The sequence below is a fragment of the Rhodococcus sp. DMU1 genome (genome assembly GCF_012272955.1).
GTDB lineage: Bacteria > Actinomycetota > Actinomycetes > Mycobacteriales > Mycobacteriaceae > Rhodococcus > Rhodococcus aetherivorans.
Window position 1 is genome coordinate 5,022,736 of the sequence record NZ_CP050952.1, and the last position, 226,316, is coordinate 5,249,051.

At 71.1% G+C, this 226,316-nt stretch carries 211 protein-coding genes and 5 pseudogenes (2 of these 216 only partly in view); 98 read left to right on the forward strand and 118 right to left on the reverse strand.

The window, feature by feature from the left end; genetic code table 11:
- From lpdA to HFP48_RS22865, 6 genes are all read right to left on the reverse strand, one after another.
- A protein-coding gene (gene lpdA / locus HFP48_RS22840) for a dihydrolipoyl dehydrogenase (protein ID WP_168580097.1) crosses the window boundary here: on the reverse strand, positions 1 to 79 show its beginning. The gene continues 1,322 nt to the left of window position 1, outside the view; the window shows 79 of its 1,401 coding nt (coding positions 1-79); it begins with the start codon at positions 77 to 79; the stop codon falls past the left edge of the window.
- A 10-nt stretch (positions 80 to 89) separates the two neighbouring features.
- A complete protein-coding gene (locus HFP48_RS22845) occupies positions 90 to 1,640 on the reverse strand; it encodes a 2-oxo acid dehydrogenase subunit E2 (protein ID WP_102799502.1) in 1,551 nt (516 codons plus the stop codon).
- Position 1,641: 1 nt separating this feature from the next.
- Complete coding sequence (locus HFP48_RS22850; protein WP_006944221.1) at positions 1,642 to 2,673, reverse strand: alpha-ketoacid dehydrogenase subunit beta; 1,032 nt, start codon at positions 2,671 to 2,673, stop codon at positions 1,642 to 1,644.
- A gap of 14 nt (positions 2,674 to 2,687) precedes the next feature.
- Positions 2,688 to 3,653 (reverse strand): thiamine pyrophosphate-dependent dehydrogenase E1 component subunit alpha, encoded by a 966-nt coding sequence (locus HFP48_RS22855; protein WP_006944220.1) that lies wholly within the window; start codon positions 3,651 to 3,653, stop codon positions 2,688 to 2,690.
- Positions 3,654 to 4,089: 436 nt separating this feature from the next.
- Positions 4,090 to 4,248 carry a hypothetical protein gene (locus HFP48_RS22860; RefSeq protein ID WP_168580098.1) on the reverse strand — a complete coding sequence of 53 codons (159 nt, stop codon included), beginning with the start codon at positions 4,246 to 4,248 and terminating at the stop codon, positions 4,090 to 4,092.
- Between the two features lie 425 nt (positions 4,249 to 4,673).
- Positions 4,674 to 5,567, reverse strand: coding sequence for an IclR family transcriptional regulator (locus tag HFP48_RS22865; RefSeq protein ID WP_168580099.1), 894 nt, complete (start codon positions 5,565 to 5,567; stop codon positions 4,674 to 4,676).
- A 247-nt stretch (positions 5,568 to 5,814) separates the two neighbouring features.
- Here HFP48_RS22865 and HFP48_RS22870 point away from each other — a divergent pair, with 247 nt between their 5' ends.
- Positions 5,815 to 6,714 (forward strand): TIGR03619 family F420-dependent LLM class oxidoreductase, encoded by a 900-nt coding sequence (locus HFP48_RS22870; protein WP_168580100.1) that lies wholly within the window; start codon positions 5,815 to 5,817, stop codon positions 6,712 to 6,714.
- Positions 6,711 to 7,205, forward strand: a complete 495-nt coding sequence (locus HFP48_RS22875) for a nuclear transport factor 2 family protein (RefSeq protein WP_050035890.1) — start codon at positions 6,711 to 6,713, stop codon at positions 7,203 to 7,205. Before HFP48_RS22870 ends, HFP48_RS22875 begins: the two co-directional genes overlap by 4 nt.
- Before the next feature lie 66 nt (positions 7,206 to 7,271).
- On the opposite strand, the pseudogene HFP48_RS22880 reads toward HFP48_RS22875, so the two are convergent.
- Positions 7,272 to 8,894, reverse strand: a pseudogene (locus tag HFP48_RS22880) (acyl-CoA synthetase).
- Positions 8,895 to 9,179: 285 nt separating this feature from the next.
- Between HFP48_RS22880 and HFP48_RS22885 the strand changes: the two are divergent.
- The 6 genes from HFP48_RS22885 to HFP48_RS22910 all read left to right on the forward strand — a co-directional run bounded on the left by HFP48_RS22885 (position 9,180) and on the right by HFP48_RS22910 (position 14,129).
- A complete protein-coding gene (locus tag HFP48_RS22885; protein WP_006944199.1) occupies positions 9,180 to 10,118 on the forward strand; it encodes a 3-oxoacyl-ACP reductase in 939 nt (312 codons plus the stop codon).
- A gap of 16 nt (positions 10,119 to 10,134) precedes the next feature.
- Positions 10,135 to 10,887, forward strand: a complete 753-nt coding sequence (locus tag HFP48_RS22890; protein WP_006944197.1) for an SDR family NAD(P)-dependent oxidoreductase — start codon at positions 10,135 to 10,137, stop codon at positions 10,885 to 10,887.
- A 195-nt stretch (positions 10,888 to 11,082) separates the two neighbouring features.
- A complete protein-coding gene (locus HFP48_RS22895) occupies positions 11,083 to 12,222 on the forward strand; it encodes a 12-oxophytodienoate reductase (protein WP_168580101.1) in 1,140 nt (379 codons plus the stop codon).
- Between the two features lie 44 nt (positions 12,223 to 12,266).
- A complete protein-coding gene (locus HFP48_RS22900) occupies positions 12,267 to 13,130 on the forward strand; it encodes an aldehyde dehydrogenase (RefSeq protein WP_006931589.1) in 864 nt (287 codons plus the stop codon).
- Positions 13,127 to 13,591: a nuclear transport factor 2 family protein gene (locus tag HFP48_RS22905; RefSeq protein WP_168580102.1), complete on the forward strand. Its 465-nt coding sequence runs from the start codon at positions 13,127 to 13,129 to the stop codon at positions 13,589 to 13,591. The genes HFP48_RS22900 and HFP48_RS22905 overlap by 4 nt, the downstream gene beginning before the upstream one ends.
- Before the next feature lie 13 nt (positions 13,592 to 13,604).
- Positions 13,605 to 14,129 (forward strand): nuclear transport factor 2 family protein, encoded by a 525-nt coding sequence (locus HFP48_RS22910; RefSeq protein WP_006931593.1) that lies wholly within the window; start codon positions 13,605 to 13,607, stop codon positions 14,127 to 14,129.
- 9 nt (positions 14,130 to 14,138) lie between these two features.
- On the opposite strand, the gene HFP48_RS22915 is transcribed toward HFP48_RS22910, so the two are convergent.
- Positions 14,139 to 14,729, reverse strand: coding sequence for a helix-turn-helix transcriptional regulator (locus HFP48_RS22915; RefSeq protein WP_044475628.1), 591 nt, complete (start codon positions 14,727 to 14,729; stop codon positions 14,139 to 14,141).
- Between the two features lie 49 nt (positions 14,730 to 14,778).
- Between HFP48_RS22915 and HFP48_RS22920 the strand changes: the two genes are divergently transcribed.
- A complete protein-coding gene (locus HFP48_RS22920) occupies positions 14,779 to 15,618 on the forward strand; it encodes a class I SAM-dependent methyltransferase (RefSeq protein WP_037201157.1) in 840 nt (279 codons plus the stop codon).
- Here the strand turns inward: HFP48_RS22920 and HFP48_RS22925 are convergent.
- The 3 genes from HFP48_RS22925 to HFP48_RS22935 all read right to left on the reverse strand — a co-directional run bounded on the left by HFP48_RS22925 (position 15,615) and on the right by HFP48_RS22935 (position 18,393).
- Entirely contained in the window at positions 15,615 to 16,535 is a 921-nt protein-coding gene (locus HFP48_RS22925) for a TIGR03619 family F420-dependent LLM class oxidoreductase (protein WP_102799493.1), read from the reverse strand. The two genes, HFP48_RS22920 and HFP48_RS22925, sit on opposite strands and share 4 nt — an antisense overlap.
- 30 nt (positions 16,536 to 16,565) lie before the next feature.
- On the reverse strand, positions 16,566 to 17,387 hold the full coding sequence (locus tag HFP48_RS22930) for an SDR family NAD(P)-dependent oxidoreductase (RefSeq protein WP_168580103.1): 822 nt from the start codon (positions 17,385 to 17,387) through the stop codon (positions 16,566 to 16,568).
- Between the two features lie 88 nt (positions 17,388 to 17,475).
- The gene (locus HFP48_RS22935; RefSeq protein ID WP_168580104.1) at positions 17,476 to 18,393 is read right to left on the reverse strand and encodes an NAD(P)-dependent oxidoreductase; all 918 of its coding nucleotides are present in this window, start codon (positions 18,391 to 18,393) and stop codon (positions 17,476 to 17,478) included.
- Positions 18,394 to 18,488: 95 nt separating this feature from the next.
- Between HFP48_RS22935 and HFP48_RS22940 the strand changes: the two genes are divergently transcribed.
- The gene (locus tag HFP48_RS22940; protein WP_006931603.1) at positions 18,489 to 19,130 is read left to right on the forward strand and encodes a ScbR family autoregulator-binding transcription factor; all 642 of its coding nucleotides are present in this window, start codon (positions 18,489 to 18,491) and stop codon (positions 19,128 to 19,130) included.
- 14 nt (positions 19,131 to 19,144) lie between these two features.
- On the opposite strand, the gene HFP48_RS22945 is transcribed toward HFP48_RS22940, so the two are convergent.
- Both HFP48_RS22945 and HFP48_RS22950 read right to left on the reverse strand, forming a co-directional pair.
- Positions 19,145 to 20,083: a ScbA/BarX family gamma-butyrolactone biosynthesis protein gene (locus tag HFP48_RS22945; RefSeq protein WP_168580105.1), complete on the reverse strand. Its 939-nt coding sequence runs from the start codon at positions 20,081 to 20,083 to the stop codon at positions 19,145 to 19,147.
- Between the two features lie 368 nt (positions 20,084 to 20,451).
- Positions 20,452 to 20,766: a helix-turn-helix domain-containing protein gene (locus tag HFP48_RS22950; RefSeq protein ID WP_029545995.1), complete on the reverse strand. Its 315-nt coding sequence runs from the start codon at positions 20,764 to 20,766 to the stop codon at positions 20,452 to 20,454.
- A gap of 440 nt (positions 20,767 to 21,206) precedes the next feature.
- On the opposite strand from HFP48_RS22950, the gene HFP48_RS22955 reads away from it, so the two are divergent.
- The 5 genes from HFP48_RS22955 (at position 21,207) to HFP48_RS22975 (ending at position 24,414) form a co-directional block, all read left to right on the forward strand.
- Positions 21,207 to 21,842 carry a TIGR03086 family metal-binding protein gene (locus tag HFP48_RS22955; protein ID WP_168580106.1) on the forward strand — a complete coding sequence of 212 codons (636 nt, stop codon included), beginning with the start codon at positions 21,207 to 21,209 and terminating at the stop codon, positions 21,840 to 21,842.
- Positions 21,843 to 21,966: 124 nt separating this feature from the next.
- Positions 21,967 to 22,713, forward strand: coding sequence for a pentapeptide repeat-containing protein (locus tag HFP48_RS22960; RefSeq protein ID WP_006931611.1), 747 nt, complete (start codon positions 21,967 to 21,969; stop codon positions 22,711 to 22,713).
- Between the two features lie 127 nt (positions 22,714 to 22,840).
- Entirely contained in the window at positions 22,841 to 23,167 is a 327-nt protein-coding gene (locus HFP48_RS22965) for a hypothetical protein (RefSeq protein WP_006931614.1), read from the forward strand.
- Positions 23,168 to 23,177: 10 nt separating this feature from the next.
- On the forward strand, positions 23,178 to 23,849 hold the full coding sequence (locus HFP48_RS22970) for a DeoR family transcriptional regulator (RefSeq protein WP_029546002.1): 672 nt from the start codon (positions 23,178 to 23,180) through the stop codon (positions 23,847 to 23,849).
- Positions 23,850 to 24,099: 250 nt separating this feature from the next.
- On the forward strand, positions 24,100 to 24,414 hold the full coding sequence (locus HFP48_RS22975; RefSeq protein ID WP_006931619.1) for an ANTAR domain-containing protein: 315 nt from the start codon (positions 24,100 to 24,102) through the stop codon (positions 24,412 to 24,414).
- Here the strand turns inward: HFP48_RS22975 and HFP48_RS22980 are convergent, their stop codons facing one another.
- Entirely contained in the window at positions 24,415 to 26,025 is a 1,611-nt protein-coding gene (locus HFP48_RS22980) for a hypothetical protein (RefSeq protein WP_168580107.1), read from the reverse strand.
- Between the two features lie 95 nt (positions 26,026 to 26,120).
- Between HFP48_RS22980 and HFP48_RS22985 the strand changes: the two genes are divergently transcribed.
- Complete coding sequence (locus tag HFP48_RS22985) at positions 26,121 to 26,444, forward strand: hypothetical protein (protein WP_006931622.1); 324 nt, start codon at positions 26,121 to 26,123, stop codon at positions 26,442 to 26,444.
- A gap of 13 nt (positions 26,445 to 26,457) precedes the next feature.
- Here the strand turns inward: HFP48_RS22985 and HFP48_RS22990 are convergent, their stop codons facing one another.
- From HFP48_RS22990 to HFP48_RS23000, 3 genes are all read right to left on the reverse strand, one after another.
- Complete coding sequence (locus HFP48_RS22990) at positions 26,458 to 27,162, reverse strand: hypothetical protein (RefSeq protein ID WP_202917635.1); 705 nt, start codon at positions 27,160 to 27,162, stop codon at positions 26,458 to 26,460.
- Between the two features lie 100 nt (positions 27,163 to 27,262).
- Entirely contained in the window at positions 27,263 to 28,171 is a 909-nt protein-coding gene (locus tag HFP48_RS22995; protein ID WP_180986963.1) for an alpha/beta hydrolase, read from the reverse strand.
- A gap of 88 nt (positions 28,172 to 28,259) precedes the next feature.
- Entirely contained in the window at positions 28,260 to 28,586 is a 327-nt protein-coding gene (locus tag HFP48_RS23000; protein WP_180986964.1) for a winged helix-turn-helix domain-containing protein, read from the reverse strand.
- Positions 28,587 to 28,740: 154 nt separating this feature from the next.
- On the opposite strand from HFP48_RS23000, the gene HFP48_RS23005 reads away from it, so the two are divergent.
- A complete protein-coding gene (locus HFP48_RS23005) occupies positions 28,741 to 29,088 on the forward strand; it encodes a VOC family protein (protein ID WP_006931628.1) in 348 nt (115 codons plus the stop codon).
- Between the two features lie 162 nt (positions 29,089 to 29,250).
- Positions 29,251 to 30,315: a TerC family protein gene (locus tag HFP48_RS23010; RefSeq protein ID WP_006931632.1), complete on the forward strand. Its 1,065-nt coding sequence runs from the start codon at positions 29,251 to 29,253 to the stop codon at positions 30,313 to 30,315.
- Here the strand turns inward: HFP48_RS23010 and HFP48_RS23015 are convergent.
- Positions 30,299 to 30,916, reverse strand: a complete 618-nt coding sequence (locus HFP48_RS23015; protein WP_050035902.1) for a TetR family transcriptional regulator — start codon at positions 30,914 to 30,916, stop codon at positions 30,299 to 30,301. The genes HFP48_RS23010 and HFP48_RS23015 overlap by 17 nt on opposite strands.
- 92 nt (positions 30,917 to 31,008) lie before the next feature.
- Between HFP48_RS23015 and HFP48_RS23020 the strand changes: the two genes are divergently transcribed.
- The gene (locus HFP48_RS23020; RefSeq protein WP_043798673.1) at positions 31,009 to 32,358 is read left to right on the forward strand and encodes a cytochrome P450; all 1,350 of its coding nucleotides are present in this window, start codon (positions 31,009 to 31,011) and stop codon (positions 32,356 to 32,358) included.
- Between the two features lies 1 nt (position 32,359).
- On the opposite strand, the gene HFP48_RS23025 is transcribed toward HFP48_RS23020, so the two are convergent.
- Both HFP48_RS23025 and HFP48_RS23030 read right to left on the reverse strand, forming a co-directional pair.
- On the reverse strand, positions 32,360 to 33,577 hold the full coding sequence (locus HFP48_RS23025; protein ID WP_102800646.1) for an FAD/NAD(P)-binding oxidoreductase: 1,218 nt from the start codon (positions 33,575 to 33,577) through the stop codon (positions 32,360 to 32,362).
- A gap of 246 nt (positions 33,578 to 33,823) precedes the next feature.
- Complete coding sequence (locus tag HFP48_RS23030) at positions 33,824 to 35,941, reverse strand: thiamine pyrophosphate-dependent enzyme (RefSeq protein WP_029546024.1); 2,118 nt, start codon at positions 35,939 to 35,941, stop codon at positions 33,824 to 33,826.
- A 131-nt stretch (positions 35,942 to 36,072) separates the two neighbouring features.
- Between HFP48_RS23030 and HFP48_RS23035 the strand changes: the two genes are divergently transcribed.
- Positions 36,073 to 37,047, forward strand: coding sequence for a hypothetical protein (locus HFP48_RS23035; RefSeq protein WP_050035905.1), 975 nt, complete (start codon positions 36,073 to 36,075; stop codon positions 37,045 to 37,047).
- A gap of 10 nt (positions 37,048 to 37,057) precedes the next feature.
- Here HFP48_RS23035 and HFP48_RS23040 read toward each other — a convergent pair whose 3' ends face one another.
- Together HFP48_RS23040 and HFP48_RS23045 are read right to left on the reverse strand one after the other, a co-directional pair.
- A complete protein-coding gene (locus tag HFP48_RS23040; protein ID WP_006931648.1) occupies positions 37,058 to 37,789 on the reverse strand; it encodes an HNH endonuclease family protein in 732 nt (243 codons plus the stop codon).
- A complete protein-coding gene (locus HFP48_RS23045; RefSeq protein ID WP_006931650.1) occupies positions 37,789 to 38,808 on the reverse strand; it encodes a beta-ketoacyl-ACP synthase III in 1,020 nt (339 codons plus the stop codon). The genes HFP48_RS23040 and HFP48_RS23045 overlap by 1 nt, the downstream gene beginning before the upstream one ends.
- Before the next feature lie 256 nt (positions 38,809 to 39,064).
- Here HFP48_RS23045 and HFP48_RS23050 point away from each other — a divergent pair, with 256 nt between their 5' ends.
- From HFP48_RS23050 to HFP48_RS23060, 3 genes are all read left to right on the forward strand, one after another.
- Positions 39,065 to 40,129 (forward strand): DUF4185 domain-containing protein, encoded by a 1,065-nt coding sequence (locus HFP48_RS23050; RefSeq protein WP_203329890.1) that lies wholly within the window; start codon positions 39,065 to 39,067, stop codon positions 40,127 to 40,129.
- Between the two features lie 30 nt (positions 40,130 to 40,159).
- A complete protein-coding gene (locus HFP48_RS23055) occupies positions 40,160 to 40,768 on the forward strand; it encodes a class I SAM-dependent methyltransferase (RefSeq protein ID WP_168580109.1) in 609 nt (202 codons plus the stop codon).
- 101 nt (positions 40,769 to 40,869) lie between these two features.
- Positions 40,870 to 42,705 (forward strand): acyl-CoA dehydrogenase, encoded by a 1,836-nt coding sequence (locus HFP48_RS23060; protein WP_050035906.1) that lies wholly within the window; start codon positions 40,870 to 40,872, stop codon positions 42,703 to 42,705.
- A gap of 225 nt (positions 42,706 to 42,930) precedes the next feature.
- Here HFP48_RS23060 and HFP48_RS23065 read toward each other — a convergent pair whose 3' ends face one another.
- Both HFP48_RS23065 and HFP48_RS23070 read right to left on the reverse strand, forming a co-directional pair.
- Complete coding sequence (locus HFP48_RS23065; RefSeq protein ID WP_210432780.1) at positions 42,931 to 45,306, reverse strand: VanW family protein; 2,376 nt, start codon at positions 45,304 to 45,306, stop codon at positions 42,931 to 42,933.
- Between the two features lie 242 nt (positions 45,307 to 45,548).
- Positions 45,549 to 46,862 (reverse strand): acetyl-CoA C-acetyltransferase, encoded by a 1,314-nt coding sequence (locus HFP48_RS23070; RefSeq protein ID WP_006931659.1) that lies wholly within the window; start codon positions 46,860 to 46,862, stop codon positions 45,549 to 45,551.
- A gap of 130 nt (positions 46,863 to 46,992) precedes the next feature.
- Between HFP48_RS23070 and HFP48_RS23075 the strand changes: the two genes are divergently transcribed.
- Both HFP48_RS23075 and HFP48_RS23080 read left to right on the forward strand, forming a co-directional pair.
- Positions 46,993 to 48,339: a 3-oxoacyl-ACP reductase gene (locus tag HFP48_RS23075; protein ID WP_072636263.1), complete on the forward strand. Its 1,347-nt coding sequence runs from the start codon at positions 46,993 to 46,995 to the stop codon at positions 48,337 to 48,339.
- On the forward strand, positions 48,339 to 49,196 hold the full coding sequence (locus HFP48_RS23080) for a MaoC/PaaZ C-terminal domain-containing protein (protein ID WP_029546038.1): 858 nt from the start codon (positions 48,339 to 48,341) through the stop codon (positions 49,194 to 49,196). The genes HFP48_RS23075 and HFP48_RS23080 overlap by 1 nt, the downstream gene beginning before the upstream one ends.
- A gap of 108 nt (positions 49,197 to 49,304) precedes the next feature.
- On the opposite strand, the gene HFP48_RS23085 is transcribed toward HFP48_RS23080, so the two are convergent.
- Both HFP48_RS23085 and HFP48_RS23090 read right to left on the reverse strand, forming a co-directional pair.
- Complete coding sequence (locus HFP48_RS23085) at positions 49,305 to 49,790, reverse strand: SRPBCC domain-containing protein (RefSeq protein ID WP_168580110.1); 486 nt, start codon at positions 49,788 to 49,790, stop codon at positions 49,305 to 49,307.
- Entirely contained in the window at positions 49,787 to 50,161 is a 375-nt protein-coding gene (locus tag HFP48_RS23090) for a metalloregulator ArsR/SmtB family transcription factor (RefSeq protein WP_029546042.1), read from the reverse strand. Before HFP48_RS23090 ends, HFP48_RS23085 begins: the two co-directional genes overlap by 4 nt.
- A 210-nt stretch (positions 50,162 to 50,371) precedes the next feature.
- On the opposite strand from HFP48_RS23090, the gene HFP48_RS23095 reads away from it, so the two are divergent.
- The 4 genes from HFP48_RS23095 to HFP48_RS23110 are packed head-to-tail and all read left to right on the forward strand — an operon-like array spanning position 50,372 to position 53,181.
- The gene (locus HFP48_RS23095) at positions 50,372 to 51,595 is read left to right on the forward strand and encodes an alkane 1-monooxygenase (RefSeq protein WP_168580111.1); all 1,224 of its coding nucleotides are present in this window, start codon (positions 50,372 to 50,374) and stop codon (positions 51,593 to 51,595) included.
- Complete coding sequence (locus HFP48_RS23100; RefSeq protein WP_003939211.1) at positions 51,595 to 51,756, forward strand: rubredoxin; 162 nt, start codon at positions 51,595 to 51,597, stop codon at positions 51,754 to 51,756. The genes HFP48_RS23095 and HFP48_RS23100 overlap by 1 nt, the downstream gene beginning before the upstream one ends.
- Position 51,757: 1 nt before the next feature.
- Complete coding sequence (locus tag HFP48_RS23105; RefSeq protein WP_006940282.1) at positions 51,758 to 51,943, forward strand: rubredoxin; 186 nt, start codon at positions 51,758 to 51,760, stop codon at positions 51,941 to 51,943.
- On the forward strand, positions 51,940 to 53,181 hold the full coding sequence (locus tag HFP48_RS23110; RefSeq protein WP_168580112.1) for an FAD-dependent oxidoreductase: 1,242 nt from the start codon (positions 51,940 to 51,942) through the stop codon (positions 53,179 to 53,181). The genes HFP48_RS23105 and HFP48_RS23110 overlap by 4 nt, the downstream gene beginning before the upstream one ends.
- Before the next feature lie 8 nt (positions 53,182 to 53,189).
- Here the strand turns inward: HFP48_RS23110 and HFP48_RS23115 are convergent, their stop codons facing one another.
- Positions 53,190 to 53,798 (reverse strand): TetR/AcrR family transcriptional regulator, encoded by a 609-nt coding sequence (locus HFP48_RS23115; protein ID WP_006940279.1) that lies wholly within the window; start codon positions 53,796 to 53,798, stop codon positions 53,190 to 53,192.
- A gap of 67 nt (positions 53,799 to 53,865) precedes the next feature.
- The gene (locus tag HFP48_RS23120) at positions 53,866 to 55,047 is read right to left on the reverse strand and encodes a glycoside hydrolase family 3 N-terminal domain-containing protein (RefSeq protein ID WP_072636267.1); all 1,182 of its coding nucleotides are present in this window, start codon (positions 55,045 to 55,047) and stop codon (positions 53,866 to 53,868) included.
- 100 nt (positions 55,048 to 55,147) lie between these two features.
- On the opposite strand from HFP48_RS23120, the gene HFP48_RS23125 reads away from it, so the two are divergent.
- From HFP48_RS23125 to HFP48_RS23140, 4 genes are all read left to right on the forward strand, one after another.
- Positions 55,148 to 55,615, forward strand: coding sequence for a universal stress protein (locus tag HFP48_RS23125; protein ID WP_006940275.1), 468 nt, complete (start codon positions 55,148 to 55,150; stop codon positions 55,613 to 55,615).
- A gap of 45 nt (positions 55,616 to 55,660) precedes the next feature.
- Positions 55,661 to 56,743, forward strand: coding sequence for an isochorismate synthase (locus HFP48_RS23130; RefSeq protein ID WP_006940273.1), 1,083 nt, complete (start codon positions 55,661 to 55,663; stop codon positions 56,741 to 56,743).
- Positions 56,744 to 56,892: 149 nt separating this feature from the next.
- Positions 56,893 to 57,066 (forward strand): DUF2613 domain-containing protein, encoded by a 174-nt coding sequence (locus HFP48_RS23135; protein ID WP_006940271.1) that lies wholly within the window; start codon positions 56,893 to 56,895, stop codon positions 57,064 to 57,066.
- Between the two features lie 109 nt (positions 57,067 to 57,175).
- Positions 57,176 to 61,372 (forward strand): alpha-(1->3)-arabinofuranosyltransferase, encoded by a 4,197-nt coding sequence (locus HFP48_RS23140; protein ID WP_239010550.1) that lies wholly within the window; start codon positions 57,176 to 57,178, stop codon positions 61,370 to 61,372.
- On the opposite strand, the gene HFP48_RS23145 is transcribed toward HFP48_RS23140, so the two are convergent.
- The gene (locus HFP48_RS23145; protein ID WP_050035910.1) at positions 61,308 to 62,477 is read right to left on the reverse strand and encodes an acyltransferase; all 1,170 of its coding nucleotides are present in this window, start codon (positions 62,475 to 62,477) and stop codon (positions 61,308 to 61,310) included. The two genes, HFP48_RS23140 and HFP48_RS23145, sit on opposite strands and share 65 nt — an antisense overlap.
- A 191-nt stretch (positions 62,478 to 62,668) precedes the next feature.
- On the opposite strand from HFP48_RS23145, the gene HFP48_RS23150 reads away from it, so the two are divergent.
- Complete coding sequence (locus HFP48_RS23150; protein ID WP_029546053.1) at positions 62,669 to 63,889, forward strand: DUF3068 domain-containing protein; 1,221 nt, start codon at positions 62,669 to 62,671, stop codon at positions 63,887 to 63,889.
- Positions 63,890 to 63,989: 100 nt separating this feature from the next.
- On the opposite strand, the gene HFP48_RS23155 is transcribed toward HFP48_RS23150, so the two are convergent.
- Positions 63,990 to 65,225 (reverse strand): polysaccharide biosynthesis protein, encoded by a 1,236-nt coding sequence (locus HFP48_RS23155; protein WP_029546055.1) that lies wholly within the window; start codon positions 65,223 to 65,225, stop codon positions 63,990 to 63,992.
- Positions 65,226 to 65,312: 87 nt separating this feature from the next.
- Between HFP48_RS23155 and HFP48_RS23160 the strand changes: the two genes are divergently transcribed.
- Complete coding sequence (locus tag HFP48_RS23160; protein WP_168580113.1) at positions 65,313 to 67,070, forward strand: hypothetical protein; 1,758 nt, start codon at positions 65,313 to 65,315, stop codon at positions 67,068 to 67,070.
- On the opposite strand, the gene HFP48_RS23165 is transcribed toward HFP48_RS23160, so the two are convergent.
- Positions 66,975 to 68,210, reverse strand: a complete 1,236-nt coding sequence (locus tag HFP48_RS23165; protein WP_168580114.1) for a glycosyltransferase family 4 protein — start codon at positions 68,208 to 68,210, stop codon at positions 66,975 to 66,977. The genes HFP48_RS23160 and HFP48_RS23165 overlap by 96 nt on opposite strands.
- A gap of 155 nt (positions 68,211 to 68,365) precedes the next feature.
- Between HFP48_RS23165 and HFP48_RS23170 the strand changes: the two genes are divergently transcribed.
- The 6 genes from HFP48_RS23170 to HFP48_RS23195 all read left to right on the forward strand — a co-directional run bounded on the left by HFP48_RS23170 (position 68,366) and on the right by HFP48_RS23195 (position 74,865).
- The gene (locus tag HFP48_RS23170; protein WP_029546061.1) at positions 68,366 to 69,121 is read left to right on the forward strand and encodes a class I SAM-dependent methyltransferase; all 756 of its coding nucleotides are present in this window, start codon (positions 68,366 to 68,368) and stop codon (positions 69,119 to 69,121) included.
- Positions 69,121 to 70,005 carry an ROK family protein gene (locus tag HFP48_RS23175; protein WP_050035914.1) on the forward strand — a complete coding sequence of 295 codons (885 nt, stop codon included), beginning with the start codon at positions 69,121 to 69,123 and terminating at the stop codon, positions 70,003 to 70,005. Before HFP48_RS23170 ends, HFP48_RS23175 begins: the two co-directional genes overlap by 1 nt.
- Before the next feature lie 78 nt (positions 70,006 to 70,083).
- Positions 70,084 to 71,010 carry a dienelactone hydrolase family protein gene (locus tag HFP48_RS23180; RefSeq protein ID WP_168580115.1) on the forward strand — a complete coding sequence of 309 codons (927 nt, stop codon included), beginning with the start codon at positions 70,084 to 70,086 and terminating at the stop codon, positions 71,008 to 71,010.
- Positions 71,011 to 71,079: 69 nt separating this feature from the next.
- Positions 71,080 to 72,234: a phosphotransferase family protein gene (locus HFP48_RS23185; protein ID WP_168580116.1), complete on the forward strand. Its 1,155-nt coding sequence runs from the start codon at positions 71,080 to 71,082 to the stop codon at positions 72,232 to 72,234.
- On the forward strand, positions 72,231 to 73,388 hold the full coding sequence (locus tag HFP48_RS23190) for a hypothetical protein (RefSeq protein WP_168580117.1): 1,158 nt from the start codon (positions 72,231 to 72,233) through the stop codon (positions 73,386 to 73,388). The genes HFP48_RS23185 and HFP48_RS23190 overlap by 4 nt, the downstream gene beginning before the upstream one ends.
- A 28-nt stretch (positions 73,389 to 73,416) precedes the next feature.
- Positions 73,417 to 74,865 carry an aldehyde dehydrogenase gene (locus tag HFP48_RS23195; protein WP_168580118.1) on the forward strand — a complete coding sequence of 483 codons (1,449 nt, stop codon included), beginning with the start codon at positions 73,417 to 73,419 and terminating at the stop codon, positions 74,863 to 74,865.
- Between the two features lie 88 nt (positions 74,866 to 74,953).
- On the opposite strand, the gene epsC is transcribed toward HFP48_RS23195, so the two are convergent.
- Both epsC and cysK read right to left on the reverse strand, forming a co-directional pair.
- Positions 74,954 to 75,532 (reverse strand): serine O-acetyltransferase EpsC, encoded by a 579-nt coding sequence (epsC, locus tag HFP48_RS23200; protein WP_006940242.1) that lies wholly within the window; start codon positions 75,530 to 75,532, stop codon positions 74,954 to 74,956.
- A gap of 7 nt (positions 75,533 to 75,539) precedes the next feature.
- A complete protein-coding gene (gene cysK / locus HFP48_RS23205; protein ID WP_006940240.1) occupies positions 75,540 to 76,475 on the reverse strand; it encodes a cysteine synthase A in 936 nt (311 codons plus the stop codon).
- A 299-nt stretch (positions 76,476 to 76,774) separates the two neighbouring features.
- Here cysK and HFP48_RS23210 point away from each other — a divergent pair, with 299 nt between their 5' ends.
- From HFP48_RS23210 to HFP48_RS23220, 3 genes are all read left to right on the forward strand, one after another.
- Positions 76,775 to 77,410 carry a hypothetical protein gene (locus tag HFP48_RS23210; protein ID WP_210432781.1) on the forward strand — a complete coding sequence of 212 codons (636 nt, stop codon included), beginning with the start codon at positions 76,775 to 76,777 and terminating at the stop codon, positions 77,408 to 77,410.
- Entirely contained in the window at positions 77,410 to 78,576 is a 1,167-nt protein-coding gene (locus HFP48_RS23215) for a zinc-dependent alcohol dehydrogenase (RefSeq protein WP_006940237.1), read from the forward strand. The genes HFP48_RS23210 and HFP48_RS23215 overlap by 1 nt, the downstream gene beginning before the upstream one ends.
- A gap of 168 nt (positions 78,577 to 78,744) precedes the next feature.
- Positions 78,745 to 79,221 carry a VOC family protein gene (locus tag HFP48_RS23220; protein WP_168580119.1) on the forward strand — a complete coding sequence of 159 codons (477 nt, stop codon included), beginning with the start codon at positions 78,745 to 78,747 and terminating at the stop codon, positions 79,219 to 79,221.
- Between the two features lie 73 nt (positions 79,222 to 79,294).
- On the opposite strand, the gene HFP48_RS23225 is transcribed toward HFP48_RS23220, so the two are convergent.
- From HFP48_RS23225 to HFP48_RS23240, 4 genes are all read right to left on the reverse strand, one after another.
- On the reverse strand, positions 79,295 to 81,124 hold the full coding sequence (locus HFP48_RS23225) for a phosphoenolpyruvate carboxykinase (GTP) (RefSeq protein ID WP_029546116.1): 1,830 nt from the start codon (positions 81,122 to 81,124) through the stop codon (positions 79,295 to 79,297).
- Between the two features lie 278 nt (positions 81,125 to 81,402).
- Positions 81,403 to 81,753, reverse strand: a complete 351-nt coding sequence (locus HFP48_RS23230; protein ID WP_050035917.1) for a DUF6802 family protein — start codon at positions 81,751 to 81,753, stop codon at positions 81,403 to 81,405.
- A 10-nt stretch (positions 81,754 to 81,763) separates the two neighbouring features.
- A complete protein-coding gene (locus tag HFP48_RS23235) occupies positions 81,764 to 83,203 on the reverse strand; it encodes a hypothetical protein (protein ID WP_168580120.1) in 1,440 nt (479 codons plus the stop codon).
- A complete protein-coding gene (locus HFP48_RS23240) occupies positions 83,200 to 83,817 on the reverse strand; it encodes a hypothetical protein (protein ID WP_168580121.1) in 618 nt (205 codons plus the stop codon). Before HFP48_RS23240 ends, HFP48_RS23235 begins: the two co-directional genes overlap by 4 nt.
- A 118-nt stretch (positions 83,818 to 83,935) precedes the next feature.
- Between HFP48_RS23240 and trmB the strand changes: the two genes are divergently transcribed.
- From trmB to HFP48_RS23255, 3 genes are read left to right on the forward strand one after another with little or no spacing between them, the layout of a single operon-like run.
- Positions 83,936 to 84,718 carry a tRNA (guanosine(46)-N7)-methyltransferase TrmB gene (gene trmB, locus HFP48_RS23245; RefSeq protein WP_170914039.1) on the forward strand — a complete coding sequence of 261 codons (783 nt, stop codon included), beginning with the start codon at positions 83,936 to 83,938 and terminating at the stop codon, positions 84,716 to 84,718.
- Positions 84,715 to 85,407 carry an NYN domain-containing protein gene (locus tag HFP48_RS23250; protein WP_006940232.1) on the forward strand — a complete coding sequence of 231 codons (693 nt, stop codon included), beginning with the start codon at positions 84,715 to 84,717 and terminating at the stop codon, positions 85,405 to 85,407. Before trmB ends, HFP48_RS23250 begins: the two co-directional genes overlap by 4 nt.
- Before the next feature lie 9 nt (positions 85,408 to 85,416).
- Positions 85,417 to 88,548, forward strand: a complete 3,132-nt coding sequence (locus HFP48_RS23255) for an MMPL family transporter (protein WP_168580122.1) — start codon at positions 85,417 to 85,419, stop codon at positions 88,546 to 88,548.
- 9 nt (positions 88,549 to 88,557) lie between these two features.
- Here HFP48_RS23255 and HFP48_RS23260 read toward each other — a convergent pair whose 3' ends face one another.
- The 7 genes from HFP48_RS23260 to HFP48_RS23290 form a co-directional block, all read right to left on the reverse strand.
- Positions 88,558 to 90,399: a DUF2339 domain-containing protein gene (locus HFP48_RS23260; RefSeq protein WP_065922074.1), complete on the reverse strand. Its 1,842-nt coding sequence runs from the start codon at positions 90,397 to 90,399 to the stop codon at positions 88,558 to 88,560.
- Between the two features lie 107 nt (positions 90,400 to 90,506).
- A complete protein-coding gene (locus HFP48_RS23265; protein WP_168580123.1) occupies positions 90,507 to 91,793 on the reverse strand; it encodes a VWA domain-containing protein in 1,287 nt (428 codons plus the stop codon).
- 117 nt (positions 91,794 to 91,910) lie between these two features.
- Entirely contained in the window at positions 91,911 to 92,555 is a 645-nt protein-coding gene (locus HFP48_RS23270; RefSeq protein ID WP_168580124.1) for a DUF1707 domain-containing protein, read from the reverse strand.
- 100 nt (positions 92,556 to 92,655) lie between these two features.
- Positions 92,656 to 94,065: an FAD-binding oxidoreductase gene (locus HFP48_RS23275; RefSeq protein WP_168580125.1), complete on the reverse strand. Its 1,410-nt coding sequence runs from the start codon at positions 94,063 to 94,065 to the stop codon at positions 92,656 to 92,658.
- 53 nt (positions 94,066 to 94,118) lie between these two features.
- On the reverse strand, positions 94,119 to 97,004 hold the full coding sequence (locus HFP48_RS23280; RefSeq protein WP_246872463.1) for a BTAD domain-containing putative transcriptional regulator: 2,886 nt from the start codon (positions 97,002 to 97,004) through the stop codon (positions 94,119 to 94,121).
- A 120-nt stretch (positions 97,005 to 97,124) separates the two neighbouring features.
- Positions 97,125 to 97,754, reverse strand: coding sequence for a response regulator transcription factor (locus tag HFP48_RS23285; protein ID WP_050036440.1), 630 nt, complete (start codon positions 97,752 to 97,754; stop codon positions 97,125 to 97,127).
- Between the two features lie 40 nt (positions 97,755 to 97,794).
- Positions 97,795 to 99,012, reverse strand: a complete 1,218-nt coding sequence (locus tag HFP48_RS23290; RefSeq protein ID WP_043802681.1) for a DUF5931 domain-containing protein — start codon at positions 99,010 to 99,012, stop codon at positions 97,795 to 97,797.
- A 168-nt stretch (positions 99,013 to 99,180) separates the two neighbouring features.
- Here HFP48_RS23290 and HFP48_RS23295 point away from each other — a divergent pair, with 168 nt between their 5' ends.
- The 5 genes from HFP48_RS23295 (at position 99,181) to HFP48_RS23315 (ending at position 104,525) form a co-directional block, all read left to right on the forward strand.
- Positions 99,181 to 100,653, forward strand: a complete 1,473-nt coding sequence (locus tag HFP48_RS23295; RefSeq protein ID WP_029546144.1) for an adenylate/guanylate cyclase domain-containing protein — start codon at positions 99,181 to 99,183, stop codon at positions 100,651 to 100,653.
- A gap of 69 nt (positions 100,654 to 100,722) precedes the next feature.
- Positions 100,723 to 101,856 (forward strand): YbhN family protein, encoded by a 1,134-nt coding sequence (locus HFP48_RS23300; RefSeq protein WP_043802684.1) that lies wholly within the window; start codon positions 100,723 to 100,725, stop codon positions 101,854 to 101,856.
- Positions 101,857 to 101,968: 112 nt separating this feature from the next.
- A complete protein-coding gene (locus HFP48_RS23305) occupies positions 101,969 to 102,523 on the forward strand; it encodes a YceI family protein (protein WP_006941512.1) in 555 nt (184 codons plus the stop codon).
- A gap of 79 nt (positions 102,524 to 102,602) precedes the next feature.
- The gene (locus tag HFP48_RS23310) at positions 102,603 to 102,980 is read left to right on the forward strand and encodes a DUF3054 domain-containing protein (RefSeq protein ID WP_006941502.1); all 378 of its coding nucleotides are present in this window, start codon (positions 102,603 to 102,605) and stop codon (positions 102,978 to 102,980) included.
- Between the two features lie 78 nt (positions 102,981 to 103,058).
- Entirely contained in the window at positions 103,059 to 104,525 is a 1,467-nt protein-coding gene (locus tag HFP48_RS23315) for a peptide MFS transporter (protein ID WP_006941500.1), read from the forward strand.
- A 7-nt stretch (positions 104,526 to 104,532) separates the two neighbouring features.
- Here the strand turns inward: HFP48_RS23315 and HFP48_RS23320 are convergent, their stop codons facing one another.
- From HFP48_RS23320 to HFP48_RS23330, 3 genes are all read right to left on the reverse strand, one after another.
- Entirely contained in the window at positions 104,533 to 105,270 is a 738-nt protein-coding gene (locus HFP48_RS23320) for a sulfite exporter TauE/SafE family protein (RefSeq protein WP_006941495.1), read from the reverse strand.
- A 54-nt stretch (positions 105,271 to 105,324) separates the two neighbouring features.
- Positions 105,325 to 107,001, reverse strand: a complete 1,677-nt coding sequence (locus tag HFP48_RS23325; RefSeq protein WP_065922069.1) for an NTF2-like N-terminal transpeptidase domain-containing protein — start codon at positions 106,999 to 107,001, stop codon at positions 105,325 to 105,327.
- A gap of 83 nt (positions 107,002 to 107,084) precedes the next feature.
- Positions 107,085 to 108,860 carry a penicillin-binding transpeptidase domain-containing protein gene (locus tag HFP48_RS23330; protein ID WP_168580126.1) on the reverse strand — a complete coding sequence of 592 codons (1,776 nt, stop codon included), beginning with the start codon at positions 108,858 to 108,860 and terminating at the stop codon, positions 107,085 to 107,087.
- Between the two features lie 230 nt (positions 108,861 to 109,090).
- Between HFP48_RS23330 and HFP48_RS23335 the strand changes: the two genes are divergently transcribed.
- Entirely contained in the window at positions 109,091 to 110,638 is a 1,548-nt protein-coding gene (locus HFP48_RS23335; RefSeq protein WP_043802693.1) for an ATP-binding cassette domain-containing protein, read from the forward strand.
- Positions 110,635 to 111,456 carry an alpha/beta hydrolase gene (locus tag HFP48_RS23340; RefSeq protein ID WP_043802696.1) on the forward strand — a complete coding sequence of 274 codons (822 nt, stop codon included), beginning with the start codon at positions 110,635 to 110,637 and terminating at the stop codon, positions 111,454 to 111,456. The genes HFP48_RS23335 and HFP48_RS23340 overlap by 4 nt, the downstream gene beginning before the upstream one ends.
- Here the strand turns inward: HFP48_RS23340 and HFP48_RS23345 are convergent.
- Positions 111,453 to 111,851 (reverse strand): VOC family protein, encoded by a 399-nt coding sequence (locus HFP48_RS23345; RefSeq protein WP_006941490.1) that lies wholly within the window; start codon positions 111,849 to 111,851, stop codon positions 111,453 to 111,455. The genes HFP48_RS23340 and HFP48_RS23345 overlap by 4 nt on opposite strands.
- A gap of 191 nt (positions 111,852 to 112,042) precedes the next feature.
- Between HFP48_RS23345 and HFP48_RS23350 the strand changes: the two genes are divergently transcribed.
- Complete coding sequence (locus tag HFP48_RS23350; RefSeq protein ID WP_168580127.1) at positions 112,043 to 113,113, forward strand: methyltransferase domain-containing protein; 1,071 nt, start codon at positions 112,043 to 112,045, stop codon at positions 113,111 to 113,113.
- A gap of 6 nt (positions 113,114 to 113,119) precedes the next feature.
- Here HFP48_RS23350 and HFP48_RS23355 read toward each other — a convergent pair whose 3' ends face one another.
- The 3 genes from HFP48_RS23355 to HFP48_RS23365 form a co-directional block, all read right to left on the reverse strand.
- Positions 113,120 to 113,725, reverse strand: a complete 606-nt coding sequence (locus HFP48_RS23355) for a hypothetical protein (RefSeq protein ID WP_043802700.1) — start codon at positions 113,723 to 113,725, stop codon at positions 113,120 to 113,122.
- Between the two features lie 105 nt (positions 113,726 to 113,830).
- Positions 113,831 to 114,808 (reverse strand): alpha/beta hydrolase, encoded by a 978-nt coding sequence (locus tag HFP48_RS23360; protein ID WP_043802701.1) that lies wholly within the window; start codon positions 114,806 to 114,808, stop codon positions 113,831 to 113,833.
- A 91-nt stretch (positions 114,809 to 114,899) separates the two neighbouring features.
- On the reverse strand, positions 114,900 to 116,126 hold the full coding sequence (locus HFP48_RS23365) for an acyl-CoA dehydrogenase family protein (protein WP_072636293.1): 1,227 nt from the start codon (positions 116,124 to 116,126) through the stop codon (positions 114,900 to 114,902).
- A gap of 146 nt (positions 116,127 to 116,272) precedes the next feature.
- Between HFP48_RS23365 and HFP48_RS23370 the strand changes: the two genes are divergently transcribed.
- Positions 116,273 to 116,671: a DUF5313 family protein gene (locus HFP48_RS23370; RefSeq protein ID WP_065922066.1), complete on the forward strand. Its 399-nt coding sequence runs from the start codon at positions 116,273 to 116,275 to the stop codon at positions 116,669 to 116,671.
- A gap of 168 nt (positions 116,672 to 116,839) precedes the next feature.
- Here HFP48_RS23370 and HFP48_RS31720 read toward each other — a convergent pair.
- Both HFP48_RS31720 and HFP48_RS23375 read right to left on the reverse strand, forming a co-directional pair.
- Positions 116,840 to 117,204, reverse strand: a pseudogene (locus tag HFP48_RS31720) (deaminase); the annotation flags it as partial.
- Between the two features lie 226 nt (positions 117,205 to 117,430).
- Complete coding sequence (locus HFP48_RS23375; protein WP_006941479.1) at positions 117,431 to 117,712, reverse strand: hypothetical protein; 282 nt, start codon at positions 117,710 to 117,712, stop codon at positions 117,431 to 117,433.
- Positions 117,713 to 118,064: 352 nt separating this feature from the next.
- Between HFP48_RS23375 and HFP48_RS23380 the strand changes: the two genes are divergently transcribed.
- The gene (locus HFP48_RS23380) at positions 118,065 to 118,913 is read left to right on the forward strand and encodes a hypothetical protein (protein ID WP_202917340.1); all 849 of its coding nucleotides are present in this window, start codon (positions 118,065 to 118,067) and stop codon (positions 118,911 to 118,913) included.
- An 80-nt stretch (positions 118,914 to 118,993) separates the two neighbouring features.
- Here the strand turns inward: HFP48_RS23380 and HFP48_RS31725 are convergent.
- From HFP48_RS31725 to HFP48_RS23395, 4 genes and pseudogenes are all read right to left on the reverse strand, one after another.
- Positions 118,994 to 119,383, reverse strand: a pseudogene (locus HFP48_RS31725) (IS3 family transposase); the annotation flags it as partial.
- Between the two features lie 585 nt (positions 119,384 to 119,968).
- Positions 119,969 to 120,667: a UPF0158 family protein gene (locus HFP48_RS23385; RefSeq protein ID WP_158507581.1), complete on the reverse strand. Its 699-nt coding sequence runs from the start codon at positions 120,665 to 120,667 to the stop codon at positions 119,969 to 119,971.
- A gap of 444 nt (positions 120,668 to 121,111) precedes the next feature.
- Positions 121,112 to 121,912: a hypothetical protein gene (locus HFP48_RS23390; RefSeq protein ID WP_006941473.1), complete on the reverse strand. Its 801-nt coding sequence runs from the start codon at positions 121,910 to 121,912 to the stop codon at positions 121,112 to 121,114.
- Positions 121,913 to 122,121: 209 nt separating this feature from the next.
- Positions 122,122 to 122,919, reverse strand: a complete 798-nt coding sequence (locus HFP48_RS23395) for a GNAT family N-acetyltransferase (protein ID WP_246872464.1) — start codon at positions 122,917 to 122,919, stop codon at positions 122,122 to 122,124.
- 888 nt (positions 122,920 to 123,807) lie between these two features.
- Here HFP48_RS23395 and HFP48_RS23400 point away from each other — a divergent pair.
- From HFP48_RS23400 to HFP48_RS32190, 3 genes are all read left to right on the forward strand, one after another.
- Positions 123,808 to 125,490 carry an alpha/beta fold hydrolase gene (locus tag HFP48_RS23400; protein WP_168580642.1) on the forward strand — a complete coding sequence of 561 codons (1,683 nt, stop codon included), beginning with the start codon at positions 123,808 to 123,810 and terminating at the stop codon, positions 125,488 to 125,490.
- A 421-nt stretch (positions 125,491 to 125,911) separates the two neighbouring features.
- Positions 125,912 to 126,541 (forward strand): antibiotic biosynthesis monooxygenase, encoded by a 630-nt coding sequence (locus HFP48_RS23405; protein ID WP_006941464.1) that lies wholly within the window; start codon positions 125,912 to 125,914, stop codon positions 126,539 to 126,541.
- A gap of 234 nt (positions 126,542 to 126,775) precedes the next feature.
- Positions 126,776 to 127,762, forward strand: a complete 987-nt coding sequence (locus HFP48_RS32190) for a DUF4188 domain-containing protein (RefSeq protein ID WP_006941462.1) — start codon at positions 126,776 to 126,778, stop codon at positions 127,760 to 127,762.
- A 141-nt stretch (positions 127,763 to 127,903) separates the two neighbouring features.
- Here the strand turns inward: HFP48_RS32190 and HFP48_RS23420 are convergent, their stop codons facing one another.
- From HFP48_RS23420 to HFP48_RS23440, 5 genes are all read right to left on the reverse strand, one after another.
- Positions 127,904 to 128,401, reverse strand: a complete 498-nt coding sequence (locus tag HFP48_RS23420; protein ID WP_231385953.1) for a GNAT family N-acetyltransferase — start codon at positions 128,399 to 128,401, stop codon at positions 127,904 to 127,906.
- 86 nt (positions 128,402 to 128,487) lie between these two features.
- On the reverse strand, positions 128,488 to 128,943 hold the full coding sequence (locus tag HFP48_RS23425; protein ID WP_231772428.1) for a nitroreductase/quinone reductase family protein: 456 nt from the start codon (positions 128,941 to 128,943) through the stop codon (positions 128,488 to 128,490).
- A gap of 14 nt (positions 128,944 to 128,957) precedes the next feature.
- On the reverse strand, positions 128,958 to 129,836 hold the full coding sequence (locus HFP48_RS23430; RefSeq protein ID WP_072636302.1) for an alpha/beta hydrolase: 879 nt from the start codon (positions 129,834 to 129,836) through the stop codon (positions 128,958 to 128,960).
- A gap of 20 nt (positions 129,837 to 129,856) precedes the next feature.
- Positions 129,857 to 130,489, reverse strand: a complete 633-nt coding sequence (locus HFP48_RS23435) for a TetR/AcrR family transcriptional regulator (RefSeq protein ID WP_102800415.1) — start codon at positions 130,487 to 130,489, stop codon at positions 129,857 to 129,859.
- Entirely contained in the window at positions 130,486 to 132,291 is a 1,806-nt protein-coding gene (locus HFP48_RS23440; RefSeq protein ID WP_168580128.1) for an amidohydrolase family protein, read from the reverse strand. Before HFP48_RS23440 ends, HFP48_RS23435 begins: the two co-directional genes overlap by 4 nt.
- A 117-nt stretch (positions 132,292 to 132,408) precedes the next feature.
- Between HFP48_RS23440 and HFP48_RS23445 the strand changes: the two genes are divergently transcribed.
- Positions 132,409 to 133,479, forward strand: a complete 1,071-nt coding sequence (locus HFP48_RS23445; RefSeq protein WP_043802717.1) for an alanine racemase — start codon at positions 132,409 to 132,411, stop codon at positions 133,477 to 133,479.
- A 32-nt stretch (positions 133,480 to 133,511) separates the two neighbouring features.
- Here the strand turns inward: HFP48_RS23445 and HFP48_RS23450 are convergent, their stop codons facing one another.
- Positions 133,512 to 135,014, reverse strand: coding sequence for a PLP-dependent aminotransferase family protein (locus HFP48_RS23450; protein WP_206531093.1), 1,503 nt, complete (start codon positions 135,012 to 135,014; stop codon positions 133,512 to 133,514).
- Between the two features lie 19 nt (positions 135,015 to 135,033).
- On the opposite strand from HFP48_RS23450, the gene HFP48_RS23455 reads away from it, so the two are divergent.
- The gene (locus tag HFP48_RS23455; RefSeq protein WP_043802719.1) at positions 135,034 to 135,729 is read left to right on the forward strand and encodes a pyridoxamine 5'-phosphate oxidase family protein; all 696 of its coding nucleotides are present in this window, start codon (positions 135,034 to 135,036) and stop codon (positions 135,727 to 135,729) included.
- On the opposite strand, the gene HFP48_RS23460 is transcribed toward HFP48_RS23455, so the two are convergent.
- The 3 genes from HFP48_RS23460 to HFP48_RS23470 are packed head-to-tail and all read right to left on the reverse strand — an operon-like array spanning position 135,657 to position 138,062.
- Positions 135,657 to 136,109 (reverse strand): MaoC family dehydratase, encoded by a 453-nt coding sequence (locus HFP48_RS23460; RefSeq protein ID WP_043802723.1) that lies wholly within the window; start codon positions 136,107 to 136,109, stop codon positions 135,657 to 135,659. The two genes, HFP48_RS23455 and HFP48_RS23460, sit on opposite strands and share 73 nt — an antisense overlap.
- Positions 136,110 to 136,126: 17 nt before the next feature.
- Positions 136,127 to 136,891 carry a GntR family transcriptional regulator gene (locus tag HFP48_RS23465; protein ID WP_029546198.1) on the reverse strand — a complete coding sequence of 255 codons (765 nt, stop codon included), beginning with the start codon at positions 136,889 to 136,891 and terminating at the stop codon, positions 136,127 to 136,129.
- Positions 136,892 to 136,910: 19 nt separating this feature from the next.
- Positions 136,911 to 138,062 carry an acyl-CoA dehydrogenase family protein gene (locus HFP48_RS23470; protein WP_006941441.1) on the reverse strand — a complete coding sequence of 384 codons (1,152 nt, stop codon included), beginning with the start codon at positions 138,060 to 138,062 and terminating at the stop codon, positions 136,911 to 136,913.
- A 259-nt stretch (positions 138,063 to 138,321) separates the two neighbouring features.
- Between HFP48_RS23470 and HFP48_RS23475 the strand changes: the two genes are divergently transcribed.
- Genes HFP48_RS23475 through HFP48_RS23485 form a run of 3 tightly spaced genes read left to right on the forward strand, consistent with a single transcriptional unit; the run spans position 138,322 to position 140,513 of the window.
- Positions 138,322 to 139,149, forward strand: coding sequence for a CoA ester lyase (locus HFP48_RS23475; RefSeq protein WP_037201171.1), 828 nt, complete (start codon positions 138,322 to 138,324; stop codon positions 139,147 to 139,149).
- Between the two features lies 1 nt (position 139,150).
- Positions 139,151 to 140,158: a MaoC family dehydratase gene (locus tag HFP48_RS23480; RefSeq protein WP_168580129.1), complete on the forward strand. Its 1,008-nt coding sequence runs from the start codon at positions 139,151 to 139,153 to the stop codon at positions 140,156 to 140,158.
- A gap of 13 nt (positions 140,159 to 140,171) precedes the next feature.
- Complete coding sequence (locus HFP48_RS23485; RefSeq protein WP_006941435.1) at positions 140,172 to 140,513, forward strand: WhiB family transcriptional regulator; 342 nt, start codon at positions 140,172 to 140,174, stop codon at positions 140,511 to 140,513.
- 87 nt (positions 140,514 to 140,600) lie between these two features.
- Here the strand turns inward: HFP48_RS23485 and HFP48_RS23490 are convergent, their stop codons facing one another.
- A complete protein-coding gene (locus HFP48_RS23490; protein ID WP_050035935.1) occupies positions 140,601 to 141,671 on the reverse strand; it encodes an enoyl-CoA hydratase/isomerase family protein in 1,071 nt (356 codons plus the stop codon).
- Positions 141,672 to 141,715: 44 nt separating this feature from the next.
- On the opposite strand from HFP48_RS23490, the gene HFP48_RS23495 reads away from it, so the two are divergent.
- The gene (locus HFP48_RS23495; RefSeq protein WP_050035936.1) at positions 141,716 to 142,942 is read left to right on the forward strand and encodes a CoA transferase; all 1,227 of its coding nucleotides are present in this window, start codon (positions 141,716 to 141,718) and stop codon (positions 142,940 to 142,942) included.
- On the forward strand, positions 142,939 to 144,333 hold the full coding sequence (locus HFP48_RS23500; protein ID WP_168580130.1) for an amidohydrolase family protein: 1,395 nt from the start codon (positions 142,939 to 142,941) through the stop codon (positions 144,331 to 144,333). Before HFP48_RS23495 ends, HFP48_RS23500 begins: the two co-directional genes overlap by 4 nt.
- Before the next feature lie 181 nt (positions 144,334 to 144,514).
- On the opposite strand, the gene HFP48_RS23505 is transcribed toward HFP48_RS23500, so the two are convergent.
- The 16 genes from HFP48_RS23505 to HFP48_RS23580 all read right to left on the reverse strand — a co-directional run bounded on the left by HFP48_RS23505 (position 144,515) and on the right by HFP48_RS23580 (position 158,840).
- Complete coding sequence (locus HFP48_RS23505) at positions 144,515 to 145,327, reverse strand: ABC transporter permease (RefSeq protein WP_050035938.1); 813 nt, start codon at positions 145,325 to 145,327, stop codon at positions 144,515 to 144,517.
- Positions 145,324 to 146,250, reverse strand: coding sequence for an ATP-binding cassette domain-containing protein (locus HFP48_RS23510; RefSeq protein WP_050035939.1), 927 nt, complete (start codon positions 146,248 to 146,250; stop codon positions 145,324 to 145,326). Before HFP48_RS23510 ends, HFP48_RS23505 begins: the two co-directional genes overlap by 4 nt.
- A gap of 1 nt (position 146,251) precedes the next feature.
- Positions 146,252 to 146,395, reverse strand: coding sequence for a hypothetical protein (locus tag HFP48_RS23515; protein ID WP_168580131.1), 144 nt, complete (start codon positions 146,393 to 146,395; stop codon positions 146,252 to 146,254).
- A 417-nt stretch (positions 146,396 to 146,812) separates the two neighbouring features.
- The gene (locus HFP48_RS23520) at positions 146,813 to 147,457 is read right to left on the reverse strand and encodes an NAD(P)H-dependent oxidoreductase (protein WP_168580132.1); all 645 of its coding nucleotides are present in this window, start codon (positions 147,455 to 147,457) and stop codon (positions 146,813 to 146,815) included.
- A gap of 44 nt (positions 147,458 to 147,501) precedes the next feature.
- A complete protein-coding gene (locus HFP48_RS23525; RefSeq protein WP_168580133.1) occupies positions 147,502 to 148,719 on the reverse strand; it encodes a CaiB/BaiF CoA-transferase family protein in 1,218 nt (405 codons plus the stop codon).
- Positions 148,716 to 149,495, reverse strand: a complete 780-nt coding sequence (locus HFP48_RS23530; RefSeq protein ID WP_168580134.1) for a tyrosine-protein phosphatase — start codon at positions 149,493 to 149,495, stop codon at positions 148,716 to 148,718. Before HFP48_RS23530 ends, HFP48_RS23525 begins: the two co-directional genes overlap by 4 nt.
- Before the next feature lie 96 nt (positions 149,496 to 149,591).
- A complete protein-coding gene (locus HFP48_RS23535) occupies positions 149,592 to 150,668 on the reverse strand; it encodes an acyl-CoA dehydrogenase (RefSeq protein ID WP_043802741.1) in 1,077 nt (358 codons plus the stop codon).
- Positions 150,668 to 151,816, reverse strand: coding sequence for an acyl-CoA dehydrogenase family protein (locus HFP48_RS23540; protein WP_006947369.1), 1,149 nt, complete (start codon positions 151,814 to 151,816; stop codon positions 150,668 to 150,670). The genes HFP48_RS23535 and HFP48_RS23540 overlap by 1 nt, the downstream gene beginning before the upstream one ends.
- A 23-nt stretch (positions 151,817 to 151,839) precedes the next feature.
- Positions 151,840 to 152,463, reverse strand: coding sequence for a TetR/AcrR family transcriptional regulator (locus tag HFP48_RS23545; RefSeq protein WP_043802744.1), 624 nt, complete (start codon positions 152,461 to 152,463; stop codon positions 151,840 to 151,842).
- A complete protein-coding gene (locus tag HFP48_RS23550; protein ID WP_029546230.1) occupies positions 152,460 to 154,010 on the reverse strand; it encodes an acyl-CoA synthetase in 1,551 nt (516 codons plus the stop codon). The genes HFP48_RS23545 and HFP48_RS23550 overlap by 4 nt, the downstream gene beginning before the upstream one ends.
- 32 nt (positions 154,011 to 154,042) lie before the next feature.
- Complete coding sequence (locus HFP48_RS23555; protein WP_029546232.1) at positions 154,043 to 155,200, reverse strand: acyl-CoA dehydrogenase family protein; 1,158 nt, start codon at positions 155,198 to 155,200, stop codon at positions 154,043 to 154,045.
- Between the two features lie 46 nt (positions 155,201 to 155,246).
- Complete coding sequence (locus HFP48_RS23560; RefSeq protein ID WP_006947364.1) at positions 155,247 to 156,056, reverse strand: crotonase/enoyl-CoA hydratase family protein; 810 nt, start codon at positions 156,054 to 156,056, stop codon at positions 155,247 to 155,249.
- A gap of 129 nt (positions 156,057 to 156,185) precedes the next feature.
- Positions 156,186 to 157,529 carry a permease prefix domain 1-containing protein gene (locus HFP48_RS23565; RefSeq protein ID WP_065922056.1) on the reverse strand — a complete coding sequence of 448 codons (1,344 nt, stop codon included), beginning with the start codon at positions 157,527 to 157,529 and terminating at the stop codon, positions 156,186 to 156,188.
- The gene (locus tag HFP48_RS23570; RefSeq protein ID WP_006947362.1) at positions 157,529 to 157,891 is read right to left on the reverse strand and encodes a PadR family transcriptional regulator; all 363 of its coding nucleotides are present in this window, start codon (positions 157,889 to 157,891) and stop codon (positions 157,529 to 157,531) included. The genes HFP48_RS23565 and HFP48_RS23570 overlap by 1 nt, the downstream gene beginning before the upstream one ends.
- A gap of 142 nt (positions 157,892 to 158,033) precedes the next feature.
- Entirely contained in the window at positions 158,034 to 158,285 is a 252-nt protein-coding gene (locus HFP48_RS23575; protein ID WP_006947358.1) for a hypothetical protein, read from the reverse strand.
- 96 nt (positions 158,286 to 158,381) lie between these two features.
- Positions 158,382 to 158,840, reverse strand: a complete 459-nt coding sequence (locus tag HFP48_RS23580; RefSeq protein WP_168580135.1) for a hypothetical protein — start codon at positions 158,838 to 158,840, stop codon at positions 158,382 to 158,384.
- Positions 158,841 to 159,050: 210 nt separating this feature from the next.
- On the opposite strand from HFP48_RS23580, the gene HFP48_RS23585 reads away from it, so the two are divergent.
- Both HFP48_RS23585 and HFP48_RS23590 read left to right on the forward strand, forming a co-directional pair.
- A complete protein-coding gene (locus tag HFP48_RS23585; RefSeq protein ID WP_168580136.1) occupies positions 159,051 to 159,389 on the forward strand; it encodes a hypothetical protein in 339 nt (112 codons plus the stop codon).
- Between the two features lie 54 nt (positions 159,390 to 159,443).
- Positions 159,444 to 159,920, forward strand: a complete 477-nt coding sequence (locus HFP48_RS23590) for a hypothetical protein (protein WP_050035944.1) — start codon at positions 159,444 to 159,446, stop codon at positions 159,918 to 159,920.
- Between the two features lie 39 nt (positions 159,921 to 159,959).
- Here the strand turns inward: HFP48_RS23590 and HFP48_RS23595 are convergent, their stop codons facing one another.
- Both HFP48_RS23595 and HFP48_RS23600 read right to left on the reverse strand, forming a co-directional pair.
- Entirely contained in the window at positions 159,960 to 160,232 is a 273-nt protein-coding gene (locus HFP48_RS23595) for an alpha/beta hydrolase (RefSeq protein WP_231772418.1), read from the reverse strand.
- Positions 160,233 to 160,299: 67 nt separating this feature from the next.
- The gene (locus HFP48_RS23600) at positions 160,300 to 161,007 is read right to left on the reverse strand and encodes an SOS response-associated peptidase (protein ID WP_044476587.1); all 708 of its coding nucleotides are present in this window, start codon (positions 161,005 to 161,007) and stop codon (positions 160,300 to 160,302) included.
- Positions 161,008 to 161,267: 260 nt separating this feature from the next.
- On the opposite strand from HFP48_RS23600, the gene thiD reads away from it, so the two are divergent.
- Positions 161,268 to 162,080 carry a bifunctional hydroxymethylpyrimidine kinase/phosphomethylpyrimidine kinase gene (gene thiD, locus HFP48_RS23605; protein ID WP_050036445.1) on the forward strand — a complete coding sequence of 271 codons (813 nt, stop codon included), beginning with the start codon at positions 161,268 to 161,270 and terminating at the stop codon, positions 162,078 to 162,080.
- Between the two features lie 181 nt (positions 162,081 to 162,261).
- Entirely contained in the window at positions 162,262 to 162,960 is a 699-nt protein-coding gene (locus HFP48_RS23610) for an SDR family oxidoreductase (protein WP_050035945.1), read from the forward strand.
- Positions 162,961 to 163,088: 128 nt separating this feature from the next.
- On the opposite strand, the gene HFP48_RS23615 is transcribed toward HFP48_RS23610, so the two are convergent.
- On the reverse strand, positions 163,089 to 164,489 hold the full coding sequence (locus HFP48_RS23615; protein ID WP_006947345.1) for an AarF/UbiB family protein: 1,401 nt from the start codon (positions 164,487 to 164,489) through the stop codon (positions 163,089 to 163,091).
- A gap of 168 nt (positions 164,490 to 164,657) precedes the next feature.
- Between HFP48_RS23615 and HFP48_RS23620 the strand changes: the two genes are divergently transcribed.
- Positions 164,658 to 165,653 (forward strand): sigma-70 family RNA polymerase sigma factor, encoded by a 996-nt coding sequence (locus HFP48_RS23620; RefSeq protein ID WP_006947344.1) that lies wholly within the window; start codon positions 164,658 to 164,660, stop codon positions 165,651 to 165,653.
- Positions 165,654 to 165,662: 9 nt separating this feature from the next.
- Here HFP48_RS23620 and HFP48_RS23625 read toward each other — a convergent pair whose 3' ends face one another.
- Positions 165,663 to 166,115, reverse strand: coding sequence for a VOC family protein (locus tag HFP48_RS23625; RefSeq protein ID WP_029546253.1), 453 nt, complete (start codon positions 166,113 to 166,115; stop codon positions 165,663 to 165,665).
- A gap of 446 nt (positions 166,116 to 166,561) precedes the next feature.
- Between HFP48_RS23625 and HFP48_RS23630 the strand changes: the two genes are divergently transcribed.
- From HFP48_RS23630 to HFP48_RS23640, 3 genes are all read left to right on the forward strand, one after another.
- Positions 166,562 to 167,530, forward strand: coding sequence for a pirin family protein (locus tag HFP48_RS23630; protein ID WP_006947342.1), 969 nt, complete (start codon positions 166,562 to 166,564; stop codon positions 167,528 to 167,530).
- Positions 167,531 to 167,634: 104 nt separating this feature from the next.
- Positions 167,635 to 168,408 (forward strand): pirin-like bicupin family protein, encoded by a 774-nt coding sequence (locus HFP48_RS23635; RefSeq protein WP_161995806.1) that lies wholly within the window; start codon positions 167,635 to 167,637, stop codon positions 168,406 to 168,408.
- Between the two features lie 80 nt (positions 168,409 to 168,488).
- Positions 168,489 to 169,412: a PaaI family thioesterase gene (locus tag HFP48_RS23640; RefSeq protein WP_043802756.1), complete on the forward strand. Its 924-nt coding sequence runs from the start codon at positions 168,489 to 168,491 to the stop codon at positions 169,410 to 169,412.
- A 114-nt stretch (positions 169,413 to 169,526) separates the two neighbouring features.
- On the opposite strand, the gene HFP48_RS31730 is transcribed toward HFP48_RS23640, so the two are convergent.
- The 3 genes from HFP48_RS31730 to HFP48_RS23655 all read right to left on the reverse strand — a co-directional run bounded on the left by HFP48_RS31730 (position 169,527) and on the right by HFP48_RS23655 (position 172,616).
- Complete coding sequence (locus tag HFP48_RS31730; RefSeq protein WP_037201177.1) at positions 169,527 to 169,820, reverse strand: hypothetical protein; 294 nt, start codon at positions 169,818 to 169,820, stop codon at positions 169,527 to 169,529.
- Positions 169,821 to 170,013: 193 nt separating this feature from the next.
- On the reverse strand, positions 170,014 to 171,222 hold the full coding sequence (locus HFP48_RS23650) for a serine hydrolase domain-containing protein (RefSeq protein ID WP_029546261.1): 1,209 nt from the start codon (positions 171,220 to 171,222) through the stop codon (positions 170,014 to 170,016).
- On the reverse strand, positions 171,219 to 172,616 hold the full coding sequence (locus HFP48_RS23655) for a wax ester/triacylglycerol synthase family O-acyltransferase (RefSeq protein ID WP_168580137.1): 1,398 nt from the start codon (positions 172,614 to 172,616) through the stop codon (positions 171,219 to 171,221). The genes HFP48_RS23650 and HFP48_RS23655 overlap by 4 nt, the downstream gene beginning before the upstream one ends.
- Positions 172,617 to 172,752: 136 nt before the next feature.
- Between HFP48_RS23655 and HFP48_RS23660 the strand changes: the two genes are divergently transcribed.
- Positions 172,753 to 174,726 (forward strand): M13 family metallopeptidase, encoded by a 1,974-nt coding sequence (locus tag HFP48_RS23660; protein WP_043802764.1) that lies wholly within the window; start codon positions 172,753 to 172,755, stop codon positions 174,724 to 174,726.
- Between the two features lie 52 nt (positions 174,727 to 174,778).
- On the opposite strand, the gene HFP48_RS23665 is transcribed toward HFP48_RS23660, so the two are convergent.
- The 4 genes from HFP48_RS23665 to HFP48_RS23680 form a co-directional block, all read right to left on the reverse strand.
- Positions 174,779 to 175,513, reverse strand: coding sequence for a M23 family metallopeptidase (locus HFP48_RS23665; protein WP_006947325.1), 735 nt, complete (start codon positions 175,511 to 175,513; stop codon positions 174,779 to 174,781).
- A gap of 266 nt (positions 175,514 to 175,779) precedes the next feature.
- Complete coding sequence (locus HFP48_RS23670; RefSeq protein ID WP_168580138.1) at positions 175,780 to 176,934, reverse strand: DUF418 domain-containing protein; 1,155 nt, start codon at positions 176,932 to 176,934, stop codon at positions 175,780 to 175,782.
- 80 nt (positions 176,935 to 177,014) lie between these two features.
- Complete coding sequence (locus HFP48_RS23675) at positions 177,015 to 177,656, reverse strand: response regulator transcription factor (RefSeq protein ID WP_210432782.1); 642 nt, start codon at positions 177,654 to 177,656, stop codon at positions 177,015 to 177,017.
- A complete protein-coding gene (locus tag HFP48_RS23680; RefSeq protein ID WP_168580140.1) occupies positions 177,653 to 178,861 on the reverse strand; it encodes a histidine kinase in 1,209 nt (402 codons plus the stop codon). The genes HFP48_RS23675 and HFP48_RS23680 overlap by 4 nt, the downstream gene beginning before the upstream one ends.
- Positions 178,862 to 178,968: 107 nt before the next feature.
- Here HFP48_RS23680 and HFP48_RS23685 point away from each other — a divergent pair, with 107 nt between their 5' ends.
- The gene (locus HFP48_RS23685) at positions 178,969 to 179,673 is read left to right on the forward strand and encodes a GAP family protein (RefSeq protein ID WP_168580141.1); all 705 of its coding nucleotides are present in this window, start codon (positions 178,969 to 178,971) and stop codon (positions 179,671 to 179,673) included.
- A gap of 42 nt (positions 179,674 to 179,715) precedes the next feature.
- On the opposite strand, the gene HFP48_RS23690 is transcribed toward HFP48_RS23685, so the two are convergent.
- Both HFP48_RS23690 and HFP48_RS23700 read right to left on the reverse strand, forming a co-directional pair.
- Positions 179,716 to 181,014 (reverse strand): dipeptidyl aminopeptidase, encoded by a 1,299-nt coding sequence (locus HFP48_RS23690; RefSeq protein ID WP_168580142.1) that lies wholly within the window; start codon positions 181,012 to 181,014, stop codon positions 179,716 to 179,718.
- 299 nt (positions 181,015 to 181,313) lie between these two features.
- A pseudogene (locus HFP48_RS23700) lies at positions 181,314 to 181,754 on the reverse strand (metallophosphoesterase); the annotation flags it as partial.
- 173 nt (positions 181,755 to 181,927) lie between these two features.
- On the opposite strand from HFP48_RS23700, the gene HFP48_RS23705 reads away from it, so the two are divergent.
- Together HFP48_RS23705 and phoU are read left to right on the forward strand one after the other, a co-directional pair.
- Entirely contained in the window at positions 181,928 to 183,715 is a 1,788-nt protein-coding gene (locus HFP48_RS23705; RefSeq protein WP_029546274.1) for a thiamine pyrophosphate-requiring protein, read from the forward strand.
- 106 nt (positions 183,716 to 183,821) lie between these two features.
- Positions 183,822 to 184,493 (forward strand): phosphate signaling complex protein PhoU, encoded by a 672-nt coding sequence (gene phoU, locus HFP48_RS23710; protein ID WP_050035952.1) that lies wholly within the window; start codon positions 183,822 to 183,824, stop codon positions 184,491 to 184,493.
- On the opposite strand, the gene HFP48_RS23715 is transcribed toward phoU, so the two are convergent.
- Positions 184,444 to 184,731 (reverse strand): hypothetical protein, encoded by a 288-nt coding sequence (locus tag HFP48_RS23715; RefSeq protein WP_006931807.1) that lies wholly within the window; start codon positions 184,729 to 184,731, stop codon positions 184,444 to 184,446. The genes phoU and HFP48_RS23715 overlap by 50 nt on opposite strands.
- 101 nt (positions 184,732 to 184,832) lie before the next feature.
- On the opposite strand from HFP48_RS23715, the gene HFP48_RS23720 reads away from it, so the two are divergent.
- Positions 184,833 to 185,630 carry an SDR family oxidoreductase gene (locus HFP48_RS23720; RefSeq protein WP_051359216.1) on the forward strand — a complete coding sequence of 266 codons (798 nt, stop codon included), beginning with the start codon at positions 184,833 to 184,835 and terminating at the stop codon, positions 185,628 to 185,630.
- A gap of 63 nt (positions 185,631 to 185,693) precedes the next feature.
- Here the strand turns inward: HFP48_RS23720 and HFP48_RS23725 are convergent, their stop codons facing one another.
- A complete protein-coding gene (locus tag HFP48_RS23725; protein WP_168580143.1) occupies positions 185,694 to 187,124 on the reverse strand; it encodes a DUF1254 domain-containing protein in 1,431 nt (476 codons plus the stop codon).
- A 223-nt stretch (positions 187,125 to 187,347) separates the two neighbouring features.
- Between HFP48_RS23725 and HFP48_RS23730 the strand changes: the two genes are divergently transcribed.
- A complete protein-coding gene (locus HFP48_RS23730) occupies positions 187,348 to 187,962 on the forward strand; it encodes a DUF2202 domain-containing protein (protein ID WP_168580144.1) in 615 nt (204 codons plus the stop codon).
- 27 nt (positions 187,963 to 187,989) lie between these two features.
- On the opposite strand, the gene HFP48_RS23735 is transcribed toward HFP48_RS23730, so the two are convergent.
- The 3 genes from HFP48_RS23735 to HFP48_RS23745 form a co-directional block, all read right to left on the reverse strand.
- Positions 187,990 to 189,093 (reverse strand): HAMP domain-containing sensor histidine kinase, encoded by a 1,104-nt coding sequence (locus HFP48_RS23735; protein ID WP_246872467.1) that lies wholly within the window; start codon positions 189,091 to 189,093, stop codon positions 187,990 to 187,992.
- Positions 189,094 to 189,116: 23 nt separating this feature from the next.
- On the reverse strand, positions 189,117 to 189,815 hold the full coding sequence (locus HFP48_RS23740) for a response regulator transcription factor (RefSeq protein ID WP_072636334.1): 699 nt from the start codon (positions 189,813 to 189,815) through the stop codon (positions 189,117 to 189,119).
- 217 nt (positions 189,816 to 190,032) lie between these two features.
- Positions 190,033 to 191,502, reverse strand: coding sequence for a PAS domain S-box protein (locus HFP48_RS23745; RefSeq protein ID WP_006931801.1), 1,470 nt, complete (start codon positions 191,500 to 191,502; stop codon positions 190,033 to 190,035).
- Positions 191,503 to 191,656: 154 nt separating this feature from the next.
- Here HFP48_RS23745 and HFP48_RS23750 point away from each other — a divergent pair, with 154 nt between their 5' ends.
- The 7 genes from HFP48_RS23750 (at position 191,657) to HFP48_RS23780 (ending at position 197,382) form a co-directional block, all read left to right on the forward strand.
- Positions 191,657 to 192,841 (forward strand): acyl-CoA dehydrogenase family protein, encoded by a 1,185-nt coding sequence (locus HFP48_RS23750; protein ID WP_168580146.1) that lies wholly within the window; start codon positions 191,657 to 191,659, stop codon positions 192,839 to 192,841.
- Between the two features lie 53 nt (positions 192,842 to 192,894).
- Positions 192,895 to 193,257, forward strand: coding sequence for a hypothetical protein (locus tag HFP48_RS23755; protein WP_168580147.1), 363 nt, complete (start codon positions 192,895 to 192,897; stop codon positions 193,255 to 193,257).
- A 3-nt stretch (positions 193,258 to 193,260) separates the two neighbouring features.
- Positions 193,261 to 193,761, forward strand: a complete 501-nt coding sequence (locus HFP48_RS23760; RefSeq protein WP_168580148.1) for a nuclear transport factor 2 family protein — start codon at positions 193,261 to 193,263, stop codon at positions 193,759 to 193,761.
- A gap of 48 nt (positions 193,762 to 193,809) precedes the next feature.
- Positions 193,810 to 195,090, forward strand: coding sequence for an aromatic ring-hydroxylating dioxygenase subunit alpha (locus tag HFP48_RS23765; RefSeq protein ID WP_006931795.1), 1,281 nt, complete (start codon positions 193,810 to 193,812; stop codon positions 195,088 to 195,090).
- A complete protein-coding gene (locus HFP48_RS23770; RefSeq protein ID WP_168580149.1) occupies positions 195,083 to 195,586 on the forward strand; it encodes an aromatic-ring-hydroxylating dioxygenase subunit beta in 504 nt (167 codons plus the stop codon). Before HFP48_RS23765 ends, HFP48_RS23770 begins: the two co-directional genes overlap by 8 nt.
- Before the next feature lie 9 nt (positions 195,587 to 195,595).
- Entirely contained in the window at positions 195,596 to 196,360 is a 765-nt protein-coding gene (locus HFP48_RS23775; protein WP_168580150.1) for an SDR family oxidoreductase, read from the forward strand.
- 71 nt (positions 196,361 to 196,431) lie between these two features.
- Positions 196,432 to 197,382: a PDR/VanB family oxidoreductase gene (locus HFP48_RS23780; protein ID WP_168580151.1), complete on the forward strand. Its 951-nt coding sequence runs from the start codon at positions 196,432 to 196,434 to the stop codon at positions 197,380 to 197,382.
- A gap of 7 nt (positions 197,383 to 197,389) precedes the next feature.
- On the opposite strand, the gene HFP48_RS23785 is transcribed toward HFP48_RS23780, so the two are convergent.
- The 3 genes from HFP48_RS23785 to HFP48_RS23795 all read right to left on the reverse strand — a co-directional run bounded on the left by HFP48_RS23785 (position 197,390) and on the right by HFP48_RS23795 (position 199,802).
- Positions 197,390 to 198,040, reverse strand: a complete 651-nt coding sequence (locus HFP48_RS23785) for a response regulator (protein WP_006931786.1) — start codon at positions 198,038 to 198,040, stop codon at positions 197,390 to 197,392.
- Between the two features lie 86 nt (positions 198,041 to 198,126).
- Positions 198,127 to 198,423 (reverse strand): hypothetical protein, encoded by a 297-nt coding sequence (locus HFP48_RS23790; RefSeq protein ID WP_006931784.1) that lies wholly within the window; start codon positions 198,421 to 198,423, stop codon positions 198,127 to 198,129.
- 80 nt (positions 198,424 to 198,503) lie between these two features.
- Positions 198,504 to 199,802, reverse strand: a complete 1,299-nt coding sequence (locus HFP48_RS23795; RefSeq protein ID WP_168580152.1) for an amidase — start codon at positions 199,800 to 199,802, stop codon at positions 198,504 to 198,506.
- A 165-nt stretch (positions 199,803 to 199,967) separates the two neighbouring features.
- Between HFP48_RS23795 and HFP48_RS23800 the strand changes: the two genes are divergently transcribed.
- The 7 genes from HFP48_RS23800 to HFP48_RS23830 all read left to right on the forward strand — a co-directional run bounded on the left by HFP48_RS23800 (position 199,968) and on the right by HFP48_RS23830 (position 208,440).
- Complete coding sequence (locus HFP48_RS23800) at positions 199,968 to 201,398, forward strand: MFS transporter (RefSeq protein ID WP_044475636.1); 1,431 nt, start codon at positions 199,968 to 199,970, stop codon at positions 201,396 to 201,398.
- A 60-nt stretch (positions 201,399 to 201,458) separates the two neighbouring features.
- Positions 201,459 to 202,646: a flavin reductase family protein gene (locus HFP48_RS23805; protein WP_168580153.1), complete on the forward strand. Its 1,188-nt coding sequence runs from the start codon at positions 201,459 to 201,461 to the stop codon at positions 202,644 to 202,646.
- Between the two features lie 322 nt (positions 202,647 to 202,968).
- Positions 202,969 to 203,157: a hypothetical protein gene (locus HFP48_RS23810; RefSeq protein WP_168580154.1), complete on the forward strand. Its 189-nt coding sequence runs from the start codon at positions 202,969 to 202,971 to the stop codon at positions 203,155 to 203,157.
- Complete coding sequence (locus HFP48_RS23815; RefSeq protein ID WP_168580155.1) at positions 203,154 to 204,380, forward strand: glycosyltransferase; 1,227 nt, start codon at positions 203,154 to 203,156, stop codon at positions 204,378 to 204,380. The genes HFP48_RS23810 and HFP48_RS23815 overlap by 4 nt, the downstream gene beginning before the upstream one ends.
- 182 nt (positions 204,381 to 204,562) lie before the next feature.
- Positions 204,563 to 205,036 (forward strand): STAS domain-containing protein, encoded by a 474-nt coding sequence (locus tag HFP48_RS23820; RefSeq protein WP_006931741.1) that lies wholly within the window; start codon positions 204,563 to 204,565, stop codon positions 205,034 to 205,036.
- Between the two features lie 236 nt (positions 205,037 to 205,272).
- A complete protein-coding gene (locus HFP48_RS23825) occupies positions 205,273 to 206,760 on the forward strand; it encodes an NAD(P)/FAD-dependent oxidoreductase (protein ID WP_029546298.1) in 1,488 nt (495 codons plus the stop codon).
- Positions 206,761 to 207,003: 243 nt separating this feature from the next.
- Entirely contained in the window at positions 207,004 to 208,440 is a 1,437-nt protein-coding gene (locus HFP48_RS23830; RefSeq protein ID WP_168580156.1) for a serine/threonine-protein kinase, read from the forward strand.
- 90 nt (positions 208,441 to 208,530) lie between these two features.
- Here the strand turns inward: HFP48_RS23830 and ugpC are convergent, their stop codons facing one another.
- The 11 genes from ugpC to HFP48_RS23885 all read right to left on the reverse strand — a co-directional run bounded on the left by ugpC (position 208,531) and on the right by HFP48_RS23885 (position 220,237).
- Positions 208,531 to 209,613 carry a sn-glycerol-3-phosphate ABC transporter ATP-binding protein UgpC gene (gene ugpC, locus HFP48_RS23835; protein WP_168580157.1) on the reverse strand — a complete coding sequence of 361 codons (1,083 nt, stop codon included), beginning with the start codon at positions 209,611 to 209,613 and terminating at the stop codon, positions 208,531 to 208,533.
- A gap of 8 nt (positions 209,614 to 209,621) precedes the next feature.
- Complete coding sequence (locus HFP48_RS23840) at positions 209,622 to 210,938, reverse strand: ABC transporter substrate-binding protein (RefSeq protein WP_050035960.1); 1,317 nt, start codon at positions 210,936 to 210,938, stop codon at positions 209,622 to 209,624.
- 20 nt (positions 210,939 to 210,958) lie between these two features.
- The gene (locus HFP48_RS23845; RefSeq protein WP_065922037.1) at positions 210,959 to 211,846 is read right to left on the reverse strand and encodes a carbohydrate ABC transporter permease; all 888 of its coding nucleotides are present in this window, start codon (positions 211,844 to 211,846) and stop codon (positions 210,959 to 210,961) included.
- A complete protein-coding gene (locus HFP48_RS23850; protein ID WP_206531033.1) occupies positions 211,843 to 212,868 on the reverse strand; it encodes a sugar ABC transporter permease in 1,026 nt (341 codons plus the stop codon). Before HFP48_RS23850 ends, HFP48_RS23845 begins: the two co-directional genes overlap by 4 nt.
- A 137-nt stretch (positions 212,869 to 213,005) precedes the next feature.
- Entirely contained in the window at positions 213,006 to 213,926 is a 921-nt protein-coding gene (locus HFP48_RS23855) for an Ig-like domain-containing protein (RefSeq protein ID WP_029546319.1), read from the reverse strand.
- Positions 213,927 to 214,071: 145 nt separating this feature from the next.
- A complete protein-coding gene (locus tag HFP48_RS23860) occupies positions 214,072 to 215,751 on the reverse strand; it encodes an FAD-dependent oxidoreductase (protein ID WP_065922036.1) in 1,680 nt (559 codons plus the stop codon).
- A 129-nt stretch (positions 215,752 to 215,880) separates the two neighbouring features.
- Positions 215,881 to 216,096, reverse strand: a complete 216-nt coding sequence (locus HFP48_RS23865; protein ID WP_006931721.1) for a dodecin — start codon at positions 216,094 to 216,096, stop codon at positions 215,881 to 215,883.
- Between the two features lie 65 nt (positions 216,097 to 216,161).
- Positions 216,162 to 217,370, reverse strand: a complete 1,209-nt coding sequence (locus HFP48_RS23870; RefSeq protein WP_029546323.1) for a serine hydrolase domain-containing protein — start codon at positions 217,368 to 217,370, stop codon at positions 216,162 to 216,164.
- Between the two features lie 82 nt (positions 217,371 to 217,452).
- Entirely contained in the window at positions 217,453 to 217,980 is a 528-nt protein-coding gene (locus HFP48_RS23875) for a DUF6764 family protein (RefSeq protein ID WP_050035963.1), read from the reverse strand.
- A gap of 130 nt (positions 217,981 to 218,110) precedes the next feature.
- Positions 218,111 to 219,163 carry a DNA polymerase domain-containing protein gene (locus tag HFP48_RS23880; RefSeq protein ID WP_168580158.1) on the reverse strand — a complete coding sequence of 351 codons (1,053 nt, stop codon included), beginning with the start codon at positions 219,161 to 219,163 and terminating at the stop codon, positions 218,111 to 218,113.
- A 6-nt stretch (positions 219,164 to 219,169) separates the two neighbouring features.
- On the reverse strand, positions 219,170 to 220,237 hold the full coding sequence (locus HFP48_RS23885) for an ATP-dependent DNA ligase (protein WP_168580159.1): 1,068 nt from the start codon (positions 220,235 to 220,237) through the stop codon (positions 219,170 to 219,172).
- A gap of 101 nt (positions 220,238 to 220,338) precedes the next feature.
- Here HFP48_RS23885 and HFP48_RS23890 point away from each other — a divergent pair, with 101 nt between their 5' ends.
- Entirely contained in the window at positions 220,339 to 220,947 is a 609-nt protein-coding gene (locus tag HFP48_RS23890) for a hypothetical protein (protein ID WP_006931708.1), read from the forward strand.
- A 22-nt stretch (positions 220,948 to 220,969) separates the two neighbouring features.
- Here the strand turns inward: HFP48_RS23890 and corA are convergent, their stop codons facing one another.
- On the reverse strand, positions 220,970 to 222,124 hold the full coding sequence (corA, locus tag HFP48_RS23895; protein ID WP_161997121.1) for a magnesium/cobalt transporter CorA: 1,155 nt from the start codon (positions 222,122 to 222,124) through the stop codon (positions 220,970 to 220,972).
- Positions 222,125 to 222,466: 342 nt separating this feature from the next.
- On the opposite strand from corA, the gene HFP48_RS23900 reads away from it, so the two are divergent.
- Positions 222,467 to 223,147 (forward strand): 3'-5' exonuclease, encoded by a 681-nt coding sequence (locus HFP48_RS23900; protein ID WP_006931704.1) that lies wholly within the window; start codon positions 222,467 to 222,469, stop codon positions 223,145 to 223,147.
- A 36-nt stretch (positions 223,148 to 223,183) separates the two neighbouring features.
- Here HFP48_RS23900 and HFP48_RS23905 read toward each other — a convergent pair whose 3' ends face one another.
- Positions 223,184 to 224,323, reverse strand: coding sequence for a serine hydrolase domain-containing protein (locus HFP48_RS23905; protein WP_006931701.1), 1,140 nt, complete (start codon positions 224,321 to 224,323; stop codon positions 223,184 to 223,186).
- Between the two features lie 312 nt (positions 224,324 to 224,635).
- Between HFP48_RS23905 and HFP48_RS23910 the strand changes: the two are divergent.
- Positions 224,636 to 225,165: pseudogene (locus tag HFP48_RS23910) on the forward strand (membrane dipeptidase); the annotation flags it as partial.
- Between the two features lie 32 nt (positions 225,166 to 225,197).
- On the opposite strand, the gene HFP48_RS23915 reads toward HFP48_RS23910, so the two are convergent.
- Positions 225,198 to 226,316, reverse strand: the 3' portion of a protein-coding gene (locus HFP48_RS23915) for an RtcB family protein (RefSeq protein WP_072636380.1). It continues 303 nt past the right edge of the window; only the last 1,119 of its 1,422 coding nucleotides appear in the window; its start codon lies beyond the right edge, outside the window; the stop codon is at positions 225,198 to 225,200.

Genomic DNA, 226,316 nt, shown 5'->3' on the forward strand with positions numbered 1-226,316 from the left:
CGTGCTGCGCGGCACGGATTGCGGCGACATAGCCACCCGGCCCGCTGCCGACGACGAGGACGTCGTATTTCTCTGTCATGGTGTACCTCTCAGACCAGCATCAGCGCGGGTGACTCGACGAAACGCCGGAGTTCTCGCAGGAAGGTCGCGCCGAGCGCGCCGTCGATCACCCGGTGGTCGCACGAGAGCGTGACGGTGAGCATCGTGCGCGCAACGACCTGACCGTCGACAACGACGGGACGCTCCTGTGCGGCACCGACCGCGAGGATGGCGCCCTGCGGTGGGTTGATGATCGCGTCGAATTCCCGCACACCGAACATGCCGAGATTGGACACCGTGAAGGTGCCGCCCTGGAACTCGTCGACCGCCAGTTTCCCGGTCTTGGCCTTGGTCACCAGTGACTGCACCTCCCCGGAAATCTCGGCGAGAGTCTTGCCGTCGGCGCCGCGCACGATCGGGGTGATCAGACCCGACGGCAGTGCGACAGCCACCGAGATGTCGGCACTTGCATAGCGCAGCACCGACTGTGTCGCCTCGTCGAACTGAACGTTGACATCGGGCACCTTCCGCAGCGCCGCGGCACACGCCTTGACGACGAAATCGTTGACCGACAGCTTGACGGCCGGAACGGTTGCATTGATCTTTGCCCGCAAGGCCAGAAGATCGTCGATCTGCAGGTCCGCGGTGAGCCGGAAGTGCGGGGCGCTGCGTTTCGACTCCTGCAACCGCTGCCCGATCGCCTTGCGCATCGCGGTGAACGGAATCGTCTCGAACTCCGCCTCCGCGACGGGTTCGGGCGCTGCGACGACTTCCGGTTGCAGCCGGAACCGGCACTCGGCCTCGCGGACGTCGGCCTCACACACCCGGCCGCGTGACCCGGTGGCCCGGCAGTCGTGCAGGTTGATCCCGAGGGATGCGGCCAGACGTCGGGCCACGGGGGTGGCCGGGACGGTGCTGTCGTCCTCGAAGGAACGTCCCGGTATACCTGACCGCGTCGGCGACGGCGGTTGTGCGACGGTTCCACCGGCCGCCCGGATCGTGTCGTGGATGTCGGCAACGGAGATCCGGCCGTCCCGGCCGGTCCCCGTCACACGGGCCAGGTCGATCGACAACTCGTCCGCCAAGCGGTGGGCGTGCGGGGTCGCGAACACGTCACCGTTCGTCCGTCCTCGCAGGGCATCGGGAACGATCGTCGCACCGGGCCGCTGACGGGACCCGGTGGTCGCCCCGGTCACCGGTACCGATTCGTGGGCCGCCGGCGCCGGCGGGCTGCTCTCGAGATCCGGCTGCGCGGGGGCGGGCTGTCCGGCCGGTGAGCGCCCGGACTCGGCCGGGGTCGGCACCTGATCCGCCCCGATGCCGGCGAGGAATTCCTCGATTTCGGCGTCGGAGACTGCAGCCTCGGCCGACACCGCCAGCACCGCACCGACCGGCAACGTCTCCCCCGGCTTGGCGACGACCCGTCGGAGCACCCCGTCGAACGGCGCCTCCAACTGGTTGGCGATCTTGCTGGTCTCGATCTCGCAGATCAGGTCGCCCTTCGAAAAGGACGCTCCCTCCTCGACCAGCCACTCCGCCACGGTGCCTTCCTCCATGGACAGGCCCCACTTCGGAACTTCGATCAATTTGATCTCACTCATGTCAGGCACTCACAACCTTGCGGACGGCGGCCTCGATCCGAGCCGCGTTCGGCAGCCACGCCTGCTCGAGGACCGGGGAGAACGGCACCGGAGTGTGTGGCGGGGTGACCAGTTCGATCGGCGCCTTCAGTGACCCGAAAGCACGCGTCGCGATCAGCGCGGCGACGTCGTGACCGAACCCGCAGCGCGCCGCGGACTCGTCGGCGATCACTACCCGGCCGGTGGACGCCACGGATTCGAGGATGCCCTCCTCGTCGAGCGGCGACACCGTGCGGGGGTCGACGACCTCGACGGAGATCCCCTCGGCGGCCAGCTTGTCCGCGGCGGCGTTGGCGGCGTTCACCATCGCCGACAGCGCGATGATCGTGACGTCCGTGCCTTCACGGGTGTAGTTGGCGACACCGAACGGGATCGTGTACGGCTCGTCCGGAACCTCGCCCTTAACGTCGTAGAGTGTCTTGTGTTCGCAGAACACGACCGGATCGTCGTCGCGAATCGACTGGATCAGCAGGCCTTTGGCGTCGTAGGCGTTCGACGGGGCGACGACCTTGAGGCCGGGAACGGCGGCGAACACGTTGTACGGTGACTGCGAGTGCTGAGCGGCGGCGGAGAATCCGGCGCCGATCATGCCCCGCACCACCAGCGGGGTACGGGCCTTGCCGCCGAACATGTACCGGAACTTCGCCGCCTGGTTGTAGAGCGCGTCGTAGCAGACTCCGAAGAAGTCCATGAACATCAACTCGGCCACCGGCCGCAGCCCGGTCAGAGCAGCGCCGGCTGCCATGCCGATGATCGCGGACTCGGTGATCGGGGTGTCGATGACACGGTCGGAACCGAACTCGGTCCACAGACCCTTCGTCACCCCCAGCACACCGCCGAACGCCTCCACCTTCCCGGACTCGAGTTCCGGATTGGTGCCGGCGTGACCACCGCGCAGGTCCTCACCGATCTGCACGACCGTCGCGTCCCGCTGCATCTCCTGTGCGAGTGCGGCCTTGATCGCTTCGCGATATGTCGTCTTCGACGTGGTCATTTTCGTTCTCTCTCTCAGTACGACACGTAGACGTCGGTCAGCAGGTTCGTCAGCGGCGGGTACTCGGCAGCTCGCGCCTTCGTGACGGCGACGTCGACCCGTTCACGAGCCTCGGCGTCGATCGCATCGAGTTCCTTCGCGGTGACCTTCTTGCCGTCGACCTTCGCGCGGAACTTCACCAGCGGATCCTGGGTCCTGCGGAGTTCGGCGACCTGGTCCGCGGTGCGGTACAGCTGGGCGTCGCCCTCGAAGTGGCCGTGCCAGCGGTGTGCCACCGCCTCGATGGTGGAGGGACCGCCTCCCCTGCGGGCTCGTTCGACCGCCTCGCGCGCTGCCTCGTGGACCTCGAAGAAGTCGGTACCGTCGACGGTGGTGGCGGGCATCCCGAACGACGCGGCCCGCCCAGCGATACTCGGTGTGCCGACCGCGTAGTCGCGGCCGGTGGCCTCACCGAATCCGTTGTTCTCGATGACGAAGACGATCGGCAACTCGAGCACGACCGCCATGTTCATGGCCTCGAACACGGTGCCCTGATTGGATCCGCCGTCGCCGGTGAACGAGGCCGCGACACCGCCGTTCCCCAGGGTCTTGGCGCTCAGCGCAGCGCCGATCGCCAGCGACGGGGCACCGCCGACGATCGCGTTCGCGCCGAGCATGCCGACCGACAGGTCGGCGATGTGCATCGATCCGCCCTTGCCGTGGCACAATCCGTCGTTCTTGCCGAAGATTTCGGCCATCATCCCGTCGAGGTCACACCCCTTGGCAATGCAGTGGCCGTGCCCGCGGTGGGTGGAGCCGATGTAGTCGGTGTCGTTCAGGTTCTCGCACACACCGACTGCGATCGCTTCCTGCCCCGAGTACAGGTGGATGAACCCCGGGATGTCGCCGGTCGCGTTCTCCTCGTGCAACCGGTCCTCGAATTCGCGGATCTCCGACATCTTCCGATACGCGCTCAGTAATGCACTCTTGTTCAGCGCCATTGCTCTCCTCTACTTTCTGTCTGAGGGCCGGCCGCACAGGTTCAGGCCCCGAGCGTGACGAGACTTCGGGACGGTTCTCGTCTCACGCCGTGTAACCCAGGCCACGAATGTAGGGAGAGGGGGCGAGCCCACTCAACGTTGCAGCGGATTGCAGCCCGGACCCCGCACGAGCACTCGCGGTGGCAGCCGGGCCGAGCGCCGCACGGAACGCGCGCGAGCTGGGTACCGCGCGCCCGAGAAGCAGGCACGGACTGGCGCCGCGCGAGGAGAGCATCCGACATCCGCTCGGCGCGGGGGTTGCTCCGGGTACTCCCGTCGGCACTTCATGCGCCCTGATCCGGCGGTGTCGGTAGTAAACCGGTGAAGACCGCTGTGTGCCTGGTGAATTCAGTGGTCGGTGGTCACACCTCCTCCACCCCGCGGATGGCAGCCGCCGTCACGAAGGCCACTTGGCTGGAATCCAGGTCGTTGCGCAGATCCTGATGTGTCCCAGCCGGGCCATCCGCTCGAACACCGGTGCAGCGGCGGCAGTGAAGTCGTCGAGCACGGCGGCCATGCGCCTGTGGTGCTCGGCCGACACGGCCTCGGCGATCACATCCTCGGTCGGGTCGACCGCCTGCCCGCCATGCCCTCGTTGTCCCGCTGTTGCACGGGAACATCGTTGGTCACCACGAGCGCCTCGGAGGGCTCGGTTGCGACCGATCGGATGCGGTGCGGAACTGAGGCGTCGAACCAGCAGGTGTCACCGATCCGCGGCAATGACACGCCCGTCCGAAACCGAATTCGAGTGCACCGGCACGGACAGAAGTCGACTGGGAGTGCCGCGGACCGCGGCATACCGTATCGGCTGTTCCGCCGGCGGCTGCAGCCGATCCTCGACATGTTGGGCGCCGGATCACGCGCGCCGACGGTCTGGGTGCAGTCCGCCGGGGGCGGCGCAGGACGCGCCGACGAACCGCTGTCGGCGGGGCCCAGGCCGCGGTCTCGATCAGAGCTGGTGACCGCTGGCGCCGCTGGTCGCTAGAGCCACTGCCCGCTCTGGACCGACAGCAACCGGTCCATCGCGTCCGGGGACCACGTGCTCTCGGGCGGTTCGGGCGCCCTGCGGCCCCGGCGCGGGGCGCCGAGTTCCGGGTAGAGGCTGCGGGAGACCTCCCGGGCGGCATCCACCACGAGGGGCGCGACCCGCTCGAGCTGCGCGGTGCGGGCGTCGCCACACAGCGAGATCGCGGCGACCGGACCGTCGTGCCCGCGCACCGCGACGGCGACGCAGGCAACGCCGCGTACGGACTCGCTGCGCTCGAACGACAGACCGCGCCGCTGCCGGATCCGGCTGAGTTCCTGGTGCAGGGTCGCAAGGTCACCGATGGTGTGCTCGGTGCGGCGGGCCAGGCGCCGCTCGTACAGGTCGTCCACGCGTTCGGGCTCGAGCCACGCGAGCATCGCCTTGCCGCCGGCAGTGGTGTACGCCGGTGCCCGGCCGCCGACCCGCGAGGGCAGCGCCGCGGCGAAGCGGCCGCCGACCTTGTCGAGGTAGACGCTCTCGGCGCCGTCGAGGACGGCGAGGTGGACCACCATGCCGGTCTGCATGTGCAGCTCGTGCAGGAGCGGCGCCGCCGACGCCCGGATCTCCCCGTGGCCGCCGTCCCCGCCGCCGAGGCCGAGCGCCCGCCGGCCGAGGCAGTAGCCGAAGGATGCGTGATCGACCCAGTTCAGCTTCACGAGCTGATCGAGGATGCGGTGCACGGTCGAGCGGGGCAGCCGGGTGCGGCAGGCCACCTCCTCCAGCGTCAGCCGCGAGGACCGGCCCTCGAACGCGTCGAGGATGAGTGTTATCCGTTCGACCATCGACGGCGGCACGTCGCGCCGCGGGGCGGAGGTAGCTGTCGGTTCCGTTGCTTCGACGACTGCCATCTGCGGCCTCCCGATACATCTGCTCCCGGGGTGGGAGCGGGAAAACTGAAATGAATTCTGAAAGTGTATCAGCTCACTCTCACCACCAGTAGTGATCGGCGGCGCGAATCTCCCGCCTGCGACCCTGACGCGCCTCGCGTCCACGATCGACCCGGATCCCGCTCATCGGAACGTCGACCGCGACGGAGCGATGCCGTCCGGTACAACGGACCGACACCCTCCCAGTCCCGGCAGCGGAGAGGCTCTCATGCGCATCGGAATCGTCAGCCCCGTCGTGGTCCAGCACCCCGGCGTGCACTCACCGTGGGAACGCGCCGCCGGCGTCGACGACCTCGTCCGGGTGGCCCGGACCGCCGACCGGCTCGGCTTCCACCATCTGACCTGCAGTGAGCACGTCGCCGTGCCGGTGGACATTGCGGACACCCGCGGAGGCACCTACTGGGACCCGCTCGCCACCCTGAGCTATCTCGCCGCCCGGACGCACCGCATCCGGCTCGCCACCCAGGTGCTCGTCCTGGGTTACCACCACCCGCTCGCGATCGCCAAACGCTACGGCACCCTCGACGTCCTCAGCGGCGGCCGGCTGACGCTCGGCCTCGGGGTGGGCAGCCTGCGCGAGGAGTTCGACCTCCTCGGCGCCCCGTTCGACGACCGGGGCGCCCGCGCCGACGACGCCCTGGCCGCGTTGCGCGCCGCGTTGTCCCGACGCCTGCCGGAGTACCACGGGTCCTATTACGAATTCCAGAACCTGCTCGTGGAGCCGCACGCCGTCCAACCCCGCGTCCCGCTGTGGATCGGGGGCCGCACGCTGCGCTCGCTGCGCCGCGCCGTCTCCCACGGCGACGGCTGGGTGCCGTTCGGTCTGCCCCTGCCCGACCTGACCGCGATGCTGGGCCGGGTGGACCTCCCGGCGGGCTTCGACGTCGTCCTCGACACCGGGGCGCCCGTCGACCCGCTGGGCGCGCGCGAGCGCACCGTCCGGTCCCTGGAACGCCGTCGCGAGGCCGGCGCCACCGTCGTGGGGGCGACCGTCGCCGCGACCGGCGTCGAACACTACTGCGAACAACTCGAGTGCCTGCGGGCACTCGGCACCGACCTGGGGCTGGACTTCGCCCCGGCCGAACCGTCCGAACAGGAGACCCGATGACCGACACCGCAGCGACCGACACCGCACAGCTCGTCCAGTCCCTCCTCGCCCGCGTCCAGCTCCTCGAGGACAAGATCGCCGTCCAGGAGATCGTCACCGCCTACGGCCCGGCCGTCGATGCCGGTGACGCCGACGCGGTGGGCGAATTGTGGACCGAGGACGCCGTCTACGACGTCGACATGCGCACCATGAACGGCCGCAGGGAGATCATGGAGATGGTGCGCACGCGGCCGCACCAGGACTACATCCACGAAGGATGCGGACACCTCCTCGACCCTGTGCACATCCGGGTCGAGGGTGACACGGCCGTGGCCACCTGCCATTCGCAGCTGCTGCGTCACGACGAGAACGGCTTCCGCGTCTGGCGCGTAACGGCCAACCGCTTCGAACTCGTCAAGAACGACGGTCGGTGGCGGATCCGCAAGCGCACCGCACGGGTCCTCGACGGCCGCGACGAAGCGCGCGAGCTGCTCGCCCGAGCCGGCCGCTGACGTGCCCCGAAGACCGGGAACGGCCGGCCCCGGATGTGGGGCCGGCCGCTTCCGTGTCCGACGGCGTCAGGCGTCGACGGTCGCGTTCTCGAGCGTCGCCTTGGCCCACCGATAGTCCGCCTTCCCCGCCGGTGAGCGCATCACCTCGGGAACCGGCACGATCGTCTTCGGGATCTTGTACCCGGCAATCAGGGTCCGGCAGTGATCGGCCAGTTCCGTGACCGAGGGCGCTTCCACACCGGGACGGAACTGGACGGCCACCGAGACCCGTTCTCCCAGTAGCGGATCCGGAACTCCAGCCACCACCGCATCGAGGACGGCTGGATGGCTCTAGACGGCCTCCTCGACCTCCTCCGCGTAGACCTTCTCGCCGCCGGTGTTGATGCACGCCGAGCCGCGGCCGAGTACCACGATCGAGCCGTCCGGCTCCACGGTGGCCAGGTCGCCGAGCAGGCACATGCGCACGCCGTCGCGCTCGGGGAACGTCGCCGCGGACTTGTCCGGGTCGTTGTAGTAGCCGAGGGGAACGTGGCCGATGCGCGCGAGGTAGCCGATGGTCTCCGAGCCGGGCTCGACCTCGGCCAGATCCGTATCGACCACCCGTAGCGTCGGCGACGGGGAGATCCGGGCACGGCCGTCCGAACCGACGTCGAGGGTGCCGGTCGCGCCTGCCTCCGACGAGCCGAACGAGTTGCGCAGGTAGACGTTCGGCAGCAGCTCCGCCAGTTGCGCGCGCACACTCGCCGACCACAGCGCCCCGCCGGAACCGATGACCAGCAGCGAACTCAGGTCGAACTCCTTGCCGCGTGCGGCCACCGCGTCGGCCAGCGGCCGGCTGATGGCGTCGCCGACCACCATCACGATCGCGATCCGGTGCCGTTCGATCAGGCGTAGCGCCTCCACCGGCTCGAACGACCGCATCAGCACCTGCTTCGCACCCGTGAACAACCCCATCAGCACCGAATACATCGCAGCCCCGTGCATGAGCGGTGCCGTGACGAGATAGGACATCGGGTGCTCGTTTGCCGCGGCGGCCGCGGCGAGATCGGCAGGGCTGCGGTGCGGTTCGCCGTACGGGTTGCCGCCGGCCAGCGCCGCGAAGTAGAAGTCCTCGTGCCGCCACATCACACCCTTGGGCATGCCCGTCGTGCCGCCGGTGTAGAGGATGTACCGGTCGTCGCCGCTGCGCTCACCGAAATCCCTCTCCGCCGAGGCGCTCTCCGCCGCCTCCGCATACCGCACCACGGTCGCACCCGCACCTGCCGCAGCCTGTTCGAGCGCCGCCGTCTCCGCGCTTCCGACGACGACGATGTGCCGCAGCCGTGAGGTGTGCGGCACGGCCTGCGCCGCGACGTCGGCGAACTCGTCGTCGAGCACGAGTGCCACGAGGTCCGCATCGGTGTAGAGGTGCACGAGCTCGGCACCCACGTAGCGGAAGTTGATGTTCACGGGTACTGCGCGAATCTTCAAACAGCCCAACATGACCTCGAGGAATTCGAGGCTGTTGCGCATGTGCAGGCCCACATGATCACCTGCGGTCACTCCGACGGCCGCGAGGTAATGCGCGACCCGGTTGGCGCGGGCGTCGAACTCGGCGTACGTCCGGGACTCGTCCCCGCAGCTCAGGGCCGTCCGGTCGGGTATCGCATCGACGACGGCCTCGGTGAGGTCGGCCAGGTTCAGAGACATCGCGGGTCCTTCCGGAGTTCGTGGGTGGGCGAGGACGCGCACGCCCACACGATCGTCGCGTGTGTGCCGCGGATCACAGCAGATTCAGTAGAACATATTCCTATTCCTGGATCAACGGCCGGATAGCGACGAACGAGGAGCCAGGCCACCAGCCTGGCTGCAGGATTCGAGGACCGCCTCCCACCCGAGGGACCGCGGTCCGAGAACACCCTTGTGCAAGCAATAGAATGAATACTAGTTTTCAGTCATCGTTCTGCATACCCGCACGGACACAAGGAGCCCACCATGACCCAGAACCTGACCCTCGACGGCCGCGCCGCCGTCGTCACCGGAGCAGGCGCCGGCCTCGGCCGTGCCGAAGCCCTCGCCCTCGCCGACGCCGGGGCCGCCGTCGTCGTCAACGACATGGGTGCCGCCGCCCACGACGTCGTCGACGAGATCCGCGCCGTCGGAGGCCGCGCCGTCGCCGTCACCGGCGACGTCTCGGACTGGGCACTCGGCGAGGAACTCGTCCGCACCGCGGTCACCGAGTTCGGCTCGATGGACATCCTGGTCAACAACGCCGGCATCCTGCGCGACAAGATGATCTTCAACCTGTCCGAGTCGGACTGGGACGACGTGATCCGGGTACACCTCAAGGGCCACGCTGCGACGTCGCGCGCCGCGGCCGTGCACTGGCGGCAGGCTTCGAAGGACGCAAACGGCCCGGTCTACGGCCGCGTCATCAACACCTCCTCCGAGGCGTTCCTGTTCGGCTCGGCCGGGCAGCCCAACTACTCGGCCGCCAAGGCCGGCATCACGGCCCTGACCCTCTCGACCGCCCAGGGCCTGTCGCGGTACGGGGTGCGAGCCAATGCCATCTGCCCCCGCGCCCGCACGGCCATGACGGCGGACGCGTTCGGCGAGAACAACACCGGTGCGTCGGGCCTGGACCCGCTCGCGCCCGAGCGAGTGGCCACCCTGGTCCGGTACCTCGCCTCCCCCGCCTCCGACGAGGTCAACGGCCAGGTCTTCGTCGTGTACGGCAAGATGGTCGCGCTCATGGAAGCACCCAAGGTCGAGCACCGTTTCGACGCCGCCGGTTCCGCGTTCACCGTCGAGGAACTCGGCGGACAGCTGTCGTCCTACTTCTCCGGTCGCGGACCGTACGAGACGTACTCGGCCTACAGTGTGGCCGAACTGGAGAAGGTCGCGCTGGCCACCGGTGAGACCGTCGGCGCCTGAGCGGAAGGACACGGTCGTGAAACTGAGCGGAAAAACCGCCGTCGTGACCGGCGGCGCGGGCGGGATCGGGCGCGCCGTCACCCGGGTGTTCGTCCGCGAGGGCGCGCGCGTGCTGTTCGTCGACGTCGACGACGACCGCGGCCACGCCCTCGAGACCGAACTCGTCGACTCCGGCGGCGAGGCGAAGTTCCTGCAGGCCGACATCTCCCGGCGCGAGAGCGCGGAGCGGATCCGGGACGCCGCCGTGGCGGCGTTCGGAGGCATCCACGTCCTGGTCAACAACGCGCACGCGTCCCGCCAGGCCCCGCTGCTCGAGCACACCGCGGAGATGTTCGACCTGTCGTTCGGCACGGGCTTCTACCCCACCGTGCACCTCATGCAGGCCTGCCACCCGCAGTTGAAGCAGGCCCGCGGGTCCGTCGTCAACTTCGGCTCCGGATCCGCCCTCGACGGCATGCCGACGCAGACGTCGTACGCGGCGGCGAAGGAGGCGATCCGGGCGGTGAGCCGCGTGGCCGCGAACGAGTGGGCGGCCGACGGCATCCGCGTCAACGTCGTGTGCCCGTTCGCCGCCACGGAAGGTGTGCTCGCCTGGCAGCAGGCGTTCCCCGACCGGGCGGCCGCCGCGGCGGCGAAGGTGCCCTTGCAGCGGATCGGCGATCCCGAGACGGACATCGCCCCGGTGGTCGTGTTCCTCGCGTCCGACGATTCGAGGTACATGACGGGCCAGACGCTGATGGCCGACGGCGGCAGCATCAAGTTGCGCTGACGCGGCCGGGGACGCCGGCCCGTTCCTCGATCGCACTGAGTGGGACACCGGGTCGCCGCCGGCCGGACCGCATGGGAATGTGAGCCGCACGGGCCCGCCGGCCGGTGTCGTACCCGGCCGGCGGGCCACTTCCAGACCGTCCCGCCGAGAGGCGGGAGATTCCATACCGTCCTGCCGAGAGAGGTTTTCGACCGCATGGCTTCCTCCTCCCCGCTGTTCCGCCCGCTCCGCGTGCGTTCGCTCGAACTGGCGAACCGCATCGTCATGTCACCCATGACGCGGTCGTACTCGATCGACGGCGTGCCGGGCGACGATGTCGCCGCCTACTACCGCCGGCGGGCCGAGGGCGGGACCGGCCTGATCGTCACCGAGGGGGTGGCCGTCGATCATCCGACGGCCGTGGACAATCCGCGGGTACCCCGCATGCACGGCGCGGCTGCGCTGGCGGGCTGGCGCCGGGTCGTGGACGAGGTGCACGCAGCCGGCGGGCGGATCGTCCCGCAGTTGTGGCACGTCGGGCCGCTGTGGGGTGCGATGAGCGCCGTGGACCCCGCACTGAAGCCCATGCGCCCCTCGGGCAGCTGGGGCACCCCGGGGGTCACCTCGTATTCCGCCGAGTACGTCGCGCGGGCGTCGCGCCCGACGGAGGCGATGACCGAGCAGGACATCGCCGACGTGATCTCCGCCTATGCGCGCGCGGCGGCCGCCGCGGCGGAGGTCGGCTTCGACGGGATCGCGCTGCACGGCGGGCACGGCTACCTGCTGGACTCGTTCCTGTGGGAGGGCACCAACACCCGCACCGACGCCTGGGGCGGCGACCTCGAGCGCCGCACCCGGTTTCCCGCTGCGGTGGTCGAGGCCGTGCGCGCCGAGATCGGCGACGACCTGCCCATCGTGTTCCGTTTCTCGCAGCACAAGCAGCAGAACTACACCGCCCGCATCGCCGAGACGCCCGACGAGCTGAAGGTGATCCTCGGTGCTCTCGTCGAGGCCGGGGTCGACATCCTCGATGCGAGCATCCGGCGCTTCGACACGCCCGCCTTCGAGGGCAGCGACCTCTCGCTCGCCGGCTGGGCGAAGCAGCTGACCGGGGTCACGACGATGGCCGTCGGCAGCGTCGGCATCGGCAAGTCGCTGCGGGAGAGCCGGATCAGCGGCTCGGCACCGGTCGACGACAACATCCCCGAGCTCGAACGGCGTCTCGGCAGCGGGGAGTTCGACCTGATCGCCGTCGGCCGGCTGCACCTGGCCGATCCGGCGCTGGCGACCACCCTGCGCGCCGGGGGACCGCTGCCCGCATTCGACCGCGAGATCCACGAAGCGTCGCTGACCTAGCGCCCGGCACGGGCGGGTACGCGGCGGTGACGACAGGAGGCCCCATGGAATCCTCGTTCCCCGAGCAGCTTTCCGCTGTACTCGATCGGCAGCGCCGTGCGCCCGCGACCGCGCCGGCCACCGATCCCGCGCACCGCGTCCGGACCGTCCGCGCGATGATCGACGTGCTCGTGCGGCACCACAAGCCGCTGACCGAGGCGGTCCACGCGGACTTCGACGGTGTGCTGCCGTCGCACGTGGTCATGGACGACATCGTCACCTCCCTGACGGCGCTGCACCGCGTCCGGGAGTCCCTGGAAGGCTGGGGCACCGCCGCCCGTCCCACCTACCGGATCCCCGGACCGTCCGGAGCGCTGTGGCACTGCGGCCCCCACCACGACGCCGGGACGGTGGCCATCCTCGGAACCCGCACCGCTCCCCTGTTCTCGCTGCTGGGGCCGTGGGTCAGCGCGGTCGGCACCGGGCACCGTGCCGTCCTGATGCCGGCGCAGGGCCTGCCGCGCACCGTGCGTGTCCTCTCCGAGGCCGCCGAGGCCATGCTCGACCCCACGGACATCGCGGTGATGATCGGCGTCGGCGAACACGACGATGCGATCACCGCCGACCGGTTCGACCACGTGGTGATCACCGGCGAGCGCGCACCCGCCGGCGCCGGGACGGCGACCGTGCTGCGTCCCGGCGCCGCGCGATCGGTGACACCGCACCGCCGCACGTTCGCCGACGCCCTCGCCGCGACGTATGCCGCGCTGCTCCCCGCCGTCACCGAGAACGCCGGCCTGGTCGTGACCGTCACCGACCATCCGGGCACCTGCCCCGTCCTGCGCTTCACCCGCCCCGGCGCGGCGCCGTCCGGTCAGCGGGACGAGGGACGCGCGCCGGCCGGCGGGCGATGGAGAATGCCGGCATGAGCAGCCCCGTCGAGGACCGCCTCGCCCTCGCGGACGTCGTCGCACGGTATGCCCGCGCCGTCGACCGGCGCGATCCGGCCGTGCTGCGCTCGCTGTTCGCCGACGACGCCGAGTTCGTGCAGCCGCCGGGACTGGTCCGTCGCGGGCACGACCCGGTGCTCACCGGAGCAGGGCCGATCGCCGAGGGGGTGCTCGCCGCGGTCGCGCACCTGCACTCCACCCGGCACGTCCTCGGCCAGCATGCGATCGACTTCGACGGCGACCGGGCCCGGGGCGAGCTGTATTGCGAGGCGCACCACGTGTACCCGAGCGGCGACGGATACCGGGACTACACGGTGTCCGTCCGCTACCGGGACGAGTACCGCCGCGTGCCGGACGGGTGGCGCATCGCGCGCCGGGAACTGGTCGTCGACCTCACCGCCGACCGCGAGGTGCGGCTGCACCGATCCGCTACCGAGTGAAGGGAAAGCCCTTGTGACGCATACGGAACCGGCCCTGACGCTGACCGCCGCGGAACAACTGCTGGCCGTCGAGGAGATCAAGCGGCTCTTCGCCGCGCGGCTTCGCGTGATGGACACCAAGCAATGGGACCTGTATCCCACGCTGCACACCGAGGACGTCGTGAGCGAGACGTGGGGCGGCCTGCCCGAGGACACCCAGCCGCGGACCGGTGATCGCGCCAACCGGGTGGTGGGCCGGGAACCGCTGCGGCGCGCGATCGAGAACCTGCTCGACGGAGGCACGCCGGTCACCAGCGCGCACCACGGTCACACACCCGAGATCACGCTCACCTCCGACACCACGGCCACCGGGATCTGGGCGATGGAGGACCAACTGTGGTGGACGAACGGAGCGGTCGAGGAGCACCTGCACGGCTGGGGCCACTACCACGAGGAGTACCGGAGGGTCGACGGCGTGTGGCTGATCAGCTACCGCGCGCTCACCCGGCTGCGGCAGGTGCACACGCCCGGGTTCTTCGACTTTCTGAAACCGCTGTAGCCGCCGGCGTCACGGCCGCGACGTGCCGTGCTCACCGTGGAGGTGGGCACGCTCTCCGTCGTGGTCGAAGATCGTGAGAATCTCCACCGGACCGTCGTGGGCACCGATCACGTGCGGGACCATCGTCGAGAACGCGGCGGCCTCGCCGGTCCGCACGAGCACGGTCCGCTCGCCCAGCTGCAATCGGGCCGTGCCGGAGAGCACGGTGAACCACTCCCGGCCCGGATGCACCTTCGCCGCACCGGTTCCGGTGGACCGGTCGGGGGTGATACGCATCTTCGCCACCGTCACGCCGTGCAGGGCACGTTCCCGGGACAGCAGCCACGTGGTCACCCCGGGCATGTGCTCGGGCTGCGGCCGGATCACCACGTCCTCGTCCTCGGCGGATTCGACGAGCTGATCGAGCGTGGTGCCCAGGGCCCGGGCAATCGGCACCAGTTGATCCAGAGCGATCCGGCGGTTGCCGGTCTCGATGCGGCTCAGCGTCGACGGGCTGAGCCGGCAGCGGGCCGCCAGCGAATCGAGCGACCAGCCACGGGCCAGTCGCAGGCCGCGGATGCGTCGGCGGATCACGGCGTCCAGATCGAGATCTTGCGTCATACGCAAGATGGTATGCCCTTCACGCATCGAAGTCGCTACCGTGGCAGCCATGACGCACGATCATCAGCCCCCCGGCAGCCGGCACGCACACCACGACCCCGGGCTGGCGGAACTACTGGACCTGGACGCGGAGGTACTGGGCTCGTACCTGGACGAGGTGACCGCGTGGGCCGAGCAGCACGCCCCGCAGGGGCCGCGCACGATCGTCGACGTCGGCGCCGGAACGGGCACGGGCAGCCTGGCGCTCGGGCGCCGCTTCCCCGCCGCCGAGATCGTCGCGGTCGACAGGTCGGCGTCGATGCTTGCACGCGTCCGCGCCGCCGCGGCCGAGCACGGCACGGCCGAGCGGCTCCGGGTCGTGCTCGCCGACCTGGATGCCGCCTGGCCCTCGATCGGTACGGTCGATGTCGCGTGGGCGGCCTCGTCGCTGCACGAGGTCGCCGACCCGGACAGGGTGCTGCGCGACCTCCACGCCGCACTGAATCCCGGTGGCCTGCTGGTGGTCGTCGAGATGGACGAGTTGCCCCGGTTCCTGCCCGACGACGTCGGGCGGGGCAGGCCGGGCCTGGAGCGGCGCTGCCACGAGGCCCTGGCGCGCGCGGGCTGGAACGCGCACCCGGACTGGCGGACCCACCTGGAGCGGGCCGGTTTCGAGGTCACCGCCCAGCGCAGCTTCACCGTGGCGGCGGCGCCGGCACCACCGAGCGCGGCCCGCTACGCACACGCCTACCTGTCCCGCATCCGCGCCGCGCTCGACGGCCGGCTGGCCACCGACGATCTCGAGACCCTCGACGCCCTGCTGGCGCCCGACAGCCCCGACGGTCTGCTGCACCGCGGCGACCTGACGGTCCGTGGCAGCCGCACCGCGTGGGCGGCCCGCCGCCGCTAGAGGGCCGCCTCCCGCAGCACCGTGACGAGCGTCGCGAGCCGGTCCGCGGCCCGGTCCGGATCGGGATGCACCAGGGTCAGCGGCACCATCACGTCGGTGACACCCACGGCGAGAAGCTCCTTCACCGCCTGCGCCGTCGCGGGCACGGCGATCTCGCCGGCCGAGTCGTGGACCACCTGCAGCCGTCCGCGGATCTGCAGGACGTCGGGATCGCGGCCGTCCCGCTCGAGCGCGCCGCGGAGCAGATCGCGGCCCCGGCGCAGCTCGTCCGGGCCGGCACCCATGATGGGAATCCACCCGTCGCCCCACCGGGCGAGCCGGCGGATCACCGGCTTCGACAACGACCCCGAGACCCAGACCGGGATGCGACGGCCGCCGGGACGCGGCGCACAGTACACGTCGGTGAACGCCACGCTCGGGCGCTGCACCGAGGCCGGGGCGTGCTCCCACAGCGCCCGGCAGGCGGCGAGCGTGTCGTCGAGCAGCGGGCCACGATCGGCGAAGCTCAGTCCCGCGGCCTCGTATTCCTTCTCCTGCCAGCCTGTTCCGACCCCGAGGTCGAGCCGCCCACCCGACATGTGGTCCAGGGTGGCCGCGGTCTTGGCGAGCACGGCGGCGCCCCGCAGCGCCGCGATGATCACGCCGGTGCCGAGGCGAATCGTGCGGGTCCGGCCGGCGATCACCGCGAGCACGGTCATGGGTTCGAGCCACATCGCATCGGGTTCGGTGGCGAACGGTCCCCACGCGTAACCGGAGGTGTCGGCTCCCATCACGACATGGTCGGTGACGTTCACGCGGTCCACGCCGCATTCCTCGGCCCGGACCGCGACGTCCACGAGGTGGGCGAAGTTGTCGCGGGCCAGCACGTCGCCGAAATTGGGGAGATTGACGCTCAGCGTCGGGGGGAGGAAGTTCACGCGAAAACCCTTCGGGTGTAGAGGATCCGGTCAGGGCGCTAGGGGACGATTGGTCCACGACCCGTCGGCGCGCGGGAACCAGCCGCCGGCCGCGTAGCTGCCACCGTCGACGTGAACGGTGGACCCCGTGACGTAGCGGGAGAGGTCGGAGGCGAGGAACAGGGCCGGTCCGGCGACGTCCTCGGGGCGGCCCGGGCCGCCCAGCGGCGCCCACCCCGGCCAGCGGTGCCGGTCCGCCTCCGGCACGAGCCGCTCGTACGGCACCTGCGGCGTCGCGATCAGGTCGGGCGCGATCGCGTTCACCCGGATGCCGTGCCGGCCGACCTCGACGGCGAGACTGCGGGTGAAGTGCCGCAGCCCGGCCTTGTACGTGCCGTACACGACGTGCCCGGGAATGCCGCGGTGCGCCTCGACCGTGGTGACGTTGACGACGGAGCCGCCCCGGCCGCGGTCGATCATGCCCGGAAGGACGGCGCGGGTCATCCGCAGGGCGTGGTCGAGATTGGCGCGGGACAGGGCCTCCCATTCGGATTCGTCGGCCTCCGCGAAGGGCGTCGACGGGCGGAGGAAGTCACCGACGTTGTTGACGAGTACGTCCGGGGCATGGCTCGCGGCCTCCGTCGCGACGGCCGGGTCCGCGGCGTCGCCGACGATCGGCACCACGCCGGGAATTCCGGCGGCCAGCCGCTCGGCCGCCCCACGATCGGTGTCGACGAGGACGACGCGGGCACCGTGCTCGGCGAACAGCCGGACGACGGCCGCGCCGATGCCGTTCGCCCCTCCGGTGACGATCGCCGTTCTTCCGGACAGCAAGGGATGCGACGTACTACTCGAAGCCGGAACGGTGGTCACCGTCGCGACGGTAGCTGCCGCGCCCCGAGGCGCCCCGGTCGTTCCCGGTGGCCGGGAACGACACCGAGCCCGCGCGCGGGGAGGGCCCCTACGGACCGAAGGCAGAGGGCGGCACTCGCAGCCCGGTCTCCCGCCAGATGCGCGCCGCGTCGTAGTAGTGGTCGTGGCCGGCGAGATCTATGTGCCGCTCGGTCAGTCCCCGCTCCGGCGCGACGGCCACGGCCTCGTCGTACCCGAGACTGGTGCGGGGCAGGTCGAATCCGGCGTCGCGGGCGAAGGCCGACGCGAGGGCCCGCACACTCACCGGATCCGGGTGGGCGGCGTGCAGGACATCGCCGCCGGGTCCGGGGTGGGTGCCGCGGACCGCGAGCGCCGCGATCAGGCGGCCGAGATCGCCGACCGAGATCACCGACAGCAGGGGGCGGCCGTCCTCGACCCAGGCGCCGAGGCGAGTGAGGATCTGCGCGATGCCGGGCACGAACCAGCGGTCTCCGGGCCCGTAGACGAAGGCGGCCCGCACCACGGTGCCGCCGTAATCACGCACGGCCAGTTCGGCCGCGAGCCGGCTCTCGCTGAGCACCGAGACCGGATTCGGCACGACGGCATCCTCGTCCACACCGCGGTGCGGGCCGGGACCGTAGACCCCGATCGTGCTGACGTAGATCACGTGCGGCCGGTGCTGCCGGGCCGCCGCGGCCAGGAGGTTCCCGGTCCCGGCACGGTTCACCGCGTCGCACGTCTGCGGGTCCGATCCGGTGTAGGAGGCGGCGTGCACGATCACGTCGGCGGCGGCGACCACGGCGTCCAGGGACGACGGTTCGGTCAGGTCCGCCGCGGCCGTCCGCGTCGCGGCGGGGGGCAGCTCGTCCGGCCGTCGCGCGACGGCCGTGCAGGGCACGCCGGACGCCGTGAGCGCCGCGAGCACGGCGCCCCCGACGAAGCCGGTGGCGCCGATCAGCGCGATTCGCAGGGGTTGCGACGAACCTTCGTCGCGGCGGCGGTCCATTACTGTGGGTACCATTCGGCCGGGTGGGGGAAACCCGATGGGGTTCGTCACGATGCACCTCGTCGGAACACAGGGTGGGAACGGAGTGAGGACGGATGGCTCAGCAAGCGCGGGCGGTGGCGACCAGGCAGCAGATCGTTCTCGGCGCGGCCGAGAACTTCGAACGGTCGGGCTACGAGGGTGCGAGCCTCGGCGCGATCGTCGAGAGCTCGGGCATCACCAAGGGTGCCCTCTACTTCCACTTCCGGTCGAAGGACGAACTCGCCCAAGTCGTCATCGAGGAGCAGCATCGCATCTCGATCGCCGCGGTCGAGGCCATCGCGGGCCTCGACATTTCCGCACTCGAGCAGATCGTGATGCTCTCGCACGAGATGGCGCGGCAGATGATCGACGAGCCGATCGTGCGGGCCGGCATCCGCCTGACGCTCGAACTCAGCGCCACCGACGGTCCCACCGGCCCGTACCTGGACTGGATCGCCGCCTGCGAGAAGCTCACCGAGCAGGCGATCGCCCAGGGCGACATCCTCGACACGATCGACGCGGCCATGCTGGCCCGGTTCGTGATCTCCGCCTACAACGGCGTCCAGCTCGTGTCCAACGTCCTCACCCACCGGCAGGATCTCGAACAGCGCCTCGACGAGATGTGGATCCTGTTGCTGCCCGCCGTAATGCCCGCAGACCGCCACGGTGAGATCCCGCGGATCCGTCGGGCCCGCTGGACGCCGCCCGCCGACTGAACGCCACGCGGCGGTCAGCATCGTGACCGATCCGGTGCGAGCCGCACCGTGCCGGTCGCCAGCGCCTCGCCCCACTGCTCGACCGAGGTCCGCACGGTCCACGGATCGTGCGGATCGATCCGCGCCACCACGTTCGCCCGCTCGTCCAGTTCGACGAACCGGTGGTAGGCGGCCTCGATGAGGTCGACGTCGGCGTGTGGGCGGCCGCATGCGGCGCGGGCGCTCTGCCGGAACGCCTCGAGGACGAGCATGCCGGGAACGTGGTCGCTGGGGTGGTCGAACAGGACCGGATGACGATCGTCGACCCGCAGGCGCCAGCGGTTCTCGGCGTACTGCGGACCGAGCACGACGTCCAGTGGCCGGGACTGCCCGACGACGGCGGGGGGAATCGCCGGGGGGCAGACGGGATCCCCGATCGTGCGCGGGCCGGTGCCGTTCCAGCGCAGCCGCTGGTAGTCGTCCGGGGTGAGGACGTTCGCCACTCCCTGTCCGGTGCCCACCTGCCGTCCGCCGACGACGAACACCACCGTCAGATCGAACTGGGACAGCAGCCCGCCGCGGTACACCGGGTCCTCCAGGCAGGCGTCCAGCACGACCTCCGCGGCGCCGGTACCGATGGCGAGCGCGTGCACCGCCGCGTCCACCCGCAGGGTCTGCATGACGAAAGGATGACCGAGGGGAACGCGATATTGCGTGTGCCCCAGGTAGATCGCCGTCTGGCGCAGGGTCTCGGCGATCAGCATGGTGTCGTATCGGCCGGTTTCGGTCCGGTAGAAGCCGTGCAGCCGTGGCCACTGCGCGCCCAGCAGGAATCGATGGTCGGCGCCGGCGGACGTGCAGTCCGTCAGGAACACCTCCGACACCGATTGCCGGTGGACGTACCGTCTGGGCACCGTCGACTCGAAACCGAGGACGGGACTGTTCCGAGGCACTGCGTCCGCATCCACGGTCATTGTCGCTTCTTTCATTGCAAACCGGCCGGACTGCTTTTATCGAGGGACTATAGACGACCCGGACGAATCGGGGCACGCCCGTGTCCAGTGACTGGATCGGACGCCAGGAACGGCTTTCGTCCCCCGTCGGTCGCTCAGATGAATTCTTCGAATCCAACAAACCGATCGACCGGTTTATGGTAAGGTGTCAAGCAGTCGGGAAACAAATGAAACAAATGAACAGGGTCGGCCGTCGAGCACGCGGAGGGGTGTTCGCGCGGCAGGCCCGAGGTCACAGCACCTCCGCGCCGCCGGGACTATACGAGGGGTAGCCCCTGCGGCGCGGAGGCGTGTCTGCGTTCACATCGCCGCACCCGAACCCGGGTGCCTCACTTGCTCGGAATGCGACTTCGCGCTTCGGCGAGCTGATCCTCGAGGTAGACGATCCGGCACGCCGCGTCCACCGCGGTGCCGCTGTCGACCAGTTCCCGCACCCGCGCGACGAGCCGGAGCTGGTTCCGAGAGTAGCGGCGGTGACCGCCCCCGGAACGGTGCGGCACCACGAGGCCCGTGTCGTCCAGACTGCGGAGGAAGGCAGGAGTAACCCCGAGCGCCGCAGCGGCGCGACCCATGCTGAAGGCGGGGTAGTCGTCGTTGTCGAGTTCGTTGGTGACCGCGGGAGCGCGGTCGGGTGTGGGATCCACGTGCCCTTCGTTGCTACGAGAGGGAACCCCGGCACATGGGGCACCGGGGTTCGTGACGGTTATGACAGTGCCGGCCTCGACCGGCACGAGGAAATGACATACACGAGTTCGCAATCCCGATGGATACGCATCACCAGCCTCTCGCTCTGCTCTCCGGTGGCGACGTGGTCGGCCTCCGCAGAGTCCGCCCGTCGCGTCGTCGGGGCGGAGCCGCAGAACCGAGTGCGGCTCCGCCCCCTCTGCAACTTCCCCGGCAACCCGTCGGCTGCCCCTCTTCCGGATCCTTCGCGTTGACGTCCTCGATGTTATCGGCCTCGATGCCGAAAGTCTACTGTTGCGACTGTAGATTTTCCCGTCGCGTCGAGACGTCCGGAACGGCCCGGCCGAACCTGTCGGACCGGTGCGGCACCATGAGCACACCGCCGCCGGAAGGAACGCTCATGACCGAGATCCTCGACCTGGCACCGGCCGCCCACGAGATGGCACGGCTCGTCGGCGCGCTCACGCACGAACAACTCGCCCGTCCCACCCCGTGCGCGGGCACCACCATCGGGGACCTGGTGGATCACGTGGGCGGGCTGTCCCTGGCATTCACCGCCGCCGCCGGGAAAGCCGTCGGCGACTACACCGGGCAGGGACCGTCCGCCGACGCGTCCCGGCTCGGCGACGACTGGCGCACCAGGATCCCCGGGCAGGTCCTCGCCCTCGCCGAGGCGTGGCGCGATCCCGGCGCATGGACCGGAACCACCCAGGCCGGCGGCATCGATCTGCCCGGTCACGTCGCGGGGATCGTGGCGCTCGACGAACTCGTGATCCACGGCTGGGACATCGCCACCGCCAGCGGCCGGAGGTTCTCCTGCGATCCCGCCGCGCTGACCGCGTGCCTGTCGTTCGTCGCCGCGACCACCGACGAGGAACGCGCGGCCGGCGGGCTCTTCGGGCCGGCGGTCGCGGTTTCCGACGACGCCCCGGACCTCGATCGTCTGATCGGGCTCAGCGGGCGTGACCCGTCGTGGCGGCCACCGCCCGGCCCCTCGGGCCGCCCACCGCGGGCCCCGGAGGGCGGGCCGGGCTAGGCTCGGCCGGCCACCGGCTGCGCCCCGCCCACCGAAAGGAACGTGAGCCTTGTCCGAGACGGACCGCCGCCCTCCCCGTCCGGACCTTCTGGCCGACTGCGGCAGTTGCTTCGGTTTGTGTTGTGTGGCTCTGCCTTTCGCCGCGTCGACCGATTTCGCGATCGACAAGGAGGCGGGCCGGCCCTGCCCGAACCTGCGGGACGACTTCCGCTGCGGCATCCACCGGGACCTGCGGCGCAAGGGGTTCACCGGGTGCACCGTCTACGACTGTTTCGGCGCCGGCCAGAAGGTCTCACAGGTCACGTTCGGCGGCGCGGACTGGCGTCGCGCGCCGCAGACCGCCCGGCGGATGTTCGACGTCTTTCCCGTCGTGCGCCAACTGCACGAGCTGCTCTGGTATCTCGACGAGGCGGTGTCCCTGCCCACCTCCGGGCCGCTCCGCGCGGACCTGCGCGGTGCGCGTGCCGCGACCGACCGGCTGACCCGCGGCGACGCCGACGCCCTCGCCGGACTCGACGTCGCGGCGCACCGGCAGGAGATCAATGCCCTGCTGTTGCGCGCGAGCGAACTCGCCCGGGCCGCCGTGCCCGGCCGGAGGAAGAACCGCCGCGGCGCGGACCTGCTCGGCGCGAAACTCCGGCGCGCCGACCTGCACGGTGCGAACCTGCGCGGCGCCCTCCTCGTCGCCGCGGACCTGCGCGAGGCGGACCTGCGCCGGGCCGACCTCATCGGCGCCGACCTGAGGGACGCCGACCTGCGCGGCGCCGACCTCACCGGATGCCTGTTCCTCGTCCAGTCACAGGTCGATTCCGCCCGGGGCGACGCACGTACCCGGCTGCCCGCCACAGTGGCCACACCCGAGCACTGGTAGCGCAACGGGCGAATCGGGCCCGTTGCTCGCGAAAGCCCTCGATCCGGCCGCGATCGGGTGTGCAATAGGTCCCATGAACATCCCCGACCTCCTTCCCACAGACCGCCGCCGGATGGCTCGTGCTGCCGTGGATTCGTTGGGCAGCCAGCGCAGCGACCACGCCCTCGTACGCGTGAAGTGCCCCGCCAGCCACAACGTCGCCACCGTCTACCGCACCCCGGAGGGGCCGGTGCTCGTCGCCGGCGGTGGTCCGACGGCGCACGGCAATCGCGACCGGTCCGAGACCGCGCACCACGGCGGATCCCTCGGGTCCGAGTTCGTCGACACCCTCGAGGCGACCCAGTTCGAGGACGACGACGTGCCCGCGCGCTGCGCGTGCGGTCCGCACACCCTCTCGCGCCAGGACCTGCAGGCCGCGGTCCGCTCGCACACCCGCACCGTCACCCTGGCCTGAGCCGGACCCGATGAGCACCGCCGACAGCCGGCGCGACCGCGGCGTCGATTCCGGCGGCCGGGACGTCGAGCTCGAGCTTCGCGACGTGAGCCTGGCCGGCACCCTGACCGTCCCCGCCGGATCGGACGGCCTGGTGATCTTCGTGCACGGCAGCGGCAGCAGCCGGTTCAGCCCGCGTAACCGGTACGTCGCCGGGGAACTGAACGCCGCCGGCCTGGGCACGTTGCTGTTCGACCTGCTGACCGCCGGCGAGGAGGGCGACCGCGCCCTCGTCTTCGACATCGAACTGCTCGCGAGCCGGCTCGGCGAGGTGACCGATCTCGTCCGCGCGGAAGCCGAGTGGATCGGCTACTTCGGGGCCAGCACCGGCGCCGCCGCGGCGCTGTGGGCCGCTGCCGATCCGGACCGGGAGATCGCCGCCGTCGTCTCCCGCGGCGGGCGACCCGATCTGGCGATGCCCCGGCTCGGCCGGGTCCGCGCCCCCACGCTCATGCTGGTCGGCGGCCTGGATCGCATGGTGATCGAACTGAACCGGCAGGCCGCCGCGGCCATGCGGTGCGAGCACGAACTGCGGATCGTGCGCGGGGCGACGCACCTGTTCGAGGAACCCGGCACGCTCGAGGTCGTGGCACAGCAAGCGCGGGACTGGTTCCTCGATCACCGCCCGGCGCCTCCGGCCTGACCGGCGCGCAACATACACGGCGTCGGATCTCTCTGCCGCTCCGGGGAATTCGGACATCGAAGACGGAACGCCCGGGGGCACCGCACCGACTCACCGGCCTGCGCTGGGCAAACACGGGTACGGTGGACACGACGGCACAGTCCTCGTACTGTGACGGAGGACACAAACTCGGGTAACTGCCGAACCGGCGGGGTACCCGCACTACAACGAGTTGACACACGCCCAGTGGCGACACCTCAGAGGCGGACAATTGACGATCGAAGCACACCGTGACATCCCCGCGGTACGACGCCTGACGGCACTCGACACCGCGCAGGCTCTTCTCCGCTCCGCAAGGGGCCGTTCCTACACCGAGGACCAGGCGTTCGACGAACTGCTCGACGCCTCGATGCGCTTCCACGTCGACATCGTCGACCTGTGCGAAGCCCTCACCGACCTGGCCACCGGTCCCGGCACCGTCCAGGGACTCCGACGTACCGTCCACGGACACCGGCGCGCCCACACCGTCGCGGCCGAACTGTGGGGCCCGCTGCTCGACCGGAGGACCGCCCCCGCCGAGAACTGATCACCGGAAGCGGATGCTCAGCGTGCGCCGGACGAGGTCACCGATCTCGTCCGCCCACGCGAGGATGCCGAGCGTCGAGTCGATGTTCCCCGGCGGCGTCCGTACCAGGGTGTCCCTGCGGATCAACCGCTCGAAGTCCACGGTCACCGGATCCGGGCGCACCCCGCCGTTGCCGTGGTGGAACTGCACCCCGGCGCGGCGCATCACGTTGATCAGCTCCTGCGCGAGGATCCCGTTCGCGACCGTCGTCGGATGCACGCCGTCGAGGGAGAACAGCCCGCCCGCGGCCCGGCCCCCACGACCGTCGGCCGTCAGGAACCGCGAGTCCGGCACGGGGTCGAGCGCGGCGAGTGCGGACGGGAGCGGGTACGGGGTCCACCACGCCGGGCGGGCACCGACATCGGTGACGAAGCGCCGCGACGCGAGGCGCTCGAGCAGGCCGGCCACGTCCAGCAGATACCAGTCCCGGGCCGGGCCGTGCACCCCGGAACGAGCGTCGGCGACCGCCTGCTCGATGCGCTCGTTGTACAGGTCGATCGCGACGTCCACCGCGTACGCGCCGGCACCCGTGATGTGCTCGTCCTGAGCCGGGTCGAACCGCGCCTCCTCGATCCACGGCCGGGTGTAGTACGGGAAATAGGGCGACCCCGGTTCCATCTTGCGTCCGAGTCCCTTCGCGATCGGCGCGATGGTGACGTGGGGAATCGTGCACCACACGACGTGCCGCGCACGGATCGCCGTCACCCGCTCGACCACCTCCGCGAACTCGGCCGCGAAGTGCTCGGGCCGCCAGATGGTGTAGGCGTCCTTCGCGGTGAGGTCGCGAAAATCCGGACCGCTCCATGCGATGCGCAGGTCCGTGACCGTGCCGAGCGCGTTGTTGGAGCCGAGGAACACCACCAGCGTCTCGATCCCGGACTCGGTCGTGTCGTCGTGGTCGTCGCCGAGCGCCGCGGCCGCGTCGAACAACGTCATCGCCTTCGCCCCGTCGCTCCAGCGCGGATACACCTGCAACGCGGCGCGCTCCCCGTTGTTCTGCACGATCTGGTCGAGCAGGTCGTCGTTCGGTGCGGCGATCGCCGCCTCGCACGTCGCGGCCGTCTTGCTCAGGGCGTCGCGCAGGTCCCAGCCGAAACAGGACAGGTTGTGCTGGTATGCCACCGGCAGCGACGGCTCCCGACCGGGCCCGCGCTCCCAGTAGTCCTCCACCTGGTCCATGAACGCGCGGACGGCGAACAGCGCGAGCGGGGTCTCCCACATGTTCACCGACGGCCCGAAGCGTCGCTCGAGATCGCGCAGGAGCAGTTCGATGTTGAGCGGCAACCCGCCCGGACCGCCGTAGCGCGGGTAGCGGAACCGGCGGAGCCAGCCGAGTTCGTGGGCGACGATCGCGGGGACCGAGACGTCGGTGTGGAAGACGGCGCCGCTCTGGAACCCCTGCAGCACCGAGTCGCCGATCGCGACGAGCCGGTGCGGGGGCACCCCCTTGGTGTCGACCCGCACGTCGCGGCCGAGCGCCGGATCCGACACCGGCACCCGGGGGGCGGACGCCGCGCGCACCCGCACGTCCGCGGGTGTGCCGTCCGGGAGATCCATCGGAGTCACCGGCATTTCGTCCTCCCCCGGGCCGCGCGTGCGCCTGCTCCGAGCGTGAGCCGCGCGCGGTGGGTTGTCAACGACCCGGCCGGCGACCAATTCTGTAGGGCATGGCTACCGACGAGGACTTCGCGCACACCGACGAGGCAGCCCGCAATCGGCGGGAGAAGGCGCTCGTCCTCGCCCGGTTCGCCTGGAATCGCGGCATCACCGCGGACGAGCTGCTGGCCCTGAGCGACGACGTGCGCCGGAAGCTGGCCCGGGCCGCCGGAGCGCACCCGCCGCGCACGATGGAGACGTGGGCGCTCGTCGCGCGGCTGCTCACCGAGAAGTCGGCGTGGGCCGCGCAGCATCCCGGCCATCCCGCAGCCGCCCCCACCGCCGCGGACGAGAAGATCATGTGGGTGAAGAAGCCGCCGCGCCGGTGGCTGTGAGCCCCCCGGACCCTCACGCGCCGAGCGGGTCGAACGCGTACGACACGGCCGGCACCTGCATCGCGAACCGGACGAGGTGACCCTCGCGCGCGGCGCAGACGCTCCCGGCACCGCCGGGCAGGGGTGGCAGCGCGACGTCGCGTGGTGGGAGCAGCCGTCCCGGCACCGGCACGCCGTAGCAGCGGGCGTCGCCCAGCTCGATCCGGGCCACGCCGTCCGTGACGGTGGCGTCGACGAGCGCGGTGAGCCGGCGGCGGCGATGCGTCGCGCGGATCGATCCGTCGCGGTCGAGGGCGAGAACCCAGGCGTGGCCGAGGGAGTTGAGCCAGTCGAGCACGGTGCCGACGCCGCTGGTGCCGTGCACGTCGAGGCGGTGTGCGCTGAGCCGGGTGCGGAGCCCGGGGACGACACGCACCCCGTGCGCCACCACGGTCACCTCGTCCACCCGGCGCCCGCCCCAGTCGACCGCCGCGAGCTCGACCCGGGACTGCAGGTGCGCGCGGCGACGGCGCACCTGCACCGACCGCACCGTCGCCCGCACCGGCACGCCGTGCACGTCCGTCGCGACGGTGCGTCCGACGTATCGGTGCGTCAGGCCCAGAGCGAGCGCGGTGACGATCACGTCCGGGACCAGGGCGGTCGTCGTGCCGGCGGCGAGGTCGGCGAGCGGCTCCACCCAGCGGGTGGCCCACCCGTCCGCTTCGACGCCGGTGTCCATCCGGACATCATGCCCTCTCCGGCGCCGTGCGCCCCGCCTCGGCCGAATGTGACACGCGTTCAATGTGATCGAACCTGTGTGACATTCGGCCACCGCGGAGTCAGCGGTCGGCGTCGTCCCAGATCCGCAGGATGGTCGAGAGGATGTCCTCGGACACGCCCAGGCCGCCGAGGTGGCTCTCGCCGGGCAGGTGGTGGAACTGGGCGTCGGGCAGCCGGCCCACCACATGCAGGCCGTGTTCCATGGGGACGATGTGGTCCGTGTCGCCGTGCCACCACCGGACCGGCACCTTGACGTCCTCGAGACGGAAACCCCAGTCCCGGGCGAACGCCACGATATCGGCGAAGGGCGCGGCCATCTGCTTGCGGCTGCCGTTGAGCAGATCGTCGAGGAACATCGCCTTGAACTCGGGGCGGGCCAGCAACTGCCGGTCGGCCTCGGGCGAGAGCCACCCGTACATGTCGATGAGCGGCGATGCGAACGGCCGCACGACCCGGATCATCGACCTCACGCCCATGCCGATGGGGACACCCCAGACGGTGAGCAGCGGCGCGACCATTGTGCCCAATCGCATCAGGCCGCCGCTGATCGCGTCGGGCCCGACGACGGGCGCAACGCCCCCGAGCACCGCGGCGGCCACGACCCGCTCGGGCATCGCATGCGCCGCGGCGAGGGTGTAGGGGCCGCCGCCGGAGAGTCCGACGACCGCCATCCGGTCCACGCCGAGAGTGTCCGCGACGATGCGCAGGTCGTCCGCGAAGGCGAGGACGTTCTCGTAGCGGTGCGGACTCGACGAGCCGATGCCGGGGCGGTCGAGGCCGATGAGCCGTACGTGCTCGCGCTCGGCGTAGCTGCGTGCCTCGACGGGGATCTGCCGACGCGCCCCGGGGGTGCCGTGTAGCCAGAACACCGCCCGGCCCTGGGCCGATCCGAACTCGGCGAAGCCGATCCGGCGGCCGCCCCCGACCGCGACGGAACCTTCCAGCTTGGGACGTTCGACGTCGATCATGGGCGCCAGCATGCCACGTGGCTGCGGTCACACGACGCAGGTGTCCGTGACAGCGCGGGCCGGGCATCCCCGGCGACGGGCCCCGCGCTCAGCGCAGCGCGTCGATCAGCTCACCGACGGTGTGTGCGGATTCGAGCGGATGACGGAGGCGCCCGGCCGGATTCACCGAGTAGAGGTTGCGGCGGCCCGCGCGGGTGCGGGTCAGGTAGCCGCCGTCGACCAGGTCGGCGAGGATCGTCTGCACGGACCGCTCGGTGATCCCGATCCGCTGCGCGAGTTCGCGGACGGTGGGCTGTCCGCCTCCGGCGACACACAGCAGTACGTGCGCGTGGTTGGTCAGGAACGTCCAGCCCCGGGCACGGTCCTCGTCGCCGGCGGGCGGCGTTCCGGGGCGGGGGGAGGAGGTCACCCGCACACCATAGGGCACCGCGGTTTCCGGTATCGCGCTTCGCGCTCGGGCCGCGGCCGCGTCCCTGGTGCGCCCGGGCGGCCCCGGGTAGGGTTCGCCGGGTGAACACCGGGCCGGCACTACGCCACTCACGGATCGGCGACCCGGTGGAGGTCTGAGCGTGGACCGCAACGAGTCGGCGCGGTTCTTCCGTGAACTGTTGGAACTGTCGGAAGCACCGTCCTGGGGCCCGTTCACCAACATCCAGCTCGACGACGGCGTACTGCTGCAGTTCGCCGAGCCCCCGGTGGAGATCCAGATGCAGCACTACGCGTTCATGGTCGACGACGACGCCTTCGACCGGGCGTATCGGCGGCTGTGCGACGCCGGCATCGAGCACTGGGCCGATCCGCAGATGCGCCGCCCCGGCGAAACGAACACGGGGCACGGCGGGCGCGGGGTCTATTTCAAGGACCCGGCCGGTCACGCGATCGAGCTGCTCACCCGCCCCTACCTCCCGCTCCCTTGACAGTTAACCGGAAATACTATTCACTAATTACAGTTCGCGAAAGGGAGTATCCCTCCGCGCTTCGTCGTCAACTCGGGGGCCGTCCGCCGGCCCCCCGGCGGAGCGGGCTCGGTTCGAGCCGGGAAAGACTTTCGGCCGTTTCGAGGCTGAGAGGTGGTCCCGATGACCGTTCCGTTGTGGTTGTGGGCGGCGGTACTCGCCGCGATCGTGGCGATGCTGGCGGTGGACCTGTTCGCGCACCGCCGCGCGCACGTGATCGGCGTGCGCGAGGCCGCAGGCTGGTCGCTGTTCTGGGTCGGCACCGGCGTCGGATTCGGCGCGCTGATCTGGTGGCAGTACGGCTCGGAGTTCGGCCAGCAGTACTTCTCCGGCTACCTGATCGAGAAGTCGCTCGCCGTCGACAACGTCTTCGTCTGGGCGATCATCCTGACGTACTTCGCCGTGCCGCGTGAGTACCAGCACCGGGTCCTGTTCCTCGGTGTGCTCGGCGCCCTGGTGTTCCGGGGTCTGTTCATCGCGGCGGGCTCGGTCCTCATCGCGAGCTTCGGCTGGATCCTCTACCTGTTCGCGGCGTTCCTGCTCTACACCGGCTACCGGATGATCCGGCAGCGCGACGAGCACCTCGACCCCGAGAAGTCCCGGGCGCTGCGGCTGTTCCGCCGCCACGTACCGATGACCGACGCCTACCACGGACAGAAGTTCCTCGTCCGCCGCGGTGGTGCGCTGCTGGCCACCCCCCTGCTCGCGGTGCTGGTGCTCATCGAGATCACCGACATCGTCTTCGCGGTCGACTCGATCCCCGCGATCTTCGCGGTCACGGACGTGCCGTTCCTCGTCTTCACCGCCAACGCGTTCGCGGTGCTGGGCCTGCGAGCGATGTACTTCCTGCTCGCCGACCTGATCCACCGCTTCGTGTACCTGAAGATCGGGCTGGCGCTGGTGCTGATGTGGGTCGGCGTCAAGATGCTGCTGAAGATCGACGTGTTCTACGTGCCGACACCGATCTCGCTCGCCGTCGTCGCCACGATCCTGACCGTGTCGATCGTCGCCAGCCTGCGCGCCACGCGCGGCCAGGGCCGTCGCAGCCTCGCGGCGCCCGCGACCCCGCCGTTCCGGGTGGCCACAGCCGAGGAGACCGCGGCGCTCGAACCCGTGTGGCGGCTGCCGGGCAGCCGGCGCCGCGCGGCGCGGCCCGAGCGCGACGACAGCCTCAGCGGTGGGCGGTGAACGTGTACTGGCGAGTCGCCGCCTCCACGATCTGATCGGGGGTCACGTCGATCTCGCCGCCGAGCCACGCGGTCATGAGCTCGGCGAGGCCCCCGACGAACAGCAGCGCGGCGATCTGGTCGTGGGGCGGCTGCAGCGCGCGGTCGCCCCACAGCTCGCGGGATTCGATCGCGACGAGGTCCGCGAACTGGCGCAGCAGTTCCCGGCGACGGGTGCGCACGGGCCCGGCGGCCGCGGACTCGACGACGGCGACCCGGCCCTTGCGCGGATCGTCGGTGAGGACCGCGACGAACGCGGCGATGGCGGCGCGGGCCCGCTCCTCGGGGCCGCGCTCGGATTCGGCGAGTGCCGTCAGCGCGCGCTCGCGGATCTCGTCGGCGATCCGCTCGACGACGCACACGAGCAGCTCGTCCCGGCCGGAGAAGCTCTCGTAGAAGTACCGCTCGGTGAGCCCGGCCTCCTGGCAGATCGCGGTCATGGTGGCACGGTCACCGCCCTCGCGGCCGAACACCGTCAGGCCGGCCGCGAGCAACTGCTCACGGCGGTCGGCGGTGCGCTGCTCGGCGCTCTTTCCGCGGTACTGACGACTGGGCCTGCCCATAGTCGAATCTTGACAGATCGCCGCCTGTGATCCACGCTACTGTCAATTGACAGAGCTTCATGTCAGATACGGTCCGACGAATCGGAGACCTCATGACGAAAGTGCTCGCGCCCTCCCCGCCCGGCCTGACCGCGGTACCCGGGGACGCCGGCCTGCCCTACGTCGGGTACGCCCTCGACTACATGCGCAACCCGCTGAGGGCCTACGACCGGCGATACCGCGAACACGGGCCGGTGTCCTGGTTCCGGTTCGCGGGCCGGCCCTGGGTGGTGCTGCTCGGACCCGACGCCTGCGGCGCCGCGCTGCAGAACCGCGACCGGGCCCTCGCGAACGGTCCGGGCTGGCGGACCCTCATCGGCCCGTTCTTCGACCGCGGCCTGATGCTGCTCGACGGCGACGAGCACCGCACGCACCGCCGGATCATGCAGCAGGCCTTCACCCGGGACCGCCTGGCCCGCTACACGGACTCGATGCAGCCCGCGATCGCACAGGCCCTCGACTCGTGGACACCGAGCGAGGATTTCCGCGCCTACCCGGCACTGAAGGACCTCACCCTCGGGCTCGCCACGTCGATCTTCATGGGCGGTGCCGAGGGATCGTCGGCCACCGAGATGGCCGAGGTGAACAAGGCGTTCATCGGGTGCGTGCAGGCGGCCACGGCGATCGTGCGCTATCCCCTGCCCGGAACCCGCTGGCGCCGTGGCGTGGTGGGCCGCCGCCGGCTCGAGGAGTTCTTCCGGCGTTACCTGCCGGCCCGTCGCGCCGGTGACGGCGACGACCTGTTCACCGCGCTGTGTCACGTGGAATCCGAGGACGGCGAGCGATTCTCGGACGAGGACGTCGTCAACCACATGATCTTCCTGATGATGGCTGCGCACGACACCTCGACCATCACGCTGTCCACCGTGCTGCAGTACCTCGGCCAGTTCCCCCAGTGGCAGCAACTGTGCCGGGAGGAGTCGCAGGCACTCGGTACGACGAGCCCGACCCTGGCGGACCTCGAATCGCTCACGAGCCTGGACCTGGTGATCAAGGAGTGCCAGCGGATCGTGACCCCGGTACCCGGCATCGTCCGGTACACCACCGCCGACACCGAGATCCTGGGCCACTTCGTGCCGCGCGGCACCCTGATCAACGTCGGGCTGCACTACAGCCACCACATGCCCGAGTTGTGGCCGGAACCGGAGAAGTTCGATCCCGGTCGCTTCGCACCGGAACGACGTGAGGACCGCGTGCACAAGTTCGCGTGGACGCCGTTCGGCGCCGGAGAGCACCGCTGCCTGGGCATGTACTTCTCCGGCGCCGAGATCAAGACGGTGCTGCACCACCTGCTGCTCGGGTACCGGTGGCACGTTCCGTCCGATTACGTTGCGCCGCTGAACTTCACGTCACTTCCGTACCCGTCGGACGGGCAACCGATCGCGCTGCGCCGCCTCCGGTGACTCAGACGCGGCCCTTGACCATCCCGTGCCAGTACATGGCCGGCAGGCCGTAGCGCTTGAGCAGCCACATGTCGCGGCGATCCTTGGTGGTGTCGATGACCGGGATGCTCGGAGAGGGGTTGAGCTCGTAGTCGAACTCCGCGAGCATCATCCTGTCCCGGGCGGTGACGAACGGGCAGGACGAGTACCCGTCGTAGCTCTTGCGCTTGCCGACGCCGCGCATCTCGGCGACCAGGTTGGCGACGAGAACGGGCGCCTGCTTGCGGACCGCCGCGCCGGTCTTCGACGTCGGCAGGTCCGCGACGTCACCGAGTGCGAACACGTTGGGATACCGGCGGTGCTGGAGCGTGTGCTTGTCGACCTCGACGTAGCCGAAGGGACTCGCCGGGTTGGCGAGCGGGCTCGCCGCGACCCAGCCGGGCGCGCGCTGCGGGGGCACGGCGTGGAGCATGTCGAACCCGACGACCTCCTCGGTGCCGGTGGCGTTGTTCACGATCGTCGCCTTGCGCGACGATCCGTCGAGCGCGGTCATCTCCGAGCTCAGGCGCACCTCGATGCCGTACTTCGCGGCGACCCCCTCGAGGGTCTGCCGCCAGGACGGGATGCCGAACATCGAGTCGCCGGGCAGGACGAGCATGACGCGGATCCCGTCCAGCAGGCCCTGCCGCCGCCAGTAGTCGGAGGCGATGTAGGCGATCTTCTGCGGCGCGCCGGCACACTTGATGGGGCCGGCGGGCTGGGTGAAGATCGCCGTGCCGGAGCGCATGTTCCGGATCAGCTCCCACGTGTAGGGGGCGTACTGCGAGGAGTAGTTGCTCGAGACGGCACCGTGCCCGACGGCCTCGGCGAGGCCCGGCACGCCGTCCCAGTCGAGTTGCAGGCCGGTGGCCAGCACAAGGTAGTCGTAGCCGACGACGGTCCCGCGCTCGGTCGTGACGGTCTGCGCGTCGGGGTCGACGGCGGTCGCGGCGGCCCGGATCCACCGGACGCCCTTGGGGATCAGCTTCTCCTCGGCTCGGCGGGTCTCGTCCAGCGACGCCTGTCCGCCGCCGACGAGCGTCCACAGGGGCTGGTACCAGTGCTCATCGGAGGGCTCGATCACCGCGATGTCGGTGACGCCGGCCCGGCGCAGGCGCGCAGCGGTCGCGATTCCGGCCGTGCCACCTCCGACGACGAGTACTCGATGTCGCGCGGCACCGTTGCCTGAATGGAGCGACATGTGAACAGTCCTTTCCGTCCGTGACGCAGGCGCGGACGCGGGCTGGGCCTCCACGCCCCTTGATACCCGGTGGGGTATTCAACGATGACTGTAGACCCGGGCCCGGGACTCTTCAAGTACCCCTCCGGGTATTCCTGCCCGGTGAAGGTCCCCGCTTCCCGGGACCTTCGTCCCTGCCGGGGCGGGGCGCGAGGCCGTCGAGCTGCGCGACGGCGGCGACCCGGAGACGACCGCGACCGCGCGCCGCTACTCCGTCGCCGCGCTGACGACGTCGTCCTCGGACAGCAGCACCTCGGCCGCCGCCGGGCCGAGCGGCACGAAACTGTCGCGGCTGGTGACCCGCGAGATCCGGCCCCGGTAGCCCGCGTCCACCAGTGCGGTGACCACCGCCTCCGACACCCCGCCGCTGCGCCGCGTCTCGTCCACCACCAGCACGCGCGGGAAGGACTGCGCGCACGCCAGCAGTTCCGCCAGCGGCAGCGGCGCCAGCCACTGCAGGTCCAGCACGGCGGCCTCCACGCCGCGCGCCGACAGCCGACGGGCCGCGCGCAGGCTCATCCGGACGCCGTTGCCGAACGTCACGATGAGCACGTCGTCGCCCGTACCGTACACCCGCACCGAGCCCGGCTGTACCGCAACGGAATCGGGCGGCTCCTGCCACAGCCCGTCGCCCTCGTCGTACAGGTCGCGCTCGTGGTACAGCGCGATCGGCTCGAGGAACACGCACACCCGGCCCTCACTGCGCGCGAGGTGCACGCAGCTGCGCAGCAGCGCCCCCGCAACCGACGGACGGCTCGGCACCGCGAGCACCAGACCGGGAATGTCGCGCAGCACCGCGACGGAGTTGTCGTTGTGGAAGTGCCCACCGAAGCCGCGCTGGTAGGCGAGGCCGGCGATGCGCACCACCATCGGGTTGCGGAAGCGGCCGTCGGAGAAGAACATCAGACTCGCCGCCTCGCCGCGCAACTGGTCCTCGGCGTTGTGCAGGTAGGCCAGGTATTGGATCTCCGGAATCGGCAGCAGGCCCGCCACCGCGAAACCCAGTGCCGTACCGAGGATCGTCTGCTCGTCCAGGATCGTGTCGAAGACGCGGTGCGGCCCGAATCGGCGGAGCAGACCGCGCGTGAGCCCGTACACCCCGCCCTTGTCCGCCACGTCCTCACCGAACACGAACGACTCCGGTATCGCCTCGAGAATCCCTGTGAGCGCGGCGTTCACCGCCTGGGCGAGCGTGCGGGGCTCCGGCGACGGGAGCCCCGGCTCGTCCGGAACCCGCCGGCGACCGTGCGCGTGCAGCGGCCGCATCACCTCGGCGGCCGATACCAGCCGCGGGGCGGTCGCGAGCGCCTCCATCTCGGCGGCGACGACGGAACGCATCTCCTCGTATCGTTCGAGAATCCTTGCGGAGGAAAGTGTTCCGCGGTCGACCAGAGTACGCGCGGTGGCCAGCAACGGATCCCGGACGTAGTCGGCGGCGATCTCCTCGCGGGTGCGGTACGCGGTCTCGGCGTCGGAGCCGGCGTGGCCGAGGAACCGCACCGTCTTCAGGTGCAGCACGGCCGGTGCGCGGGAGGTGCGGACGGCGACGAGCAGGTCCGCGACGGCGGTGAGCACGCCGACCGGGTCCGCGCCGTCGGCCGCGCGGTAGCTCACCCCCGGATACGACGAGAGGGTGCGTTCCGCCCAGCCCTCCGGCGTCCGGACGCTGATGCCGAACCCGTTGTCCTCGCACACGAACAGCAGCGGCAGCGGCAGCCCCCGGTACGCGCAGTAGGCGGCCGCGTTGAGCGCCCCGACCGCGGTGGAATGGTTCGCCGAGGCGTCCCCGAAGCTGCACAGCACCACCGAGTCCGCGGGCCACGGGCACTGCAGGCCCAGCCGGGCCGCGCGGGCGAGGGCGAACGCCGTCCCCACCGCGCGCGGCAGATGGGAGGCGATCGTCGAGGTCTGCGGGAGAATGTTCAACTCGGCGTTGCCGAACACCTTGTGCCGGCCGCCGGAGATCGGGTCCAGCGTCGAGGCGGTGCAGCCGGCGAGCACGTCCCGCACCGGCGTCGTGCCCGGCACCCGGGCCGCCCGCGCGGCATAGAAGGCCCCCGACCGGTAGTGCAGCAGTGCCGGATCGGTGACCCGGGACAGCAGGCCCAGGGCGGCGTTCGCCTCGTGCCCGGCCGAGCCGATGGTGTAGAACCCGGCACCGCGCCGCTGCATCTCCCGGGCCGCGAAGTCGAGGTGACGGGACTGCAGTTGGGCGTCGAAACAGCGCAGCACCAGCTCGTCCGGTACCTGTCCGGCCACGGCACGGCCGGCGCTCCAGCCGCGGACGGTGGCGGTGAAGTACTCGTCGAGCGGCTCGGCCGTCATCGCGCTTCCCCACACCCTCGCAGGTCCTGCCCAATACTGTGTACCGGCACAGTACCGCCCGGTCCCGGTCGGCGCGGGTCGCCCCGCCCGGCCGCACATGCAGGCCGGGACCGAACGGAAGGAACACCGAGATGTCCACCCGCCTCACCGACGGGGAACTCGTCGACCGGTACCTGCACGCCGTCCTCGTCCACCTGCCGCGGTCCCGGCGCGACGACGTGGCCGCCGAACTGCGCCGGCGCATCGACGACGCCGCCGCCGACCGCGACGTGCGTGAGGTGCTCGCCGGCCTCGGCTCCCCGGAGGATCTCGCCCGCACCTACCGGGGCGCCCCGCGGCACCTGATCGGTCCCCGGCTCTACGACACCTACCTACGGGTGCTGTGGCCCGTCGTCGGGGTCGTGGCGGCGGTGCTCGGCGGACTGACCCTGCTCGGCGCCCTGACCGAGGCCACCGCTCCCGCGGCCGCGCCCCTCGACACCGCCGACGTCGTGTGGGACGCGATCGACGCGGCCCTGACCGGCGGTGTGTACGCCGCGTTCTGGGTGACCGTCGTCTTCGCGGTGCTCGAGCGCACCGCGCCCGCCGGCACGGACCTCGGCCGGTGGGACCCGGACGACCTCCCGGCGGTGCCGCACGGCCGGGAGATCCCCGTCGGCGAGGCGGTCGCGGAACTGGTGTTCGCGGTGGTCGTGCTGATCGGGGTGGCGAGCCTGTCCCCGTCGCTCGCGCCGTCGTTCTTCGGTGCCGGGTACGAAGCCCTCGACCCCAGCTTCACCGACCGGCTGGTGCCGGCGATGATGGCCGTCGCGGCGCTGTGGGTGGTCTCGGCGAGCGTGGCGCTGGTCGTGCGCAGCTGGACGACGGTCGTCACCGCCCTGTCGGTGGTCTCCGATCTGCTCGCCGTCGCGGTGGCCACGGCCGTGCTCGTGCACCGGCCGTACTTCTCGCCGCAGTTCCTTTCCGACCTGCGCGAGCGCACGGGCTCCGACCTGACGGCTCAGCTGAACCTGGCGGTCGGCATCGTGTGCATCGTGGTGATCGTCGCCTCGGCGGTCGGGGTGGTGACGGCGGTTCGCAAGCACCTCGCGCACCGCCGCGCCTGAGGCCCGGCCGTCAGCAGGTGGCCAGGACGCCGGCCATCGCGTCCCTCTCGTCCGGCGTGATCCACAGGCCGTACTCCGCCTTCACCTCGATCTGCCGGGAGACGTAGGTGCAGCGGTACTCCGAGTTCGGGGGCAGCCACTGCGCCGCGTCCTTGTCGCCCTTGCCCTGGTTCGTGGGCCCATCGACGGCCTGCAGGTTCCGGGGATCGTTCGCGAGGTTCTTGCGGGCCTGCGCATCGAGCAGCCGCGCACCCTTCTGCCACGCGTCCGACAGGGCGACGACGTGATCGATCTGCACCGCCGACGACGTGTCGACGCCGCGCCGGAAGTAGATCTCCCGCCCCGTGTACGGGTCGTACAGGGTCCCCGCCTCGACGGTGCACTCCTTCGTCACCGGCGCCAGCTTGATGTTCACGAGATCCCGCTTCAGGACGTCGTTGCGCGTGTCGCAGCCGTTGCGCCCGCCCGCGACGGTCACGTCGTCGGTCCATGCCGGCCCGAACAGGGCGCGGTCGTAACCGCCGGACGGGTCCGGTTCCCGCACGGCGAGGCTCTTCAGCAGTTCGACCGCCTCGGCGGCGGCGGCCGACGACGGGGCCGGCGCGGGCGCCGACGTGGACCCGCCGGGACCCGCCTCGTCGCCGCCGTACGTCTGCTGGAGGACGACGAACGCGACGAAGGCGAGCACGTAGGCGAGCAACCACAACCAGCGCCGGCGGCCGGCGGAGTTCGCCGCGGCCACTACTGCGCGAGCGGCGGCATCTTCACGACCTGTCCCGCGTAGGACAGGCCGGCACCGAAGGCGAGCAGCAGGCCGAGCCCACCCGGCTGGACCTGACCGGTGCGCAGCATCTTCTCCATCGCGAGGGGGATGGAGGCGGCGGAGGTGTTGCCCGTCTCGATGATGTCGTCGGCGACGGCGACCGTCTCCGGCAGGTCGAGCTGGCGGACGATGACGTCGTTGATGCGCAGGTTGGCCTGGTGCGGGACGAACGCGTCGAGGGCGGCGAGCTCGACACCGGCCTTGTCGGCGATCTGCCGGGCGATCTTGCCCATCTCGAAGGCCGCCCAGCGGAACACCGCGGTGCCCTCCATGATGATCCAGGGCCGCTTCTGATCGGGGTTGTTCGCGAAGTTCACCCAGTCGGGTTCCTGGCGGATGGCGTCGGCCTGCGAGCCGTCCGATCCCCACACGGTGGGGCCGATGCCCACCTCGTCGGACGGGCCGACGACCACGGCGCCGGCGCCGTCGCCGAAGATGAACCGCACCGAGCGATCGGTGGGCTCGGTGGTGTCGCTCATCCGCTCGACGCCGATGACGAGCGCGTAGTCCTCGGTGCCCGCGCGCACCAGGTCGGAGGCGACGCCGAGGGCGTAGCAGAAGCCGGCGCAGCCTGCGGAGATGTCGAGGGCGGCGGCGCCGCCGGTGCCGAGGGCGTCGGCGACCAGCGCGGCGGACTGCGGGGTCTGGTACGGGTAGGTCGAGGTCGCCACGATGACGGCGCCGAGCCGGTCGCCGGTGATGCCGGCGGCCTCGAGCGCCTTGCGGCCCGCGGAGATCGCCATGTCGAGGACGGTCTCGCCGGTGTCCTCTGCGAAGCGCCGCTCCTTGATGCCGGAACGGGACTGGATCCACTCGTCGCTCGAGTCGATCTGCTGACAGATCTCGTGGTTGGTCACGATCCGCTCGGGGCGGTGCACGCCCAGCCCGAGCAGTGCGGTGTTCCGCAGCGGGGCGGGACCGGCGATCTGTGCACCCATCAGGCGAACTCCTCTTCTTCGTGCACTGGCTGTCAGTGCATCGCGTTCCTGACACGGTAACGCGCGCGCGAATCGTAGCGGAGCCGACCCGTCGGCCACGGCCCTTGCGCGCGGGCCGCCGGGACACGCCGACGGGCCCGGGACCGCGTGTGACTACTGCCACCTCCTGTTACCGTCTGTGGCCGTGCACACACGTAATGGGGGTTACCGACGTGCTTCCGCCCGCCTCGGAGTCCTTGCGCTGACCTGTGCCGCCGTGACGGTGGTTCCGTTCGCGGGCACTGTGGCGGCGAACCCGAACGCGATCAATCCCATCCCGGGACTCAACGGGGTCAACGGCCTGCCGGAGCTGCGCGGCCGCACCCAGGTGGTGGCGCAGCAGACCGGGATGCTCAGCACCAACCGCACGCAGGACATGAACGTGCTCGGCACCGACCTCGGCGTCATGTGGGACAACGGCCGCGGCCAGGTGCTGACCGCGTTCGGCGACACGGCGGGCCTCGGGCTGCCCAACCTTCTCTCGGGCAGCATCTGGGCCTGGCGCAGCAGCGCGCTGTTCCGCAGCTCGGACCGCAACCTCACGGACGGAATGACGTTCGACAGCGCGGCCCGTGACTTCTTCGGTCAGGCGAAGGAACTCGTACCGAGCCCGAAGATCCCGTTCGTGGAGATCAGCCGGATCCCCACCGCGGGGATCGCCGTCGGCGACACCCAGTTCCTGAGCTTGATGTCGGTGAAGAACTGGGGGCAGGCCGGCTCGTGGGAAACCAACTTCTCGGGGCTGGCCTTCTCCCACGACAACGGGGAGAACTGGACGGTGGCGCCGCAGACCGAGCGGCCGAGCGTCGGCGGGAACCGGAACTTTCAGATGGGCGCCTTCGTCCGGCACGGCGGGTTCGTCTATCAGTACGGAACGCCGCCCGGCCGCGGCGGCCTGGTGCACCTGGCGCGCGTGCCGGAACTGCAGATGCTCGATCTCGCGGCGTACGAGTACTGGGACGGCGGCGCGTGGGTGCGCGACGTGAATGCGGCCCGCCCGGTGATGGCGGGCGGCGCGGCCGAGCTGTCGGTGCAGTGGAACAACTACCTCGGGCAGTTCGTGCTGCTGACCACCGACGGCCACAACTCCGTGGTGCTGCGCCGCGCCCCGTCGCCCACCGGCCCGTGGAGCGCGCCGGAGGTCGTCGTCGACACCCGGGAGCTGCCGACGGCGTACGGCGCGTACATCCACCCGTGGTCGTCGGGTCCGGACCTGTACTTCCTCACGACCGTGCACCAGAACTACAACGTGCTGCTGCTGCGTACCACGCTCCACCCCTGACCGGCGTGGCGTCCGGGCTACCGTGCGTCCATGGACGCACAGGAGTGGGATGCGCGGTATGCGGAGAGCGAGACGGTGTGGGGATCGCCGCCGAACCCGGTGATCGTCGAGTTCGCGACGTCGCTGCCGCACGGCCGGGCACTGGATCTGGGGTGCGGCGAGGGCCGGCACTCGCTCTGGCTGGCCACGCGCGGCTGGGAGGTGACCGGCGTCGACTTCTCCCGGGTGGCGGTGGACAAGGCCCGGGCGATCGCGGCGCAGGCGCCGCGACGGGTGCGTGAGCGTCTGACGTACGCGTGCGCCGACGTGACCGAGGTCACCTTCGACGCCGAATATGATCTCGTCCTCTCCGCCTATCTCCATTTCCCTCCGCCACAGCGACGAGCATTGATCGACAATGTGATCGCGGCCCTGAAACCTGACGGAATCCTCATATTTCTGGGGCACGATTCGACCAATCCCGCCGAGGGCGTCGGAGGTCCTCGCGATCCCGAGATCCTCTACACACCAACGGATCTCGCCGAGGAAATGCACGACCGGCTGGATATCCGGACCGCCGAGCGAAGAATGCGGGAAACGGACGCAGGAATGGCGATCGACGCACTGGTCGTGGCACGCAAACCGACCCTTGGCAGTTAGTTGCCCGGCGGGTAACATAGGCGGATGTTACCGACGAGTAATAACTTGGGCGGTACTCGAACACTGCTTGACCGCACCATCTCACTGGGAGTAGCGCAGACATGGGCCATTACAAGAGCAACCTCCGGGATCTGGAGTTCAACCTCTTCGAGGTGCTGAAGATTCAGACGCTCCTCGAGGCCGGGAAGTTCGGTGACCTCGACGAGGAGACCTCTCGTGGCATTCTGGCCGAGGTGAAGACCCTCACCGAGGGCCCCGCAGCGGAGTCGTTCGCCGAAACCGACCGCACTCCCCCGGTCTTCGATCCCGAGACCCACTCGGTCTCGCTGCCCGAAGGCTTCAAGAAGGCGTTCAACTCCTGGTACGAGGCCGGCTACTGGTCCATGGGCCTCGAGGAGGAGATCGGCGGAACGCCGGCGCCGCGCGCCCTGAGCTGGGCCGTCAACGAGATGATGCTCGGCGCCCAGCCGGCCGCCTTCATGTACGCCGCCGGTCCGTCCTTCGCCGGCGTGCTCCACGCCAACGGCACCGACGAGCAGAAGAAGTGGGCCGCGACCATCGTCGAACGCGGCTGGGGCGCCACCATGGTCCTGACCGAGCCCGATGCCGGTTCCGACGTCGGCGCCGGCCGCACCAAGGCGATCAAGCAGGACGACGGCTCCTGGCACATCGAGGGCGTCAAGCGGTTCATCACCTCCGCCGACTCCGACGATCTGTTCGAAAACATCTTCCACCTCGTCCTCGCCCGCCCCGAGGGCGCCGGCCCCGGCACCAAGGGCCTGTCGCTGTTCTTCGTCCCGAAGTTCCACTTCGACTTCGAGAAGAACGAGATGGGCGAGCGCAACGGCGTGTTCGTCACCAACGTCGAGCACAAGATGGGCCTGAAGGCGTCCGCCACCTGCGAGGTCACCTTCGGCGGCCACGGCGTGCCCGCCCAGGGCTGGCTCGTCGGCGAGGTCCACAACGGCATCGCCCAGATGTTCGACGTCATCGAGCACGCCCGCATGATGGTGGGCACCAAGGCCATCGCGACCCTCTCCACCGGCTACCTCAACGCCCTGGCCTACGCCAAGGAACGCGTCCAGGGCGCCGATCTGACCCAGATGACCGACAAGACCGCCCCCCGGGTCACCATCACCCACCACCCGGACGTGCGGCGCGCCCTGGCCATGCAGAAGGCCTACGCCGAGGGTCTGCGCGCGGTCTACCTCTACACCGCCGCCCACCAGGACGACGTCGTCGCCGAGCAGATCTCCGGCGCCGACCACGAGCTGGCGCACCGCGTCAACGACCTGCTGCTGCCCATCGTCAAGGGCGTCGGCTCCGAGCGCGCCTACCAGTACCTGACCGACTCGCTGCAGACCCTCGGCGGCTCCGGCTTCCTGCAGGACTACCCGATCGAGCAGTACATCCGCGACGCGAAGATCGACTCCCTCTACGAGGGCACCACCGCCATCCAGGCGCAGGACTTCTTCTTCCGCAAGATCGCCCGCGACCGCGGCGTCGCCCTCGCCCACCTCACCGGCCAGATCCAGAAGTTCCTCGCCTCCGACAGCGCCGACGAGCGCCTCAAGTCCGAGCGGGCCCTGCTCGCCACGGCCCTCGAGGACGTCCAGGCCATGACCGCCACCCTGACCGGCTTCCTCATGGGCGCCCAGGAACAGCCGACCGAGCTGTACAAGGTGGGTCTGGGCTCGGTGCGGTTCCTGCTCGCCTTCGGTGACCTGCTCATCGGCTGGCGCCTGCTCGAGCAGGCCGAGATCGCCCTCGCGGCCCTCGACGCCGGCCCGGACGCCAAGGACAAGGCGTTCTACGAAGGCAAGGTCGCCATCGCCGGCTTCTTCGCCAAGAACGTCCTGCCCGAGCTGACCGCCGTGCGCGGCATCGTCGCGAACGTCGACCTCGACATCATGGAGCTCGACGAAGCGGCCTTCTGAGCCGTGGCAGGTGAGCGTGGCAGGTGGCCGCGGCAGGTGAGCGTGGCAGGTGGCCGCGGCAGGTGAGCGAATGTATCGTCCGCTACCGCTGAGGAGCTGAACGATACATTCGCTCGGCCCGGCTCGGCCCGGCTCGGCTCGGATCCGAGTGAGTAGGTAGTACACAGGACTGTGCCCTCCCGTTTCGTAACGGGAGGGCACAGTCGTGTGCAGGCTGGTTCCGCGCTACGGCGTGCCGGTCTGCGACGTTCCCGCGGGGGCCGCGGCCGGCGCATCCCCGGATTCGTCCGGGGTGCTCGGGGCGGGCTGCGGGGTCGTCGTCACGGCCGGTCGCGCGCCGGCGGGTGCCTCCGCGCCGCCTCCGGGCGTCTCCGCCTCCCCGGGCGTCGGCTGCGACGGCGCGGCCGGTGCCGCCTCCGGCGCGGGCTCCGGCTCGGCGCTGACGCAGCGCACCACGGGCACCGGGTCGTAGCGGACCGTGCGGGTGGTGCTCGAGATCTGCCGGCCGGTGGCCGCGTCGGTGATGATGCGGGTGTCGCTCACGGTGAAGCCCTGCGCGCCGCTCGACGGGATGCACCCCGGCCCGGCCGGCAGCGTGATCGTGTTCGGCGCCGTGAAGTTCGTGCGGGGACCGGTCACGGATTCGACGTCCACGGTCTTGGTGCCCCAGATCCGCACCGTGATGTCCGACGACGTGCCGATCGCCTGGATCAGCACCCCGGTGTCGAAAGGATTGCGGAACTTCAGGTCGATCGCACCCTCGAAGACCGTCGCCTCCCGGGCCGCCGGGTACCGGGAGATGTAGTAGCTGTGCTCGGTGTGCTCGACATCCTCCATGCCTGCGAAGTACGTCGCGTTGTACAGGGTGGTCGCGAGCTGGCTGATGCCGCCGCCCACCGCTTTGGATGGGCGTCCGTTGTTGATGATGCCGGACTCGACGTACCCCTGCGCCGCGCCGCGCGGGCCGGTGTAGCCGTTGAGCGAGAACGTCTCCCCCGGCTTGACCAGCGCACCGTTGATCTCCGAGGCCGCCAGGCGGATGTTCACGCCCGAGGCGTACTCGAAGCCCCCGGTGGTGAACTCGCCGATCACCTCGCGGATGCCCAGCTTCTCGGCGGCCTCCGTGGTCAGCTTGGGAGTGACCGGCTTGTACACGGCGTCGGTCACCCGCTCCCCCGGCGCGGCCAGCAGCTGCGGCAGCGCTTCGAGGCTGACCGCCCAGTCGACGAGCTCGCCGTCGACCGACGGGATCACCGTCGGGCCCCCGCCCTCGAGCACGATCCGGGCGTCTTTCGGCTCCACCTCGGTCGCGGCCAGTTGCGGCCGGAGGATCTCGGTCGCGGCCTCGATCCCGTACTGCGGGGTCAGTCCCCCGTTGCCGTCGGGCACGAAGGTCAGCACGGCGCCGACACGGTCGCTGGGCAGGGTCGCGACGGCCCCGTCGCGACCGCGGACCGTCACGTCGGCTGCGACGGCGGGGTCCGCGACGTCTCGCAGTGCGCGTTCGAGTCCCTCGGGCGTGACCGTCACCTCGACCGTCTCGACGGGGAACGCGACGTCGCCGAACGCCCAGCGTTCGGCGAACAGGTCTGCGGAGGCCTCCGCATCGAGCGTCTGCCCGGGCAGCGGCGGCACGGGCACCGGGGTCGCCCCGTCGAACACGAGGTTGCCCTCCCGTGGCGGCCGGTCGGCGACCGCGCGGACGCCGCCGATCGCCGCCGACAGCGCGGCGTCGTCGCGCGTCGACACGACGCCGATCTCGTTGCCGCCGCCGAAGAACGACGCCACGCGGGTGATCGGGTCGAGCGGCTGCGATCCGATGCGGTCGAGGGTGTGCTCCCAGTCGACGTCCAGACCCGCCTGCGCCGGCACGATCTGCGCGGCCACGTCGCCCGCCGTGACGGTCACGGGCTCGTCGACGCGCGGCCCGAGTTCGGTCCGCAGTATCTGTTCCGCCTCCGCGACCGACCGCCCGCCGATCTCGATACCGGCGACGGTGACGCCGCGCGGCACGTTGCCCGACGAGACGGCGAGGTCGCCGACGTAGAGGGCGGCGAGCACGGCGGCGACGCCGCCGACCACCAGCGCGATGCGACGCCAGGGCGGACCGCCGTCGCGTCCGGGTCCGGCCTGCGCCGGCTCGGCCGGGGGCGGTCCGGGCGGTGGTGGCTCGGCCGGGGGCGGTCCGGCCGGGGTGCCGGACTCGGGAGGTACGGTCGCCGGCCGAGGGGCCGATTCCTGCTCGGTGGCCGGCTCCCGGGAGGCGTCGTCCGACAGGGTGGGGATGACCTCGGTCTCGACGTCGGCGTCGGTGCGGCCGGACGCCGGCGCGACGACGGGCAGCACGGCAGTGGGCGCCTCCCAGGGCGGCACGTCGGCGTCCGCCGGCGGTTCCGGCTCGGCGTCCGGGACCTGCTCGGGTGCCCCGGCAACGTCGCCGGCGACGGGCTGCGGGGGCGGGGTGGGCTCGGCGCTCGCCACGGGGACGGCCTCCGTCCGGTTGCCGGCGGCGTCCTGGGGCGTCGCCTCCGGCTCGGGGACGGCGGACCGAACCTCGTCCTGGCCGTCCTCGGGGTCGTTCGTCCCGCTCTTGCCGCTCACCCATGTCCTTTCACCGGGGTGCGCCCCGGATCGGGCGCACCACTCGGTATCCAGCCTAATGTCGGGTTCCCGGCGCCCCCGAGCCGATGGGCGGTCCGAGCCCCCGCGGACAAGCGAAAGACCTCGCGTTGCCGCCAGGTCGGGGGTCAGGCAGCAACGCGAGGTCGACTGGTTTATCGGCGGCCCCGCCGGGGCGTTACAGACTTCCGGGATTTTTTCCGGACGGGGCCGCCGGGGTCGGCTCAGGCCTCGAGGATGGCGGTCACACCCTGCCCACCTGCGGCGCAGATCGAGATGAGGCCCCGCACGGGCTTGCCGGTCTCCTGCCGCTTCTCATGCAGCATCTTCGCCAGGGACGCGACGATGCGGCCACCCGTCGCGGCGAACGGGTGCCCGGCCGCCAGCGACGAGCCGTTGACGTTGAGCTTGCTGCGGTCGATGGACCCGAGCGGAGCGTCCAGACCGAGCCGGCCCTTGCAGTACTCCTCCGACTCGAACGCCTGGAGCGTGGCCAGGACGACGGAGGCGAACGCCTCGTGGATCTCGTAGAAGTCGAAGTCCTGCAGCGTCAGGCCGTTGCGCTTCAGCAGCCGCGGGATCGCGTAGGTGGGGGCCATGAGCAGGCCGTCGCCACCGTGGACGTAGTCGACCGCCGCGGTCTCCGAGTCCACGAGGTAGGCGAGCACGGGCAGCCTGCGCTCCGCAGCCCACTCCTCCGACGACAGCAGCGCCGCCGACGCACCGTCGGTGAGCGGGGTCGAATTGCCCGCGGTCATGGTGGCGCCGCCGAGCTCGACGCCGAACACCGGCTTCAGGCCGGAGAGCTTCTCGACCGTCGAGTCCGGGCGCAGGTTGTCGTCGCGGGTGAGGCCGAGGAACGGGGTGACGAGGTCGTCGAAGAAGCCACGATCGTAGGCGGCGGCCATGTTGCGGTGGCTCGCGGCGGCCAGCTCGTCCTGAGCCTCCCGGGCGATGCCGAACTCCTTGGCGGTGATCGCCGCGTGCTCGCCCATCGACAGACCGGTGCGGGGCTCGCCGTTGCGGGGGATCTCGATGCCGAGCATCGACGGCCGGACCTGGCCGAGCAGCTTGACGCGGTCGCCGGTCGAGCGGGCCCGGTTGAGGGAGAGCAGGAACTCGCGCAGCTCGTTGTTGACGCCGATGGGGGCATCGGAGGTGGTGTCGACACCGCCGCCGATGCCGGCCTCGATGCGGCCGGCGGCGACGGCGTCACCGACGGAGATGATCGACTGCAGGCCGGTGCCGCAGGCCTGCTGCAGGTCCCAGGCGGGGGTGTGCGGGTTCAGCGCGCTGCCGAGTACGCACTCGCGGATCAGGTTGAAGTCGCGGCTGTGCTTGAGGACGGCCCCGCCGACGACGGCACCGAGCCGCTCTCCCTGGAGGTTGAACCGGCTCACCAGCCCGTCGAGCGTGGCGGTGAACATGTCCTGGTTCGACGCGCGGGCGTACGTGCGGTCCGACCGGGCGAAGGGGATCCGGTTGCCGCCGAGGATTGCGACACGGCGCAGCTGCGTGGAACGGGCGGTGGTGGTCACTGACGTCTCCCGGGATGCTGGTGGATACAGACTCTGGCTACTATTCTTACTCGCGAGTAAGTTCGTTGTCGACACCACACCGTCGGCCCCTCCCGACAATACCGACGTCCGAACCAGAGAAGGTGGAATCGTGGCTGAAACCAAGAGCGCCCCCGGCCTCTATGCCCAGTTGATCGGGTCCGCGCCCGGAGCATTCCTCGCCAAGCAGTTCGGCCTGCCGAAGCCGGAGAAGCTGCGCCGGTACGAGCCGGGTCAGCCGCCGCTGGCCGGCCCGCTGCTCGTCGGGGGCAACGGCCGCCTCGTCGAACCGATCCGCACTCTGCTGTCCGACTACCCGTTCGCCGATCCCGCCGACACCGCGTACGGGGCGCTCGTCTTCGACGCCACCGGCATCACGGATGTCGCGGGCCTCGAGCAGCTGTTCACCTTCTTCCAGCCCGCGATCAAGGGGCTCGGCCCGAGCGGGCGCGTCGTGGTGCTCGGCACCACCCCGGAGGAAGCCTCCTCCGTGGACGAGCGCATCGCCCAGCGCGCGCTCGAAGGCTTCACCCGCAGCGTCGGCAAGGAACTGCGCCGCGGCGCGACGGCCCAGCTGGTGTACATCTCCCCCGATGCCGCCACCGGCCTGTCCGGCCTCGAATCCACGCTGCGCTTCCTGCTGTCCGCGAAGTCCGCGTTCGTCTCCGGCCAGGTGATCCGCGTCGGTGCCGGCGACGCGAAGGCCCCCGAGTCGTGGGAGCGCCCGCTCGCCGGGAAGGTCGCCGTCGTCACCGGCGCGGCCCGCGGCATCGGCGCCACGATCGCCGAGGTACTCGCCCGCGACGGCGCGCACGTCGTCTGCGCGGACATCCCCGCGGCCGGCGACGCCCTCTCGCAGACCGCGAACAAGGTCGGCGGCGTCTCCCTCGCCCTGGACGTCACCGCCCCGGACGCGGGCGACAGGCTCGCCGAGTACCTGCTCGAGCGGCACGGCGGCGCCGACATCATCGTCCACAACGCCGGCATCACCCGCGACAAGCTGCTCGCCAACATGGACGCCGCGCGGTGGAACGCCGTCATGGCCGTGAATCTGCTCGCCCCCCAGAAGATCACCGAGAAGCTGGTCGAGAAGGGCGCTCTGAAGGAGGGCGGCCGCGTGGTCGACGTGTCGTCGATCGCCGGCATCGCCGGCAACCGCGGCCAGACCAACTACGGCGCGTCCAAGGCGGGTGTCATCGGGATGGTGCAGGCCACCGCGCCCGTGCTGGCCGAGAAGAACATCACCATCAACGCCGTCGCACCCGGCTTCATCGAGACGGCCATGACCGCAGCGATCCCGGTGGCCACCCGCGAGGCCGGTCGCCTCATGAGTTCGCTGCAGCAGGGCGGGCAGACCGTCGACGTCGCCGAGACCGTCGCCTGGTTCGCCAACCCGGCGTCGAGCGCGGTCACCGGCCAGGTCGTGCGCGTGTGCGGCCAGTCCATGCTGGGGGCGTGATGGCTGTCGTCGAACTCTCCTCGCGCCCTTCGACTCTCGACGTCTACGCGCGGGCGGCGCTCTCGGCGCTGCCCGTCGTGGGCGCCTCGGGCGACCGCCTGCCCGACGACACCCTCGTGCTGCGCGGCCTGCGCGTCGACCCGGACAACCTGGCCGAGTACACGAAGGTGTGCGGACTGCGCTTCGGCGACACGCTCCCGCTGACGTACCCGTTCACGCTGACGTTCCCCGTCGTGATGAAGCTGATGGTGTCGAAGGGCTTTCCCTTCGCCGCCGTCGGTTCCGTCCATGCCGAGAACGTGATCGAGCAGGTGCGGCCCGTGTCCGTGACCGAGCCGCTGGATCTGAGGGTGCATGCCGAGAACCTGCGGGAGCACCGCAAGGGCCTGCTCGTCGACCTGGTGAGCGAGATCAGCGTCGGCCGGGAGCTGGTGTGGCGGCAGACGTCGTCGTTCCTGCACCAGCAGCGCACCTCGCTGTCGGATCAGCCGAAGCCCGAACCGAAGGCCGAGGAGATCCCTCCGGTGCCGACGTCGACGCTGCGAGTGGACCAGAAGACGATCGACCGCTACGCATCGGTCTCGGGTGACCGCAACCCGATCCACGTCTCCCGGCTCGGCGCCAAGGCGTTCGGGTTCCCGAAGCCCATCGCGCACGGTATGTGGAGCGCGGCCGCGGCGCTGCGGGCCGTGGAGGGCCGCATCCCGTCGCGCGCGACGTACTCGGTCCGGTTCGGCAAGCCGGTCCTGTTGCCCGCGACCGTGAACCTCTACGCCGCACGCGCCGCCGACGGCTGGGACCTGGCGCTGCGCCACCCGAAGAAGGGCTACCCGCACCTCACCGCCACCCTGCGCTGAGAGCTGCTGCGCCGCAATCGCTCCGAGCGAATGTATCGTCGACTCCCACTGAGGAGATCAACGATACATTCGCTCGGGCGGGGGCGGGGGCGGGGCGCGCTCGGCGGATCAGCCGGCGAGCAGAGCGTCCATCTGACCGACGGCGAGCCGCAGGCCTTCTTCCATACCCATGCCGGCCAGTTGCTCCATCTGCTCCCGGGACGCGAACGCGGAAAGAATCCGCATCCGGGTGCCGCCCTCGTGCTCGACGAGCTGCATCCGCACCGTGGTGGTCGGCATCTCGAGGTTCGGCGTCCCGTCCTCGTCGGCGAATCCGTCGGTGAATTCCAGGGACTCGGAGGGCTCGACCGCGGTGACGTTCCACCAGCCGCGGTACTTGTCCCCCTCGGGACCGGTCATGAAGTAGGTGACGGTGCCACCCGGGACCAGATCGTGCTGCTCCACGGTCGCCGGGTGGGTCGGCGGTCCCCACCACCGCTCCAACTGCCGGGGGTCGGCCCACAACTGCCACACCCGTTCGAGCGGTGCGCGGAAGTCGGCGATCAAGGTCAGGGTCAGGCTGTCGAAGTCCTTCTCGACGCTGGTCACGCTCATCGTTGTCGTCCTTTCCTCGGGTCGTTCCGGGCCGGATCCGGTTCCTCGGTGAGCAGGGCCGACATCCGATCCACTCGTTCCCGCCAGGCGCCCTCGAGCTGGTCGAGCACCCGCCGGGCCGTGTCGATCGCGTCCGGGTCGGTGTGCACGAGTTGCTCCCGTCCGCGTCGTTCCTTCCTGACGAGGCCGGCCCGTTCGAGTACCGCCACGTGCTTCTGCACCGCGGCAAAGCTCATGGGATAGGCCTCGGCCAGCCGCGAGACCGACGCCGCGGTCCGCGCGCAGCGATGCAGGATGTCCCGTCGGGTGGCGTCCGCCAGGGCGTGGAACAGCTCGTCCACCGCGTCTTCACGAATCCGATCTACAACCATTTGGTTGTAGATTAGCCGCACAACCCCCGCCTGTAAAGGAGTCGGCGTCGACGGCGGAAACGGACAACCCCGCCGGCGCGACGAGCGTTTTACAAATTACGATATTTTGTCTACCGCTGAGACCAAATGTCCTGTACTGTCCACATCACAGTGAGCTGGCTCATACCGGCTCCTCGAACTGGACGCTTCACGGGACAGGGAGGTCGAACGGTGACGACGTCGGACATCGGGCGGTACGCGCAGGCGCCGGTGGAACAGTGGCGCGATCGCAAGCGGTATCTGTGGCTAATGGGGCTGATCCCGCCCACGGCGATCTTCCTCGCGACCGCACTGATCTGGGGATTCAACCAACTCGGCTGGACCGCGGTCTCGCCGATGTGGTGGTGGATCGGTCCCCTTCTGGTGTACGTGCTGCTGCCGATCCTCGACCGGTTCTTCGGCCCCGACGGGCAGAACCCGCCGGACGAGGTGATGGAGATGCTCGAGAACGACAAGTACTACCGGTACTGCACCTACGCCTACATCCCGTTCCAGCTGGCCAGTCTCGTCTTCGCCTGCTACCTGTGGTCGACCGGGAACCTGTCCTGGCTGGGGATCGACGGCGGCCTGGGGCTGATCTCGAAGATCGGTCTGGCGTTCAGCGTCGGCGTGATGGGTGGTGTCGGGATCAACACCGCCCACGAGCTCGGCCACAAGAAGGACGACCTCGAACGGTGGCTGTCGAAGATCACCCTGGCCCAGACCTTTTACGGCCACTTCTACATCGAGCACAACCGCGGCCACCACGTGCGGGTGTCGACCCCGGAGGACCCGGCTTCGGCCCGCTTCGGCGAATCGTTCTGGACGTTCCTGCCGCGCAGCGTGTGGGGCAGCCTGAAGTCCTCGTGGGAACTCGAGAAGACCCGCCTGCAGCGCCTCGGCAAGAGCCCGTGGACCCTGCGTAACGACGTCCTCAACGCGTGGGCGATGTCGGTGGTCCTGTTCGGTGTGCTCGTCGCGGTGTTCGGCCCGGTGATCATCCCGTTCCTGATCCTGCAGGCCGTCTACGGCTTCTCCCTGCTCGAGACGGTGAACTACCTCGAGCACTACGGGCTGCTGCGGCAGAAGACCGCCACCGGCCGGTACGAGCGCTGCACCCCCGCGAACAGCTGGAACTCCGACCACATCGTCACCAACATCTTCCTGTACCACCTGCAGCGGCACAGCGATCACCACGCGAACCCGACCCGCCGCTACCAGACCCTGCGGAGCATGGACGGCGCCCCCAACCTGCCCAGCGGCTACGCGAGCATGATCGGGCTCGCCTACATCCCGCCGCTGTGGCGCAAGGTGATGGACCACCGCGTCGTCGAGCACTACGACGGCGACATCACCCGCGCCAACATCCAGCCGAGCAAGCGCGGCAAGGTCCTCGCCGAGTACGGGGCGCAGTGATGGCCGCCTACGAGTGCCCGGTGTGCAACTACGTCTACGACGAGACCGCAGGCGCGCCCCGCGAGGGTTTCCCCGCCGGCACACCCTGGGACGCGATTCCCGACGACTGGTGCTGCCCCGACTGCGGGGTCCGCGAGAAGATCGACTTCGAAGGACGCTGACATGACCACGAACTACAAGCTCTTCCGTTGCCTGCAGTGCGGATTCGAATACGACGAGGCCGAGGGCTGGCCGGAGGACGGCATCGCCCCCGGCACCCGATGGGACGAGATCCCCGACGACTGGTCCTGCCCGGACTGCGGCGCCGCCAAGTCCGATTTCGAGATGGTCGAGGTCAGCCGGACATGACCGAGACGATCGTCGTCGTCGGCACCGGGGTGGCCGGCGCGACCGCCGCACAGACCCTGCGCAAGGAGGGCTTCGCCGGACGTGTCGTGCTGATCGGCGAGGAGGCCGCGCTGCCCTACCGGCGGCCGGTGCTGTCGAAGGACCTGCTCGCCGGCAGCATCACCGCGGAACGGGCACAGCTCGAACCGGCCGGCTACTGGGCCGACCACGACATCGACCTGCGCACCGAGACCCGCGTCGTCGAGCTCGACCCACGGCGTCACCGGCTCCGGCTGTGGGACAACGAGATTCTCGACTACGACGCGGTGATCCTGGCGACGGGCGCCCGTGCCCGCCACCTGGACCACGACGGCGGGGACAGGGTGCTGAGCCTGCGCACGGCCGAGAACGTCGCCCCGCTGCGGGCCGCGATCGAGGCGCACCGTTCGCTCCTCGTCGTCGGCGCCGGCCTGATCGGCTGCGAAGTCGCTTCCACCGCAAGGGAACTGGGAGCCGAGGTCACCGTGCTCGAGAGCGCGCCGTCGCCGCTCGCCCGCATCGTGCCGCCCGCCGTCGCCGAGATGTACGTCGGCCTGCACGCCGAACGCGACGTGCCCGTCCACACCGGCGTCGCGCTGCGCTCCCTCACCGGCGACGACGACGGGGTGCATGCCACCGCCGAGGACGGGCGCGCCTGGACGGCCGGCGCCGCCCTCGTCGCGGTGGGCTCGGTGCCGGACACCGCGCTCGCCCGCGCGGCCGGGCTGACCGTCGGCGACGGCATCGTCGTCGACGAGGCCTACCGCACCTCCGCCGCCGGGGTCTACGCCGCGGGCGACGCGATGGAGCAGCCCAACCCGGTGCTCGGCGGCCGGCACCGCACGGAGAACTGGAACAGCGCCCGGGCCCAGGGCATCGCCGCCGCGAAGTCCGTCCTCGGGCAGCCGCTCGGCGCCGCGGAGGTGCCGTGGGGCTGGTCCAACCAGTACGGGCACAACCTGCAGTTCGCCGGCTGGTCCCGCCACGACGACGACTACGTGGTGCGCGGGTCGATCGAGGGCCGGGACTTCACGGCCCTCGCGCTGCGCGGCGACCGGCTGGTGGGGGCGATCGCCCTCGGCCGCCCGAAGGACATCCGCATCGTGCGGCAGCTCGTTGCCGCCGGCGCGGCGGTCGATCGCGGCGCGCTCGCGGACGAGTCCGTCGCACTGGGCGACGTCGCGGGTCGGCGCGCGGCGGCCACGCCGGCATCGCTGTAGCGGGCTGCTCAGCCTTGGTGGTCGGTGCGCTTCTTGCCGGCCAGGCCGCGCCAGGCCAGGTTCTCGAGCAGATCGGCGGCCTTCTCCACGTCGATCTCGCCGCCGGCGATGCGGTCGGCGACGGCCTCGCCGGCGCCGACGAGCGCAACGGCCATGATGGCGAAGTCGGTTCCCGGCTCCGGGTCGCGCGTGCTCGATTCGAGCAGGTGCGCGGTGAGCTCGATGAGCCGGTCCCGGCTGCTGCGCACCTGCCCGGCGAACGCCTGCTGGGACATCGCCTGGCGGTAGAGCACCATCCACGAGTTGCGGTGGGCGTCGACGAATCCGAGGAACGACTCGAGCGCCACCCGCAGCTGATCGCGTGGCGTGAGCCCGGGATCACCGGCGGGCGTCAGGGCCTCGACGAACCGCTGCCCCTCCCGGCTGATGCACGCGGCGAACAGTTCGTCCTTCGAGCCGTAGTACAGGTAGAGCATCGGCTTGGAGATCTGGGCCCGGGCCGCGATGGCGTCCATCGAGGTATTGTGAAACCCGTTCTCGGAGAAAACCTCCACGGCGGCGTCCAGCATCTGCTGTTCCCGCACCGCGCGAGGCAGTCGCTTGGTACCGCCGGCCATGTCTCCTCCAAGTCCCGATGCTCCCAGCTCCTTACCCTAGAGTAAGGAGCTGGTTTCCGACGCCGATTCAGCAGTCCAGCGCGCCCTTGGCGCGCGCGACGGTGCGCACCGCGTCGTCCACCCGCGCGGCCGGCAGCGCTCCCGTCGCCACGGCCTGTTCGAGATGGTCGAGCACCCGCGGGACGTCGTCGGTGGTCAGCCACAACGCCTGGTCCACCCCGGCGGCGAGCGCCGCCTGCACCGCTTCGGTGATGTCGTACGTGTCGGTGATGGCCCGCATGCCCGACAGGTCGTCGGTGAAGACCACCCCGTCGAACGGCGGGGCACCGTAACCGGTTCCGGACCGCAGCAACTGCACCGCCTGCGGGCTGATGCTCGCCGGCAGTCCCTCGGTCAGCCCCGGCACGTCGAGGTGCCCGAGCATCACCGCGACCCCGGAATCCACGAGCTCCCGGTACGGCACCAGGTCCACCTGCTGCAGCTGGTCGAGCGGCGGCGCGGTGACCGCACCGGTGTGCGAGTCGCCCGACGCCGAACCGTGGCCCGGGAAGTGCTTGAGCACCGGCAGGATTCCCGCGTCGCGCAGGCCCTGCGCATAGGCGCCGGCATACTGCACCACCACCTGCGGATCGTCGGAGAAGGAGCGGTCGCCGATCACCGAGTCGTCCGGCTGACTGCTCACGTCCACGTCCGGCGCGAAGTCGACGGTGACGCCCAGCTCGCGGAGCTCGCGGCCCCGCTCGAGCGCCATCCGGTACGTCTCCTCGACGGTCATCGTCTGCGCCGTCACCCGCGCCGACGGATCGGGGCCGAACAGCGCCCCCACGCGCGAGACCCGGCCGCCCTCCTCGTCGATGGTGACCATCAGCGGCAACCGGCTCGCCGCCACCACCTGCGGGATCTCCCTGTTGGCCAGCATCGACACGTCGGTCCAGCTGCCGACGAAGATCCCGCCGATCTGTTCGGACCGCACCGCCTCGAGGGCGTCGGCGGTGCCGGTGACACCGACGTTGAGCAGCTGGGCGAGCCGCTGCCGCACCGTCAGCGACGCGAGCAGCTCGTCGCCGCAGGACGGTGCGGGTGACGCGGTCGCCATCGGGGCGGGCGACGGCGACTGTGCGACGGTCGACGTGGCCTGCGACGTCGCGGCGGCCGTGGGCTCCGGGGTCCGGGGCGCGTCCTGTCCCCCGCACCCGGCGACGGCGAGGACAGCCGCGACCGCGACGGTGAGGGTGTGACGGATCCGCATGGCCACCGACGGTAGCCGACCACCGCCGCGCCTGCCCCGACGACCCGCGGCGACGGGTAAAGTGCCCCCCAAGGACCGCCACGACAGCAGGGGACGCGTGATGCCCGCAGATCTCATCCTCATCGCCTACGACGGCTCCGAGAACGCCAAGCGGGCCGTGCGGTATGCGGGGCGATTCCTGGCCTCGTGCCGCGCCGTCGTCGTCACGGCCTGGGAACCGATGGTCCGTCAGGCCGCCCGCATGTCCGGGCTGTCGGGGGTGATGCAGCCGGAGTGGGTACCCGACGAGGAAACCGAGGACGTGGCCCTCACCGACGCGAAGGTGATCAACGCGGAGGGACTCGAACTCGCCCGCTCCGCCGGCCTCGCCGCGGAGGGCCGCACCCTCGAGGTGGTCAGTGCCGTGTGGACCGCGATCGTCGAGGCCGCCGACGAGCTGAACGTCGACATCATCGTCACCGGCACCCGCGGCACCACGGGCCTGCGCTCGCTGCTGCAGTCGTCGGTGGCCGACCACGTGCTGCGCCACAGCCATCGGCCCGTGCTGATCGTCCCCCCGGGGCGCTAGCCGCGGCGCGTACCGGGCGCGGGCGGGGGATATCGTCGACCCACCATGGACGGTTTCCTGCTCTCCCGCGCCGATCGCACCGTGCACACCACCGGGACGCGCCGCCGGTTCACCGACGTCGCCGAGGCCTCTTTCGCGTTGCGCCGCGGCGAGGCCGACCTGATCGTGGGCGCGCTGCCCTTCGATCCCGAGCGCCCCGCCGCGCTGACCCAGCCGGAGACCGCCGACGTGACCGACGCGGCGTGGCAGCCACCGGACGCCCTGCCCGCCCTGCCTGCGGTGCGGATCGCCGCGCAGACCCCGGCGCCGCAGCAGCACGTCGCGCGGGTCGCGGCGCTGCGCGACCGGCTCGGCCGCGGCGAACTCGACAAGGTCGTCGCCGCGCGCTCGGTCACGCTCGTCTCCGAGACGCCCGTCGACCCGCTCGCCCTCGCGGCCCGGATGGCCGAGCGCCACCCCACCGCCCACGTCTACGCGGCGGACCTGAGCGCCGCCGGCGAGCGGTACCGCGGCCACACCCTGGTCGGCGCGACGCCCGAACTGCTGGTCAGCCGCCGCGGCGACGCCGTCACGTGCCGTCCGCTCGCGGGCACCGCCGCCCGCTGCGCCGACCCCGGCGCCGACCGTGAGGCGGGCCGGCAGCTGCTCGCCTCGGCGAAGAACCTCGCCGAGCACGCGTTCGTCATCGACTGGATCCGCTCCCGCCTGACCCCGCTGTGCAGCGAACTGGAGATCCCGGGCACGCCCGTGCTGACCGCCACGAGCGACGTGTGGCACCTGGCCACCCCGATCACCGCCACCCTGCGCGACCCCCGCACGGACGCCCTGACGCTGGCAGCGGCACTGCACCCGACCCCGGCCGTGGCCGGCACGCCCACCGAGGCCGCACTCGCGGCGATCCGCAGCACGGAGGGCGACCGTCGCTTCTACGGCGGCGCCGTGGGGTGGTGCGACGGGGACGGCGACGGGGACTGGCTGGTGGCGATCCGCTGCGCCGAGCTCAGCGCCGACGGCAGGCGGGCCCTCGCGTGGGGCGGCGGGGGCATCGTCGCGGCGTCCGATCCGCAGGCCGAACTCGACGAGACCACCGCGAAGCTGCGCACGCTGCTCGGCGTGCTCGGCCTCTAGGCCGCCGCGAGTGGAGCAGGCCACAGTCGCACCCGCGCGGGTGATACCTTGACGCGGAGCGCAACGACGCCGGACCGGTTCCGGCACCGTCGCGCACGACGAATGTCGGCTGCACACGGAAGCCGACGACGGACGATGGGGAGATGGGTATGGCGAAGTTCCTGGGCCCGGGCCTGGTCAGCGCGGCGATCGGCGCCGTCCTCGGCGCCGTGGCGGTGTTCGGGGTCACGGCGGCGGTTCAGGAGAACACCCGCCCGGAGGTCGACCGCAGCGGCAACGCCGATTCCTCCCTGCTGAACCAGGTTGAGTACGGCAGCCGCTGACGGCGCCATCCACGCGACGAGTTCACGCACTTCCCACGGCGCGGTGCCCCACCCCGGTGGGGCACCGTCCGCCGACCCCCTCTCCAGGCGGTGGTTGTACGGGGCCGCCGTGGTGTCGCTGCTGTTGGCGTTCGCGCAGGCCCCCGGCCTGATCGTCGCCGACACCAAGTACGACCTGACCCAGAACCCCCTCGGGTTCCTCACCCGCGCCGCCCACCAGTGGAGCAGCCTCGCCCCGCTCGGCCAGGTCCAGAACCAGGCGTACGGCTACTTCTTCCCGCACGGCTCCTTCTTCGCCGTCGGCCAGCTCCTGCACGTCCCCCCGTGGATCACCCAACGGGTGTGGTGGGCGCTGCTGCTGCTCGCCGGGTTCTGGGGCGTGGTGCGGCTCGCCGAGGCGCTCGGCGTCGGCAACCGTGGTTCCCGGCTGATCGCCGCGGCGGCGTTCGCACTCTCGCCCCGCGTGCTGACCACCCTCGGATCCATCTCGTCGGAGACGCTGCCGATGATGCTGGCGCCGTGGGTGCTGCTGCCGCTCGTGCGCTACCTCGACGGCGACCGGGCGCTCCCGCACCGGCGGGGAGCACCGCAGCTCGCCGCGCAGTCCGCCGTCGCGGTGGCCCTCATGGGCGCGATCAACGCCGTCGCCACCGTCGCCGCGTGCCTCGTCGCCGGGCTGTGGTGGATCGCGCACCGCCCGAACCGGCGGTGGTGGCGGTTCACGCTGTGGTGGATCCCGAGTTGCGTCGTCGCGGTGCTGTGGTGGATCGTGCCGCTGCTGCTGCTCGGCCGGGTCAGTCCCCCGTTCCTGGACTACATCGAATCGTCCGGGGTGACGACGCAGTGGACGTCGCTGGCGGAGGTGCTGCGCGGCACCGGCAGCTGGACCCCGTTCGTCTCCCCCGAGCGCATCGCCGGCGCGGTGCTCGTCACCCAGCCCGCGGCGGTCCTCGTCACCGGCCTGCTCGCCGCCGCGGGCCTCGCGGGGCTGGCGATGCGGTCGATGCCCGCCCGGGGGCGGTGGGCGCTGATCCTGTTCGCCGGCATCGCCGGGCTGGCCGCCGGGTACGTCGGTGAACTCGGCTCGCCGATCGCCGAGCAGGTGCGGTTCTTCCTGGATTCGGCCGGCGCCCCGCTGCGCAACGTGCACAAGCTCGAGCCGCTGGTGCGGTTGCCGCTCGTGCTCGGGCTCGCGCACCTGCTGCGCCGGGTACCGCTGCCCGGCGCGGTGCCGTGGCGGCAGGCCCGGACCGCGTTCGCCCACCCCGAACGCCAGCCCATGGTCGCGTTCACCACCCTGATCCTCGTGGCGCTGACCCTCGCGACGTCGCTCGCGTGGACCGGCCGGCTCGCCCCGCGCGGTGCCTACGACGCGGTGCCCGGATACTGGCACGAGACCGCCGCGTGGCTCGACGAGCACACCTCGGCCCGCGGGGAACGGGCGCTGATCGTGCCGGGCGCCCCGTTCGGCAGCCAGATCTGGGGCCTGACCCGCGACGAGCCGATCCAGCCGCTCGCGTCGACGCCGTGGGCCTCCCGCGACGCCGTGCCGCTCGTGCCGCCCGGCGCGATCCGGGCCCTGGACGCGGTGCAGCGGCACCTCGCCGACGGCCGGCCCACCCCCGGCCTGGCGGCGACGCTGCGCGGCCAGGGCATCGGCTACGTGGTGATCCGCAACGACCTCGACCCGGAGACGTCGCCGTCGGCGCGGCCGGTGCTCGTGCACCGGGCGATCGAGGGCTCCCCCGGGCTCGTGCGGGTCGCCGAGTTCGGCAACGAGATCACCCGGAACTTCGAGGAGGGCTTCACCGCCGACTCCGACCTGCGACCGGCCTACCGGGCGATCGAGATCTACCGCGTGGACGTGCCCGGCGCGCCGGTCGGCCCGTACGCCGTGGACGCGGCGACCGTTCCCCGCGTCCAGGGCGGTCCCGAGGCTCTGCTGCGGCTCGACGACGCCGAGCCGGGGAACACCGGCCCCGCGCTGCTCGCGGCCGACGCGAGCCGTGCCGGCCTGCCCGTCGGCGACGTCGTCGTCACCGACACCCCCACCGACCGGGAGACCGACTACGGCCAGGTCGACCACCACAGCTCGGCGATCCGCGCCGCCGGCGACCCGCGGCGCACCTACAACCTCGTGCCGGACTACCCGGTGCCGGACACCGACCTCGTGCGCGCCGAGTGGGAGGGCGCGCGGATCAGCGTGTCCAGCTCCGCGTCGGACGCCACCCAGCTCGGCGGCACCTCCGTCGGCAGCGGGCCGGCGGCCACCGTCGACGGCGACCCGACCACCGGCTGGCACAGCAACGGCCTCGAGTCCGCGGTCGGGCAATGGCTGCAACTCGACCTCGACCGGCCCATCGAGGCCGGGCTGCTCCGGCTGAGCACCAGCCCCGGCGCGATCGGCACGCCGGTGAAATGGCTCGAGGTGACCACCGACCGCGGCAGCACCGCCGTGCGCATCGAGAAGCCCGGCCGGGAACAGACGGTGGCGCTGCCGCTCGGACGGACGACCTGGATCCGGATCACCTCCACCCGCACCGAGGACGGATCCGTGGGCAACCAGTTCGGGCTGACCGAGGTGGCGGTGGACGACTTCACCGACCGGGACAACCCGCGGCCCGTCGACATCCGGCAGCGGATCGTGCTGCCGGACGTCGCCGCCGGGGCCGCCGTGCGGGGCTGGAACCTCGGTCAGGAACTGCCCGGCCGCGGCAGCTGCGTCGACACCCCCGACCGGGTGCGGTGCGCGCGGGGCCTGGCCGTCGCACCCGAGGAGCCGAACGTCTTCACCCGCACCCTGTCGGTGCCCGACGCGACGTCGGTGGCGCCGCAGCCGTGGGTGCGGGGACGGCCCGGCCCGGCGCTCGCCGAGGTCGCCGCGCTGCCGGACCGGGTGGTCGCCCGCGGCGCCGCCGACGTCGTGGACCTGCAGGGCTCCGCGTTCGCCGCCACCGACGGTGATCCGCGGACGACGTGGACGGCGTCGGAGGAGGCGGTGCGGCCCGGGGCACCGCGACCGACCCTCACCCTCGACCTGCCGTCCCCGCAGCTGGTCACCGGCCTCGAGGTGGCGCCGAGCCCGGGACCGCTGCCGGCGCGGCCGACCCGCGTCGCCGTCGACCTCGGCAACGGCCCGCAGGTGCGCGATATCGAATCATCAACAGCGACAATCGATCTCGAACCATACGTCACGGACCGGGTAGTGCTCAGCCTGGTCGGCTGGGACGACGTGCTGGACCAGACCGTGCTCGGCTTCGCCAAGGTCGGCCCGCCGGGACTGGCGGAGGTGACCGTGCTCGGCCCGGACGGGCCGATCGGCCCGCAGGACCCGGTGTACGAGCGGCAGGTCACCGTCGGGTGCGACGCCGGGCCCGTGCTGACCGTCGACGGCCGCACCTACCGGACGTCGGTCACCGCGACCGTCGCGGACCTCGCCGCGGGGGTCGAGGTGCCCGCCACCCTGTGCGACGAGACCGTCGCGCCGCTGCCCGCCGGGCACGTCGACGTCGAGCTGGACCCCGGCCAGGCGTTCACCGTCGGGACGCTGCGGCTGCCGGTGCCCGGCGCCGTGAGCCCGCCGTCGCCCGAACCCACCGAGCTCGCCGTCGGCACCTGGACGGAGAACCTGCGCGAACTCGAGGTGCCTGCGGCCGAGCGGGAGCGGATCGTCGTCGTGCCGGAGAGCACCAACGTCGGCTGGGTCGCCACGGCCGCGGACGGCACCGAACTGACGCCCGTGGTGGTCGACGGCTGGCAGCAGGGCTGGGTCGTGCCCGCCGGGGCCGGTGGCACCGTGACGCTCGAGTTCGCCACCGACCGCTGGTACCGCCTCGGCATCTTCGGCGGTCTGCTCCTGCTGCTGCCGCTGTTCGCGCTCGCGGCCTGGCCGCGCCGGCGCCCCGTCGCCAACCCGGGGCCACCGCCACGGGTGTGGGGCAGCACCACCGTCGGCTTCGCCGGCGTGCTGGCCGTCGCGACCCTCGCGGCCGGTGCGGTGGGCGCGGCGACGACGATCGTCGCGGCGGTGGCGATCGTGGCGGTGGGCGCGCGCTGGGGCCGCGACGTGGCCGCCCGCACGCTCGTCGTCGTGACCGGGGCCGCCACCATGACGGCGATGGCATTGCTGTCCACCGGGCCGTGGCGAGCGCCGGGCGGCTACGTCGGGCACTCGTTCGCGATCCAGTTCGCTGCGCTGTGCGGGCTCGTCGCGCTGGGGCTCGCGGCGCTGCCGGTCTCGCTCAGGGCGCGGCGGAGTCTGCGACGCGTTCTGCGGTGGTCGCGACGCGGCGCTGGCGGCGCCTGACCTCCCGGCGCACCGGCTCCTCGACGAGCGCGTAGCTGACCGACGCGACGGCGATGCTCAGCACCAGCGTGACCGCGAGCACGAACCAGAAGTCGCCCTGGAACGGGATGAGCCCGAAGACCGGGAAGACGATGGACAGCACCGCCAGGTGCCAGATGAAGATGCCGTACGACCATCGGCCCACGGTCAGCGCCGGCCCGCTCGCCAGGATGCGGTGCTCGGCGCGCGGCGCGAGGACGAGCGGCGCCAGCAACGCGAAACTCATGAGCGCACCGAGGAGGATCTTGCCGTTGTACTGCCACGGCTCGAGCGTCACGAGCCCCTCCGGCCCACCGAGGGACGTGGTGGACAACGCGAATGCGGCCACGGCGATCCCCGCCATGAGCACCCGGTGGGAGGCGAGCCGGTGCACCCAGGTCCGTTCGCCCGACACGAGTTCGGCGAGCAGCATGCCGGCGCCGAACCACGGCAGATAACCCGGCAGCCAGTTGTCGTGGTTGATGTGGCCCGGGGTGGGGACCGGCAGCCACGCCCACATCAGCGACAGCGCGCTCACGGCGAGCAGCAGCGGGACGCGGAACCGGGCCCGGTCGCCGCGCAGCCCGGCGAGCGCCGCGGCGAACAGCGGCAGCAACAGATAGAAGGCCACCTCCACGGACAGGCTCCACATCTGGGTCAGTCCCTCGGTGAGGCTCAGCGGCACGAACACCTGCACCAGGGTCAGGTTCGCCAGCCACAGCCGCCAGCCGCTGCCCGCCCCGGGCAGCAGGAGCAGCACGACGCACACCACCACCCAGTACGCGGGCAGGATGCGGGTGGCCCGCGACAGCAGGTAACGCCCGGCGGGCGGCGCGGCCCCGAGACCACGCGCGGCCGCCGCGTGCGGCCGCCACAACAGGAAGCCCGACAGCGCGAAGAACAGGGCGACGGCCAGGTCGAACCGGCCCCAGATGCGGCCGAGCACCGGATCGTCCACCGCCCCGGTCTGGAACGCCACGTGCGTGATCAGGACACCGACGGCGGCGAATCCGCGCATGCCCTCGAGCGCCGGCAGGAATCCGGAGATCGCGGAAGCCGGGGCGACGGGCGGGGTGGTGCTGGTCATCGAGGACAGTCTGCCCGGTGGGGTCGTGGCGGGGAAGCCGGGATCTCGAGTCCGCGCGGTGGCGCGCGCCGGGCGGCTGCCCTGTTAGTGTCTGGGCTCACGTGGTATTCGCGAGCCGGATGCCAGGCGATCCGTGCAGACCGGCTGCCGGTGGGGGTACTCGATGGAACCGTTGAGTGAGGAGACACAGCATGGCTGAGCGTTCGGGCTCGGGCCGGAAACTGGCATTGGCGTTGGTGGGCCTGGGCGCCTTCCTTATTGTCGCGGCGATACTGATCCCGACCTATACCGTCGGCAAGCTCGCCAAGACGCCGCTGGATCTCGAGGTGACCACGGTCGCCGAGGGCACCGGCGACATCCTCAACGCGCGGGCACTGCTGTCGGGGCGGGCGCAGGTCGACACCGACGTGCCGATCGTGGCGCAGCGGTTCGTCACCGTGGAGGAGCCGTCGGACGCCGACATCATGACCCTGCAGGCCGGCCAGACGGTCCGTCGCCTGGACATGCAGGGTGACACGGGCCTGGTCTCCGCCACCGTCGACCGGGTCACCGTGGACCGGGTCAGCGGCATGCCCGTCACCCAGGAGGAGAACCCGGACGCCGTCAGCACCATCCAGACCTCGGCGACGGCGCCGCCGGCGGAGATCCCGAACCGCGACGGCCTGCAGTACCGCTTCCCGTTCGGCACCGAGCAGAAGTCGTACCCGTACTTCGATCTGAACGCGCGCGAGACTTTCCCGATCGACTACATCGACGAGACCGAGATCAACGGCGTCAAGGTCTACCACTTCCGGCACGAGGTCGGGCCGATCGACCTGTCCACGGTCGATCCGTCGGTGCCGACCTACAAGCTGAGCCTGCCCGCCTCCACGTGGGGCGTCGAGGGCGGCGAGACGCCGGTGACCATGACCCGGTGGTACACCAACGTTCGTGACCTGTGGGTCGAGCCGGAGACCGGCGTCGTCATCAAGGGCCAGGAGCAGCAGTACCAGTACTACGCCCGCGAGGCGAACCGTCCCGAGGTGACGGTGCTGCAGGTGAGCCTGCCGTTCAACGAGGACACCATCGAGTTCCAGGTGGACCAGGCCAAGAACGGCATCGACACCCTCAGCCTCTTCGGTCGCACCGTGCCGATCATCCTCGGCATCCTCGGTCTGATCTCCCTGATCGCCGGCATCGTGCTCGGCCTGCGCGGCGGCAGCGGCCGCACCGGCCGTCCCGTCGCCGCGACGGGCGGCCCGACCGCCCCGGCCGGCCCGGCCCATGCCGCGCCGGGACAGCGCGACTGGACCAGCGACCGCACCGAGGAGATCCCCCGCACGGACGCTCCCCCGCAGCAGCGGGACTGGACCACCGACCAGACGCAGGAGATCCCGCGCACCGACCTGCGCAAGGAACCGCCGCAGCAGTAGTCACGAGCGCCGATGCCCCTCCCCGATCCGCTCGGGGAGGGGCATCGGCGTTTTCGTGGGCGCGCTCGTTCGGCCCGCGGCAACCGAATGTCACACGGGGTCAGTCGGATCGAACAGCTGTCACATTCGGCCCCGCGGGGTGGGCCGCGCGGACCGCCAGCACGGAGACCACCGTGGCGGTGACGGCCGCGACGGCCACGGCGACGAGCACGAACTGCCGGGTGGTGGACGCGACGGTGAGCATGAGGGTGGCCTCCACCGCGAGGCCGGCCCACGCGACGGCGGCGAGATGGGTGCGCTCGCCCGCGATCGCGGACAGCAGTGCCCCCTGCAGCACCGCCAGGCACGCGCCCTGCAGCGCGAACAGCCACAGCAGCGACTGCACCGGGGCGTACGCGTCGCCGACGAGCAGCGGCACCAGCGGCGCACACACGGCCGCCCCGGCGACGAGGACCGCGCCGATCCCGACGAGGACGGCCAGGGCGGACCGGACGGCGGCCGCGGACTGGGCGGGGTTGGCCATCCGCGGGTACAGCACCACCCCGACGGCCTGCGGCAGCCAGAACGCGACCTTCGTCGCGACGGCGCCGAGCGCGTACAGCCCGGCATCCTCCGGGTCGAGCACGGCGCGGGCGAGCAGCAGGTCCAGCGAGGTCAGGGCGATCAGCGCCAGCTGCACCTGGGAGGCGCGCAGTACCGCGGGCACGCCGACCGCCGGGGCGGCACCCGACTCCGGTCCCGCCGGGGAGCTCGACACGAGCGCGGCGGCCCCGGCCGCGACGAACCCGGTGCCGACCGCCCCGGCGAACAGCGCCGCCCCGGGCCCGCCGCCGGCGGCGAGCACCGCGACGGCGGGCACGACCTTCGCCACGCCGGCCGCGGCGAGGACGACACTGAGCGCGCCGAACCGTCCCCGCCCCTGCAGCAGGCCCTGCTCGGCGGCGAGCAGCACCAGCAGCGGCGCGGTGACGAGCGAGCCGAGGGCACCGGCGACGCTGGTGTCGAGGGCCCACGCGACGAGCGGCACGACGGCCAGCGCGACGAACCCGGCGAGGCCGGCGCAGCGGTACCCGAGACGGCGCAGGGACGCGGTGCCGGCACCGAGCACGGTCTCCCGGGCGACGACCGTCTGCAGCGCGAGCGCCGGCACGGCCAGCACCAACTGGGCGGCCAGCAGGCCGGCGAACTCGCCGTACCCCGCGGGGCCGAGCCACTGCGCGGCCGGCAGGTGCAGCAGGTAGGAGGCCAGGTTGGCGGTCATGGCCCCGGCGGTCACCATCGTCATCCCGGCGACGGTGGTTCCGGTGGCCGAGCGCGGCGTCTCAGGTCGCGGCATCGGACCATGGTTGCACGCCGCCGGGTGCGGGCGGCGAGGCACCGGATCCGGACCGGGGTGCCGGGGCGGGCTGGGTATTGTGCGGCCATGCCCAGGCCGGTGTCGCTGCGTCCCGCTGTCCCGGCCCTCTACAGCCTGGCCCTGGCGGTCGTGGTGCTCGGGCCGCTGCTCGTCTCCCCCGGTTACCTGCTGTTGCGCGACGCGGTGAGCACCCCGCGGTCCTTCCTGACGGATTCGGCGCTGGGTCTGACCGACGCCGCGGCGCGGGCGGTGCCGCAGGACGCGTTGCTGGCGACGGCGAATGCGGTGGTGGACGGCGGTGTGGTGGTGACGGCGCTGCTCACCGGCGCCCTGTGGGCGGCCGGTTGGGGCGGCGCCCGCCTGGTGGCGGTGCTGTTGCCGGCGGCCGGTCTGCCGGCGCGGCTGGTGGCGGCGACGGTGTTCGTGTGGAACCCGTACGTGGCGGAGCGGCTGCTGCAGGGGCACTGGAGCCTGCTGGTGGGCTACGCGGCGCTGCCGTGGACGGTGGTGGCGTCGGTGGCGGTGCGACGGGGCGCCCGCTCCGGGTGGGCGTCGCTGGCGGTGTGCCTGGGCGCGGCGGGGCTGACGCCGACGGGCGCGCTGCTGGCGTCGGTGACGGCGCTGGCCGTGCTGGCCGCCCCGGGCGGGCGGTCCCCACTGCTTCCCCGTCTCGCGGGCGCGGTGACGCTGGCGACTGCGGTGGCGGCGCCGTGGCTGGTGGCGACGGCCCTCTCCGGCGGCGCGGGCGACGGGTCGGATCCGGCGGGGGTGCGGGCGTTCGCGGCGCGGGCCGAGCCCGCGCTGGGCACGCTCGGCAGCGTGGCGGGGCTCGGGGGCATCTGGAACGCCGACGCGGTGCCCGGTTCGCGGGCGACGGTGTGGGCGCTGGTCGGCACGGCGGCGCTGCTGCTGGTGGTGGCGTGCGGGGTGCCGGCGCTGTGGCGGCGCCGGCGCAACCCGGTGCTGGGGGTGCTGACGGCGCTGGCGGCGGTCGCGGTGCTCGGTCCGGCCCTCGCGGCGACGGGGACGGGGTTGCGGGCCGGAGCGTGGGCGATGGTGCACGTGCCGGGCGCGGGTCTGCTGCGCGACACCCAGAAGTGGGTGGCGTGGGCGGTGCCGCTGTACGCGCTGGCTGCCGCGGCAGGTGTCGGCACGGTGCGCGGGCGGTTCGGCGGCCGGGCCGGCGCCTGGGCCACGGCGGCCGCGCTGACCGTGCTGCTGGCCCTTCCGGATCTGGCGTGGGGCGTGGGCGGGCGGGTGCGGCCGGTGCAGTATCCGGACGCGTGGCAGCGGGTCGCGGCGGCGGTGCCGGCGGGCGCCGGCGACGTGGCGGTGCTGCCGGCCGGAATGTTCCGGCGATTCGAGTTCAGCGGCGCCGCACCGGTTCTCGATCCGGCACCTCGGATGCTGCGCGCGGACGTGCTGCAGTCCGGGGAGCTGATCGTCGCCGGCGGCACCGTCGCCGGCGAGGGTCGGGGCGCCGCGGAGGTGGAGCGCCTGCTGCTGGCCGGGGCGGCGCCGGCCGACCTCGCTGCCCACGGCGTGGGCTGGGTGCTCGTCGAGCACGGCACGCCCGGGGACCTCGGCGACTCGGCCCGCGCGCTCGAGCAGCTCGAGCCGGTGTTCTCCGATGCCGCGCTGTCGCTGTACCGGGTGCCGGGGGTCGACGGGACGCGGTCGGACGACCGGACGGCGGCGATCGCCGCGCACGCACTGTGGGTGGCGGTGTCAGCAGGCGGGCTCGTGGGCCTGCTGGTCCTGCGACGGCCCGCCCGGCGCCGCGAGCACCACGGCGGCCTCCGCCGGGCGCGGGAACAGTCCTGAGACGCGGCGGCCCGCGGCCGTCGCGGCGAGCACCTCGTGCACCCCGTCGCCGGTCGCGGACCAGGAGAACTCTGCGGCCCGCACCCGGGCCTTGCCGCCGAGGGTGCGGCGACGATCCGCGTCGGCGAGCAGGTCGGCGACGGCGTCGGTGAGCTCGTCCGCGGAGTCGACGAGCACGCCGGTGACGCCGTCGATGATCGAGTCGGTCAGTCCCCGCGAGCTGCGGTAGCCGACGGTGGGCACGCCGTGCTGCGCGGCCTCGACGACGGCCAGCCCCCAGCCCTCCTTGCGCGACGGCATCACGTGCACCCAGGACCGGGAGAGCAGTTCGTGCTTGCGGTCCTCGGCGACGTGGCCGTGAAAGGTGACGGCATCGGTGATGCCGAGGTCCGCGGCGGCCGCGCGCAGGTTCCTCTCCCACCAGCCGCCGCCGATGACGTCGAGGTGCAGGCCGGGGACGCGGTCGCGCAGCGCGGCGACGGCGGCGAGGGCGTCCTCGATCTGCTTGTGCGGCACGAGCCGCGACAGCACGCACACGGTGGGGTGCACGGTGCGGGTGTGTTCGTCGCCGGGCTCGACCCCGGCGGGGACGGCGTCGGCGCCGTTGCGGACGACGGCGATGCGGTCACGGTCGACGCCGAGGGCCATCAGTTCGTCGGCGGACGGCAACGACACGGTCAGGTACTGGTCGTCGCGGTGCAGGCGCGGCGACAGGGCGGACTCGATCCACCAGCCGAGCCTGGCCATGACGCGGCCGGCGACGGGCCACTGCTCACGGTGGCAGTGGTGCACGAGCACGGTCACGGGCGCGCCGGCGACGAGGCGGGCGAAGAACGGGATGCCGTTCTGGGTGTCGATCACCGCGTCGGGCCGGAGGTGGCGCAGCGGACCGAAGCCGAGACGGCCGGCGGCGATCGCGGCGAGGGCGCGGGGGTAGACGGTGAGCCGGCCGCCGCCGCGGCTGACGGTGATGCCGTCGATCTCGTCGCGGCCGGGGGCGCCGGGGTAGGCGGCGGTGCGGAGGGTGACGCGGATGCCGCGCGCGGCGAGCTGGGCGCCGACCTGTTCGAGGTAGCGTTCGCTGCCCCCACCCTGGGGATGCCCGGTGTCGCGCCAGCACAGCAACAGAACCTCGCGCACGTGGCGACCCCCTGTGGTTCGTCGTCGACGGTTGTATCCCGGAACACACTAACGGGTGCGGGGCCGCCCGCGGTGGAGGGTTACCGGCGGGTAGTGCGGTGCGGTGGCCGCTATGGTTGCTCCTCGTGGTTGTTCCGACCCTGCCCGTCCCCCCGGTGGCTCGAACCTTCGCCCGGCGCGCGACCCTGCGCCGGTCCGTCGGGCTGCTCGGCGACTTCCGGCACGAGCAGTCCGCCCCCGAGTTGTTCTACGGGGCGCTCGCGCGCGACACCGTGGAACTGATCGGTGATCTGTACGCGGGCCTGACCGGCCGGGACCTGACCGGCACGACCGTCGTCGACGTGGGCGGCGGGCCGGGGTACTTCGCGGAGGTGTTCGGCGCGTCGGGCGCCCGCTACGTGCCGGTCGAGCCGGATCCGTCGGAGATGCACGCGGCCGGCCTCGCGGTGGGCGGGTCGATCCGTGGCTCGGGCCTCGCGCTGCCGCTGCGCACGGGATCGGTGGACGTGTGCTTCTCCTCGAACGTCGCCGAGCACGTGGCGCAGCCGTGGGTGATGGCCGACGAGATGCTGCGGGTGACGCGGCCGGGCGGGCTGACGGTGCTGTCGTACACCCTGTGGTGGGGCCCGTTCGGCGGGCACGAGACCGGCCCGTGGCACGCGTTCGGCGGCGAGTACGCGGCGCGGCGCTACGCCCGCCGGCACGGGCGGGAGCCGAAGAACCGGTACGGGGTCTCGTTGTTCGAGGTGGGTTGCGGCGACGGGCTGCGGTGGGCGCGTTCGACGCCGCACGGCGAGCTGCTGGCCGCGTTCCCCCGGTACCACCCGCGCTGGGCGTGGTGGCTGGTGCGGGTCCCCGCGGTGCGGGAGTTCCTGGTCAGCAATCTGGTGCTCGTGCTGCGCAGGCGCTGATGGTCGCGCTCGCCCTCGACGTCGGCGGCACCAAGATGGCGGCCGCCCGCGTCCGCGCCGACGGCACGCTCGACGCACCGCGGACGGTGCCGACGCCCGCGGCCGGCGTGTGGGCGGCATGCGCGGAGCTGTTGCGTCGGGTCTCCGCGGGAGCCGAGGTGACGGCCGTGGGGATCGCGAGCGCCGGGCCGGTCGACGTCGGCGCCGGTGCGGTGGCGCCGATCAACATCGGCGAGTGGGCGGGCGGTTTCGGCCTGGTCGACGCCGTGCGCGGCCTGTTCCCGCGGTCGCGGGTGCGGCTCGCGGTCGACGGGGCCGCGGCCGCGCTGGCCGAGCACCGGCTCGGGGCGGGCCGGGGTGCGACGGACCTCGTCGGCGTCGTGGTCTCGACCGGCATCGGCGGCGGTCTGGTGCTGGGCGGCCGGATCGCCGGGGGCCGGACGGGCAATGCGGGCCACATCGGGCACATGGTGTCGAGCGTGGGCGCCGACCCGTGCGCGTGCGGGGGTGTCGGGTGCGTCGAGACCGTGGCGAGCGGGCCGGCCGCGGTGCGGTGGGCGCGGGAGCACGGCTGGTCCGGTGCCGACGGGGCGGCGCTGGCCCGCGCCGCGGGCGCGGGAGATCCGGTCGCGGTCGCGGCCCTGGGGCGTGCGGGGGCGGCGCTCGGGGAGGTGTTCGCGTCGGCCGCGGCGCTGGTGGACGTGGACCTCGTGGTGGTCGGCGGCGGGTTCGCGCAGGCCGGGGAGCCGATGTGGCGGCCGATGCGCGAGGCCGCGGCCCGGCACGCGCGGCTGCCGTTCCTGACCGGGCTGGAGATCGTGCCGGCGCGGCTCGCCGCCGTGGGGACCCTGACCGGGGCCGGGATCCTGGCCGTCGGGGACTGAGCTTCGGCGCGAATCGCCCGCACCGCGGCCCCCGTCGCGTCACAATACGAAGACAGTGTCCTCGGGACGGGAGCGGCCATGACGCCTTTCCAGCGCTACATCGCCGAGGAGATCGCGGTGGACCACGCCGACGGTCTGCTCACCCGCCGCGAGGCGCTGCGACGGCTGGGGCTGCTGGGACTCACCCTCACCGCGGCATCCTCGCTGCTCGCCGCCTGCGCAAACGAGAACGGCTCGCCCGCAACGCCTTCCGTGACTCCGGGAGCGACCTCGGGCACTCCGGCCCCGACGTCGCCGGTGGCGCCGCCGGGCAGCGCAGATGCCGTTGCGACGGAGGCGATCACGTTCCCCGGCCCGGACGGGCGGACGCTGCAGGGTGCGTGGGCGCCGGCGGCGGACCCGCGGGGCGCCGTGCTCGTGGTCCACGAGAACAAGGGGCTCAACGACCACATCCGATCGGTGGCCGGGCGCCTGGCGGGGGCGGGCTACTCGGCACTCGCGATCGACCTGCTCTCCGAGGAGGGGGGCACAGCGTCGTTCGCCGACCCGGCGCAGGCCACGGCCGCACTGAGTACCGTTCCGCCGCAACGATTCTCCCAGGACATGCGCTCGGGCATCGACGAGTTGACGCGACGGGTGCCCGACCGGCGCATCGGGGCCGTGGGGTTCTGCTTCGGCGGCGGCATGACGTGGCTGCTGCTGACGACCGGCGACCCGCGCCTCGCGGCGGCCGTCCCGTTCTACGGACCGCTGCCCGACGGCGCCGACTTCGCCGGGTCGCGGGCCGCCGTCCTCGCGGTCTACGCCGAACTCGACCAGCGGGTGAACGCGTCGCGGGACGCGGCGACCGCCGCCCTCGAGCGCGCGGGCCTGGTGCACGAGGTGGTGACCTACCCCGGCGCCGACCACGCGTTCTTCAACGACACCGGACCGCGGTACAACGCGGACGCGGCCGCGCAGGCATACGACCGCATGCTCGCCTGGTTCGGGACACACCTCGGCTGACCCCTTCCGAAAACTTGTAACGTGTTCTAGTGTTCGAGGTCACAGCCCCGGTGGCCGGAAGGAGAGCGCGTGAGCATCGACCCCGACGCGTCGGCGCACGGCGCCCAGGACGGCTCCGCCCACGATGCCGAGGTCGCGCGCCCCCGCGACTCCCGCCGGGATCCCGGACAGGTCCGCGAGAACCTGCAGCGCTGGCTCGCCACCAAGGTCACCGCCCCCGTCGTCGAGAACGTGCACCTCCCCGAGACCACCGGCATGTCCAGCGAGACGCTGCTGTTCGACGCCCGCTGGGACGGCACCGACCATCCGCTCGTCGCCCGCGTCGCCCCCGCCGACACCACCGTGCCCGTCTTCCCCGCCTACGACCTCGAGGGCCAGGCCCGGGTCATGCGCGCCGTCGGCGAGCACTCCACCGTCCCCGTCCCCCCGGTGCACTGGTACGAGCCCGATCCCGCGCCGCTCGGGGCCCCGTTCTTCGTCATGACCCGGGTGGCGGGCCGGGTGCCACCGGATGTCATGCCGTACAACTTCGGCTCCTGGGTCACCGAGGCCGGCGACGCCGAGCGTGCCGCCATGCAGGACGCGTGCGTCGACGTGCTGGCCCGGATCCACGACGTCGCCCCGGTGGCCGCCGGGCTGGGACCGGCCGGCACCGTCACCGACGCCGTCCGGGCGCACCTGGACCGGCAGCGCTCCTACTACGAGTGGACGACCCGCACCGGTGGTCCCCGCTCCCCGCTCGTCGAACGTGCGCTCGCCTGGCTCGACGCCCGTTGCCCCGACGACCGCTCGCCCGCGGTGCTGTGCTGGGGCGACGCGCGGATCGGCAACATCCTGTTCGACGGTTTCCGGCCCGTCGCGGTGCTCGACTGGGAGCTGGCCACCCTCGGCGCCCGCGAGATGGACCTGGCCTGGATGACGTTCCTGCACAGGTTCTTCGAGGACATCGCCGCCACGGCGGGGCTGCCCGGCCTGCCGGGCTTCCTGCGCCTCGACGACGTCGCCCGCGCATACGCGCAGCGCACCGGCCACGTCCCGCGCGACCTGCACTTCTACACCGTCCACGCGGCGCTGCAGCACGCGATCATCATGCTGCGCATCCACACTCGCGCGGTGCATTTCGGCCAGGCGCAGCCACCCGGCGATCCCGACGACGCGATCATGCACCGCGCCGCCCTCGAAGCCATGCTCGACGGCACCGACCGGCAGGGGGCGGCGCCGTGAGTTCCCTCTCCCCCCTGGACGACTACCCCGTCCACCAGACGGCCGAACCGATCCGGCGCGTCGCCACGTCCGACCGCAACTTCTACGACCGGTACTATTTCAACTGCTACCCCGCCGACACCACCGACCTGTTCCTGATCGTCGGCATGGGCCAGTACCCGAATCTCGGTGTGGCCGACGGTTTCGCGGTGCTGCGCCGCGGCGACGACCACCTCGTCGTGCGGGCCTCGAGGGCCCTGGGGACCGATCGCACCGACACCACCGTCGGCCCGCTGCGGGTGGAGGTGCTTGAGGGGCTGCGGCGGCTGCGGGTGGTGCTCGAGCCCGGCCATGCCGAAACCGCCGACCTGTCCTTCGATCTCACGTTCGACGGGGTCGTCCCCGCCACCGAGGAGACCCCGCAGCGGCTGCGCCGGCTCGAGCGCGTCGTCATGGACACGTCCCGGTTCGTGCAGACCGGCCGGTGGGCGGGCACCCTCACCGTCGACGGCCGGACCCGGCAGGTGGACCCGGGCACGTGGCTCGGCAACCGCGACCGCTCGTGGGGGGTGCGGCCCGTCGGGGAGCCCGAGCCGCCCGGGCGCACGGCCCACGAGGGCACGCCCGGATTCTTCTGGATCTACTCGGTGATGCAGTTCGACGACGACACGATCGTCACTATCGTGCAGGAGGACGACCACGGCCGCCGGCTGGTCGAGGAGGCGGTCCGGATCCGGCCCGGCGCCGAGCCCGAATGGCTGGGCCGGCCGGAACATCGGCTGGTGTTCGCGCCGGGCACCCGCAACGTCACGGGGGCGACGCTGACGTTCCACCGGCCCGGCTGCGAGGCGGTGACCGTCGAATGCGAACTGCTGGTGCCGAACCTGCTCGGCATCGGCACCGGGTACGGACTCGAACAGGACTGGCGGCACGGCATGTGGCAGGGCGAACTGGTCGTGCAGGCGCTGCGCCGCGATGTCCGGGAGATCGATCCGGCGCTGCTGATGTTCTGTCCCACCGACCATCTCGCGCGGTTCCGGATCGCCGGGTCGGACACCGTCGGCACCGGACTGTTCGAGGTCGCCGTGATCGGACCGCACCGGCAGTACGGCTTCACCGGGTTCGCCGACACCTACCCCGCGCACGACAACGACCGAGCGACATCCGACCAGTAGGAAACCAGGACCGTTGAGGAAAGAGAACATGACCGACTACGACAAGCTGTTCATCGGCGGCCGCTGGGTCGCCCCGTCGACCGACGAGCGACTCGAGGTGTTCTCGCCGGCCACCGAGGAACGCGTCGGTTCGGTGCCGGTCGCCGGGCCGGCGGACATCGACGCCGCCGTCGCCGCGGCCCGTGCCGCCTTCGACGACGGACCGTGGCCCCGCACCTCACCGTCCGAGCGGGCCCAGGTACTCGCCACGGCCGCCAAGCTGCTCGAGGAGCGCAGCGCCGACCTCGCCGCGTCGCTGTCCGCCGAGATGGGTCAGCCGCCCGCCTCCGTGCAGATGATGCAAGTGACGCCGTCCCTGGCGACCATCAACTACTATGCGGGACTTGCCGATTCGTTCCCGTGGACGGAGGAGCGCACCGGCGCCTTCGGACGCTCCCGGGTGACGCGCGAACCCGTCGGCGTGGTCGCCGCCGTCATCGCCTGGAACGTGCCGCTGTTCCTGATGATCAACAAGCTCGGCCCGGCCCTGCTCGCCGGCTGCACCGTGGTCCTCAAGCCCGCGCCCGAGTCGCCGCTGACCACCAACGCGGTCGCGGAGATCTTCGCCGAGGCCGGGCTGCCCGAGGGCGTGCTGTCGCTCGTCCCGGGCGGCGCCGAGACCGGCGAGTACCTCGTCTCGCACCCCGACATCGACAAGATCACCTTCACCGGCTCGACCGCCGTCGGCAAGCACATCGGCGAGATCGCGGCCCGGAACCTCAAGCGCTGCTCCCTCGAGCTCGGCGGCAAGTCCGCCGCCATCGTCCTCGAGGACGCCGACCTCGACTCGACCGTCGCGATGCTCGTGATGTCGGGCCTGATGAACACCGGGCAGGCCTGCGTCGGCCAGACCCGCATCCTGGCGCCGCGCTCGCGCTACGACGAGGTCGTCGAGAAGATGGTGGCGACCGCGGCCTTCTTCCCCGTCGGCATGCCCGACGACGCGGCGGCGCAACTCGGGCCGCTGATCTCCGCGAAGCAGCGCGACCGCGTCGAGGGCTACATCGCCAAGGGCACGGAGGAGGGCGCGCGGCTGGTGCTCGGCGGCGGCCGGCCCGCCGGGCTCGACAAGGGCTGGTTCGTCGAGCCGACGATCTTCGCCGACGTCGACAACTCCATGACCGTCGCGCGCGAGGAGATCTTCGGTCCCGTGCTGTGCGTGATCCCCTACGACAGCGTCGACGAGGCCGTCGAGATCGCCAACGACTCCGACTACGGCCTCGCCGGCTCGGTGTACACCACCGACGTCGAGAAGGGCCTCGAGGTGGCGTCGCGGGTGCGCACCGGCACCTACGGCATCAACTGGTACGCCTTCGACCCGGGCTCGCCGTTCGGCGGCTACAAGAATTCCGGCATCGGCCGGGAGAACGGACCCGAGGGCCTCGAGGCGTTCTGCGAGACCAAGTCGGTGCTGTACCCGCCCGGCTACGGCGCCTGAGTTCGTAGGTGGCCGAATGTCACATCGCGTCGGTTGGATAGACGCGATGTGACATTCGGCCCGGCCGGCTGCGGGTGCCGGCGAGACCTCAGATGTACATCGCGGGATCGATGTAGCAGGCCGGGTCCACGAGTTCCTCGTGCTGCTTGCGGGGGCGGATCGTCGCCGGGATGCCGACGGCGATCGAATCGGCGGGCACGTCGCGCGTGACCACCGCGTTCGCGCCGATCGCGACGTCGTCGCCGATCACCACCGGCCCGAGGACCTTCGCCCCCGCGCCGATGGTGACCCGGTTGCCGATGGTGGGGTGCCGCTTGGTCCGCGCCAGCGACCGCCCGCCGAGCGTGACGCCGTGATAGATCATCACGTCTTCGCCGATCTCGGCGGTCTCCCCGATCACCACGCCCATGCCGTGATCGACGAAGAAGCGCCGTCCGATCGTCGCGCCGGGGTGGATCTCGATGCCCGTGAGGAAGCGGGTGAACTGCGCCAGGATGCGGGCCGGTCCCCGCAGCGCCGGCCGCGCCCACATCCGGTGTGCGAGCCGATGCGACCAGATCGCGTGCAGCCCCGAATACACGAGGGCGTTCTCCATGTCACCGCGCGACGCCGGATCGTGGCCGCGGGCCGCCTGCAGGTCTTCCCGGAGGGTGCGCAGAACACTCACGATGCGTTCAGTCCCGGATGTGCTCGAACAGCGGAGTGGAGATGTACCGCTCACCGAAGTCGCAGACCACGGCGACGATGAGCTTGCCGGCGTTCTCCGGACGCTTCGCCAGCTCCAGAGCGGCCCACACGATCGCGCCGGACGAGATGCCGCCGAGAATGCCCTCCTGCGTGCCGAGATCCCGGCCCACGCGGACGGCGTCGTCGAACGAGACGTCGACGATCTCGTCGTAGACCTCGCGGTCGAGCACGTCGGGCACGAAGTTCGCGCCGATGCCCTGGATCTTGTGCGGGCCCGGCTGTCCGCCGGTGAGGATGGGCGAATCGATGGGCTCGACGCCGACGATCTTCACCTCCGGCTTGTATTCCTTGAGCCTGCGGCCCGCGCCGGTGATCGTGCCGCCGGTGCCGATGCCGGCGACGAAGATGTCGACCGCGCCCTCGGTGTCCTTCCAGATCTCCTCACCGGTGGTCTGGTAGTGGATCTCCGGGTTCGCCGGGTTGGCGAACTGGCGGGCGAGGATCGCGTTCTCGGTCTTCGCGACGATCTCCTCCGCCTTCGCGACCGCGCCGGCCATGCCCTCGGAGCCGGGCGTCAGGACGATCTCCGCGCCGAACGCCCGCAGCATCACGCGACGCTCGGTGGACATCGTCTCGGGCATCGTCAGGATGACCTTGTAGCCGCGCGCGGCACCGACCATCGCCAGCGCGATACCGGTGTTGCCGCTGGTCCCCTCGACGATGGTGCCACCGGGGCGCAGCTCACCGGACTTCTCGGCGGCGTCGATGATCGCCACGCCGATCCGGTCCTTGACGCTGTTGGCCGGGTTGTAGAACTCGAGCTTGACCGCGACCTGGGCGCCGAGACCCTCGGTCAGCCGGTTCAGCCGCACGATCGGGGTTCGCCCGACCAGCTCGGTGACATTGTTGTAGATACCGCTCATGGGCCCGATCCTCCTCCCGGTCGCAGTGCCGACCGGATTGGTTCCGTCGTCACCTATTGCATCATTCCGGCGGATGTCCGATTCACGTGGGGAGCCGCACAGCGGTCCGGCCGCCCGGGATCCACCGGTTTGCCCACCCTGCTCCCGCGGGTAGCCGACGTCATGACTCGTCACCGGCACGCCCGGAACATCGCCGGCCGGCCGGTCGCAGCCCTGCAGGACAGCACCCCGCTGCGGTAGGGCGTCGCCCACCAGACCCGGCACGGGGCAGGCCCGCCCGCGCCCGGAAGGAGAAACCCGTGTTCGACATCGTCAAGACCGTGGAGAGATCCGGGCGGCAGATCGAGGGGGTCGTCCGTCGCGTCGTCGAACGCACCGGCTCCCACCCCGGTCCCCAGCAGACCGTCACCATCGGCGCACCCCGCGAAACGGTGCAACGGTTCTGGCGCGAGCCCGCCAATCTGTCGCAGGTGTTCGGGGAGCGCACCTCCGTCGCCGCGAGCGGCCCCGACCGCCTCCGGTGGACCTTCGAACTCGGCGCCGACCCGATCACGTGGGAGACGCGCGTGCTCGAGAGCGACGGGGAACTGCAGTTCGTCGCCACCGACGCCGGCGACTCGTCGCAGCCGCCCCGGATCCTGCTGTCGTTCGCCACCGCCCCGCACGGCCTCGGCACCGAGGTGAGCATGCGGGCCGACACCCCGGTGCCCGGCCTGATCACCGGCGCGGCCACGTTCACCGCCCTGTACCGGGCCCGCGCGCTGCTGCAGACCGGCGAGATGCCGACCCTGCGCTGCAATCCCAGCGCCCGCGGCAATCCCAGCGCCCGCGGCAATCCCAGCGCCCGCGGCAATGACAGCGCCCGCGGCAATCACAGCGCCCGCGGCAGCTCCGGTGCCTCCGGACGCGACTCCCGAGCGGAAGGATCCCACTGATGCGAGCGCTGTGCTGGATGGGCGTGAACGACCTGTCCGTCGAGACGGTCGAGGACCCGAAGCTGCTCAACCCGCACGACGTGATCGTGGAGGTCCGCCTCACGACCACCTGCGGATCCGATCTGCATTTCATCGACGGCTATCTCCCCGGCATGCGGGAGGGCGACGTGTTCGGGCACGAGTTCATGGGCGACGTCGTCGAGAAGGGCGCGGAGGTCACCTCCGTGAACGTCGGCGACCGCGTCGTCGTGCCGTCGTTCATCGGGTGCGGCGCCTGCTGGTACTGCGACCACGACCTGTACTCGGCGTGTGACACCACCAACCCGAACGCTGCGATGCAGCAGCCGCTGCTCGGCTACCCGTCCGGCGGCATCTACGGCTACACCCACCCGTTCGGCGGGTACCAGGGTTCGCACGCGCAGTACGTGCGGGTGCCGTTCGGCGACGTCAACTGCTTTCCGATCCCCGAGGGGATCACCGACGAGCAGGCCCTGTTCCTCTCCGACGCGGTGCCCACCGGATACATGGGGGCCGACTTCTGCGACATCTCCCCCGGCGACACCGTCGCAGTGTGGGGTGCCGGGGGCGTGGGCCTGATGGCGGCCGTGAGCGCCCGGATCCTCGGCGCCGAACGAGTGATCGTCGTCGACCGCCTGGGCGAACGCCTCGACCTCGCCGCCCGGCTGGGGCTGGAGACGATCGACTACTCCGCCGAGGACAGCATGCAGGAGGCGCTGCGCGAGAGCACCGGCGGCCGCGGACCCGACGCGTGCATCGAGGCGGTCGGCATGGAGGCCCACGGCACCGGCCTGATGCAGATCTACGACCGCGTCAAGCAGGCGCTGCGGATGGAGACCGACCGCGCCACGCCGCTGCGGCAGGCGATCATGGCGTGCCGCAAGGGTGGGGTGGTGTCCGTCCTCGGGGTCTACGGACTCACCGACAAGTTCCCGATGGGCCTGCTCACCAACAAGAGCCTGACCCTGCGCACCGCCCAGCAACACGGACAGCGGTACGTCCCGCGGCTGTTCGAGCACGTGCAGGCCGGCAAGCTCGACCCCAGCCTGTTGATCACCCACGACATGTCGCTCGAGGACTCGGTGCGCGGGTACGAGATGTTCAAGGACAAGAAGGACGGCTGCGTGCGCGCGGTGTTCCGGCCGTGACCCCGGTGCCGGGCCGGCGCCCTGCAACGGGCCGGCGCCCTGCAACGGGCCGAATGTCACACACATTCGATCGAATCGAACCTGTGTGACATTCGGCCCACCACCGCCGTCCCTGGGAATGTCGGAAATGTTCAATACGGCCGGCGGAGACGACGCGAGACTCGTCGCATGACGCATTCCGTGAATCCGATCCCCGCCGGCTACACCTCCCTCACGCCGTTCCTCGTCGTCGACGGCGCGGCCCGGGCCGTCGAGTTCTACCGCACGGTCTTCGGCGCCGAGGTCGTCGACCGAACCGACGGGCCCGACGGCACGATCGCGCACGCCGAACTGGACTTCGGGCACGGCCGGCTCCAGCTGAGCGACCCCGCGCCGGCCATGGGGCTGCGCGCGCCCGACGGGACGAACACCGTCGACCATTCCTACGTGCTGTACTGCACCGACGCCGACGCGACGTTCGCCCGCGCGGTCGAGCAGGGTGCGCAGGTCTTCGAGGAACCCTCGACGTTCGTCACCGGAGACCGGTTCGGGACGATCCTCGACCCGTTCGGGCACCGGTGGGCGATCATGACGCGCGTCGAGGACGTCGCGCCCGAAGAGGCACGACGTCGCATCGACGAGTGGCTCGCGAGTCAGTCGTCCTGAGCATCCCTGAAACGCCGAATGTCACATCGGATCGATACAAGCGATCCGATGTGACATTCGGTCGATCAAGGCGTCAGGCGAGGCGCTGCTTCAGGGCCTCGAACTCGTCGCGGATGCCGGAGGGCACCTTCTCGCCGAGGAACTCGAACCACTCCTCGATGAGGGGCAGCTCTTCCTTCCACTCCGCCACGTCGACCTTCAGCGCCTCGTCGACGTCGTCGCGGTCGACGTCGAGGCCCTCGAGGTCGAGGTCCGCGGCGGTCGGCACGAAGCCGATCGGCGTGGTCTGGGCGCCGGCCCGGTGCTCGATGCGGTCGACGATCCACTTGAGCACACGGGAGTTCTCACCGAAGCCCGGCCACAGGAAGCGGCCGTCGTCGCCGCGACGGAACCAGTTGACGTAGAAGATCTTCGGCAGCTTGTCCGCATCCGCGGACTTGCCGATGTTGATCCAGTGGTTCAGGTAGTCGCCGGCGTTGTAACCGATGAACGGCAGCATCGCCATGGGGTCGCGACGGACGGTGCCGACCTTGCCCTCGGCGGCGGCGGTCTGCTCGGACGACAGCGTCGCGCCGAGGAAGGTGCCGTGCTGCCAGTCGAGAGACTCGCTCACCAGCGGCACAGTCGTCTTGCGACGACCGCCGAACAGGATCGCGGAGATCGGCACACCCTGCGGATCGTCCCACTCGGGGGCGAGGATCGGGCACTGCGACATCGGCGTGCAGTAGCGCGAGTTCGGGTGCGCGGCCGGGGTGCCGGACTCGGGAGTCCAGTCGTTGCCCTTCCAATCGATGAGGTGCTCGGGATTGCCTTCCAGGCCCTCCCACCACACGTCGCCGTCGTCGGTCTGCGCGACGTTGGTGTACAGCGTGTTGCCGGCCTCCATCGTCTTCATGGCGTTGGGGTTGGAGCCGTGGTTGGTGCCGGGGGCGACGCCGAAGAAGCCGTACTCCGGGTTCACCGCATACAGCCGGCCGTCCTCACCGAAACGCATCCAGGCGATGTCGTCGCCGAGGGTCTCGGCGCGCCAGCCCGGGATGGTCGGCTGGATCATCGCGAGGTTGGTCTTGCCGCAGGCACTCGGGAACGCGGCCGCCACGTAGTAGGCCTTGTCCTCCGGCGAGATCAGCTTGAGGATCAGCATGTGCTCGGCGAGCCAGCCCTCGTCGTGCGCCATGGCCGAAGCGATACGCAACGAGTAGCACTTCTTGCCGAGCAGGGCGTTGCCGCCGTAGCCGGAGCCGTAGCTCCAGATCTCCCGGTCCTCCGGGAAGTGGGTGATGTACTTGGTGTCGTTGCACGGCCACGGCACGTCCTTCTGGCCGGGCTCGAGCGGCGCACCCACCGAATGCAGGGCCTTGACGAACGGCTTGTCGGTGCCCAGCTTCTCCAGGGCCGCGGTACCCATGCGGGTCATGATGCGCATGGAGACGACGACGTACTCCGAGTCGGTGATCTCGACGCCGAGCTTCGGGTCGTCCGCGCCGAGCGGGCCCATGCAGAACGGCACCACGTAGAGGGTGCGCCCGCGCATGCTGCCGCGGTACAGCTCGGTCATGGTCGCCCGCATCTCGGCCGGATCCATCCAGTTGTTGGTCGGTCCGGCATCGACCTCGTTGCGCGAGCAGATGAAGGTGCGCGACTCGACGCGCGCGACGTCCGACGGGTCGGAGTTGCCCAGGAAGGAATTGGGCTTCTTCTCGTCGTTGAGGCGGGTGAAGGTCCCGGCCTCGACCAGCTGGGTGGTCAGCCGGTCCCATTCCGCGTCGGACCCGTCGGCCCAGACGACCCGGTCGGGCTGAGTGAGTTCGGCGACCTCCTGTACCCATGCGAGCAGCTCGGCGTGCTGGGTCGGGGGCTTGCCATCGGTGCCGTTCAGACCGGGAATGGTCACTGAGGTCATCAAACTCTCCTGGGGTGCGCCGGAACCGGATCCCTCCCCCGACCTGCGACGAACCGTCCCAGGGACCAGCGGCGGACCCGGACTCCCCCTCTCGGCAGGGGTACCACCCGCTTCCTCCGTGGCCGAACGGACGAGGCGGGCGCCGGATGTCCTATTCATAGAGGTTAACGCCGGACTTCGGGGTGATGGCAATCGGGGCCGGTCGGAAATGTCACAGAAACGATTCAGAGGGCGAACACAGTACCCGCCTCGCACGCCCGGGGCACGGGCGATTTGCCTCACTTTCCTCGATCGAGGTGACCTTCGTCAATCCGGGTCCAGTGCTCCGCACCGTCGACGTCGCGCCGGAACTGCCACACCCCGAACCGCCCGTCGTCGCCGAGTTCGGTGACCCGGTCGAACCACCCGTCGGCGTCGGTGTCCGATGCGACGACGAGTGCGTCCGCGGTGGCGAACGTGACGGTGTCGAGCAGCCCGTCGCCGTCGACGTCCACGGCCGGCGGCAGCGCGCCCGGTCCGGCCGGGTCGAGCAGCGCGGGGGCCAGCCCCGGGCCGAACGCGGGACGTCCCGGGACGGGCACGTCGGGCTCCCACACCTGGTCGTCGGTGCCGGCGAATCCGTCCACCATCGCGCGCTCCTCACTGCCGTGTCACACCATCGGACGCTGTCGTCCCGTTGGACGCGCCCGGCCGGCCGGCGGTTCCCGCCCGGGTGAGCACGGCGAAATCGCGCTCGCACGCCGCCAGCTGCCCGGCACGGTCCTCGGCGCGACGTCTCAGCTCGTCGTCGAGGGCGGCGATGCGGTCGCGCGCCGTGGCGAGTCGGGCGGTGCGCGCGACGGCGAGCGCGGACCCGAGCCGGGCCTCCGCGTCGACGATGCGCTCGAGCGCGACGGCCTCGAGCTCGGCGCGCACCTCGACGAGTTCCTCGAGCGCCCACCTGCGCATCCGGTCCCGTTCGGCGAGCCGTCGCCGCACCCGCACCAGCCACCACGCCGCCGCCGCGCCGAGCAGCAGGCTCAGCGGTACCGTCGCCAGCTCGAGCGTGGGCACCAGGGACAGCGGGGACACCGCGACGCGTCCCAGCCCCGCCCCGGCCGACGCGCCGATCAGCACGGTGAGGCGGTCCTCCACGGGACGTCGCGGGGACGGCGGCGCGGACCGCGGGGGCACGGTGGCCGGGCCGGCCGGCTCCGGGTCACCCGGTCCGATCCGGGCCAGCCGCTCGGTGACGACCGTGCCGACCCGGGCGTGCAGGTCGCGGACCACGTCGTCGAGCAGGTGCGGCACGTGCGCCGGGTCCACCGTCTCGATCGCGTCGCGAAATTCGGCGGACGCCGCGCGCACGGCCGCCGCGACGGCCTGCGCGGTGTCGATGCGGGCCCGTTGCAGCTCGGCGCGGAGCCCTCCGTCGTCGGCGGGAGTGGTGGCCCGCAGGCTCCACCGCGCCCGTTCGGCGCGCAGGGCCCCCGTGTCGTCGCCGGCGCGCAGGGCAGCGATCGCCTGCACCACGAGGTGGCGGGTCTCGGCGACGACGGCGCTGCGCAGGGCCCGGCCCGCATGCGGACCCGGGACCAGCGCCGCCGTGAGCGCCTCGTGCAGGTCGACGATCCCGGATTCGAGCCGCAGCACCGCTCCCGCGTCGCCGCCGACAGCACGGGCGCGGGCGGCGAGCGACGTCCCTACGGGCAGCAATGTCACCGGACCGAGCCAGGGTGCGTGCCGTTGCAGCAGCGCGACGTCCCGCTCGTGCACCGCCCGCCAGTCCGGGTGCGCGTCGGTTCCGGTGAGCGCGCACACCACGCGGCCGCTGCCGCGCGCGGCGGACTCGAGGACGGCGAGTTCGGTCCGGCCGAGGTGGGCCGACGCCTCGAACACCATCAGCACGACGGTCGCGGGACCGTCATGGACGTAGTCGACGGCCGGGCCGAGCGCGGTGAGCTCGTCGACGAGCGCCGCGCGGCCGCAGCCGTCGACCCCGGCCACCCGGATCCGCGGCGGGTCCGACGTGGCGTGCAGCCGCGCCCATCCCTCCGGGTTCCAGCGGCGCACGACGTCGCCGACGTCGGGCGGGATCACCGCGACGATCCGGTGAGGTCGTCGAGGGCGGCCTCGATGACGTCGCGGGCCCGCGGGCCGGCACCGATGCCCGCCAGGTCGCGGGCGAGCACGGCGTCGCGACGGCGGCGCGCGGAACCGAGTCGTTCGACGACCGCCGCCGGCCCGGAGCCGGGCGTGAGGACCGGCCGTCGCACGTGCGCGGCCGCGCGGGCGAACGCGGCCTCGGCATCCTCGAGTCCCTCGGTCCGATCGAGCACGACGACGAGGCGTTCGTCGTCGCGTGTGACGAGCGCCGCCGGATCGGCGGGGCGGACGAGTGCCGCCAGATCGGCGGGGTGGGCCCGCGCCGCGAGCACGAGGAGGACGACATCCGCGTCGAGGACCGGTTCGGGCCGGTCCGGCGAGTCGAGCTCCACGGTGTCGACCAGTGCCGACGCCGCGACCGCCGCCTCGACGGCTGCGCGGAGCGCGGGACGGACGGCGCCGCCGCGACCGGCGATCTGCACTCGCAGTGGGGCGTCGTGCCGGTCGAGGGCGCGCTGCACCTGTCGGCCGGCCCGGGCGTCGAACCGGCCGATGTCCTCGACGATCTGCCGCCACCGCGCGTGCGCGGTCCCCGCATCCCCCACCATGACCACCCCCGTGTGTCGCCGCCGATTCTGGCAGAGGCTGCCGTCGACGGCAGCGGCCCGGGGGCACCCTGAGAAAACCCGGCACCCTGAGAAAACACTGTGGTCACTTCAGTCCCTCCTGCCACACACCCTCCCGATACGCGACAATGGTCGGGTGAACGACGCCGATCTGGACACGACCGAGACGCTGGAGCAGCGCCCGACCCGAGGAAACCGTCTGTACCCGCGGGTGACGAGTTTCCGCTCGCGGCGGGGCGCGCTGACGCTCCCGCAGCAGGAGTCGTGGGACCGCTGCTGGCCCGAGCTGGGCCGCGACGTCGGCGACGACCGGCTCGACGTCGACGCCTGGTTCGGCCGCTCGGCGCCGGTCGTCCTGGAGATCGGCTCCGGCACCGGAACGGCCGCGGTGACGATGGCCCGGACCGAACCGCACGTGAACCTCATCGCCGTCGAGGTCTACAAGCCCGGCATCGCGCAGACGCTGCAGCAGATCGAACGGACCTACGACACCGACACGCCGATCCGGAACCTGCGGATCCTGCGCGGCGACGCGGTCGAGGTACTCGAGCACATGGTGGCCCCCGAGTCGCTGACCGGGGTGCGGGTGTTCTTCCCGGACCCGTGGCCCAAGGCCCGCCACCACAAGCGCCGCCTGCTGCAGCCGCCGACGTTCGCCCTGATCGCGAGCCGGCTGCAGCCGGGCGGCGTGCTGCACGTCGCGACGGACCACGCCGAGTACGCCGAGGCCATCGCCGAGGCGGGCAACGCCGAGCCGTTGCTGACGACGCTCGACTGGGAGTCCCCCATCAGCCACGAGCGCCCCGTCACGAAGTTCGAGGACAAGGCGCAGCGGGTGGGCAGCAGCATCACGGAGCTGGTCTGGGGGAAGATCAGGGCATGAGCGTCCACGAAGAACTGTCCGACGTGTCCGCGGCCCCCACGACGGACGGCACCGAGCGGCACGAGCGGGTGCTGCTCGTGTGGGACGCGCCGAACCTGGACATGGGTCTCGGTGCCATCCTGGGCGGCCGGCCCACCGCCGCCTACCGGCCGCGGTTCGACGCGCTCGGACGGTGGCTGCTCGGCCGCACGTCCGAGCTCTCGCGCACCACGACGGCCACCCTCGACCCCGAGGCGACGGTGTTCACGAACATCGCGCCGGGCAGCGCCGACGTCGTGCGCCCGTGGGTCGAGGCGTTGCGCAACGTCGGCTTCGCGGTGTTCGCCAAGCCGAAGATCGACGAGGACAGCGACGTAGACTCCGACATGTTGCGGCACATCGCGCTGCGACGCAGTGAGGGTCTGGCGGGGGTGATGGTCGCCTCCGCCGACGGGCAGGCGTTCCGGGAACCGCTCGAGGAGATCGCCGCGACCGGCGTGGCGGTGCAGGTCCTCGGTTTCCGCGAGCACGCCAGCTGGGCGGTCACGTCCGAGGTGCTCGACTTCGTCGACCTCGAGGACATCCCGGGGGTGTTCCGTGAGCCGCTGCCACGCGTGAGCCTGGACTCGCTGCCCGACGAGGGCGCCTGGTTGCAGCCGTTCCGACCGCTGTCCGCCCTGCTCGTGGGCCGCAAGAGCGTGGCCGAATAGGAGAGTTTCGTGTTCGACCGCTGGGGAGAGCTCGTCCACCGTGCGCGCTTCACCGTCATCGCGGTGATGGTGGCCGGTCTGCTCGGGCTCGCCGGGTACGGCGCGAGCCTGAACGATCATCTCAGTCAGAGCGGCTGGGACGATCCCGGCTCGGAGTCCGTCGCTGCGGCGAAGCTGGCCGACGGCACCTTCGGCCGCGACACGAACGGCGACGTCCTGGCGTTGTACACGGCGCCGGAGGGCAGGACGGTCGACGATCCGGAGTTCGCGGCGAAGGTCAAGGACAGTCTCAACTCGCTGGTCGCGGACCATCCGGATCAGATCCTGAAGATCAACGGTGCGTACTGGCCGACGAACGGCGCCCCGGCGGTGCCGGCGCTGGCGGACCAGTCGCGGCAGCACGCCGTGGCGTCGGTCGCCATCGCGGGCGACAACGACACCGAGCTGACCAACAACTTCCGTGACGTGAAGGACGAGTTCCTCATCGACGGGGTCGACGTGCAGCTCGCCGGCCTGCAACCGATCTCCGGCGCCCTCAACGACACGATGGCGCAGGACATCAAGCGCATGGAGCTCCTCGCCATCCCGGCGGTCGGAATCCTGCTGTTCTTCGTCTTCGGCGGCGTGATCGCGGCCGCGATGCCGCTGATCACCGGCGGCCTGACGGTCGTCGCCGCGAACGGCATCGTGCGGCTCATCACGAACTTCACCGAGGTCAACTCGTTCGTCGCGCCCGTGGTCTCGCTGATCGGCCTGGGCCTGGCGATCGACTACGGCCTGTTCATGGTGTCCCGGTTCCGGGAGGAACTCGCCGAGGGCTACGCCGCGTCCGCCGCCGTGCGCCGCACGGTGATGACGGCCGGGCGCACCGTGGTGTTCTCCGCCACGATGGTCGTCACCAGCCTCGGCGGCCTGCTGCTGTTCCCGCAGGGCTTCCTCAAGTCCGTCGCGTACGGCGCGATCGCGACGGTGACGCTGGCGGCGATCACCTCGATCACGCTGCTGCCCGCCATGCTCGCCATCCTCGGCCGGAACATCGACAAGTGGGGCTGGTCCCGGTTCGGGCAGATCCAGTCCAACGAGCAGGTCGAGAACAGCATCTGGGGACGGATCACCCGGTGGGTGATGCGCAACCCGCTCAAGGTCACCATCCCCACGGTGATCGGCCTGCTGCTGCTCATCGTGCCGCTGACCGGCATCAAGTTCGGCGGCATCAACGAGACCTACCTGCCGCCCGACCATCCGACGCGGCTCGCCCAGGAACAGTTCGACGAACTGTTCCCCGGCCAGCGCGCGGAGCCGGTGCGCATCGTCGTCCGCGGCGCCGAGGGCGGCGACCTCAACGAGATCATCCAGACGGCCAGCGCGGCCCCCGGCCTGGTGGAGAAGTTCACCATCGAGGGTCCCGCCCGGGACGGCGTCCGCGTCGTCAAGGCCGGGCTCGAGGACCGCAACAACTCCGCCGAGACCATCGACTACCTGCATGCGGCGCAGTGGCCCGACGGCGTGGAGGTGCTCGTCGGCGGCACACCGGCGATCGAACAGGATTCGATCGCCGCGCTGATGAACACGCTGCCGCTGATGGTGACGGTGGTCGTCGTGCTCACGACCCTGCTGATGTTCCTGGCGTTCGGGTCGCTGGTGCTGCCGATCAAGGCGGCGCTGATGAGTGCGCTGGGCCTCGGCTCCACCCTCGGCATCCTGACGTGGATCTTCATCGACGGTCACGGGGCCGGGCCGCTGAACTTCACGCCCGGTCCCATCATGTCGCCGGTGCTCGTGCTGATCATCGCGATCATCTACGGCCTGTCCACCGACTACGAGGTCTTCCTGCTCTCCCGCATGGTCGAGGCCCGCTCGCAGGGGGCGAGCACCACCGAATCCATCCGGATCGGCACGGCGCACACCGGCCGCATCATCACGGCCGCGGCGCTGATCCTGATCGTCGTCACCGGCGCCTTCGGCTTCTCCGAACTGGTGATGATGAAGTACATCGCCTACGGCATGATCGCGGCCCTGATCATCGACGCCACGGTGATCCGCATGCTGCTCGTGCCGGCGACGATGAAACTGCTCGGCGACGACTGCTGGTGGGCACCGGCGTGGATGAAGCGGATCCAGGCCAGGATCGGGCTCGCGGAGCCGATCCTCGACAACGAGCTCATGCCGCAGGATGTGCCGGAGCTGATCACGGTCGGCATGTTCGGTCCGGCGACCGTCGCGGCCACCGGGTCGCACCGCCTGCCCACCGTCGCCGGCGTCGCCACGGACGATCCGATGACGCAGCCGCTGCCGAAGATCGCCGCACCCCGCTCGGCCGCCGAGCAGCGGCGCGTCCGCGACCTGCAGCCGCCACCGCGCCGGTCGGCCCCGCCACGCGCCCCGCGCCCGGCCGAGCCACCGGCACGGGCACCGGAGGACCGGGACCGGTCGCCCCGGCGTCGTCCGGCCGGGGCGACCCCGGCGGCTCCCGGGGCACGGCCGCAGCAGCCGGCGCCGGCAGCGCAGAATCCGTCGGGCCGGATCCCGGCGCCGAATCGGCCCGCTCCCCCGCAGGACCGTCCCCGCCCGCCGGCACCCGAGCCGCAGCAACCGCGCACCGAGCGGCCACCGGCCCCGCAACCGCAGGCGCAGGGTCCCCTGCCCCAGCGCCCCCGCCCGCAGCAGGCACCGTCGCAGCAGACACCGTCGCAGCAGGCGCCGTCCCAGCCCCCGAGAGAAGTGCCGGGCCAGGTCCCGCCCGTGCAGGACCAGCGGTCCTCCCCGCCCGCCACACCACCGCTGCCCCGCCGGCAGCGCGGCGACGTGCCGCCCCCGGTGACCCAGACGTACGTGCGGCCGCAGGTTCAGCCGCAGCCGCGCTCGTCCGGCGCGCCCACCCGGGACCCGCAGGCAATCGAGAACTGGCTCTCGCAGCTGCGACGGGCCAACCCGCGGACGGCGGATCAGCCGGTCGCGGGCGAGCGGCCGTCGACGACGCCTCCGGCGCAGGACAGCGCCCCCGCCGGCAGGGCCGACGACGCCCCGGCGAACCGGCCGGAGACCGACGCGCAGGATTCGCAGCGCGGCCGGCACGGCGGTGCCGAGAACAGCCAGTCGATCAGCGTGAGTGAACTCATCGCGCGGCAGCGCCGCCGCTGACCGAGCGGGTCAGTCCTCGCCGGGTCCCGGCTCCGCCGAGCCAGATCCGGTCTCCCGGCCGGAGCCGGTCTCCGGGGCGGCGGAGCGTCCGGCGAACGCCTTGGCGTACCGGGTACCGGCGGCGAGCAGCAGCAGGCCCACCACGATGAAGGCGACGACCCGCCACACTCCCTCGAGGGCAGCGAGGTCGAACAGGAAGAGCTTCGCCAGCGCGGCGCCGGTCAGCGACAGCCCCGCGGCCAGCGCGGCGTGCGCGTACTCGGTGCGGGCGAGGCCGAGCGCCAGCATCGCGGTCGCCGCGATCATCCAGCAGATGGTCGCCGCGGTGTGCCCGGCGACGAATCCGGCGTCCGCACCGCCCAGGAGGACGCCCGCGGTCACCAATGCCGTGGTCACCGCATACAGCACCACGAGTGCCGCACCGCTCCACATCCACGGGACACCGCGTTCGCGGACGAGCCGCAGTCGCGTCGCCGTCCACGCGAGCAGCAGCGTGACCGCGGCGAGCAGGACGGCCGTGACGAGCGTGGCCGCGTCGAGGCGGTCCACGGCCAGCTCCCGGTCGGTGAGGTTCTCGAGTTCGGCGCCGTCGTAGAACATCGCTCCTCCGAGCACCCAGAAGCCGAGGCCGGCGACGTACAGCAGGCGCGACCGCATCGACGCGGCCGCACCGGCATACCCGGCGGCGACCGCGAGCAGCACCGTGGCAGCCGCGTCGGGGCTCGCGCCCGCGAGGCACGCGTGCAGCAGCGCCAACGCCGCCACCGCGACGGACGCCACCCGCAGCGGACGCGACCGGGGCCCGACGAGGGCGAACAACACGAGGTACCCGGCGGCGGCCGTGCCCTCGAGCGCGACGGCGGGCCACCGGTCCAGCCGCAACCCGACGGCGAGCAGCGGCAGCGCCGCCACCGCCAGGCACACCGCGGCGACGACGTCGCCCGGCTCCCGGCGCAGCAGCAGCACCGCGGTGCCGGCGACGAAGGCGGCGACCGCCACCGAGAAGCCGACCAGCCAGGCGAGCTCGCCCCGCTCGGCAAGCTCGGCCCCGGCGATCGACACCAGCAGGACCGCGGCGATCGGCACGACCCGCGCGAGATGCAGCAGCGCCCAGTTGCGGTGCCACTGGGCCGGAAAGCTCGCGACGAGCAGCACCAGCAGGAAGCCGAGCAGCAGCAACGGATCACCGTCCGACAGGGTGGGCGCGAGCAGCGCGGCCCCGAGCACGAGCAGCACGGCCAGAATCCGGTCCGACCAGCGCACCGCGAGCGCGACCCCGGCGCCGGCGACGACGAGCGCGGCGGCCAGACCGACGACCGCCGGCACCCACCGGTAGTAGGCGGTCGCGGCGAAGACCACCAGGTAGCCGCCCGCGAAACCGGTCGCGGCCAGGGCGGCACCGCCGACGCGTCCGCCGTCGCGGCGGTGCACCCGGATCCCGGCGGCCACCAGCGCGGCCGACAGCACCGCACCGGAGACGACGCGGGGCACGGGACCGAAGACACCGGCCTGCGCGGCGAGCACGAGCAGCATCACCACGCCGATGAGGGTGACCGCCACCCCGGCGACGGCGAGCAGGCGGCTGATCACGCCGTCGCGCTGCCACCACGGTTCCCGCGCCGGCGGCCGCGGCGGGGCCACGGACGGGACCGGCCGCGGTGGTGGCGCCGGGGCCCGCGACATGGGTGGCACGGGCGCCGGGGCCGGCGCGACGGCGAGGCGGTCGAGCTGGGCCCGCAGATGTGCGACGTGCGCGCCGACGGCGTACAGGTGCTGTTCGAGCGCGTAGCACTCGCCGGACAGCTGGGCGACGAGCCGCGGATCGAGGCCGGGCGGGGTCGGCGTACTCATCCCTACATGGTCCGCGGAGCGGCGCCCGCGGGCATGAGTATCACTACCGGAAATGCGGGCATGCGCACCGCCCTCAGCGTGGTGTTGGCGCGGATCCCCGTCGCAGTTCAGCCCACGATGCGCGCGGCGCGCGCCGCGCGCAGCCAGTCGGGAAACTCACCCAGCAGGCGCCGATAGAGTTCGGCATCGCTGACCTGGGAGATGTCGTCGACGCTGAAGAACCCGGCGTTGTCGACCACCCGCCCTCTCATGGTGTCGAGTTTTTCGAGCACGCCGTAGTTCGCCTTGCCGAGGCCGACGAACTGCCAGAAGGCGGGCAGACCGGATGCCTTCTTCATCAACGCGGTGATCGGGCCCTTCTTGTGGAAGCCGCCGTCGGTGAAGAACAGCACCAGCGTCGGCATCGACGCCCCCGCGGTGAGGGTGGAGATGATCTCCCCCATCACCGGCAGCTCGTCGTTGTAGCCACCGATCTGTTCGTAGTCGATGCCCCCGTGCACCCCACCGAGATGCAGATACGTCGCGCACCAGGACTCGACATCGTGGACGGCGATGTCCGGCAGCCGGGCGAACGAGACCGCATACAGGTACGGCTCGAGGGTGCCGTCGTCGTCGACCTGCACCGCGATCGGCACCATCCTCTCGACGACCTGATGGATGCGTGCGCTGGTGTACTCGCGGTGCATGCTGCCGGTCTTGTCGATCACCAGGACGACCCGGGCCCGCACCCCGGCCGCGCCCTTGTCCAGCAGCACCTTGGCGACTTCCCGCTTGCGCAGGTCCAGCCTCTGCCGCTTCTCCAACGAGAGTTTCGCTTCGCCGGCGACGGTGCGGACACCAGCGCTGTCCACGACCGCAGGCGGCGGGGCCACCGCGGCAGGTTCGGCACTGGCGGGTTGATCGTCGACCTGCACCCCATGGTGGACCACCAGCGCCGACAGGCCCGTGTCCCACCCGGCGGAGACGTTGCGAAGCTTCCACGCGCCGTTGCGGCGATAGATCTCGAGCAGGACCGCCGCCCGCTCGGTGCTCAACCCCAACGCGGGCGCCGTCGTCTCGCCCGCCGTGTGGGCAATCTGCACGCCCAGACCGGGGACGGCGGACAAGCTGCCCGGCACACTGTCGTCGAGGGCGACCGCGACCGACAGCCGCTCGATCCCCGCGGGTATCGCGGCCAGATCGACACCGATCCGGTCGGCCGCGACCAACCGGACCGCGCCCTCCGGGGAGGCCGGCTGGTTGAAGAACACGAAATCGGCGTCGCTACGGACACGCTGGTCGGCGCCGAGTTGGAACACCATCAGATCGACCGTGCCCTGCCGGGCACCTGCCACCGCGACCGTCACCGGCCCCGAGGGGATGGTGGTGTTCTCGCCACGCGCAAGCTCTGCCATAAGCGTTCCGGCCCGGGGCGGGCCGCTTCCTTTCGTCGCACCAACACGCATTGGGACCGACACGGGTGCGCCTCCACCGGCCGACAGGCCCGACGCTCCTCGAGGACCGCCGGCCGGCTAGCCCAGCAGCTTGCGCAGCGTCGTGCCCAGCGGGTGCTTGACGTTGACGGAACCGAGGCGGACGGTGCCGCCGACGATCAGATGCAGCGGGCCGAACGGGGGCCCGTTGCGCACCTTCGACTCGGCGCTCGCGGCGACGGTGTCGAGGCCGTTGATGTCGGCCGTGGCTTCGGCGGGAACGACCAGGGTGATGGAGCTGAGGTAGTCCTCGACCTGGATCCGCACCACCTGGGTGCGCATGACGGCCTCGGTGAAGTCGAGGGTCACCGAGGACATCAGGGTGTCGAGCCGCAGCACCGGTGGCACTTCCCACCGCCCCTTGCGGCTGAGGTTGGACAACCGGCCGCGGATGGTGGGTGTCTGCAGATGCGAGGGCGGGGCGGGGGGCACCGGCCCGGCCATCGGCGGCGCCGGGGCGGGGGTGGGCTGCATCGGATGTGGCAGGTACTCGGGCCGCACCTGCATTCCGGGCAGGTCGACGAGCACGGCGTTCAGTTCTCCGCGGGTTCTGGCGGCCAGCGCCGTGTCCATCCGCTCGGTGAACTCCCCCAGCGACAGCATCCCCTGCCCGACCGCGCGCTGCAGCAGCGTCCCGACGTGTTCGCGCTCGGCGTCCGAGACACGCAGATCCCTCGACTCCATGATCATCAGGGTAGGCGCTGGCGCGCCGGGATCATCAGGGTAGGCGCTGGCGCGCCGGCCCGACGGTCGTGGAGCCGAGGGACGGACGGATGCGGTCGGCTCAGATCGCCGTTGCCGCCCATCGCGCGGCGGGCGCGAAGACGCCGCTGGGATCGTATGCCGCGCGGATCTCGGCGAGCCGGGTCCGCTGGGCGGGGGTCCACGCGTTCGCCACCCGGGCAGCCGGGGGCCCGTCCACGCCGCCCGCGAAGTTCATCAGCGCACCGCCGGTGGCCCACGGCGCCATCGCCCCGACGACGGTCTCGAGCGCTCCGGGCACCGCGTCGGCGATGGGCGGCACCAGCACCCCGACGGTGAACAGGGTGAACGCGGCGTCGCGGCCCGCGACGGCGTTGGGGGTCTCGGGCGGCACACCGAGCGCGCCGCCCATGGCCCGGACCTCGGCGAGCGCGATCGGCAGCGCGCCGGCGGGACCCGCGACGGCGAGCAGGGCGTCGAGGGCGGCGTCCGGCAGCTCCCGCAGCAGCGCCGAGCGCTCCATGCCTGGCATCGGGTCGGTGGGGTCGGCGTGGATCGAACCAAGGGCGGGGTAGACGATCTCGGTCACGGTGTCGAGGACCGGGGTGGCCACCGCGCGCAGCGGGGCGAGCAGGGCGCCGGCGTCCTCGGCGTCGTCGACGTGCGCGAACCGCACGTGCACGGCGGTGCGGCCGCGCAGCGGCTCGGGCAGTTCCGGGAGCGGCGGGAAGTTGACGACGGCCAGCGAGCTGGACACCGAGGTCGGCGCCGCGGAGATCCAGTCCCGCCAGCGGCGCAGCACGGCCGGGGCGTCGGCGATGTCGTAGAAGAGGCCGCCGCCGTCCAGGGTCTGGATGGGCAGGAGTTCGAACGTCATCTGGGTGACGATCCCGAATGCCGCGCCGCCGCCGAGCAGGGCCCAGAACAGGTCGGGTTCGTCGTCGGGGGTGACCCGCCGCAGCTGCCCGTCGGCGGTGACGACCTCCATCCGCAGGACCCGGTCGGCGGCAAACCCGTGGGTGCGGGCGATCGGGCCGAGCCCGCCGCCGAGCGTGTACCCGACCACCCCGACGCCCGGTGCCGAGCCGGCCAGCGGCGCCAGCCCGTGCGGGGCCGCGGCGTCGAGCACCTGCTGCCAGCGGACCCCGGCCTCGACGGTGGCGGTGCGCTCGGCGCGGTTGATGCTCACCCCGTCGAGGAGGGCGGTGTCGACCAGGATGCTGTTCTCCGGCGCGGGGGCGGCGCCGTGGCCGGTGGCCTGCACCGCGACGGTCAGCCCGTTCTCGGCCGCGATCCGGACCGCCGCGGCGACGTCGGCGGCACTCGAGGCGACCACGACGGCGGCGCTGCGGTGGACGGTGGCGAGGTTGAAGCCGGTGGCGGACAGCCGATAGCCCTCGTCCTCGGGGGCGTGTACGACACCGGCGACGGCGGTCCGAAGCAGGTCGACGACGGACGTGGGGGCCAGGGTCTGGGGCGTCGGGTGGGACATGGTGCTCCTCGGAAGGATCGGATCTCGGTCCCTTCCAGGACAACCGCCACCGCTTAGCTGCCGCTTAGCTCCGGCTGCGCACCGACGTGCCCCGTCCGGCACAGCCGGGCCAGCAGCGCGCTCACCTCGTCCCGGTCCAGGCCGGCGCCGAGGCTCGCGCACCGCTCGAACTCGGCGTCACCGAGCGCGTCGCGGACGACCGCCGCCTCGCGCGGCCCGTCGACCGGATCCATCACCTCGGGCAGGAAGCCGATGCGGCCGCCGAGCGCCCGGACCGCCCCGAGGAGCATCGCGCCGACGTCGGGAGTACCGAGCCGGGCCACCAGGGCCGCGGCGCTGTGGACGAGCACCAGCCACGACGTCACATCCCGCTCGGCCTCGAGGACCGGCTGCATCACCCGGACCGCGTCGAGCGCCGCGTCCGTGTCCCCGACGTCCATCGCCGTGCGCATGAGTGTCCACGACGCCGAGCCGACCGCCCAGCCGTGGCCGCAACGTTCGGCTGTCGCGACCGCCTCGCGCAACACCTGCTGCCCCCGTTGCGGATCGCCGAGGAAGCGCAGGATCATGCCCTCGATGAGCAGGGCGTCGGCGCGCTGCCACACGGCGCCTTCCCGACGCAGGACGTCCGCACTCTCGTGCGCTGCGTGCAGGAACTCGTCGGACGGGCCCGTGATCGCGGAGCAGTACGCCCACCAGGACCGCATCCACGCCTCGGTGACGACGTCGCCGCCCCTCCCCGCGGCGTCGGCGGACCGTCCCAGCACGGCCGCCGCGCCGGCCGCGTCCCCGGCCAGGTAGGTGAGTCCGCCCAGGCCGGTCAGCGCCGACGACAGGGTTGCCGCTGCGACGGCGGTACCGGTCCGCTCGACCGCGTCCAGGGCTGCCGATATCAGCTCCAGACCTTCCCGGATGTGCCCCCGCCGATACCAGAACCAATAGAGGGCCCCGGCGAGTTCGAGCGCGTAGACGGGATCACCGGCGGCCAGCGCGGAGGCCGCAGCGGCACGGTGCTCGGCGATGTCCGCCGTCAGGGCGTCGAAGGTCTGCCGTGCCCGGGAGCCGCGCAGGTGCGGCACCGCCGCGAGGGCCCGCCGCAGCACGAACCGGCGGTGCACGTCGGCCATCCGGTCCCGTTCGGCCGCGTCCGCGCGGGCCAGGGCGAACTCGCGGATGGTCTGCAGCATCGAGTACCGCCGCGGCGACGACGACGGCTCCACCCGCAGCAGCGACCGCCGCACGAGGGCCGTCAGCGGCGGCAGGACGCTCAGCGGCGGCGTGCTGCCGTGCACGGCGGCGGCACCCTCGATGTCGAAGCTGCCCGCGAACACCGCGACCTCGCGCAGCAGCCGCGCCTGCTCGTCGTCGAGGAGCCGGTAGCTCCACTCGATCGCGTCGGCCAGCCCCCGCTGCCGCGGCGGAGCGGTGCGGGAGCCGCCCTGCAGCAGCGCGAACCGGTCGCTCAGCCCCTCGGCGATCTGCTGCTCGGACAGCACCCGCAGCTGCGCCGCCGCGAGCTCGATCCCGAGCGGGATCCCGTCGAGCTCGGTGCAGATGCGACGCACCGGTTCGGTCACCTCGTCGTGGATCGTCCAGCCCGGCACCACCCCGGCGGCCCGGACGCCGAACAACTCGACGGCGGCGCACTCGTCCAACGGCGGCACCTCGTAGACCCACTCCCCGTCGAGGCCGAGCGGCTCCCGGCTCGTCGCCAGGATGCGCACGCCGGGGCAGCGCTCGAGCAGCGCCGTCACCAGCTCCGCCGAACCGTCGAGCAGATGCTCACAGTTGTCCAGCACGAGGACGCACTCACGTGGGGCGAGCACCGTGGCCAGGTGGTCGACGGTCCCGGGGCCCAGGATCTGCAGGGCCGACGCCACCGTCGCGGCCACCAGCGCATCGGCCCGCACGGCCGCCAGGTCCACGAACCACGGCCCGTCGGCGGGACGTTCACCGCCGTTGCGGCACACCTCCACCGCCAGCCGCGTCTTGCCGACCCCGCCCGGCCCCACGAGCGTGACCAACCGTTCCCCGGCCAGCGCCGCGCCGACGTCCGCGAGCTCACGGGCCCGATCGACGAGGGCGGTGCGGGGCGACGGCACGTTGGAGGTCGCGCTCGGGGTGCCCAGCGCGGCGGCGGGCCCCGGCGAGACCCCGGCGGTCCCGAGCAGCCGGACGTCGTCCTGCCGCAGCACCGCCGTCTCGAGTTCGCGCAGCCCGGTGCCCGGCTCGATGCCGAGTTCGCCGTCGAGCACGGTGCGCACGCGGCGCAGCGCCGCCAGGGCGTCGGCCTGCCGGCCCGCCCGGTACAGGGCGACGACCAGCAGTTCCCAGGCCCGTTCGTCGAGCGGATGCGCGGCGACGAGCCGCTCGGCGGCCTCGACGACGTCGTCGGAGCCGCCCTGGTCCAGCCGGATCTGCAGCAGGGCCTTGCGGGTGCGCAACTCGATCGCCGTCAGCCGCGCGACCTCGGGGCGCACGAACTCGGCGTCGGCGACGTCGGCGTAGGGCGACCCCCGCCAGCACGACAACGCGGTCGCGTAGGCCTCGGCCGCGGCCTGAGCGGCACCCTGCTCGCGCAGCCGGTCGCCGCGCGCGACGAGGTCGGCGAACCGCACGGCGTCGATCTGCTCCGCGGCAACGGCGAGCCGGTACCGCGAGCCCTCCCGGACGATCACCCCCTCGTCCCCGCGCGGTCGCTGCGGGCTGAGCCGGTCGCGCAGCTTGGAGACGGCGAAGTGCAGCGAGCTCGTCTTCGGGTCGTCGACGTCGTGCCAGACCTGTTCGAGCAGCCGCTCCCCCGAGACGTCGCCCGGGAACGCGACGACGAGGGCGGCGAGCAGGGCACGCTGCCGGATGCCGCCGAGGTCGATCGGTCGTCCGTCGACGGTGGCGGCGAAGCCTCCCAGCACGCCGAGCGCCACGCCAGGGGAACTCATCCCGCCCGCCTTTCGATCGCCCCGCCTTTCGATCGCTCCGCCTTTCGATCGAGCACGCCACCGCCGCACCGGAACTGCGGGAGCGGTCGAATTCTAGAGGACCGGTGCGGGTCCGGTGCGCTAGTCCAGCCCCTGCTCGATCGCGTAGCGGGTGAGCTCCACGCGGTTGGCGAGCTGCAGCTTGCGCAGGGTCGCCTGCACGTGGTTCTCCACCGTGCGGTGACTGAGCGTGAGCCGCGCGGCGATCTGCTTGGCCGACAGTCCCTTGGCGACGAGTCGCAGCACCTCGGTCTCGCGCTCGGTGAGGGTGGGCGGGGCGGGCGCGCGCCGGTCGGCGGCCGACGACATGCGGCGGTACTCCCCGAGGACCAGCCCGGCGAGTCCGGGCGTGAACACCGCCTGCCCGGCGGCGGTCGCCCGCACGGCCTCGACCAGCTCCGCGGCCGACGCGCTCTTGACCAGATATCCGGACGCGCCGGCCTTCACCGCACCGAGGACGTCGTCGCGTTCGGAGGAAGCGGACAGCACCAGCACGCGGCTGGCCGGGGAGACCCGGAGCACGGCGACGGTGGCCTCGGTGCCGGTGCCGTCGGGCAGCGACATGTCCATCAGCACGACGGTCGGCTGCACCGCCGCGGCCCGGCGCGCGGCCGCACCGACCCCGTCGGCGGTGGCGACGACGCGGAAGCCGGCCGCGTCGAGGTCCCGCGAGACGCCGTCGCGCCACATCGGATGGTCGTCGACGATCATCACCGTGATCGGCCCGTCACCGTTCGCCGCGTTGCTGCCCTCACGCACCTCGTACTCCTCTCGTCGGCACCCGGATCTCCCATTCGGTGCCCTGGCCGGGCGAGCTGTCGAGCACGGCGGCGCCACCGAGCCACTGCGCGCGGCCGACGATCGACTTCGACACGCCCATCCGCCCCTCGGCGCGGGCCTCGGCGAGACGGCCGTCCGCAATGCCCACCCCGTCGTCGCGGATGCTGAGGATCACCTCGTCGCCGAGGTCCTCGACCAGCACGTACGCCTTCGCCCCTGCGCCCGCGTGCAGCGTCGTGTTGGTCAGGGCCGTCGCGGCGATCGCCGCCAGTTCCGCGGCGCGGACGCGGTCGAGCAGGACCGGGTCGGCGGGCGCGGAGACGGTGACGCCGGCTCCGGCCTGCGCCCGCAGCAGCGCCCGCAGGTCCACGAGCTCCTCGCCGCGGTCGAGCTGGGTGCCCTGCTCGGAGACGAGCATCCGCAGCGCCGCCTCCTGTTCCCCGGCGAGGCGGGCGAGTTCGGCGGCCTCGCCGCCGAGTGCGGTGCCGCGGCGCCGCACCAGGGCCAGCACCTGCAGCACCCCGTCGTGCACCTCCCGGGCGAGCCGGTCGCGTTCCTCGGTGGCGGCCGCCACACGCACGGCCTGTTCGAGCTGCCGGTGGGCGCGCCGGGCGGTAGTGGTGGCGAATCCCATCGCGACGCCGACCGCGACGAGCACGGGGGCGGTCGCGTCGCGCCACAGGTCGAGGTTGACCTGGTCGCGGACGACGGCGCTGACCGTCGCCATCGCCAGCGCCGACGCGACTCCCGCGGCGGGACCGCCCAGGATCGCGGCCGACAGCACGGCGTTGGCGACCCACAGGGTGGTGGGCAGCGTCTGGTGGGCGCTGTACCAGTCGTGGCCGGCGACGAGCCGCGTCGCGCCCATGAGCGCGACCGCGACGACCTGGTCGATCCCGACCACCACGGCGCGCTGCCCGACCCCCTGCGCCAGCAGCACCGCCGACACGCCGGACCACACCGCCAGCAGGGCGACGAAGAACCAGCTGAGCCGCGGCGACGTGTAGTGGGCGACGGTGGAGAACTGGGAGCTGACGGCGTAGACGACGGTGACGAGCCGGAACACCTGCGCGGCCCGCCACAGCGGCGCATCGGGGTCGGCGCCGACCTGGCGTCGGGCGGGCGGGGACGGTTCGGCGGGCACGGCGGCGCGGCGCGACAGCCTGCCGTCGGCTCGGCGCCGGACCATGTGGATGCTCCCTTTCCCGGTCGGTGATCGCGCTGAGAGTAGCCGCCCGAAACGCCCGGATCACGACCATGGCGCGTTGTGACGGTGGGCACAGTGGTTTGATTTGATGTCGTGTTGGGGTCCTATCGAGCCGTCGCGGCGACGTTGCGCAGTCGTTGGCCGCTCTATATGGCCTCGATGGGCGCCTCGAACCTGTTCGGCGCGCTGCTGGTGTTCGCGTTCGTCCGCTACGGCATCCCGCTGTCCGAGAACGAGAACATCATCGCGGACCGGGTCCGCAACTTCGCGGTGTTCGCGGTGTATCTGGTGTTCGCGGGGATCGTGAGCCTGACGGCCGCGGCCCTGATGCTGCGGTCGGTGGTGCGGTGGCAGCTGCGCGGCGGCCCGCCCACCCGATCCGAGCAGATGTCGGCGCTGCACGCGCCGTTGCGTCAGGCGATCGTGCACCTGATCCTGTGGATCCTCGGCGGCGTGCTGTTCGTGTTCCTCACCGCGGAGGAGATGCCGGAGCTCGCCGTGGCGGTGGCGATCACCGTCGCAATGGCCGCGACGAGCACCTTCGGCTTCACCTACATGCTGGGCGAGCGGATCCTGCGGCCGGTCGCGGCGCGGGCCTTGAGCGAGGGGGAGTTCGACCGGACCCTGGCGCCCGGCGTCGGCACCCGCCTCGCCATGACGTGGGGTCTCGGCACGCTGATGCCGGCCGGCGGCATCGCGCTGCTGTGCGTCACCCAGCTGACCACCGACGTCGAGTTCCCGCCGGACGCGATGGCGTGGGCGGTCCTCGCGCTGTCGATCATGGCGATCGGCCTGGCCGGGGTGCTGTCGTCGCTCACCGCCGCCCAGCTCTCCGATCCGGTCAAGCAGCTGCGCTGGGCCATCGAACGGGTCCAGCGCGGCGCGACGGACGTGCAGGTCGAGGTGTTCGACGGCAGCGAGATCGGCCGCCTGCAGGTCGGCTTCAACCGGATGATGGCCGAGTCCGACGAGCGGCGGCGGCTGCGGCAGTTGTTCGGTCAGCACGTCGGCGAGGACGTGGCGCGCCGCGCCCTCCAGTACGGCACCGAGCTCGGCGGGGAGACCCGCTACGTCGCGGTGCTGTTCGTGGACATGGTGGGCTCGACGGCGACGGCGGCCGAACGCCCGCCCGGCGAGGTCGTCGAGCTGCTCAACGAGTTCTTCCGGGTCGTGGTGGACGTCGTGGACCGGCACCACGGTTTCGTCAACAAGTTCATGGGCGACGCGGCGCTGGCCATCTTCGGTGCTCCGCTGGACCGTCCCGACGCGCCCACCGCCGCGCTCGCGGCGGCCCGGGAGCTGCGGTTCGCGCTGGACGAGATCACCGATCTCGACATCGGCATCGGGGTCTCGGCGGGGCTGGCGGTGGCCGGCAACATCGGCGCGGCCGAGCGGTTCGAGTACACCGTCATCGGCGATCCGGTGAACGAGGCGTCGCGGCTGACCGAGCTGGCGAAGCTGCGTCCGAGCCGGGTGCTCGCGTCGTCCAGCGCGCTGTACTTCGCCGACGACGAGGAACGCGCCCACTGGGAACTCGGCGACGAGGTGCAGCTGCGCGGCCGGCGCCGGGTGACGCATCTCGCCTGGCCGGTGCGGTATCCGGACTCGGGCCACGACGAGTGACGGACGGCCGGGGCCCCGGCGACGAAAAGGACGATCCGCCCTCCGGCCGGCTTGGCTACGCTGAATCCTGTGGCGCAGCCCCGACGTGACCCGCCCGCACCCGACGCCGCGCGGCGCCGGGGCCGCTTCGGGTGGGTGAAGTGGCTGCTCGCCGTCGCCCTCGTGGCCCTGCTGGTGGTCGAGGGCATCTACCTGTGGCCGACGCTCAGCGACTCCTGGCGCGCCCTGACCGAGTTGCACTGGGGCTGGCTCGCCGCGTGCATCGTCGCGCAGGCCCTGTCGCTGAGCGGCTTCGCGGAGGTGCAGCGGCGGCTGCTGCGGGCCGGTGAGGTCGTCGTCGGGCACCTGCGCTCGGCGTCGGTGATCTATGCGAGCACGGCGATGGCGGTGACGCTGCCGGCCGGTCCGGTGTTCTCCACCGCGTTCACCTACCAGCAGACCCGGCGCTGGGGTGCGACGCCGGTGGTGGCGTCGTGGCAGCTGGCGGTCTCAGGGGTGATCGCGGCGGTGACGCTCGCGGCGGTCGGCGTGGGCGGGGCGTTCGCGGTGGGCACACGGGTGAGCCCGGTGACGCTGGTCCTGTCGGTCGCCGGCGTGATCGCGCTGGTCGTCGCCGTCCGGTACGTCTCCCGGCATCCGTCGTCCGTCGAGTCGGCCGGGGAATGGGTCCTCGCCCGCGTCAACCGCCTGCTGCGCAAGCCGGCGGACACCGGGATGGAGAAGTTCGAGCAGGTCCTCGGGCAGATCGAGGCGGTGCACCTGGGTCGCCGCGACGGGCTCGCGACGATCTGCTGGTCGGCCGTGCACCGGGTCTTCGACGTCGCGTGCCTGGGGTTCGCGTGCTGGGCGGTGGGCGGTGAGCCGTCGCTGCCGGGCCTGCTGATCGCGTTCGCGGCGGCCAAGGCGGTGGGGAGCATCCCCCTGGCGCCGGGCGGGCTGGGGTTCGTCGACGGCACGCTGATCGCGACCCTCACCGCGGCGGGGATGAGCGCCTCGCAGGCCCTGGCAGCCGTATTCGTGTACCGGGGCGTCAGCTTCATCCTGGTCGCGCTGGTCGGCTGGACGGTGGTGGCCGCCAAGTTCCGGTCGAGCCAGCACGACGAGCACATCGACGCCGATCTCGAACGCGAGGAACACGCCCGTTCGGTGCTCGAGCGACGGCGCGGACGGGCCGCGAGCGAGGGCACCGCCCTGCCGGAGTGACGAAGTGTGTTCCACCTCACATCCAAAGTAGTTGCGGAATCAATCATTCGATGCGATCGTTGAGTACATCGAAGGTTGAAACTTCAACCAAAACTCGACTCGGAGGAATCCCATGACGACCGCTACCACCACCTTCCCCGGACTCACCGCCGGCACCTGGGCCATCGACTCGGTCCACTCCACCGTGGGCTTCACCGTCCGCCACCTCGTCGTGAGCAAGGTGCGCGGCACGTTCAACGACTTCTCCGGCGCGATCACCGTCGCCGAGGACGGCACCCCCGCCGTCGCCGCCGAGATCCAGGTCACGTCCATCGACACCAAGAACGCCGACCGCGACGCCCACATCCGCTCCGCAGACTTCTTCGACGCCGAGCAGTTCCCCACCGCGACGTTCAAGTCCACCGGCGTGCGCGCCGCCGGCAGCGACTACGTCGTCGACGGTGAGTTCACCCTGCACGGCGTCACCAAGCCGGTCGAGCTGAAGCTGGAGTTCAACGGCGTGAACCCGGGCATGGGCCAGGGCCCGGTCGCGGGCTTCGAGGCCACCACCGTCCTCAACCGCAAGGACTTCGGCATCTCGATCGACATGCCGCTCGAGGGCGGCGGCGCCGTCGTCGGCGACAAGATCACCATCAACCTCGAGATCGAGGCCGGTCTGCAGGCCTGATCCGCCGCACCCGCACGACACGCGAGCGCTCTCCGTCCCGGAGGGCGCTCGCTTTCGTCGGCGACCTACGCTGGACGACGTGAAGAAGTACGCACCGGCCCTGCTCGACGTCGTCCTGGTCATCGTGTTCGCCGCCCTCGGGCGCGCAAGTCACGACGAGGGGCTGACGCTGGCGGGACTGGCGAACACCGCGTGGCCGTTCCTCGGCGGCCTCACCGTCGGATGGCTCGCGACGGCGGCCCTCTACAAGGAGAAGTTCGATCCGTGGCTGGTCGTGCCGACCGGCGTGATCGCATGGGTGTCCACCGTGGTCGTCGGGATGCTGCTGCGCGTGATCACGGGCCAGGGCACAGCCGGTTCGTTCATCGTCGTCGCGTCCATCGTGCTGGGCGTGTTCCTGCTCGGCTGGCGCCTGCTCGCCGGGCTGTGGCTGCGGCGCCGCGTCGACGCCGCCTGACCCCGGCCGCGCGGAGGTGACCCTCCGCACCGCCGAAAGCCGCGCGCCGGAGGTGGCCGCGGTGCCAGAGTGACAGCCATGAGCGAGACCGCCGCGCCCCCCGATCGGACGAAGGAACGCACCTTCTTCGGCCAGCCCTTCGCGCTGGCCAACCTGTTCGGTGTCGAGATGTGGGAGAGGTTCTCCTTCTACGGCATGCAGGGCATCCTGATCTATTACCTGTACTACTCGGCGGCCGACGGCGGACTGGGGATCAGCGAGCTCGCCGCCACGTCGATCGTCGGGGCGTACGGCGGCACGGTCTACCTGTCGACCATCCTCGGCGCGTGGATCGCCGACCGGCTGCTCGGCTCCGAGCGCACGCTGTTCTACAGCGCGATCCTCATCATGCTCGGCCACATCTCCCTGGCGCTGCTCCCCGGCCTCGGCGGCGTGGCGGTGGGCCTGGTGTTCGTCGCCGTCGGCAGCGGTGGCCTCAAGGCCAACGCCACCTCCCTGGTCGGGGATCTCTACGACGAGCAGGACACCCGGCGCGACGCCGGGTTCTCGATCTTCTACATGGGGATCAACCTGGGCGCACTGATCGGCCCGCTCCTCACCGGCTGGGCGCAGACCGAGCTGGGCTTCCACTACGGCTTCGGCCTGGCCGCCATCGGCATGGCACTCGGCCTGATCCAGTACACCCTCGGCCGCAAGCACCTGCGCGGGATCGGCGCCACGCCGCCGCACCCGCTGCCCGCCGACCGGCGCACCAGGGCCGCCGGCGTCGCCGTCCTGGCCGTCGCGCTGATCGCGGCGCTGTTCGGCACCGGGCTGGTCACCGTCGACAACCTGTCGGACGTCGTGGTCGCAGCGACCGTCGCCGCGTCCGTCGTCTACTTCGTCGTGATCCTGTCCAGCCGGCAGATCACCGCCGTCGAACGCAGCCGGGTGATCAGCTTCGTCCCCATGTTCCTGGCCAGCGCGGCATTCTGGTCGCTGTTCCAGCAGCAGTTCACCACCGTCGCGGTGTACGCCGACAAGAGGCTCGACCGCAACCTGTTCGGCTGGGACTTCCCGCCGGCGTGGGTGCAGTCGATCAACCCGGTGTTCATCATCGTGTTCGCGGGCGTGTTCGCCGCCGTGTGGACCCGGCTCGGCCCGCGGCAGCCGTCGTCGCCGGTGAAGTTCGCGATGGGCACCGTGATCATGGGCATCGCCTTCCTGTGCTTCATCCCGATGTCCGGCGGCGGCCCCAACAGCGCCCCCCTGCTCGGCCTCGCGGGCATCCTCCTGCTGTTCACGTTCGCGGAGCTGCTGCTCTCCCCCGTGGGCCTGTCGCTGGCGACGAAACTGGCCCCGCGCAACTTCCACACCCAGATGGTGGCGCTGTTCTTCCTGTCGGTGGCGCTCGGCACGGCCATGGCCGGCACCCTCGCCAAGTACTACGACGAGGCGAACGAGAAGCCGTACTTCGCCTGGGTCGGCCTCGGCTCGATCGCGATCGGCGTCGTGCTGGCGCTGCTGTCACCGTGGATCCGGCGGATGATGCGCGGAGTGCACTGACCGGTTCTCACCGCACCGCCAGCCACACCGCGAGCCCGAGGCCGGCGAGCGCGACCGTCACCCGCAGCACCTCGGGTGGGATGCGCCGGACGACGGGCGGCCCGCACCAGCCGCCCGCGACGGCGCCGAGCGCCATCGCGGCGGCCGCACCCCAGTGCACGGGGCCGAACACGGCGAAGCCGATCGCAGCGACGAGGTTGGCGACCCCCAGCAGGTAGCTCTTGAGGATGGTGGCGCGCCAGATGTGCTCGGAGGTGCAGATCAGGGTGAGTGCGAGGAAGACGACACCCGCACCCGCCCCGAAGTAGCCGCCGTACACCGCCACGACGAACAGCAGCGCCGAGTACGTCCGGGGCAGGTCCCGGCTCCCGGACAGGGCGCGGATCCGGGGTTGGGCCAGCAGCGCGAGGGAGGCGAACGCGACCATGTAGGGCACGACCGTCTCGAAGGACCCCGCGGGCGCCCACATCAGGACGACGGCACCGACGAGGCCGCCGAGCGCCGAGTACAGGGTCCACCGCCACAGCCGCGGGCCGGTGTCGACGACCTCGCGGGTCGAGTTGGCGAGCGCCCCGACGCCGACCCCCACCATCGCGACGGTGTTGGTGACGTTGGCGGCGACGGGCGGCAGCCCCGCGGCGAGCAGCGCGGGGTACGAGACGATGGACGCGAGGCCGGTGACGAACCCGATGAGCCCGGCGAAGAACCCCGCGACCGCGAGCAGCAGCAGGTCGACAGGGGTCACGACCGACAAACGTACCGGGGTCCGCTTCGGCCGGTCCGGCGAGGGCGGCAGCGGTCAGCGGTCGGCGGGCGGCTTCCCCAGCTCCCGCAGGAACATGTCGGCCATCTTCACCGCGCGGTCGCCGCCGTCGGCGTTGGCGACGAACACCGCGAACGCCAGGTCGCCGGTGTACCCGTAGAACCAGCGGTCGTCACCGCTCGCGGCCGCGATGCCGGACAGACCGGGGTGCCCCTTCAGGAACGACGCCGGGCCGCTGCGCACGTTCTCGGCCATCGCGGCGCGCAGCGCGTCGGTCACGTGCGGCGGCAGCGGTTCGGCGGCCTCCCCCACCGTCGCGGGCTTGCCCTGCACGATCGCGGGCAACGGCGCCTCCCCCCGCGCGACGGACGCGGCGAGCAGCGCGGCACCGAACGGACTGAGGAGCGCCTCCCCGCCGCCGTCCGAGCCGGAGAACTGCACCACACCGGACCGGTCCTCCCCGATCTGCGCGGTCTCGAAGTCGAAGCCGGGGACGTCGTAGTCCAGGCCGAGCCCGAGCCGGCGGGCGGTGTCGGCCAGATCGTCGGTGCTCACCGAGGCCGGGTCGACGCCCCGGTCCAGGCCCGCGGCCAGCCGCACCGGATCCAGCGTCTGCCCGGCCGGATACAGCCCGCGGGAGGCGACGGGTCCGAGTTCCATCGCCCAGTTGTTCACGTCCAGGGCCAGGACGCCGCCGGTGGACGGCTGGATCGCCACGATCGCCGCCGGGGTGCCCACGCTGACCACCGCTTCCTTGGCGGCGAGCTGGACGTGCGCGTCGAGGGTCGCCTGCAGGTCCGGCGGCGGCGGGCCCTGGAAGCCGGCGACCTGCACCGGGTCGGCGCCGGGCTCCTCGAGGGTGACGGCCCACCCGGCGGTGGCGTCACGCTCGAGCTGCCAGGCCGCGCGCAGCGGGTCCAGCAGCGGCGTGGAGATCCGCCGGTCCGCGCTGATCAGCGTCGGGGTCTTGACGACCACCACGCCGGGGATCGGGACGATCTCGTCCTCGAGGAACTGGTAGTCCTGGTCGCGCAGCTTCACCGCGGTGATGCGCGCCCCGGGGTCCGCCGCGAGGTTGCGCTGCAGCAGGTCGGCGGTGATGACCGGCGCGACGGGTTCGAGCACCTTCGCCAGCCGCGTCGTGGTGTCGACCGGGTCGGGCATGAGGGCGGGATCGACGACGACGGCGTTGATGGTCTGCTCGGCCATGAGCAACTGACCGGTGCGGTCGAAGATCTTCGGCGGCGCGGCGTCGGTGCGCACGTGGTGCACGGTGCGGGTCCGGTTCAGCTCGGGCACCAGCACCTGCGGGTCCCAGGAGATCCGCCAGCCGACGGCGAGGTTCTTCGCCACGCCGTCCACCTGGTATCCCCAGTCCTTGCCGGGTCCGAAGTTCCAGTCGGCGCCGAGGGTGAAGAACCCCGTCTGCTCGTTGAGTTCGACGAACTGGGCGACGTCGTAGTCGACGCTGCCGTCCTTCATGCCCTCGAACATCTGCCGGATCGACGCCTCGGCGGCGTTCGGGTACGACGTGAGCGCGGCGGCGCCGGCGGCGTCGCCCTCGTTCAGTTCCGCGACGAAGTCGTCGACGAGTCGCTGCGCATCGCTCCGGGGTTCACCGAACACGCACGACGCCATGCCGGCCGCGAGAACCACGACGGAGACCAGGGCTGTCACGCGGCCGCGCCCCCTGCGCCAGTCCCGAAAACCCATAACGACCAACCTTCACTTCTGTCACTTCAGTAACAAGCACGCCCTGCCTACGATGCGATCACGATTGCGCCACAAGCCGCGCATCACCCCCTCAGCAGGCGTCCCGCCACGTCCACTGCCGGCACCGAACTGCCCGCTCCCGCAACGAAAACCGCGAACGCGAGGTCTCCCTGCGAGCCGACGAACCAACCGTGGGCACCGGTGCCATCACCGTACTCTGCCGTCCCCGTCTTACCGACGAGTTCGGGTAGGTCCCGCAGCGTGCTCGCGGTTCCACCCGTCACAGTCTCCCGCATCATCGTCCGCAACGCGGCAGTGACCTCCGCCGGAGCGGCACCAGGGGTGCGATCGGCCACCGTGGGCCGGCCCTCGACGAGCATCGGCAGCGGCGTCGAGCCGTGCGCGATGGACGCCGCCACGAGTGCCATACCGAACGGTGACGCCGTCACCCGGCCCTGGCCGATCGCGGACTCGACGCGCTCCGCCGGGGTCTGCGCCTCGGGCGCGCTGCCGGTGACCGTGACCAGTCCGGGCGTGACGTAGTCGACCCCGAGCCCGAACTGCAGGGCCGCGTCGGTGAGCGCGGTCGCCGGCAATCCCACCGCGAGCCGGCCCATCGTGGTGTTGCACGAGAAGGCGAAGGCCGTGTGCAACGGGACCGGTCCGAGGTCGAAGCTGTCGTCGTTGGGGATGACCCGACCCTCGATGTTCGCCGTCCCGGGGCACGGCACCACCGTGTCGGGGGTCACGGCCCCGGCCTGCAGGGCGGCCGAGGTGGTGACGGTCTTGAAGGTCGAACCGGGCGGATACAGCCCCGTCAGCGCGATCGGTCCCTCGGCGTCGGCGGCGGCGTTCTGGGCCACCGCGCGTACCGCCCCGGTGGACGGTTCGATCGCGACGATCACCGCCGGCTGCGGCAGCGGCGCCAGCACCGCCTCGGCGCGGGTCTGCAGACCCAGGTCGAGCGTCGACTGCAGGTCCGGCGCCGGCGGACCGTCGGCACCGGCGACGCGGCGGGCGCTGCCGTCTTCGGACACCGTCTGCACGGCCCAGCCGGCGGACGCGTCCTGGCCCTGCTGCCACAGCTCCCCGAGCCCGGAGAGGACCGGGGACGCGAGCGCGCGGTCGACCGTCAGCAGCCGGGTCTGCCGGACGAGGGTCACGCCCGGCAGCGCGGCGAGCTGCGCCTCGATCGGCGCGATGTCCGCGTCGCGGAGGGCCACCGCGGTCACGGGCTTGCCCGCCGCCGCGGCGACGTCGGCGGCGAGCGACTCGGCGGTGACGGTGGGCGCGGCGGTCGCGAGCAGCGGCGCGACGGCCGCCGGGTCGGCGGTGGCATCGACGTTCACCAGCGTCACGACCTGCTGTTCGAGGATCGGCCGCCCGCCACGGTCGAGCACGGACGGCGGCGGGCCGACGGTCGTCGTGTAGCTCAGCGTGGTGCCGGCGGTCAGGCCCGGCGCCAGCACCGCCGGGTCCCACTCGATGCGCCAGCCCTCCGCGTCGACGTCCAGGGCACTGCCGGACGTGCGGTACGACCAGTCCCGGCCCTCGGCGAAGTGCCACGCGACGTCGAGTTCGAAGGTGCCGCCGTCGCCCGTGCCGGCGAGCTCGAGGTCGGGCCGGACCCCGCCGAGCCCCTCGAACACGCCGTCGATCGTGGCGGCCGCCGCCGCGGGATCGGTGGTGAGCTCCGCCGCGGCCCGCACGTCACCGGCCTCGAGCGCCGCGGCGAACTCCCCCACGACCGTCTCGGGCTGGTCGGGCCCGAAGGAACACCCGGCGGCCGCCAGCGCGGCGGCGACGGTCAACAGGAGCGGAACCGGTCGGCGTCGGAGGAGTGGCACAGCAACGATCATGCCCGAAGCCGGACGGTGCCGTCGTTCACCACCGCCCGCACGTTGCGTACATGCTGCCTGTAGTGACGCGGCCCCCAATTCGGGAAAATCGATTGCCGGCCCCACGGACGCTGTTCTACCGTCGGTTCCTGTCACATTCCCGTCGATCGGAGAAGGCCGTTGCTCCTGTAGAGGTTTCGCCCGCCGCGCCGCACCTGCGCGCGGTACCGTCACCTACTCCGGGAGCAGCCATGTCACACCCTTCCCCGTCCTCGGGCCTTTCCCTGTCGGACCTGACCTTCGCCTGGCCGGACGGCACCGCCGTGTTCGACGGTCTCGACACCACCCTCCCCGCCGGGCGCACCGGACTCGTCGGACGCAACGGGTCCGGCAAATCAACTCTGCTGCAGATCATGTCGGGTGAGTTTCAACCGACCCGGGGCTCCGTCACGGTGCACGGCCGGGTCTCGCGGCTGCCGCAGGACGTCATCCTCGATCCACACCGCGCCGTCGACGCCGTCCTCGGCATCGACACCGTGCGCGCGGCGCTGCGGCGCATCGAGGCCGGCTCGACCGCCGTCGAGGACTTCGACGCCGTCGGCGAGCGATGGGACATCGAGGAGCGCGCCCTGGCCACCCTGCACCGTCTCGGTCTCGAACGAATCGTCGCCTCCCCCAGCGACTTCGAGCGCACCGTCGGCACCCTCTCCGGCGGCGAGACCGTCCTGCTGGCGCTCACGGCACGCCTGCTCGACGAGCCGGACGTCCTGCTGCTCGACGAGCCGACGAACAACCTGGACTCGGCGGCCCGCGCGCGGCTGTACGACGTGCTGCGCGAGTTCGCCGGCACGCTCGTCGTCGCGACCCACGACCGTGCCCTGCTCGAGCGGGTCGACACCGTCGCGGAGATGCGCGACGGGCGGCTGCGGCTGTTCGGCGGCAACTACAGCGAGTACGAACGCATCGTCGCGGCCGAGCAGGAGGCGGCACTGGCCGCGGTGCGCGACGCCCGGGCGGACGTGCGCCGGCAGGCACGCGAGCTGAGCGACTCGCACATCAAGCTCGCCCGACGAGAGCGCTACGGCCGCAAGATGTTCGAGAACAAGCGGGAACCGAAGATCGTGATGGGGGCCCGCAAGCGGCAGGCCCAGGAGTCGGCGGGCCGGCTCCGCCGCGAACACGAGGGCAAGCTCGCCGGCGCGCGCGAGAACCTCGAGCGCGCCCAGGGCACCGTGCGCGACGACCGGGAGATCCGGGTGGACCTGCCCGAGACGGAGGTGCATCCCGGTGCGCGCGTCGCCGAGGGGCCGCTCGAGATCGTCGGCCCGGAGCGGATCGCGCTACGCGGACCCAACGGCTCGGGCAAGACGACGCTGCTGCGCGACATCGTCGCGGCCGGTCCCCGGGTGCCGTTCGCGGTGCTGCCGCAGCGGCTGGACATCTTCGACGAGTCGCTGTCGGTGGCGGACAACGTCGCGCTGCGGGCCCCGCATGCGTCGCCGCAGCAGGTCCGGGCACTGCTCGCCCGGTTCCTGTTCCGCGGCGCCGACGCGGACGTGCCGGCGGCCGCCCTCTCGGGCGGCGAGCGACTGCGGGCGGCGCTGGCGACCCTGCTCGCGGCGGACCCGGCTCCGCGGCTGCTGCTCCTCGACGAACCGACCAACAACCTGGACCTGCCCAGCCTGACGCATCTGGTGCAGGCACTGCGCGCGTACCGGGGCGCCTTCGTGGTGGTCAGCCACGACGAGCGGTTCCTGGCCGACATCGGGGTGACCCGGTCGGTCAGACTGGAGCGGTGAGCCACGCGATCAACCCCGTCGACGGAACCCGCATCGCCTTCACGGTGATCGAATCGGACGCCGGCGCCGGCAGCCCGTCGCTGCTGCTCGCGCACGGCAGTGCTCTGTCGTCGGCCATCTGGCGGGGATTCGGATACGTGCGCCCCCTGCGCGAGCGGTACCGGCTGATCCTGCCCGACCTGCGCGGTCACGGCCGCAGCGACAAGCCGCACGTCCCCGACGCATACGCGATGGACCTGATCGTCGGGGACGTGCTGGCGGTCCTCGACGCCGCCGGCACCGAGCGCGTGCACTACCTCGGGTACTCGTTCGGAGCGCGGGTCGGCTTGTCCCTGGCGGTGCGCGACGCCGGCCGGCTGCGGACGCTCACCGTGGGCGGCGGCAGTGCCCGCGCGCAGGCCGGGGCGTTCGATCGCCTGTTCTTCCCGGGATGCGCCGACGTGCTCGGGCACTACGGGATCGACGGGTTCCTCGAGGCGTGGGCGGAACACCTCGGTTCGCCCGTCGATGCCGCGACGCAGGCCGCGTTCCGGGCGAACGACGCCGCCGCCCTGGCCGCGTACATGCGACGGTCGGATCGCGAACCCGGGATCGACGACGCCGACCTCGCCGCCCTGGACGTGCCGACGTTGGCGTTCGTCGGTTCGGAGGACCGCGAACGGATCGACGACACCCGCGAACTGTCGCGGACGATCCCCGGTGCCCTGCTCGCGGTGATCCGGGGATACGACCACGCCACGACGATCGCGGCGGCGCCGGAGGTGCTGTCGGTGGTCGGACCGTTCCTCGCGGCGCACGCCGGCCGATCGTCCGGCTAACTCACCGAGGGCGCCTCGTCCATCCACTGCACGAGCTGGTAGACGATGCCGTTCGGGTCGCGCATCTGGAAGTACCGCTCGCCCCACGGCTCGGTCTCGATCGGCGTGACGATCGGAACCCCCTCCGCCCGCAGTCGTTCGTACTCGTCGTCGATGGCGTCTACGACGAACGCGACGAGCGTCCCCTGCCCGGCGTCGCCGGCGATGCTCGCGGGCTTGAAGGTGCCGAGCCCGGTGCGCAGGAAGACGAGGCTGAAGCCCGCGTCCTCACGGGTGAGCGAGACGAACCCGTCCTCGGCCATCGTCTCGGTGAACCCGAGGTGACGGGTCACGAAGTCGGCCGACGCGGCCACGTCGGGAACGTTGAGGGACAGGGCACTGGCGGTGATCTGCAAGGTGAACTCCTTCCGGTTGCACGACTCCGAACGTCCAGGGCCCCCGTCCGGTTCCCGCGCCCCGCTGCGGGGCCGAATGTGACACCGGATCGACGAGGTGTCACATTCGGCCCCCATGGGGGCGTTGTCCGCCGCCCGGAACCGGAGGACTCTCGGAATCACCCCTGTCCCTCTCATCCGGAGGCCCCACCGTGACGCACACCGTTTCCCCCGTCGACACCGTCGCCCAGCGCGTCCTCGACTCGGCGCTCGGCACCGTCGATCTGATCGCGATCTATCTCGGCGACCGGCTCGGCTGGTACCGCAGCCTCGCCGCCGACGGTCCCGCCACCTCCGACGAGCTCGCGGCGCGGACCGGGACCGACCCGCGCTACGCCCGCGAATGGCTCGAGCAGCAGGCGGTGACCGGCCTGCTCGAGGTCGACGACGGCGATCCGCCGCGCTTCACGCTGCCGCCCGCGGTGGCCGAGGTCCTCACCGACGAGCACAGTCTCAACTATCTCGGACCCCTGGCCCGCATGTTCGCTGGAGTGTCCGCGCAGCTTCCGGCCCTGCTCGACGCCTACCGCACCGGGGGCGGCGTGAGCTGGGCGCAGCTCGGCACCGATGCCCGCGAGGGGCAGGCGGACATGAACCGGCCGTGGTACGAGAAGGCGCTGCCGGGCGCCCTGGCGTCCGTGCCGGACCTCGACGCGCTGCTGCGCCGACCGGATGCCGAGATCGCCGACATCGGCTGTGGCGGTGCGTGGTCCACGATCGCGCTGGCCCGTGCGTACCCGCAGGCCCGGTTGTTCGCCATCGACATCGATCCGGCGACCGTCGCCCTGGCCCGGACGAACGTCGCGGCCTGCCCCGACGTCGCCGACCGGATCACCGTCCTCGAGACCGACGCGGCGAGCCTGCCCGACGAACGCTTCACGGCGGCGTTCGCCTTCGAGTGCGTCCACGACATGCCACGTCCCGTCGAGGTGCTGTCCGCGGTGCGCGGCTCGCTCGCGGCCGACGGGGTCATGGTTGTCATGGACGAGGCCGTCGCCGACCGGTTCACCGCACCCGGCGACGAGGTCGAGCGGCTGATGTACGGGTTCAGCATCTCGTGCTGCCTGCCGGACGGCATGAGCCACCCGCCGAGCGCGGGAACCGGCACGGTGATGCGTGCGGACACCCTGCGCCGGTACGCGCTCGACGCGGGCTTCTCGGACGTGTCGGTGCTGCCGATCGAGGACTTCGGGTTCTGGCGGTTCTACCGTCTGACGCCCTGACCGGCCTCAGCACGACGTCGGCTGGCGCGCCTCCGACAGCAGTGCCGTGACGGTGTGCTTCATCAGTTCGGCGGCCTCGGCCACCGGCAGGTCCAGCACATCGCGCAGCGCCACCCACGACGCCCAGGTGCTCGCCACCGCCACGGAGCGCACCAGCGTGGCCCGGCGCGACGCGTCGAGCGCGGCGAGTTCCGCCGCGAACAGCTCGTCGACCTCGTTGACCACACGTGCGATGTGCCGCAACCTGTTTCGCTGGATCCTCTTGGACTGCGGGGCCCGGATCGCCGACGCGCGCGCGAACGGCGCCATCAGCTCGAGCAGTTCGGCGCGCTGCCGGCAGAACGCGTCGATCCGCTCGTCGAGCGGCAGGTCGACGGGGACCGGGGCGAACGCGGTGTCCTGCCGCCGCAGCAGCTCCGTCCCCGTCTCCTCGAACAGCGTTTCCAGATCGTTGAAGTTCGCCCACAACGCCCGGAGCGAGACCCCGGCCCGTGCGGCGATCTGCGCACCGGTCGGTTTCAGCTCACCGGCCTCGATCAGGGCGATGTGCGCCTCTATCACTGCGTGGCGGGTCCGTTCGGCCCGCGCGACGCGTCCGTCGGTGACGGTCACGTGTCCCTCCTCCCGTGTCGCCGACCGGTTCCTCCCAACCGGTGCGGCGCACTCGATTGTGCCAGGGCCTGTGTCACCGAGGGGGTGGCGCCGCGCGGGGGCGGGTCAGTCGTGGTCGAGGACGGGGGTGCGGGCGGTGGCCCGGACGATCGCGTCGTACAGCGAGCGAGCGGCGCGACGCGTGGCGCCGGCCCCTCGGACGAGGGTGAATCCGTGGAATACGCCCGGCCAGCAGTGCAGTTCGACGCGTACCCCGGCCTGCAGGAGACGCTGGGCGTAGACGAGCCCCTCGTCGCGGAGCGGGTCGAGTTCGTTGACGGTGAGGTAGGTGGGCGGCAGTCCGGTCAGGTCGGCCCGGCGCGCGGGCACGGACTGCTCGGTGGGCTCCTGCCCGCCGAGGTAGTGCCGCCAGCTCTGGGCGGCCTTGCGGTTGTCCCACACGGCGGTGGCGCCGCCGCCGCGCATGGAGGCGGTCTCGAGCCGGTCGTCGAGGGCGGGTTCGAGCAGGGCCTGCAGCGCAATGCGCGGGCCGCCCTCGTCCCGGGCCCGCAGCGCGACGGTCGCAGCGAGGGCGCCGCCCGCGGAATCGCCGAGGACGACGACGCGGTCCGGATCGATGTCGAGACATGCTGCGCCGGAAGCGATCCACTCGAGGACCGCGTAACAGTCGTCGGCGGCAGCGGGATAGGGGTGCTCGGGGGCGAGCCGGTAGTCGACGGAGATGACGACGGCACCGGTCGCGCGGGCGACGGCGGCGGCGAAGGCTTCGCTGTGGGCGGCGCTGCCGAGGACGAATCCTCCGCCGTGGATTTCGAGAACGACGGGCCGGCCCGCGGGGTTGCCGTCGGGACACATGTCGGGCGTGTGGATCCGCACGGGCACCTCGGGGCCGCCGGGCGCGCCGGGGACGAGCCACTCCTCGACGGTGACACCGGTGGTGTCGGCGGGGCCGGCGGCCGCAACGATCGAGTCGAGGGTGCGACGGCCTCCGTCCACGTCGGCGAGATCGAGGTCGGGGAGGGTCGTCACCGCGTCGGCCAGTTCGGGATCGACGTCGGTCGAGACTGGCATGATCTCGGTCATGGCGACACGATAGTGGAATCTGCAGCGCAGGTGCAGATACCGGTCCCGGGTACCGGGACCCCGGACCGCGCGGCCCGGCCCGGGGTCCCGGTCACTCGGCGAGCAGGCCCTTGGCGATGTGCGTCACCTGGATCTCGTTGCTGCCCGCGTAGATCATCAGCGATTTCGCGTCCCGCGCGAGCTGCTCGACGCGGTACTCGGCCATGTAGCCGTTGCCGCCGAAGAGCTGCACCGCCTCCATCGCCACGTCGGTGGCCGCGCGCGAGGAGTACAGCTTCATGGCCGAGGCCTCGGCCAGGCCGACGGGCTTGCCGGCCTCCGTGCGTTCGATGGCGCTGAACACCATGTTGCGGACGTTGATGCGGGCGATCTCCATCTCGGCGAGCTTGAGCTGGATCAGCTGGAACCGGGAGATCTCCGCTCCCCACAGCTTGCGGGTGCGGGCGTAGTCCTTGCACAGGCGCAGACATTCCTCGATGATGCCGAGGGCCAGGTAGGCGATGCCGATCCGCTCGGCGGCGAAGGATTCGCGCGCGCTCTCCTTGCCGTCGCTGCGGCCACCCTCCTCGGTCTCGCCGAGCAGCCGGTCGCGGGTGATGCGGACGTTGTCGAAGAACAGCTCGCCGGTGGGCGAGGAGTTCATCCCCATCTTCTTGAACGGCGGGCTCTGGGTCAGTCCCTCCATGCCCTTCTCGAGCACGAATGCGAGCACCTTGCGGTCCCGGCGGTCGATGCTCGGGTCGCCCTCGTCGAGCTTGGCGTACACGATGAGGACGTCGGCGTAGGGACCGTTGGTGATGAAGGTCTTCTGCCCGTTGAGGATGTAGTCGTCGCCGTCGCGCCGGACGGTGGACTTCATTCCACCGAAGGCGTCCGACCCGGAGTCGGGTTCGGTGATGGCCCAGGCGCCGACCTTCTCGAAGGTCACCAGCTCGGGCAGCCACCGCTTCTTCTGGGCGAGCGTGCCGCGGCTGCGAATGGTGCCCGCGGTGAGGCCGAGGCTGACGCCCATCGAAGCGACGAGCCCGAGGCTGACCCCGGCGATCTCGCTGTTGAGCAGGGCCGCCATACCGCCGGAGCCCATGCCGCCGCCCGGCTTGGCGGACGACGCCTCGCCGGCCTCCTCCCGGGCGAGGGCCTTGTTGAGCCCGTCGCGGGCCAGCTCGTCGATGCCGAAGGCGGAGAACAGTCTGCGGATGATGTCGTAGGGCGGCAGCTCACCGCTCTCGAGCCGATCCACGTGGGGGCGGATCTCCTTGTCGATGAATCCGCGCAGCGCGTCACGGAACATGAGATCGGTGTCGGACCACTCGTACATGCCTCGAAATATAGAACACGTTCTCGTGTACGTATACGGATCCACGGAACCGGCGGTGACATCGGGCATATTTAGCCTGCGATTAGTTAATGCACGATCTATTTGCGTAGACTCCTGGTGTCGCCCCCGCACGAAAGGCCCGAGAGATGCGCACCCGTCCCGGCCCGTTCCAGTGGCTCGCCTACGCCGTCGGCCGCCCCCTGCCCGCCTCGATGCGCGAGTGGGTGCGCAACGACCTGATCGGCGACCACGCCGTCGCCCGCCACATGGTCCGCAGCCAGGTCCCGTTCCTCCCGCTGTACGCCGCGTTCCTGCTCCTGCCCGGCCCGGTGTGGCTGCGCCTGTCCACGATGGGGCTCGGCGTCGCCCTCGCGCTGTTCTTCTCCGCCGCCTACATGGCGCAGAACCGCCGGCGCCGGCTCGAGCGCAACGGCCTGCCGGGAGACCTCGAGAATCCCCGGCGCGTCCGGGAGCGCGACGCCGAGAAGGCCGCCTACGAGCGGCTCCACTCCACGATGCGCGCCGACCTGCGGACGCGGGGGTAAGGCGCAGTCACCTCTGCCGAGTTGACGTTGCAGAGGTGGGTCCGAGGAAGCTTCACCACAGGACGACCAGCCGTCGGTGTGGCCTTTCAGCCCGAGATCCGGTTTCTCACAGCTGATACGGCAGCGGCGTGCCGATCGCCTCCACCAACGGCAGAAGACGGCACCGATCGTCTCCTCCTCGAGCCGCGCGACGACGTCGACGGCGTCACCGCTCGCGACGGTCGCGTTCGGCCAGTCGAGGGCCCCTTCCAGTATGGTCGACACACCGTGCGGCATGCTCCTCATCCGGGTGACCCATGAGTCGTTCGCGCCGGACTCCTCGGTCCTCGAGGCCGGCAGTCGCACGAATTGCCGATAGGTAGTGGCTCCGAGGACCATCCGCCCGCTCCGCGTCGTACAGGGCGAGGCGGTGGTCGAGCAGCGCGGGGCCCTGCTTGCCCCGGTTGCCGCGGTGGGAGCCGTAGCCGTCCGGGCTGGAAAAGACGTCGAAGGTGGAGGTAGCGGTCCTGATGCTCTCCTCGAGAGCGGGTGATCGGGTGTGGATACAGACTGAAACCACGGCCGAACTCATCGCCGTCGGACTCCAGAAGTCCGGCCGCCCGGATGCCACCGACGGACCACCGCTCCACGGTGACCGGGATGCGCTAGGGAAGACCAGCCCTCGGCGTCATTCCGGCGCCGGTGGTCCCCACGGGTGCGCTGCTCGCCGCCCGGCTCGGCACGGGCGCCGCCGTCGGCTCCGGCCGACCGGCGGGTGCTCTAATTCGTCCCCGACTCATCCGGTCGCAGCGCCCGAAAAAGCCGGTCCGGGTCGAGTTCGGCTACCGGGGCCACCACCACACCGAGCGCCCGCGCCTCGGCCACCGCACGGGCCAACAACCGGCGGGCACGCTCGTAGCGGCACCGAAGATCGTCGGTCAGCGCAACATCGCGCAGTGCGACTCCCGCGGGGACCTCCTCGAGCGCCTCCGCGACCAGAGACCGCACGATGAGCACCCCGGTCTGTACACCCTCGACCGCCCAACGCTGCTGCCACTGCATGCCGACCGCCCTCGACTCGGCCCAGCACCGATCACCCGCCGCCATTATCCGCCCCGCAGGCCCACGGCGTCACGCCTGGAACAAGGAGATCACCGTCGGTGACGTGCCCGGTGTCGCAGACTGCCGCCGCGACGAGACGGGGTCGCCGGCCGGCGGGACCGGGTTGCCGGTCCGGGGATGCAGGCGCCCGAGATCGACCCTGGGTGGGCGTCGATTCGACTGCGGGAGGTGGCACGCCGCCCTCACACCACCCCGGTTTCGGATCCCGGAGTCCGAGCCGGGTGATGCGGTGACAAACGCCTTATCGTGGAGTTGAGTCGACTCTGTGCGTCCAACCAAACTGTCAGTCGCCTTGGGCCGAGAAGCCCTCGCCGCGCGTACCGAATCCGCGAACGGCTGGTTGCAGGGAACACCACCGGGACGGACGGTCCGGCGTGTCATCGACGGACTCATCGACATCGAGCTCGCCGACCGATCGATGAGCCTCGCAGCCAAGATCTTCACCTCGGTACTGCCGCTGATCATAGCCGCCTCGATCTTCAGTGACTGGGATCTGGCCACCCACGCAATCGAGGAACAACTCGGTATCGACTCGACCGACCTGTCGGCCTGGACCAGCGAATACGACGCCACCGACCCGACCTTCGCGGCATTCGGTGTCCTCGGATTGCTGCTGGTCGCCATCAGCGGCACATCATTCACCCGGACCCTGGCACGGATCTACGCAAAGATCTGGAACGTGCCGCCGATCAGCGCCCGCGATGCCTGGCGGTGGCTGGTGGTCCTCCTCTTGGTCGCTGCGTCGGCTGCGCTGATCGGCGTGATACGGCAGGTGTCCGGTCCGCACTTCGTCGGCAGGTCGCTGGCGATCCTCGGCGAACTGGCGGTGTGGGCGGTCGTGTGGACCGTGTGCCCGTATCTGCTCACCAGGGGCGCGTTGTCCGGTCGCGTGCTGTGGGCCACCGGGATGCTCACCGCGTCAGGCCTCACGGTGGTCCGTGCCGCAGGTCGGATCGTGCTGCCGAAGCTTACAGCCACAGCAGAGACGAAGTTCGGTCCCCTGGGGGTGGTGTTCACCTCGATCAGCTGGCTGTTCGCGCTGTCGATGGTGATCGTGGGTGCCGCGACGATCACCAAAGCACTCGCCCTCGACGAGAGTTACCTCGGCAGATACCTCCGCGGGCCGAGCGCCGGCGCCTGAGGTAGCCCGTCGCACTCGGGCCCGTGAGAAGTAGCTGCCGACGGCACGATGAACCGGCCTGGATCGAGTGGAGACCTCGTTCAGGCCACCTCGAGGCCTGAGGCGGCGGTGGGACGGGGTTCGCGAGAGCGTGTCTCGTAGTCGATCGGCGAGAGGTATCCGATCGACGAATGCAGCCGGTCCGCGTTGACCAGCGCACCCACTCCGCGGTTTCCGTCTCCACTTCTCCGCTTGCGTCCGCACGGACCACAATCGGCCCGGTGGATCAATTCGACCTTGTAGAGCCCTACGGTCGGTTCCCTCATCGCGTTGTCGAGGGCGTCCCCGACGCCACCGATCGAGCCGGCGATGCCCGATTCGGTCCGTGCCTCGGTGAACGTCCGTGAGGTGCACTGACCGACCACATCCGAGCGATACACCAAACCCGTTGAGGTGGAACGCAAATCGGTTCTCTTCCGGATGAACAGCGCTTACCCGTGCACGCCGCCGACGGCGCGGGGGCGTGCCGGTGTGGTTGAGCTCGGCCGCCGGCCCGGACGAACGGTGGTGGACGTTTTCCGGGTTACGCTCAACCGGCCCCAGAAGGACGATAGGAAAAGTGCTGTAATGCTCTGCAGTCAAACACTTTATCCGGTGTCGCCGTATACCGAAGCCGCGCGACGGGCAGGCCGGGTCCATCCCGGTCCGACGTCGGCGCGCCAGGGGGCGCGTCGTTCGACGATCGTCGGGTGGCGCGTCGTTATGCCGCGGACGTACGCGCGGAAGACGGCCCGTTCGCAGTCGGTATCGAGCAGCATGAGCTCCACAGTGTCGTGGCCACCTCGTCCGGGATCCGGAGGTGGTGCACCGGGCTCCTCGGCACGGCAGCGCACTGACCCAGCGGACCCCGATTCCCGGCGGTGGCGGCCCGCACCGGCGCACCCGACTGCTCGGCGAGACGGCGCGCCGGGCCGGGAGCCTCGTCCGGCAGCTCGAGGAAATGACGCAGATCGCCGACGAGCACGCTGTCAGAGGACTCGACTCCGGGCCCGTCTCGTGCTCCGCGAGCCCGGTACCTATCCGATATGGCGGGGACGTACCCGATACCCCTGGTCTGTGAGCCATGCGCGGGCGCGACCAGCTCTGCGTTCGTCCGAGAACAGCCGATACCGGTGAAACTCGTTGGGCGACTGCGAGAGCACGTCCTTGAAGCGGCGGAAAGCGCCTCGCCCACCGAGCGCGATGCGCAGCTGCTCGGCCAGGGCGGGATCGGCCACCGAGTCGAGGAACACCTCCATGTCGCGGTAACCGGGGCGCGATCCGACGCACTCGACGAACAACCAGCGGTCGGGGTCGCCGTCCGTATCGTCGTCGGACATCTCGTCGATGACCATGGCCGGCCACGTGTGCCCGGTCTCGAGGTCGAGACGGCCGCCGCCGTAGACGACGTCGCCTTCGAGCAGCGAGGACAGCTCGTCGAGATCGACCGGCAGTGGCCGGAGCATCGGAGTGGCCCGGGCCAGTGCGGCCTCGAGCTGGTCGGCGAGCTCCGCGTCTCCGGTCCAGCCGCGCACGTGCAGCGCCGCGGCGCACCGGGTGGCCACCTCCCGCGCTCCGGGCAGCCGATCGTCGACGGCCGCGACGAGCGCGTCACCGATCAACTGCAAGACCGCATCGGCGGGTCGTCCCCGCACCAGCTCGAGGACCGTGTCGGTACTCGTGTGCAGAGCGGCACGCAGCGCCCGCACCGCGTGTTCGTCCCAGCCGGTGTCCATCGAGTGCCGACGATAATCGCACCGGCCCCGATGCGGCATCGTTTCGGCCTCCCGGTCGACCACCTCCCTGCCGCTGGCGACAGCCGCACCGTCCGATACGACGAGCGCCCAGGACCATACGGCCCATGGCTCCCTCGCACCGACATGAAAGCGAGAAACTCGCTTTTCGGACTGCCTCACGGTCGAGCTGCGAATCCCGTTGCGGACTGACACCGAGGATCACTGCGATATCCCGCACCGACAGCCCAGGGCGGCGCAGATGCACCACCGCCGCCCGCGCAGCCTGCTCCTGCGCGCGAGCGGCTGCTTCGACCCGGGTCCGCGCCTGGCGTGCTTCGGCGATGGAACGACGGTCCGACCTACCACCATCTGTGGGCAAAGCAGAAGCCGCTGTTGTGGGTGCCCGATGCGGTGACCTGGTGCAGCTCCTGCAGGGGCGAGCACCTACCGCAGGTGCGCCGGCGGGTCGCCGGGGGTGATACCGAGGTGGATGTGATCGTGGTGGACGCGGTCGGAGAAGAAGCCCTTGCGTACTCCGTTGAGGTCGACAGGTCCACCGACCTCGGTGGCCCCCAACTCGGCGGCTCGCCGCATCAGTCGAAGCGGTCGATCGTCACCGGCCGGGGCGACCACCGGCCGACCGTCGATCTCGCGGATGTCCACGGCTCGTCCGACGGCGTGGTTGGACACCCGCGCGGTCGGAAACACCGTCTGGATGTGGCCGGTATGCATCACCTGGACCGTCAGGGTGAACTCCCGGGACAGTGCGTGAAGTATCGCCAGCAGCTGGGTGTCGATCCTGCCGGTGCGGACGTCGCTCCGGGCGGGGTCCGGCAGGACGATCTTCGGGTCGGCGAGCACCGCTGCGGCCGTGTCGGTCAACGGCAGCGGCGAACCCAGCGAGGTCGGTGGGACGAGTCGCTCGACGGTCCAGTTGCCGCCGGGTTCTCGAGCCAGCCGCACGTCCACGACGAGTTCTCGGATCCAGGGCCCCGAGACGGTGCGCAGGTTCTGACCGACCAAGGCGATCACCGCCGCGGTGTCGCGGGCCAGCCCGCCGTACTGCGGATAGACCACGGTCAGTTCCCCGGCGCGGGCGGTGGCCGGTTGGAGGACGGACGCGGTCGCTGCCGCCGCCGGTGACGCGCCGGCCCGGACGAGGTTGTCGACGGCCGTCCCGTCGTCGCTCCAGTTGCCGGCGGTTTCCAGAAACGCCGCCGCGGTGCGCTTGATCTCCGGGGACACTTCGCCTGGGGCCGGCCGCCAGCGACTCGCGTCGGCGGACAACGGAGAACGAAGTGGGCCGGCTCCGGGACCAGGGTGAGGTTGCTGCGGTGTCGGCGTGGTTGCCGGGTGCGCAGGTTCGGACGGGGTCGACTCGACGGCGCACGATGCCACGGCGGCGGCCGAGCCCGCGGTCAGCAACGTCAACAGCTGACGCCGGGTCAGATTCATCAGGGATCTGTCCCGCACCGGTCGCAGAAACTGCCGGGGCGGGCCGGAGGCACGACGGGGTGGCGATAGCTGCGTACGGCGACGCCGTCGCGGGTGAGGTGTTCTCGCACCGGGCTCCATCCCAGGTGTTCGTAGAACGCGCCGGCGCCGTCCGGGCCGGCGCTGGTGAGCAGCTCGGCTGTTGCAGCGCCCCGCTCGTGCGCATGGGTGAGAAACAGCTCGACCAGGCACGCACCGACCCCGCTACCCTGCAGCGGCGGCCGGACGGCGACCGCGGCCAGCAGAGCTACCGGCACGGGATCGATCTGGGCCGAGTGCGCGGCAGGCCGTGAGGTGATCGTGCGAAGAAGGCGTCGGGTCCACGGCCCCGCCCGTGTGCGCAGGAACCGCACCGCCAGTGGTGGGTGATGCAGCAGCGACAAGGCTGCGGTCGACGCCAGGGCCAGCATGCAGCGGCGCTCGGCCAGCACCGCCCGCATGTGTGCCGATTCGTCGGTCGATCCGAACAGGAAGGCGCACACGTCCTCGCCGGAGTCGCACCGACGCACCGCGACGAACGCCACTGCATGCGGTGAGTCGAGGAATGTCCTGTGCCAGCGACGCATGAAACGCGGCCCCAGAGCGGGGAAGAACCCGACAGGCAGCTGCTCGATGTGCAGTTGCGCTGTGGCGTCGAGATCGGCGGCAGTGGTGCCTCGCAGGACGAGATCGTTCGCGGTCCACGGACCGGGCCGTGGAGAAGGCGCCGGTCGGGCACGGCACCGCGGGCGGCGGCGACGCAACGTCGGTCGGTACACGAACCGGTTCCCCTTCTGCGGTCAGGTCAGGCCGGGCATGCCGTGGTCATTTCTCGACGTCGCATCTCTCGATACGGCCGCCGAATCTCCGACGCAAGGCCGGACAGCATTGCGCCGATCCCTGGGCACGGAGTCTTCTGCGCCGCAACTGGGTGCTCCGGGCCGTGAGATGGCGGAACCCGAGCGATCGCGCCGACACGAGGAGGGCGACGCGCGTCGCGGCTCCTCCCGCGGGCTCAGAAGCACGTGGCGTAGTTGACGGTGTGGTCGTACCCGAACAGGGTGCTGCTCCTCACGGACGACGGCCTGCCCTCAACCCTCTTCCCCGGTCCGGACCGGGGAAGACGAAGTCCTGTCTCGAGTGTGCCCCTGGCGGTAGGGCTTCGCCCGCGTTTCCGAGGAATCTGCTCGAGACCCGAGCCGGGCGTCTCACGGAGCGGACCCTCGCCGGAAACCACGGCTGGGCCGAAACGCGGCTGCCGGACTCGGCTGTCAGGACAGCGACGGGACGGCGGTAGCCTCAGGTCGTAATCGAGCACCACCTCGATCTCCTCGACGGAACGTCCTCGAGCAGATGCACGGCATCGACGACCATCTCCGGGACCTGGTCGAGCCGACGAGCCTGGGCTGCGGCCTCAGGGCCGCAGGGGGCGCGGTGTCCGCCACCCGAGCGAACTCGTCCGCGGCGGTCTCGACCGTCACCTCCGGCTCGCGGGCGTGGAACTGGACGCTCGTCCCGGTTCGCCGGGCGCCGGCCCCCGAGCGGCCGCGTCATGCCGACAAGGATACATACCGTCTGAATGTCTTACCGCCTAATGTAATTCGATACTGTTGGACGTCACAGCATCAATTCGGTGAGACAATCCAGGAGTCGAAGGGAGGCGCATGATGGTCCAGGCACGAACCGTGATCGGTGAGAGCGTCGAGGAGTCGATCGGGGGTGGCGAGGACGTCGCGCCACCGAGGCTCGGGCCGGCCGTCGGCGCCCTGGCCGACGTGTTCGGTCACGGCCGGGCGGTGGCCCGGCACGGCGTGTCGTTCGGCAGGGAACTGGCGAAGATCGCCGTCGGCCGGTCGACGGTGGCTCCGGCGAAGGGAGACCGCCGGTTCGCCGACTCGGCGTGGAGTGCGAACCCCGCCTACCGCCGGCTCGGGCAGACCTATCTGGCGGCAACCGAGGCCGTCGACGGAGTCGTCGACGAGGTCGGTCGCGCGATCGGCCCGCGACGCACGGCCGAGGCCAGGTTCGCCGCCGACATCCTCACCGCGGCCCTGGCCCCGACGAACTACCTGTGGACCAACCCCGCGGCGCTGAAGGAGGCGTTCGACACCGCCGGACTCAGCCTCGCACGCGGCACCAAGCACTTCGTCTCCGATCTGATCGAGAACCGGGGCATGCCGTCGATGGTCCAGCGCGGCGCCTTCACCGTCGGGAAGGACCTTGCGGTGACCCCGGGTGCGGTGATCTCCCGCGACGAGGTCGCCGAGGTGCTGCAGTACACCCCGACCACGGAGACGGTCCGCCGCCGGCCGGTGCTCGTGGTGCCCCCGCCGATCGGCCGGTACTACTTCCTGGACCTGCGGCCGGGACGCAGCTTCGTCGAGTACAGCGTGGGCCGGGGCCTGCAGACCTTCCTGCTGTCGTGGCGCAATCCCACCGCCGAGCAGGGCGACTGGGACTTCGACACGTACGCGGGCCGGGTGATCCGGGCGATCGACGAGGTGCGGGAGATCACCGGCAGCGACGACGTGAATCTGATCGGTTTCTGCGCCGGCGGGATCATCGCCACCACGGTGCTCAATCACCTTGCCGCGCAGGGCGACACCCGAGTGCACAGCATGGCCTATGCGGTGACGATGCTGGACTTCGGCGATCCGGCACTGCTCGGCGCGTTCGCCCGGCCCGGCCTGATCCGGTTCGCCAAGGGCCGGTCCCGCCGCAAGGGCATCATCAGCGCCCGCGACATGGGGTCCGCGTTCACCTGGATGCGCCCGAACGACCTGGTGTTCAACTACGTCGTCAACAACTACCTCATGGGTCGCACCCCACCGGCCTTCGACATCCTCGCTTGGAACGACGACGGCACCAACCTGCCCGGCGCCCTGCACGGTCAGTTCCTCGACATCTTCCGTGACAACGTGCTCGTCGAGCCCGGCCGGCTCGCCGTGCTGGGCACGCCCGTCGACCTGAAGTCGATCACCGTGCCCACGTTCGTCTCGGGCGCCATCGCCGACCATCTGACCGCGTGGCGCAACTGCTACCGCACCACCCAATTGCTCGGTGGAGAAACAGAATTCGCGCTCAGCTTCTCCGGGCACATCGCCAGCCTGGTCAACCCGCCGGGCAATCCGAAGGCACACTACTGGACCGGGGGCACACCCGGCCCGGACCCGGATGCCTGGCTCGAGAACGCCGAGCGGCAGCAGGGCAGCTGGTGGCAGGCCTGGTCCGACTGGGTGCTCGCCCGCGGCGGGGAGGAAACCGCCGCGCCGGACGCACCCGGCAGTGCGCAGCATCCCGCGCTCGACGCCGCTCCCGGCCGGTACGTGCGCGACCTGCCCGCCGGCTGACCGCCCGTCCCCCGACGACCCGTCCGGACCCGGACCCGGACGGGTGTCCCACCACAGCGGTAGTGACGACCGCTCTGCTCCTGCTGGAGACCCGCTCTCCGGCACCTTGGAGACGTCTCGGGTTTGCAACGCCTTCCGATCGTTGCATCGACCCATGGAACGGGCGCCTCCCGTACCCGTCGGACAACGCGCAGACGCACCCGACGGCGTGGTGACACAACACCGGCGCAGCATTCTGCTGTGGACACCGAGGGCATGCACCTCGGAAAACACGAGACCCCGCGAGCCCGCGACGACTGCGACCGCTCCTGGCCGCCGAGAGAATCGGCCACCGCCCATTGCCTCCGGCGGATTGAGGGAGCAGGGTGAAGCACGGGGGAATGACCGGCGACGCCGCGTCGGCGCCGCCCTGAGGAGAAGGGTGCCGATCATGTTCGCACGCTCCACCACAATTCACGCGCATCCGTCGTACATCGACGCCGGGATCAAGCACGTACGCGACACAGTGATGCCCGCGCTGGCGGACATCGAGGGCTGCCTCGGAATGTCCCTGCTGATCGATCGCGGCTCGGGCCGGTGCATCGCGACCAGTTCGTGGCGGGACGAGGAATCGCTACGCGCCAGCGAGGGCCCGGTGCGGACGCTGCGTGACGCCGCCGCCGAGATCTTCCACGGCACCACGGAGGTCTCGCGGTGGGAGATCGCTGTCATGCATCGCGACCACCATTCCGAGCGCGGGGCCTGGTGCCGCGTCACATGGGTCAAGACCGAGCCGGCCCACATGGACCGCGGCGTGGACATGTGGAAGATGGCCGCACTGCCCCAGATGGAGGAACTCGAGGGCTTCTGCAGCGCCAGCCTGATGCTCGACCGCGCCGCGGGTCGCGGGGTGTCGTCGCTGACGTTCGACAGCGCCGAGGCGATGGAACGCAGCAGAGAACGCGTCGACAGCATCCGGGCCGAAGTGGCTCGCGCGGCGGGCGCCGAGGTGCTCGATACCTGCGAGTTCGAGCTCGCCATCGCGCACCTGCACGTCCCCGAGATGGCGTGAGCTGATCAACTTTCGAGAAGGACGACCCCGGCCGGTTGCGCCGGCTGCCGCAGCGACCGGCCGTCATTCGAAGATCGAATATGTGCTCGGGCAAGGGGAGCGGTCTACGCACCGAAACCGTGTCCGAAGACATGAATGCCGTGTCCGAAGACGTAGATTCAGGGACCGGAGACCGGTCACCATCACTCACACCCGGTGGGGGCGCGGCGGTGCGAGGCCGGATAGGAGGCCGCCATGATCGAAGTCGAGGACAGCATTGTCATCGCGCGCCCGATCGGCGAAGTATTCACCTTTGTCGCGGACCAGACCAACGCTCCCCGATGGCAAGACGGATTGCTGGAAGTACGCCGGATCACCGACGGACCGCCGGGAGTAGGTACCAGGCATGTCGCTGTCCGTAGATTCATGGGACGCAAGCTCGAGCTGACCAACGAGTACGTCCACTACGAGCCGAACACGAAGATCACCTTCACCGGGGCTTCGGGACCGAGCAGTTTCGAGGCGGCGTATCTGACCGACACGACGGCCGACGGGACCCGGGTGACGTGCCGCATGCGGATGGAGCAGAGGGGCCTCTTCAAGCTCGGTGACCCGCTGGTTGCCGCCGGCCTCCGACGGGAATTTGCCGTGAACCTGGAGAACCTCAAGGGTCTGCTCGAAACGAAGGCCGACGGCCACCTGCCGACGAAGGACCGTGTCATGCGTGTCGACCGTTCGACCATCGACCTGTCCGGCTACCCGGACCTGGTCGTCGTCTACCTCGGAATGCGCGTGAATCGTCCTCGCGGCTTGCTGCGGATGCTGGGGCTCGGACCGCAGATCAACCGATCGTGGAAGGACAAGCCCGACGGGCTGCTGCTGCACGAGGACTTCATCTGGTCCCTGCTTCCGCCCCACGCCGGGATGCGGCAATACTGGCGCGACCTGGACAGTCTGGAACGCTGGACCCGCTCCGACCCGCATCGGCTCTGGTGGCGCACGTTCCTGCGCGACTCCGGCGGCACCGGGTTCTGGCACGAGACCTACTTCATGCGCGGCGGCGTCGAGGCGATCTACGACGACATGGCCGAGCCGACCGGTCTCGCGCGGGTTGCCCCACACGTGCCGGCCCGCGGAGCGATGTTCTCCGCACGACGGCGCGCGGGCGACACGACGCCGGCAACGGTCGCGCCCGTGGTCTTGGAGAGCGACTACTACGCCGACGAACCGGAGACGCGCTGACCTTGCTCCCGGGTGTTCCGAGGGGGCGCGGCGACCGGTCCGGGGAAGCAGCCCCCGCCGGGCCCCGACTGCGGTTCCGCCCGGCCCCGGCGCTGCAGACAGGGATACCCGTCGCTCGCGGTGGTTGTCACAGGGGGCCGGTTATCGGACGAGTCTGACTTCGACGAGAGCCGTGCCCGGGTAGTTCTTCTCCGCTCCGTCGGGCAGGAAGCCGTTGCGGCGATAGAAGCTGTGCGCGCGGGGATTGTCCTCGGCGACCCAGAGTTGCGCACGGTCCCCGGCCAGAACCGCGTCCAGAAGTGCCTGCCCCGCACCACTCCCGTGGTGTTCGGGCAGGAGATAGAGGGTGTAGAGCTGAAGATCTCGGACGGGGTCCTCGTCGTCTATCGGTATGCCTGCAGAAGCGAACCCGACAATCTCCCCGTGAGCCTCTGCAACGCGTAGTCGCGGCGGCCGCCGCGGTCCGTTCAGCATGGAGCGCCACATGGCCGTCCGCTGTTCGAGCGCGTCGTCGTCGAAGAAGGAGCTCGGGAGAAGGTGCCCGTACGTGGCGCGCCAGGTGACGATCAGCACCCGAGCGATCGCATCGGCGTCGGCCGGTCCGGGCGCCCGCACGTGGAACTCCGAAGCCTCCCGCACGGTTCGAGACTAGCAACGCGGGCAGATACCGCACGCAGGGCTCGTCGGAGGGCCGATGCCGACCCTGACCGATTCGGCGAGCCCTGTCAGTCCTCGTACGGCGCGAGGACGTAGATCGGGATCTCCCGCTCGGTGCGCCGGGCGTACACCTCGTAGTTGGGCCACACCTCCACCAGCACCTCCCAGTGGATCGCCCGCTCGCTGCCCTCCGAGCGTCGCGGTACCACCACGGTCTCGCGGCCGCGGTAGGTGACCCGGGCCTCGTCGGCGGCGTCGAGATTGCGGGCCCAGCCGGGCAGCTCCGGCATCCCCCAGTTCGAGCCGGCGACGAGCCAGGCGTCGTCGTGCGGAACGCCCAGCAGCGGCGTGCTCCGCTCGACCCCGCTCTTGCGGCCGCGGACCGTGAGGACGAGCTCCGGCAGGCCGGCCAGGGTGAGCAGAGTGACGCGGCCGAACGTGACCCGCTGGATGGTGTGGTCGACGGTGACGATCTGCTTGCCGAACCGCGGCAGCCACGGCTGGCTCCCCAGTTTCACCGCCACCGGCCGGATCGGATTCACGCCGGCGACCAGGCCGCCAGGACCGTGCGCACGGCGGTGACCACCGCCAGCGGCTGGTCGATGACCGGGTGATGTCCCGCGACCGGCAGATCCGTCACCAGCGCGTCCGGACCGAACTGGGGCCGCATCCGGGCCAGCAGGTCGGGACCGACGATGCCGTTCTCCGAGCGGAAGTAGGCGATGCGGCACTTCGCCTCGAAGCTCTCGAGGCTGGTGCGCCGGTCCTTGGTCATCCGCAGGGCGTCGAACTTCCAGCTCCACCCCCCGGGCACCTGCCGCATGGACTGCCGCGCGATGTGCTCGAGCACGTACGGCTCGGCGGTCTCCTGGGGCGGGACCAGCCGGAACCGCGCCATCGCCTCCTCCGCCGTCGGATACACCTTCGTGCCACTGCGCTCCCGCGCGGCCTGCGCCCGCATCTCGATCTCCTCGGGCGTCAGGTCCCGGATCGGGGAGTCGAGGATCACCACCCCGTCCAGCCGGTCGCCGTACAGATGGGAGGCCGCGAAGGAGACGATCCCGCCCATGCTGTGGCCGACCAGCACCGGGGGCCCGGCGATCCCGCCGGCCTGCGCCACCGCGAGCACCTCCGCGGCCCACAGCTCGAGGGAGTAGCCGTCGCGGTGGCCGCTGTCCCCGTGCCCGCTCATGTCCAGCGCGACGACGCGCCGGCCCTCGGCGAGCTGGGGTGCGACGTGATCCCACCAGCGCGAGTGCGCCATCCCGCCGTGCACCAGCACGATGCCGGGACGGCCCTCCTCACCCCACGCGCGGTAGGCGATCGAGACGCCGGCGACCTCGACGTTGCCGGTCTCCACCGGCGCGGCAAGTGCCTCGACGAACCACTTCGGCGCCGATTCGTTGTCGATGCTCATTACCCGAACCTACTTCGCTCTCACCTTCCGGTCACCAGCTGGGCCACCAGAGCGAGACGCGGCTCCTCCTGCTCGGGCTGCGGGTGGACCACCGCGGCGACGGCCTCCCCGTCCAGCAGGTGCACGATCGTGAACAGCAGCGTGTCGAATTCCGCCGGTTCGAACCGGGAGGCGATCGGCAGGGTGCGGCCGAACTCGGCGATCTGGGCGTGGTACCGCTGCGCCATCGGAGCGAGACGGGCGCGCAGCGCGGGATCGGTGCGCGCCGCGCCGAGCAGTTCGTACCAGGCGGCGTTGATCGGGGCGCGGCACGCGGCCCGCAGCAGCCGCAGGCACTCGCGGACCGACTCGGGGCTGTCGCCGGGCCCACCGAGTTGTGCGAGCCCGAGCCGGAAGTTCGCGAACTGCCGCTCGCGGACGGCGTCGGCGGCGGCGACCATCAGATCGAGCCGGGCCGGGAAGTGCCGGAACACCCCACCGGAGGACACCCCGGAGCGGCGGCACACCTCCCCGATGGTGGTGGCGGTGTAGCCGAGTTCACCGAGGGCCTCGACGGTCGCGTCGAGGATCCGCTCGATCGTGGCCGTGCGGCGCTGCTGCTGGGTGCGCCGCCCCGCGACCGGGTGTCGTTCTCGCTCCGGCGCTTCCGTCATCGGGTGCCGCTCCGCGCCGGCACGGGTCCACGCGCGTCGACGCCCGCGCGCAGGAAGCGCCCGGTGCCGACGGTGGCGCCGTAGCCGGGCACGAACTCGCCCGCACGGAACACCACGCGCCCGGCCACCGCGGTCGCGGTGACGGCGGCGTCGTTGCGGTTGACCATGCGGCTCAGTCCGCCGAACTCGGGCATGGGCGCCTCGTGGTAGGCGTCGGTGTCCTCGTTCAGACCGGCCGGGTCGACCACCACGAGGTCGGCGCGGTCGCCGATGCGCAGGTGCCCGGCGTCGATGCCGTAGAAGTCGCCGAGTTCACCGGTGAGCTTGTGGATCGCCGATTCCAGCGGCATGACGGGCTTTCCGCGCCCGGCGTACTCGTGGATGCGGCGCAGCATGCAGATGCCGTAGTTGTAGAACGCCATGTTGCGCAGGTGCGCGCCGGCGTCGGAGAAGCCGACGGTCACGCCGGGCTGCCGCAGGAGCCGGTTGGCCACCTCCGGCCGATCGTTCGCGATCACCGTGTGCCAGCGGAACTTCCGTCCGTGTTCGGCGACGAGGTCCAGGAAGGTGTCCACCGGGTGCACACCGCGTTCGCGCGCCACGTCGCCGATGGAGCGGCCGACGAGCGACGCGTCGGGGCACTCCACGATGGTGGTGTCGTCGAAGTCGCGGTGCCACACGCGCGGCGAGAACTTCTTGTCGAAGTCCTGCCGGAACCAGCGGCGGTACGCCTCGTCGCGCAGCAGCTCGTTGCGGGCGACCTCCTCCTTCAGGTGCAGGGCGGCCCGCCCCGAGCCGAACTCCTCGAACACCACGAGGTCGATCCCGTCGGAGTACACCTCGAACGTGGTGGGCAGGTGCTGCCAGCGGAAGGCGCCGCGGCCGATCCGGTTGGCGGCGAAGGCGATCGGAGCGAAGATGCGGTGCACCCAGCGTTCGGCCTTGGTGTCGGCGGCGGCGAGCACGGCGGCCTTCATCGGCTTGCGGCCCAGGCCGGTGGTGGCGAGGGCGAAGAATGCCACGTCGTACTTGGTGTTGAGGTTCGGCACGGCCTGCAGGACGCGGCCGCGGCGGCGCAGGATGCGGTGTATCCGGCGGAACTCGGACCACGAGGCGTGGGTCGAGGGCAGCGTGCGGGAGCGGTAGCGATCGCCGTCGAGCTTGTCCCAGGGATTCGTCATGGTGGACACGCCGAGGAATCCGGCGTCGAGGGCGTCCTCGATCCCGGCCTCGATCGCGGCGAGTTCGGCACGGCTCGGAGCGCTGGCGGGATCGGTGGAGCGGCCGAGCCCCAGGACGGCGGCCCGGACGTCGGAATGCCCGATGAACGCGGCGACGTTCGGGCCGAGCGGCAGGGCGTCGAGCGCGGCGACGTATTCCCGGGGCGACGACCAGGTCCTGCCCTGCTCGAGCGCGGCGAGCACGTGTTCGCGGGGCAGCGCCTCGACCCGGCTGAACAGGTCCGCGGCGTCGAGCGGCGGCACGAACACCGTCGAGAGCGAGCAGTTGCCCATGAGGACGGTGGTGACGCCGTGCCGCACCGACTCGGGCAGGCCGGGCGAGACGAGCACCTCGGCGTCGTAGTGGGTGTGGGGGTCCACGAAGCCGGGCATCACCCACCGGCCTTCCGCCTCGATCACCTCGGTGTCCGGCCCGATGGGCAGCGGTTCGGCGCTCGCCGCCGCCACCACGCCGTCCCGGACACCGAGGTCGCGGACGACGCCGGGTGCGCCGGTGCCGTCGAACCACAGACCTCCGCGGACAACCAGGTCGAACTCGGCGGGCGCCGGTGTCGTGTCCATGTGACCTCCCTCACGTCGATGCACCGAGCATAGCGAGAAAGAGGACGACCGCTCTCTATTTTCGGTAACTCGCCGGGCAGGCGCCGGACCGGTCGGGGCCACGAATAGAGTGCGGCCATGCCCGCGTTCCCGGCCGTCCCCGCCACCCCCGCTCTGCTCGTCGACCGTGACGTCCTCGACCGAAACATCGCGCGGATGGCCGACGCGGCACGCATTCGTGGCGTGACCCTGCGCCCGCATGCCAAGACGCACAAGTGCGTCGAGATCGCCCGTCGCCAGATCGCCGCCGGCGCCGTCGGGCTGACCGTCGCGACGGTCTCCGAGGCCGAGGTCTTCGCCGATGTCGGTTTCCGCGACCTGTTCATCGCGTATCCCCTGTGGACGGACGCCGCGCGCGGGGCCCGGCTGCGTGCGCTCGCCGCGGAGGTCCGCCTGACCGTCGGGGTGGACTCGGCCGAGGGCGCGCGGGCACTCGCCGAGCACGCCCGACCGGGCCTGCACGTGCTCGTCGAGGTCGACAGCGGTCACCACCGCACCGGGGTCGCCCCGGAGCGGGCCGGGTCGGTCGCCGTCGCGGCCGCCTCGGTCGGGCTCGAGGTGCGCGGCGTGTTCACGTTCCCGGGGCACTCCTACGGGCCCGGTCGGCCGGCCGCCGCGGCGGCGGACGAGGCGACGGCACTGAGCCGGGCGGTGGCGGCGGTGGCGGCCACCGGACACGACGCGAGCGTGGTCAGCGGCGGCTCGACCCCCACCGCGCACCTCGACGTGCCGGCTGCCACCGAGCTGCGGCCGGGCGTGTACGTCTTCGGCGACGCGCAGCAGGTCGAGCTGGGCACGGCCGGTGCGGACGCGATCGCGCTGACGGCGCTGTCGACGGTGGTGTCGGCGCGTGACGACACGGTGGTGCTCGACGCCGGCAGCAAGGTGCTCGGCGCCGATCGCGCCGCCTGGGCGACGGGCTACGGCCGCATCCTGGGCGCACCGGACGCGCGGATCGTCGCGCTGTCCGAGCACCACGCCAGCGTGCAGTGGCCGGACGCCGCCGATCGCCCCGCGCTCGGCACCCGGGTCCGGGTGATCCCCAATCACGTGTGCACCACGGTCAATCTCGCCGACGACCTGATCGTCGTCGCCGGGGACACGGTCGTCGACCGGTGGCCCGTCGCCGCCCGCGGCTGCAACACGTAGGCGGCTCCGCCGCCGGTGCGTCCTTTGGGCGGCTAGGACAGTCCGAAGGACACACCGCGCAGGGCCGCCCCGATCGCGTCGGCCGCGTCCACCGCCCGGGATTCCGGCAACCGCGCGTACCCGCACACGAGTCCGCGCGGACCGCCGGGGGCCGCGCTGTACGTGCTGAGCGGCGCGCTCTCCACCCCGAGCCGTCGTGCTGCGGCGGCGACCGCCACGTCGTCGACGTCCTCCGGAAAACGCAGCACCACATGCAAACCCGCTTCGATACCGGTCACCGACACGCCGAACCGCTCGAGATCGCGTAGCGCACCGACGAACGCGGACCGCCGGGCGCGGTACGTGCGGGACGCACGCGCCAGATGCCGCGACAGCGCCCCCGACTCGATCAGCCGGGCCAGCGCGGACGCGGTGACCGAACACGCCACCTCCCCGCTCTCGGTCACGGCTGCCGCGATCCGCGAACGCAGCGGGACCGGCGGTATCAGCCACGCGAGCCGCAGATCCGGCGACAGGATCTTCGAGGCGGTCCCCACGTAGGCGACGCACTCGCGCCCGCCGTCGATGCTGCGCAGCGCCGGGAGTGCGGACACGTCGTATCGGAACTCGCCGTCGTAGTCGTCCTCGACGACGACAGTCCCGGTCTCGGCGGCACGGGCGACGAGCCGTGCCCGACGGGACACCGGCATGCGCGCCCCCATCGGATACTGATGAGCGGGTGTGCAGTACACCGCGGCGTCGGTCTCCCGCACCAGGTCGGGATCCAGACCGTCCTCCCCCACCGGGATCGGCCGCGGCCGGGCGCCCTCGCCGACGAGCGCCCGTCGCGCACGGCCGTATCCCGGGTCCTCGAACGCGACGTCGCGGTCCCGCAGCGTCGCGGCGATCGCGAGCACCCGGATCGCGGCGGCGACGCCCGGCAGCACGACGATCTCGTCCGGGCCGCAGGCGAGGCCCCGCGTCCGCCGGAGGTGATCGGCCAACGCCCGGCGCAGCTCCGGATGCGCATCCGGATCGGCGACGCCGAGGGTGCGTGGTGCCGCGGCGGCCGCACGCCAGGCCCGGCGCCACTCCGCGTCCGAGACCAGCGCCGGGTCCGGAATGCCCGGCCGCAGGTCCAGTACGGGCGCGCGACGAGCCCGGTCCGGCTCCGACGGCGGCGCGGCGGCCACGACCGGGTGTGATGCGGCGTGCGCCCGGGCCGCCACGTCCGCGCCGGCCGCGATGCGCGTACCCGAGCCCGCCCGGGCCACAGCGAAGCCCGAGGCGCACAGCTCGTCGTACGCCTCGACCACGCAGCCGCGGGACACCCCGAGCTCCGCGGCCAGCGTGCGGGTCGACGGCAGGAGATCGCCGACCCGGATGTGACCGCACCGGATCCGGTCGACGACGGCCTCGGCGAGACGCTGCCGCAAGGGGGCGCCGGTGTCGGGCAGCTCGAAGGTCAGATGGACGACGGGCGCGACGCGGGGCACGGCACGACAATACTGGTCCTGGATTCGGCGGGTCTTGTGGATCTGTTCATCGGTCCGCATATCGACGAGGCTCGCCTGCATGGACAACATCAGGCGCTATCCCGAACGGGCCCGGACCCGGCGGGCCGACCTCGACGCGGTACTGGACGCGGCGGTCACGTGCACGTTCACCACCGTCGTCGACGGCCTGCCGTGGGTCGTACCGATGCTCTACGCGCGCGACGGCGACCGGCTCCTCCTGCACGGCTCCACCGGAGCGGGCGCGCTGCGCCTGGGGACGTCCGGGGCGCCGGTGGCCGTGTGCGTGTCGATCCTCGACGGCGTCGTCGTGGCGCAGGACCTGTTCCACTCGTCCGCGAACTTCCGATCCGCAGTGGTCCGAGGCGAAGTCACCGTCCTGTCCGCAGAGGAGTCCGCCGGCGCACTGGACGTCCTGTCGGACGGCCTGATACCGGGGCGCAGCGCCGAAACCCGGGCACACACCAGGAAGGAACTGGCGGCCACGGCCACCCTGGCGCTGCCCATCCGGCCGGGGCAGTGGACGGTCAAGATCCGCGACGCACCCCCGTCCGCGCCCGACATGAGCGACGGCTCCTGGGCGGGCGTGGTCCCGTTGCGGACGGTCGCGGGCCGGCCGGTCGCCGCGCCGTGGGTCGCGGACGACGTGCCTGTACCCGCGTCCGTCCGCAGGCTGGTGGACCGCTACGCGACGAGCACGACGATGGTTTCCGCGACCAGCGCCGGCTTCTCGGCGCCTTCGGCCTCGACGGTGTAGGTGACGGTAAGGTTCGCGCCCTTGGCGGTGCGCTCGAGGGACGCGAACTTCGCGGTCGCCCGCACCTTCGAACCCACCGGGACGGGCGACGGGAAGCGAACCTTGTTGGCGCCGTAGTTGATCTTCATCTTCAGGCCCTCGATGGCGAAGATCTGCGAGCCGAGGACGGGCAGCAGCGAGAGGGTGAGGTAGCCGTGGGCGATGGTCCGGCCGAAGGGCCCGGACTTCGCCCGCTCGGGGTCGACGTGGATCCACTGATGGTCGCCCGTGGCATCGGCGAACTGATTCACCCGTTTCTGGGTGATCTCGAGCCAGTCGCTGTGGCCGAGGTCCTCGCCGACGGCCGCCTCGATCTCGTCGATTCCGTTGAAGGTCCGCATGTTCCATTTCTCCTGTGTCAGGGCCGCAGTGGCCGGTGCCCGGCGCGGCGGAGGGTGACGCGATACGTGTAGTGCTCGGGCAGGAAGTAGCTGACGGACAGCTCGGTCGGTTCGCCCGCATCGTTCGAGTACAGCCGGTCCACCCGCAGCAGCGGATGTCCGGGCCCGCAGTTCAGCTCGCGCGCAACCTCTTCCGTGGCCCGCGCGACGGTGATCGTCTGGGCCGCCTCGACGATGGGGTGCTCGAGGTACGGCTCGAGCAGGCCCATCACCGTGTTCCGGCTCGACGCCCCGGCCGCGAGCTCCGGGGCGCCCTGCACGTGCGCGGCCACGTGATCGGGCAGGTACACGGTGGTCAGCGCGAACGGGATCCCGTCGTGCACGCGGCGCAGCACCACCGCGTGCACCAGATCGGTGTCCAGGCGCAGCCGGCTCGCGGCCTCGATGTGCACGCCGCGGCGCAGCGGCGCGACGATCTCCATCGTGGTGTCGGCGGCGAGGTCGAGCAGGTCCTCGATGGAGCCGAGCTGGCGCCGGTAGCGCCGCCCGTCCTCGTTGGCGAACGTGCCGCGGCCGGGCACCCGGTAGACGACGCCGTCGGCGACGAGGTCCTGGAACGCGCGCCGCACCGTCTGCCGGCTCAGCCCGTAACGCTGCGCGAGTTCGGCCTCGGTGGGCAGGCGGACGCCGCCGCGGTACTCACCGGCGTCGACGGCCTCGCGCAGCCGTCGCGACAGCTGCGCGTACGCCGGTTCCGTGTCGCGTTCGCCCATGACGACCATGAATCCTAGTGACGGCTGGTCACAGGCCGCCGCGGGCCACCAGTTGGGACGCGATGACGCCCTTCTGGATCTCGTTGGTGCCCTCGCCGACGATCATCAGCGGGGCGTCGCGGAAGTAGCGTTCGACGTCGTACTCGGTGGAGTAGCCGTAGCCGCCGTGGATGCGCACCGCGTTCAGCGCGATCTCCATCGCGATCTCCGAGCAGTACAGCTTGGCCATGCCGGCCTCCATGTCGCACCGCTCGCCGCTGTCGAACTTCTCCGCCGCGTAGCGGGTCAGCTGCCGCGCCGCGGTGAGCTTGGTGGCCATCTCCGCCAGGTAGTTGCCGATCGACTGGTGCTTCCAGATCGGCTGCCCGAAGCTCTCGCGCTGCTGCGCGTAGGCGAGGGAGTCCTCGAGCGCGGCCGCTGCGACACCGAGGGCGCGGCACGCGACCTGGATGCGGCCGGTCTCGAGACCCTTCATCATCTGCGCGAAGCCCCGGCCGGGCTCACCGCCGAGGATCGCCGTCGCCGGGGCACGGTAGCCGTCGAAGCTCAGCTCACAGCTCTCGACGCCCTTGTAGCCGAGCTTGGGCAGATCCCGCGAGACGGTCAGGCCGGGCCCGTGCTCGACCAGGACGATGGAGATGCCCTTGTGCCGCGGGGTGGCGGCCGGGTCGGTCTTGCACAGCAGCGCGATCAGCCCGGCGCGGCGGGCGTTGGTGATCCACGTCTTGGCGCCGTTGATGACCAGGTCGTCGCCGTCCCGGCGGGCGGTGGTGGTCATCGCCTGCAGGTCCGAGCCGCCGCCGGGCTCGGTCAGCGCCATCGTCGCCCGCACCTCACCGGTCGCCAGCCGCGGCAGGTACGTGCGCTTCTGCTCCTCGGTGCCGAACAGCGACAGCAGCTTGGCGACGACGGTGTGCCCGCCCATCGCGCCGGCCAGCGACATCCAGCCGCGGGCGAGTTCCTCGGTGACCTGCGCGTAGCACGGCATCGACACCGGCATCCCGCCGTACTCCTCCGGCACCGCCAGCCCGTAGATCCCGATCTGCTTCATCTGCTCGATCCACTTCTCGGGGTACTCGTTTGCGTGCTCGACCTCCTGCACCGACGGCTTGACCTCCCGGTCGATGAACTCGCGCACCGTCTTGACCAGGAAGGTCTCTTCGTCGCTCAGGTAGCTCACGGAAAATCCTCGAATCGACACGGGACCTGCGATCCCACCCGTCATTTGTACGGCCATTTTTGGCCTCACGCCCTCGCGATGTCAATACCTCTGGGCGCGAGACACCCCCTGAACGGCCTATGTGTCGCCCCAGTCCTCGCTTATGAGTCGGCGCCGGGTAGCGCCGGACCGGACAATGGCCGTACATTTATCCCGTTCCCGACCGCCCCACAGCAGAGGTTGATCCGTGAATCCTGCGCAGCCCCGCCGCCGGCGAGCCGTGCTCGTCGCCCCCGGCTCCGACGAACGCAAGGCCGGCAAGGCGCTGGCCTCCTCGGCCGACGAGGTGGTCCTCGACCTCGAGGACGCCGTCGCCACCGCCCTCAAGGACACCGCCCGCGACCTCGTCGCCGATCTGGTGTCCACCCGCGGCACCGGCCGCGCGATCGCGGTCCGCGTCAACGGTCCCGGCACGCCGTGGTTCGCCGACGACCTGCGCGCCTGCGCCGCCCTCGGACCGGCCCTGTCGTCGATCGTGGTGCCCAAGGTGGAGGGCCCGGCCGACCTCGCCGAGACCGACCGGATCCTCACCGAGGCGGGCGATGCCGACCTCGTGGTGCAGGCACTGATCGAGACCCCGGCCGGGGTGACCCGCCTCGACGAGATCGTCACCGGCCCCCGGCTGGCCGCGGTGATCCTCGGCTACGCCGACCTCGGCGCCGCGCTCGGCCGCGCCCGCACCGCCGCCCCCGAGCACTGGCTGTACGTGCAGGACCGCCTCCTGCACGCCGCCCGCGCCGCGGGCGTGCAGGCGATCGACGGACCGTTCCTGTCCATCACCGACGACGAAGACTTCCGTCGCGCCGCCCGCTGGACCGCCGACCTCGGCTTCGACGGCAAGTGGGTCATCCACCCGGCCCAGATCGACTCGGCCGCAGCGGCCTTCACCCCCGACGACGCGCAGGCCGAGCAGGCCCGACGGGTGCTGGCCGCCCTGGCCGAGGCCGAGGCCCGCGGCGCCGGAGCCGCCCAGCTCGACGGACAGATGCTCGACGAGGCGGTCGCCGTCGCCGCCCGCCGCACCCTCGCCCTGATCGGAGACAAGTGAGATGACCACCGCACGCACCGCCACCGAGGTCGGCGGACCCTACTTCGACGAGCTCACCGTCGGCCAGGTCTTCGACACCGCCCCGGCCGTCACGATCACCGACGGCCTCGCCGCCGCCCACCAGGCGATCCTCGGCGACCGGCTGCGCCTGCCCCTCGATGCGCACCTGTCGGCGGCCGTCGCCGGTGGGCCCGTCGCGCACGCCGGCCTCGTCACCGACCTGGCGATCGGCCAGTCCACCCTGGTCACCCACCACGTCAAGGCCAATCTGTTCTACCGCGGCCTGCGCTTCCACCGCTTCCCCCATATCGGCGACACCCTCTACACCACCACCGAAGTGGTGGGCCTGAAGGAGAATTCGGCCAAGCCCGGCCGCAAGCCCACCGGGCTGGCGGCGCTGCGCATGAACACCGTCGACCAGAACGGGCACACCGTCCTCGACTTCTACCGGTGCGCGATGCTGCCGCTGAGCGAGAATCCCGATCCCGCGCGCGTCGTGCGCGCCGACGATCTGTCCGCGATCGGCCCGCAGGAACCGCCGCGGTGGTCCGCCCCCGCCGACTGGGACCTCGCCACCTACCGGACCCGCGTTCCGGGACCGCATTTCGATCCGTCGCTCGCCGGTGCGGTGCTGCGGTCCAGCGGCGACGTCGTCTCCAGCGCACCCGAACTCGCGCGCCTGACCCTCAACATCGCCGCCACCCACCACGACGAACGCGTCGGCGCCGCAGGACGACTGGTGTACGGGGGCCACACCATCGGCCTCGCCCTGGCCCAGGCCACCCGCGCGCTGCCCAACCTCGTCACCGTCCTCGGCTGGCACTCGTGCGACCACACCGGCCCGGTCCACGAGGGCGACACCCTCACCAGCGACCTGCACATCGACTCCGCCCAGCCCCTCGACGGCGGCGGGGGCGTCCTCGAACTGCGCTCGATCGTCCACGCCCACCGCGGCACCGACGCGCCGGCACCCGTGCTGGACTGGCGCTTCACCGCCCTCATGGCCTGACCCCGGAACCGACATGACACTCCCCGCCTTCGCCCCGAGCCCCACCGAAGTCCCGGACCCATACGACGGGCACCACTGGCGTCTGCACGCCCGCTGCCGGTTCATCGGACCGGACACCTTCTACGCCCCCGAGGACGAGACCTGGGGCGAGCGGCAACGCCGGGAACGAGCGGCCCGGGACATCTGCGCGGCCTGCCCGGTCCGCATCCCGTGCCGCGACGATGCCGTGAAGAACAAGGAACAGCACGGGATCTGGGGTGGACTGACCGAAAGGGAACGCCGCGGACTGCGGTATGTCCGCTGGCTGCCGGACGGTTCTGCGACTCGTGGGGCGGGTACGTCGGCGGCCGGCTGACCTCCCTCGCATGCGCTCGGGCCCGAGCGAATGTATCGCCCACTCGATCTGATCGAGTGGGCGATACATTCGCTCACTCCCCTTCGCTCACTCCCCGCGGACGGCGATCTCGTCGATCAGCCCCCACGCGAGCGCCCGCGGTGCCTCGAGCGCGACGCCGGTGACGAACAGGTGCAGCGCGCGCCAGCGGCCGATGCGGCGGGGCACGCTCACGGTGCCGCCCGCGCCGGGGATCAGGCCCATCGTCACCTCCGGCAGCCGGAAGAGCGTGTCGGGGGCAGCGACGATCCGGTGTGCGAACGCCGGGACCTCGATGCCGGCGCCGACGCAGTGCCCGTGCACGCGCACCTCGGTGCGGTCCGCGAGCGCGGCGATCAGCCGTCCGGCGCCGCCGCGGGTGCGGATCAGGTGCGCGGTCGCGGTGTCCGGGGTGTGGCCGAACTCGTCGAGGTCACCGCCGGCGCAGAACGACGGCCCGGCGCCGTCGAGCACCACCCGCGCGACGGTGTCGTCGAGCAGCGGCAGGCGCAGCGCCTCGACCAGGGCGTCGCGCAGCGCGGTGCCGTAGGCGTTGCGGCGTTCGGGCCGGTTGAGGGTGAGGTGCAGGGTGTCGCCGTCGCGGTGGATCAGCACCGGATCCGCGACGGGCGGCGGCGGCAGCGGCCGCCCGAGCCTGCGACGCTCGTCGAGCCAGCCACCGAACTCGGCGCCGCCCTGCAGGGTGGAGTAGGCGAGCGATTCGACGTCGATCGCCTCGGGCACCGGCAGCGCCTCGGTGATCCGCAGCACCTGCCCGGCGACGAGGGCCGACTGCGGATACCGCCCCATCGCCCGGACGAACTCGGCGAGCGCCGCGTCGACGTCCTCGGTGCCGACCACCGCCCGGTCCGCCGGATCGGGCCCCGCGACGTACGTGAGGTCCAGCGCGGCGGTCAGCGGCGCCAGGGCGGCCGGGACGGCGCCAGTGCAGCGCCCGACGAGCAACCGATCCAGTGCCGGCACCCGGGCGGCCACGGCCTCGACCATCGATGCGTCGGCGTCGTCGAGGTCGACGATCAGCACGGGTTCGCACAGGGCGGCGCCGTCGCCGAGAACCGGTGTGTCCGCGGCGCCGCCCGCGAGGTCCGCCACCGTGAGGGTTCGTACGCCTGTGCCCATGTCCGCCGTCCTGAGGTCGTTTCGCGGACTGTAGCATCGGCAGCGTGTCGACCTCCGCGCGCCCGGATGTGGTGCGGGACTGGGCCGAGAGCGGAATCGCTTCTCTCACCGGCCGTCCCGACGGGCCACCCCTGATTCCCCCCGGTCGCGCGGCGACCGCCGCGCGGGAACGCACCGCCTGGATCGCCGACGTCACCGGCGGAGCGGTGCAGCTCGACGGGGCGCGCATGCTCGCCGAGCGCGCCTCCTTCACCGGGCATCGCCGCGGCGGCGCGACGTCGGCCGGCGGTTCGTGCCGGCTGCTGCCGACGGCCGACGGCTGGGCTGCCGTCTCCTGCGCCCGGCCCGACGATCCCCTGCTGCTCGGCGCCCTCGTCGGCGCCGACGTCGGGGACGACCCGTGGCCCGCGGTCGAGGCCTGGCTGCGCGAGCACACCGGCGCCGACCTGGCCGAGCGCGCCGACCTGCTCGGCGTCGCGGCCGGACCCGTCACCCCTGCGCACGCTCCTGCCCCCCTGCGACCGCTGGCGCCGCGCCCCGTCGACGGGTTGCTCGTCGTCGACTTCAGTGCGCTGTGGGCGGGACCGCTGTGCGCGCACCTGCTCAGTCTGGCCGGCGCGCGGGTGATCAAGGTGGAGACACCGTCCCGGCCGGACGGCGCCCGCCGCGGCAATCCCGACTTCTATCGCCTGCTGCACGGCGGCCACGAGGCCGTGACCCTCGATCCCGCCCTCCCCCACGAGCGCGCAGCCCTCGCTGCGCTCGTCGCGGCCGCCGACATCGTGATCGAGGCGTCCCGCCCGCGCGCGCTGGCCGGATTCGGCCTGCACGCAGACGAATTCGTCGCCACCGGCGGGACCTGGATCTCGATCACCGCGCACGGACGCGCCTCGAACCGGATCGGTTTCGGCGACGACATCGCCGCGGCCGCGGGACTGGTCGCCCGCGACGGCGACGGGCCGATGTTCGTCGGCGACGCGATCGCCGATCCACTCACGGGTCTGACCGCGGCGGCGCTGGCGATGTCCACACCCGGCGACGGTGACGGGGTGTTGTGGGACATCTCGATGTCGGCGACGGTGGCCGCCACCCTGGACGGAGCCGAAACCGCTGCGGCGCAGGCATACCGACGAGGCCACGAGTGGTACGTCGACACCGCGACGGGCACCGCGCAGATCGAGACGCCGCAACCACGCGCCCCGCGCGGCGACGTCGCCGAACCGGGTCGCGACACCGCCGCGGTGCTCGCCGAACTGGGGTCGGCGCGGTGACCGGCCTGCTGCTGCGCGACGTCGCGCTGCCGGCCGGCCGGTGCGACGTCGCGGTCCGCGACGGCCGGATCACGGCGATCGGGGTCGGCCTCGAAACCGAGGGCGAGGTGATCGACGGCCGCGGTGGGGCGCTGCTGCCGGGACTGCACGATCACCACCTGCACCTGCACGCGATCGCCGCGGACGCCACCTCGGTCCGGTGCGGGCCCCCGCACGTGCGCACACCCGGCGACCTGGCCCGGGCGCTGGACGCCGCGCCCGGCGACGGCTGGGTCCGCGGCGTCGGCTACGTCGAGACGGTCGCGGGCCTGCTCGACGCCGCGGCGCTGGACCGGCTGCACGCGCGGCGGCCGGTGCGGGTGCAGCACCGCAGCGGCGCGATGTGGGTGCTCAACTCGGCGGCGACGACCCTGGCCGGACTGGACTCGGCCGACCATCCCGGGGTGGAGCGCGACGACGCCGGTCGCCCCACCGGGCGGGTGTGGCGGGCGGATGCCTGGCTGCGCGAGCGGCTGCCCGCCACCGGGCCGCCCCCGCTCGATGCCGTGGGCGCGGACCTGACCCGCCTCGGGATCACCGGGATCACCGACGCCACCCCCGATCTGGCGCCGGGCTCGCTGGCCGCGCTGATCGACGCACACGTCTCCGGCGCGCTGCCACAGCGAGTGCACCTGCTGGGGGTGCCCCTCGGCGACGAACCCGAGGATCGACCGGCGACCGTGACGACCGGCCCGTACAAGATCGTTCTCGCCGACTCGGGACTGCCCGACTTCGAGGCCCTGGCCGGCACCGTCCGTCGCGCCCACGCCCGCGGCCGGCCGGTGGCGGTGCACTGCGTCAGCCGCGAGGCGCTGCTGTTGCTGCTCGCGGTGTTCGAGGAGGCCGGCACCCGTCCCGGAGACCGGATCGAGCACGGGGCGCTGGTCCCGGCCGAGTCGATCGGCGAGCTGCGTCGTCGCCGGGTGTGCGTGGTGACCCAGCCCGGCTTCCTCGCGCACCGCGGCGACGACTACCTCGAGCGGGTCGATACCCGGGATCTGCCGGACCTGTACCGCTGCCGGTCCCTGCTCGACGGCGGCGTGCCCGTCGCCCTGTCGAGCGACGCCCCGTACGGGCCGCTCGACCCGTGGGCGGTGATCGCGGCCGCGACGAACCGTCGCGCCCCCACCGGCGACGTCGTCGGTCCACAGGAGCGGATCACCGCCGCCGCCGCCCTCGACCGCTACCTGTCCCCCCTCGACGACCCCGGCGCCGAGCCGCGCAGGGTGCGGGTGGGCGCGCCGGCGGATCTGGTGCTGCTCGACCACCCGCTCACCGATGCGCTTGCGGAGCCGACCGCGGAAGCAGTGCGCTGCACCGTGATCCGCGGCGAGATCCGGTATCGCCGCTGAGCCCGGGCCCGGTCGGACGAGGCCCTGCCCGGGCTGCTGCACCCGTTCGCGGGTCACGCCCGCACCACCGTCATGAATACCTGTTCGCTAGTCGAGGAGTGCGTCCGCGCTGCACGACGAGGTCGTCCCGGTGGGTCGCGATCTTCGTCTCCAGCGCGGCGCACCGCCCAGGTGGGCTGCCTCAACGCGCGACCAATGCGCGCACCCGGCGCGCGATGCCGGGCAGGAGCGTCACCACCGCCCCCAGCGCGACCGCGGCGACGACGGCAGTGGCCGTGTCGCCGAACGTGGCGGTGCCGAGCTCGTGGCCGCGCAGGGCATCGGTGGCGTGCGCGACCGGGTTGAGCGTCGCGGCGGCCTGCATCCAACCGGGCATGGTCTCGATCGGGGCGAAGGCGCTCGAGACGAACATCAGCGGCATCATCACCATCATCCCGGCGAACTGCACCACGTCGGGACGGCGGAGTCGGTCACCGATGAGCCCGAACAGAGCACTCATCGCCGCGGCCAGCACGGCGAGAACGACGATCCCGGCCAGGGCGTCGACGACGGTGCCACGGAACTCGAATCCGAGTACGACGGCGGCGACACCGAGGAGCGCGGCCCGGGCGAGCGTGAATGCGGCTTCGTTGAGCGTGCGCGCCACACCGGGCAGCGCCCCCCGCATGGGTAGCGCGGCGAAGCGATCGTGCAGGCCGTTGGTGTGATCGATCGCCGCGGACACCCCCGCGTTGGTGCCGGCCATCACGGTGGAGACTGCCAGCATGGCGGGGGTGAGGAAGTCGATGTAGCTGACCCCGGGAGGGAAGCCGGGTCCGGCCGCCACACTGCGGAACACCTGACTGAACAGGACCAACATCGCCATCGGCATGGTCAGCGAGAACATCAGCAACTGCGGGACGCGGGCACTCGTGCGCAGATTGCGGACCACGAGGGCGGCGAGCTGGTCCGCGGCGGGTGAGCGCCCGGGTCCGGTGGTGAGCATGGCGTTCATCGGGTGGCTCCGTTGTGGGTGAGGTGGGTGAAGACGTCGTCGAGGCTGGGCGAGGTGACATCGAGGTCGCTGATGCCGACGCGGTCCCGGGTGAGCTGGGCGACGAGTTCGGCAGCGGTCATCGCGTCGCCCACGGTGAGTGCGACACGGACCCGGCCGTCCTCGACGGGATTTTCGGCGTCGGGGCGGAACGGCAGGTCGCCGAGCTGGTGCGTGGGGATCGTGGCGGTCACCACCTTGCCGCCGACAATCCGCTTCAGCTCGGCGGGAGTGCCGCGGGCGGCGACCCGCCCCTGGCTGAGCACGACAATGTGGTCGGCAAGCCGGTCGGCCTCTTCGAGGTACTGGGTCGTGAGCACGACGGTGGTGCCGTTGGTGGTGAGTTCGTCGACGACGTCCCACAGCGCGCTGCGGGCGATGGGATCCAGGCCGGTGGTCGGCTCGTCGAGGAACAGTACCGACGGAGATCCGACCAGGCTGGCGGCCAGGTCGACCCGACGTCGTGAACCGCCGGAGAGCTCACCGACCCGCCGCGACGCTAGGTCGTGCAATCCGAGCCGGTCGATCAGGGTATCGGCCCGAGCCCGTGCCCGACCACGCAGGCCGGCGAGGCGGCCGATCAGTTCCACATTCTCTCGGGTAGTGAGGAACTCGTCGAGGCCGGCGTACTGGCCGGTGACCCCGATCCGGCGGCGGACGTCCATCGCATCGGTGACGACGTCGAGGCCCTCGACCAGCGCCCGGCCGACGGTCGGCCGCACCAGCGTGGTGAGCACGCGAATCAAGGTCGTCTTACCGGCGCCGTTGTGGCCGAGCACGCCGAGCGTCGTGCCCGCCCCCACCTCGAGGTCGAGGCCGTCGAGCGCCCACGTCTTGTCGTAGGCGACATGGAGATCTTCCACAACTACTGCAGGGGTGTTCATCTCACGCCTCCGAACCGGTGCCGGGCACGTGCACCGCCGGCGCGCCGCGATGTCGCCGGCCAGGACGGTGGGGCACCCCAGCAGGGAGGGGCGATGCGTTGGTGTCGTCGACGTCGAGCGCGATGTGGACACGGCTGGTCATCATCTGAGGGTCCTTCCGAGACGCGCTCCCCTGGGTGGGGAACTTGACTCTTCTGACGAGCGACCCGCGATGTGGACGCATCACATCGACAGCGTCCGCTCGAGCGCGGCGCGGCAGGACCGAACGAAGGGATCGTGGTGGGGAGCCCGATCGGCCCAGAACCGGCGCATCTCCCAGGGCAGATGCGAACGGCGGAAGGACCCGGGCCGTCTCCCGCAGGTCGCACAGGTCTTCGACGACCTGACTGCCCGCGCACCCGCGGGCTCGGTGCAGCAGGCCGAGCTGCTCGCCCCGGCCGCCTCCATGTGGAGCTTGACCGGCTACCAGGCGAACTCGGCGTCCCTGGCGCGGATTACCTTGAAGCGGTCGGAGCCGACGCCGAATTCGCCTGAGAACCAACGGGAGGACCGGCCGCGCCGGTCACGCGCCGAGGTCGTGCGCGAGCCGTTGCACCCGCTCGCGCGCCGCGTCCAGGCTCGCCGTGGAGCGCTCGTTCATCGGCGCCAGCGCCGGAATACGGGACGCGAGAGTGTATTCGGCGGTCACGACCGTGACGTCCATGCCCAGTGACGTGCCGAGCACCTGCTGCAGCGGCGGCACGGTGTGGTCGAGGCCCTCGTCCGGATCGCCGGGCCCGTAGGCCAGCCCACGGCTCGAGATCACCACGACGGGCGTGCCCGCGAACGGCTGGTCCGGCGTGTCGAACGGCACGGTGGTGCCGAGCACGTGGACGTGGTCGATCCACGCCTTCAGCGTCGACGGCAGCGACCAGTTGTACATCGGGGCGCCGATCACGACGACGTCGGCGGCGGCGACCTCGGCGATCAGCTCGGTCTGCACCGCCTCGGCCGCAGGATCGACGGCGACGCCGGAAACCCGCAGCCGGGGCGCATAGTGCAGTTCCGCGTCCGCGAGATGCGGGACCGGGTCTCGGTGCAGGTCCCGCTCGACCACGGTGTAGTCGGGTCCGCGGCGGCGCCACGTGTCGGCGAACAGGCGGGTCAGTTCGCGCGTGACGGACGTCTGCAGGTTCGCGGACGAATCGAGCTGCAGCAGCTGGGGCACGTCGGGCTCCTTCGGGTTCGGGTACTGCGCTGGACGACTACCGGCTACTGCACGATGCCGGCGGCACGCAGCCCGGCGACCTGCTCGTCGGTGAGGCCGAGTTCGACGAGCACCGCGTCGGTGTGCTGTCCCAGCGCCGGTACCGCACCCATGCGCATCTCGACATCGGAGAAGGTCATGGGCGGCAGCACCGCCCGCACCGCGCCGGCCTCGGTGCCGACCTCCCGCCAGCGGTCGCGCTCGGCGAGCTGGGGATGCTCGATCAGGTGCTTCATGTCGTTCAGGCGGGCGGCCGGAACACCGGCCGCGGCGAGACGCTTGTCCAGTTCGGCGGTCTCGAAGCGGCGTGTGTTCTCGGCGACGACCGCGTCGGTCTCGGCGCGGTGCTGCACCCGCAGGATGTTCGTCGCGAACTTCGGGTGCCCGGCGAGATCCGGGCGGCCGAACACCTCGGTGACCAGCGCCCGCCAGCCCCGGTCGTTCTGCACGCCGATGAGGATCTTTCCGTCGACGGTCGGGTACGCGTCGTAGGGCGCGATCGACGCGTGGCTCAGCCCCATCCGCTGCACCTGCGTGTCCTGGTACATCTGCAGGTACATCGGGTGGCCGAGCCACTCGACGGTCGCGTCGAACATCGACACGTCGATCGTCGCCCCCGCGCCGGTGCGTTCGCGCCGGAACAGCGCCGCCTGGATCGAGGTGAGCGCGTACATGCCGGCCGCGATGTCGGAGGTCGGGATGCCGGTCTTGGTGGCGGTCTCCGGGGTGCCGGTGATCGAGCACAGCCCGGTCTCGGCCTGGACCAGCATGTCGTAGGCCTTGCGCTCGCGCAGCGGGCCTTCGGTGCCGTAACCGGTCATGTTCACCACGATCAGCTCGGGCCGCTCGCGCCGCAGCTCGTCGGCGCCGAGCCCGAGCCGCGCCGCCGCGCCGGGCGCGAAGTTCTGGATCACCACGTCGGCCTCGCCGACGAGCCGGCGCACCGCGGCGACGCCCTCGGTGGCCTTGAGGTCGACGCAGATCGACTCCTTGCCGCGGTTGAGCCACACGAAATGCGATGCCAGCCCGTGCACGGCGGCGTCGTAGTTGCGGGCGAAGTCGCCCTCCCCGATGCGTTCGACCTTGATGACGCGGGCGCCGAGATCGGCGAGATGGCGGGTCGCGATGGGGGCGGCGACCGCCTGCTCGAGGCTGACGACGGTGATGCCTTCCAGCGGCAGTCCCGCCGATCCCCCGGCTTTCGGCTCGCTGTTCTCGCTCATCGCGTCGGTGCCTTCCTGTCTCCGTATACCGTTGCAGCCACGTCTTCTCCTCGGGCACGTGCGCGCCACCGCCGCACCTCGTCCTCCCCCGCCCCGTGGTCGATCAGCCACGCCCCCGGCCCTCCGGGATGCGCGACGAGGCGTTCGACGATCGGGGAGATCGCCTCGGCCGGGGCGCGGAACAGGTCGGACGGCACCGCCCGGTCGCCGCCCGGGAACGAGCCGCCCACGCGCAGCCCGACGGCCTCCCAGCGACGGAGGAGCAGGGGCATGTTCGTGTCGGTGGCGGCGTAGTCGTCGACGACGGCCTGCGGTTCCACGCCCGCGGCGAGCAGCAGGACGGCGACCGCGAGACCGGTGCGGTCCTTGCCGGCGGTGCAGTGCACGAGGACCGGGCCCGCGGCCCGCGCGACGACCGGCACGAGCCCGGCGAACAGCGGCGCGGCCACGTCGAACACCCGGCCGTAGAGTTCGGCGAGGCCGAGGCCGGTGCGCCCGGCCGGCGCGGCGTCCGCGTGCAGCGACAGGCGATGCACGTGCGTGCCGTCCGGCCAGGTGAAGGCGCGGTGCCCGCGTTCGGCGTCGGATCGCAGGTCCACCACCGTCGTGGGCGGCCGGTCGGAGAGGATGCCGCGCACCACGTCGCCGGTGTAGCAGGCGTCGCCCCGATACAGCACGCCGGGCGCGGTGCGACCGCCGTCGGTCAGCGGCAGTCCGCCGAGATCTCGCAGATTCACCGGTCCGGGCACGCGCTGTTGCTCGTCCTGCACTCGCACCTCTCCTCGTCGGTCCGGCACCGCCGGAACACGCGCCGTCACCCCACAGTTCATACCGGGCCGGTGGTACCTGTCCAGCGGGCCGCGGCGGATGCCCTATTCCGGTCGGCCGTCCGCGATCAACGGCCACAGCCCCCGGGACCCGGCGTCGACGGCCGCCGCGGTGAGCACCTCGTCCCAGAACCGCACGGAGCCGAACTCCCTGCGCCACGACAGCAGCCGGTTCGCGTGCCGGTGCAGCTCGTGCTCCATGGTGAAGCCGATCGCGCCGAGGCTCTGGTGGGCGTTGCGCACGACCACCGACGCGGCGTGCCCCGCGCAGGACTTCGCGGCAGCGATCGCGAATCCCGCTTCGTCGCTGCCGAATCCGGAATCCTCGGCGATCGTCACGGCTGCCTGCGCGGCGGCACGCGCGAGCGCGCCCTCGGCGGCGATGTCCGATACCAGGTGCTGCACGGCCTGGAACTTGCCCAGGGCACGGCCGAACTGCACACGCGTGGTGGTGTGCTCGACGACCAGGTCGAGCACCCGCTCCATCGCGCCGCTCATCGCGAGAGCCCGGGCGAGCGCCCCCCGGCGCAGGAACTCCTCCGCGGTGCCCGCCGGAACTTCGGCGCCGGACAGCGCGGCGACGTCGACACGGATGTGGTCGCGCGGCTCGGACGCGACGTCGACCGCCTCGGTGACTTCGACGTCGGCGCGGGCGACGTCGGCGACCCGCCACGTGCCGTCCGCCTCCCACAGCACGACCACGGCGTCGACGTCGCGGGCCCACGGCACGTGCCGGGCCGAGCCGTCGGCGGTCAGCACGGCGGCGGTGCGTGCCGCCGCCGGATCGGTCACCGCGCGCTTGCAGCCGGACAGCTGCAGCAGCCAGCCCGCGAGGAGGTCGTTCTCGGCCACCGGCACTGCGGCGGCCCCGGCGCCCGCGGCGCCGAGCAGATATGCGGCCTCGGCCCAGCCCGCCTCGCTGCCCCCGTCCGCCTCCGGACCGGTGAGCCGGGAGAGACCGAGTTCGACCAGAGTGGACCACAATTCGCGGTCGAGGCGCAGCGGCCCGGTGAGGCGGTGATCGTCGCCGCGGCGCTCGCCGAAGACCTGTTCGAGCATCTGCGCGAATTCGCGCATCTCCACGTCGTTATCGGTCGACGTGCCGTTCGTCGCGTTGCTCATCAGCGCATCCCCAATCCCCGCGCGATGACCCCGCGCAGAATCTCACTCGTGCCGCCTCGGAGGGTGAATCCGGGACGCTGCATGACACCCGACCGCACCAGCTCGGCGAACTCGTCACCAGCGGTGTCGCTCTCGCCGGCCAGCTCGTCGGCGAGGTCGGCGATGTCGCCCTCGGCCTGCGTGCCGAGCACCTTGACCACCGAGGCGGCGACCTCCGCGTTCTCGTGCCGCTGCAGCGCCTCGGACACCCCGCGGGACATGTGGTGCAGGCCGAAGATCCGGCCGACGAACGCGCCGATGCGGGGGTCGGCCGGCAGGCGGCCGGCGGCGGCCTCGTCCACCGCGCCGGCGAGCACACCGAAGGTGGACATGAAGCGTTCCGGGCCGCTGCGCTCGTAGCCGAGTTCGGAGGTGACCTGCGCCCAGCCGTCGCCGATCGTGCCGAGCACGAGGTCGTCGGGCACGAACACGTCGTCGAGGACGACCTCGTTGAAGTGGTGCTCACCGGACATCGACAGCACGGGCCGGATCTCCACGCCGGGCGAGTCGAGCAGGACGATGAACTGGCTCAGCCCGGCGTGCCGGTGCGCCGGGTCGAGCGGGGCGGAGCGGGCCAGCCCGAAGAAGGCGTCGGCGTGGTGGGCGCCGGAGGTCCACAGCTTGGTGCCGGTGATGCGCCAGCCGCCGTCGACCTGCACGGCCTTGGTCTTCACGCTCGCCAGGTCGGATCCGGACTCGGGCTCGCTCATGCCGATGGCCCAGCAGATCTCGCCGCGGGCGATGCCGGGAAGGAACCGTCGCTTCTGCTCCTCGGTGCCGTACTTGAGCAGCGAGGGCGCGGCCTGCCGGTCCGCCACCCACTGGGCGGCGACCGGCGCGCCGACCGCGAGGAGTTCCTCGGTGACGACGAAACGCTCCATGAAGGTGCGGCCGTGCCCGCCGTACTCGGTGGGGATGGTCATGCCGACCCAGCCGCGGGCGGCCAGGGCCTTGGTGAAGTCGGTGTTCCAGCGGGCGAGCCAGGTGTCCACGCCCGGGGTGAACACGCCGGCCTCGATCTGCTCGCGCAGGAAGGCGCGCACCTCGGCCCGCAACGCTGCGAGACTCGGGTCGGGGGCACCGGCGGACGGTACCAGTGATGTACGCATGGTCGTCTTCTTCCGTGAGGGGGTCAGGGTCGCGGCTGCAGCAACAGCAGGGCCAGATCGCCGTACCGGGCCGCGATGTCGGCGGGGGTGTCCGGACCGTCCGGGTCGTACCAGTTCGCGATCGAGGTCGTCATCGCCAGGATCGAGCGGCGACAGTCCTCCGGGTAGGGGGTGGTGAACGCTCCGGATCGCATCCCGTCGTCGATGATGCTGCCCAGCAACTCGTTTCCGGAACGCCGCCGCTGCTCGTAGACGGCCGCGTTCTCCGGTTCCAGGTTGCGAACCTCGGTGCCGATCATCAGGCTCTGTTCCTGGCAGATGGTCCGGAACCGGACCAGGGCGACCACCAGGGCCCGGAGCCGCTCCACCGGGTCGTCACCGACGCGTGACAGCTCCTCGTCGCACATGGCGTCGAAGGCGTTCACGCCGTCGATGAGGATGGCCAGCAGCAGGTCCTGCTTGTTCTTGTAGTGGTAGTACAGCGCCGACAGGCTCACGCCCGCCTCCTGGGCGATCGTCCGGATCGACGACGCACCGTATCCGTTGCGGACGAACTCGCGACGCGCCGCCTCGATGAACACCCGTTGCCGCTCCGACGGCGCCACGGTGTCGCCCTGTCGTGCGTATGTTCCCCGTCGAACACTCATCCGTTTCCTCCGGCGGTCGCGGGGCGCAGCGCCCCCTTGACGAGCTTGCCGGTGGGTGTCCGGGGCAGCGCGTCGACGAAGTCGACGCTGCGCGGGCACTTGTACCCGGCGATGCGGTCGCGGCAGTAGGCGATCAGCTCCGCGGCGAGCGCGTCGTCGCCGGCGACGCCCGCCGCCGGCTGGACGACCGCCTTGACCGATTCGCCCATCTCGGCATCCGGCACACCGATCACTGCCACGTCGAACACCTTGGGGTGCAAGGCGAGGGCGTTCTCGATCTCCTGCGGATAGATGTTCACCCCGCCGGAGATGATGGTGAACTTCGCCCGGTCGGTGAGGAAGAGGTAGTCGTCCTCGTCCAGGTATCCGATGTCCCCGGTCGTCGCCCAGGTGGGGTGGAGCGGGTTGCGGGACTCGGCCGTCTTCTCCGGGTCGTTGTGATACTCGAAGCTGTAGCCGGGACGTTCGAAGTAGATCAACCCGATCTGTCCGTGCGGCAACTCCGTTCCGTCCTCGGCACAGATGTGCGCGAGGCTGGCATGGCCGTGTCCGGTGCGGCCGACGGTGCCGGGCTTCCGGAGCCATTCCTGCGGCGAGACGATGGTGCTGCCCACGGATTCGGTGGACGAGTAGTACTCGTAGATCACCTCGCCCCACCAGTCGATCATCGCCTGCTTGACCTCGACGGGGCACGGCGCGGCGGAGTGGATGGCGGCGCGCATCGCGGACAGGTCGTAGCGGCCGCGGACCTGCTCGGGCAGCTTCAGGAGCCGGACGAAATGCGTGGGCACCCACTGACTGTGGGTCACGCGGTAGCGCTCGAGGTCGGCGAGGCAGGTCTCGGCGTCGAACCTGCCCGCGACGATCGCCGTGCCGCCGAGTGCCTGCGCCGCGGCGCCGAACCGCAGGGGCGCGGCATGGTAGATCGGGGCCGGGGCGTAGTACACGCAGTCGTCGTCGAAGCCGAAGCTCTGCAGCAGCCCGACCGCGTTGGAGGCCGCCTGCTCACCGACCTGCGCTCCGCTGAGCGCGGGCTTGATCCCCTTCGGCCGGCCGGTCGTGCCCGACGAGTAGAGCATGTCCGTCCCGCCGGGCTGGTCGACCGGCGCGGTGGTGCTCATCGCGGCGATCTCGGCCTCGTATCCGAGGTGGCCGGGAACGTCGCCGCCGAACGCCAGGCGGTGCCGCACCTTCGGCGTGTCGCCGGCCACGGCGACCGCGAGGTCCACGAGCGGCGCGGACACCACGAGAGCCGCGGCGTCACAATCGTCCACGATGTAGGCGACCTCGGGCGGGGCGAGATGCGTGTTCACGAACGTCACGTACATGCCGGAACGCACTGCAGCCCAGTACAGTTCGAAGACGGTCACGTCGTTGACCGACAGCACGGCGAGGTGGTCGCCCGCGCCGAGGCCGTGGGCGCGGAGCCAGTGCGCGAACTGCACCGAACGGTCCTCGAGCTCGCGGTAACTGATCTCGCGCCCCGTGGCCGCCTCGATCGCCGCCGGCTTGTCCGGGGTGATCGAGGCATAGCGTCCTGGATACATTCGTGCTCCTTCTGCCGGTCCCACCGGGACGTCTAGAGGCCGAGGTCCTTGGCGATGATCGTCTTCATGACTTCGCTGGTGCCGCCGTAGATCCGGCTGACGCGGGTGTCGGCGTAGAGGCGGGCGATCGGGTATTCGGTGATGTAGCCGTAGCCACCGTGCAACTGCAGGCACTTGTCGATCACGCGGCCGGCGACCTCGGTGCAGTACAGCTTGGCACGGGCGGCGTCCGCCACCGACAGCTCGCCCCGGTCGAGCAGCTCGAGGCAGTGGTCGGCGAAGACTCGCGCCGCCTGCACCTCGGCGGAGCATTCCGCGAGAACGAACTTGGTGTTCTGGAAGGAGGCCACCGGCTTGCCGAACACCTTGCGGTCCTTGGTGTATGCGACGGCATGCTCGATCGCGGCCGCGGCCTGGCCGACCTGGTTGAGCGCGATGCTCAGGCGTTCCTGGGGCAGGTTGTGGGCGAGGTAGCCGAAGGCCTTGCCCTCCTCGCCGAGGAGATTCTCCACCGGAACCCGCACATCCTGGTACGACAGCTCGGCGGTGTCCTGCTGGTGCAGCCCGATCTTGTCCAGCTTGCGACCGACGGAGAACCCCTCGGCATCGGTGGGCACGCAGAGGATCGACAGGCCGGCACGGCGGTCCTCCGGGTCGAACGGCGCCGTCCGGCAGACGGTGAGGACCAGGTCGGCGGTGACGCCGCCGGTGATGAACGTCTTCGCGCCGTTGACGACGTAGTGCGAGCCGTCGGCGGACAGCTTGGCGGTGGTGGCGATGTTGGCCAGGTCCGAGCCGGTGCCGGGCTCGGTCATCGCGATGGCGGTCATCATCCGGCCGGACGCGAAGTCCGGCAGCCAGCGCTTCCGCTGCTCGTCGCTGCCGTACTCGAGCAGGTACGGCAGGATCAGGCAGGAGTGCACGGTGTAGGAACCGAACGACACGCCGGCCCGGGCCACCTCCTCGAACACGATGGCGTTGTACTTGAAGCTCGATTCGCCGCCGCCGCCGAACTCCTCGGGCACCTGGATACCGAGGACGCCGAGCTCACCGAGACGGTGGAAGAACTCGCGCGGCGGCCGGCCCAGCGCATCCCACTCCGCCTGATGCGGCAGAACCTCGCGGTCGATGAAATCCCGCAGCATGGAACGGAATTCGTCGTGTTCCTGAGTGAAGATCGTCCGCTCCACGGCCGTCTCTCCTTCGTTGTGTGCGGCGGCTCGGGGGCCGGGGCGGTCAGTTGCCGGTGAAGTTCCCGGTGCGGCGTTCGAGGAACGCCGAGAGTGCCTCACCGTGGTCGGCGGTGTGGTGCGAGAGGGCCTGGAACGCGGCGGAGAGCTCGAGGATGCTGTCGAGATCCTGGCGCTGCCCCTCGCGCATCAGCTTCTTGGTCATGCGCAGCGCGTGCGGCGGATTCACCGCGACGCGGGCGGCGAGTTCGTTCGCGGTGACCAGCAGCTGCTCGGGTTCGACGACGCGGGAGACCATGCCCCAGTCCAGCGCGGTCGCCGCGTCGACCCGGTCGCCGGTGAAGGCCATCTCCGCGGCCCGCGCCGCACCGATGGCGCGGGGCAGCAGCCACGCGCCGCCGTCGCCGGGGATGATGCCGAGCTTGACGAAGCTCTCGGCGAAGAATGCGGTGCTCGAAGCGATCCGCATGTCGCACATCATGGCCAGGTCGCAGCCGGCGCCGACCGCGGGTCCGTTGACGGCGGCGATGATCGGCACCTCGCAGTGGTAGATCGCCTTGGGCAGCCGCTGGATTCCGCGACGGTAGCCCTCACGCAGCTGATGCGGGGCACCACCGAACATCCCGGCGCGGTCGGCCATGTCCTTGACGTTGCCGCCGGCCGAGAACGCGCTGCCGGCGCCGGTGAGGATCACCACGCGGGTCTCGTAGTCCGCGTTCGCCTCCTCCACCAGCTGCACCAGCCGCTCGACGACGTCGTCGCCGGAGATCGGATTGCGCGCCTCGGGCAGGTTGATCGTCCACGTCGTGACGTGGCCTTCCCGGCGGGAGAGTACGACGTCCTCGGGTGCGCTCATGCGGAGGTCCTTTCGGCCGGCGATCGGCGGCAGGCAGCAGATTAGGTCGAACGATCGTTCAAATTACTGCCTTGCGGACCGGTTGTAAAGGCATGGACGGATCGACTGCCGTTGTTCGGTGACCGACGGTCACGCGAAGTCGAACATCGGCGGGAGGAGGCAGACGACCAGCGCCGCCCAGATGCCGAAGACGGGCAGGTAGCGGGTCTGCCAGCGTTCGAGGGAGCCGAACCCGCGGCGGCCACGGACGAACCCGAGGACGAGCCGGGCCGACCAGGCAAGATTGACCAGTAGGACCAGGTTCATCCCGAGAGCGGCCACCTTGTTGGGGGTGAAGCCGAACTCCGCGATCCGGGTGAGCATGGCTGTGAGCATGAGCAGGTCGACCGCGAGAGCGAGGACGACGAGGACGAGCTGGAGACGGTCGAACAGGTCGGGCGGCAGGTGAGGTTCGCGGGCGGAGATCGCATACAGCAGCAGCCCCAGGACGACGACGAGGATGAGGTCCATCAGGATCAACAGGTTTCGGTCGACGTCGACGACGCTACCGGTCGTCGCGAACGCCGCGAGCAGCACCAGCAACATGAGGATTGTGAGGGGTGTGAACACGCGGGTGAGGACGGGCGCGATGTTCTCCACCACGTTCTGCTTCGCCTCCACGAGCCAGGCGGCGACGACGACCGCGCCCGCCGCACCGAACGGCAGCACCCACTCCTCGACGACCCACTCGGCATCCGTGCCGAGCGCGTCGAACGCGCCGATCGTCAGGCCCACGAGGACGCCGCCGCCGAGGGCGAGCAGGGTGAGATAGACGACCCATTCGCCGGTGAATCGGACGAAGTCCATCCACCGCCGGTCGGACCGCCACTCGCCTCCGACGTAGGCGAGGCCGACGACGAACCACAAGGCGATCGGGGCATGGATCGCGGCGATCACCTCGGTCGATCCGTTCGGGACGAAGGGAAACGCGTTCGTCACGACCGCCACCAGGGCGAACGGCACCAGCAGCGCCGCGGCGCCGCGGGGCGTCACGCGGCGCTTCCAGGCGAAGTACCCGGCGAGGAACGGAAGCACGAGCAGGCTGACGTTGCGCACGACGACGCCCTCGTCCAGTGTCGCCAGTCCGGCCTTCAGGGCGACCGCCGCGCCGACGGCGAGCGCGAGCACGACGAACAGCTCACGTGTGGGCCGCGTGGCACCGTCGTCCGGTGCGGGCATCAGCACGAGTTGCTTCCACAGGCGTTCGGAATGCTCCCGCGCGAACTCGCGGGAGATGTCGTCCACGCTGCCCATGCGTTTGACCGCGACCAGGAAGGCCTCGTCGGCCCCCAGTCCGGCGGCGGACAGATCCGAGATCTGGTCACGCAGGTGGTCTTCCATCTCGTCGGCGTCGGCGGCGGATATCGCGCGACGACGCTCGACGTAGACGCGCCACTGACCGATCTGCGACTCCAGCGCGGCATCGGTGTCCATCACGACCATCCTCCGGCGGGGGTCGCGGGCACCTCGGCGCAGCGCCAGACCTGGTCCAGCGCGTCCGCCACGACGTCCCACTGACTGCGCCGTTCCGCGAGCACGCTCCGGCCTGCGTCGGTGATCGCGTAGTGCTTGCGCCGTCGCCCACTGTCGGAACTTCCCCACGACGCCGACACGTATCCGGACCGTTCCAGGCGATGCAGCAGCGGGTACAGCATTCCGTCGGTCCATTGGATCCGTCCACCGGACAGATCCTTGACTCGTTTGAGGATGGCGTACCCGTAGGAGTCGCCGTCGGCGAGGATTCCGAGCACAAGCGGGGTCGCCGAGGCCGCCACCAGGTCCTTGTCGAGGTACATAGAACTCCTATGCCTAGATCAGCTAGGTATCAACCTAGCAGATTCAGGCATGAGCCAACCGCACTTCTCGATGCGTCCGGTTCGTCCAAGGCCGGCACGCCGGCGGGGTTGATCGCGAGGGTCCGGGGCGTACGGACAGCGGTCAGGACTTCTTCGGCTCCGCCTCGACCTCGTCGTCGTCGGCGAAGACGAGCCGGCCGTCGTCCAGCGCGACGGCCCACCGGCGCACCGGCGCCCAGTCCCGCCCGAGCTGCTCGCCGGCCCGGGCGGCTTCGCTCGCATAGTCCTCGACCACCACTCCGGGCAGTCGGCTCTTGTCGTCGCCACGACGCACCACCACCCGCGAGCCGACGGTGAGCCCGCCCCTGCCTGCAACTCCCGAGTTGTCACTCATGACAAATGATCATTGCATCGATCGCTCTTCCGGACACCCCTACCACGGCAGGACCGCCTCCGTGTCGGCACCTGCGCGTCACCGGCGGCGCCCATCTCACTCGACCACCGGGAAGAGGGACTCGCCGTCCTCGGGGCTGCCGCCGATCTGACCTCGATCGACCCGCGAGTCCTCGACGATGACACCCTCGACCAGCTCTGCGTGCTTACGTCCGCCGTCGTAGACGGCTGTGTCGCCTCCGCCGTCGTAGACGGCTGTGTCGCCTCCGCCGTCGTAGACCTCGTCGACGATGTCCTCGGTCAGCTCGTCGTCCGGCATGGCCGCAACCGGCCGCTCGAGCGGCTCCGGGGGCGCCACGTCGGGTTCCTCCTCGGCGAGGCGCTGGTCCAGCGACTCGCCTTCTTGCTCCTCCCGCTGCGTGGTGCCGAACCGGTCGGCCCCGCTCCAGCCCTCCGGCGGGTCCACGACCTCGTCGCCGTCGTCGTTGCGGACTTCGTCGGAATCGAGGCCCTCGCTCGGGCTGAGCGTGTCGCCGGGACCGTCTTCGATACTCATGGCTGCGAGGTACCCGAGCCGTGGGACCGCGAAACGCGGACGGGTTTGTCTGCCCCGGATACCGTCTATGCCCGGGGCACGACCACGGCGAGGGAGCCTTCCCATGGGCGAGAACGACCTCTTCCAGCACATCGAGGGGCTGGTGAGCGAGAAAAGGTCGACTCCCGTCGCCGGTGACGGACACCGCGAAGGACGAGGTGGGGAGTAGACATGGGCGAGAGCTCGGGAACCGGGGACGCGGAGACGCTGACCGTGAAGCTGGAGGACGCGGGCGGCACGTCGTGGTGGGCCTCCCTGCTCGCGACGCTGAGTTCGCAGTACGGCAACGCGTACAAGCGGTTCGTCGGCCGGGTGGACGGGGAACGCCGCTATGTCGGTCCCACCTTCCCGGTCCCCCGGACGTGGGGGGACATCCCGCCGCAGGAGGCGTGGGCGCCGGAGATGAACCGAAGCCTCGCCGAGGTGCTCCGGCACATCGAGGACGATCACTGGGTGCAGACCGGTAACGGGCAGCAACCGTGGGAGTTCCGGTTCACCCGGCCTCAGTGACCGGATTGCGAGGAGGATTCCGTGCGGGTACGATTGTCGAAAACTGTTGCTGCAGTGGCTGTCTCGGTAGGATTGGTCGCGTCGTGCGGCGACGGCGACACCACGCCGGGCGCGCAATCGACCACGAGCGCGTCCGTTCCCGCGTCGGCACCGGCACCGGCGACGACGGCCGAGAGCGCCCCCGCGTCCTCCTCGCCGGAGACGTCGCCGGCCGCGACGAGCGAGGACGCGACGCCACCGGCCGGGTCGTCCTTTCCCGGAGAAGACCTCACCCCGGAGGAGGCCGAAGCGCTTCAGCGCGCGGTCGACGAGGGTAGCCAGCCGTGGCGGCTGGATCCGTCCCTCGTCGCGCAGGCGTTCGTGGCGGACCGATTCGGATGGAGCGACACCGACGCACGCGCGGCCGACCCGCACACCGTCGAGGTGACCAACCGGGTGGACGGCAGCATCGTGGTGCTCCAGCTGCGCCGGCCCGTCCGGGAGAGCGCCGACGGAATCTGGGTCGTCACGGACGGCGTCCGGATCGGCTGAACCACCAGCGGAAGTGCAGCCGGCACCCGCTCGCCGGAATCATGCCTCCGCCGCGGCCCGCCGGACCAGGTCGACGATCGCCTCGGGGACATCCGACTGCGGCGCATGCCCGGCCCACGACAGCGGCACGAACCGCGCCCCGGGAACCAGCGGGACGTACCGCACCGTCTGCGCAGAGGCGACGACGTCGAGTACGCCCTGCGCGAGGGTGACGGGGCACATGATCCGGTCGAGACCCGTCGGCACGTCCGTCGGCACGGCGTTCCACAGCATCGACCGGTACCCCTCGGATTCCGCGAATCCTCCCTTCACGGAATGTGATTCGGATCGCGAGGCGCGCCACGGCAGGGCCGCCCGAGCCCCGGTGGCCCCGCGCCGCTCACACCGGCTCGAGCAGTTCCGGGCGGTTGTTGCGAGGGTTGTTGACCGCGGTGCCGACCTCGTAGGGCTCCAGGTGGGGTTCGGGGACGGAGGCGATCAGCGCGTCGACGTCGTCGCGGTCGGTGAGGGCCGGATCGAGCCACACGTCGTGGAAGGACGGCGGCAGCACCAGCGGGCACCGCTCGTGGATCTGCCCGGCGGCGTCGGTGGCCTCCGTCGTCAGCACCGTGACGGTCCACAGCCACTTGTCGGGATGGTCGTCCGGCAGGCTCGGATCCGGCCACAGCTCGTACAGGCCGGCCATTCCGAGCACGCCGTCGCCGTGCAGGAAGTACGGCACCTTGGTGCCGTCCTCGCGTTTCTGCCACTCGAAGTACCCGTCGGCCGGCAGGATGCACCGTCGCCGGGCGGCCGCGGCCTTGAACGACGGTTTCTCGGTGATCGTCTCGCAGCGGGCATTGATCAGCCGGTTGCCGATCTTCGGGTCCTTGGCCCACGACGGCACCAGCCCCCACCGGGCGGACCGGAGCTGACGCACCGCCTCCCCGCCCGGATCGTCCTTCGGGGCGCGCTCGAGCACCACCCGCACCGTCTGCGTCGGCGCGACGTTGTACGACGGGGGCAGCGGCTCGCCCACCGTCTCCACCACGTCGAACAGGGAGCGCAGTTCCTGATCGGTGACCGTGCTCGCATACCGACCGCACATGCCGCCCACCTTCTGTCGTCGTGCCTCGACCGGTCGATTCCCATGGTGCCGCACCGCACCGACATGCGCCGGGCCGCATGTGACGCCGGTCATCGGCGCGGGTCGTCCGGCCGGGACGCACGGCCGGGCGCGCTAGCCTGGTGCCGGGACCGATCGTGCGAACCCGGCGACGACGTCGCGGGCAGCCGCGGTCTCCCCCGACGTGCCGGTACCTTGCGGGTCCGGCACGCAGTCTGTCCCCCATCGGATTGGAGTACATCGTGGTCGACCTCGCCTATGTCATCGCCGGGTCCGAAGCCACCGGCGGCGCAGGGTTGCAGGTGGATCTGAAGACATTCCAGGAGCTGGGCGTCTACGGCGTCGGCACCACCACCTGCATCGTCTCGTTCGACCCGCGGAACGACTGGTCGCACCGCTTCGTCCCGATCGCGCCCGAGGTCATCGCGGACCAGATCGAGGCCGCCACCGCGGCCCACGACCTCGACGTCGTCAAGATCGGCATGCTCGGCACCCCCTCGACCATCGAGGTGGTCGCCGAGGGCCTGCGTCGCCGGTCGTGGCGGCACGTCGTCCTGGACCCGGTGCTGATCTGCAAGGGTCAGGAGCCCGGCGCCGCGCTCGACACCGACAACGCACTGCGCGAGGCCGTGCTGCCCCTGGCCACGGTGGTCACCCCCAACCTGTTCGAGGCCCGCACCCTGGCGGGGATGGACCGCATCGACACCGTCGACGACCTCGTCGAGGCCGCCCGCCGCATCCACGCCCTCGGCCCGCGGTACGTCCTGGCCAAGGGCGGCGTGGAGCTGGCCGGCGACGACGCCGTCGACGTGCTCTTCGACGGTGTGGAGGTCACCGTGTTCTCCGCGCCGAAGGTCGGCCGGGAACGGGTCTCCGGCGCCGGCTGCACGCTCGCCGCGGCCGTGACCGCCGAACTCGCCAAGGGCGCCGACGTGCCCGCCGCCGTCGCGCTGGCGAAGGACTTCGTCACCGCCGGCATCGAGGGCCGGGTCGGGGCGCACACGCCGTTCGACACGGTGTGGCAGGGCGCGTACGCGGCGTCGCGCACGGCATAGGACCACCCCCGTCCGTCGGCGATCCGGATTCGACTATCGGAGTGCATGTTTCGGACATCGACAACCGCCGGGACGGTTGTCGATGTCCGGAACCGGCACGTGTGGCTCGGTATCGCGATGCGCGGGCACGTCCGACGCCTATCGTGGACGGGCATCCGTCCGCTCGGCCGAGAGGATTCCCATGACCGCGATCCGGACCGCGCTCGTCACCGGCGGCACCGGCGGGCTCGGTGCCGCCGTCACGACGCATCTGCTCGAGACCGGCTGGCGGGTCGTGGTCCCCTGGGTGGCTCGTACCGAACTCGGCCGGCTCGCGGACCATCCGAGTCTGCATCTCGTGGAGGCGGACCTGTCCGACGAGACGCAGCTGCGGCAGGCCGTCTCGCTCGCGGCGGCCGAGGAATCCGCGCCCCTGTTCGGTGTGGTGAATCTGGTGGGCGGGTTCACCTCGGGGCCGCGGGTGCACGAGACTCCGATCGAGGTCCTCGACGCCCAGCTGGATCTCAACGTGCGCACCGCCTACGCCGTGACCCGCGCGGCGCTGCCGCACCTGCTCGCGGGCAGCGGTGGGTCGGTGGTCTGCATGTCGACCGCGGCGACGAAGCGGCCGTTCGCCGGGGGCGCCGCCTACGTCGCGTCGAAGGCCGCCGTGACCGCACTGGTCGAGACCCTGGCCGTCGAGTACGCCACCGACGGCGTCCGGGTCAACGCGCTGCTGCCCGTCGTCATCGACACGCCCGCGAACCGGGCGGCGATGCCCGACGCGAACCGGCGCTCGTGGTCGCAGCCCGCCGAGATCGCGCGCGTGATCCGGTTCCTGCTCTCCGACGACGGCGCCGCCGTCACCGGGGCTTCGATACCCGTCACGCATGTGGGCTGACGCGCCCGGCGCACTCCGCACCCGTCGGGCCGCCCCGGCTCGAACCGAGCGAATGGACCATGCTGTCGACGTGAGGAGCTGAACGATACATTCGCTCGCCCCCGCGCCCCGCGCCCCGCGCGCCCGCGCTACGCGGGTAGCTCGAGCCCCTGCTCGCCGGCGCGGCGCGCCACCTCCTCCGGGAAGACGTTGCGCAGCAGGTACAGGTCCTGGCCGATGACCCAGCCGGGGGCGAGGGCGGTGGCGTAGCGCTCGAAGTAGCCGAGCTGCTTGCCGAACAGCACCAGTTCCTCCGGGCTGGCGATCCCCCATTGCTTGCCGAGCCGGATCAGCGCGACGATGAGTTCGCTGAGCCGGAGCTGTCCGAGGTCGCGGCCGAGGAGCGGAGCGAGGGCCTGCGCCACCTGCCGGCCGATCTCGGCGTCGTCGGCATCGAGTCCGCTGGTGTAGCCGAGTGCGCGGATGCCTTGCGCCACGCGGGCGAAGTCCCCGTCGATGGCGGTCGCGCGGAACAGGTCGCGCAGGATGGCGCGCCAGTGCTCGGGCAGCTCGCCGACGATTCCGAAGTCCAGGAAGGCGAGGCGGCCGTCGTCGAGCAGCCACAGGTTCCCGGCGTGCACGTCGCCGTGGAACGGCCCGTGCAGGACGACCGATTCGATCCATACCTTCACCCCGCGGCGGATGAGCAGGCGGGTGTCGATGCCGGCGTCGGCGGGCACGCGGTCCATGGGCACACCGCGAAGGCGTTCCATGCAGATCACGCGCGGCCCGCAGTAGTCCCAGTACACCTGCGGCGTGGTGACGGCCGTGTTGTCCCCGAACGCGCCGATGCACTCCCGGAACCGGCTCTGCCGGTCCGCCTCGACCGCACTGTTGAGTTCGGTCATCGTGGACGAGTGCAGGTCGCGGATGATGGCGGTGGCGTTCGCGATGCGGAAGAACTCGAAGGCCTGCAGCAGGCGCGCGCCGAGGTAGGCCGCACGCAGGTCGATGAGCATGCGGTGGGCGATGCCGGGCCGCTGCACCTTCACGACCGCCTCCCGCCCGTCGTGCAGCACGCACGCGTGCACCTGGCCGACGGACGCGGCGGCCAGCGGCAGGTCGTCGAACCGGGCGAACAGTTCGCCGACGGGATGCCCGAGGTCTTCCTCGATCACGGCGCGGGCCTGGTCCGCGGAGACGGGCGCGACGTCGTCCAGGCAGCGCAGGCACGCGTCGGCCAGCGGCTTGGGGAACACACCGGACGACGACGCCATGAGCTGGCCGAGCTTGACGAACGTGGGGCCGAGGATCTCGAATGCGTCGACGGTGCCCTCGGCGGCGGCGTCGGCCGGGCCGCGCCCGTCGGGTCGCAGCGGCCAGGCCAGCAGCTTCAGCAGCACGCTGACGACGAGCACCACGGCGACGACGACCGTGCGGCCGGCTTCGCGCAGACCGAAACGCTCGAGCGGGGGCATGTCGACGTGCAGGGCCGACGCGGGCGGTCCCCCGGCGTACGGGCCTGTCGGTCGTGGCGCGATGTCGGGCACGCGTCCCCCTCGTCCTTGCTGCCTGCCGGCGGGGCTGTCGGCCGGGGGCAGTTACTGGACGGTACCCGGAGTGCACAGATAGTTCGAGACCCTGTTTCCTGTCGGCCCCCAGGGCTACGCTCACGCTCGTAACTGCACTTCGGACCGACGGGCAGGCGGGGGCACACCATGACGGAGCAGGTTCTCGATTCGCAGGACGACTTTCTGACGCTCGCCGGTCCGTACCGGCGTGAGCTGCTGGCGCACTGTTACCGGATGAGTGGCTCGATCCACGACGCAGAGGACCTCGTGCAGGAGACGTACCTGCGCGCCTGGCGCGGCTACGCCAACTTCGGCGGCCGCTCGTCGCTGCGGACGTGGCTGCACCGCATCGCGACCAACGTGTGCCTGACCGCGCTGGAGGGCCGGTCGCGCCGGCCGCTGCCGACGGGGCTGGGGGCGCCGAGTTCGGATCCGGTCGACGACCTCGTCGAGCGCGGGGAAGTGCCGTGGCTCGAGCCGATTCCCGGCGGATCCCTCGGCGACGACGGTCGGCCGGACGACCCGACGGACCCGGCCGCGATCGTGACCTCGCGCGAGTCCATCCGTCTGGCGTTCGTGGCGGCGCTGCAGCATCTGTCGGCGCGGCAGCGGGCAGTGTTGCTGCTGAGGGACGTGCTGCAGTGGCGGGCGACGGAGGTGGCCACCGCGCTGGACACCTCGACGGCCGCCGTGAACAGCCTGCTCCAGCGGGCCCGCGCGCAGCTGCAGCAGGCGCAGGTGACGAAGGAGAATCTGGTCGAGCCGGAGAGCCCGGAGGCGCAGGCGCTGGTGCGGCGCTGGGTCGAGGGGTTCGAGAAGTACGACATCGATTCGATCGTCGAGATGCTCACCCAGGAGGCGGTCTGGGAGATGCCGCCGTTCGAGGGCTGGTACCGCGGTGCCGAGGCGATCGGGACCCTCATCCGGACGCATTGCCCGGCGAGCGGGCCGGGAGACCAGGTTCTGCTGCCGACGGTGGCGAACGGGCAGCCCGCCCTCGGCCTCTACATGAGAGGCGAGGACGGGCAGCACCATCCGTTTCAGCTGCAGGTGCTCGATGTCGTGGGCGACCGGGTAGTGCATGTGACGGTGTTCTTCGACACCGAGCTGTTCGCCCTGTTCGGGCTGCCCGAGCACCCCTGACGCCGGCCGCTACGTCTGCACGGACGTCTCGGCCTGGGGTCCCATCGCGGCGGCCGCGGCCTCGACGTCCATCCACATGACCTCCCAGACGTGCCCGTCGAGGTCGCGGAAGGCCCGGCCGTACATGAAGTCGGTCTTCATCTCCTCCGACCCGGCGGTGATCCAGTCGCTGCCACCGGCGGCGAGCGCGGCGTCGACGAGCCGGTCGACCTCGTCGCGGCTCTCGGCGGACACGCTCATGAGCACCTCACGGGCCGTGGCGGTGTCGCAGATGTCGCCGGTGATGAAATCGCGGAAGCGCGGCTCCTCGAGGAGCATCACGTAGGTCTGTTCGTTGATCTCGAGGCAGGCGGTGTTGGCGTCGCAGAACATCTCGTTGAAGGTGAAGCCGAGAGCGTCGAAGAACGTGCGGGTGGCGGCGACATCCTTGACGGCCAGGTTGGCGAAGAGCATGCGGGACATCTTCAACTCCTTGCGTGTGGGCGGGCGGACGGTACCTCGTGTGAGGGTGTCGAGCAGGTAGACCACCCGGCAGCGGGAAATTCATCGCCCGCCCGGGATCGCCGAAATCCCGGCGCAGAGCCGTGCGAGGAACTATGCTCTGCGGCCGGCGCTCAGCGCACCGAAGCGATGGACCATACCCCAGCGGGTATGTATCCTGGCTTCATCCGGCCGACGGAGACGATCGGCCGTCACAGACACCGCGTCCCACCTCCCTCCCCCCGTAGGCGGGACGTGGCGCCGGGCGTCACGCGCCCGGCGCGGACCCCCTGCCCTCCCCTCCCCTCGGGCAGGGGGTTTGCCGTTTCCGGACCGGCCGGCTCGCGCCCGTCGCACGGCAGGAACAAATCCCCCGGCCGGTCGGTTAGAGTAGTTGAACAGTCAACTACATGCCGAAGGAGCCCGCCATGCCCGCGGTGACCGTAGACAACATCCTCACCCTGCCCCGCATCCCGTCCCCCGCGCCCGACGCCCCCGCCCGTCCCGTCCTCGGCGTCCGTACCGCCCCCGTCGGATACGAGGGTGAGGGTTTCCCCGTGCGCCGGGCATTCGCAGGCATCGACCAGCGCTTCCTCGATCCGTTCATCCACATGGACCAGATGGGCGAGGTGCAGTACGCACCCGGTGAACCCAAGGGCACCCCGTGGCACCCGCACCGCGGCTTCGAGACCGTCACCTACATGATCGACGGGATCCTGGAGCACAAGGACTCCAACGGCGGCGGCGGCACCATCGGCGGCGGCGACACCCAGTGGATGACGGCGGGGTCGGGCATCCTGCACATCGAGGCCCCGCCGGAACATGTCGTGGCCAGCGGCGGCCTGTTCCACGGCGTGCAGTTGTGGGTGAACCTGCCCCGGGACAACAAGATGGCGCAGCCCCGATACCAGGACATCTCCGGCAGCCAGGTGGCCCTGGCCTCCTCCCCCGACGGCGGCGCCCTCGTCCGCGTCGTCGCCGGCGAGATCGGCGGGGTGCGCGGCCCCGGCGTCACCCACACCCCGATCGCCCTCGCCCACCTGACCGTCGCGCCCGGCGCCTCGGTGACCCTGCCGTGGCGCCGGGAGTACAACGCGCTCGGTTACGTGCTCGCCGGGGACGGCACCGTCGGCGCGGAGCGCGCACCGATCCGGGCGGGACAGACCGCCGTGTTCGGACCCAACGGCGACAGCGTCACGTTCACCGCCGCCGCCACCCAGGACTCGCGCACCGCGTCGCTCGAGGTATTCCTGCTCGGCGGGCGGCCGATCCGCGAGCCCGTGGCGATGTACGGGCCGTTCGTGATGAACACCAAGGCCGAGATCATCCAGGCGTTCGAGGACTTCCAGGCCGGCCGGCTCGGGACCGTCCCGGCCGAACACGAGCAGTTGCCGTAACGCGCGCCGGGACCGGGGCGCGCATCCGAAAGCTGCGCGGCCCGGCCCGTCCGCGCCCCGTTCCGCTCCGTACCCTGAACCGCGATACCTTTCGAGGAGACACCATGACCGACGCCCCGACCATCGACATCCGGCGCGCCGAGGACCGGCTGACGACGAAGATCTCCTGGCTCGATTCGAAGCACTCGTTCTCCTTCGGGCACCACTACGACCCGGACAACACCCACCACGGGCTGCTGCTGGTCAGCAACGACGACACCGTCCTGCCGGGCCAGGGCTTCGACACGCATCCGCACCGCGACATGGAGATCGTGACCTGGGTGCTGCGCGGCAGCCTCGTGCACCAGGACTCGATCGGGCACTCCGGCGTCATCTACCCCGGCCTGGCGCAACGGATGAGCGCCGGGACGGGCATCCTGCACTCGGAGAAGAACGACTCCTGGCGACTGCCCGGCGTCACGGGGCTGCACGCCGGGGAGCACGCCGAACCGGTGCGCTTCATCCAGATGTGGGTGGTCCCGGACGAGTCGGGCATCACCCCCGGCTACGAACAGCTCGAGATCGACGACGAGCTGATGCGCGGCGGACTGGTGCCCGTCGCGACCGGGATCCCCGAGCACCGCGACCACGCCGCCATCCGCATCCACAACAGGTACGCCGGGCTGTCGGTCGCCCGGCTGCAGCCGGGCCGGACGGTCGCCCTACCCGATGCGCCGTACCTGCACGTGTTCGTCGCCCAGGGCACGGCCGAGCTCGAGGGCGCCGGCACCCTGCGGGAGGGTGACGCCGTGCGACTGACCGGGTCCGGCGGACAGCGGATCCACACCGACACGGCCGCGGAGATCCTCGTGTGGGAGATGCACGCGCATCTCGGCTGACCGGGGTGGGCGGGACGCCCCGGTCCCGGCCTCGGTACGGTGACCGAGCGAACCCTCGCTCCGTCCCTCCCGATCCCAGGATGCCTCCCGTGACCGTCACCGCCCCCGAAACCGATCGCCTCAACGCCTTCATGGGTATCGACACCGTGACCGGGGAGCCCCGAACGGTGGCGTTCCGCCAACCGCTCGGCAACCGGTTTCTCGACCACCGCGGCCGCACCACCGTCGGGTCCGTCGGTGTGCTCACCGACGTCGTGCTCGGCGCCGCCCCGCACCTCGTGTGGCGGGGCCAGGGCCGCGACACCCGGTCCGTACTCACCCAACTCAGTGCGTCGACCGCGAATCCGATTTCCGCCCAGGGGAATCTGCACGGTACCGGCCGCGCCGTCCACGTGGACGAGGACACGGCACTGAGCACCGCGCAGATCCGCGACGACGCAGGCGATCTGGTGATCCAGCTGACGGGGCGGTCCATGGTCGTGAATCGTCCCGCCGTGTTCGACGCAGACTCGTTCGCGGACGCGTCCGGTCTGTCCCGGCCCACCCCCGAACCCTGGACGGATCCGGCGGAGCTCACCGACCGCCCCGGGCTCGACGTAGTCTCCGGCATCGCCGCCGGCACGGTGGCCCGCGGACCGCTCGCGGGACTACTCGGCCTCCGCCTGCAGACCGTCGAGAAGGGCCACGTCACCGCGGTGGTGCCGCCGGTGGAGTGGATGGCCAATCCCATGGGGGCGGTGCAGGGCGGGGTGCTGGTCTCCGTCGCCGACGCCGTCGCCGAACTGGCGGCCCAGACCCTCACCGCCGCCGGCCGGCAGTACCGGCTGCTGAACCTGACCCTCGACTACCTGCGCTCACCCGAGGCGCCGGGGCCCGACATGCTCGTCGAGGCGAAGGTCACCCGTGCGGGCCGGCGACTCGCCTCGATCGACACGCACCTCACCGCACCGGACGGCGCGGTCCTGGTGCGGGCCCACGCGAGCGTGCACATGGGTTCGCTCTGAAGGTGTCGGCTTCCGACCGCGCTCGATCAACTCGCCGAGCGGCGGGCGGAGACGACCCTCGTCCGGCCCCCGGGCTCGGACCGTCGCATCAGGGGCGGGCGCAGGTCGTACCGGTCAGTGGTCGTCGTAGTGCCCGTCGTGCGCGGCGTGCCGGTGCCCGTCGTGGATGTAGTCCAGGTGATCCCCGTGCGGGACGGCCACGTGCCCGCAGCCTTCACCGTGGACGTGGTCGTGTCCTTCGTGGGCCACATGCTCGGCGGGTTCACACTCGTCGACGTGTCCGTCGTGGACTCGGTGCAGATGCCCGTCGTGCACATAGTCGACGTGGTCGCCGTGTGGCACGGCCACGTGCCCGCAGCCCTCGCCGTGGGCGTGTTCGTGGCCTGCATGTTCTCGGTGGGTGGTCATCGCCGCGCTCCTCGGACAGACGAAACCGTTTCGCGCTTCCCAGTCTCCCACCGTCATCCGTGGTTCGGAACAGAGCCGCCGGTGATCCTGCTGTTCGTGGTCGAGGCGGTCACCGGGCGCCGCGTGCACCACTGACAGGTCCCGGGTCGGCACGGGGTGCGGGCTCCTCGGCAGGCCGTCAGGTAGCCCGCCGTCAGGCCGCCTGCCGGGCGACGACGACACCCGCGGCGCCGAGGCGCGGGAACCGCATGTCCGAGATGGGGGTGACGCTCCCGAGGCGGTTGGTGACGAAGGCGATCGACAGGCCGGTTTCCGGATCGGCGAACGCGCCGGAGCCGCCGAAGCCGAAGTGGCCGATCGACTGCAGCGGCTGCTCGCGCAGGGCGACCCAGCCCGGGTGGTAGCCCAGCCGCCAGTTCGGGCGGATACCGAGCACGTAGTCGCGGCGACGGGTCTGCACCTCCAGGACCTGTTCGAGGGTCTCCTCCTTCAGCAGCCGCGCCCCGCCGAGTTCGCCGGCGTTCGCGAGGGCCCCGTACATCCGGGCCAGCGCGCGAGCGGTGAACACCCCGTTCCACCCCGGCATCACCGCGTCGTGCGCCGCGGGGCTGCGGGCCAGCTCGTCGAAGCCTTCGGCCATGCCCGCTTCGGCGACGCCACGCAACCCGGGCAGCCGCGACAGCACGGTGCCGGTGACCGCCCACGGCGCGGGGGTCGGATTCAGCCGGGGAAACACCCGGGCGATGCGGTGCCGCTCTTCCTGCGGCACGTGGAACCAGAACTCGCGCAGACCGAGTGGGCCGGCGATCTCCTGCTCGATCAGCTCGGTGAAGGACAGGCCGGTCACCCGGATGGCGATCTCGGCGACGAGGTTGCCGTAGGTGACGGCGTGATAGCCGGGGCCGGCGAGCCGGCGCGGGTCCGGCGCGGCTGCCGCGAGGGCGGCCGCCACCGCGTCGGAGTCGAGCAGCCCGAAGCGTCCCGGCACGAGGCCGCGCGCGCGGTGCAGGCCGGCGCGGTGCGACATCAGTTCCCGGACGGTGATGGATTCCTTCCCGGCGGCCCCGAATTCGGGCCAGTACGCCGCGACCGGTTCGTCGTAGTCGACCAGCCCGCGCTCGGCGAGCCGGTGCAGCACGGTGCTCGCGACGCCCTTGCCGGTGGAGAACGACAGCGCCACCGTGTCGTGGGTCCAGCGCTTGTCCCGGGACGCCCAGCCCGCCCAGATGTCGAGCACCGGTTCGCCGTGCAGGTACGCGGCCAGCGCCCCGCCGCCCTGCCGGGTGTCGCGGAACATCTTGAAGAACCGGTCGGCAACCGGCAGGAAGCGAGGGTCGACGATCATCTCCGTCCGGGGGTGCTCGCCGTCCACCCGCCTGGTCGCTCCGGTGTCGGAACTCATGGCGCCACTCCTACCGCGGCCTCCAGTTGTGACAGAGACCGCTCTGTCAGAGGTATCAACGCTTCGATGTCCGGTATTACTTCCCAACCGGCCACATATCCGAAGCCGACTCGGTCGGCATACGAGCACACCGTGACGTTGAGAGCCATCCCGTCGTACACGATCGACACGGGGTAGATCTCCTCGAGGTGGGCGCCGTTCCAGTACAGCTCGGTGCGCGGGCCGGGCACGTTGGAGATCGGGAGGTTGTAGCCGGGCCGCACCCTCGGGTCGAACGGGAGCATCGGGACCAGAATGGTCGGCAGGATGCTCGGAGCTGCCACCAGCAGCGACGGCACCGGCCCCAGCGATGCGACGCGCTCCTTGGCCACCTGCATCGACCGGTGGATCAGGCCCAGCCGGTCGGCCGGATCGGCGAGGTCGGTGCCCAGGGTGCACACCGCGGTTCCGAACGCATTGCCCGCCGTCCCGCCGTCCTGCCGCCCGCGTACCGAGACCGGGCAGATCGCCACCAGGGAGTCACCGGGCAGTTCGTCGTGCTCGGCGAACCACGAGCGCAACGCCCCGGCCACAACGGCCGTGACGACGTCGTTGCCGGTCACCCCCGCCGCGTGCTGGATCGCGCGCAGCCGCGCCTTCGGCCAGCCGGCGGCCGCGAAGCTGCGGCCGGCTCCGAGAGGGCCGTTGAGCCGGGTGCGGGGCGCCGCGAACGGCAGCACGGTGGTGTCGGTGGTCAGGCCCTGCACCGTGGAGCGGACCTGCCCTTCGACGGTCCGACGGACCAGGCCCATCCCGGAGGCGACCGTCCCGACGGCCGAGCGGGCCAGGGCGAGCGGGGTGGGAAGCCCACCGTGCGCGGACCCGGGCCGGTCCCGCCCGCCGGTGGCGAAGAACGGGGACATCGATCGACGATCGGGGTCCGGCGACATCGACTCCTCGATCATCCGCAGGCCCGCGATCCCGTCGAGGACCGCATGGTGGACCTTGATGTAGAGCGCGTACCGGCCGTCGGGAAGGCCGTCGACGAGGTGTGCCTCCCACATCGGGCGGGAGCGGTCGAGGGGCTCGGCATGCAACGCGCCCACCAGCTGCCACAACTCCTCCCGTCCGGCGCCCGGCGGCAGCGACGCCCGCCGCACGTGGTAGCTCAGGTCGATGTCGTCCACGTCGCGCCAGGCCCACCACCCGCCGGTGTCCACTCCCCGGTGCGCCCGGCGCCGCAGCACCGGATCCACCTCGCCGCCCCGGCCGAGGGCGTCCCGGTACGCGTCGTCGACGAACCGCGGGCCGGCATCCTCGGGCGGGTCGAGGATCAGCACCACCGCGACGTGCATGGGGTTGGCCAGCAGCTCCGCCGTCATGAGAACGGCGTCGATCGGGTCCATCAGACCCACATGCTCACCCCGCTTCCACGTGTCTGTGAGGCTTCGGTCACGGTAACTCGAGCGGGACGCGTCGCGGGCCGGGACGGCCGGTCGCACACGCGCAGGCCCGTGCCGGGTGCGGAGAATGGGTGTAAGGATGGACGACATGACCATCGTGGAGCATTCCCGGGCTCGGCACTCGGGCATCGACCTGACCCACCTCGACGAGAGCACCCGAGCGCAGGACGATCTGTTCGAGCACGTCAACGGGCGCTGGCTCGCCGAACACGAGATCCCCGCCGACCGGGCCCTCGACGGCGCGTTCCGCACGCTGTTCGACAAGGCCGAGGTCGACGTCCGCACCCTCATCGAGGAGGCGGCCGCGTCCTCGGCCGAGCGGGGCACCGACGCACAGCGCATCGGCGACCTGTACGCGAGCTTCCTGAACACCGAGGCCGTGGAGGCGGCGGGGCTGAGCCCGATCGCCGGCGAGCTGGCCGCCGTGGCGGACGCCGCGGACCGGGCCGAGCTCGCGGCCGTGCTCGGGCGGCTGCAACGCGTCGGGGTCGGCGGCGCCGTCGCGCACTACGTCGACACCGACGCGAAGAACTCGTCGCGCTATCTGATGCACACGACGCAGTCCGGCCTCGGCCTGCCCGACGAGTCGTACTACCGCGAGGACGGCCACGCCGAGATCCGGGCGCAGTACGTCGCGCACATCGGGCGCATGTTCGAGCTGGCGGGCATCGGGCACGACCCGCAGCGGGTCCTCGACCTCGAAACCCGGCTGGCGGCCGGGCACTGGGACGTGGTCAAGCGGCGCGACGCCGACCTGTCCTACAACCTGGTGACATTCGAGGCACTGACCTCCGATCGGCCCGGCTTCGACTGGCGCGGCTGGATCGACGCGCTCGGCGCCACCGAGGAGCAGTGGGCCGAGATCGTGGTCCGCCAGCCGGACTTCCTCGACACGTTCGCGCGGCTGTGGGCCGACGCGCCCCTCGAGGACTGGAAGGCTTGGGCCACCTGGCGGGTCCTGCACGCCCGCGCGCCGTACCTCACCGAGGCGCTCGTCGCCGAGAACTTCGCGTTCTACGGCCGCACCCTGACCGGCGCGCAGGAGATCCGCGACCGGTGGAAGCGCGGCGTGGCGCTCGTACAGGACCTGCTCGGCGAGGCCGTCGGCAAGCTGTATGTGGAACGGCACTTCCCGGCCGAGGCCAAGGCCCGCATGCAGCACCTCGTCGCCAACCTGCAGGAGGCGTACCGGCGCAGCATCGCCGATCTGGAGTGGATGAGCCCGCAGACCCGCGAGGCGGCGCTGCGCAAGCTGGAGAAGTTCACCCCCAAGATCGGCTACCCGGACAAGTGGCGGGACTACTCGGCCGTGACGATCGACGCGGGCGATCTGGTCGGCAACTACCGCAGCGGCTACGCCGCCGAGTACGACCGCGACCTGGCCAAGCTCGGTGGGCCGGTGGACCGCGACGAGTGGTTCATGACGCCGCAGACCGTCAACGCCTACTACAACCCGGGTATGAACGAGATCGTGTTCCCTGCCGCGATCCTGCAACCGCCGTTCTTCGACCTGCACGCCGACGACGCCGCCAACTACGGCGGGATCGGCGCCGTCATCGGCCACGAGATCGGGCACGGCTTCGACGATCAGGGCGCCAAGTACGACGGCGACGGCAATCTCGAGAACTGGTGGACCGACGACGATCGCACCGAGTTCGGCAAGCGCACCGCGGCGCTGATCGCGCAGTACGACGAGTTCGAGCCGAAGGCGCTCGCCGGCCATCGCGTCAACGGCAGCTTCACCATCGGCGAGAACATCGGCGACCTCGGCGGGCTGTCCATCGCGCTGAAGGCGTACGAGATCGCACTCGACGGCGCCGAGGCGCCCGTGATCGACGGCCTCACGGGCCTGCAGCGGGTGTTCTTCGGCTGGGCGCAGGTGTGGCGGACCAAGGTCCGCGACGAGGAGGCGCTGCGCCGGCTAGCCGTGGACCCGCACTCGCCGCCGGAGTTCCGCTGCAACGGGGTGGTACGCAACATCGACGCCTTCTACGAGGCGTTCGACGTGCGTCCCGGCGATGCGCTGTATCTCGCGCAGGAGGAGCGCGTGCGGATCTGGTGAGCCGGACGCCGGTGCGCCGCGCCCCCCGACGGGGCGGCGTACCGGCGCCCGACTAGGAGCGCGAGGCCTGAGGTACCGAGATCCCGCGCGAGCCGAACCAGGCCATCGGGTCCATCTTGGCGCCGCCCGGCTGCCACACCTCGAAGTGCAGGTGCGGCCCGGTGGACTGGCCTCGGTTGCCCATCGTGGCGATCACGTCGCCCGCCCGCACCTGCTGGCCGACGGACACGAGCGACTCGTTGATGTGCCCATAGACGCCGATGGTGCCGTCGTCCTGCTGGATGCGAACCCACAGCCCGAAGCCGGAGGCGGGACCGGATTCGATCACGGTGCCGTCGGTGACCGACTTGATCGGCGTGCCGATGGCGTTGGCGATGTCGATGCCGTTGTGCGCCGTGCCCCAGCGGGGCCCGAAGCCGGAGGTCAGCGCCCCGACGGTCGGGAAGACGGCGCTCGGGCGGCTCGCGAGTTCCCGTGCGATCCGCTCGGACTCCTGCTGGGCGAGGCGTTCGGCCTCCTGCTGGGCGAGGCGCTCCGCCTCGCGCTGGCGCTCCGCGGCCTCCGCGGCGAGGCGCGCGGCCTCCCGCTCGGCGGCGCGCTGCAGCTGGTCGACGTACCGGTCGGTGCCGGCGTCCGGAAGCTGCAGCACCTGGGGTGCCGTCGAGAGTCCGACCGTCGGCTGCTGCCGCTCGGGGGCGGCCTCGGCTCGGGGTTGCCCGGGCGCCGCCTGGGCCGCGGCGCTGCCGGCCGCGAGCACGGCGCCGACCGCCAGGGGGATGGTCAGCAACCGGCGCGCGGGCCCGGTCCGGGTCGAGCGCCGGTGGGCCCCACGCCGGGGCGCCACGGCTTCGGAAGCTTCGCTGGAGTTGTCACCATCGTGGCGGGCGTACGGGGCCAATCTGCTGTCCTCGACGTTCGAGCGGTCCGTTTAATAACGGATTGATCACGGTCGAGTCACAGATTAGCGCATAGCTCCGCCGGTGGGTAGCCGCTCCCAGCGGACCGAATGTCACAGGCGTTCCGCTCCGCGATCCAAATGTGACATTCGGCCCACTAGGAAGGGGTCGCCGGCTCGCGCACCAGCCGCTGGTACGAGACCCGCCACAACCACTCGACCGGCCCCTGCCGATACCGCCGCAGCCACCAGCTCGCCGTGACGACCAGCACCGCACACACCAGCAGGTACACCGCGACGGTGAACGGCACCCGCAGCGACGGATCAACTCTCGCCGCCAGCCCGAGGCCCCAGCCGTAGCACAGCGCAGAGGCGAGAACGTTCTGCGCGACGTAGCAGCTCAACGCGGTCCGGCCGATGCGTTCCAGCCCGGTCCCGACCACCCCCGCCCGCCGCGGCGTCACGTGGAACTGCGCGATCCAGGCGAGCAGGCCGACCGCGACGAACGGGGCCACGCCGTAGCGGGCGACCAGCACACCGGCCTCACCGCCGCACAATCCCACGACCGCGTCGACCGGGGCGGCGACCGCCCCGAGCAGCATCAGCTTCCGCCGCAGCACCCGGCTGCCCGGATCGAAGATTCCCGCCTCGTACAGCGCGGCACCGGCGAGGAACATCGCGATCGTCATCGGGATCACGAAGATCACCTCGGCCCGGAACGCGCCGACGTTCTCGGCCCGGAACACCACCAGATCCCACCAGCTGCCGGTGGCGAACACGTCGGTGGCCGGGGCGGTGGGCGCCCCGGAATCCGGCTCGGCCGCGATCGCCGCCACCAGCGCGGTGAGCAGCAGCACGTGCACGGCGGACGCGGCGACGGCCACCCACAGCCGCGCCCGTGCCGATGCGACGACGAGACCGCACACGAGCATCGACACCAGTGCGTAACCCATGAGGATGTCGAATTCGGCGACGAGCAGGTAGTGCAGCGCGCCGTCGAGCAACAGCAGCGCGGCACGCACCCGGTACCCGCCCGGCCACGGCCGTCCCGCCCGTCGCGCCGACGCCGCCTGGATCGCCAGACCGATCCCGAACATCAAGGTCAGCAACCCCAGGAACTTGCCCTGGGCGAGTGGCATGAGGATCCGCTGGGGCCACGGCTCGGAACCGAGCGTGTTCAGGTAGCCGACGATGCCGGCCGGGTCGGTCAAGATCCAGATGTTCGTGCCGAGCGTGCCCAGAATGGCGATGCCGCGCGCGACGTCGAGCGCAACGATGCGCCCGGGCCGGGTCGTCGTCTCGGTTGCAGTCATGACTTCGACCCTGACGCGAGGCGGTCGCCGGCGCGTCGGCCACCCGACGGACCGGGTGTCCTCCTTCCGGAGGAGGCGACCTACCTGCCCGCGATCTGCCGGGCGACGAACGCGGCGTGCAACCGCGAATCCACCCCCAGCTTCGCCAGGACCCGGGAGACGTGGGTCTTGACGGTGGTGGCGCCGATGTTCAGGCGCTCGGCGATCTGCTGGTTCGCCAGGCCCTCACCGAGGCAGTCGAGCACCTCGCGTTCCCGGTCCGTGAGCAGGTCCACGCCGGTCGGCGGCGGCACCGGTTCGGCGGCGCCGGTGGCCAGGCCCGCGATGACGGTGCGGGTCACCTGCGGGGACAGCACGCCGTCGCCGTGGGCCACCCGCCGGATACCGTCGGTCAGTTCCTGCGCGGAGGCCGACTTCAGCAGGAAGCCCCCGGCGCCGGCGCGCAGCGCACCCAGGACGTACTCGTCGACGTCGAAGGTCGTGAGGACGAGCACCTGGGTATCGCTCGTCTCGCGGATCCGGCGGGTGGCCTCGATGCCGTCGGTGCCCGGCATGCGGATGTCCATGAGCACCACGTCCGGCCGCAGCGCCCGCACCTGACGCACGGCGACGTCGCCGTCGGCGGCCTCGCCGACCACCTCGAGATCGGAGGTCGCGGACAGGATCATCGCCAGCCCCGCGCGGATGGCGCCGTGGTCGTCGGCGAGCAGCACCCGGATCACGACGGCGCTCCCGGGCGCAGCGGCAGCGACGCCCCCACGACCCACGCCCCGTCGGACGGACCCGCACGGAACCGGCCGCCGAGAAGCTCGGTGCGTTCCCGCATGCTCGCCAGGCCCCGGCCGCCCGACGGCGTGCGCGGCGCGGCAACCGTCCCGTCGGGGAGCGGGTTGCGCACGGTCACCTCCAACCGGTCGCCGCGCGCGTCCAGCGACAGCTCGACGGGGACGCCGGGCGCGTGCTTGGCGGCGTTGGTCAGGGCCTCCTGGACGATGCGATAGGCGGCGTGGTCGACGGCGACGGGCAGCTGCCGCCCCGGACCCGACCGGCGGACGTGGACGACGGTGCCCCCGGCGTGGGCCGAGTCGACGAGCTTGCCGAGGTGGGCCAGCCGCCCGGGCGCGGTCGTCTCGCCGAGGACGGGCCGGTCCCGCAGTAGTCCGATCATCTCCCGCATCTCCTCGAGCGCGTCGACGCTGTTGCTCCGCACCGATTCGAGCACGGCGTGCAGCGCCTCCATCCGGCGGGCCGTCGGCGACGACGCATCGCGGGAGAGGCCCAGCGCGGCCTCGGACTGGATCGCGATCGCCGACAGGTGCCCGGCGACGACGTCGTGCAGATCGCGGGCCATGCGGTTGCGCTCGGCCGCCACGGCGGCCCGCCGGTCGAGTTCGGCGATCGTGGTGACGGCCTCGGCGCGGGCGCGTTCGGCGTCGGCGACGTCCTTGTGCAACCGGACCGCACGCCCCCACCACAGCGGAGTGCCGACGAACGCGGACAGCGCAATCGCCGTGAGCACCAGCAGCTGCCAGTTCCCGGTGACGACGTAGACGACCCCGAAAGAGGCCGCGGAGAGTGCGGAGGCGAGGCCGAGCAGCGCCCGTGCCTGCCGCTCGGTGCCGTAGCGGACGCCGGCGTAGAGCAGGTCGGAGTAGACGAGCCACACGGGCAGGGACGGCCCGAGCAGGAGGTCGATGCCCAGCGGCACCGCACCGAGCACGAGCGCCGCCACCGGCCGCCGCGCCCGGAGCACCGCTGCGCCGCACACGGCCGCCAGCAGGCCGATACGCAAGGCCGCCGGAGCCTCCACCCTGACGGGGGCGAGTTCGTACAGACCTGCGGACAGCAACAGCAGCCCGAGCAGGAACTCGGCCACCGCGATACACCAGCCCTGCGCGGTGACGGAGAGAGACGACCAACGCGGCACCCGTTCATCACAGCACAGCGGCGCGGCCGGTTCGTCCTCCCGACGGAGGACCCCGCCTCGTTCCGAAGACCGACGACACGCGTGCGGTGACCGCCGAGCATCGAGCCATGGACCTCGCTCTCCTGGGCACGCTTGCGGTGCTTGCGCTCGTGGACAGCACCAGTCTCGGCACCCTCGTCGTGCCGCTGTGGTTGCTCACCGTGCCGGGCCAGCCCCCCGTACGCCGCCTGCTGGTGTACCTGCTGTCGATCGCCGCGTTCTACTTCGTCGTCGGACTCGTGCTGATGTCCGCGGGCCGGAGCGGCGCCGCGGCGCTCGCGCGGTGGAGCGACACGACGGCGTGGAACTGGGCGCAACTCTCGGTGGGCGCGGCTCTGTTCGCGGTGAGCTGGCGATTCGACTCGGGGAAGGCGCGGGTTGGGGGCCGCGGGAGCCGGCTGCGGCACTGGCGCTCCCGGGCCCTCGAGCGGCAACGGACGGCGTCCGGTGTGGCAGTGCTCGCGCTCGGTGCCGGGACCGTCGAGGTCGCCACGATGCTGCCGTACCTGGCAGCGATCGGGACGATCGTGGCGACGGGACTGCCGGCCGCCACCGGCGCCGGCCTGCTCGCCGGGTACTGCGCGGTGATGGTGCTGCCGGCCCTGCTGCTGGTGGTGGGCCGGCTCGTCGTGCACCGGCGGATCGAGCCGCTGCTGCGACGTCTCGACGAGTTCACCGCCCGGCACGCCGACTCGGCGCTGGGATGGGTGCTGGGTATCGCCGGGTTCCTGATCGCGCGGGATGCGGCGGCGGCCCTGTTCTTCGCGGACTGAGGAGGTCTCCGGGCCGGATCTCCTGCCCGGCGGCCACCTCGCTCAGCCGTCCGCCACCTCACGCGCCGGCGCGCCGCCGGAGGCCCGGACGCGGGCCCGGTCGGCCAGCACCGTGTCCAGCCAGTCGAACATCCGCTGGTCGGTGAGGCTGCGAGCGAGGGGCTGGCAGTGGAAGTTGGCACCCTCCGCCGCGGTGAACGACGCCAGTTCCTTCGCCCCGCGCAGCCGCTCGGCGAGCTGCCGGGACTGGCCGGGCCAGAACTGCTCGTCCTCGGGGTCGGTGACGAACAGCGGCGTCGTGATCGACTCGGGGAGATCGCCGAGCCGGTACTTCAGCACCTCGGTGAGGGTGTCGAAATACGAGTCCATCCTGCGGTAGGGGCGGGCCCGGAACCGCCACGTGCGCTCGAGCCGGCCCGACAGCCGCATGCCGAAGGCCATGTCGCGATCGAACTTCTCCCGGTCGCCCTTCTCGAGCAACTCGATCATGTTCTTGGGCATGTGGGCGAGCCACGACGCGGACACGTCGACCACCCCCGGATCGGCGATTGCCGCCGCGATCCGGTGCTCGAAGGCCAGTGCGCGCGGCACCCAGTATCCGGCCTGACTGATCCCGTAGAGGGCGATGCGCGAGCCGTCGACCTCCGGGTACCGGAGGAGGAAGTCCACGATCGGCGTGATCACGGCCTCCCAGTCGTGCCGGAACGGCACGCCGCGCTCGAACAGCATGGACTGCTGGCCCGGACCGTCGAAGAACAGCACGTTGTAGCCGCGGGCGAGGGCGCCGGCCCCGGCGGCGGTCCACAGGCTGCTGATGGGCCCGTCGCTGCCGTTGTTCAGGATCAGGGTGGGGCGTGGTTCGCGGGTCTCCTCGCCGAGCGGCCGCAGCAGGTAGCCCGGCAGGAAGCCGTCCTCGTAGGGAATGTCCACCCGCTCGGCCGGGTGCGGGGTGGTCTCGACGAACCGGTCCCACGCCGCCCGGTGCTGCCGAAACGTCGGCAGCAGCGGGCCGTCGTCGGCCAGACCGTCCACGGAGTTGACTGCGGTAGCGAAATACGTTGCGGCACGCAGATATGCGCCCGCGGCACTGACGACGTGCCCGGCCTCGGCGGAGGCATCGGCGAGCCCCCGGACGCGACTGCCGAGCGCCACCCAGCCCTCGAACCACTTCTCGTGATCCTTCTCGCCGATCGGGGCGATGGTGGCGAGCACCTCCCCCACGTCCGCCGCACCGTGCACGGCCTGTCCGAGCAGGAACCGGACCTCGAAGTCGAAGTCCTCGTCGCGGTAGAAACCTGCGGTGAACGCCTGGTGCGGATGCGCAAAGAAGGATGCAGGCATGTGGGCTCCCTCGGGCGGTGGCGGGGCACACCCACCGTACGCCCGAACCGGTCGTTCGGCTCGATTTCCGGTCAGAGGCGGTGCAGTGCGACCTCGCCCAGCGCGCGAGGAACGAATTTTCCGATGCCGAGCATGCGGGCACACCGCGTGCCGGGACCGGAACGCTGCCAGAGTGGTTCTGGCTGTGGCGGAGCGTGGCCACACCGGTGTCGACGACGTGAGTCAAACGGATCACCTCCCTCCGGGTGGGGTGCGGTTGCGGTCTGAGTCGGGAATCTCCTGCCTTCAGGAAGGAGAGGCGTTAAGAAGGTGCAGAACGGTTGTCGCCGACGGTCCGTCGGCGACCCCGGGTTCAGCAGCCGCAGCCCCGCGGCCGTAGTGGTGTCCCACGGAATGTGGCTGTGCCCGAACACCAGAACGTCGGTGTCGGGATGAGCGGCCGACATCCGCCCGTCCCGGCCTGCCGAGGCTCCGGTCTCGTGGACGACGGTGAAGCGCACACCCTCCAATGTCACGCGCGCGGTCTCGGGCATCCGGCCCCGCAATTCCGCACCGTCGTTGTTGCCCCAGCACGCGACCAACCGTCCGGCCCGCTCGGACAATGCGTCGAAGAACGCGACCTCGACCCAGTCGCCGGCGTGCAGCACCACGTCGGCGTGATCGACCTCCTCCCACACCCGGGCCGGCAGGTCCCTCGCACGCGCAGGGATGTGGGTGTCGGCCAGCAGCAGCAACCTCATGCGACCAGTGTGCCGCCCGGGACGGACCACCCCGCCCGCCCGCCCGCCCGCCCCGAACGATTCTCGTCGCGCTCGGCGCCGAGGTTTCGCCCGTCCCCCACCGGGCACCCGGCCCCGGAGGACACGACGAAGGACGCCCGCGGCGGACGCCGGGCGCCACCGGGAGGAACGGCATGGCCAACGTCGCCGACGGGATAGTCGACCGGCTCCGGGCCTGGGGCGTCCACCGCGTCTTCGGCTACGCCGGAGACGGGATCGACCCGATCCTGGCCGCTCTGGATCGGGCGGCCGAGCACATCGAGCTCGTCACCGCCCGGCACGAGGAGATGGCGGCCTTCATGGCCACCGGGCACGCGAAATACACCGGGGAGGTGGGGGTGTGCCTCGCCACCCAGGGACCCGGGGCGGTGCATCTGCTCACCGGCCTCTACGACGCCAAGCTGGACGGCAAACCGGTGGTGGCGATCGTCGGACACGTGGTGACGACGGCCCAGGGCAGCGGCTACCAGCAGGAAGTCGCGCTGCCCACGCTGTTCAAGGACGTGTGCGCCCAGTACGTGCAGACCCTCGATACCCCCGAACAACTCGGCGCGGTGCTCGACAACGCCTTCCGCACCGCACGGGCGACCTCCAGCCCGACGTGTGTGATCGTCCCGCACGACGTGCAGCAGGCCGACGTCGCCGGGGAGGAGCACGCCCACGGCGTGGTCCCCAGCGCCGCGACGGTCGCGGTCCCGCGGGTGCTGCCCACCGACGCCGATCTCGACCGGGCCGCCGACCTGCTCAACGCCGGGCGACGGGTCGCGCTGCTCGTCGGCCAGGGCGCATACGGCGCGGCCCCGGAGATCGGCGAGGTCGCGGAGCTGCTCGGCGCCGGCGTCACGACGTCGCTGCTCGGCAAACCGGTGATCGACGAGTCCCGGGACTGGGCCTGCGGTGTCATGGGACACCTCGGCACGACCGCCTCTGCGGACCTGACGGCCGGATGCGACACCCTGCTGATCGTGGGCAGCAACGATCCGTGGACGGAGTTCTATCCCGCCCCGGGACAGGCACGTGCCGTGCAGATCGACATCGCCGCCCGCAACCTCGGCGCCAAGTATCCCGTCGAGGTGCCCCTCGCCGGGGACGCCCGCGAGACCCTGCGCGCCCTGCTGCCCCGGCTGCACCGGACCGCCGGACCGTGGCGCCGCGACGTCGAGCAGATGGTCCGGAACTGGCGGCGGATCGCCGCCGCACGGTGCACGGAGCCCCCGGACGGTCTCGATCCGCAGGCCGTCGTCCTCGATCCGCAGGCTGTCGTCGCAGCCCTGTCCGACCGGCTCCCGGCGGACGCCCAGGTGGCGGTGGACGTCGGATCGGTCGTGTATTGGTACGCGCGTTTCCTGCGACTGCCGCCGGGAGTGCCGGCGCACCTGTCGAGCACGCTCGCCTCGATGGGGTCCGCGATGCCGTACGGACTGGCCGCCAAGCTCGCCCATCCGGATCGTCCGGTGATCGCCTTGGCCGGGGACGGCGCCATGCAGATGAACGGCATCTCGGAGCTGATCACCCTTGCCCACCGCTGGCGAGACTGGGCCGATCCGCGCTTCGTCGTCCTCGTCCTCGACAACGGCGACCTCACCGAAGTGTCCTGGGAGCAGAGGGAAATGGAGGGCGACGCCCGCATCCCCGCCTCGCAGACCGTCCCGCCCTTCCCCTATGCCGACTACGCCCGGCTGCTCGGCCTGGAGGGCATCCGGGTCGATCGCCCCGAGGACGTCGACGGGGCGTGGCACACCGCCCTGACCGCCGACCGTCCGGTGCTGATCCAGGCGGTCGTCGATCCGGCTACCCCGCTGCTGCCGCCGCGCGCCTCTGCGGACAAGGTCGAGAAGATGCTCCAGGCCCTCGAGCGGGAAGGCGCGCACACGGCCGCACAGCGGCTGCGGCGGCAGCGCGAGCAGGAAGCCGAGAACTGACGGCGGCGGTTCCCCGGCCCGAAGGGCCTCCACCGGGCGTCGACGGGGCCGCTTCCGGGTATACCCCCGTAACGGCAACGGAGGACAGCGCAGTGGATCGGTGTACATGAGGGCCTCGTTCGATCAACAGTTACGCGACCTCACCGGCAGGCTCCGCGGTCTCGCCGAGCTCGCGGCGAAGGCCCTGGAGCTGTCGACGCGTGCGCTGCTCGACGGCGACGTGGCCGCGGCCGAGGAGGCGCTCGATCTCGGCGAGCAGATCGACACGTTGCACACCGAGTGCAGCGAGCGGGCCGTGGCGATCCTGGCGTTGCAGCATCCGGTGGCCGGCGATCTCCGGTTCGTCTTCTCGGCGGTGCGGATGAGCAGCGACCTGGCGCGGATGGGCCAGCTCGCCCTGCACATCGCGCGGGCAGCCCGGCGGCGCACCCCCGGAGAGCTCGCCCCCGACGAGGTCCGGGACGACATCGCCCGGATGGGCGAACTCACGGCCGGCATGGCGCGCGGACTGTGTGACGTCTTCACGGAGCCGAATCTGGAGCTGGTCACCCGGGTCCGGAGCACCGACGCGGAACTCGACGCCGTCCACGCCCGTCTGCTCGGGACGCTCCGGGACCCGGCGTGGAAGCACGGCGTGACCCCCGCCGTCGACCTCGCCCTGGTGGCACGCTTCTACGAACGCTTCGGGGACCAGGCCGTGGACGTGGCCGAACGGGTCATCTTCCTCATCACCGGGCGGCGCCCCGACGGCGATCCAGCTCCACCCGAGCGGCCCTGAGAATGTGCCCGGGCCGGTCCGGGTTCACGGTCCGTTCGAGGTCGGCGACGAACTCCTCCAGGCGCTCCGTGGGCCACGATTCGAGTCCCGCGCCCGTGCGTTCGGGATAGGCGGCGTGGACGACGTCGAGAATCCGGTGTGCGAGCCGGCGCGCGTCCGCCACGCCGAGGCGGTGGGTCGTGCCGTCGACGGTGACATCCAGCCCGTCGCCGGTGTCGGTCACGGCAAAGGTCGTCATGGGTGCACCTCCTGTGCTCACCGGTCATGACGTTACTCGAGGTGAGCGCCCGTCGACCACCGATCGGCGTGGAGGGGACGACGAGTGGGTACAGGCCCTGCATGAATATTCCTGCACCCGAGAGACTTGCGATCGTCACCGGAGCCGATTCGGGAATCGGAAAAGCCACCGCCGAGGTGCTGGCCTCGGAGGGATTCGACGTAGGCATCACGTTCCACACCGACGAGGCCGGGGCCCGGAACACCCGGGACGGGATCGAGGAGCGCGGACAGCGCTGCTTCGTCGTCCACCAGGACCTGACCAGTCCGGACACCGCCGACGTCGTCGACACGCTCGCCGAGAAGCTCGGCGGCCTGGGCGTTCTGGTCAACAACGCCGGAACCGGGCACATGGACCGGATCCTCGACCTGAGCTACGACACGTGGCGGGAGGTTCTCGCGACCGACCTCGAGGGTCCGTTCCTGTGCGCTCAGCGCGCCGCCCGGCGGATGATCGCGGGCGGCCGCGGTGGCCGGATCATCAACGTCACGAGTGTGCACGAGCACATCCCCCGGCTCGGCGCCGCCGCCTACTGCAGCGCCAAGGCCGGCCTGGGCATGCTCACCAAGTGCCTCGCACTCGAGCTGGGACGGCACGGCATACTCGTCAATGCGATTGCGCCGGGCGAGATCTCGACCCCGATGACGGGCATGGACGAATCCCAGGCGTATCGTGAGGACCGCCCCGGCAACCCGGTCGGCCGGCCCGGGCACGTCAACGAGGTCGCGTCGGCCATCGCATTCCTCGCGTCGCCGCGCTCGTCGTACCTCACGGGCGGCTCGATTCCCGTCGACGGTGGACTGATGCTCATGGCGGCACACGGCCACGACATGGCCGGGGAGAGCTGGCGCGAGATCTGAGATCGCACCGACTGGATCTCGCCGGTGCCGGGCCGAGGGCACCACGAGGCCGCGTCGGCGCCTCTACGCGAGTCGCTCGATGTCCGGCAGCTGCCACGTCTTGTCGAACCACGGTGCGAGGGGGCCGTACAGCCGGAACATGGCCCACCAGCTCTTGCCGGGAACGGTCTGGATCCAGTTGTGACCGTCCTCGGGCGGTTCGGGACCGAAGTGGACGTCGACGGAGCCGTCCTCGTTCGTGGTGAAATCGCGGTCCTGGCTCGTCACCGACGGCCACTCCTGTCCGGTCTGCAGCATGGACCGGGTCTGGGTGTCGTAGGCGAGGATCGACCAGAAGTTGCCGGCCGGAACGTTCGCAGGGACGCGGAGCCGGTAGGTCCGGCCGCCGTCGAACGGGGCGCCGTCGGCGTCGACGCAGGCGACGACGTACTGGGAACCGGTGCCGATCCTCTCGACGTCCTCTGCCGGACTCACGCCGGTCACCGAGAAGTTGAACTGAGCGGCGGCGTCGAGCAGGGCGACCCCGTCCTCCTCGAACCGATGACCACCGAGGAAGAATGCGCGCCAAGTACTGCCCGGGTAGCGGTAGGCCTCCGGCTGCCGGAACCGGTAGGTGAGGGCGCGACCGGTGGCGTCACCCACCGCGGCGGCTTCGGTGAGGATCGCGCGCATGCGCTCGTCGGGGTCGAACGGCCTGCCGCGCCGGATGCCGATCGAGGCGAAGAATCCCAGGGTGAGCGGATCGGACGACTCGGGCGGCTCCGACTGCACCACCTCGTCGAGCATTTCCCACGCCCGGAAGTCGGCCGGGGGGACGCCGACCATGGGTTCGGGCGACACGTTCACGAACCGCATGGACGGCGGACGGCCCGCGAGCGCGAGGGGGTAGGCCCGGGTCTTGTCCTTGATGACCTCGACGGCGGGGTGGGGATCGCCGTGCTCGTCGAGGAAGCCCCGAACGAACAGCACCATGCCGAAGCTGTTGGTCCGCACCACGAAGTAGCCGCCGGGGACCTCACCGTCGTAGCCGGGGGGCAGCAGCAGGTAGGCGCCGCCCCGGCCCTTGTCGGGTCCGGTCAGGCCGACGTCGACCACCCAGCGTCCCCAGCTGTCGTCGATCGCGCCCAGCACGCCGGGCGGCGCCTCGATCACGAGCGGACCGTCGTGCAGGTCGATCCAGATGGCGGTGTACGACGTGCTCGTGTTAGCCGTGAGCCACACGGTGCGCGGATGCATCAGGTCTTCGAAGACGTACGCCGTCGAGTTCACCGGGCCCCATTCGAGGAGCGCGCTGCGCATCGCCGCCATGTTCAGCGCGGGCAGAGCCAGCAGGTACGCCTGCACGGCACGCTGAAAGTCCAGGTTGTCGAACAACGTCCGGACCGTCGCGTCGTCCGGGAAGCCGTCGAAGAACCGCAACGTGCCCAACCGGGTGTGAACCTCGTCGGGCGACTCGATGCCGGCCGGGATGGGGGTCGCCGTCGTATCAGTCATCGCCAGCCTCCTCGTCGCGATGCCGCCGACTCCGACGCTACGAATCACATCACCGGCTCTCTAGGGTCCAAAGCCCATAGCTCGCCCCAGCGGAAGCCGAGGACCCCGGCATCTGCCGAACCCGTCCCTGCGGTGGCCCTCTCACACAAGCTTCACACATCGGGACGGGAACCCTTCACCGACGGTGCGTTGACTCGGTGGTGAGAGAAAGGTGGTGCCGGTGATGAACACCTGGCGGAAGACAGTGGCCGCACTCGCGGCAGGGGCGACGATCGGAATCGCCGGATTCGGGACGGCCGTCGCGACAGCCCAGGAGCCGGACGAGGGCACGGGCGGTGCGCTGTCCACACAGGAGCAGTCCGACCTGGTGGTGATGCGGGAGGAGGAACGCCTGGCACGAGATCTGTACCAGCAGTTCGCGCAGAAGTGGGGGGCACAGATCTTCGAGCGCATCTCCGCCAGCGAACAGCGTCACTACGATGCCGTCGGCGCTCTGCTCGGTCGGTACGGTGTGAGCGATCCATCGGCCGGGCTCACTACCGCAACCTACGCCGAGCCTCAGTTGCAGAGCGCCTACGACGGTTGGCTCGCCCGCGGTCTGACCTCGGTCGAGGAGGCGTACGCGGTCGGGGCCGAACTCGAGGCCGCCGACATCGCCGAACTGTCCACCGCGATCGAGGTCAGTGACGAGGACGCGATCGACCGCCTGTACGGCAAGCTGCGCACCGGTTCCGAGCACCATCTGCAGGCCTTCCGGGCAGCCCTGACCGGCGAGGAGCCGGCCGGCGGACACGGGCAGGGCCAGGGACACGGGCAGGGACCGCAGCACTCGGAGTAGCGCACGGCCGCGGAAGGCGCGGATGTGTCAGCGTCGGATCGGGTGGTCGCTTCGAGTGGGCAGCTGCAGTGTGAACCGTGATCCGTGACCGCGGCCGGGAGAGTCGGCCGACAGGTCGCCGCCGTGGGCGCGGGCGATGCCCCGGCTGATGGTCAGGCCGATGCCGGAGCCGAGATCGTGCTCGCCCCGGCGCCGGGACGGGACCCGGTAGAAGCGCTCGAAGATCCGTTCCACATCGTCCCGGTCGAGTCCCTCTCCCGTATCGGTGACGGTGACGGTGGCGACGTCTCGACCGGCGGTGATGTCGATGCTCACGCCGCCGGTCTCCGTCGCGGCGAGGGCGTTGCCGAGCAGATTGGTCAGCACCTGCGTGATCCGGTCGGCATCGGCCCACACCACGACCGGCCGGGACGGCGGGTGCACGGTCAAGGTCAGGCCGGCATCGTCGAACTGCGGGCGCAACCGGCCCGTGACCTGCACGACGAGGCCGGACAGATCGACGTCGGCCGGGTGCAGGTCCAAACGGCCCTCCTCCGCCCGGGACAGGGTGGACAGATCATCGGCGAGCCTGCGCAGCCGGCCCACCTCGGTTTCGATCTGGACCAGCTCTGCCGGTGCGAAGACACCGTCGAGGACACCCTCGGCGTAGCCGTCGATCACGGTCAACGGGGTGCGCATCTCGTGCGCCACCTCCGACAGCAGCCGGACCCGCCGGGCTTCTGTGTCGGCGAGGCGGATGGCGAGATCGTTGACATCGGTGGCGACCGCGGCAAGTTCGACCTCCGGCGGCACCGGGATGCGGTGCCGGTAGTCACCGGCGGCGATCGCCCGGGTGCCCGAGCGCACCGACCGCAGCGACCGCAGCAGGCGCCGGGACGCCAGCAGACCCAGCGCGGCGGCCGCGATCACCCCGGCAAGCACCCCGAGCAGCAACGCCGTCGTCACGGCATCGGCCACGACCTCGCGCAACGGAGAAGACCCGTTCGTGCGGTTGCGGCCGCCGCCGGGACCGGGGGCGCGTTCGTCGAACAACGCCGGCGCCGCGACCCGGACGACGGCGAAGGTGACCAGCGCTCCGACCACCGCCACCAGCAGATGGGAGACGAACAGCCGCGTCGTCAGGCTCGGCACGGGAAACCGGGAACCGCCGAGGTTCACCGGTCGGCCCCGGCCGTGGCCACGAACTTGTAGCCGACCCCGCGGACGGTCCCGATGAAGCGGGGGGCGGTGGCGTCGTCACCGAGCGCCCGGCGGATGCTGCGGATGTGCACGTCCACGACCCGTTCGTCACCGAAGAAGTCGCCGCCCCACACCTTCTCGAGCAGTTGCCGGCGCGAGTACACCCGGCCCGGCGCCCGGGCCAGGGCCAGGAGCAGGTCGAACTCGAGCGCGGACAGTTCCACGGGAGTGCTGTCGACCGTCACCTCCCGGGAGTCGGGGTCGACGGTCAGACCGGCGACGACCACGCGGGAGGTACCACCGTCGGTGCCTCGGGCGCGGCGCAGGACGGCACGGACGCGGGCGGCGACCTCGCGAGGCGCGAACGGTTTGGTGATGTAGTCGTCGGCGCCGACCGCCAGACCCACCAGCTTGTCGACCTCCTCGGCGCGCGCGGTGACCAACACGACGTACACGTCGGAGAATCCGCGGATCCTGCGCAGCACCTCGAGACCGTCGAGGTCGGGAAGGCGGATGTCGAGCAGCACCAGGTCGGGGCGGTGGGACTGCACCGATGTCAGCGCTTGCGAGCCCGTTGCGGCTTCGATGACGTCGTAGCCGTCCGCCTCGAGGTAGCCGCGCAGGACGCGACGGATGTGGGGTTCGTCGTCGACGACGAGGACGCTGCGGGGCACAGTTTCCCCTTTCGATCCGCCGGTCCGACCGGGCGACGGGCTGCTGTGGACAGGAGGGTCCCTCGAGGTGTTCGACTGGCAGACCGAGGGTAGTCCAGCCGCGCAGCCCGCCGCGGAGGTGTCGTTGCACAGACCCGTGAACGCCCACGTCTCCGGCCCGTCCTGCGGAGCGTGCGCACATCCGCATCACCCGAGGCTGCCACCCAGGTGGACGCAGTTACTCGGAGATGGGCAGGCACATCCGGACCTCGGTACCGTGCGGGTGGTTTGGCAGGTACCGGATGCTGCCCCCGTGTCGCTCGACGATGTGCTCCGAGATGATCAGGCCGATCCCGGAACTGTCCTGCTTGGCCGAGAAGGCCCCGGAGGCCAGACGGTTTCCCGAGGCACCGTCCATCCCTCGTCCCTGGTCGAGAACGGAGACGCAGGCCCACTCACCCCGCCGGGCCGTCCGGACGGTCAGCTCCTTGACGGAAGTCGAGGGCAACACGATCTCGTCGATCGCGTTGAAGCAGAGGTTGATGACCACCTGCCCGATCAGCACGCTCTCTCCTTCCACCGGCAACGGGGAACGGGACCTGTCGATCGATATGTGCACGCCCCGCTCGGCTGCCCGCAGACGAACGAAGTACAGGCTCTCCTCGACCGTCTCGTTGAGGTCGATGGCAGCCTTGGTGCTCTCGATCCGCCGCACGTAGCGCTTCACGGAGGACACGATTTCCGCCGCCCGGCCGAGCTGCTTCTCCATCCTGTCCAACCCGTAGCTCAGCGCCTCGGGGTCGAGGGATCGGTCGGAGATGCGCGCCTTGAGGCCGCTCAGATAGTTCGTCGAGGCGGCGAGGGGCTGCCCGAGTTCGTGAGCGAGGATCATGGCCATGTCACCCATCGCGTTGTACCGGCTGAGGTACTGGAGGTTGGCCTCCTGATACGCATGCCGGCGTTCCCACTCCACGCGATCCGTCACGTCACGGATCGTCAGCACCCGGGACGTCATTCCGTCGTGCACCACGGCCTCGAGAAAGCCGGCCAGCCAAGTGGTGCTGCCGTCGCTCTTCTCGATCTCCTGCATGATGCCCACCGGCCCGGCCGCCGCGTCCAATTTGGCGACGACGGGCTCGGCGGTCAGGCGAGGCTCACACCGGCCCAGATCCTCCAGGTACACACCGGACAGTTCGTCCGGCGTTCTGCCGAAGAGCTGGGCCGCGAGCGGCGAGATGTCCTCGATGCAGTTCATCTCGTCGAGCACCACGATGCCCGCCGACGTGTGCGTCATGATGCGCTGTAGGGACTGCGACACCCAGCTGAGCTCCTCCTGGAGCTCCACCTCTTCGGCGATGTTGCGGAACTCGACCATCACGACCTGCCCGTCCTGGAAGGTCAGGAGCGAGGCGACCGCGTCTGCCAGGAAGTCCTGACCGTCCTTGGTCCGGTACTTCCACTGTCTGCGGCTCGAGCCGTGTACGACCGCGTCCTGCAACCACGCCACCCCGACCGAGCGCCGGTACTGACGCTCCTGGCTGCTCATGTGGTGGGCCTTCAACGGTCGCAGTTCGTCGAGGGTGAAACCGAACATCCGGCACGCGGCGGGGTTGGCCCAGAGGATGTTCTTGGACGCGGCCTCGTGGATGAGGATCCCTGTTTCCGTCTTCTCCACCATCTCCTGGAAGTCGCGGCCTGTCGGGAACATCGATCCTCACCTCCGGGTGCCGTGACGGTTCATTGTCGACCCACGAGCGGCGGATCGACCATAGGGGAATGCTTTATGACCGGCGGAGGAAATCCCGATACCGCCTCGTCCGAACCTTTCCTAGCGTTTTCCTCAGCGCGACACGACGAGGTGGATGGAGACGACGATGGCGATCCGGAGCACGATCAAACCAGTGCAGGCGGCAGCGGTGGGCCCTGCACGGGAGAAGGCCTTCGAGGACGCCCTCGCCGTGCTGCTGGACCGGCGCGACGAGTTCAACCGGCAACGATTCGTGCCGAAGGACTTCATCGCGCTCTTGAAGCAGGCCGGACTCTACCGCGCGTCGACCCCGGCACGGTTCGGCGGAGAACCGATGGCCCCCTCCTCCTTTATGAGGCAGATCGAGCGGATTTCCGCGGTGGATCCGGCCACCGGGTGGGTGGCAAGCTTCGGATCCTCGCTCGTGTACTTCGCGGCCCTGCCGGTCGAAACCCAGGAGACGATCTACTCCGACGGCCCGGACGTCGCCTATGCCGGCGGGTTGTTCCCCATGCAGAAGGCCGAGAAGGTGGACGGCGGCTACCTGTGCAGCGGGCTCTGGCAGTTCGCCAGCGGATGCCTGGGCGCCGACATCCTCGGCATCGGTCTCGCCGGAGGCCCGGAAACGAACGGCAAGCCACTGACCGCCCTCGTCGACCCTGCCGACGTGGAGATCGTGGAGAACTGGGATGTCGCCGGAATGAAGGCGACGGGGTCACACGCAGTGAAGGCCGACAGGCTCTTCGTCCCCGAGGAGATGACGTTCGTCCGCGGTGGCGCTCCCCTGATCGACGAGCCGCTCACACGGTATCCGTCGCTCGCCTATGCCGCCCAGGTGCTGGCGGTGGTGACTCTCGGCGCCGCCCGCGGCGCGCTGGATTACGTCCACGAGGTCGGAGCGGTCCGATCCAGCATCACCGGCGGTGACAGCAAGGGAAACCGGCCCGCCTACAAGACCGGCCTGGCCCGCGCCGAGGCCGATCTCCGCTCCGCTCGGGCCTTCTTCTACGAGATCACCGACGAGGTGTGGGACCTGGCGGTCCGCGGCGACGAGATCACCGACGAGTACACGGCCCTGCTCCGCCTGGGAGCAACCCAGGCCGCCCACGTCGGCCGCAACGTCGTGCTCGCCGCGTTCGACCTGGCCGGCACCGGGGCGATCTACGAGAGCCACCCGCTGCAGCGCTACCTTCGGGACGCTCTCGTCCCGGCTCAGCACGCCATGCTTCAGACCAACACCTTCGAGGCGGCCGGAGCCGTTCTCCTCGGCCTGGAACCCGGGATCCCCAGTTTCCCCTGACCGGGGCGGGATCTTCGAGACCAGCGCCTGCCTTCCCAGCGAAAGGACGCCCCATGACCGCCGAACCGTTGCGCACCCTGTTCTGCATCGGCAACAACCAGAACTTCTTCGACCTGCCGAAGGCGGAGATCGGCCCGGTGTGGGTCGGCATCTCCACCATGCTCTCGAATCTCGCGAACATGGACGGCATCCATGTCATCGGCACGTTCGACGACGACGCCCACATGGTGGGCCCGTCCGACGGCTGGCCCTGGACCTGCTACGTCCTGGCCGACGTGAAGGACCAGGAAACCGTGCGGGCCGCGTGCAACCTGTTGCGGACGACGATGATCGGCGAGTACGCCCTCTGGAAGTACTTCAAGATCGAGGCCCGCATGGGCCGAGAGCTGACGATCCGCGCCGACGTCGAGGTCTGATCCGTGACCGACACGGAGCACCGCCTCGAGGTGGTCGAGGCGAAGGAGGCCGTCCGCGACTGTCTCGCCCGCTATCTGGACCTGTGTGACGTGCCCGGCCCGCTGCAGAGCCCGGATCAGCTCGGCGTCCTGTTCACCGACGACGCGACCTGGGAAGGACTGGGTCCGGAGTACGCCGGCAAATTCGGAATCGCCAGGGGCCGAGACGAAATCGTGGCCCTCGTGTCCCGGTACCTGCCGCCGGCCGACCACTTCCTCCGCAACGTGCATCTCCTCGGGAGCGAGCAGATCCGTCTCGACGGCAACCGTGCGAGCGGGCAGTGGATCATGCAGCAACTGTCGCTCTATGCGACGGGAACGGCCGAGATTCTCTGCGCCCGGCTCGCGATCGACTTCGACCTGGGCCGGACCGGGGGACGTACGGCGGCTCGCATGAGCCGGTTCTGCACCCGCCGGATGTTCGCCGCGCCGCTGCCCGCCGAGGCGATGTTCCAACGGATCTGATGCATCCCGGTGATGCCCGCCCTTGCACTTCACGAACGAAGGAATCACATGACGACGACAGAAGAACCCACCGCACGCACCTACGCGGACCTCGTCGCGAACGACCGGGTCGCGGGCCGGCTGTACACCGATCCGGACATCTTCCAGGAGGAGATGAAGAAGATCTTCTACAAGACCTGGGTGTGGGTGGCACACGAGAGCGAGATCCCGGAGGCGGGCTCGTTCAAGACCACCCAGGTCGGAGACCAGCCGGTCATCGTGACCCGGGATCGCAAGGGCAACTTCAACACCCTGCTGAACCGATGCCGGCATCGCGGGGCGACGGTGTGCGACCAGCGCAGCGGCAAGGCCAACGGCTTCACGTGCCCGTACCACAACTGGTCCTACGCACTCGACGGACGTCTTCGCGGCATCCCCTACCCGGACGGTTACGAGGGCGTCGTGGACAAGAAGGACTTCCCGCTCCAGACGCTGCGCACCGAGAGCTACCTGGGGATGATCTGGGCAACCTTCGACCAGGACGCCGAGCCGCTCGAGGACTTCCTCGGCGACGCCAAGATCTGGATGGAACGCTTCTTCAAGCAGAGCAACGGATTTCCGACCAAGGTGCTCGGCGTTCACAAGTTCCGGTTCAAGGGGAACTGGAAGATCCAGCTCGAGAACACCACGGACGGGTACCACTTCCCGATGGTGCACAAGTCGTGGATGGCCTCCGTCGACGCCGAGACGGCGGACATGATGTCATTCATGGACGACCCCGCGGCCGAGACCCACGCCCTCGGCAACGGGCACAGCGTCGCGATCATGGCCGCGGCCCACGCGGATCTCGATGTGGACGACGGAACGGAGGAGATCCAGCCCCGCTTCCAGCATCTGGTCGACGAACTCGCCGCCGCGGGAGAAAGCCCCGAACGGATCCGTCGCTATATGCGTTCCATGCACGGTTGCGGGTTCAACCTCAACACCTTCCCGAACGTCGCGATGTCGTCGTCGTTCTTCCGGGTCCTGATCCCTCTCTCCGTCGACGAGACCGAGATCTGGCACATGGCCCTCGGCATGGACGGCGGGCCCGAGAGCGTCAACCGCGAGCGACTGAGGATCCACGAGCACTTCCAGGGGCCGTTCGGTTTCGGTAGCCCCGACGACGCCGAGGGTTGGATCCGGGTGCAGATCGGGGCCGGCGGCAATCCGAACATGCCGATCCTCGTCAACCGCGGCGAGGGACGCGAGTACACGACCGAAGAAGGTTGGCCCACCTCTCATGTCACCGACGAGACGGGGATGCGGGAAGCCTACGCGATGTGGAAGAAGATGATGAGCAATGACTGAGGTCGTACCGATGCCGACCCTGACGGACTCCCGTACCCTCCGGGCGATCGAGCTCGTCTGGAAGGAAGCTCAGGTCCTCGATGCCAAGGACTATCGAGCCTGGGAGCAGATGTACACGGACGACGCATATTACGTGATTCCCATCGATCCGGACACCGACGACTTCGCCGCGGGCCTGAACATGGTCTACGACGACAAGCGCATGCGGCACCTGCGCGTCGAGCGGATGATGCAGGGCTACTCGCCCTCCGCGGTGGCCGCGGCCCGGACCGTGCGGATCGTCTCGCGGTTCACCGTGGAGGAAATCACCGAAACCTCGGTCACTCTCCGATCGGCCCAGATCCTCAATGCGTTCAAGCGCAACGAATTCACGACGCTCGGCGCCGAGCTGACCCACCGGATCGTTCTCGGAGCGGACGGGGACAGAATCTCACTCAAGGTCGTGCGGCTCATCGACAGCGAGGACGCGGTCAGCGCCTCGGGTTACCTGCTGTAGGGGGCCGATGTGATCTCTCAGTCCACCGGCACCGGGCCGGGTATCGCCGTTGTCACCGGCGCGGCCGGAGGTATGGGTGCCGCCATTGCCCGGAAACTCCACGCCGACGGTAGAAGGGTTCTGCTCGCCGACATCGACACGGCCGGTGTCGAAGCCCTCGCGGCGGAGTTGTCCCCCGACGGATCGACCGCACGCGGTCTCGAGCTCGACGTCAGTCGCAAGGTCGGATTCGAGGAGGCCCTGGCGACATGCCGGCAGATCTGGGGCATCCCCACGATCGTCGTCAACAATGCTGCCGTCACGCAGGCAGCGGAGCTGATGAACCTGGCGGAGGCGGACTTCACGAGTGTGCTCACGACGAACGTGAACAGCATCTTCTTCGGTTGCCAGGTGTTCGGCGCGGCCATGGCCGACCAGGGCTTCGGACGGATCGTCAACATGGCCTCACTTGCCGGCCAGAACGGAGGGACGGCAACCGGTGGCCACTACGCGGCCTCCAAGGGAGCGATCCTGACCACCACCAAGGTCTTCGCGCGCGAGCTGGCCGGCCGGGGAGTGACCGTGAACGCGATCTCTCCCGGGCCGCACGACCTCCCGGTCGTGCGGGCCACGGTGCCCCCGGACAGGCTCGCGGGCATCGTCGCCGGGATTCCGGTGGGCCGCTTGGGAAGTCCGTCGTTCGTGGCGGACATGGTCGGGCTGCTCACCTCGGACGACGGCTACTTCGTCACAGGTGCCTGCTGGGACGTCAACGGCGGGCTGTACCTCCGCTGAGCGGGGTCCTCCCGTCCGGGAGGGCCCCGGTCGGCGTTTTCCGTCCGGAGAAATTCACGAGGAGAACGGACATGGCACTCATCGACGTCACCGTCGCCGAGATCATTCAGGAATCACCCACCGTCAGATCGTTCAGGCTGGCGAAGCCCGACGGATCGCCACTGGGTACGTATCTGCCGGGCGCGCACATCGATGTCGTCGGACCCACGTCGATCACCCGCCAGTACTCGCTGTTCAGCACGCCCGATGCGCAGGATTCGTTCGCCTTCGCGGTGAAGCGCGAGGAGAACTCCCGCGGCGGCTCGGCCGCCCTCCACGAAGTGGGGGTGGGCGACGTTCTCCGGATCAGCTCCCCGCGGAACCTGCTGAGCATCGCGACGGACGCCACGCACCACGTCCTGGTCGCCGCCGGCATCGGCATCACCCCGATGCTGAGCCTGGCGCGCTACATGGACGTCCACGGCATCAGCTTCGAACTGCACTACTTCGCGCGCAGCGAGAAGGAAGCCGCCTTCCTTCCGCTGCTGCGTGACCGCTGCCCGGAGAAGCTCCGTGCCCATCTGGGGGTGGCCCGGCAGGACCAGGACGAGATCCTCGGAACCACCTTTGCGGGAATGGATCCCGGCGCCCACGTCTACACGTGCGGACCCGACGGGTTCATGACCAAGGTCGTTGCGCTCGCCGGCCGGCACGTCCCGGCCGGGTCGATCCATCTCGAGAACTTCCACGCGGCGGAACAGCCGGACGCCTCCGAGAACTCCGCGTTCGAGGTGGAACTGGAGGGGGAGACCTATCAGGTCCCGGCCGACCGGAGCATCGTCGAGGTGCTTCAGGAGAACGGCTGCGACGTGGACACGTCCTGCCAGGAGGGCATCTGCGGTACCTGCATCATGCAGGTGCTGGCAGGGACTCCGATCCACCGGGACAACGTTCTCACGCAGTCCGAGAAGGAATCCGGCGAGATCATGGCAGTCTGCGTGTCCCGGGCAGCGGGCGAGCGCCTGGTGCTGGACTACTACTGATCCTCGACTACTGATCCTCGACCGGCACGTCCACCCCGTACCGAAGGACGTCCCGCACGAGGGTGCTGATGCTGTCGGCGTCCGTCTTGCTCTTGATGCGAGCACGATGGACGTCGACGGTCTTCACGCTCATGCCGAGTTTCCGGGCGATGTTCTGGCTGGGTAGGCCTTCGACCACCAGGGCCAGGATCTGACGCTCGCGCGGCGTGAGGGACGAGACCTTGTTCCGGACGGATTCCCGCACGACATGGTCGGTGAAGCGGAGCCGGGCCTTCTCCACCCCGGCCTGCACGGCGTCCAGCAGCCGTTGCGGATCGTAGGGCTTCTCGAGGAAGTCCAGCGCCCCCGCCTTCAGGGTGGAGACGGACATCCGGATGTCGCCGTGGGCGGAGACGAAGATGATCGCCACGTGCGGCGCGAACTCGTTGAGCTTCTCCTGCAACCGTGTCCCACTCATGCGGGGCATGCGCACGTCGAGGACGATGCAGGCCGGCCGGCTCCCGTCGTAGGCGTTCAGGAACTGCTCACCGCTGTGGCAGATCACCGGTCTGATCCCGATGCTCTCCAGCAACCAGTCGACGGATTCGCACAGTTCGAGATCGTCGTCGACCACGTACACCGTCGTCTCGGCTCGGAGGTCGTCCGCACTCTCCGCCATGGCTCTTCACCTCCGGATTCGGGAGCCAGGGCGTATCCCTGGCTCCCGACATTGTCCCCGTCCGCCGCGCGGGGGGAACCACCTGCTCAGGCGACGTCCGCCGCGGCGTCGTCCCAGCCGGCATCCGCGGTCCAGTAGTTCATTCCCGCCGCGCTCACCTGGTGCCGCCAGGCGGTGGTCCGTCGCAGGAGTGGTTCTTCCCTGCGGACCGACTCGTCGGCCGCCTCGGGGCCGTCGGCCTCCACCGTCCAGTGGACCCAGTTGACCTCACGGCCGTACTCGTCGTGGACGAACAGATCGACGTGGTGCCAGCCGCGGTCGAACGTGTCCTCGTAGCAGGTGAGGAACATCCTGTGGTGGTTGGTGGGGCGGGGTTCGAGCATGGCTGATCCTTTCACCGAGCCGAGCGAGTAATGTCACCGAGCCGAGCGAGTAATGTCACCGAGCCGAGCGAGCGGGCGGCTCAGACGGCAATCACGGGCAGTTCACGTAGGAGGGCCTCGAGCTTCTCGCCCACGTCGAGCAGCCGGTCCTCGTGCCCCGGCAGCCCGACGATCTGCAGGCCCAGCGGCAGTCCCGCGGGGGTGCGGGCACCCGGCACGACCACGACCGGTAGACCCAGCAGCTGCCACGGCCGGCTGAGGATCGGCGACCCGGTCGCGGACAGGCCGAACGGGGCCGGACCCAGCGCTGCAGGACCGACGATGATCGGAGCGGAGTCCAGAATCTCGTCCAGCAGTTCACGAGAACGGTCCCGACGGGTCAGGGCCGCGGAATACTCGGCCCCGGGGGTCCTGCGACCGTTCTCCAGGAGGTCTCGGATCGGCGCGCTCAGTGCCTGCGCATGTTCGTCGAACTCGTGTGCCCGTGCCCGGGCGGCTTCGTACGACATGACGGTGACGTGGTCCTCGGCCAAGGTCTGAACATGATCGTCCCAGTCGAGCGGTTCGGCCTTCACTCCGATCTCTTCCAGCAGGGCGGGCACATGTTCCAGCAACGCCGCCATGGGCGGCTCCAGAGGGTGGAGAGCACCGGCGTTCCAGACCAGGCCCCGAGCAACCGGCTCCGGAGCCCGGGCATCGGAGCGCTCGCGACCGGTGAATGCGTTGTGCACGAAGCGAAGATCGGCCACGGACCGGGTGAGCAGGCCCAGCGAGTCCAGTGACTCGCTCAGACCGGTGATGCCGGACATGTCCGTGGTGCCGTGGGCGAGGACCATGCCGGCGGCTCCGCAGTACGAGGCCGGCCGGGTCAGCGAACCCGCCGTCTGGGTGCCGAGCGCGAGGGGCACGGTCCCCGCCGCGACGGCCGCAGCCGATCCACTGGAGGACCCGCCGGGGGTGTGATCGAGGGCGTGGGGATTGCGGGTGGGGCCGGGGGTGAAGTAGCCGAACTCGGTCGTCACGGTCTTGCCCTGGACGATCGCACCGAGGGAACGCAGACGAGTCACGCAGGCAGCATCGGTGCCGACGGCATCCGGGGAGGTGACTGCGGAGCCGGCACGCGTGGGCATCCCGGCTACGTCGATGAGGTCCTTGACTCCGGCGGACACACCGGCCAGAGGCGCAGAGCCAGGGTCCCGGTCGACGGCACGAGCCTCTGCCGCAATCGTCGACGACAGGCACACCCAGGCGTCGAGTTCCGGTTCGCGCAGCTCGATCGCTCGTCTGACCTGCGTGGCGAGGTCCTCGGCCGGCACCGACCCGGTCCGGACCACCCCGACCTGCTCCCGCAGAGACAGCTCCGACGCGCGCGTGCTCATACTCCTCCTCCGGTCTCGACTCCTCCATTCTGGGCGAACAAGCCGAGGGCCGACAGTAAAGGTTTCCCTCCTACCGCAGTAAGGACGCATGGAAATAGCTTCTGAACCACTGTCGACCCGCTGGCGGATTCCGCATCCGCAGCTCGCTAGGAAAGGTGGCTGCTCATGGCTTCGACCGTGGCGCCCGAAGTCTCTGTCTCCCCGGAACCCGGGGAGAAGAGGATCGACTTCCACAGGATGAACCGCAAGGCGTGGATAATCACGGCTCTGCTCGTCCTCTTCCAGATCGTGGCCTTCGCCGACAAGGCCGTACTCGGCCTGGTGGCCTCGAAGGCCATGCCCGATCTCGGAATCTCCGCCGTGCAGTTCGGTTTCATCGGCAGCGCGTTCTTCTTCCTCTACGCGGTGGTCTCCGTGGTCACGGGTTTCCTCGCCGCCAGGTTCTCGGTCAAGTGGATCATCCTCACCATGGGCGTCGTCTGGGCGGTCATGCAGTTCCCGATGCTCCTCGGTGGCGGTGCCGCGGTGCTGCTGGTGACCCGCATCGTCCTGGGCGGCGCGGAAGGTCCCGCCACGGCGATGTCCCTCACCGCGGCCCATTCGTGGTTCGAACCGCGCCGTCGCGCCCTGCCGTCCAACCTGGTGGCCGCCGGCTCGACGCTGGGCCCGGTCATCGCCGCGCCTGCCCTCGCCTGGGTCATCGTCGCCTGGGGATGGCGCTGGGCCTTCGGCGTCCTCGGCATCGTCGGGCTCGTGTGGGTCGTCGCCTGGCTCCTGATCGCCGGTGACGGACCGTTTGCCGGGCACGGCAAGCAGAACCCCGCCGCCGCCCGCACCGCCGATCGGAAGCCGGCCGATGCCGCCGACGAGGTGGCCACGAACGATGTGGACGAACAGAAGCCTGTCGTCGTATGGCGTGCCCTGCTCAGCATGACCTTCCTCGCCGCGGTGATCGGCGGCGCCTCGAACTTCTGGGTCCAGGGGTTCGTCACGACATGGTTGCCCCAGTACCTCGGCACCGTCGTCGGCCTGTCGCTTCCTCAGGTCGGCACCGTCACCACCTTTCCCTGGATCCTCGGAGCCGCCGTGTTGCTGCTGCTCGGGTTCCTCGGCCACCGGTTGATGAAGCGCGGCCACAACGCGCATCGCGCGATCGCTGTCCCGTTCGGCATCGCGGCTCTGGTGGCCGGAGTCTGCTTCATCCTGGTCCAGGCGACCTCCGGTGTGCTGGCCGTCGCCCTCCTGTGCCTCGCCGCGGGCTGCAGCCTCGCGTACCCGATGACCGCCTCTGCGATCGCCTATGCGGTCGGCGCCAAGCAGCGACCGATTCTCATGGCCACGCTCGGCGGCGTGGCGTCGATCGGTGCCATCGTCTCCCCCACGCTCGTGGGCTGGCTGATGGCCCGCGCCGGTTACGTCTCTCCCGCTGCAGGAAGCGAACTGACCACCGAAATGGCGACGAACATGGCGATCGGTGTGCACCAGGCATTCACCATCACCGGCATCATCCTTCTCGTCGGCGGTCTCCTCTGCATCCTCTTCCTGCGGCCCGAGAGCCTCGGCCGGAAACTGCAGTCCAAGTACGTCAAGCACTGAACCCGGCATCTCGATGCATGCCGGCACCATCCCACCGTCCCCGAGATCAGGAGGACCTCCATGACAGGTTTCGCGACCCCGGTCGACCAGGGGCTCTTCCGGGAAGTGATGGGGCACTACCCGACCGGTGTGGCTGTCGTGACCGGCCGCGCGGACGACGGGGAACTGCTCGCCCTGGTGGTCGGAACCTTCGGTTCGGTGTCTCTCGATCCGCCCCTCGTCTCCTTCATGCCGATGAAGACGTCGAGGACGTTCGCCAAGATGCGGGAGTGTACTTCGCTGTGCGTCAACATCGTCGGCGGCGAGCAGGAGGAACTGGTCGCCAGCGTTGCACGACGCTGGGAGAACAAGTTCGACGGGATCGACTGGTTCCCGTCCCCGTCGGGGGACCCCGTACTGGCGGAATCGGTGGCGTGGATCGACACCCGCATCACCGACACGGTGGAGGCGGGCGACCATTGGATCGTCCTGTGCGCTGTGGCGGACATGGCCGTCACCAACCCGGTGGCCCCGCTGATCTTCTTTCAGGGCGGTTACGGAAGTTTCGTCGGCACGTCGCTGATGGCCCGGATGGAGCACCGGATTCTGTCGGCGATTCAGGATGCGGACTGCGCGCGGCCGGCCGTGAGGGACCTCGCGAACGAAATAGGTTGCGAAGTCACGCTCTACACGGCCGTCGGCCATGACGAGATGGCGACCGTTCTCTCCGCGTCGGCTCCCGGAATCGACCCGGAGAACGGACTGGCGCAGCGAGTTCCGATCGTGCCACCCATCGGCGATTCACTCGTCTTCGATCTGCCTCCCGAGGATCAGGAGCGGTGGATCGCCAAGGCTCGCGGCGTCGAGGAGTCCGGCAGACAGCTCTACCGGGACCGTCTCGACTTCGTCCGCGAACACGGGTTCCTGCTGTCGTTCCTGCCCCGGGAGGGCGGTGCCGCATACGAGGAGATGCGCGCCGCCACCCGCCGGTACGAGAGCGGAAGGCTGACACCGGCACAGGAACGGAGCATCCGGGAATGCGTCGTAAGGTCGACGGTCGACTACCGGTTGCACGACCTCGACGGTGCGGAAACGTACGACCTCGGTTCGGTCGTACTACCGGTTCGCGACCGAAAAGGTGACTACACGCTCACTCTGCGATTGGCGCAACTTCCTCGCCGGGTGTCCGGGACGCGGGTACGAGAGTGGATCGCTCGGGCCAAGGCGGTCGTCGGCGTCCTCGAGAGCGGTACCGACTTCGACCGGTAACCCGTTCCCGCGGAACGCGGTACACCGCGACATCCGGTGCCATGAGGGGTACCGGTCGGTCTTCGCCAGCTTGCATGTCGACCGGGTCGGTCACGGCTCGCCGGGCCGTGGGACGTGCGCCTGCCCCGTGCGTGTGTTCCACGGCTCCCGGATCCTGGCTGTGCGCGTCAGGCCGAGGGCGCTACCCGCACAGCCGCCGATCAAACTCGAGACGCTCCCCCGGCAGTGCGACGATCCCGTCCGCCGGATCGAGGCACGCGTGCGTCCGAGACGATTCCGCCTCCTCGGTTTTACCCGCCGCAGAATCGGTAACCCTGTGCCCATGGCGCACCCACCGAACGTGCTTCCGTGGCAGATCCACGGCTCGTGGACGCCCTCACACGTTCAGGGGTTCCAGGACCCGTTGCCGTCCCTCCTCGACGGCGGGCCGTGGGCGCGGGGCTGCTGCGGGCGGTACGCGCTGATCGACGAGGTGACGAGCGCGGCAACCCGCAGGAGGGAAGGGCCATGAAGATTGCGATGGTGTCCGAGCACGCACGCCTCCTCGCGGCCCCGAGCGACGCAGACTCCGGCGGCCGGGACGTGCACGTCGCCGAACTGTCGGCGGCGCTGGTACGGGCGGGACACGACGTCACCGTCTACACCCGTCGCGACGACCCCGATCTTCCCGAACGAGCCCGGACCGAGGAGGGGTACGAGGTGGTCCACGTCCCCGCCGGGCCACCCACCCGCCTGCCGGCGGACGAGCTCCTCCCGCGGATGGGCGAGTTCGGCACCTTCCTCGAACGCGCATGGACGAAGGACCGGCCCGACGTCGCCCACGCCCACTTCTGGATGTCGGGCATCGCGACCCAGCTCGCCGCCCGCAACGCCCGGGTGCCCACGGTGCAGACCTTCCACACCCTGGGCGTGGTCGAGCGCCGGCACCAGGGCAGTGCAGACTCCGGCTCGTCGAGCCGGATCCGCGTCGAGCGGCTCCTGGCCCTGGGCGCGAGCCGGGTGGCCGCCACCTGCTCGGACGAGGTGTTCGAGCTCGCCACGCTGGGTCTGCCCCGCACCCGCACGTCCGTCGTGCCCTGCGGCGTGAACCTCGAGCTCTTCACGCCCACCGGCCCCGAGCATCGAGCGCGCGGGGCCGGGCACCGAATCGTCACCGTGGGCCCGCTCGTGCCGCGCATGGGCTTCGACGTCGCGATCCGGTCCCTGGCCCTGCTCCCCGACACGGAACTGGTGATCGCCGGCGGACCGGTGGACGGCGACCTCGCCGACGATGCCGAGGCCGCCCGCCTGCGCGCCGTCGCCGAACAGCACGGTGTGCGGGACCGGGTGCGGATGACCGGGCCCGTGCCCCGGAAGGACATGCCCGCGCTGCTGCGGTCGGCGGACGTCGTGGTGTGCACTCCCTGGTACGAACCGCTCGGCATCGTGCCGCTGGAGGCGATGGCCTGCGGGCGGCCCGTCGTCGCGACCGCCGTCGGCGGCCTGCTCGACACAGTCGTCGACGGGGTGACGGGCACGCTGGTGCCCCCGCACGCATCCGAGGCCGTCGCTGCGGCCCTGCACGGCCTGCTCACCGACGACGTCCAGCGCACCGCCTTCGGTCTCGCCGGCCACGACCGGGCGAGCACCCGCTACTCGTGGGACCGGTCCGCCGCCGACGCCGCGCGCACCTATGAGCGGTGCGTGCCGGAACCGCGGCAGGCGGTGCGGTCCACGCGCTCCGGAGCGCGCTGAAGGAACTCCCGGGATCTTCACGGAAATTTCACAGATTCGGCCGCCGGGCACAGGGCCGAGACGTTACTGTTGCGAACAAGGTTGAGAAGCAGCCGGTTCTCGTCTCGTGGAGGCGATTGCTGCGCTCCCCTGTCCCCCGACCGGGCGCTGCTCCAGCAGTCGGAATCATCGGAGGAACAGCCATGGTCTATCTGCGCTCCATCCTGGACGCACCGCACCGGTATTCGTCGTCGCTGCTCGACACCGCGCTGTTCGACGACTTCTCCGGCGACGGGACCCGGGTCTGCATCGACGTCGACGAACCGCCGGGCGGTCCCGTCGTGGTGCAGGTGTCAGGGAGCGTCGACGAGGGCGCCGCGCCGGTGCTGCACTCGTTCCTGCGCGAGGCCGTCGTGCGGGGTCGAGGCGTGGTACTGGACCTGTTGCAGGTCACCGCCGTCGAGTGCGACACCGCGGCACTGCTCGAGCGGGCCGAGTCGCTGCTCCGCGAGCGGGGCGCGAACATCACCGTCGCCGGCGGTGCGGCGGTGCGGCGCGCGGTACGGGACGCGGGATTCGAGGACCGGATCGCGTGCTTCGACACCTTCGGTCCGGCATTCGAGGCGGCACACCGCGGGTGCGACCTCCGGACCGCGGCACGGCGGGTGCAGCCGTGACCGCCAATGTCGTCCTGCTGCTGTTCGTGCTGGCAGCAGGCATCGGTGGCACCGCAGCGTTGCAGGGGGCGCTGCGGCGCCGCCGCTGACTTCACACCTTCCGGACGGCCGTGTGCGGTGCGTCGTGCGCGGGCGTGTGCTGTCCGCGCCGAGGCCGTTGGCCGATCGCCCGCCCGTTGATAGTGTTCTGCGTCACCTACCTCGGTCGCCGAGACCTCGGGGAACGGAGAAGCGCGATGCACGACGAGCACGTCGACGTTCTGATCGTCGGCGCCGGACTCTCCGGGATCGGCGCGGCCTGCCATCTGCAGGACGAATGCCCGGACAAGAGCTACACCGTCCTCGAGGCGCGCGACGCCATCGGAGGCACCTGGGACCTGTTCCGCTACCCGGGCATCCGCTCCGACTCCGACATGTTCACCCTGGGGTACTCGTTCCAGCCCTGGACCGAACCAGAAACCTTCGCCGACGGCCCGTCCATCCGCGACTACGTCCGTCGTACCGCGCGGACCCGCGGCATCGACGAGAAGGTCCGGTTCCACCATCGTGTGGTCCGCGCCGAGTGGTCCACGCCCGAGGCCCGCTGGACCGTGACGGCCGAGCGCACCGACACCGGCGAGCGCATTCGTCTCACGTGCGGCTTCCTGTTCGTCAACTCGGGCTACTACCGCTACGACGAGGGATTCACCCCCGAACTGCCCGGCGTCGAACGGTTCACCGGCACGCTCGTGCATCCGCAGCACTGGCCCGAGGACCTGGACTGCACCGGCAAGCGCGTTGTCGTCATCGGCAGCGGCGCCACCGCGGTGACCCTCGTCCCGGCGCTCGCGGAGTCGGCCGCACACGTGACGATGCTGCAGCGCTCCCCGAGCTACGTCATGTCACGGCCTTCGATCGACCCCGTCGCCGGTGCGCTGCTCGGCCGGGTGCCGTCGAAGATCGCCTATCCGATCGTCCGCTGGGCCAACGTGCTGGGCAGCATGGCCTTCTTCCAGTTGAGCCGGCGCCGGCCGGCTCTGGTCAAGAGGCTGCTGCGCAAGGGCGTGCTGAGCCACCTGCCCGCGGATTACGAGGTGGATGTCCATTTCCGGCCGCGGTACGACCCGTGGGACCAGCGGGTGTGTTTCGTTCCCGACGGCGACCTGTTCAAGGCCCTGCGCGAGGGCCGGGCGACGGTCGTGACCGACACGATCGGCACGTTCACGGAGAACGGAATCCGGCTCGCCTCGGGGCAGGAACTCGAGGCCGACGTGGTCGTCACCGCGACGGGGCTGAACCTGCTCCTGCTCGGCGGGATGGCCGTACGCGTCGACGGTCGCGACGTGGAGATGGGAAAGACGCTGGCGTACAAGGGGATGATGCTCTCCGGTGTCCCCAACCTGGCGTTCACCGTGGGATACACCAACGCGTCCTGGACATTGAAGGCCGACCTCGTCGCCGGATACGTGTGCCGCCTGCTGCGGCACATGGACGCGCGCGGGTACGCCTACTGCACCCCGACCGCTCCCGCCTCCACAACGGCCGCGTCACCGCTGGTCGATCTGGCGTCCGGGTACGTACTGCGCAGCATCGATTCGCTCCCCAAGCAGGGCCCCGCGGCTCCGTGGCGACTGTTCCAGAACTACGTCCGTGACCTGGTGATGATGCGCCGCGGCGGGCTCGAGGACGGCGCCATGCGCTTCTCCCGGGCAGCGGTCCCGACAGCGAAGCAGCCGGCCGCCTGAGGCCCCCGTACGGAATCTCCGAGCATCCCGGGGCCCGCTTCCGCGGATGCGCATGTCCGCGTATCCGCGAGGAATCTCGCTGCCCGCCCGATCGAAAGTAGCAGCGTAGGTGGGCGGTTCCCAGCCGAGCGCGACACCATCCGGATCCGCCGCATAGACTGCCGGTGGAGGAGGCGGTCGACCCTCCCCTCCCCGGCGCACAGTTCCGCAACCGCGGCAATTTCCAGGGGCGGAGAGTGACATATGCAAGTTGGTGCCCTGTTCGGCAGGTATCGCCTGGACCGTCCACTGTCGGTGGATGCGACCGGCGAGGTGTGGGCCGCGTTCGACACGATCACGCATCGGCACGTCGCCGTGCGGGCGCTGCCGCCGGAGGCGACCGAGGACGACGACTACCGCGCTCGTTTCGAACGGGAAGCCGAGATCGCAGCGCGCATCCGGAACCCGCATGTGGTCCCGATCCACGACTTCGGGCAGATCGGCAGCCGGCTCTTCCTCGCAACGACGATCGTCCAGGGCACGAGCCTGCAGGCGATGCTCCGGGCCACCGGCGCAATGGAGGTGCCGCGCGCGGTCGACGTCGTCGAGCAGCTGGCGTCGGCCCTCGAGGCCGTGCACGCGGCCGGACTGGTCGAGCAGGAGGTGACGTCGGCGAACGTCCTCGTGCAGGACGATGGGCTGATCTGCCTCACCGATGTGGGGTTCCCCCCGCATCCCGGCGCGGCGTCGGGCGTCTACGGCCTGACCACCGTGCTGTACGAATGCCTCACCGGCCGACTCTTCCAGTCGTCGAGCGGACCGACGTTGCCACCGCAATCGTCGTCGGTGCTCTCGACCCTGCCCGCCGGTATGGTCGACGTGATCGCCCGCGGAACGGCAGCCGAACCCGCGCGGCGTTACGGATCGGTGGGCGAGCTGGCCGCTGCCGCGCGCACCGCGGCAACATCGCAGCGACCCGCCCACAGGGCCTCGACCGCGATCGTTCCGGTCGACTGGAGCCGGCGCATCCTGGTCGCAGGCCTCGCGCTGGCGGCGATCATCGCCGTTTTCGTCGTCGGCAGCATGGCATTCGGCGCGATATCGCCCTCGTCCGAGGGCGCCGACCCCGCTCCGCTCCCGATCGCGGCGCGGCCGGCCGCGCCGACACCGTCGCCACCGACCACCCCGACAGGTGCGGACGAGGTGCCGCCGGAACCAGCGACACCTCGGACGGAAGCTCCGGCCGCCGAGGCTCCTCCGCTTCGGGAGGCGGCCCCACCGGCACCCACACCCCGATCCGCACCGCAATCGCCACCGGCACCGGCACCGCCACCTGCACCGGCACCGCCACCGCCGGCGCCCGCGCCGCAGGTACTGCCCTGCTACCCCGGCTACGAGCACACCCCGCCACCGGACGGACCCTGCCTTCCGGCCGGCTCACCCCCCGCACCAGCCCCGGCACCGCCGGCGCCCGCGCCGCAGGTACTGCCCTGCTACCCCGGCTACGAGCACACCCCGCCACCGGACGGACCCTGCCTTCCGGCCGGCTCACCCCCCGCACCAGCCCCGGCACCGCCGGCGCCCGCGCCCGCGCCCGCGCCCGAGATACTGCCCTGCTACCCCGGCTACGAGCACACCCCGCCACCGGACGGGCCGTGCTGGGCCCCCGCGAGCCTGCGAGGCCCGACCGGCGACGGGTGATCCCGGTGAACCGTCCGCTCGCCGTCGGGCCGAATGTCACACGCATTCAGTTCAATCGAATGCATGTGACATTCGGCCGCCCACTCGGGGTCAGAGGCGGGCGCCCGTCGTCGCCGAGAAGAAGTAGACCTCGCCCGCCTGCGGGAGCAGGTGCACCCGCTCGCCCGGACCGATCGGGACGCGTCGATCCACCCGCACCACGACCTTGCCCGACGCGCTCGACCAGTCGGCCGGCTCGGCGGCCGTCGCGTGGACGAACGATTCCGCGCCGAGCTGCTCGACGAGATCCACCGTCAACGAAAGGGTCCCGGAACGCCACGCCCCGACGGGGGTCCACGCCTCGGGCCGCACCCCGACGACGATCCGCTCGGCATCGACGTCGGCCGGCACGGCGACCCGCAGACTGCCGAGCACGGCCGCGCCGTCGCGGACGGGCGCGTCGAGCAGGTTCATGCCGGGCGACCCGATGAATCCGGCGACGAAGGTGTTGACCGGGTTGTCGTACAGGTCGCGGGGCGCGGCGACCTGCTGCAGGCGGCCGCCGTCGAGGACGGCCACCCGATCCCCCATGGTCATCGCCTCCACCTGATCATGGGTGACGTACACGGTCGTGGTGCCCAGCCGACGTTGCAGTCCCGCGATCTGCGAGCGTGTGCTGACCCGCAACTTCGCGTCGAGGTTGCTCAGCGGTTCGTCCATGCAGAACACCGCGGGCCGTCGCACGATGGCCCGGCCCATCGCCACGCGCTGCCGCTGCCCGCCCGAGAGCTTGCCCGGTTTGCGGTCGAGCAGCGGCTCGAGCTCGAGCATCCGCGCGGCTTCGAGCACCCGCGCCGACCGTTCCGCCTTGCCGACGCCGGCGTTGCGCAACGCGAAACCCATGTTCTCCGCCACCGTCATGTTCGGATACAGCGCGTAGTTCTGGAACACCATCGCCACGTCGCGTGCCTTGGGCGGCAACCCCGTCACGTCGGCTCCTCCGATGTCGATGCGGCCGTCGTCGACTGCCTCGAGCCCGGCGAGCATCCGCAGGCTCGTGGATTTCCCGCAGCCCGACGGACCGACCAGGACCAGGAACTCCCCGTCCGCGACGTCGAGGTCGAGCCGGTCCACCGACGGCCGTTCGACGCCCGGGTAGCGGTGGGTGACGGTCCGGAAACCTATGTTTGCCAAGGCTGTTCCTACAGGTTCGGGGTGATCTGGCGATCGATGATCTGCTGCAGCTGACGGGTGACGTCGCCGAACGCCGTCGTCACGTCGGCGCCCTGGAGGGCGATCTGCTCGAGGCCGGTGCCGATGATCTGGTCGCCGCCGGGTACGAAGACGCGCGCGTAGTCCTGCGAGCGGGTACGCGCGAGTTGGTCGACGGCGGTACGGGAGTTGGGGTTCTGCTCGAGGAACGCCTTCATGTCGGGGTTCTCGGTGGCGGACTTGCGCACCGGCATGTAGCCGATCCGCTGCGAAAAGTAGGCGGTGTTCTCGCCGTTGGTGACGAAGTCGATGAACTTCAGCGCGTTGCGCTTTCGCTCGTCGGAGATGTTCGCGGGGATCGCCAGTCCGGCGCCGCCGGTGGGGCATCCCGGAGTACCGTCGGGGGCCGGGAGGAACGCGGTGCCGAAGTCGAACGCGGCGTTCTTCGTGATGCCGGACAGGTCGCCGGTGGAGGCGATCGTGGACGCGATGATCCCGGCGGAGAAGTCGTTGGCGATGTCCGTGGAGACACCCGCGTATTTCCCGGTGTGGATCATGTCCTTCAGAAACTGTCCCGCGGCGATCGTCTCCGCGTCGCCGAAGCGCAGCCGCCAGCCGTCGGAGTAGGCACCGCCGAACGTCCAGATCGGTCCTTCGAAGGTCCAACCCAGGTAGTCCTTGGCGTTGCCCCAGCCGTGCGCCAGCTTGCCTGACCCGACGGCGCGTTGCAGTTCGGGCCCCCACTCGGAGAACTCCTGCCAGGTGGCGGGCCCGCGGTCGGGCAGTCCCGCCTGCCGCCAGACGTCGCGGTTGTAGTAGAACAGCGGGGTCGAGCGGGCGTAGGGCAGCGCGAAATGGCGGCCCTCGAAGAGGTAGTCGGCCAGCAGGGAATCGACGTAGTCGCCGGTATCCACGCCGACCTCGGTGAACAGGTCGTCGAGCGGCGTGATCGCGCCGGCGAGCGCGTAGTTGAACCACCACACGTCCGACAGGACCACGACGTCGGGCAGATCGCCCCCGGACAGGGCTGCGTTGAACTTCTGTGACACCTCTTCGTAGTTCTTGCCGCCGTCGACGAGGTCGACGGTCAGGTCCGGGTACTTCGCCTGGAACCGGGCGATGAGTTCCTTCTCCACGTCCTGGGACTTGCCCGGGTGGTTGGACCAGAACTTGATCGTGTTCGTATCGGAAGCGGACCCCGAGGTGCCCGCCGACCCGGACGAGCCGGTGCCGGCGCACGCGGCCAGCGCTGCGCTCGCCGCGACCACCCCGGTCAGTCCCAGAAATCCACGCCTGTCGATGTTCACGAAGTTGCTCCTGGAAGAGTTCAGCCCTTGACCGCACCGGAGGTGAGGCCCTTGATCATGTGTCGTTGCAGCGCAAGGAAGACCACGAGGATCGGCAGCATGGCCAGCACCGTGCCGGCCATCACCGGACCCCAGTTGGTGACGCCGTCGTTGTTCTGCAACTGGGTCAGTCCGATCGGCAGCGGGGCCACCGACGCGTCGTCGGCCATGAGGAACGGCCACAGGTATTCGTTCCACTCGTTGACCACGGTGATGAGCGCGAACGCGACCAGGGTCGGGCCGGACACGGGCAGCACGACCCGCCACAGCAGACGGACGTGCCCGGCGCCGTCCATCCGTGCCGCCTCGATGATCTCCGCGGGAATGGACAGGAAGTGGTTGCGCAGCAAGAACGTTCCGAACGCGACGCCCGCGAGCGGCACGATGATCCCCTGGAAGGTATTGCGCCATCCCCATTCCGCCACCAGCGCGTAGTTGGAGATGACCGTGATCTGGTTCGGCACCATCAGGGTGGCGACGATGCCGAGGAACACGAGATTCTTGCCGGGGAACCGCAGGAACACCAGACCGTAGGCGCTCAGGATGCCGAGGACGAACTTCACGCTCGACAGCACCGTGGTGATGATCAGTGAGTTCCGCAGGAACGTGCCGAACGGCACCGAGGTGACGGCCTCCGTGTAGTTCTGGGGATGGAACACGCTGGGCCACCAGGTGACCGGCAGCGTGTAGATGTCGGGCCGCTGCTTGAACGACGTCACCACGATCCAGTACAGCGGCAGCGCCACGACGAGCAGTGCGACGACCATCGCGGCGTAGGCGAGCACACGGATCGCGCGCTCCCGACGCCGGTACGGCTCTGCCGCCGTCGGCTCCGCACGTACGATCCGGCGGTCCAGAAGCGCCGTCATCCCACGATCTCCTTGCGCGCCACCGGCCGGATGTCACATTCCGTCGATGGGACCGAACGCGTGTCACATTCGGCCCCGCGCCCGCGCCCGCGACGGCGAAGACGGGGGCCGCGGACGGGGCGCGGCCGGTCGTCGCGGTCCATGAGACGCACCTGGTACACCGTGACCGCCAGCAGTACGAGGAACATGACGGTCGCGACGGTGGCGCCGTAGCCGGCCCGGAAGTTGCGGAAGGACTCGTTGTAGACCTGGTAGACCATCGTGGTGGTTCCGGTGCCGAGCGGTCCGCCCCGGGTCATCACGTTGATGATGTCGAAGACCTGGAACGAATTGAGCAGCACGGTGATCGACAAGAAGTAGGTGGTGGGCCGCAGCTGCGGCAGGAGTACGCGCCGGAAGGCGGTCCACGACGAGACGCCGTCGATCGCGGCGGCCTCGGAGAGTTCGGGGCGCAGGCCCTGCAGGGCGGCGAGATAGATGACGAAGGTGTAGCCGAGGTTCTTCCACAGGTAGGTGAGGGTGACCATCACCAGCGCCCAGGCCGGATCCTGGTAGAAGTCCGGGGCGCCGATCCCGACCCTGTCCAGCAGGTCCTGGACGAGGCCGAAGTTCGGGTCGAACACGAACTGGAACGCCACGCCCACCGCGGCGCCGGAGATGACGAACGGCGCGAAGAGTGCGGAGCGGACGAGGTTGCGGCCCAGGAGTTTACGGTCCAGCAACAGCGCCAGCGCCAGACCGAGCAGCATGGATCCCGCGACGGTGGCGACGGTGAACACGACGGTGTTGCCGACGATCTGCCAGGTGTCGGCGCGGCCGAACCACTCGCGGTAGTTGCCGAATCCGACGAACGTGGCGGTGGGGCTCGAGATGTTCCACTCGAAGAACGAGAGGCGGATGTTGTCGACGAGCGGCCGGTACGTGAACAGGATCAGCAGCGCGAGATTCGGTCCGATCAGCGTGGCGAACAGCGCGTAGTCGCCCCATGGGCGTCGCGACAGCCCCCGATCGGGTTGGGGCAATACTCTTTCCGGACTCGAGCGCACTGCGGCAGTGTGCCTGCCGCGGGCGAACCGGAGGTTACGCCGGTCTGGCGCCGGCGAGTACTCTCGCCACCCGGAAGGTCACCAGGTGCTCGCCGGCGTCGACCGTTGTCCGGCTAGAGGTTCCAGTCGCCGAGGCCGTCCCAGCCGTTGAGGGTGCCGCCACCGGTGTTCTGCACGATCACCGGGTCGCCCTTCTGGGCGTTCTCGAAGAACCAGCGACCGTCCTCGGTGCTCACGTTCAGGCACCCGTGGCTGACGTTGGTGTTGCCCTGCGCCCACTCGGACCACGGCGCCGCATGCACGAAGATGCCGCTGTTGGAGATGCGGGTCGCGTACTCGACGTAGGTGCGGTATCCCTCGGGCGAGTCGACCGGAACGCCGTACGTGGACGAGTCCATGTACATGTCGCGGAACTTCTCGCCGACGATGTAGGTGCCGTTGGGCGTCTCGTAGCCGGGCTTGCCGAACGACGTCGGCATGGTCTTGACGACCTCGCCGTTGCGGGTGACGGTGATGGTCTTGGTGTTGTCGTCCGCGACGGTGATCAGCGCGTCGCCGACGGTGTACGACGACTGCGTGCCCCCGGCGTTCACGGTGACCTGGGTGTGGGCCGGCCAGAACTCGAACGGCCGCCACCGCACCTGCCGGTCCGAGGCCCAGTAGAAGTGCCCGGACACCGGCGGGTTCGACGTGACGGTGATGGCGCGCTCGGCGGCCGCGCGATCGGTGACGTTCTCGTCGAAGCGGATGATGATCGGCTGGGCCACGCCGACCGTCTCACCGTTCGACGGGTTGATCGACGGGGCCGAGAACGGCGGCGGCGTGGGTGCGACGGAGTTCGAGCCGCCCGGAAGCCTCTCGACGAGTTCCTGCACGCTCGGCAGTTCGGGCCCGCCCGGCCACAGGGGTACCGCGGCGGCGGGTCCCGTCATGGTGAGCATGGCGGCGCCGGCCCCCACCAGCGCGGTGGCGACACGGCCGGACCAGCGACCGGCGCGGCCACGACTGCTCGGCCGACCCTTCTTCTCGAACATTCGACAACCCATCGTTCGTTCGTGCCGTCGCACCCACGTCCGCCCCGACAGCGACGACTTGGCGAACCCATTAGACACAGCTCCCCCGCAAGCGGGCAATTCGACCATGCCCGCCCGGACCACCCCTCGCGGGCTCGCGCCCAGGTCAGGACTCGATTCGAGAGGCGGCAAGGAGATCGGCGACAGCGACGAACTTCACGCGAGAGCGACCCGCGGCGCCGCCCCGGGCGCGTTCCTGCTTGTCGATCTGCTGCCAGCCCCGGTAGTCGACGTACTCCGGCCGGCGCTCGGAGACCAGCGCCGCGAGCTTCTCCCGGTCGGCGACGGGTGCGACGAGCCGGCCGGCCACGAAATCCTGGACCAAGTGCTCGACGGTCTGGGCGGAGCACTGCTTGTTGGTGCCGATGACGCCGGTGGGTCCGCGCTTGATCCAGCCGGCGGTGTACACGCCGGGCAGCGGCTCGTTCGTCTCCGGGTCCACGACCCGGCCCTCCTCGTTGGGGAGGATGCCGCGCTGGTCGTCGAACGGCAGGTCGGCGACGGGGGCCCCGCGGTAGCCGACAGAACGCAGGACCAGGCCGGTGGCCAGGGTCTCGGTCTGCCCGGTGCGGTGCGCCTCGAGCCGGCCGTTCGCCTCGACCAGTTCGGTGCGTTCGAGGGTGATCGATTCGACCCGGCCGTCACCGCTCAGCTCGACAGGGGCGGCGAGGAAGCGCAGCACGATCCGCTTGTTGCCCTCGGTGGGGCGCCGCTGGGCGAAGCCCTGGACCTGTTCGACCTTCAGCGCGATCCGCGGTTCGGCGGTGGGGTCGTCGACGAGGGCGCGGCTGGCCGGGTCGAGTTCGGCCTCGGCCGGGTCGACGACGACGTCGACGCCCGTGAGCTGACCGAGGGCCAGCAGTTCCGGGTTGGTGTAGGCGGCCTGGGCGGGTCCGCGGCGTCCCACGACGACGACCTCGCGGATGTTCGACTCGCGCAGGGCGGCGACGGCGTGGTCGGCCATGTCGGTCTTCGCCAGCTCGTCCGGGTCCATGACCAGTGCCCGCGCCACGTCGAGGGCGACGTTGCCGTTGCCGACGATCACCGCGCGTTCGCCGGACAGGTCGAAGGTGCGGTCGGCGTAGTCGGGGTGTCCGTTGTACCAGGCGACGAACTCGGTGGCCGCGTGCGAACCGGGCAGGTCCTCGCCGGGCACGTCCAGGCGCCGGTCCCCGGCGGCGCCGACGGCGTAGAGCACGGCATGGTGGTGCGCGAGTAGTTCCTCGTGGCTGATGTGGGTGCCCACCTCGACGTTGAACCAGCACTGGCTCTTCTTGTGGCCGAGAGCACTACGGAACAGCTCGCCGACGGCCTTGGTGCTCTGATGGTCCGGGGCGACACCTGCGCGGACGAGGCCGTACGGGGTGGGCAGGCGGTCGAAGATGTCGACCTCGACACGGGCCCGGCCGGTCAGCTCCAGCGCGGCGTAGCAGGCCGCCGGCCCCGAGCCGACGATCGCCACCCGCAGGGTGCCGAGCTCGGCGGGAATCTTGGTGCGGTCGCGTTCCTCGGGCCAGTCCGGTCCGATCGGGTATCGCCGGTAGTAGTCCTCGGCGATCTTCAGATAGGGCTCGTGCGCGGCGGGCAGCTCGTTGTCGGCGTAGATCGCGTCCACCGGGCATTCGTCCACGCACGCGCCGCAGTCGATGCAGGTGTCCGGGTCGATGTAGAGCATCTCGGTGGTGGCGAACGGCGCCTCGTCGGGCGTGGGATGGATGCAGTTGACGGGGCAGACCTCGACGCACGAGGCATCGTTGCAACACGCCTGGGTGATCACGTAAACCACGGTGGATACCTGCCTGAAGTGCCGGGGGTTCGACGACCCACTCAGACTATAACGTGTTCCAATTCCGGTCGAGATCCGGTTCGCCGCCCCTGCTCTCCCGGCGTGTCCCCCGCCACCGGACCGGACGCGTCAGCCGTCGGTCGGCTCGATGCGGAAGCCGATCTTCACGGTCACCTGGATGTGCGCGACGGCCCCGTCGTCGATGTGGCCCCTGACGTTCATCACCTCGAACCACTCGAGGTGGCGCGTGGTCTCCGCCGCACGCGCGACGGCCTGCTTGATCGCGTCGTCGACGCTGTCCGTCGACGAACCCACCACCTCGATCACCCGGTACACGTGGCTCACAGTGTCGCTCCCTCCGTATCGAACTGCTTCGAACAATCGTGGGGGTAGGCGCCGCGGCACCTTCCTCAGGCGCGGCGGGCCAGGTCGCGCGCCAGCGCGCCGAGCCGCGCGAGGCGCAGATCGCCCAGCGCGATCGGACCGCTGCCCAGCCGGTTCGTCGTGAACGCGAGCGCCAGTCCGGTGTCGAGGTCGGCGAAGGCGCCGGAACCGCCGACCCCGTAGTGGCCGAGCGCCCCGCGCGGCCGCTCCCGGCTGACGAACACCGGCTGGTGGTAGCCGAGCCGCCACGCCATCGGGACCCCGAGCACGTAGTCGCGGCCGCGCACCTGGACCTCGCTCATGGCCTCGATGGTTTCCGGGTGCAGGAACTGCACGCCGTCGATCGTGCCGCCCGCGGCGATCGCCCCGTACATCCGCGCCAGGGCGCGCGCCGAGAACACCCCGTTCCAGCCGGGCATCACCGCGTCGTGCACCGCGGGATCGCGCACCAGCTCGTCGAACTCCTCCGGCATCGCGGCCTCCGCGAGGCCCCGGGTGAGGCTCACCCGGGACAGCACCGAGGCGGTCATCCCCCAGTGCAGGCCGGCGGGATTGATCCGCGGGAACAGCTTGGCGATGCGGTGCCGCTGCTCCTCCGGCACCCGGAACCAGAATTCGGGGGTACCCAGGGGTTCGGCGATCTCCTGCCGGACGACGTCGACGAACGGCGACCCGGTCACGCGCTGCACGATCTCCGCGACGAGCCAGCCGTACGTGACGGCGTGGTATCCCGGGCCTTCCAGCCGGCGCGGGTCGGGTGGGGCCGCGGCCAGCGCACGCACCGTGGCGTCGTAGTCGACGATGCCCATCCGGCCGGGCCGCAGGTTGCGCACCCGGTGCAGTCCGGCCCGGTGGGTGAGCACGTCCGCGACGGTGACGTCCTCCTTGCCGGCCGCCGCGAACTCCGGCCAGTACCGCGCGACGGGGGCGAAGTAGTCGATCAGGCCGCGGTCGGCGAGCCGGTGCACCACGGTGGACGCCACGCCCTTGCCGGTGGAGAAGGACAGCGACACCGTGTCGCGGTTCCACCGCCGGTCGCGGGTGGCCCAGCCCGCCCAGATGTCGAGCACCTTCTCGCCGTCCAGGTAGGCCGCGAGGGCCCCGCCCCCGTGCCGGGGCAGCCGGTACAGGTCGAAGAAGCGATCCGCGAGCGGCAGGAATCGCCGGTCGACGTGCATCTCGGTCGGCGGCGGTTCCTGTACCGCCGCCGCGCCCCGCACCGGTCGGGCTGTCATCCGTGGTACCTCCCAGTCGACATCGTGCCGCCAGGTTACGTCGCAGCGTCCGGTCCCGAACGGGTTTTCCGCAGGCTCCCGGTCAGGGCGTGACGTACCGGAACGTCCCCAGCACGACGCACCCACGGCCGGTGGTGAGGTTGACGGCGGTCGCGGCGGACCCCTCGCACAGCACCGGGTCGCGCAGGTCGCCGATGAAGGCCTGGGACTGCGGGCCGGCCACGACGACCGCGGTCGCGGGCTCCTCGACGATGCCCAGGGCCAGCGCGTCCTCACCGAAACCGAGCGTGGCGAGAGAACCGCCGCGGGCCTCGCCCGCCCCGGCACCCCCCGAGAGCCCGGCCGCGAGCACCCGCGCCCCGGTGCGCGCGTCGGCGAAGCCGACTCCGCCGTCGCCGTGGGCCCACGCGCCGCTCGGTGCGTCCGCGACCGCGCCGCACGCGGTCCGCCCGTCGAGCTGGGTGACCGAGGCCGCCGAACCCGGGGGCGCCGCACACGTCACCGCCTGCGCGGACGGCGCCGCGACGAGTGCGGCCCCGACGGCCGCCGCCACCACGGCCCCACCACCGAGAACCCGAACCGACTTCCGCGCATCCGCTACCACCGACACGGTGACTGCCTCCTCCGGCCTCGTCCCCCGCAAACCGAATCCCCCAGGGGGAGTCTACGGAGACGCGCACCGGTTCACCGGGTCGGCGGGCATCGATGCGGTCACGAGAGGTCACCGCCCCGGTGAATCCCTAGCCGGGCCGCTTGCGGTCGGTGTCGCGGGACGGCTGCACCCGCTTCGGCTCGCCCGGCATCTTCGGATGGGTCGGCGGGTAGGGCAGGTCGCCGAGGCCCGCGGCGGCGTCCCGCTCGGCCATCTCGAGCAGCACGTCGAGCGCCTGCGCGGTCTCGTCCATCGCGGCCATCGGATCGCCGCGGCGCTCGAGCAGGCCCGGCACGGTCGCGATCGTGAGATCGTCCGGGTCGGCGTCGACGAGTTCGTCCCACGTCAGGGGTGTCGACACCGTCGCGATCGGGGTGCGCCGCACCGAATATGCCGACGCGATCGTCTTGTCCCGGGCGTTCTGGTTGAAGTCGAGGAAGATGCGCTGCCCGCGCTCCTCCTTCCACCACGCGGTGGTGGCCCGGCCGCCGCTGCGGCGTTCCACCTCCCGCATCAGGGCGATCCCGGCGCGGCGCACGCCGACGAAGTCCCACTCCGGGACGATGCGGACGTACACGTGCAGGCCGCGGCCGCCCGACGTCTTCGGGAAACCGACCAGACCCAGTTCGTCGAGCAGCGGTCGCAGCACCTCGAGCGCGACCGCGCGGGCGTCGTCGAACGCGGTCCCCGGCTGCGGGTCGAAATCGATGCGCAACTCGTCCGGGCGGTCGACGTCCCCGCAGCGCACCGCCCACGGATGGAACGTCACGGTGCCCAGGTTCGCCGCCCACACGACGTCCGCCGCGCTGCGCACCCGCAGCACGTCGGCGGTGCGGCCGGACGGAAACGTCACCTCGCACGTCGCGACGTGGTCGGGCCGGCGGGCAGGCACCCGCTTCTGGTAGATCTCCTCGCCCTCGATCCCGTCGGGGAACCGCTGCAGATGTGTCGGCCGCTCCCGCAGCGCCTGCAGCAGCGGCGCCGAGCCGGCCGTCGCGACGGTCCGGTAGTACTCGACGAGGCGGCGCTTGGTGCCGGCCTCTCCGAGCCGGGGGAAGTACACCTTGTCGGGGTTGGACAGGCGGACGGGCACGCCGCCGACGTCCAGTTCCACGGCGGGAGAACGCTTCGCATCGGGCACCGGAGGTCACACTCCTGTCCGGTCGAGGACGTCGCCGAGGTCGTACCGCACCGGCACGTCCAACTGCTCGAAGGTGCAGCTGCGCGGCTCGCGGTCCGGTCGCCACCGCAGGAACCGCGCCGCGTGCCGGAACCGCAGGCCGGCCTCGGCGTTGCCCTCCATCTGGTCGTAGGCCACCTCCAGGACCCGCTCCGGCCGCAGCGGTATCCATCGGCGGTCCACCGCCGTCCGCCACCGGCTCGGCTCCCCCTCGGCGACGACGTCGGCGCCGACCCGCAGCGGTGCGAGTTCGGCGAGCAGCTCCTTGCGCTGGTCGACGGTGAACGCCGACGCACCGCCCACCATCACCGGTTCGTCGCCGCCGTCGTACAGGCCCAGCAGCAGGGACCCGACCCCGTCGATGCTCTTGTGCGGCCGGTAGCCGATGAGCACGCAGTCGGCGGTGCGGGCGTGCTTGACCTTGAGCATCTCCCGCTTGTCCGGCACATAGGGCCCGTCGAGACGCTTGGCGACGACCCCGTCGAGACCGGCACCCTCGAACTCGGCGAACCACCGGCCGGCGGTGTCCGCGTCGCGGGTGGCGGCCGTGACGTGGCAGCTGGGGCCGCCGCCGACCACCGCCCGCAGCCGCTCCCTGCGCCGCGCGAACGGCGCCTCCATCAGGTTCTCGTCACCGATCGCGAGCAGGTCGAAGCCGACGAACTGCGCGGGGGTCTGCTCGGCGAGCAACGCGATGCGGCTCGCCGCCGGGTGGATTCGCTCGGACAGCGCCTGCCAGTCGAGCCGGATCCGGCCGTCGCGCGGGCGGGGCACCACGATCTCACCGTCGACGACGCACCGGGCGGGCAACTCGGCCCGCACCGCCTCCGCCAGTTCCGGGAAGTACCGCACGAGGTCCTTGCCGCCGCGCGAGGCGAACACCACCTCGTCGCCGTCGCGGAACACGACGGCGCGGAAGCCGTCCCATTTCGGCTCGTACGACCACTCGGGGTCGCCGTCGGCGGGCTGAGCCGGGACCTCGGACACGGCCTTGGCGAGCATCGGTGCGATCGGCGGAGCGACGGGCAGCTGCACCGGCCCATGGTCGCACCCGGAGCCGACTCGTGCCCGCCGGATTTGCGAGAAATCACCCTACGTTTCCCGCCCGAGGCGGACATTCCGTACGCTCTCCCCCCATGAACTTCATTCGACGGGTGAGCGGCACCGCCGTCGCGCTGGCCGCGGCGGCTCTGGTACTCGGCGCGTGCGGATCGGACGTCGAGCCCCGGGCGGTGCCCGAGTCCGGGTCCGAGACCACGTCGGCCAGTGCATCGGATACCCGGACCACCACCGGCCGTCCGACCACTACCACGGCACCGACGTCCCCCGGCTCCTCCGGCCTGGACATCGACGTCGAGATCGGCGACTGCGTGCGCCTCGGCGGCACCGTCGACGACGCGACCATCGAGAACGCGACCTGCGGCAGCATGGACTCGAACTACAAGGTGATCGACATCGTCGACTCCAGCGAGCAGTGTGTCTCGGACGCCGACCAGACCTACTACGAGTCCTCCGCCGGTGTCGAGGTGGGCGCCCTGTGCCTCGACGTCGACTGGGTGGTGGACAGCTGCATGGACATCTCCGGTGAGGACCCGCAACGCGTCGACTGCGCCGCGCCCGGCCCCGAGACGGAGAAGGTCACCGAGATCCTGCAGAACACCGACAACGTGAACGACTGCTCCGTCTCCGAAGGCGGATTCGTCTACAGCGAGCGTCGTTTCGTGGTCTGCACCGACACACTCTGAGGTCGCCGTCCGCCGCGGCCGGCTACAACCAGCCGCGGCGGCGGAAGATCGCGTAGAGCCCCGCGCACGTCATGACCATCATCAGTAGGGCCATGGGATATCCTGCGGCCCAATGCAATTCCGGCATGGTGTCGAAATTCATCCCGTAGACCGTGCCGATCAGCGTGGGCGCGAACAGAATCGCCGCCCACGCCGAGATCCGCTTGATCTCCTCGTTCTGCTCGATGCTCGCCCGGCTGAGATTGCGCATCTCCTCGTTCTGCATCTGCGAGACCAGCGTCGCGTTGACCGTGAGGATGTTGCCGAGCAGCTGACGGAAGCTGTCGACCTGCTCGACGACCGTCGTGGCGTGGTCGGTGACGTCCCGCAGGTAGCGCTGCAGTTCGTCGTCGGTGCGGTACTTGGCGAATCCCGACGACAGACCGGACAGCACGGTGAGCAGCGGCTTGGCCGCCCGCTGGAACTCGATGACCTCGCGGGACAGTTCGTAGATGCGGCGCGAGACCCGCGGATCGCCGCTGAACACCTCGGTCTCGATCTCGTCGATGTCGTTCTGCAGGCCCGCGACGACCGGCGCGTACCCGTCGACGACGGCGTCGAGGATCGCGTAGAGCACCGCCTCGGGGCCGAGCCGCAGCAGATCCGGCTCGCTCTCCATCCGGTCCCGCACCGCCGACAGGTCGGGCGATTCGCTGTGCCGGACGGTCAGCACGAACGTCGGGCCGACGAAGACGTGCACCTCACCGAAGTCGACCCGCTCGGATTCGTCGACGTAGCGGGCGGCCCGCAGCACGACGAACAGCGTGTCGCCGTACCGCTCGAGCTTCGGGCGCTGATGCGCGACGATGGCATCCTCGACCGCGAGTTCGTGCAGCCCGAATTGCTCTGCGGCGGCGTTGAGTTGAGCGTCGGTGGGCCGGTACATCCCGATCCACGCCATCGAGCCGGGCTCGGGCAGGCAGTCGAGGGCCTGCGAGAGCGTCGCCGGCGACGCGACGCGGCGGCCGTCACGGTAGACCGCGCTGTCGACGATGCTGCTCTCCGCCCCCGCGGCGTCACGGCCGGGACTCGACGCGACGGCGGGGTGCAGGGACGCACCGAACCCGGCGGACGGGTCGGCGGTCGCCGCCGCGGAGCGACGCGGCAGCAGGGCACGGACGGAACGGTTCGGCAGCATGTCGGCACGGCCTTTCGGGGGGCACGGGGGACGACGGCGAGGACATTCGCCGTGGGACGTACACGCGACGGCAACCGTCGCGCACCGAAAGGACGCGTACGGGCTGCCGTCAGCCGGTACTCGGAGGTCGACTGCGCATCGCGAGTCCCACCTCCTCCACATCACCCGGAACCGCTCCGGGGGCCTGACGAAACACCAGCAGCGTACGCCTTCGTGCCGCACGGAGCCATTTCGGCCGGTCCGGCGCACGACGTCGCGCCGCCCGGCGGACGGTGTCGGTGGCTGCGGCCACAATCGCCGTGACCGCCCTCACCGCCCGCACGACCGACGACAGGACCCCCGATGACGCACTGGCCCGATCGACCGATCTGCGCGTTCGACCTCGAGACCACCGACCGCGATCCGCGGATCGCGCGCATCGTGACCGCGTCCGTCGTCGTCCTCGACGGTGACACCGTCGCGTCGCGGACGTGGCTGCTCGATCCGGGCATCGAGATCCCGGAGGAGACGTCGGCGATCCACGGCGTGACCACGGAGCGGGCGCGCGCCGAGGGCCTCGAGTACACGGCCGGCTACGCCCAGATCCGCGAGGCACTGTGCGAGGCCTGGGTCCGCGATCACATCGTCGTGGCGTTCAACGCCAGTTACGACCTGACGGTCATCGACGCCGAGGGCCGCCGGCTGGGCCTGCCGGGACTCGCCACGGGCCTGGTGTTCGACCCGTACGTCGTCGACCGCGAGATGGACCGCGGCCGCGAGGGCGGCCGCACCCTGCAGGCGGTCTGCGCTGCGTACGGCGTCACGCTGACCGCCGCCCATCAGGCCGAGGCGGACGCACTCGCGGCCGGGCAACTGGCGCGGGCGCTGTGCACCCGCTTCCCGCAGCTCGCCGACCTGGACATCATGACGGACCAGGCGGCCTGGCACGCGGAGCGGCAACGCAATTTCGCCGAGTACCTCTCGGGCCTCGGCCGCGACGCGTCGGACGTGGACCCGCAATGGCCCATCCGCGGTATCGCCTGAGAGAAGTTGCCGGACGGTGGGTTCCGACGTCCGGCCTCACGGCACGGCGGCGAACGCTGCGGAGACGTACTCCGCCGAGCGATCGGAGCCGAGCAGGCCGGGTCCCATCTTGTTCATCACGTACGCGACGGTCATCCTGCGCTCGGTGTCGACGATGATCTGGGATCCACCCCAGCCGCCCCAGAAACAGATCCGCCCCTGCGGGACGAACGGAACCGATTCCGTTGTGGGAAGCCCGAATCCGACTCCGAAGCGGACGGGAACGCCGAGCACGAGATCGACACCGTAGGACTGCTCGTCGAATATCGCGTCGATGGTGTCGGCCGAGAGCAGGCGGACGTCGCCGACCCGTCCCCCGCACGCGATCACCGACTGGATCCTCGCCAGGGCACGAGCATTGGAATGTCCGTTGGCCGCGCCGATCTCGGCTTCGCGCCAGCCGTCGCTCCAGGACGCCGCAGCGTCGGCGGGCGGACCGGTGAAGGTCTTCACCATCACGCTCGCGGGATCGAGGGTCGCGAGGTCGATCGGCAGCGGGGGCGGGGGGATGACCTCGGACACGCGCGAGTAGTCCGAGCGGGCCACGCCGAGGCGGAAGTCGGCGTCGAGGGGACGCGCGATCTCCTCCTCGATGAAGCCGGTCAGCGTCCGGCCGTCGACGCGGTGGACCACCTCGCCGATCAGATGCCCGTAGTTGAGCGCGTGGTAGCCGGAGGCAGTGCCGGGCTCCCACCACGGCGCCTGCGCCGCCAGCAGTTCCGTGGCTTTGGCGGTGTCGGCGAGGTCGTCCATCGTGAACGGCTGGTCCCAGCCGGACACGCCGGAGGTGTGGGACAGCAGGTGCCGGACCAGGATCCCGTCCTTGCCGTTGGCGGCGAAGTCGGACCAGTACCGCGCCACCGGTGCGTCGAGGTCGAGTTGCCCCCGGTCGACGAGCATCAGGGCAGCCAGGGCGGTGACCGTCTTGCTGCACGACCAGACGTTGGTGATGGTGTCCCGCTCCCACGGCCGCGTTCCGCCGGCGTCCATGGAGCCGCCCCAGATGTCGACGACGGGTTCACCGTCGAGGGTCACGGCGATCGACGCGCCGACGTCCTCCCCCGAATCGAGATTCCGTTCGAGGGCCTCTCGCAGCGCGGAGAACCGAGGGTCACAGACGCCGTGGATGTCGGACATGGAGTACTCCTGGAGTGAGAACGGCAGCCAAAGTTGATTTCGAGTTCAACTTGGACGAGTATGAGCACGGTCCGTTGTGATGTCAATCACTACGTCGGTGCGAGCAGGATCGTTACCCGCGAAAACGCATGGCGCCCCCGGCGCCCCGTCGGGCACGGTGACCCGGTGCCGACCCACTCCGCCAGCGTCCCGCGGCCCCGCTTCCTGTGGAAGCAGCACTGCTGTCTGCCGCTGACCACCACCGCCCGCACGGCGGACCTGTTGCGCTACGACACCGGCGCCGGCGCCTTCACGTCCCTCAACGTCGGCGATCTGGTGGCCGAGATGAACGCGGTCGGGATGGTGGTCGACGGCTCGCACTGCAGCCGCCGGACGGGGCTCGACCTGTGTGAGGTCTCGGCGTCGCCGGTGATCTACTCGCACTCGTGCATGCGGTCGATGTGGGAGCACGAACGCAACATCACCGACGAGCAGGCCCTCGCCTGTGCCGAAACCGGCGGCGTCGTCGGCATCGCCGGCGGGGGCAACTTTCTCGGCGAGAACGAGGCCACTCTCGAGGCTATGGTCCGCCCCATCGACCATGCAGTCGAGCTGCTCGGCCCGGAGCATGTCGGCATCGGGTCCGATTTCTCCTTCGACCATCTCGACGCACAGGCGGAGTTCGCGTCGCACCCGGACCTGTTCCGGAGGCCTACACCCGGTACGGCGGCATCGACTGGGTGCCGCCTGAGCACACTCGCACCCTCGGCACCGAACTGCAGCGGCGCGGCTATCCGGAGGAGGCGATCACCATGATCCTGGGCGGGAACTTCCGCCGGGTCGCCGAACAGGTATGGACATAGCCGAGACGTGGACTGCGGACGATGTCGCCCGCTCACCCCTTGACGACGCCGAGCGGCACGAGCCGGGCGATCCGGCGGGCCAGGCCCGCACGTTCGCTCACCTCCGCCACCGCGTCGATGTCCTTGTACGCCTCCGGCTTCTCCTCGGCGAGTCCCCGCCACGAGCTTCCCCGCACGAGCACCCCGTGCGTCTCGAGTGCGTCGCGCACCGCCCGGCCGTCGGTGTGCCGGGCAGCACGGTGCCGGCTCTGCACCCGACCGGCCCCGTGCGCGGTGGAGTAGAACGCCGGGTTCCCGGCGACACCGGCCAGCACGTACGACGCGGTGCCCATCGTGCCGGGGATGAGCACGGGCTGCCCTGCATCGGTGAGGTCGGCGGGCACGTCGGGGTGGTCCGGCGGCAGGGACCGCGTCGCGCCCTTGCGGTGCACGCACAGCGCGCGGACCCGGCCGCCGACCTCGTGCCGCTCGATCTTCGCCAGGTTGTGCGAGATGTCGTAGAGGAGGTCGAGGGTCGTGCCGGCCGTTTCCTCGAAGACCCGGCGGGCCGCCTCGGTGAGCAACTGCCGGTTGGCCCGGCCGTAGTTGGCCGCCGCCACCATGGCCCCGAGATAGGCCTCCCCCTCCGGCGACCGGACCGGAACGCACGCCAGCTGCCGGTCGGGGACGTGAATCCCGTAGCGGCCCATTGCCTTACCCATCTCACGTACATGGTCGGTGCAAATCTGGTGGCCCAGGCCGCGGGATCCGCAGTGGATCATCACGCACACCGTGCCCACGTCGAGCCCCATCAGCCGCGCGGTGTCCGGATCGAAGACCCGCTCGACGGCCTGGACCTCGAGGAAGTGGTTTCCCGACCCGAGGCTGCCGAGCTGACCGAGGCCCCGCTCGACGGCACGGTCGCTCACCGCGTCCGGGTCGGCGCCGTCCAACACGCCACGGTCCTCACACCGCTCGAGGTCGCGGGCGACCCCGTGCCCCTGCTCCACCGCGAAGCGGGCGCCGCCCGCGAGCACCTGCCGCAGCACGGTACGGTCCGGGAGTTCCCACACGCCCCGGGTCTCCATGCCGCGCGGTACGACGCGACCGAGCCGGTCCATCAACACACCCAGGCGCGACGCGAGGGCGGACCGGTCCGCGTCGCGTGCGAT

What these genes read in the sequence shown, in the direction of transcription:
- HFP48_RS22845 (WP_102799502.1), bottom strand. Translation starts at nt 1,640, where the DNA reads ATGAGTGAGATCAAATTGATCGAAGTTCCGAAGTGGGGCCTGTCCATG.
- HFP48_RS22850 (WP_006944221.1), bottom strand. Translation starts at nt 2,673, where the DNA reads ATGACCACGTCGAAGACGACATATCGCGAAGCGATCAAGGCCGCACTC.
- HFP48_RS22855 (WP_006944220.1), bottom strand. Translation starts at nt 3,653, where the DNA reads ATGGCGCTGAACAAGAGTGCATTACTGAGCGCGTATCGGAAGATGTCG.
- HFP48_RS22865 (WP_168580099.1), bottom strand. Translation starts at nt 5,567, where the DNA reads ATGGCAGTCGTCGAAGCAACGGAACCGACAGCTACCTCCGCCCCGCGG.
- HFP48_RS22870 (WP_168580100.1), top strand. Translation starts at nt 5,815, where the DNA reads ATGCGCATCGGAATCGTCAGCCCCGTCGTGGTCCAGCACCCCGGCGTG.
- HFP48_RS22875 (WP_050035890.1), top strand. Translation starts at nt 6,711, where the DNA reads ATGACCGACACCGCAGCGACCGACACCGCACAGCTCGTCCAGTCCCTC.
- HFP48_RS22885 (WP_006944199.1), top strand. Translation starts at nt 9,180, where the DNA reads ATGACCCAGAACCTGACCCTCGACGGCCGCGCCGCCGTCGTCACCGGA.
- HFP48_RS22895 (WP_168580101.1), top strand. Translation starts at nt 11,083, where the DNA reads ATGGCTTCCTCCTCCCCGCTGTTCCGCCCGCTCCGCGTGCGTTCGCTC.
- HFP48_RS22900 (WP_006931589.1), top strand. Translation starts at nt 12,267, where the DNA reads ATGGAATCCTCGTTCCCCGAGCAGCTTTCCGCTGTACTCGATCGGCAG.
- HFP48_RS22905 (WP_168580102.1), top strand. Translation starts at nt 13,127, where the DNA reads ATGAGCAGCCCCGTCGAGGACCGCCTCGCCCTCGCGGACGTCGTCGCA.
- HFP48_RS22915 (WP_044475628.1), bottom strand. Translation starts at nt 14,729, where the DNA reads ATGACGCAAGATCTCGATCTGGACGCCGTGATCCGCCGACGCATCCGC.
- HFP48_RS22920 (WP_037201157.1), top strand. Translation starts at nt 14,779, where the DNA reads ATGACGCACGATCATCAGCCCCCCGGCAGCCGGCACGCACACCACGAC.
- HFP48_RS22935 (WP_168580104.1), bottom strand. Translation starts at nt 18,393, where the DNA reads ATGGACCGCCGCCGCGACGAAGGTTCGTCGCAACCCCTGCGAATCGCG.
- HFP48_RS22940 (WP_006931603.1), top strand. Translation starts at nt 18,489, where the DNA reads ATGGCTCAGCAAGCGCGGGCGGTGGCGACCAGGCAGCAGATCGTTCTC.
- HFP48_RS22945 (WP_168580105.1), bottom strand. Translation starts at nt 20,083, where the DNA reads ATGACCGTGGATGCGGACGCAGTGCCTCGGAACAGTCCCGTCCTCGGT.
- HFP48_RS22955 (WP_168580106.1), top strand. Translation starts at nt 21,207, where the DNA reads ATGACCGAGATCCTCGACCTGGCACCGGCCGCCCACGAGATGGCACGG.
- HFP48_RS22970 (WP_029546002.1), top strand. Translation starts at nt 23,178, where the DNA reads ATGAGCACCGCCGACAGCCGGCGCGACCGCGGCGTCGATTCCGGCGGC.
- HFP48_RS22980 (WP_168580107.1), bottom strand. Translation starts at nt 26,025, where the DNA reads ATGCCGGTGACTCCGATGGATCTCCCGGACGGCACACCCGCGGACGTG.
- HFP48_RS22985 (WP_006931622.1), top strand. Translation starts at nt 26,121, where the DNA reads ATGGCTACCGACGAGGACTTCGCGCACACCGACGAGGCAGCCCGCAAT.
- HFP48_RS22990 (WP_202917635.1), bottom strand. Translation starts at nt 27,162, where the DNA reads ATGGACACCGGCGTCGAAGCGGACGGGTGGGCCACCCGCTGGGTGGAG.
- HFP48_RS22995 (WP_180986963.1), bottom strand. Translation starts at nt 28,171, where the DNA reads ATGATCGACGTCGAACGTCCCAAGCTGGAAGGTTCCGTCGCGGTCGGG.
- HFP48_RS23010 (WP_006931632.1), top strand. Translation starts at nt 29,251, where the DNA reads ATGACCGTTCCGTTGTGGTTGTGGGCGGCGGTACTCGCCGCGATCGTG.
- HFP48_RS23015 (WP_050035902.1), bottom strand. Translation starts at nt 30,916, where the DNA reads ATGGGCAGGCCCAGTCGTCAGTACCGCGGAAAGAGCGCCGAGCAGCGC.
- HFP48_RS23020 (WP_043798673.1), top strand. Translation starts at nt 31,009, where the DNA reads ATGACGAAAGTGCTCGCGCCCTCCCCGCCCGGCCTGACCGCGGTACCC.
- HFP48_RS23025 (WP_102800646.1), bottom strand. Translation starts at nt 33,577, where the DNA reads ATGTCGCTCCATTCAGGCAACGGTGCCGCGCGACATCGAGTACTCGTC.
- HFP48_RS23030 (WP_029546024.1), bottom strand. Translation starts at nt 35,941, where the DNA reads ATGACGGCCGAGCCGCTCGACGAGTACTTCACCGCCACCGTCCGCGGC.
- HFP48_RS23035 (WP_050035905.1), top strand. Translation starts at nt 36,073, where the DNA reads ATGTCCACCCGCCTCACCGACGGGGAACTCGTCGACCGGTACCTGCAC.
- HFP48_RS23045 (WP_006931650.1), bottom strand. Translation starts at nt 38,808, where the DNA reads ATGGGTGCACAGATCGCCGGTCCCGCCCCGCTGCGGAACACCGCACTG.
- HFP48_RS23055 (WP_168580109.1), top strand. Translation starts at nt 40,160, where the DNA reads ATGGACGCACAGGAGTGGGATGCGCGGTATGCGGAGAGCGAGACGGTG.
- HFP48_RS23060 (WP_050035906.1), top strand. Translation starts at nt 40,870, where the DNA reads ATGGGCCATTACAAGAGCAACCTCCGGGATCTGGAGTTCAACCTCTTC.
- HFP48_RS23080 (WP_029546038.1), top strand. Translation starts at nt 48,339, where the DNA reads ATGGCTGTCGTCGAACTCTCCTCGCGCCCTTCGACTCTCGACGTCTAC.
- HFP48_RS23085 (WP_168580110.1), bottom strand. Translation starts at nt 49,790, where the DNA reads ATGAGCGTGACCAGCGTCGAGAAGGACTTCGACAGCCTGACCCTGACC.
- HFP48_RS23090 (WP_029546042.1), bottom strand. Translation starts at nt 50,161, where the DNA reads ATGGTTGTAGATCGGATTCGTGAAGACGCGGTGGACGAGCTGTTCCAC.
- HFP48_RS23100 (WP_003939211.1), top strand. Translation starts at nt 51,595, where the DNA reads ATGGCCGCCTACGAGTGCCCGGTGTGCAACTACGTCTACGACGAGACC.
- HFP48_RS23105 (WP_006940282.1), top strand. Translation starts at nt 51,758, where the DNA reads ATGACCACGAACTACAAGCTCTTCCGTTGCCTGCAGTGCGGATTCGAA.
- HFP48_RS23110 (WP_168580112.1), top strand. Translation starts at nt 51,940, where the DNA reads ATGACCGAGACGATCGTCGTCGTCGGCACCGGGGTGGCCGGCGCGACC.
- HFP48_RS23115 (WP_006940279.1), bottom strand. Translation starts at nt 53,798, where the DNA reads ATGGCCGGCGGTACCAAGCGACTGCCTCGCGCGGTGCGGGAACAGCAG.
- HFP48_RS23120 (WP_072636267.1), bottom strand. Translation starts at nt 55,047, where the DNA reads ATGCGGATCCGTCACACCCTCACCGTCGCGGTCGCGGCTGTCCTCGCC.
- HFP48_RS23125 (WP_006940275.1), top strand. Translation starts at nt 55,148, where the DNA reads ATGCCCGCAGATCTCATCCTCATCGCCTACGACGGCTCCGAGAACGCC.
- HFP48_RS23130 (WP_006940273.1), top strand. Translation starts at nt 55,661, where the DNA reads ATGGACGGTTTCCTGCTCTCCCGCGCCGATCGCACCGTGCACACCACC.
- HFP48_RS23135 (WP_006940271.1), top strand. Translation starts at nt 56,893, where the DNA reads ATGGCGAAGTTCCTGGGCCCGGGCCTGGTCAGCGCGGCGATCGGCGCC.
- HFP48_RS23145 (WP_050035910.1), bottom strand. Translation starts at nt 62,477, where the DNA reads ATGACCAGCACCACCCCGCCCGTCGCCCCGGCTTCCGCGATCTCCGGA.
- HFP48_RS23150 (WP_029546053.1), top strand. Translation starts at nt 62,669, where the DNA reads ATGGCTGAGCGTTCGGGCTCGGGCCGGAAACTGGCATTGGCGTTGGTG.
- HFP48_RS23155 (WP_029546055.1), bottom strand. Translation starts at nt 65,225, where the DNA reads ATGCCGCGACCTGAGACGCCGCGCTCGGCCACCGGAACCACCGTCGCC.
- HFP48_RS23160 (WP_168580113.1), top strand. Translation starts at nt 65,313, where the DNA reads ATGCCCAGGCCGGTGTCGCTGCGTCCCGCTGTCCCGGCCCTCTACAGC.
- HFP48_RS23175 (WP_050035914.1), top strand. Translation starts at nt 69,121, where the DNA reads ATGGTCGCGCTCGCCCTCGACGTCGGCGGCACCAAGATGGCGGCCGCC.
- HFP48_RS23180 (WP_168580115.1), top strand. Translation starts at nt 70,084, where the DNA reads ATGACGCCTTTCCAGCGCTACATCGCCGAGGAGATCGCGGTGGACCAC.
- HFP48_RS23195 (WP_168580118.1), top strand. Translation starts at nt 73,417, where the DNA reads ATGACCGACTACGACAAGCTGTTCATCGGCGGCCGCTGGGTCGCCCCG.
- cysK (WP_006940240.1), bottom strand. Translation starts at nt 76,475, where the DNA reads ATGAGCGGTATCTACAACAATGTCACCGAGCTGGTCGGGCGAACCCCG.
- HFP48_RS23215 (WP_006940237.1), top strand. Translation starts at nt 77,410, where the DNA reads ATGCGAGCGCTGTGCTGGATGGGCGTGAACGACCTGTCCGTCGAGACG.
- HFP48_RS23220 (WP_168580119.1), top strand. Translation starts at nt 78,745, where the DNA reads ATGACGCATTCCGTGAATCCGATCCCCGCCGGCTACACCTCCCTCACG.
- HFP48_RS23225 (WP_029546116.1), bottom strand. Translation starts at nt 81,124, where the DNA reads ATGACCTCAGTGACCATTCCCGGTCTGAACGGCACCGATGGCAAGCCC.
- HFP48_RS23230 (WP_050035917.1), bottom strand. Translation starts at nt 81,753, where the DNA reads ATGGTGGACGGATTCGCCGGCACCGACGACCAGGTGTGGGAGCCCGAC.
- HFP48_RS23240 (WP_168580121.1), bottom strand. Translation starts at nt 83,817, where the DNA reads ATGGTGGGGGATGCGGGGACCGCGCACGCGCGGTGGCGGCAGATCGTC.
- HFP48_RS23250 (WP_006940232.1), top strand. Translation starts at nt 84,715, where the DNA reads ATGAGCGTCCACGAAGAACTGTCCGACGTGTCCGCGGCCCCCACGACG.
- HFP48_RS23260 (WP_065922074.1), bottom strand. Translation starts at nt 90,399, where the DNA reads ATGAGTACGCCGACCCCGCCCGGCCTCGATCCGCGGCTCGTCGCCCAG.
- HFP48_RS23265 (WP_168580123.1), bottom strand. Translation starts at nt 91,793, where the DNA reads ATGGCAGAGCTTGCGCGTGGCGAGAACACCACCATCCCCTCGGGGCCG.
- HFP48_RS23270 (WP_168580124.1), bottom strand. Translation starts at nt 92,555, where the DNA reads ATGGAGTCGAGGGATCTGCGTGTCTCGGACGCCGAGCGCGAACACGTC.
- HFP48_RS23275 (WP_168580125.1), bottom strand. Translation starts at nt 94,065, where the DNA reads ATGTCCCACCCGACGCCCCAGACCCTGGCCCCCACGTCCGTCGTCGAC.
- HFP48_RS23280 (WP_246872463.1), bottom strand. Translation starts at nt 97,004, where the DNA reads ATGAGTTCCCCTGGCGTGGCGCTCGGCGTGCTGGGAGGCTTCGCCGCC.
- HFP48_RS23285 (WP_050036440.1), bottom strand. Translation starts at nt 97,754, where the DNA reads ATGATCGTCGACGACCATCCGATGTGGCGCGACGGCGTCTCGCGGGAC.
- HFP48_RS23290 (WP_043802681.1), bottom strand. Translation starts at nt 99,012, where the DNA reads ATGGTCCGGCGCCGAGCCGACGGCAGGCTGTCGCGCCGCGCCGCCGTG.
- HFP48_RS23295 (WP_029546144.1), top strand. Translation starts at nt 99,181, where the DNA reads ATGGCCTCGATGGGCGCCTCGAACCTGTTCGGCGCGCTGCTGGTGTTC.
- HFP48_RS23305 (WP_006941512.1), top strand. Translation starts at nt 101,969, where the DNA reads ATGACGACCGCTACCACCACCTTCCCCGGACTCACCGCCGGCACCTGG.
- HFP48_RS23315 (WP_006941500.1), top strand. Translation starts at nt 103,059, where the DNA reads ATGAGCGAGACCGCCGCGCCCCCCGATCGGACGAAGGAACGCACCTTC.
- HFP48_RS23325 (WP_065922069.1), bottom strand. Translation starts at nt 107,001, where the DNA reads ATGGGTTTTCGGGACTGGCGCAGGGGGCGCGGCCGCGTGACAGCCCTG.
- HFP48_RS23330 (WP_168580126.1), bottom strand. Translation starts at nt 108,860, where the DNA reads ATGATCGTTGCTGTGCCACTCCTCCGACGCCGACCGGTTCCGCTCCTG.
- HFP48_RS23335 (WP_043802693.1), top strand. Translation starts at nt 109,091, where the DNA reads ATGTCACACCCTTCCCCGTCCTCGGGCCTTTCCCTGTCGGACCTGACC.
- HFP48_RS23360 (WP_043802701.1), bottom strand. Translation starts at nt 114,808, where the DNA reads ATGACCGAGATCATGCCAGTCTCGACCGACGTCGATCCCGAACTGGCC.
- HFP48_RS23365 (WP_072636293.1), bottom strand. Translation starts at nt 116,126, where the DNA reads ATGTACGAGTGGTCCGACACCGATCTCATGTTCCGTGACGCGCTGCGC.
- HFP48_RS23370 (WP_065922066.1), top strand. Translation starts at nt 116,273, where the DNA reads ATGCGCACCCGTCCCGGCCCGTTCCAGTGGCTCGCCTACGCCGTCGGC.
- HFP48_RS23375 (WP_006941479.1), bottom strand. Translation starts at nt 117,712, where the DNA reads ATGCAGTGGCAGCAGCGTTGGGCGGTCGAGGGTGTACAGACCGGGGTG.
- HFP48_RS23385 (WP_158507581.1), bottom strand. Translation starts at nt 120,667, where the DNA reads ATGGACACCGGCTGGGACGAACACGCGGTGCGGGCGCTGCGTGCCGCT.
- HFP48_RS23400 (WP_168580642.1), top strand. Translation starts at nt 123,808, where the DNA reads ATGGTCCAGGCACGAACCGTGATCGGTGAGAGCGTCGAGGAGTCGATC.
- HFP48_RS32190 (WP_006941462.1), top strand. Translation starts at nt 126,776, where the DNA reads ATGATCGAAGTCGAGGACAGCATTGTCATCGCGCGCCCGATCGGCGAA.
- HFP48_RS23430 (WP_072636302.1), bottom strand. Translation starts at nt 129,836, where the DNA reads ATGAGCATCGACAACGAATCGGCGCCGAAGTGGTTCGTCGAGGCACTT.
- HFP48_RS23435 (WP_102800415.1), bottom strand. Translation starts at nt 130,489, where the DNA reads ATGACGGAAGCGCCGGAGCGAGAACGACACCCGGTCGCGGGGCGGCGC.
- HFP48_RS23440 (WP_168580128.1), bottom strand. Translation starts at nt 132,291, where the DNA reads ATGGACACGACACCGGCGCCCGCCGAGTTCGACCTGGTTGTCCGCGGA.
- HFP48_RS23445 (WP_043802717.1), top strand. Translation starts at nt 132,409, where the DNA reads ATGCCCGCGTTCCCGGCCGTCCCCGCCACCCCCGCTCTGCTCGTCGAC.
- HFP48_RS23450 (WP_206531093.1), bottom strand. Translation starts at nt 135,014, where the DNA reads ATGCGGACCGATGAACAGATCCACAAGACCCGCCGAATCCAGGACCAG.
- HFP48_RS23455 (WP_043802719.1), top strand. Translation starts at nt 135,034, where the DNA reads ATGGACAACATCAGGCGCTATCCCGAACGGGCCCGGACCCGGCGGGCC.
- HFP48_RS23460 (WP_043802723.1), bottom strand. Translation starts at nt 136,109, where the DNA reads ATGCGGACCTTCAACGGAATCGACGAGATCGAGGCGGCCGTCGGCGAG.
- HFP48_RS23465 (WP_029546198.1), bottom strand. Translation starts at nt 136,891, where the DNA reads ATGGTCGTCATGGGCGAACGCGACACGGAACCGGCGTACGCGCAGCTG.
- HFP48_RS23480 (WP_168580129.1), top strand. Translation starts at nt 139,151, where the DNA reads ATGACCACCGCACGCACCGCCACCGAGGTCGGCGGACCCTACTTCGAC.
- HFP48_RS23485 (WP_006941435.1), top strand. Translation starts at nt 140,172, where the DNA reads ATGACACTCCCCGCCTTCGCCCCGAGCCCCACCGAAGTCCCGGACCCA.
- HFP48_RS23490 (WP_050035935.1), bottom strand. Translation starts at nt 141,671, where the DNA reads ATGGGCACAGGCGTACGAACCCTCACGGTGGCGGACCTCGCGGGCGGC.
- HFP48_RS23505 (WP_050035938.1), bottom strand. Translation starts at nt 145,327, where the DNA reads ATGAACGCCATGCTCACCACCGGACCCGGGCGCTCACCCGCCGCGGAC.
- HFP48_RS23510 (WP_050035939.1), bottom strand. Translation starts at nt 146,250, where the DNA reads ATGAACACCCCTGCAGTAGTTGTGGAAGATCTCCATGTCGCCTACGAC.
- HFP48_RS23515 (WP_168580131.1), bottom strand. Translation starts at nt 146,395, where the DNA reads ATGATGACCAGCCGTGTCCACATCGCGCTCGACGTCGACGACACCAAC.
- HFP48_RS23525 (WP_168580133.1), bottom strand. Translation starts at nt 148,719, where the DNA reads ATGAGCGAGAACAGCGAGCCGAAAGCCGGGGGATCGGCGGGACTGCCG.
- HFP48_RS23535 (WP_043802741.1), bottom strand. Translation starts at nt 150,668, where the DNA reads ATGAGCAACGCGACGAACGGCACGTCGACCGATAACGACGTGGAGATG.
- HFP48_RS23540 (WP_006947369.1), bottom strand. Translation starts at nt 151,816, where the DNA reads ATGCGTACATCACTGGTACCGTCCGCCGGTGCCCCCGACCCGAGTCTC.
- HFP48_RS23545 (WP_043802744.1), bottom strand. Translation starts at nt 152,463, where the DNA reads ATGAGTGTTCGACGGGGAACATACGCACGACAGGGCGACACCGTGGCG.
- HFP48_RS23550 (WP_029546230.1), bottom strand. Translation starts at nt 154,010, where the DNA reads ATGTATCCAGGACGCTATGCCTCGATCACCCCGGACAAGCCGGCGGCG.
- HFP48_RS23560 (WP_006947364.1), bottom strand. Translation starts at nt 156,056, where the DNA reads ATGAGCGCACCCGAGGACGTCGTACTCTCCCGCCGGGAAGGCCACGTC.
- HFP48_RS23565 (WP_065922056.1), bottom strand. Translation starts at nt 157,529, where the DNA reads ATGGACACCGATGCCGCGCTGGAGTCGCAGATCGGTCAGTGGCGCGTC.
- HFP48_RS23570 (WP_006947362.1), bottom strand. Translation starts at nt 157,891, where the DNA reads ATGTACCTCGACAAGGACCTGGTGGCGGCCTCGGCGACCCCGCTTGTG.
- HFP48_RS23575 (WP_006947358.1), bottom strand. Translation starts at nt 158,285, where the DNA reads ATGAGTGACAACTCGGGAGTTGCAGGCAGGGGCGGGCTCACCGTCGGC.
- HFP48_RS23580 (WP_168580135.1), bottom strand. Translation starts at nt 158,840, where the DNA reads ATGAGTATCGAAGACGGTCCCGGCGACACGCTCAGCCCGAGCGAGGGC.
- HFP48_RS23585 (WP_168580136.1), top strand. Translation starts at nt 159,051, where the DNA reads ATGGGCGAGAGCTCGGGAACCGGGGACGCGGAGACGCTGACCGTGAAG.
- HFP48_RS23600 (WP_044476587.1), bottom strand. Translation starts at nt 161,007, where the DNA reads ATGTGCGGTCGGTATGCGAGCACGGTCACCGATCAGGAACTGCGCTCC.
- HFP48_RS23610 (WP_050035945.1), top strand. Translation starts at nt 162,262, where the DNA reads ATGACCGCGATCCGGACCGCGCTCGTCACCGGCGGCACCGGCGGGCTC.
- HFP48_RS23620 (WP_006947344.1), top strand. Translation starts at nt 164,658, where the DNA reads ATGACGGAGCAGGTTCTCGATTCGCAGGACGACTTTCTGACGCTCGCC.
- HFP48_RS23625 (WP_029546253.1), bottom strand. Translation starts at nt 166,115, where the DNA reads ATGTCCCGCATGCTCTTCGCCAACCTGGCCGTCAAGGATGTCGCCGCC.
- HFP48_RS23630 (WP_006947342.1), top strand. Translation starts at nt 166,562, where the DNA reads ATGCCCGCGGTGACCGTAGACAACATCCTCACCCTGCCCCGCATCCCG.
- HFP48_RS23635 (WP_161995806.1), top strand. Translation starts at nt 167,635, where the DNA reads ATGACCGACGCCCCGACCATCGACATCCGGCGCGCCGAGGACCGGCTG.
- HFP48_RS23640 (WP_043802756.1), top strand. Translation starts at nt 168,489, where the DNA reads ATGCCTCCCGTGACCGTCACCGCCCCCGAAACCGATCGCCTCAACGCC.
- HFP48_RS31730 (WP_037201177.1), bottom strand. Translation starts at nt 169,820, where the DNA reads ATGACCACCCACCGAGAACATGCAGGCCACGAACACGCCCACGGCGAG.
- HFP48_RS23650 (WP_029546261.1), bottom strand. Translation starts at nt 171,222, where the DNA reads ATGAGTTCCGACACCGGAGCGACCAGGCGGGTGGACGGCGAGCACCCC.
- HFP48_RS23660 (WP_043802764.1), top strand. Translation starts at nt 172,753, where the DNA reads ATGACCATCGTGGAGCATTCCCGGGCTCGGCACTCGGGCATCGACCTG.
- HFP48_RS23670 (WP_168580138.1), bottom strand. Translation starts at nt 176,934, where the DNA reads ATGACTGCAACCGAGACGACGACCCGGCCCGGGCGCATCGTTGCGCTC.
- HFP48_RS23685 (WP_168580141.1), top strand. Translation starts at nt 178,969, where the DNA reads ATGGACCTCGCTCTCCTGGGCACGCTTGCGGTGCTTGCGCTCGTGGAC.
- HFP48_RS23690 (WP_168580142.1), bottom strand. Translation starts at nt 181,014, where the DNA reads ATGCCTGCATCCTTCTTTGCGCATCCGCACCAGGCGTTCACCGCAGGT.
- HFP48_RS23705 (WP_029546274.1), top strand. Translation starts at nt 181,928, where the DNA reads ATGGCCAACGTCGCCGACGGGATAGTCGACCGGCTCCGGGCCTGGGGC.
- phoU (WP_050035952.1), top strand. Translation starts at nt 183,822, where the DNA reads ATGAGGGCCTCGTTCGATCAACAGTTACGCGACCTCACCGGCAGGCTC.
- HFP48_RS23715 (WP_006931807.1), bottom strand. Translation starts at nt 184,731, where the DNA reads ATGACGACCTTTGCCGTGACCGACACCGGCGACGGGCTGGATGTCACC.
- HFP48_RS23720 (WP_051359216.1), top strand. Translation starts at nt 184,833, where the DNA reads ATGAATATTCCTGCACCCGAGAGACTTGCGATCGTCACCGGAGCCGAT.
- HFP48_RS23725 (WP_168580143.1), bottom strand. Translation starts at nt 187,124, where the DNA reads ATGACTGATACGACGGCGACCCCCATCCCGGCCGGCATCGAGTCGCCC.
- HFP48_RS23730 (WP_168580144.1), top strand. Translation starts at nt 187,348, where the DNA reads ATGAACACCTGGCGGAAGACAGTGGCCGCACTCGCGGCAGGGGCGACG.
- HFP48_RS23745 (WP_006931801.1), bottom strand. Translation starts at nt 191,502, where the DNA reads ATGTTCCCGACAGGCCGCGACTTCCAGGAGATGGTGGAGAAGACGGAA.
- HFP48_RS23750 (WP_168580146.1), top strand. Translation starts at nt 191,657, where the DNA reads ATGGAGACGACGATGGCGATCCGGAGCACGATCAAACCAGTGCAGGCG.
- HFP48_RS23755 (WP_168580147.1), top strand. Translation starts at nt 192,895, where the DNA reads ATGACCGCCGAACCGTTGCGCACCCTGTTCTGCATCGGCAACAACCAG.
- HFP48_RS23765 (WP_006931795.1), top strand. Translation starts at nt 193,810, where the DNA reads ATGACGACGACAGAAGAACCCACCGCACGCACCTACGCGGACCTCGTC.
- HFP48_RS23770 (WP_168580149.1), top strand. Translation starts at nt 195,083, where the DNA reads ATGACTGAGGTCGTACCGATGCCGACCCTGACGGACTCCCGTACCCTC.
- HFP48_RS23780 (WP_168580151.1), top strand. Translation starts at nt 196,432, where the DNA reads ATGGCACTCATCGACGTCACCGTCGCCGAGATCATTCAGGAATCACCC.
- HFP48_RS23785 (WP_006931786.1), bottom strand. Translation starts at nt 198,040, where the DNA reads ATGGCGGAGAGTGCGGACGACCTCCGAGCCGAGACGACGGTGTACGTG.
- HFP48_RS23790 (WP_006931784.1), bottom strand. Translation starts at nt 198,423, where the DNA reads ATGCTCGAACCCCGCCCCACCAACCACCACAGGATGTTCCTCACCTGC.
- HFP48_RS23795 (WP_168580152.1), bottom strand. Translation starts at nt 199,802, where the DNA reads ATGAGCACGCGCGCGTCGGAGCTGTCTCTGCGGGAGCAGGTCGGGGTG.
- HFP48_RS23800 (WP_044475636.1), top strand. Translation starts at nt 199,968, where the DNA reads ATGGCTTCGACCGTGGCGCCCGAAGTCTCTGTCTCCCCGGAACCCGGG.
- HFP48_RS23805 (WP_168580153.1), top strand. Translation starts at nt 201,459, where the DNA reads ATGACAGGTTTCGCGACCCCGGTCGACCAGGGGCTCTTCCGGGAAGTG.
- HFP48_RS23810 (WP_168580154.1), top strand. Translation starts at nt 202,969, where the DNA reads ATGGCGCACCCACCGAACGTGCTTCCGTGGCAGATCCACGGCTCGTGG.
- HFP48_RS23815 (WP_168580155.1), top strand. Translation starts at nt 203,154, where the DNA reads ATGAAGATTGCGATGGTGTCCGAGCACGCACGCCTCCTCGCGGCCCCG.
- HFP48_RS23820 (WP_006931741.1), top strand. Translation starts at nt 204,563, where the DNA reads ATGGTCTATCTGCGCTCCATCCTGGACGCACCGCACCGGTATTCGTCG.
- HFP48_RS23825 (WP_029546298.1), top strand. Translation starts at nt 205,273, where the DNA reads ATGCACGACGAGCACGTCGACGTTCTGATCGTCGGCGCCGGACTCTCC.
- HFP48_RS23830 (WP_168580156.1), top strand. Translation starts at nt 207,004, where the DNA reads ATGCAAGTTGGTGCCCTGTTCGGCAGGTATCGCCTGGACCGTCCACTG.
- HFP48_RS23845 (WP_065922037.1), bottom strand. Translation starts at nt 211,846, where the DNA reads ATGACGGCGCTTCTGGACCGCCGGATCGTACGTGCGGAGCCGACGGCG.
- HFP48_RS23855 (WP_029546319.1), bottom strand. Translation starts at nt 213,926, where the DNA reads ATGTTCGAGAAGAAGGGTCGGCCGAGCAGTCGTGGCCGCGCCGGTCGC.
- HFP48_RS23870 (WP_029546323.1), bottom strand. Translation starts at nt 217,370, where the DNA reads ATGACAGCCCGACCGGTGCGGGGCGCGGCGGCGGTACAGGAACCGCCG.
- HFP48_RS23890 (WP_006931708.1), top strand. Translation starts at nt 220,339, where the DNA reads ATGAACTTCATTCGACGGGTGAGCGGCACCGCCGTCGCGCTGGCCGCG.
- corA (WP_161997121.1), bottom strand. Translation starts at nt 222,124, where the DNA reads ATGCTGCCGAACCGTTCCGTCCGTGCCCTGCTGCCGCGTCGCTCCGCG.
- HFP48_RS23900 (WP_006931704.1), top strand. Translation starts at nt 222,467, where the DNA reads ATGACGCACTGGCCCGATCGACCGATCTGCGCGTTCGACCTCGAGACC.
- HFP48_RS23905 (WP_006931701.1), bottom strand. Translation starts at nt 224,323, where the DNA reads ATGTCCGACATCCACGGCGTCTGTGACCCTCGGTTCTCCGCGCTGCGA.